This is a genomic window from Halomonas stenophila (genome assembly GCF_014192275.1).
Taxonomy (GTDB): Bacteria; Pseudomonadota; Gammaproteobacteria; order Pseudomonadales; family Halomonadaceae; genus Halomonas; species Halomonas stenophila.
In genome coordinates this window covers 56,590-285,874 of sequence record NZ_JACHXR010000005.1, presented here as the reverse complement: position 1 = coordinate 285,874, position 229,285 = coordinate 56,590, and the positions used below count along the sequence as shown (strand labels likewise).

The window sequence follows — 229,285 nt, the reverse complement described above, 5'->3', positions numbered from 1 at the left end:
CGAGATGGAACAGCTCATGCTGGTCGCCGAGGGTCCTCCGGTTGAGCACCCGTTCCAATTCGCGCAGCCGCGACAAGTGGAAGAAGAAGATCGACTGTTTGAGCAGGTCATAGAACAACACCAGTACGATGACCAGCAGCAGCACCAGGAAGCCGACGGGGGTCACCGGCTGATGGAGACGGGCCTCCAGTTCGAGGAGCCGCGCCAGCGGATCCCAGACCAGCAGGGCCCCGATCGCGCCGAGCAGGCGGATATCGCCCAGGGCATTCTTGATGTAGTCGTTGCAGATCCCACCGAGCCGGACGTATTCCGCATAGACCCGCTCCAGCGCGATGTCGTCGGGCAGCTCATCAGAAGGCATGGGGCAATCCAGCCGCAGGACGGAGGTATGGCCTTCAGTATGGTGCGCCTCATCGGCCTTGCAACGCCGACGGGGACCGGATCAACCCGAGAAGATCTCGAACAGATCCGGGGCTTCGTCCTCTTCCGCGCGAATGGACAGCGAGGCCTCGATGGCCTTGAGGTGGCGGCTCATGAAGGCCTGGGCACGCTCGCCGTTGCCGCTCTCCAGGTAGCCCACCAGATCGTCGTGGTCGTGGGATTCACAGCCCAGATGCCCGGCGTTGCCGTACACCGCGAGGATCAGCGAGGAGCGCGAACACAGGCGTTCGACGAAGGCCGCCAGGGTGGCGTTGCCGGAGATCCGCGCCAGCCGCCCATGGAAGGCCGCGGAGAGCTTGATGGCGGCACTCTGCTCGCCGGCCCGGAGCGCCTCGCGCTCCCGGGCCGCCATCTCGCGCAGCGACTGGGCATCCTCGGCGGTGATGCGTCGGGCCACCTCGGGCATCAGGCCGCACTCGACCATCTGCCGGGCATCGAAGACATCCTTGGCCTCGTCGGCGGTGGGCCGCGTCACGCTGGCGCCGCGGCGGGGAGTCAGGGTCACCAGCTGCTCCAGGGCCAGGCGCTGCAGGATCTTGCGGATGCCGGTACGGCTGATGCCGAAGACCTCGGCCAGGGCATCCTCGCGCAGCCGCGCACCGGGCTTGAGGCGATGCTCGATGATGGCATCGCTGATCGACTGGTAGATCGCCTCGTGACGCTCGGCGCCGTCGCCGTTCTTGCCGGGGCGACTGCCGCCGTCGCTGGACTTGCCGCCGTCAACGACCTGACGCTGGTTCATGGACTGCTCGCCTCCGTGAAAACCCGGTATGCCGCTTATTGTATACGCTTTCCGTTGCCCGACACGACCACCGCCCGCCAAAAAGGCGGGCGGTGGTCAGCGGGCGAGGCGGCTCGTCGTCACCTCACGGACTCCAGTCGGCGATCTTCGCACGCTCCTCGTCGGTCATCTGGGTGATGTTGCCGAGCGGCATGTAGCCGCTGGCGACCACCTGCTTGATCTGGTCGACCTGGCGCAGCATCTGCTCGGGGGTGTCCAGGATCACCCCGGCCGGCGCCGCCGAGAAGCCGGCATGCTCGGGGTTCTGGGCGTGGCAGGATACGCAGCGTTCGGTGATGATGGCATGCACCTCCTCGAGCGCCCCGCCCTGGGCCACCACCTCGGTGTCGGCCGGCGCCTCCTCGACCGAGGCGGCCTCGGTGCTGGCCGTGGCGGCGGCCGTGGCATTGCCCGCGGTGGGCGCCCCGACCCACACCGCCACCAGGATCAGGGCGACCCCCGCCGCCGGGTAGGCCGGCTTGAGATGGCCGGCGTGCATCAGCACGAAGAACTGGCGGATCAGGGCGCCGGCGAAGATGAACAGCGACATGATCACCCAGGACAGCTCGTGGGTATAGGTGAAGGAGTAGTGGTTGCTGAGCATCAGCAGCACCACCGGCAGCGTGAAGTAGGTGTTGTGCACCGAGCGCTGCTTGCCGCGCTTGCCGTCGATGGGGTTGGGAGTCTCGCCGGCCTTCATGGCCTTCACCATGCGGCGCTGCCCCGGGATGATCCAGAAGAAGACGTTCGCCGACATGGCGGTGGCCATCACCGCGCCGGTGAGCAGGAAGGCGGCGCGTCCCGCGAAGATCTGGGTGCTCAGGTAGGCCACCCCCACCATCATCACCGCCACGGCCAGGCTCAGCAGGCCATCGCGCTCCATGTTGGGACTGATGCGCTTGCACATCTCGTTGTAGATCACCCAGCCCGAGAGCAGGAACAGCAGCGCCACCACGTTGGCCTGCCAGCCGCTCAGGTTGGCGGCCCACGCCCAGTCGCTGCCCGGGTTGACCAGGTAGAAGCCGGGATTGGCCATGTAGAGCAGCACGAACAGGCCGAAGCCGGACAGCCAGGTCGTGTAGGCCTTCCAGAACGACCAGTGCAGGTCCTCGGGGAGCTTCTCCGGGGCGCTGGCGTACTTCTGGTTGTGGTAGAAGCCACCGCCATGCACCGCCCACATCTCGCCGAACACGCCCTTGCGCTGGTCCTCGGCGGCCTTGGGCGGACGCAGGCCATTGTCCAGCATGACGAAGTAGATCGACTCGCCGATCCAGGCCACGGCGGCGATCACGTGCAGCCACCTCAGCAGGAGGTTGGCGAAGTCCAGAAAGTAGGCTTCCATCGGTCAGGCCTCGTTGGAATTATGCGATTGTTGTCTCGATTTGGCGGTAAAGGACCGGTTGGGCAGTGCCTGAAAAGTCGGCGAGCACAGCCACTTATCGGGCTAGCTGCCGCGGTAGGTGGAATAGCTGTACGGCGACAGCAGCAGCGGCACGTGATAGTGCTGGCCGGCATCGGCGACGCCGAAGCGCAGCGGGATCACGTCGAGGAACCGCGGCTTGTCCACGGCGACCCCGCGCCGCTCCAGATACTCGCCGGCATGGAAGACCAGCTCGTACTCGCCGGCGGTGAAGGCCTCGCCCTCCAGGATCGGCGCGTCACAGCGGCCGTCGTCGTTGGTCACGACCTCGGTGAGCCGCTGGCGCTCGCCGCCCTCCAGGCGATAGACCTCGATGCGGATCCCCTCGCCCGGCAGGCCGAGGGAGGTATCCAGCACGTGAGTGGTGAGGTAGCCCATCATCTTCTCCTCTTGTCATCGCTGTCGACGCGCTCTTCGAACGCCGCCTCTCTAGAAACAGTTGTAGCTTGTAATAGAGTACATTTCAAAGACTTTATTGTATACACTTTTATCGCTATCCTGACAGTATCGATGCAGACACGCACCAAGGAGTCCCCACCATGAGCACCAAGACGCTTTCTCCGCGCCCCAGCCAACTGGACCAGGCCGCCTTCGTCGAGCGCTTCGGCGACATCTACGAACACTCTCCCTGGGTGGCCGAACTGGCCTGGCAGCGCGGCCTTTCCGACGAGCAGGACAGTCCCGAGGGGCTGGCCACGGCCATGGGGCGCGTGCTCAGCGAGGCCGATCCCGAGCGCCAGCTCGAGGTGATCCGTGCCCACCCGGACCTGGCCGGCAAGGCGGCCATCGCCGGCGAGCTCACCGACGACTCCACCAGTGAGCAGGCCGGCGCCGGGCTCGACCAGTGCAGCCCCGAGGAGATGGCCCGCTTCGAGCGCCTCAACGCCGCCTACAAGGAGCGCTTCGGCTTTCCCTTCGTGATGGCGGTCAAGGGCAGCGACCGCCACGACATCCTCGCCGCCTTCGAGACCCGGCTGAACAACGAGCCGGCGGAGGAACGCCGCACCGCCATCGAGCAGATCAACCGCATCGCCGCCTTCCGCCTGGAGGAGCGCGCGGCCTGATCGCCCGCCGAGTCGGGCAAAGCCAAAGCGCTGCCGGGAGGCCCCGGCAGCGCTTTTTCGTGTCATGGACTCGCTGAAGAGCGGACCCTGTCCCTGGTCGGTGCGATCAACGCGTCTCGCCATCGATGACGCGCGTGACGAACATTCAGTCCCGACGCGCCTGCGGGGCGGGCCAGTGGCCCGCCCCTGCCCTCACTTCTCGGCCCGCTGCAGGCCGGCGTCGCCGGCAGCCTGTTCGGCATCCGCCTCGGCGATCGCCTCGCGCTCGCGGGCTTCGTCCGCCAGCGTCTTGCGCGGCAGCACCAGGTTGAGCACGAAGGCGGTGATCGCCGCGACCACGATCGGCGCCCCGCCGATCACGTCCTGCAGGGTCTCGGGGAACTGGGCGATGGCCGAGGGCACGGCGGCGATCCCCAGGCTGAGCGCCAGGGCCAGGCCGACGATGGTCATGTTGCGCGCCGACATCTCGTCCTTGGTCAGCAACTGGATGCCGGTCATGGTGATCATCCCGAACACGGTGATGGTGGCGCCACCCAGCACCGGGTAGGGGATGGTGGTCATGATGGCGCCGAACTTCGGGCTGAGGCCGGCCAGCAGCATGAACACGCCGGCGATGACCAGCACGTAGCGACTGATCACCTTGGTCATGGCCACGATGCCGACGTTCTGGCTGAAGGTGGAGGTGGGCAGGGCGCCGAAGAAGGCGCTCAACGCCGTGGTCAGGCCATTGCCCAGCAGGCCGCCGGTCAACTCCTTGGTCTTCAGCTCGCGGTTCATGCCGGCCACGCTGGTCGCCGAAAGGTCACCGATGGTCTGCACGGAATTGATCACGCAGATCACCACCAGCGAGACGATGGCCGCGGAATGGAACTCCAGCTCGAAAGGCATCAGCTGGGGCACGGCGACCCACTCGGCACTGGCCACCGAGCTGAAGTCGACCATGCCCAGGGGCAGGGCGAGCAGGTAGCCGACCAGGATGCCGACGATGATCGCCGAGAGCTTGACCACGCCGCGGCCGAACTGGGAGGCCAGCAGCACGGTGACCAGAGTCAGCAGCCCCACCCCCCAGTTCTGCAGCTCACCGAAGTGGGGCGCGTTCACGTTGCCGCTGCCGGCGATGTAGCGGATGGCGATGTCATACAGCGACAGGCCGATGACCAGCACCACCGTGCCCGCCACGACCGGCGGGAAGAGATGGCGGATGTACTGGATGAAGTACCCCACCACCATCATGGTGATGCCGCCGACCAGCTGGGCGCCGAGGATGCCCTCGATGCCGAACTGACCGCCCACGGCGATCAGCGTCGGCACGTAGGCGAAGCCCACGCCGAAGATCGCCGGCAGCCGGGCGCCGAACTTCCAGACGCCGTAGAGGTGGAAGAGCGTGCAGATCCCCGAGGTCAGCACGGCGATCTGGATCAGCAGCAGCTTCTCCTGGGGGGTCGACCCCACCACGCCGGCGATGATGATCGGCGGGGTGATCACGCCGGCGATCATCGCCAGCACGTGCTGAAGGGAGATCGGCAAGGCCTTGAGGAAAGACGGCTTGCCATGGAAATCGAATATCGAGGTGTTGTTGACGTTGGTCTGCATGTTATCGGCCATTGGATGTGGTGTTGTTGTGGCGTCCTGCTGCCGTCGCGCTGCCGGCCTCTTCGGGTGGTCCCAGGCCGTCTCGTGAACGGCCGGCGGTTATGGTTGTGTCTCGACCCCCGATAGAGTGGATACAAAGTAACCCGACTACTTTTGAACAATAATTGATAAACATGTATACAATCAACACATCGACGCCATCCCTGTCCCTGGATCTGGACTAGACTCAAGTCAGTGGAGGCGACGCGGAGGCCACCCATGTTTCGCGATCGACTGGAGGCTGCCGAAGGACTGGTGCAACGGCTTGAGCACCTGCGAGGACGCGACCCGCTGATCCTGGCCATTCCCCGGGGAGGGGTGCCCATGGGTCGGCTGATCGCCGACGAGCTGGAGGGAGAGCTGGACGTGGTGCTGGTGAGGAAGATCGGCGCCCCGGGCAACCCGGAGTACGCCATCGGCGCGGTCGGCGAACAGGGTCGGGTCGAGCTTGAGCCGGCGGCCAGTCACTATCCGGAGTCGGCCATCAGCCGGGAAATCGAGACTCAGCAGGCGCTGATCGAGGAGCGTCGGCGGCGCTACACGCCGGTGCGCGCCCCCATCGACCCCGCCGGACGCATCGTGGTGGTGGTCGACGACGGCAGCGCCACCGGCGCCACCATGGCCACGGCACTGACCAGCCTGCGCCCGCGCCATCCGGCCCGGCTGATTGCCGCCCTGGGGGCGGCGCCCCCCGAGACCGTGACACGCCTGGAACGGCTCGCCGACGAGGTGGTGTGCCTGCTCGCCCCGGCCGGCTTCGGCGCCGTCGGCCAGTTCTTCGCCAACTTCGGACAGGTGAGCGACGACGAGGTGATCCGGCTACTGGGCACCGAGCACGGCTGAACGCCTGCGCTCGCGGCGAACGGCCGCCGCAAAAAAGACGGGCCACCGCCGTCAGGCGGTGACCCGCAAGGCCCGGCAAGGGCCCCTTGCTTGCAGAGAATCGGGAGATCAGCTGGCGCTGGCGGCCTTGACCTGCTCCTCGACCAGCTTCTGCCCCTTCTGGACATACTCCTGGCCGAGGGTCATCAGCGCCTCGGAGTCGCTCTTGACGCGCTCGCCGAGGTCCTGGAGCACCTTCTGCTGGCCTTCCATGGCCTTCTTGACGCCGTCGGCATCCGTGACCTCGAGCCAGCCGCGCGCCTGGGCCAGGCCCAGGTCGGTCAGGACCCGTGCCGAGTCGAACTGGGTGGACACCAGCTTCTCGGCATATTCGAGGTTCAGCGCGGCATAGGACCGCATGGGTTGCACAAAGAGAGACTCGAACTGTTCGGTGGTCTTGTCGGTCGTTGCCTTGCTCATCGCACACCTCCGTGATGGTGGGGATACCGGCCAAGCGCCGGTGTTGCATTGCAACATAGCAGGCCGTTTTGTGCGGCGCAACATCCTGCGGACCGCTTTGTTGCCTCGTTCCCCGACACGACGATGCCCGGCCGGAGCCGGGCATCGTCGCGAGCACCGCAAGCGTGTGGACTCAGCGATAGGCTCCCTCGATATCGGTCACGCGCGTGGCTCGGCGGCCGAGGCCGTCGTGCAGGTCGAGCATGCGCTCGACCCAGGCATGGACCGGGTCGGCATTGGAGACCAGATCGGCGCTGGAGACGCAGCGCGCCCACATGAAGAAGCCGAACACCAGATAGTCGGCGCCGGCGGCGGCCTCGCCATCCAGGAAATCGACTTCCTCGAGGCGTCCACGCAACGGGGCAAGCGCCGCGTCGAGCTGGGCCAGGCCCTTGGCCGGGGAGTGGAACTCCTCCAGGGTGCGCCCGAAGCGCTTCTCGCGGGACTCGCGAAAGTAGGCGCGGTCGTCGGGATGCACGGCATTGAACAGGTCCATGATGATGGTGCGCATCATCGCCGGCGCCAGCGCGCGTTCGGCATAGTACTTGAAGAAGCGCCCCCGGGCATCGGCCAGGGGCTCACCGAGCAGCGGTGCCTCGGGATAGGCACGATCCAGGTAGCGCAGGATCGCGTAGCTGTCGGTGACCACCTCGTCGCCGTCGACGAGGACCGGCACCTTATCGTGGTCGGCGAAGGCCAGCGCCGGCTTGTCGGTGAAGTGCCAGGGGCGTGTCTCGACGTCCAGCCCCTTGTGGGCCAGGGCATAACGGACCCGCCAGCAGTACGGCGAAAACCGCAGCGACTCGTCCCGCCCGCTGAGTTCGTAGAGCACCCGTGTCATACCGACTCCTTGCATCCGGTGAGGGGAGATCTCCGATAGTGCCAGGCTTTGCCGTCCGCCGCCATCGACCCGCCTGCCCCCGGCCCCTTGTCCATTGGTATAATCGCCGTTCCCGCCACGGTGCCGCCAAGATTCGCCAACTGCTCCTCAACTCATTGAATCACAATGCCTCTCATCGCGACCCGGGAAAGACATCGCAGCAAATTTTCTGGTCATACCAATTTACCCGCAATGGTCAAGCCCGGTGTCTGGTCGTAAGGTTCGCGCATGCCGCCCCCGGCGGCCAACGACATCATCATCGATGAGGGACCTCCACCGATGCACGACACTCTCCTGGCGCTTCTGGCCTTCACCCCCCTGCTGCTGGCGGGGATCCTGCTGATCTGCCTGCGCATGGCGGCGCGGGTCGCCATGCCGATGGTCTTCGCCGTGACGGCTGTCATCGCCCTGCTCGCCTGGGACATGACCTTCACTCGGGTCCTGGCCTCGACCCTGCAGGGCCTGATGCTGACGGTCGCGATCCTCTGGATCATCTTCGGCGCCATCCTGCTGCTCAACACCCTCAAGCATTCCGGCGGCATCACCGCCATCCGCAACGGCTTCTCGGGCATCAGCCCCGACCGGCGCGTCCAGGCCATCATCGTCGCCTGGCTGTTCGGCTGCTTCATCGAGGGCGCCTCGGGCTTCGGCACGCCGGCCGCCGTGGCCGCCCCGCTGATGGTCGCCCTCGGCTTCCCGGCCCTGGCCGCCGTGGTGGTCGGCATGATGATCCAGTCCACGCCGGTGTCCTTCGGTGCGGTGGGCACGCCCATCGTGGTCGGCGTCTCGGGTGGCCTCGACAAGGGCGGGATCACCTCGACCCTGGAAGCCGGCGGTAGCGGCTGGCTCGACTACTTCCACCTAGTGGCCGGCGAGGTGGCCGTCATCCACGCCCTGGTCGGCGTGCTGATGCCGCTGCTGATGGTCATGGTGATGGTGCGCTTCTTCGGGGCCAACCGCTCCTGGCGGGAGGGCCTGGCCGTCGCGCCCTTCGCGCTGTTCGCCGGCATCGGCTTCGTGGTGCCCTATGCGCTGGCCGGCGTGCTGCTGGGGCCGGAATTCCCCTCGATGATCGGCGCCATGGTGGGCCTGGCCATCGTCGTGCCGGCGGCCCGTCGCGGCTTCCTGATCCCCCGCGAGAGCTGGGATTTCCCCGAGGCGACGTCCTGGCCGGACCACTGGATCGGCAAGCTGGTCATCAGGACCGACGAGGTGGTCGGCAAGACGCCCATCTCCACCTTCATGGGCTGGCTGCCCTATGTCCTGCTGGCCCTGCTACTGGTGGCCTCGCGCACCGTGGCCCCGCTGAAGGAGGCCCTGACCTCGGCGAGCCTCGGCTGGAGCAATATCCTCGGCGAGGCCGGCATCTCCGGCAGCATCCAGCCACTCTACCTGCCCGGCGGCATCCTGCTGATGGTGGTGCTGCTGACCGCGCTGCTGCACCGGATGCGCGTCGGCGAACTCCGCGCCGCCTTCGGCGAGTCCACCCGGACCCTGGCCGGCGCCGGCTTCGTGCTGGTCTTCACCATCCCCATGGTGCGTATCCTGATCAACTCCGGCGTCAATGCCGCCGACCTGGTGTCGATGCCGGTGGCCATGGCACGCCTGGTGGCCGATGGCGTCGGCGATGTCTATCCGCTGTTCGCGCCCACCGTGGGGGCCCTGGGGGCCTTCATCGCCGGCTCCAACACGGTGTCCAACCTGATGCTGTCCGACTTCCAGTTCAATGTCGCCCAGCAGCTCGGGGTCTCCACGGCCATGATGGTGGCCCTGCAGGCCGTCGGCGCCGCCGCGGGCAACATGATCGCCATCCACAACGTGGTCGCGGCCTCGGCCACCGTCGGCCTGCTGGGCCGCGAGGGGATCACCATCCGCAAGACCCTCCTGCCGACCCTCTACTATGTACTCGCGGCGGGACTGGTCGGCCTGGTGGCCATTCAGCTGTGGGGGATCGCCGACCCGCTGCTGCGGCTGAGCTGAGCCACGGCCCCGCCGATCGGCGGGGCCGGGCGAGCCCCGTCGGCTGCCGCCGCACTGCGACAGGATGACCGGCATCCCTTCCATGTTTATGGAAGACATTTCCATACCTTTGACCCCATACTGGATTCATTCCCGTTTCTCGGAGCCGCCATGAATATCCACTACGACGCACGACTCGATGGCGAGCTGCCCCGCCGGGACAAGGCGGAGGTGCTCGCCGCCCTGCAGCAGGCCGCCCCCGGCCTGACCCTGCTCCATCGCGAGGAAGACCTGCACCCCTTCGAATGCGACGGCCTGGCCGCCTATCGCGTGCTGCCCATGCTGGTGGCCCTGCCGGAGACCCTCGACCAGGTGGAGGCCCTGCTCAAGGGCTGCCGGGAACTGGGCGTGCCGGTGGTCACCCGCGGCGCCGGCACCGGCCTGTCCGGGGGCGCCCTGCCCCTGGAGCAGGGCGTGCTGCTGGTGATGTCGCGCTTCAACCGCATCCTCGACGTGGACCCCGACGCCCGCACTGCCCGAGTCCAGCCGGGGGTGCGTAACCTGGCCATCTCCGAGGCCGCCGCGCCCCACGGGCTCTACTATGCGCCGGATCCCTCCTCGCAGATCGCCTGCTCGATCGGCGGCAACGTAGCGGAGAACGCCGGCGGCGTGCACTGCCTGAAGTACGGCCTGACCGTACACAACGTGATGAAGGTCGAGATCATCACCATCGAGGGCGAACGCCTGACGCTGGGCAGCGAGGCCCTGGATGCCCCGGGCTTCGACCTGCTGGCCCTGATCAACGGCTCCGAGGGCATGCTCGGGGTGGTCACCGAGATCACCGTCAAGCTGCTGCCCAAGCCGGAGACCGCCAAGGTGCTGATGGCCAGCTTCGACGACGTGGGCAAGGCCGGCCGCGCCGTCGGCGACATCATCGCCGCCGGCATCGTCCCCGGCGGCCTGGAAATGATGGACAACCTGGCGATCCGCGCCGCCGAGGACTTCATTCATGCCGGCTATCCGGTGGAGGCACAGGCCATCCTGCTGTGCGAGCTGGACGGCGTGGAGGCCGACGTCGACGACGACTGCGACCGGGTGCGCCAGGTGCTCGAGGCGGCCGGCGCCACCGACATCCAGCAGGCCCGCGACGAGGCCGAACGCGCCCTGTTCTGGGCCGGGCGCAAGAACGCCTTTCCCGCGGTGGGTCGGATGTCGCCGGACTACTACTGCATGGACGGCACCATCCCGCGCCGCGAGCTGCCCCGCGTGCTGCAGGGCATCAGCGACCTGTCCGACGCCTACGGTCTGAAGGTCGCCAACGTCTTCCATGCCGGGGACGGCAACATGCACCCGCTGATCCTGTTCGATGCCAACCGCGAGGGCGAGCTGGAGCAGGCCGAGGAGCTCGGCGGCAAGATCCTCGAGCTATGCGTGGAGGCCGGGGGCTCGATCACCGGCGAGCACGGGGTGGGCCGCGAGAAGATCAACCAGATGTGCGCCCAGTTCAGTCCCGATGAGCTGACCACCTTCCACGCCGTGAAGGCGGCCTTCGACCCCGAGCGCCTGCTCAACCCGGGCAAGAACATCCCGACCCTGGCGCGCTGCGCCGAGTTCGGCGCCATGCACGTGCACGGGGGCGAGCTGCCTCACCCCGAGCTGCCCCGTTTCTGAGCCCCGTTTCTGAGGAATGATCATGGCCAACACCACTCACCCGCCCCGGGACCGGGATATCAGCGCGGCCCTGGGAGAGCGCGTCCGGAAGGCCGACGCGGAGGGCACGCCGCTGCGCATCGTCGGCGGCGACACCAAGGCCTTCTATGGTCGACAAGTTCAGGGCCGCCCCGGGGAGGTCGAAGCGCTCTCCACCCGCGACCACCGCGGCATCACCGGCTACGACCCGGTAGAGCTGATCGTCTCGGTACGCGCCGGCACGCCGCTGGCCGACCTGGAGGCAGCGCTGGCCGAGCACGGCCAGATGCTGCCCTTCGAGCCGCCCCACTTCGGCGGCGCCGCCACCGTCGGCGGCATGGTCGCCGCCGGGCTCTCCGGCCCGCGTCGCCCCTGGGCCGGCGCGGTGCGCGACTTCGTGCTGGGTGCCCGGGTCATCACCCACACCGGCGATGAGCAGCGCTTCGGCGGCGAGGTGATGAAGAACGTCGCCGGCTACGACCTCTCGCGCCTGATGGTCGGCGCCCAGGGCAGCCTGGGCCTGCTCACCGAGGTCACCCTCAAGGTGCTGCCCCGCCCCTCGGCCAGCCACGGCCTGCGCCTCGAGATGCCACTGGAGCAGGCCCGCCAGCGCCTCGCCGACTGGGGACGCCAGCCGCTGCCACTGACCGCCGCCGCCTGGCAGGACGGCGCCCTGCACCTGCGCCTGGAGGGTGGGCCCGGCTCGGTGGCCGCCACCCGTGAACGCCTCGGCGGCGAGGATCTCGAGGCCGACTTCTGGGAGTCGCTGCGCGAGCAGCGGCTGGCGTTCTTCTCCGGCGAGGATGGGCGCCCGCTGTGGCGGCTCTCGCTGCCCCAACGGGCGCGGCTGGAGGCCGAGGGCCTCGACGAGCACGCCATGCTCCACGACTGGGCCGGCGCCCAGCGCTGGCTGCGCAGCGACCTGCCCGCCGAGACCCTGCGCGAGGCCTGCGCCAGCGCCGGCGGGCATGCCAGCTGCCTGACGCCGGGCGCCGCCGAGCCCTTCACCCCGCTGGCCCCGGTAATGGCGAAGTACCATCGCCGCCTCAAGGCCGAACTGGACCCGAGGGGCATCTTCAATCCGGGCCGACTCTACGCGGAGCTCTGAGATGCAGACGCACTTCACCGAGGCAGACCTCCAACAGCCGCACATCCGCGAGGCCGATCGTGTGCTGCGCACCTGCGTGCACTGCGGCTTCTGCAATGCCACCTGCCCCACCTACCAGCTGCTGGGCGACGAGCGTGACGGCCCGCGCGGGCGCATCTACCTGATGAAGCAGATGCTGGAGAATCCCGACGACGACAACGTCACCGAGGAAACCCGGCTGCACCTGGATCGCTGCCTCACCTGCCGCAACTGCGAGACCACCTGCCCGTCCGGGGTGGAATACCACAAGCTGCTCGACATCGGCCGCGCCGAGATCGAGCGGCGGGTGCCGCGCTCCGCGCCCGACCGCGCGCTGCGCCTCGGGCTGCGCAAGGCGCTGGTGGACCCCGCGCGCTTCAAGGCGCTGCTCAAGATGGGCCAGGTGTTCCGTCCGCTGGTGCCGGGCAACCTGCGCCGCAAGATGCCGCCGGCCCCGGAGGATGCCGGCCGGCGTCCCGAGGGCGGCCGCCATGCGCGCCAGATGCTGATCCTCGAGGGCTGCGTGCAGCCGGGCCTGTCGCCCAACACCAATGCCGCCACCGCCCGGGTCCTCGACCGCCTCGGCATCGGCCTGACCCCGGCGCCGGAGGCCGGCTGCTGCGGGGCCATCGACTACCACCTCAACGCCCAGGAGGCCGGTCGGGCGCGCATGCGCGCCAACATCGACGCCTGGTGGCCGCATGTCGAGGCCGGGGTCGAGGCCATCGTGCAGACCGCCAGCGGCTGTGGGGCGATGGTCAAGGAATACGCCGAGGTGCTGGCCGACGACCCCGACTACGCCGAGAAGGCCGAGCGCATCAGCGCCCTGGCCAAGGACCTGGTGGAGATCCTGCGCGACGAGGACCTGGAGCGCCTGACCCTGCGCGAGCACAAGCGCCTGGCCTTCCATTGCCCCTGTACCCTGCAGCACGCCCAGAAGCTCGGCGGCAGCGTCGACGCCCTGCTGGCCCGGCTCGGCTTCCCGCTGACCCCGGTGCAGGATGCCCACCTCTGCTGCGGCTCGGCGGGCACCTACTCCGTGACCCAGCCGGAACTCGCCACCCAGCTGCGCGACAACAAGCTCGATGCCCTGGAGGCGGGAAGTCCGGAGGTGATCGTCACAGCGAATATCGGCTGCCAGACCCACCTGGCCGGCGCGGGTCGCACCCCGGTGCGCCACTGGATCGAGATCGTCGATGAGGTGCTGGAGCGCACCTCGTTCCCCGAGCACTCGAGTGCCACGTCTGAAACCCAAGAACTAGACCCTGAAGGAGAGTGACATGAAGACCAAGTGCATCCTGGGCCTCAACGAGGTCAACGCCATTCTGGACGCCGCTCAACGAGAGGCGGAGCGGAACCACTGGAACATCACCGTCTCGATCGTCGACGACAGCGGCGAGCTGCTCGGCCTGCGCCGTCTGGATGGAGCCTCGCCGATGACGGCCAAGATCAGCGCCCAGAAGGCCCGCACCGCCGCGTTCAGCCACAAGGAGACCCAGTTCTTCGAGGAGATGATCAATAACGGTCGCACCGCCTTCCTCTCCGCCCCCTTGGAGGGGCTCCTGGAGGGCGGCGTACCGGTAGTTATCGATGGCCAGGTGATCGGCGCCGTAGGCGTTTCCGGCGTCAAGGCCGACCAGGACGCCCAGGTAGCGAAGGCCGCGGTGGCGGCCCTGGCCTGACCCCTTCCCCAGCCCGATCCGGAACCCCGGCCCCGCCGGGGTTTCTCCGCTCGCCATCCGGCGCCGGATACCCCGCCTCAGCTCGACAGCACCCAGTCCTGGAAGGCCTGCTTCGCAGGGCTACCGTCATCCGGGTGGGCATCGATCATCCCATAGCCACTGGCGGTCTTCAGGCTGAGGGCCTCCAGCCCCACCAGCATGCCGCGCTCGAGCAGGTCATCGACCAATCCCCGCCAGCCCAGTGCCACCCCCTGCCCGGCGATCGCCGCCTGCACCAGCAGCGGGTAGTTGTTGAAGATCAGCTCCGACGGGGCCAGGTGGGCCTGACCGCCCAGGCGCTCGAAGTAGCCAGGCCAGTCCATCCAGCGCTGCCCCTGGTCGGCGGTCAGCGTCAGCAACGGGACCTCACCCAGCCTCGCCAGGTCGTCGATCGGGCCATGCTGGTCCAGGAAGCCGGCGCTGCACACCGGAAAGACCTCCTCGTCGAGCAACCGCGGTACGCCTTCCAGGCCCCGCTCATCGCCGAACACGATGGCGATGTCGACCTCCTGTCCCTGCCAGTCGAAGACCCCCTGGTTGGTCATGATCCGCACGTCGATGTGCGGGTATTGCCGGCGGAAGGCCGGCAGGCGGGGCAGCAGCCAGTACGAGGCCAGGGAGAAGTCGGTCAGGATGTTCAGCCGGGGATTGCGGTGGCGCCGCTGCAGGCGGTCGATCGTCCTCTCGATGGTCGCGAAGCCCTCCTGGACGGCGCCGAACAGCGCCTGCCCCGGCTCGGTCAAGCGCACGCCGCGATAGACGCGATCGAACAGCCGCAGGCCGAGCTGCTCCTCGAGGGCCCGCACCTGCTGGCTGACGGCCGACTGGGTGGAACGCAATTCCTTGGCGGCGGCGGTGAAGCTCAGGTGGCGGGCGGCCGACTCGAAGACCCTCAGGCCATTGGGCGACACCCGCTTGCTCATCAATGTCATTAGCTATACTAATCTCACACATAAAAAAAGAGCGAGTTTACAGGAAGTCAGATTAGCATAGAGACTGTCACCCGACGCCAACCATTCCCCAGCACCCCTCGGGAGGCACTCGCCGATGTCCACTCAACAGCCGAATATCCTGTTCCTCATGGCGGATCAGATGGCCGCCCCCTCGCTGCCCTTCTATGGTCACCGGGTCGTCAAGACCCCCCACCTGTCGCGCCTGGCAGAAGAGGGCGTGGTCTTCGACTCGGCCTACTGCAACAGCCCGCTGTGCGCCCCGTCGCGTTTCACTCTGATGGCCGGCCAACTGCCCTCGCGGATCGGCGGCTTCGACAATGCCGCCGAGCTCTCCGCCGATACGCCGACCTACGCCCACTACCTGCGCGATGCCGGCTACCTCACGGCGCTCACCGGCAAGATGCACTTCTGCGGCCCGGACCAGTTGCACGGCTTCGAGGAGCGCCTGACCTCCGACATCTACCCGGCCGACTTCGGCTGGTTCGTCGACTGGGAGAACTTCGAGGAACGCCCGAGCTACTACCACAACATGTCATCGGTCACCCAGGCCGGGCCCTGCGTGCGTTCCAACCAGCTCGACTTCGACGACGAGGTGACCTTCCGCGCCCAGCGCTTCCTCTACGACTATGCCCGCAGCGACCGGGATCGCCCCTTCTGCCTGACGGTCTCGCTGACCCACCCGCACGATCCCTACACCATTCCTCAGGAGTACTGGGACCGCTACGATCACGACGAGATCGACATGCCCGAGGTACCCTATTCGCGAGAGCTGATGGACCCGCACTCCAGGCGCCTGCGTCAGGTCTACCAGTGCGACGAGGACACCATCAACGACGAGCAGATCCGCAATGCGCGCCGCGCCTACTACGGGGCCATCAGCTACGTCGACGACCAGCTCGGCAAGGTGCTCCAGGCCCTGAAGGACAGCGGCCTGGAAGAGGACACCATCATCGTCTTCTCCGGCGACCACGGCGACATGCTCGGCGAGCGGGGCCTGTGGTACAAGATGAGCTGGTTCGAGGGCTCCGCCCGGGTGCCGATGATCGTGCATGCACCGGGACGCTTCGCGGCCGGCCGGGTCAAGCAGTCCGTCTCCACCATGGACCTTCTGCCGACCTTCAGCGAGTGGGCCCATGACGGCCAGGCCCCGCAGTATGCGGTGCCCATCGATGGCCGCAGCCTGAACCCCCACCTGACCGGCGCGGGCGGCCATGACGAGGTGATCGGCGAATACTGCGGCGAAGGCGCCATCGCCCCGCTGCTGATGATCCGCCGCGGTCGCTACAAGTTCGTCTACTCCACCCCGGACCCCGACCAGCTGTTCGACCTCGAGGCCGACCCGCAGGAGCTGACCAACCTGGCCGAGGATCCCGAGCACCAGGACCTGCGCAAGCAGTTCCGCGACGAGGTCGCAAGCCGCTGGGATACCGAGAAGCTGCACCAGGAGGTGCTCGACAGCCAGCGGCGTCGCAAGCTGGTCGCCCGCGCCAACATGAAGGGACGGGTCACCCCCTGGGATCACCAGCCATTCTTCGATGCCAGCGTCCAGTACATGCGCAACACCATCGATCTCGATGACCTCGAGGCGCGTTCCCGCTTCCCGGAAGTGGCCGACGATCGGTAATGCCGATGCCATCGCTCGGTCGCGAATCGCTGACGAGCCGGAGCAGCCAGCGACGCTGGCTGCCCTTCATGAGCTGGCTGCGCTATCGGTCCCCCCGAGACGATCCGCCGCGATGCCGTGGCTGGCCGTGCCGGTGGTCCCGCAGGGGGTGGCCGATGACCCGCTCGGCTGGCTCGAGCCCGATGTCGTGGCCCGTCTGACAGGGGCGGGCATGCTCCATGATGACCAGATACAAAACAACATCATAACAATGTAAGAGGCGAGCCCCATGGCGCAACGTCACACGCGACCCGAGTGGGTGCATCGACCTCCCCACCGCCGTCTTACCAGGATCGGTCCGGGTCGATATCCGGACCGTCATCGACCACACCTTGGCCCCCTTCCATGCCGGACTGGACCGGACCGCCGTATTCAGGGCCATGCAAGCATAAGGAAGACCCTTACCACTCATAACCTTATAACAAGGAGAGGCATATCATGAGTAGCCCAAGCAAGCCGGCATCACCCCCGGTGTCCAGCGACATGCAGACGGATTACATCGTCGGTCAGGACAATATCGAAGGACGGCTAGGCCCCTTCGACTTCGATATCCACAACCGGGTCTTCGTCGTCTCGGCGCTGGCCTCGGTCGTCTTCATCGTCCTCACCCTGCTGTTCCCGGAACGGGCGGGGAGCATCTTCCAGTCCATCGTCGCCTTCTCTACCGGGACGCTGGACTGGTACTTCATGATCCTGGTGGACTTCTTCATCGTGTTCTGCCTGGCGCTCGTCGTCCTGCCCTACGGGAAGGTCCGGCTGGGGGGCCCCGATGCCAAGCCCGAGTATGGCTACCTATCCTGGTTCGCCTTGCTGTTCACCGCCGGTATCGGCATCGCCCTGTTGTTCTTCAGCGTGCTGGAACCGGTCTACCACGCCAACGTCTCCTCACCGCTGGGCACGCCCTCGCCCTTCGGTGCCGACGGGGCGCTAAATGCGAACGCTATCGCCGATGCCACCGCCATGGGCCTGGCCGGCACCTTCCTCCACTGGGGCCTGCATGGCTGGGCCGTCTATGCCATCATGGCGCTGGCGCTGGCGCTCTTCACCTACAACAAGGGGCTGCCCTTCTCCATCCGCTCGGTCTTCTTCCCGATCCTCGGCGACCGCGTCTGGGGCTGGTGGGGCCATGCCATCGACATCCTGGCGGTATTCTCCACCCTGTTCGGCCTGGCCACGGCGCTCGGGCTCGGGGCACAACAGGCCAACGCGGGGATGAATTTCGTCTTCGGACTCGACGTGAACGTCACCACTCAGGTCATCGTCATCGTGCTGGTCACGGCGGTGGCCCTGGTCTCGGTGTGGCGCGGCCTGGACGGCGGTGTGAAGAAGCTCTCCGAGTTGAACATGGGAGCGGCCGTGTTGTTCTTCCTGTTCGTGCTGTTCGCCGGCCCGACACTGGTGGGACTGAGCGGGCTCTGGACGGGGCTTTCGACCTATGTGACGGAGTTCATTCCTCTCTCGGCGCCCTTCGGTCGTGAAGACGATGCCTATCGTCAGGCCTGGTCGGTCTTCTACTGGGCCTGGTGGGTCAGCTGGGCGCCGTTCGTCGGCATGTTCGTCGCCCGGGTGTCACGGGGCCGCACCGTTCGGGAGTTCGTGATCTGCGTGCTGCTGGTGCCCAGCCTGTTCATCTTCATCTGGATGGGCGTCTTCGGCAGCATTGCACTCGATCAGCTCTACGCCGACCCGGCCAGCAGCCTGGTCAAGGAGTACGTGATCGACAGCTACAACCCGGAGCTGGCGCTCTTCGGCATGCTGAATGAACTGCCGCTGACGGGCCTGATGTCGACCCTCGGCATCATCCTGGCGCTGGTCTTCTTCGTCACTTCTTCGGATTCCGGCTCGCTGGTGATCGATACCATCACCGCCGGAGGCAAGATCGACGCTCCCCGCCCCCAGCGCATGTTCTGGGCCACGGTGGAGGGCCTGATCGCCATCGTGCTGCTGATCGGCGGCGGCCTCTCGGCGCTCCAGGCCGGGGTGACCGCGACGGCGATCCCGTTCTCCATCGTGATGCTGGTGATGTGCTACACCATCATCAAGGCGCTGAACGGCGAGTTGCGCCAGCTGCGCCACCAGGTCGCCTGAAGCCCTCGATCAAGTCATGACAACACCTCCCCCTGGGCATGCGCCGGCCGGAAGGCGGCGATGTGCAGGGGGAGGTCGTTTCTGCCCGCACGGCATGGCGATCGAGGCCGACGTCGATCGTCGTCCTCCAGGCAGGCGCAGCCGCTGGGAGACTCATCCCGCCGCCTTGTGGCACATCAGCTTCGTGATCCGCTCGCCCTGACCGCCAATAACCCTCTGAAAAAAAGACCTCTCCCCGCATATCCACGCCTTGGGCATGGCACTTGCCTCAGGCAGGGTCAACGGTGATTCGCGGCGATCACTCGGGCGAGTCGACGGGATCACGACGTCTTCCAAGACCCGATGGCCAGCCATTCGACCGTCCTGAACGACGCTATGTCCCTCACCGGCCATGCCACGGCCTACCTCGATGCCGGGCTAGACTGCAGAGATGACGCCAAGTTATTTGTTTATACGAAACAGGCCTGATCATTCAATATCTGATAATAAGGAGAAGCATCTCATGAATACTCCGAGCGACCCGGCGTCGCCCCCCGTGACGAGCGACATGCAGACAGATTACGTTGTCGGCCAGGACAATATCGAAGGCCGACTGGGCCCCATCGGCTTCGATATCCACAATCGTGTCTTCGTCGTCTCGGCACTCGCCTCGGTGATCTTCATCGTCCTCACCCTGCTGTTCCCGGAGCGGGCAGGGAGCATCTTCCAGTCCATCGTCGCCTTCTCCACCGGCACCCTGGACTGGTACTTCATGATCGTGGTGGATTTCTTCATCCTGTTCTGCCTGGCGCTGGTTTTCCTGCCCTATGGGTCGGTCCGGCTGGGGGGCCCCGATGCTCGACCGGAGCACGGTTACCTGTCCTGGTTCGCGATGCTGTTCGCCGCCGGCATCGGCATCGGCCTGCTGTTCTTCGGTGTGCTGGAGCCGGTCTATCATGCCAACGTCTCCCTGCCCCTGGGCGTCGCGTCTCCCTTCGGGGCCGATGGCGAATTGAACCCGGAGGCCATTCCCGAGGCCAGCGCCCTGGGCCTCGCCGGTACCTACCTTCATTGGGGCATCCATGGCTGGGCCGTCTATGTGGTGATGGCCCTGGCGCTGGCCATCTTCACCTATAACAAGGGCCTGCCCTTCTCCATCCGTTCGGCGTTCTTCCCGATCCTCGGCGATCGCGTCTGGGGCTGGCCGGGACATCTGATCGATATCCTGGCGGTGTTCTCCACCCTGTTCGGTCTGGCCACCTCGCTCGGGCTCGGGGCCCAGCAGGCCAATGCGGGGATGAACTTCGTGTTCGGCCTGGAGGTCACCACCGCTACCCAGGTCATCATTATCGTGCTGGTCACGGCGGTGGCCCTGGTGTCGGTCTGGCGCGGCCTCGAGGGCGGGGTGAAGAAGCTCTCCGAGCTCAACATGGTCCTGGCCGTGCTGTTCTTCTTCTTCGTGCTGTTCGCCGGCCCGACCCTGGTGGCCCTGAGCGGGTTCTGGACGGGGCTTTCGACCTATGTCACGGAGTTCATCCCCCTATCGGCCCCCTTCGGGCGCGACGATGATGCCTACCGCCAGGCCTGGACCATCTTCTACTGGGCCTGGTGGGTCAGTTGGGCCCCCTTCGTCGGCATGTTCATCGCCCGGGTGTCGCGGGGGCGCACGGTGCGCGAATTCGTGATCTGCGTGCTGCTGATCCCCAGCCTGTTCATCTTCATCTGGATGGGCGTCTTCGGCGCCACCGCGCTCGATCAGCTCTATGCCGACCCCGCCGCCAGCCTGGTCAAGGAGTATGTGATCGACAATTACAGCCCCGAGCTGTCGCTGTTCGGCATGCTCAACGAACTGCCGCTGACGGGGCTGATGTCGACCCTGGGCATCATCCTGGCGCTGATCTTCTTCGTCACCTCCTCGGATTCCGGCTCGCTGGTGATCGATACCATCACCGCCGGCGGCAAGATCGACGCCCCTCGGCCCCAGCGCATGTTCTGGGCCACGGTGGAAGGCCTGATCGCCATCGTGCTGCTGATCGGCGGCGGGCTGTCGGCGCTTCAGGCCGGCGTGACGGCGACGGCGATTCCGTTCTCCATCGTGATGCTGTTGATGTGCTACACCATCATCCGGGCGCTCAACGGCGAGCTGCGCCTGACGCGCCGCAAGGCCGCCTGACGTCCTGGAGCGGCCGATACCTCCCCGGACATCGCCGGTCGGCACCGGCGATGTCCGGGGAGGGCTTTCGCATGTCGTGCCGAGCATCGCGCCGCCCCGTGCGGCGCGCTAGTCTGGGGCTGGAAGGTGGAAGCCCCGCCTTCGTCACGGGCAGGCGGACGGCTCGTCGCGAGCCGAAGGAGACGACACCATGGCCGGCGGCTGGTCGAAGGACGGCGATGTCCAGCAGCAGATCGACGACAGCGTGCGCGACGAACTCGAGCGTGCGAGACGCGCCTTGCCCCGCGGCGAGAGCGCCCACCACTGTCACGAGTGCGGGGAATCGATCCCCGAGGCACGACGACAGGCCGTCCCCGGGGTGCGACTCTGCATCGACTGCCAGGCCCTGCTCGACAAGCGGCGGGGCCCGGGCGCCGGACACAACCGGCGAGGCAGCAAGGACAGCCAGCTGCGCTGAGGCCCCGCGCGGTCGCGTCGCCAGGCGCATGATAGACTCGACGGGACATTCTCGATCAGGAACCCGAGCGCCATGTCCCTCGATGAGCTTCACCTGAACCTGCGCAACCTGACGCCGGACGACTACCCGCAGCTCAAGGCGCTGATGGACGCCGTCTACCACGACATCGGCGGCGCCTGGCCGGAACACACCATCGAGAAGCTGATCCAGGAGTTCCCGGACGGCCAGATCGCCATCGAGGACGACGGCCAGCTGGTCGGCGTGGCCCTGACCGTGAGGGTCGACTACGACGACTTCTCCAACCCCCACCGCTACGACGACCTGATCGACCAGCGCGAGATCATCCTCAATGATCCCGAGGGCGACGCCATGTACGGTCTGGACGTATTGATCCACCCGGACTATCGCGGCTACCGCCTGGGCCGCCGCCTCTACGAGGCCCGCAAGGAGCTGTGCCGCTCGATGAACCTGCGGGCGATCCTGGCCGGCGGGCGCATCCCCCAGTACCACCAGCATGCCGAGGAGCTCACCCCCACCGAGTACATCGACAAGGTGGCCCGCAAGGAGATCCACGACCCCATCCTCTCCTTCCAGCTGGCCAACGACTTCCAGGTCAAGCGCCTGCTGCGCAAGTACCTGCCCGAGGACGAGAAGTCCCAGGGTTATGCGACCCTGCTGGAGTGGAACAACATCCTCTTCGAGCCGGCCGAGCGGGTGCTGGAGACCCGCCCCACCCAGGTCCGGGTCGGCAGCGTGCAGTGGCAGATGCGCGAGTTCGCCTCGGTGGAGGCGGTGCTGCAGCAGGTGGAGTACTTCGTCGACGCCCTGGCCGACTACCAGAGCGACTTCGCCGTCTTCCCGGAACTGTTCAACGCCCCCCTGATGGGCCTGCAGGACCGCGCCGCCCAGCAGGACCAGATCGCCGCCATCCGCTTCCTGGCGGGGTTCACCGAGAGCTTCAAGGCCGAGCTGTCGCGCATGGCGGTGGCCTACAACATCAACATCGTGGCCGGCTCGATGATCGAGGAACAGGCCGACGGCCGTCTCTACAACGTCGCCTACCTCTGCCATCGGGACGGCAGCCTGGAGTGCCAGACCAAGCTGCACATCACCCCCCAGGAACGGCGTGACTGGGTGATCGAGGGCGGCGACGAGCTGCAGGTGTTCGAGACCGATGCGGGCCGGGTGGGCATCCTGATCTGCTACGACGTGGAGTTTCCGGAGCTCTCGCGGCTGCTCGCCGACCAGGACATGGACATCCTCTTCGTGCCCTTCTGGACCGACACCAAGAACGGCTACCTGCGGGTGCGCCACTGCGCCCAGGCGCGGGCCATCGAGAACGAATGCTACGTGGTGCTGTGCGGCAGCGTGGGCAACGTCCCCTCCATCGAGAACATGGAGATACAGTACGCCCAGTCCTCGGTGTTCTCGCCCTCGGACTTCGCCTTCCCCCACGACGCCGTGCTGGCCGAGACCACGCCCAACACCGAGATGATCATGTTCTCGGACCTGGACCTGACCCGGCTGACGGTGGTGCGCAACGAGGGCTCGGTGACCAACCTCAAGGACCGCCGCCAGGATCTCTTCGACCTGCGCCTGCGGGACTGGTCCTGGAAGTCCGGGGGCCGCACCGGCCTGGAGGAGAGCTGAGGGCGTGTTCGGCAGGCTGAGACACTGGCGCAACGCCTGGTTCGAGACGCGCCATCCCTTTCCCGAGGCCGACTGGCGGGAGGCCCGGGCGCGGCTGCCGCTGCTCGCGGCCGTGCCGGAGCCGGCGGCCACCCGCCTCGGCCATCGGGCCTGGCACTTCGCCCACGCCAAGCGCCTGAGCCGGCACCCCTCGCTGGCCGAGGCGCTGAGCCTCGACGTCGCGGACCGGCTGGCCATCGCCGCCCAGGCCTGCCTGCTGACGCTGGGCTGGTCCGACCGCGACCATCACGATGCCTTCGCCAATGTCCACGAGATCCTGATCCTGCCCGATGCCTTCCAGCGTCGCGTGGAGGAACTGGACGCGTTCGGGGTGATGCACGAGTACGACGACCAGCGGGTCGGCGAGACCTCCCACCAGGGCCCGGTAGTGGTGGCCTATCCCGACCTGATGGCCAGTGGCGGCCTGGATGGCTTCAATGTGCTGATCCACGAGCTGGCCCACAAGCTGGACATGGCCAACTCCCTGGACGCCGACGGCTTTCCGCCGTTGCCCGGCGACATCGCGCCCCAGGACTGGCACCGGGAGTTCACCGCGGTCTGGGACGACCTCCAGGCCCGGCTCGCCCGCGGCGAGGCCACCCCCATCGACGACTACGCCGCCAGTCACCCCGGCGAATGCTTCGCGGTGGCCTGCGAATACTTCTTCACGGCCCCCGGTATCCTGCACGCCGCCTACCCGGCCCTCTACGCCCTGCTGACGCGCTATTTCCGCCAGGACCCGCCCTGGCGACGCGACGCCTTCCCCCCTTCGTACCACTCGGCATGACGACTGACTCACACGCGTCTCGTCGCGGATCGCCAGCGGCGCACCCGCCCGCCTGGGGGGCCTGGCCCAGCGGTGAAGCCGAGCCGTCGAGCCGGGTTTTCCGGCGGCCCCTTTGGCCGCCGGGCGCGCTGCCGTATGCTGTGGCGACGTTCACCAGGAAGCTCCTCGTCCCATGCCCCGTTCCCTCGGAATCCTCGTCATCGCCCTGCTCGCCCTCCTCGGCCTGGGCCTGCTGTGGCAATGGCTCGCCATGCACGACCTGCTCACCGTCGACAGCCTGATGGCCATCGCCAGGGGCTCGGTGGCCTGGCGCGATACCCCCTGGGCGGTGCTGGTGGTGATGGTGGTCTATGCCGGCGCCTCGCTGGTGATGTTCCCGCTGAGCCTGCTGGTGGCGCTGACCGGCCTGATGTTCGGTCCCTGGTGGGGTTTCGGCTATGCCCTGGCCGGCACCCTGGCGGCCTCGGTGCTGACCTGGTGGGTGGGCCGCCGGCTGGGCCGCGACGCCCTGCTGCGCCACGGCGGCAAGCATCTCAAGGGCCTGTCCCGCTACCTGTCCGGTCGCGGCATCCGCACCATGACCCTGGTCAACCTGCTGCCGCTGGCGCCCTTCACCCTCACCAACATGATGGCCGGGGCCTTCCACCTGCGCTTTCGCGACTACATGATCGGCTCGACGCTGGGCATCATCCCGGGGCTCGCCGGGGTCACGCTGCTGGGCAGCCAGCTGGGGGAACTGGCCACGGCGGACAGTCGCCAGGAGGTGTTCCTCTCGCTGGTCGGCCTGCTCGCCGGGGTGGCCCTGCTGTATGGGCTCAAGCGCTGGGCCGAGCGGCGCCGGCGGCGCTGAGGAAGGGGCTCACTTGGGCGGCAGCTCCGGCTCGTCGTGGCGCCTGCCCGGCCACCAGGACGGGCGCTCCTGCTCCCACTCCTCCTGGACCAGGTGGCGCAGCAGCCGTCCCCGATAGCGCAGCATCTGCCATTCGGCGCCGAGCCGGCCACGCACCCGGTCCCAGCCGCCATCGTCGGCATGGGTGAAGGGCCCGCCCCGGGCGATGACGTCGCGATAGACCGCCAGGCAACGCTCGGCACACAGCCGCTCGTCGAAGTCCGCCGCAGTGGCCAGCGCCCCCTCGCCAAGCGATCGGCGCCGCGCCGGCTCGGCGAGTTCGACCAGTGCCGCCGCCATGGCCGCGGCATCGTCCCCGCCCAGCAGTCGGCCGTTCTCGTCGCCCTTGACCACCTCGACGACGCCCGGGGCGCGGACCGCCACCACCGGCAGGCCCGCGGCCATGGCCTCGGCGACCACCATGCCCTGGGTCTCGCTGTGGGAGGCGAAGGCGAAGACGTCCATGGCATGGTAGGCATCGATCAGCCCCTGGCCCTCGAGGCGCCCGGTGAAGTGCAGGCGCCCGGCCACCCCCGCGGCCTCGGCGATCGCCTGCATGCGGGTGGCGGCATCGCCGTCGCCGACCACCAGGAAATGCGCCCGGGGCAGCGCGACCAGGGCCCGGGCCACGGCCTCGGTCAGGAAGATCAGGTTCTTCTCCCGGGCCAGCCGCCCCAGGTGGCCGATCACATAGGCCTCGGCGGGAATGCCCAGGCGGCGCCGGCAATCCTCGCCGTTGCCCAGGGCGAAGCGCGTGGTGTCCACACCGCTCGGCACCACGCGGATCGCCGGATTGGCGTCGCGCTCGACCAGCAGGCCGCGGATGCTCTCGCTGGGCGCGATGACCTCGTCGCACAGCCAGGTGTACTGGGTGGCCAGGGCGATGGCGAAGCGCTGCATGCGCGGCGAGTCGCCGGGCACGTAGTGGGTATAGTGCTCGTAGAGGGTGTGATGGGTGAAGACCAGGGGCAGGCCATAGGTCTCGGCCGCCCGGGCGGCGGTGTCCCCCAGCAGGAAGGGATGGTGGGCGTGCACCAGGTCCGGCTCGAAGGCCTCGATGGCATCGAACAGCTGCCCCGGGATCGGCACCGGCAGGGAGAAGTCGCTGCCATTGAAGTGCTGGACCGCCGCCACCCGCACCACGTCGGCCTCGTCGTCGGGCTGGCCCGCGAGACGCGGGGCCACCACCAGCACGCGGTGCCCCGCGGCCTGGAGCTGGCGCTTGAGGCGCTGGACGGACTCGCTGACCCCACCCACGATCGGCAGATAGGTGTTGGTGAACATCAGCACATTCACGTTGGCGACTCTCCTGTCGTGGTCGGCCGGGCGACGGGGGGCACGCGACCGACCATCTCCTGCTCAAGATAGGCGATGAAGGCACGGATCCGCAGCGGGACGTGGCGGCGCTGATCATACACGGCATGGAAGTCGGCACGCACGCCCCGCCAGCCCGGCAATACCTCCACCAGGCGCCCCGCGGCCAGGTCCTCGTGCACGTCCCACCAGGAGCGCAGCGCCACGCCATGGCCGTCCCGCGCCAGCCGACGGATGACCTCGCCATCGTTGCTGGCCAGCGGGCCGCCCACCTTCACCGCCCGCTCCTCCCGCGGTCCCTCGCGACGCTCGAAGCGCCACAGGGCATAGTCGCTGGCATTCTCGCGCAGCACCAGGCAGGGGTGCGCCACCAGATCGGCGGGCGAGTCGAGGGGCGGCATGGCCGCTACATAGGCGGGGGAGGCACAGAGGACACGGCGGTTGGACAGGATGCGCCGCGCCACCAGCCGCGAATCCGGCGGCTCGCCGACCCGGATGCCGATATCGAAGCCCTGGTCGGCGAGGCTCACCGGGAAGTTGGTCAGCTCCAGGGCGGCCTCGAGGCGCGGGTGCCGCCGACAGAAGGCCGAGAGGAGCGGCGCCACATGGCGCCTCCCGAAGCCGAAGGTGGCGTTGATGCGCAGCGGGCCGGAGAGCTCGGCCCGGTGATCGGCCAGCGTCTCCTCCAGTTCGACGAGCTCCTCGAGGATCGCTCCCCCCCGGGCCAGGTAGAGCTCGCCCTCGGCGGTCAGCGTCAGGCGCCGGGTGGTGCGGGTCGCCAGGGCGACCCCGAGGCGCGCCTCGAGCTGCTTGAGACGCTTGCTGACCGCCGACAGCGACAGGCCCAGCTCCCGCGCGGTGGCGGTCAGGCTGCCGGCCCGGGCCAGCTGCTGGAAGAAGGCCAGATCGTCCAGAGGGGGCACCGCACTCTCCACTCATGCTCAATAATGGATTGCATTTTACCCTGATTATCTCCGGGACGTGCAGGGTTAGACTGGACGCCCAGGGCAATCGCAGTTGGGTGGCGAGAGGCGACGGGGACAGGTCGAAGAGGGGGTACTACGCCATGGATGGCGTCGGTAGCGCCCAGGGAGGGGTTCACAGCGCCCCCTCGCAGACCTGTCGACGGAGCAGCTTCGAGCGCCAAGGCTAACTGCAATAGCCCTGACTGGACGCCCTGCCCCAGCCCCTGGAGGAACTCCCATGACCCATCGCATCGCCGTGCTCGCCGGTGACGGCATCGGCACCGAAGTCATGCCCGAGGGCGTGCGCGCCCTCGAGGCCGCCGCCGACCGGTTCGGCATCGACCTGGAGCTGACCGCCTTCGATTTCGCCAGCTGTGACTACTACCTGGAACATGGCCAGATGCTGCCCGACGACTGGCCCGAGACCCTGGTCGCGTTCGACGCCATCTTCTACGGCGCCATCGGCTGGCCGGACAAGGTGCCGGATCACGTCTCGCTGTGGGGCTCGCTGCTCAAGTTCCGCCGCGAGTTCGACCAGTACGTCAACCTGCGCCCCTGCCGCCTGCTGCCCGGCATCGAGAGCCCGCTGGCGGGCCGTGTGCCGGGCGACATCGACTTCTACGTGGTGCGCGAGAACACCGAGGGCGAGTATTCCAGCGTCGGCGGCACCATGTTCGAGGGCACCGAACGCGAGGTGGTGATCCAGGAGACGGTGATGACCCGCACCGGCGTCGATCGCGTGCTGAAGTACGCCTTCGACCTCGCCCAGTCGCGGCCCCGGAAGAAACTCACCTCGGCCACCAAGTCCAACGGCATCGCCATCACCATGCCCTGGTGGGACACCCGCGTGGCGGCCATGGCCGAGCACTACCCGGAAGTCGAGGTGGACAAGTTCCACATCGACATCCTCACCGCCAACTTCGTGCTGCATCCCGACTGGTTCGACGTGGTGGTGGCCAGCAACCTGTTCGGCGATATCCTCTCCGACCTGGGGCCCGCCTGCACCGGCACCATCGGCGTGGCTCCCTCGGCCAACATCAACCCCGAGGGGCGCTTCCCGAGCCTGTTCGAGCCGGTCCACGGCAGCGCCCCGGATATCGCCGGACGCGGCATCGCCAACCCCATCGGCCAGATCTGGTCCGGCGCGATGATGCTCGAGCACCTCGGCCACCCCGAGGCCGGGGCGGCCATCCTCGCCGCCATCGAGGCCGTGCTCGCCGAGGGCGACCCCGTGGTGCTGACCCCCGACCTCGGCGGCCGGGGCACCACCCCCGGCCTGGGTCAGGCCATCGCCGAGCGCATCGCCGCCGGGGACCGAGACGACGACGCCCCGCGTCGCGCGGGGCGCCCGGGCGGGTGACGCGGCGCCCGGCTCAGCCGGCCAGCTTCGCGGCGACGGTGGCCACGTGCTCGCCCTGAAAGCGGGCCAGGTCGAGTTCCGTGTCGCTCGGCTGGCGCGAGCCGTCGCCGCCGGCGATGGTCGCGGCGCCATAGGGCGAGCCGCCCTTGACCTCGGAGATATCGAACTGGACCTCGAGGCCATAGCCGATCGGCACGATCACCATGCCGTGGTGGGCCAGGGTCGTCCAGGCGGTGAGGATGGTGGACTCGTTGCCGCCGCCGGTGCCGGTGGAGGTGAAGACGCTGGCCACCTTGCCGCGCAGCGCGCCCTTGGCCCAGAGGCTGCCGGTCTGGTCGAGGAAGGTGCGCATCTGGCCGCACATGTTGCCGAAGCGGGTGGGGGTGCCGAACAGCACGGCATCGTAGTCGGCCAGCTCCTGGGGGCTGGCCTCCGGGGTGTCGAGCCGCTTGCCCCCGGCCTTGGCAAAGGCCTCCGGGTCCATGGTCTCGGGCACGCGCTTGATGGTCACCTCGACGCCGGCGACCCGACCGGCCCCCTCCGCTACCGCCCGGGCCAGAGTATCGATATGGCCGTACATGGAGTAGTAGAGCACCAGTACCTTGGTCATGATCCTGCCTCCTGTCGATGGATGGATACCGCCTCTTGAGGCTCGCGCAGTCGAGCTCGAGGAGCCGCGCCTGGCACGGCTCGTGGCGATGGCATTCCGCCACCAGTCTAGTCGCAGCCATCGAGCGGCAAGACGAAGCCTTTCGACGCCGCCGAACGGTCAGTCCCGCGCCCATGCTCCGGCGAGGATCCGCACCCGGCCAACTGCCAGGGTGTCGTGCGGGTTGCGCCCCTGGCGTCGTTCGTCCTGAGCCGGGGCCCCTGCCGTGCCGAGTTACAGGATCGCACCCGCCTTTTTCATCCTGCCGACAGGCCCTCTTGAGCCCGCGTCACGCAGGGCGGAAGGTGGCCCACAGCCCGATAATAGCGACAAGACAAGGATCGACATGATTGCCTCGCCCCATGCCGTCCGGCGCGCCCCCCTGCCCCGCGTCTCGACCGCCGCCACCGGAGGCCTGCGTCATGCTGGCTGAGTGGCTGGACCAGAGCCTCGCCGGCGAGCCCGGCGCCGCGGTGGAGGGAGACCTTCCCGGGGGACGCTACCGGATCCCCGCCCCCGGCCTGCTGGAACTGCTCCCGTCGACACCGGTCGCGGACGCCCCGGCCCTGGTGCTCTCGGCGGGGATCCACGGCAACGAGACCGCCCCCATCGAACTGCTGGGGGAGCTCCTGGCCCACCTGGAGGCCGGCCAGCTGACCCTGGCCACGCCGGTACTGGTGATCCTCGGCAACCTGGCGGCCATCCGCGCCGGCGAGCGTTTCGTGGCGACCAACCTCAACCGGCTGTTCCGCCGCGGCCTCGACGCGACCGGTGACGAGCCCGACCGCGCCCGGACGCTGATGGGCGCGGTGGATGCCTTCTTCGCCGAGCACGGCGACCGCCCCCGCCTCCACTACGACCTGCACACGGCGATCCGTGACAGCCAGTATCCCCGCTTCGCGGTGGAGCCCTACGCCGAGACCGCCACTCGTCCCGAGCAGTGGCAGTGGCTGGCCGGCGCCGACATCCAGGCCGTGCTGCACCAGCACACCCACAGCTGGACCTTCTCCCACTACTCGAGGCACTACCACGGAGCCCAGGCCTTCACCCTGGAGCTGGGCCGGGCGCTGCCCTTGGGCGAGAACGACCTCACGCCCCTGGCGCCCATGGAGCGGCTGCTGGCGGCGCTGCTGGAGGGGCGCCCCCCCGCGACCCGCCCGGCCGCGGCGATGGCCTTCTTCCGCGTCGAGCACGAGCTCAAGCGCGCCTCCCGGGACTTCCGGCTGTGCTTTGCCGACGATACGCCCAACTTCACCGAGTTCGCCCCCAATACCCTGCTGGCCGAGGATGCCGAGGCCGGGCCCTGCCGCGTGGGCGAGACACCGCTGCGGGTGGTCTTCCCCAACGCCAGAGTGGAGATCGGCGCCCGGGCTGCGCTGCTGGTGACGGCGGTGCCGGAGCCTTGCTGACCGCGCCGGCCCGGCGGACGATCGCCAGGAAAATCGCCTTCCAGCAACAGGAAATGCCAAAGAACAACAATTACCTGGAAACATTTCATGACAACAAGCCACTACAACTTAGATCAAGGTCGCACACCCGAGCGGACAACACCGCCTGCCGTCACGCCCCGGGCCTGTTAGAATCGCCCCCTTTTTTTCGCACCATCCGCGTTGTCCTGTGCCCGCTAGGCGACCCCTGAACTGGAGCCCGTTTCATGGCCGATACCCCGATCCCGCTGGAAGTGCAGAACATCAAGAAGCGCTTCGGCGACACCGAAGTCCTCAAGGGACTCTCCCTGCAGGCCCACAAGGGTGACGTCATCACCCTGATCGGCGCCTCCGGGTCCGGCAAGAGCACCTTCCTGCGCTGCATGAACCTGCTGGAACAGCCCAACGAGGGCGAGCTGTTCGTCCACGGCGAACAGATTCGCTTCAAGGAGACCCGCCACGGTCGCGAACCGGCGGACTGGAAGCAGGTCGTCAACATGCGCGCCAGACTCTCCATGGTCTTCCAGAGCTTCAACCTCTGGGCTCACATGACGCTGCTGGAGAACGTCATCGAGGCCCCCATCCACGTGCTGGGCAAGCCCAAACAGGCAGCCATCGAGCACGCCCGCGCGCTGCTCGAGCGGGTCGGCCTGGCCGAGCGCGCCGACTACTATCCGGCCCAGTTGTCCGGCGGCCAGCAGCAGCGCGGCGCCATCGCCCGGGCGCTGGCCATGGACCCGGAGGTGATGCTGTTCGACGAGCCCACCTCGGCGCTGGACCCGGAGCTGGTCGGCGACGTGCTCAAGGTCATGCGCGACCTCGCCGAGGAAGGCCGCACCATGATCGTGGTCACCCACGAGATGGCCTTCGCCCGGGATGTCTCCACCCAGGTCATCTACCTGCACCAGGGCCAGGTCGAGGAGGCCGGGCCCCCCGCCGAGGTCCTCGGCAATCCCAAGTCCGAGCGCCTCAAGCAGTTCCTGGCGCCCAAGCACTGATGGGCCGGCCCGGGACAAGGAGAGACACATGATCGACCTGCATGGCTACGGCCCGCGCCTCGCGGAAGGCGCCCTGATCACCATCGAGCTGGCGGTGCTGTCGCTGATCCTGGCGGTGATCCTCGGCCTGCTCACCGCCAGCGCGAAGATGTCGCGCAGCTGGCTGCTGCACCGCCTCGGCACCCTCTACACCACGATCATCCGCGGCGTGCCGGACCTGGTGCTGATGATGCTTCTGTTCTTCGGCGGCCAGATCGGCATCAACATGTTCACCGACTGGCTCTATGCCCGTTTCGATATCGATATCTTCATCAACGTCAACGAGTTCGTCGCCGGCGTGGTGACCATCGGCCTGATCTTCGGCGCCTACATGGGCGAGACCTTCCGCGGCGCCTTCCTGGCCGTGGACAGCGGCCAGATCGAGGCCGGTCGCGCCTACGGCATGAGCCACTGGCTGGTGTTCCGGCGCATCCGCTTCCCGCAGATGATGCGCCACGCCCTGCCAGGGCTGTCCAACAACTGGATGGTGCTGCTCAAGACCACCGCCCTGGTCTCGGTGATCGGCCTGTCCGACATGGTCCGGGTCGCCGCCGAGGCCTCCAAGGCGACCCGCGAGCCCTTCACCTTCATGATCATCGTCGCCGCCATCTACCTGCTGATCGCCAGCGTCTCCGAGTGGGGCTTCGCGCGGATGCAGAAGCGCTATGACATCGGCTACGGGGAGGCAGACTGATGGAAGCCCTGATGAACTGGCTCGAGACCCAACTGGCCGACAACAGCATCTTCACCCTGCAGACGCTCTCCTACTACGGCGACGGCCTGGTCACCACCGTCCAGTTGGTGGCCCTGTCGCTGATCATCGGCCTGGTGATGGCGATTCCCCTGGCCATCGGCCGCGGCTCGAAGCGGGCCTGGATCCGGCTGCCGATCTTCTTCTACTGCTACGTGTTCCGCGGCACCCCACTACTCGTGCAGCTCTACCTGATCTACTACGGCGTGGTGTTCGTCGAGGGCATCCAGGAGACCTGGCTGTGGGTGATCCTCGAGAAGCCCTTCGTGCCCGCGCTGATCGCCTTCACCCTGAACACCGGGGCCTACACCACCGAGATCTTCCGCGGCGCCATCAAGGCCACGCCCAGGGGCGAGATCGAGGCGGCCCGCGCCTACGGCATGTCCCGGGGCCTCATGCTGCGGCGCATCGTGCTGCCCAGCGCCTTCCGCCGCGCCCTGCCGGCCTACGGCAACGAGGTGATCTTCATGCTCCACGCCAGCGCCATCGCCAGCGTGGTGACCATCATGGATCTCACCGGGGCGGCGCGCTTCGTCTATGCCCGCTTCTATGCGCCCTTCGACGCTTTCCTGTTCGTGGCGGCGATCTACCTGTGCCTGACCTTCTCGATCATCTACTTCTTCCGCCACCTGGAGAAGCGCCTGCTCGCCCATCTCAAGCCGGCGAGCGGCTGACACGGCGTAAAACAAGCGTTGGGAACTGCCGTTCGAACCGGCCCTTTCGACCCACCCTGGCATCGGCTATCGTGGGCGGGTCATCACCCACAAGGTGAAACCATCAACAACAAGGGGAAGCACCCATGAAGTTCCAGAAGATCCTGAGTCTCGGTGTCCTCGGCGCCGCCATGATCGCCGGCAGCGCCAACGCCGAGGTCCGCGACATCCGCATCGGCGTCGACGTGCCCTACGAGCCCATGGAGTACCGTACGCCCGAGGGCGAGCTGACCGGTTTCGACATCGAGCTGGGCAATGCCCTGTGTGCCGAGATCGGCATCCAGTGCGAGTGGGTCGTCCAGGGCTGGGACGGCATCATCCCCGGGCTGCAGGCGCGCAAGTACGACGCCATCATGTCGTCCATGACCATCAACGAGCAGCGTCGCGAGCAGGTGCTGTTCTCCGATCCCTACATCACCCCGCCCTCGGCCTGGTTCGCGCCCAAGGATGTCGAGATCGGCACCCCGTCCGATGAGACTCTCGAGGGCATGACCATCGGCGTGCAGCGCGGCACCCTGCAGGACAACTACGTGACCGACATGTACGGCGACGTGGCCGATGTGAACCGCTACGCCACCGCCGATGACATGGTGCTGGACATGGATTCCGGCCGTCTCGACGCCGTCTTCCTCGACTTCCCGATCGGCAAGTCCACCCTGCTCGACAGCGAGGCCGGCAACTACAAGGTGGTGGGCGAGAAGATCACCGAGCCCAAGGAGTACTTCGGCGAAGGCTTCGGCATCGCCTTCCGCCAGCGTGACGAGGAGCTGGCCCAGGCCTTCAACGAGGCGCTGGCCACCCTCAAGGAGAACGGCACCTACGAGGAGATCTACGCTGAGTATTTCGGCGAGTAAGGCCCTTCGACGCGCCAGGCAGCATGCCTCGCCTCAAACGCCAACGGCCCCGACGATGTCGGGGCCGTTGGCGTTGGGGCCGTCGTTTTCCAGTGGGCGCCTCGCCGGGCACTCAGATTCGGGGATGCACGCCCGGCACATGGACCTGGCTGTCGCCGGAGACGCCATCGATCGTCTCCGTCGAGGGATGCGCCAGGGCATCGAGGATCCCGCACTCGCCGGCGGAACGCTGTCCCCGGCAGCGGGCGCGCAGCGCCTGGAGCGAGCGCTCCAGGGCCTGTAGCTGGGCGATGCGTGCCGCCACATGGTCGAGGTGGGCGTCGATCAGGTCGTCGGCTTCGCGGCAGGGCCGGTCAGGATGGTCATGACAGTCCAGCAGGGCGCGGATCTCGTCGAGGGTCATGTCCAGCGCCCGACAATGGCGGATGAAGGCGAGGCGCTCGACGTGGTTCTCCCCATAGAGGCGGTAGTTGGCCTCGCTGCGCGCGGGCGCGGGCAATAGCCCCTCCCGCTCGTAGTAGCGGATGGTGACGACGCGGCAGCCGGTGCGTCGGGCCAGTTCTCCTATCTTCATGCCGGGCTCCCGTTGAGGGCTTGACCCTATAGTGCCTACAGGGTGTGTCATCACACAAGGCACCCCGACACGGAGCGCGAGATGTCCGATGCCCACTCACACCATGAAGGTTGCTGCGGCGGCCCGGCCGAGGCCTCCCGCGAGGCCGTCGAGGCCCCGCCGGGCACGACCACCCTGCGGCGGCGCATCGCGGAGATGGACTGCCCCACCGAGGAGGCCCTGCTGCGCAAGGCACTGGCCAGTGCCCCCGGGGTCGACACCCTGGACTTCGACCTGATGAACCGGGTACTCAGCATCCACCATCGCGGCGCCGACCCGGCGGAACTCGACCGGCGCATCCGCGAGCTGGGGATGACCCCGCGCCCCGAGGACGAGGTCGACGAGACACCGACAACCCCGCGCGAGCCCTGGGGACGGATGGCGCTCGCCATCGGCCTGGCGCTGGCGGCCGAGCTGATCGGCTGGACCGGCTGGCCGGGAAGCGCCTGGCTCTCGCCCCCCCTGGCCCTCGGCGCCATCGCCCTGGTCGGCCTGCCCACCTGGCGCAAGGGCTGGGTGGCGCTGCGCCATCGCAGCCTCAACATCAATGCGCTGATGACCCTGGCGGTGACCGGCGCCCTGCTCATCGGCCACTGGGCCGAGGCCGCCATGGTGATGGTCCTCTTCACCCTGGCCGAACGCCTCGAGGCGCGGTCACTGGATCGCGCCCGGGGCGCCATCCGGACACTGCTGGACAGCGCCCCCGACCAGGCCCGTCGTCGCACCCCGGCGGGCGACTGGGAACGCGTGGCCGCCGCCGAGGTTGCCGTGGGCGAGACGGTGCGGGTCCTGCCCGGCGAGCGACTGCCGCTGGACGGCGAGATCGTGCGCGGCGAGCCGACCCTGGACGAGTCGCCGATCACCGGTGAGAGCCTGCCCCACGACAAGGAGCCGGGCGAGGCGGTCTTCGCCGGGACGATCAACCGCCACGGCGACTTCGACTACCGCACCACCCGGCCGGCGGATGACAGCACCCTGGCGCGGATCATCCATGCGGTGGAGGCGGCCCAGGCCAGCCGGGCCCCCACCCAGCGCTTCATCGATCGCTTCTCGGCGATCTACACCCCGGCGGTGCTGGGCCTGGCCGTGGCCACGGCACTGGCCTGGCCACTGCTGTTCCCCGGTGCCTGGCTCGATGGCGTCTACCGCGCCCTGGTGCTGCTGGTGATCGCCTGCCCCTGCGCGCTGGTGATCTCCACCCCGGTGACCATCGTCAGCGCCCTCTCGGCCGCCGCCCGGGGCGGCATCCTGATCAAGGGCGGGCGCTTCCTCGAACAGGGCCACAGGCTCGCCTGGCTGGCCCTGGACAAGACCGGCACCCTCACCCTGGGCGAGCCACGGCTGGCCGACTGGCGTCCCCTCGATGCCTCCGACGGAGCCCCCTTCGCCCGGCAGGCGGCCAGCCTGGCCGGGCGCTCCACCCACCCCGTGTCCCGGGCGGTGCATCAGGCACTGGCCACCGACAGTGGCGAGGCGGAGGTGCATGGCTTCCGGGAACGTCCCGGCCTGGGCGTGGAGGGCGAGGTCGACGGCGAGGCCCTGTGGCTGGGCAACCGCCGGCTGATGACCGAACGCGGCCTCGGCACCCCGGCGCTGGCCGCCGAGCTCGACGCCCTGGCCGAGCGCGGCGACAGCGTGGTGCTACTGGGCGATTCGGGGGGCGTGCGGGCCCTGTTCACCCTGCGCGATACCCTCAAGCCCGGCAGCAAAGCTGCCATCGAGGCCCTGCACGACCTGGGCGTGAAGACGCTAGTGCTCTCCGGCGATGCCGCCCCGGCCGTGGCCGCCATCGCCGCCGAGGCGGGGATCGACGAGGCCCGGGGCGGGCTGCTGCCCGAGGACAAGCTGGCCGCCATCGAGGCCCTCGGTAGTCGCGGGGTGACCGGCATGGTCGGCGACGGCATCAACGATGCCCCGGCGCTGGCCCGGGCCGACATCGGCTTCGCCATGGGCGCCGCCGGCAGCGACGCCGCCATCGAGACCGCCGACGTGGCGCTGATGGACGACGATCCGGGCAAGCTGCCGACCTTCCTGCGCCTGTCCCGGGCGACGCGCCGGGTGCTGATTCAGAACATCGTCCTGGCCCTGGGCCTCAAGGCGGTGTTCCTGGTGCTGGCCTTCACCGGCCAGGCCACGCTGTGGATGGCGGTGTTCGCCGACATGGGCGCGAGCCTGCTGGTGGTGGCCAACGGCATGCGGTTGTTGCGTCTTCCCCACCGCTGAGGACTCAACGCAGGACGCGACGCACCAGCACCGGGCCCAGGATCTCGAAGACCACCGTCGCGCCCACCACCGTCGAGAGCAGGACGGCGCCATGCTCGGGGAAACGCTCGGCGGCAAGCAGGGCCATGCCCATGGCCACCCCGGCCTGCGGTGTCAGCGCCAGGCCGATATTGCGCGGCAGGTCGGCCTGGCGTTCCCGGGCCAGGCGCACGCCCAGCAGTCCGCCGAGCAGCCGCCCCACCAGGCGCAACAGGATATAGGCCAGGGTCAGACCGAGGGCCTCGTCGAGGCGCTGGAGATCCACGCTGGCCCCGGACAGCACGAAGAAGAACACCAGGAAGGGCCACTCGATATGCTCGATCTCGTTGAACGAGCGGGTATGGTGGCGCGACAGGTTGGCCACCAGCACGCCGGTGACCATGGCGGCGAGCAGCGACGAGACGCCAAGCCAGGACGACACGCCGGCCAGCAGCAGGATCAGGGCAATGGCCTCGACCTGGGTCGGTTCCCCCGGGGCCAGGCGGCCGGTCAACCAGGCGGCGGGCAGGCCGATCAGGGTGCCGAGCAGCACCGCTCCGCCCAGCTCCCAGGCCGCCTCGAGCAGCGCCCGCTCGCCTCCGCCGGCACCGCTCAGCATCCAGCCCAGCGCCGCCATGGCCAGGCCGAAGACGACGATGCCCCAGCCATCGTCGATGGCCACGATGCCCAGCAGCAGCCGCGCCCGCAGGCGGGTGTCGCCGCTGGCATGCACCGTCTCCTGGACCGCGGCGGGGTCGGTGGCCACCGAGATGGCGGCCAGCGAGACCGCCACCACCAGGGGAAAGCCCATCGCCAGCAGGCCAAGGCCCACGGCGAGCGCGCCCACCACGATGACCGACAGCGAGACGATCAGGATCAGCGGCCCGGTCAACCGCAGCCGCTCCCGGGTCAGCTCGCCGCCCAGCAGGAAGGCCACCATCACCAGGGCCACCTGCACCAGGGGCTCGCCGAGCCCGTCCAGGGGGCGGGCGTCCGGCGCCTCCAGCCACAGCTGCTGGACGATCGCCACGCCCACGCCCACCATCACCAGCAGCGAGATCCTCGGCAACCGGGTCCGGCTCGCCACGGCATCGGCGAAGATGCTCGAGGCCAGCAACACGCCCAACAGGATCAGGGCCCCCGAGGTCGGCGGCAGATTGCTGAGCACCCCGGTCATGGTCGTTTCAATCACTCGTCCTGGTGCACCGATGGCGGTCGATGGGAAGGGGGCAGCGTGCCGCGCCCGGCACGCACCCGACGACTCAGGGCGAGGCTAGCATGTGAGCCGACCCGGCGTATTGTCCTGCCTCAAGGGGCACGCGGCAGGCCATCGCCCGGCGAGTGGCCGACGGCCCCTGGAGCCTGCCGGGTCATCGCCGGTGGTCGTCGGTACAAGCCCGACGCATGAACTCGAGGATCCAGCGCGCCATCAGCGCATCGTCCACCGGGGCATGCAGCGAGGCCAGGCCCTCGCGGACCCGCTGGGCGCCGACCTGGTCGCGGCGCAGCGCCATCAGGTCCGCCGAGTAGGGCTTGGCGAACTCCGGGTGGCCTTGGACGCCGAGGAAGTGGCCGCCCACCTGCATCAGGTAGACCGGGCAGAAGTCGCTGCCGGCCAGCACCCTGGCCTCGGCAGGCGGCGCCACCACCTGGTCCTGGTGGCTGACCACCAGGTCCAGGCCCTCCTGCCAGGGCCCCATCCACGCGGCGCGGCCGCACACCCGGTTGAATGACATGCCCACGCCCCAGCCGCGCTCGCTCTTGGCGACCCGGCCGCCCAGAGCCTTGGCGATCAGTTGGTGGCCGAAGCAGATGCCGACCAGCGGCTTGTCGACCGCCCAGAGCCGGCGCACGAAGCCGCACAGGTCCTCGACCCAGGCCAGGCCGTCGTTGACCCCGAACCTGGAGCCGGTGGTCAGCCAGGCATCCACGGCATCCGGGTCATCGGGGATCTCGCCATCCAGGCAGCGCCAGACGCGGAACTCAATGGTCGGGTCGACGCCGCTGAACAACCGCTCGAACATGGCCGGGTAATTGCCGTGCCGGTCGCGCAACTCTGGCGCCACGTCATCGCATTGCAGCAGTCCGATGCGCATCGGCCTGTCTCCCTGTCTATCTGTTTTTGCCGCCCGAAGCCGCGGTCTAGCAGCCTGTCGGACTTAACGCTGATCTACTGCGAATCCCGGGCTTTCGGCCACTTTCATTCGATCGGATTCGTTAAATAGCGCGCTATTCGCCTCATTCGATCGATAAAATCGTCTCGAAATCCGTGAATCTCGCGACGATCGGTCAAGCCCGACAGGCTGCTAGAGGCGCCCCTCGACGGCCTGGACGAAGATGTCCCGGTACTCGCCGGTCCCGAAGGCGATCGGGTTGGACCCCGAGGACGGGTCGGCGAGGGCCATCTCCCCCACCCTGTCGGCCCGGGCGGTGTCGATGTCCAGCGCGGCGAGGGTGTGCGGGATGCCCAGCCGCTCGCGCAGCTCGAGCACCCAGTCGATGACCGCGGCCGTGCCCGGCTGGCGCAGGTCGAGATAACGCCCCAGGCGCACCATGGGCTCGCCGATGGCCCGCTCGTTGGCGCGCAGCACATAGGGCATCAGAACCGCGTTGAGGGTGCCGTGGTGGGCGTCGTAGAGGGCCCCCAGGGGGTGCGCCAGGGCATGCATGCCACCCAGGCCGCGCTGGAAGGCGGTGGCGCCCATCATCGAGGCCACCAGCATGTTCATGCGGGCCTGGAGGTCGCCACCGTCCCGATAGGCCTGGGGCAGATGGTCGCGGATGCGCCGCATGCCCTCCACGGCGATGCCCTCGGCCATGGGGTGGTAGTTGGGCGAGCACCAGGCCTCCAGGCAGTGCGACAGCGCGTCCATGCCGGTGGCCGCGGTGATGGCCGGCGGCAGGCCGGTGGTCAGCTCGGGGTCGAGGATCACCGTCGCCGGCACCATCGCCGGGTGGAAGATGATGCGCTTGACGTGGGCCTCCTCGTCGGTGATCACCGAGGCGCGGCCTACCTCCGAGCCGGTGCCGGCGGTGGTGGGCACCGCCACCACCGGGGCCACGACGTCGCCGTCGGCATGGCGCCAGTTGTCGCCGACGTCCTCCAGAGCCCACAGCGAGAGGTCGTCGCGCTGGCGGGCCATCAGTGCCACCGCCTTGGCGGCGTCCAGGCCGGAGCCGCCGCCGAAGGCGATCACCCCATCGTGGTCACCCTCGCGGAAGGCCGCCACCCCGTCGGCGACGTTACGCCCGGTGGGGTTGCCCTTGATCCCGCTGAACACGGCGACCGCGAGGCCGGCCTCGGCGCAGGCGTCCACCAGCGCCTGGACCATGGGCAGGCCGGCCAGGCCCGGGTCGGTGATCAGCAGCGGCGCGCGCATGCCCAGCGCCCGGCAGGCCGCCGGCAGCTCCCGGACGCGGCCCACGCCGGTGAGGATCTGGGCCGGGTAGTTCCAGCCCGCGGTGAATCGACTCATATCGTCTTGGCTCATGGTGACCTCGTACAAGAGATGGACGACGGAAGATCGCCGCTGCGCGGCTGGAAGATGGAAGAAGCACGAAACTCTCGCCTCTTCCTTTTTTCCCTTCCCTCTTTTCAGTGCTTCAGATGGAAAGACTTGGGCCGGGTCAGGGTCTCGTAGCCCAGCCGCGACAGGGAGCAGCCGCGCCCCGACTGCTTGACGCCGGTCCAGGCCAGCTCCGGGTCCAGGTAGTCGCAGCGGTTGGTGAAGACGGTGCCCGCCTCGAGGCGACGGGCGATGGCCTCGCCGGCGGCGATGTCGCGGGTGAAGACCGCCGCGGTGAGGCCGAAGTCGCTGTCGTTCATCAGGGTCACGGCCTCGTCGTCGGAGTCCACCGGCATGATGCCCACCACCGGGCCGAAGCTCTCCTCGCGCATCACCCGCATGGCGTGATCGACCCCGGTCAGCAGTTGGGGTGCGAGGTAGGCGCTGCCCGGGCGCGACAGCGGGAAGTCACCGGGGTCGATCCAGGCCCTGGCGCCGGCGGCCACGGCCTCCTCGACCTGGCCGCGCACGAAGTCGGCGGCGGCCGGCCTGACCACCGGTCCCAGGGTCGTCGCCGGGTCGGTGGGGTTGCCCAGGCGCAGCTGGCGGACCCAGGCCACCGCCCGCTCGACGAAGTCGTCGAAGATCTCGCGATGCACGTAGATGCGCTCGATGCCGCAGCAGCTCTGCCCCGAGTTGAAGAAGGCCCCGTCCATGACACCGGGCACGGCGGCGTCCAGGTCGGCGTCGGCACGCACATAGGCCGGATCCTTGCCGCCCAGTTCCAGGCCGGTGGCGATGAAGCGCCCGGCGGCGTTGCGCTCGACCATGGCGCCGCCGCCCACCGAGCCGGTGAAGGAGACGTGGTCGATGCGCGGGTCGCGGATCAGCGCCTCGGTGGCCGCATGGGACAGGTGCAGGTGCTGGAACACGCCCGCGGGCAGGCCGGCCGCATCGAAGGCCTCCTGGAGGCGCTCGGCGCACAGCGGGGTCTGGGCCGAGTGCTTGAGGATCACCGTGTTCCCCGCCATCAGCGCCGGCACGATGGCGTTCACCGCGGTCATGAAGGGGAAGTTCCAGGGCGCGACGATGAAGGACACGCCCAGCGGCTCGCGGGTGATGTAGCGGGTGAAGCCAGGCTTGTCGGGCAGCGCGACGGGGGCCAGGGCGCCCTCGGCCAGGCCGATCATGCCCCGGGCGCGCTCCTCGAAGCCGTCGATCTCGCCGCCGCCGGCGGCGATCGGCCGGCCCATCTGCCAGGTCAATTCCTCGGCCAGGGTGTCGCGCCGGGCGACGATGGCATCGACCATCGCCGAGCATCGCCGGGCGCGCTCGCCGAGCGGCGTCTCGCGCCAGGCCCGCTGGGCGGCGACCGCCCGCTCCAGGGCCGCCTCCACCCGGGCCGGATCGGCCAGCTCGCGCTCGACATAGACCGAGCCGTCCACCGGAGAAATCGTCTGTTGTATGGCCATCTGAATTACCTTATTGGTTTCGCAAGCTCGAAGGCCGTGCGAACGGCGTCAGAGCCAGGCGGAGCAACGAGAAATCGCGGAGTTGACGGTCGTCAATGAGCAGATCTCGAGGCGCTCCAACGCCGCTCTGGCGACGTGCAGCCGGCCCAACCACTAAATAATTTCGAAGTAGCGATCCAGCTCCCAGTCCGTGATGTGCTTGCGGAACTGCCGCTCCTCCCACTCCCGGGTGGCGGCGAAGTGCTCGACAAAGGCATCCCCGAACAGCGCCCGGGCGGCCTCGGAGGCCTTGAGCCGCTGGGCGGCCTCCCAGAGGGTGGCGGGCAGCGCCTGGTGGTCGGGATGCTCCAGCTCGTAGGCATTGCCCTTGACCGGCTCATCGGGTTCCAGGCGGTGCTCGATGCCGTACAGGCCGGCGCCGATGGCCGCGGCCAGCGCCAGGTAGGGGTTGGCGTCGGCGCTGCCCAGGCGGTACTCGACCCGCTGGGACGCGTCGCTGCCGGGTATCACCCGCAGCGCCGTGGTGCGATTCTCCACGCCCCAGGTGGCGTCGGTGGGCGCCCAGAAGCCGGGGATCAGCCGCGTGTAGCTGTTGATGGTCGGCGCGAACAGGGCGAGGAACTCCGGCATCAGTTGCTGCTGGCCGGCCACGAAGTGTCGTTGGGCATCGCTCATCCGGTAGGGCTTGTCGGCCTCGAAGAAGGCCGAGCGGCCCGAGTCGCGCTCGCGCAGCGAGAGGTGGATGTGGCCGCTCTGGCCCGGGTAGTCCGGCGACCACTTGGCCATGAAGGTGGCCATCAGGCCGCGGCGCTGGGCCCAGACCTTGGTGAAGGTCTTGAACAGCGCGCCCTTGTCGCCGGCGGCCAGGGCATCGTCCACGGCGAGGGCCGCCTCGAGCACGCCCGGGCCGGTCTCGGTATGCAGCCCCTCGATGGGAAAGTCCATGGTCTCGGACAGCGCCAGCAGCTCGTGGTAGAGCTCGCTGTGCACCGAGCTCCTGAGCATCGAGTAGCCCATCATGTCCGGGGTCAGCGGCCTCAGGTTGCGAAAGCCCTTCTCGCGCACCGACTCGGGGGTCTCCTGGAACAGGAAGAACTCGTACTCCAGGGAGCCGAAGGCGTCGTAGCCCATCTCGCGGCCCCGCTCGAGCACGCGCTTGAGCAGCCCCCGGGGACAGATGTCGCCGGCGGGACCGGCGAAGTCGGCCAGGAACAGCAGCATGCCGTCGCCCTCGCTGGGCAGCTCCCGGCAACTCTCCGGGACGACCCGCAGCGGGGCGTCGGGATAGCCGGTGTGCCAGCCGGTGAACTGCACGTTGTCGTAGAGCTCGTCCTTGCTGTCCCAGCCCAGCACCACGTCGCAGAAGGCGAAGCCCTCCTCCAGGGCCGAGAAGAACTTCCTGGCCTGCATGTACTTGCCGAGCATCACGCCGTCGATGTCGAACATGCCCACCTTGACGTGGCTCAGGCCGCGTTCCTCGACGATTCGCCGGGCGTCCTCCGCGGTCTTGATGTCTCTCGCCTGCATTCCACTCATCGTGGGTTCCTCGTTGGCTGTGTTGTTGTTGGATTCGTCGCCGAGCCCGTGCCGGCGGGTGGTGGAGGTTAGACCGCATCCGGCGCGGTTTCGTCCGACAGCTCCCGCTCGGCCTGGGCGATGGCCGCGAACTCCTCCTCCGGCGCCTGGGCCACCAGATGATGGCGGCTGTAGAGGCCGAAGTAGGCCAACATGACCGCGTAGAACACCGCCGACCACAGCGCCGCCTCGACGCTGACCACGAAGGTCGAGAGGAAAGCGACGATCGCCAGCACGAAGGCCACGCCCGAGGTCAGCGTGCCGCCCGGGGTGCGGTAGGGGCGCGCCAGGTCCGGCTCGCGTCGGCGTAGCAGGAGATGTGACAGGGTCATCATGGCGTAGGAGATGGTGGCGCCGAACACGGCCATGGTGATCATCAGGTCGCCCTTGCCGGTCAGCGACAGCAGGAAACCGATGGCGCCGGGCACGACCAGCGCCAGGTAGGGCACCTTGCGCTCGCCGGTGACCGACAGCCAGCGCGGCAGGTAGCCGGCCCGGGACAGCGCGAAGGTCTGGCGCGAGTAGCCGTAGATGATCGAGAAGAAGGAGGCGATCAGCCCGGCCAGGCCGACCAGGTTGACGAAGCCCGCCGCCCAGGAATCGCGGCCGTAGACCGCCTGCAGGGCGCCGACCAGCGGCGCGGCGTGTTCGCTCATGGCCGCCGCCCCGGCCCCGCCGGGCGCCAGCAGCAGCACGCAGGCCGCGAACACCAGCAGCACCAGCATGGCGGTGATGATGCCCCGCGGCATGTCGCGGCCCGGATCGCCGGCCTCCTCGGCCGCCAGGGGCACGCCCTCCACGGCCAGGAACAGCCAGATGGCGAAGGGCAGCGCCCCCCAGATGCCCATGACGCCCTGGGGCAGGAAGGACGAGGCCCCCGCCACACCGGCGCTGGGCGCGATGTCGAAGAGGTTGTCGACGCTGAAGTGCGGCAGCATGCCGACCACGAAGACCAGGATGGCCACCACCGCGAGGGCCGTGATGCCCATCATGATCTTCAACGCCTCGCCCGCCCCCCACAGATGGATGCCGACGAACAGCGCATAGAAGGCGGCATAGACCAGCGGCCCGTTGAGGCCGACCAGTTCGTTGACGTAGCCCCCGATGAAGATGGCGATGGCCGCCGGCGCGATGGCGTATTCCAGCAGGATCGCCGTGCCGGTGACGTAGCCGCCCCAGGGGCCCAGGGCACGACGCGCGAAGCTGTAGCCACCGCCGGCGGTGGGCAGGGACGAGGAGAGCTCGGCGATCGACAGCACCATGGCGGTGTACATGATCGCCATCAGCACGGTGGCCACCAGCATGCCGCCGAAACCGCCGGCGGCGAGGCCGAAGTTCCAGCCGGCGAAGTCGCCGGAGATCACGTAGGAGACGCCGAGGCTGGCCAGCAGGATCCAGCCCGCCGCGCCCTTCTTCAGCTTGCGCTTGTCGAGATAGGCCTTGTCGACCGATTCGTAGTCCACCGAGGTGGTGTGGTGGGAAGAGCTCATCGAATACCCCTTGTGCTTGTCATTGTCTGGGTGGGTGGGAGCGGGTCCCACGACCGGGAATTGCCAGGAGCCTGGGCCAGTGTGGCGCCCCCCGGAACAAGGCCGCAAACAGCATCGGTCCGGCCGACGCCGCGACTATAGGAAAAATCGATACTGCCCGCCCAAGGCGCATCACTGGGCCATTCGGCCCCGCAATGGGGCAGGCGACGGGGGTCAGAGGCCGTCGATGTGGGACACCACCCAGGGCAGGTGGCGCTGCAGTTCTCCACGGAAGCACCGCTGGAGCAGCCGCCGGCTGTCGCGGGCCAACCGGGCCGGCAGGCCGCCCAGCTCATCGCGCCGCGCCACCAGGGTCAGGTCCCGGCGCAGGGGGCCGGTAGGCAGGGGCACGGCCCGGACGTCGAGGCGATCCAGGCCGGCCTGGTAGAGGCACAGGGGCGTGGTGATCGTCCAGCCGGCGCCGCCGGCGACCAGGCTCAGCACCGCATAGGTGTTGTCCAGGTGCAGGCGAGCCGGCAGTTCCAGCTGGCTGAGTCGCAGGTGGCGCTCGATGGTCTGGCCGATCAGCGACTGGGGGGTATAGCGCACGAAGTCCAGCTGCCGCGACAGCCAGCGCAGGTTGTCGACCGGTCCCTGCCAGTCACCGGGCAGCACCACCACGAAGGGCTCGCCGAGGATGGCATGGCGCTCCAGGCCATCGTAGTTCTCCAGTCGGTCGTCGGAGATGATGATGTCCACGTGGCGCGTCAGCAGCGCATGGCCATGCATGTGCGAGAGCCCGGTGGTCAGGGTGTAGTCGGCGGTATGACGACGGATCACCTCGAGCAGCGGCTGGCCGACGGCGGTGGCCAGGGAGTCCACCAGCGCCATGCGCACCTGGTGCAGCTGGCCGAAGGCGCCGCCCTGGAGCTCGCGACGGGTGGCGCGGGCCTCCTGGAGCAAGCGCTTGGCCCGGTCATGGAAGAAGCGACCGGCCCCGGTCGCCTCCAGCGGCCGGGAGTGCCGGTCCAGCAGGAGCACGCCCAGGCCCTCCTCCAGGTTGGCCAGGCTCTGCGACACCGACGACTGCTTGAGCCCCAGGTGCTCGGCCGCGGCGGTCTGGCTGCCCCGCTCGAGGGTCTCGACGAAGATTTCCAGACTCCGCAGATCGAACCCGAACCCGCCTCGCATCGTCACCCCTCCCCTGGCCAGCCCTCAGGGAACTCCGCGCAGCCGGGCCTGTCAATCGCCGTCAACCGCCACCCACTCGGAGGGCAAGATGACACAAGCCGCAAGCGCCGCCCTGGCGCCCCCCCGACCCGCCTCGACCTGGACCGGCTGGGGCCAGTGGCTGGCGCTGGTCACCATGACCGTCGATCACCTGGCGCGCTACGTGGTCCCGGAGCGCTGGGGCCTGGGCTGGGCGGACGCCTCCCTGGGGCGGATCGCCTTTCCGCTGTTCGCCGCCATGGTCGCCTGGCACGGGCTCTTCAACACCCGCAACCCGCTGGGCTACGCGCGACGCATCCTGGTGATCGGCCTGGTCGCCCAGCTGCCCTACATGCTGATGCCCCGCGCGACGGACGGCCTGATCCTCAACATCTGCTTCACCCTGTCCCTGGGACTGACCGGCGGCACCTGGCTGCAGGCGCTGAGGGAGCGCCTCGCGCGGGGCGCCCTCGGCGGGCCCCGGCTGGCCGCCGAGGCCGGCCTCGCCGTCGCCGTCTGGGCCGCGGTCGGGCCCTGGGTCGAGTACGGCCACCTGGGCCTGCTGATGATCCCGCTCTACATGGTCGCCATGCAGGCCCTCCACGGCGCCGGTGACGGCCTCGGCGAGCGTCTCGCGGCCACCGCCATGGCCCTGCCGCTGCTGATGGTGGCCGGGCTGATGAACAGCTCCGACATGGCCAAGTCGTTCACCGTGGCCACCTCGCTGGCCGTCCTGCTGCTGGCGGCGGGCGCCCATGGCACCATTCCCCGCGTGCCGCTGGCCATGCCGCGCCGCCTCTGGCTGGCCTGGTATCCGGGCCATTTTGCGGCCATCGCCGTGCTGCTGCTGATACTGGGCCAGGCGGACTTTCCGTGAACCGTGACGCGCCGGGCGCCGTGCTACCGCGCGGCAGGGCGAGATCATGCGATGCTGAAGCGAGACGCCAGACAAGCGGCACTACCCGACAAGGGCGATGGGTGCCAGCACCGCCTGCAGGAATTCGAACCCCAGGCTAACCAGGATCAACAGCAGGAAGGTACCCAGCAGCGCCACCCCGGACCAGCGCCCCAGTACCTGCACGTCGCCTTGTGGCGCCTTGAACATGATCACCGCGATCACCCGCAGATAGTAGTAGAGCGACACTAGGGTATTGAAGGCGGCCACCACGGCAAGCCAGGCGTAGCCCGCCGCGATGGTCACCTCGAAGAGCAGGAACTTGCCGAAGAACCCCACCAGCGGCGGAATGCCCACCAGGGACAGCAGCGCAACGATGAGGGCGGCGGTCACCAGCGGCTGTCGGTGGGCCAGGCCATGATAGTGCGCAAGCTCGGTACGGCCACGCAGGTGGGTGACCACGGCGAAGGCCAGAAGATTCGCCACGGCATAGGCGGCGAGAAAGGCCAGCAGGGCCGGCAAGGCGGTCACACCGCGCCCCACCACGACGATGGCCATCAGCGCATAGCCGGACTGGGAGACGCTGGACCAGCCCAGCAGCCGCCTGAGATCCGTCTGCCGGAGCGCCGCCAGGTTACCGAGCGTCATGGTGGTCACCGAGATCAGCGCCACGATGACCGGCCAGGCCTGACTGTCGGGCAGCAGGGAGACGAAGCGCGCCAGCGCCACCGCCGCGCCGATCTTCGGTGCCACGGTCAGCAGGGCCGCGATGGGCGCCGGCGCGCCCTGAGCCACGTCCGGCATCCAGGCATGGGCCGGCACCGCGCCGAGCTTGTAGGTCAGCCCCATGACGATACAGGCCACCGCCACACTCAAGGCAAGCGGATCCACACCCGCCTGGAAGACCTCCGCGGCCTTGGCATAGTCCGTGTCCCCCACCAGGCCAAACAGGATCACCACCCCGATCACCAGCAGCGCATTGGCCAGGGCGCCGATCAGGAAGTACTTCATTGCTGCTTCCAGGGCCGGAGGAAAGCCGCGATGATAGGCCGCCAGCGGGTAGCTCGCTGCGGAGGACAACAGCACCCCCACCACCAGTTCCATGGCGTCATGGGCTGAGGCCATCATGATCATGCCCAGCAGCGAGAACAGGCAAAGCGCGTAATACTCGCCGTGACGCCGGTCGCTGCGCATCCAGTCCGGCGACAGGGCGACCACCAGGGCGCCGCTCGCCAGGATCAACAGCTTGGCGGCGATGGCCACGTCATCCAGCGCCCAGACTCCGGCAAAGGTCAGCCTGGGGGGCATGCCCCACTGTCGGGCACCGAGCCCCATCGCCACGACCAGGGTCACCAGGGCCAGCCACGCGGCCCCCGCTTGCCGGCGTTGCGGGGCGAAGGCCGCGAACAGCACGATGATCACGGCCCCCAGCAAGAGGACGAGCTCCGGCAGCAGATCACCGAGGGGCATCAGCGACCTCCGGTCAGCAGGGTACTGGCGCCCTCGATCACCTCGAGCAGGAAGCGTGGATACACACCGATGATCACGACGGCGAGCCCCAGCACGCCCAGCACCATCGCCTCGGCCCGGTTCAGTTCGGCGAAGCGACCGAGATGGGCCGGCAAGCGGCCGAAGAACAGCCGGCGCAGGAAATCCAGGAAGAGGCCGGCGGTGATCAGGATGCCCAGCACCCCGACCACGGCGAGCCAGGGATAGACGGCGAAGGTGCCGGCGAAGATCTGGAATTCGGCAACGAAGCCGGCCAGTCCCGGCATGCCGAAGCTGGCAAAGGCGACCAGCACCGTAAGGCCGGTCAACAGCGGCGCCTGATGGGCCAGGCCGCCGTAGTACGTCAGGTCGTATTCGCCAGTACGCTGCCAGAAGCTGCCACAGATCAGAAACAGCGCCCCGGTAATCAGGCCGTGGGCGACCATTTCCACCGTGGCCCCGGTCAGCGCCAGCTGCTTGGCCGCCAGGTTGTCGCTGACGCTCGCCGCCACGGCGATGCCCAGCACCGTATAGCCCATGTGGTTGATCGAGGTATAGGCGATGCGACGCTTGAGATTGCGCTGGCCCAGCGCCACCAGCGCGCCGTAGAGAATCGCCACCAGGGCGAGGATGGCCACCACCGGGGCATAGCGGGCGAAGGTCTCCGGCAGCATCGCCAGCGGCAGGCGTATCATGCCGTAGGTGCCCATCTTCAGCAGCACCCCGGCAAGAATCGCCGAGGCGGGCCCGGGGGCATCCACGTGGGCCTGGGGCAGCCAGGTATGCAACGGCACCAGCGGCGTCTTGATCGCCAGCCCCAGCATCAAGCCCAGAAACACCAGCCCGGCGTAGAGGCCGTCTCCGGCCAGGGGTTGTTGCGCGATGATCTGACGCATGTCGAAACTCGGCGACTCCAGCGACAGATAGAGGCCAATGATCGCCAGCAACAGCGCCAGGGAACCGGCGAAGGTGTAGAGGAAGAACGTCAAGGCGGACAGTTGTGGCTGGCCATGGCCCCAGCGCCCGATCAGGAAATACATGCCCACCAGGCTGAGATCGAAGAAGACGTAGAACAGCAGCAGATCCAGTACCACGAAGAGCGCCAGGGAGGTAGCCATCAGAAACAGCAGCCAGGCATAGTACTGACGCGGTTGCCCCTGGGTCTCCACCGGATAGGCGATGGCCGCCAGGAATAGCAGGGCGCTCATGGTCGCCACCACCAGGGCGATGCCATCCACCCCGACCCGATAGCCCACGCCGATGGAAGGCACCCAGGGGACGTCCAGCACATGCTGGAACAGAGGGCCGGCGGGGTCGAAGCCGATCCAGGCCCAGACCAGCATGGCCAGGGAAACGGCAGCGACCAGCACGCCGAATCCTCGCGCCTGCGTCTCACCCCACTGTGGGGCAATCATCAATGACACAGCCCCCAGCAGGGGGAGTAGCCAGGCGAAGGTGAGCATCACGACAGGTCTCCCAGCAGCAGGATAATCAGGACAAGAGCGAAGCCGATGGCGATAGCGGCGTAGTAATGATGGGACTGACCGGTCTGGGCCTGGCGGGCCCAGTGCCCGGCCTGTCCGATCGCACCGCTCAGGGAACCCGGCAGCCAGCGCGTCAGTGCTTGGTGCGAGTCGTCCTCCCAGGAAGCCGCGTTGTCGCGTCCGCGCACGCCGGCGTCGAGCAGCTCGTCGTCACCCCGCGCCAGCCCCAGGGCGGCGCATCTCGTCCGCGCCGCCAGGGCGTGGGTGCCCGCTTCCAGTTCGTCGTCGCCCCGCGCCAGCCCCTGGGCGGTGCGTCTCGCCCGTGCCGCCAGGGCGTGGGTGGCCGCTTCCAGCACCTCGCCATCGAAGCGCGCCAGGCTGGTGCCTAGCCTCACCACGGCCGTGCCGATATCACGGGTCAGGGGCACCAGCCCCCACCAGCGGGCCACGGGCCACGCCCACATCCATGCCTGGCCCCATCGCGTCAGCCCCCAGCCCAGGGCGATGCCCAGCACCACCAGGGCCAGGGACAGGACGAGCAGCCAGAAATGGCTGTCTACATGCGCCAGCCCCAGGCTCCCTCTCAGCCAGGACTGAGCCTCGGGCCACCAGAGCACGGACAGCGCCAGGGTCACACCGACCGCCGCCCCCACCGCCAGGCGTTCGGCCCAGTGGATTCGCGGCGGCCCCAGTTCGCGCCGACGGGAGCGACCGAACATGGCGAGCTGGAAACGGGTCGCGTAGAGCGCGCTCAGACCGCCGGCCAGGGCCACCCCCAGGGCCAGCCACAGCGACACCTCATAGGCGACGGAGACGATCTGCTCCTTGGTCCAGGCGGCCCCCAGGGGAGCAAGCCCCGCCAGCGCCATCGCGAGGATGGCGCTGAGCAGCGCCAGGCCCGGCAACCGGCTCCCCAGGCGCATATCCGCCAGCCGATAGCTTCCCGTCTGACGCTCGGCGACCCCGGTGACCAGAAAGAGGCCGGCCTTGAAGACGCCGTGGGCCAGGAAATGCAGGAGCGCCACCCCCGGATAGCCGATGCCAACCGCGACCCACATCAACCCGTACTGCGCCGAGGTGGAGGCAGCCAGCAGCTTCTTGGCATGGCCCTGGGCGGCGGCGACCAGCCCCCCGGCCAGGGCGGTACTCAAGCCGAGGGTGACGATGGCCGGCATCAGCCAGACCACGTCGGTGAGCGAGGGCTGCAGGCGTGCCAGCAGGTAGAAGCCCGCCGCCACCAGGGTCGCCGCATGCAGCAGGGCCGATACCGGCACCGGCCCGGCCATGGCAGCGAACAACCAGGCGGAGAACGGCAGCTGGGCTGACTTGGCCGCTGCGGCCAGCAGGATACCCGCCGCCGCCACCTGCATCAGGCCGTTATCCAGCCCCGAGAGTTGCTGGTAACCAAAACCCTGGCTTCCGGCGAACACCGCCCCCGCGGCGATATAGAGCCCCAGATCACCGAAGCGGGTGACGATAAAGGCCTGGATGGCCTCCCGGGGCGCGCTCGTGTCTTGCCAATGATGGGAAATCAACGCCCAGGAACAGGCGCCGATCAACTCCCATCCCACCAGCAGGGTCAGCAGGTCCTCCGCCAGCACCAGCAGCTCCATGGCCCCCACGAAGGCCACCATGATCGCCAGCAGGCGCCCCAGGGGCGGGCGTTCATGCGCCGCCGCGAACAGCAGGATGGGCAGCGCAATCAGCGGTACCGCCAGGGCGACGATACCGCTCAGCGGCGTCAACCCCAGTCGCAGGTCCAGCACCGCATTGAGCGCGTACCTCCCCCGCCAGTCATGAGCGATGGCCAGGGCGGCCAGCACCAGCACGGCCGCCACGCTCAGCAAGGCAAGCAAGGAGGGCCTCGCTCGCCCGCCACGACGACCACTGACGTAGATCAGCGGCGCGGCAAGCATCGGCAGCAGTGGCACCATCCATAGCATGATGACGGTCCTCGGCCTCAGTGTCTGAGGTCAGCAATGGCCTCGGTCACATCCGCCTGCTTGCCCCGGTAGACCGCCACCACCAGGGCGAAGCCCATGGCCATCTCGATGGCCATCACCGCCATCACCACGATGGTCAGCAGCTGCCCTTCCGGGGCGCCGGCGCCGCTCATCGCCCAGAAGCCCACGGCGGCAAGCATCACCCCATTGAGGATCAGCTCGAGCCCCATCATCAGCATCACGAAGGACTGCTGGGACAGGGCTCCGTAGATGCCGATTCCGATCAAGGCCGCCGCCAGCAGCAATACCGTGGTGAGTGTCATCGCATCTCTCCTCGTCTTGACCCGGGTTCGCTCAATGACAGTGGTGATGCCCACCGTCGTCCTCGTCGTCCTTCTCCGGCATGCCCGCCGGCTCGCCGCCGGGGTCGAGCCCCGGCGGCATCGAGCCCTCCCCCGCGTTGCCATAACGCCCGCGCTGGCTCGACAGGACCACCACCCCGATCATGGTGGCCAGGAGCACCACCGCGGCGGATTCAAAGATCAGCATGGACTCCCCGAGCAGTTCGTTACCCAGGGACTCGACCTCCTGCAGGTCTGCGGGCAGTGGCCGGTGGGGAAAACGCGCCAGCAGCGCCATGGCCGCCACGATGACAAAGCTGGCGATCCCCGCGCCGATGGCGAGCCTGTGCTGATGCACCATCATCATCGGGTTGAGCCCCGCCGGGTTCATCATGAACATCACCATGAACAGCGCCATGACCATCATCTCGACGCCCATCATGAAGAACATGGCCGCCCCCAGATACATGGCGGACAGCAGCAGCATGATCGCCCCCACGGCGATGAAGGAGAGCAGCAGGAAGAACGAGGCCCGCACCATGGAATCGGTGCGAAACACCCGCCAGCCCGTGTAGACGGCGAACAGCGCCAGCAGGATAAAGGCGATATCCACGGCCAGGGGAGGGTTCATGACAGCGCCTCCACGCCGGCCCAGATCAGATCGACGAAGGCCAGCGGCAGCAGCACCACCCACATCAGGCTGACGCAGTGCTCCGGGGTGAGCCTGGCGAAGGCGGGTCCCAGCCAGGCCAGCAGCGCCAGTACCGCCAGCATCTTGAACGCCACCCAGAGTGGCCCGGGCAGCCAGGGGCCCAGCCAACCGCCGAGAAAGGCCGCGGTCGCGATACCGCTGAAGGCCACCAGCATGGCGCTGCGGGCGAACTCCCAGACCAGCCGCTGGGCACCGGAGACATCCGCGCTGGTCCCGCCGGCCAGGTCCGTGGAATCTGCCAGATTGAAGGGGCCGCGAAAGGTGATGGCGAGACCGACGATCAGAAACAGCGGCAGGCCCAGGGGCTGGCGCAGCACATTCCACAGCTCCTGCTGGGAGATGATCACCTGGGTGAGCGCCAGGGACTCCGCGGGCAGCGCCACGCCGATCAGCACGAACATGCTGACCAGGATGTAGGAAAGTCCCAGGGCCACGTAACGGTAGGCACCGACCAGAGTCAGGTGAGTATTGGCTGACCAGCCCTGCAGAAAGATCACCACCGTGGCCAGCGCCTCGATGCTGCCCCACAGTACCAGGCTGGTGGCGATATCCGTGGCAACCCAGGCTCGCGACCAGGGCACCAGGGCCAGGCCGCCGGCGGCCAGGGCCAGGTAGAGCGCCGGGGCGAGCCGCCAGGCCCGCCCGTCCGGGGCCTCGGTGACGTTGGTATGCTGAATCAGCCACCACGCCCCTCGCCTCAGGGGCGCAAGCCAGAGGCCTGGCCCTCGCGTGAGGCCAAGGCCTCGCGCCACCAGGCCATCCAGCACCGCCAGCAGATAGGGCCCCAGCACGAGGGCCGCCAGTACCAGCGCCAGCGGCCAGACGAGCTGATCGAGGATCACGCGGCGCCCCCCATTTGCGTTTCTGCCCGCTCCTCGCGGGGCCAGGGAGAGAGCGCCGCCAGTTCCAGGCTGGCGAGACTCGCCAGGGCCTCGCCCCATTCGAGCCCGGGCAGCAGGTCTTCCAGCAGAGGGCTCGTGCCCCCGGGCCGCGAGTCGCGCCAGGCCCCGCGCGGGGTCTCCACCGCGTCGGTCTGGGCAGTACGCATGTCGTCGCGTTGGGCCCGGGCAGCGAGGTCGAACGCCTGGGCGATTTCCGCCAGCCGCTGGCGCCAGCGCGCCCGGGTATCGCCGGCCTGCTGGGTAATCGTGGCAAAGGCCAGGCGGCGATACCCGTCATCCTCGGTGCGCGCATCACGATCGATCCCCGCGGCCCGGGCGGCGAATCCGCCCAGACGCTCGGCCTGCTCCTGGCGGAGAGCTCCACGCTCCGGCAGATGCAGGGCGAAAAACCCCCGGCGTTTCATGCGTCGCTCGAAGGTCTTGAACCACTTGGCGAGAAGAGCGATGTCCCCTGACGGACACCTATCGGCCAGGCGCAGTGCGTCCCGGGCCAGACCCTCCAGGCCGGCCAGATGCAGGGCATGAAAGAGCGCCTGCAGATGGTGGCGCGCCCGCGCCCGTTCCAGTGCGGCGATGGCGACGGACTGTTCCCGAGCCTCGTGGAACACTGGCGCCAGGGCGCGGGGAAAGGGCGACGACTGGACGGAAAATTGCTGGATGATATCTCCCTGCAGGATCACCTCGGCCTCGAGCCCCGGGGGCCACAGGGGAAAGAAGGGCCCCAGGCGAAAGGTCAGGACGTCGAGGGCCAGGCCATCGCGTAGATCCTCCGTGGGTGGCATGGCCATGGGGCGCCCGTAGGGCACGCCACCCATCATGCCCTCTCCGCCATGGCCGTCGTCCCCCAGGCCTTGCCAGGGATGGGGCGGCGCGTCCGGCAACAGGCGGGGCGAGTGACCGACGGTGTTTCTCAGCAGGCTGCCATGGCTCTCCACCAGCGCCCCAGGCAGCGCATCCAGAGAATCCACCGTTGTCACCGCCGCCCGAGGCAACTCCACCAGCGGCGTACTGCGGTACCAGAGCGTGGTAAAAGGCGCGGGAAATTGATCATGCACCCGCCGCAACGCTTGCTGCATGGACGGTGGCACCCCCCCGGCCACCAGCAGCAGCGAGGCATGACGCGGGGAATCCACCAGCTTGATTTCGGGGCTCAACGCCAGCCGGTAAAGGGCCTCCTCGCCCCGCATCCCCAGGGCGGGAAACACCGGTACCGGGGCGCAGGCCGCCAGGCGCGCCAGCCAGCTCACTGCCATCTAAACACCCCCTCGCGCCAGCCATAGAGGATGCCCACGGACAGGATGGCCAGGAACATGCCCATTTCCATCACCGCCTTCATGCCCTGCGCCACATAGACCACCGCCCAGGGGTACATGAACATCATCTCCATCTCGAAGGCGATGAGCAGCAGGGCCATGGGATAATAGCGGACGTGAAAGCGGCTCCAGGCATGGGTATCCGGCAGGCCACCGCCCAGAAAGGGCGCACGTTGCGGGTAGGTGGGCATGGGATGATGGCGGCTCGGCCACCACTGCAGCAGCAGGCCGGCGCCGAGGCTCAGGATCAGGATGACGAAGAATAGGAGCAGCTCCATGTAACCCCCCGGCATGGTCGGCGTGTTCGGCCGCCTCCCGGCCGCACCAGCAGTTGCCTTTCAACAACCCTAGCAGAGTGACGCCGGGGGGATGCCGGGAGCGAACCCGAATGGCCGGCCTTCCAGTGGCCCGTGGCCGTCACTCCTCGAAGCTGAAGCGGGGCTCCGGCGCGTCGGGCAACAGGGCCGCGCAGGCCCGGACCTTCTCCAGCAGGGCGTCATGGGTCGGCGCCACCAGGTTGACATGGCCGAGCTTGCGGCCGGCTCGCTCGCTCTTGTCGTAGCGGTGCAGGTGGGCGTCCTCGATCGCGAGCAGCTCAGCCGGGTCGCCCTCCCGGCCGATGACGTTGACCATGCAGGTCGGCAGCCGTGCGGCGGTGTCGCCCAGCGGCAGGCCCTGGATGGCCCGCAGGTGGTTCTCGAACTGGCTGGTCACGGCGCCGTCCATGGTCCAGTGCCCGGAGTTGTGGACCCGGGGCGCCATCTCGTTGGCCATCAGGCCGCCGTCACGGGTCTGGAAAAGCTCCAGGGTCAGCACCCCCACGTAGTCGAGCTCGTCGAGCAGCGCGCGGATATAGCCGTCGGCGGTCTGCTGGATGGCCGCGTCGAGGTCGGGCAGGGGCGCCACCGAGTAGCGCAGGATGCCATCGACGTGGACGTTCTCGGCCATCGGGTAGAAGGCCACCTCGCCGTCGCGGCCGCGCACGGCGATGATCGACACCTCGCGCACGAAGTCGACGAAGGCCTCGACGATCAGCCGCGGATGGTTGATGGCATGCCAGGCGTCGGCGGCCTCGGCCGGGTCCTTTAGTACCGCCTGGCCCTTGCCGTCGTAGCCCTCGGTCACCGACTTGGCGACCACCGGCGTGCCCAGCTCCCGGGCCGCGGCCTCCAGCGCCTCGGCACTCTCCACCAGGCGATAGGCCGGGGTGGGGATGCCCAGGCGGTCGAACAGCGCCTTCTCCTCGGCACGGTTCTGGCAGACCCGGATCGCCTCGCTGGAGGGGTGCACGGGCTTGTGTTCCTCGATGGCCTGGACCAGCGACACCGGCAGGTGCTCGAACTCGTAGGTGACCAGGTCGACGCGCTCGAGGAATTCCTCGAGGTGGCGCCGGTCGGTGTCGATCATCACCTCGCCGATCCCGGCGCTGGGGTGGCCGGTGGTGTCGAGGAAGGTGAAGCGGTTGGCCAGCGGATAGCCCGCCAGGGCCAGCATCCGGCCGAGCTGGCCGGCCCCCAGTACGCCGATTTTCATCTTGGCTTCCTCACTCGTCTCTCGATCAGGGATTGGGACGCGGATCGGGATTGTCCAGCACCGTCCGGGTCTGCTCGGCGCGGAACGCCTCGACGGCGGCACGCACGCCGTCGTCCTGCAGCCCGACGATCTGGGCCGCCATCAGCCCGGCGTTGGTGGCGCCGGCCTTGCCGATGGCCAGGGTGCCCACGGCGATGCCGCCGGGCATCTGCACGATGGAGAGCAGCGAATCCAGCCCCTTCAGGGCCTTGGACTCCACCGGTACGCCGAGCACCGGCAGCGCCGTCTGGGAGGCCACCATGCCGGGCAGGTGGGCGGCCCCGCCGGCCCCGGCGATGATCACCGAGAGGCCGCGCTCGGCGGCGGACTTGGCATAGTCGAACAGCAGGTCCGGGGTGCGGTGGGCCGAGACCACGCGGGTCTCGTAGGGCACGCCGAGGCGCTCGAGCATGCCGACGGCATGCTCCATGACCGGCCAGTCGGACTTCGACCCCATGATCACGCCGACGCGTGGCGACTCGTTCGATGCAGGCATCCAGGGCTCCTCGAGAACGGGCAATGACGCCGCCCGCGGTCGGTGCCGCGGGCGGGTGACAAATTGGAAGGCCGCTATTCTAGCAGAGCCGTGCGGCGCCTACCTCTCCCCGACGCCCGGCGGCACGGGGGCGTCGTCGCCGGGAAGCGTCGCGGTCGGGCGACAGCAGGTTTCACCCTTCCTGCGCATTGGCTTGCTAGGGTCATGGTCAAGCGGTCACCGGGAACGCGACCTACCCTATCCACATGGATATCGTCCACAAGGACACCGTGCCGAAGGAGAACGACCATGAAACGCCATCTTTTCATTGCTGCCGCCCTCACGGGCACCCTGGCCCTGGCCGGCTGCGACAACGGTGAGGACACCGAGCAGGCCGCCCAGGACGAGACCACCAGCCAGGCCGAGCAGCCCCAGGAAGAGACCACCAGCCAGGCCGAGCAGCCCCAGGAAGAGACCACCAGCCAGGCCGAGCAGCCCGAGGAGGCCGAACAGCAGGCCAGCCAGACCCTGCAGGGCATGCTGGAATTCGCCGCCACCGAGACCCCGCTGCCGAAAGAGGCCGAGGTGACGGTGAGCCTGCGGGAAGTGGCCAAGGCGGATGCCCCCGCCACCGTGATCACCGAGACCACGGTGACGCCCGAGGACGGTGAGCCCGTCGAGTTCGCCCTCGACTACGATGTCTCGGCCGTGACCGCCGACCACGCCCACATCCTGCAGGCGACCCTGCGCGATGGCGACGACAACCTGCGCTGGACCACCAAGGAGCGCCACACGGTCGAGGTCGGCCCCGACGCCGAGCAGGGCCCCATCACCCTGGTGCTGGAGCCGGTGACCAGCGAGGCCGCCGGTGACGAGAACCTGCAGGAAGCGCAGCAGGACATGCTCCAGTCCGATGACGCGGCCGGCGCGTCCAGCGACACCGCCGACGAGGCCTCCGGCGAGAGCATGGAGGCGATCGACGAGCAGGCCACCGAGATGCAGGAGCCCGCCACCCCGAGTGAAGGCGACACGACCACCGCGACCCAGTAGGCCCGCCTATGATCAGGCCCCGCCCGGACCTCGGGGCGGGGCCTGTGCGTGGCCGCACCGGCGAGGCTAGCCGGCGGCCACCACCTCCCGCCGGCTGGCCAGCCAGTTGCCGACAAGCGCCAGCGCCATCACCGCCGCCCCGACTACCTCGGCGACGAGGCTCGGATAAAAGACCGCGACGATGGCCGGCAGCAGCACCAGCCGCACCGGTGCCGACATCCGCGTGAACAGATAGCCTTCCAGGGCCGCGGCGAAGGCGCCCAGCGCCAGGAAGGCGGTCAGCGCGCTCCACACCAGCAGCGGCAAGGGCCCGCCCATGATGATCTCCGGGTTGAAGACCATGAACAGCGGGATCAGGTAGAGCCCCTTGGCGAACTTCCAGGCCTGGAAGCCGGTGTCCATGGGCTTGGCCCCGGCGATGGCCGCCCCGGCGAAGCCGGCCAGCGCGATGGGCGGGGTGACGTTGGAATCCTGGGAGTACCAGAACACCACCAGGTGGGCGATCAGCAGCGGCACCCCGAACTCCGCGGTCAAGGCCGGGCCGACCAGCACGATCAGCACGATGTAGCTGGCGGTCACCGGCAGCCCCATGCCCAGCACCAGGCTGGCCAGCAGCACCATCACCAGCGCCAGCAGCAGGTTGCCGCCGGAGAAGGCCATCATCATCGCCGAGAACTTGAGCCCCAGGCCGGTCAGGCCCACCACCCCGACGATGATCCCCGCCACGGCACAGGCCATCGACACCGCCACCGCATTGCGGGCCCCGAGTTCCAGGCCGCCGACCAGCTTGACCAGCCCGCTCTTCACCGCCTCTCGCAGGGTTTCGCCGGTCACCCGCTGGCCCTCGCGCGGCGCGATGAACAGGAACCACACGGCGAAGCGAGCCGCCGCCACCGCCAGCATGGTGAGGATGGCGTAGTAGCCCACCCGCATCGGCGACATGTTCATCACCAGCAGCCAGACCAGCACCGCCAGCGGCAGCAGGAAGTGCCAGCCGGCGCCCATGACGTCGCGCATCTGCGGCAGCTCGCTCCGAGTCATGCCCTGCATGCCCTGCTTGAGCGCGATGATGTGCACGAACAAGTAGACGGTGGAGAAGTACATGATCGCCGGCAGGATGCTGACCTTGACCACGTCCAGGTAGGGCATGCGAGTGTACTCGGCGATCAGGAAGGCGCCGGCCCCCATCAGCGGCGGCATGATCTGGCCGCCGGTGGAGGCGGCCGCCTCGATGCCGCCGGCCTGGTGGGGCTTGTAGCCCAGGCGCTTCATCAGCGGGATGGTGAAGGCCCCGGTGGTCACCACGTTGGCGATGGCGCTGCCGGAGATCGAGCCCATGCCGGCCGAGGCGATGACCGCGGCCTTGGCCGGCCCGCCGCGCTGCCGCCCGGTGGCGGCATAGGCCAGATCGATGAAGAACTTGCCGGCGCCGGTGATCTCGAGGAAGGCGCCGAACAGCACGAAGATGAAGATATAGGTGGCCGCCACGCCCATGGGCAGGCCGAAAATGCCCTCCTGGCCCAGGTACAGCTGGCCGACGAGGCGATCCAGGTTGTAGCCGCGGTGCTCGAGGATGCCGGGCAGGAACTGGCCGAGCCAGGGCAGCTCGCCGCGGGGTCCGGCGAAGGCGTAGAGGATGGCCAGGATGCCGATGATCGTCATGCCGAGCCCCACCGCCCGCCGGCTCGCCTCGAGCACGGTAACGGTGGCGATGCAGCCGATCACGATGTCGGTCCGGCTCCAGAAGCCCGCACGGTTGATGATCTCGTCGAGGTACAGCACCAGGTAGCCGCCGGTGATCACCGCCCCGGCGAAGAACACCAGGTCGATCGCCCCGCCGACCAGTCCCCGTCGGTGCCGGGGGCCGAAGACCGGAAACATCAGGAAGGCCAGCATCATGATCAGCGCCAGGTGGATGCTGCGCTGGTAGAACAGGCCCAGCGGCTCGATGCCGGCGGAATACAGCTGGAACAGCGACAGCGTCACGGCCACCAGGCTGATCAGCCACAGCACCGGGCGCGAGTGCGGCGCCTGGCTACCGGGGACGATGGGGGAAGGACCCGCTTCGCTCATGGGCGTCTCTCTCGCGTCTCTCGCAAATGGGATATCCGGTCAGGGATTCGCAGTTTCCAGGGCTTCCAATGACACCGTCACGCGCGCATTGGCGGCCCGCTCGCTCAGGCTCACCACCACCGGGGCCGCCGATACGTCGGCGTAGCGCCCCGCACCGCAGTCCCGGGCCCCGTCCAGCAGGGCCGCCAGGCTCGGCTCGCCGTGGCGCACCAGGCGATGATCGACGCGTCTGGTGCCCACCCGCAGGCGGTAGTGATCACCGGGTACCGGCTCGTCGATCTCCTCGATCCAGTAGCCGCCCTCCCCATCGGAGACCTGGCGGCCACGCCCCGGAATGTGATCCAGGCCGGCGGCGAAGTCCGGCAGGTGGCTGCGCACGAGCACCATGTGCCCGCCCCGGTTGCGATAGCAGTCGTGAACGGGAAAGCCCTCCACGGAGTGGTTCCAGGCCAGGCACCAGCCGGCCCCTTCCGGCATCGGCAGCCGTACCAGGGCCTGGCCCTGGGCATCGCGGACCCGCAGCTCGTGGGTCGGACACCCGGCATCGGCCAGGGCCGGCGAGGCGATCCCCAGCATGCACCACAGCCAGGGGGCGAGCCAGGCGGCCCGCCCCCGGGTCAGCAGCGACATGTCGACGTCACTCAGGGACGCTGACGGTCGGCGATCTCGGCGCCCACTTCCTCGTAGTAGCGCAGCGCGCCGGGATGGAAGGCGATGGGCGTGGACTCGACGCTGAACTCGACGGTGGTGTCGTTGGCCGCCGGGTGGATGGCGATCAGCTGGTCGGTCTGCTCGAACAGCGTCCTGGTGATCTGGTAGGCCAGCTCCTCGTCCATCTCGCTGCTCACCGCCAGCACGTTGGGGATGCCGATGGTCTGCACCGCTTCTTCCATGCCCTCGTAGAGCCCGGCCTTGAGCTGGTAGGCGGCGAATACCGGCGACTCGGCCTGGGCGTTGGCGATCTCCTCCTCGGTCAGGCCGATCAGCCGGATGTCGCGGGTGGTGGCCAGGTTGAGGATCGAGCTGGTGGGCGGGCCGACGCTCCAGAAGCCGGCGTCGATGTCGCCGTCGCGGATGGCATCGGCGGTCTCGTTGAAGTTGAGCCGGCGCGCATCGATGTCGTCGTAGGTGATGCCGTTGGACTCCAGCACCGCCCGGGCATTGAGCTCGGTGCCGCTGCCCGGCGCGCCCACCGAGACCGTCTTGCCCTCGAGGTCGGACAGCGACTCGATGCCGGAATCCGCCAGGGTGACGATCTGCACGGCGTTGGGGTAGATCGATGCCAGCGCACGGATGTTCTCCAGTTGGCGGCCCTCGAAGTCGCCGGTGCCGTTATAGGCCTGGTAGACGGTATCGGCCAGGGCCAGCGCCAGGTCGGAGTCGCCGCGCCAGACCAGCCCCATGTTCTCCACCGAGGCGCCGGTGACCTCGGCCACGGCGTCGTAGCCCTCGACGTGCTCGCCGATCAGCTCGGCCAGGCCACCGCCATAGGGGTAGTAGGTGCCGCCGGTACCGCCGGTGGCGATGGACAGCTGCTGCTGGGCCAGGGCCGCGGGGGCCGCCACCAGCAGTGAGGCCGCCAGGGCATACTTGAGTGCTCGCATGAAGGATCCTCCGTCGCGAATCGGTAAGGCGTTGTCCTTGTTATGGACGAGGCTTTCGCTCGCCGCCAGGAAAGACGCTAGCAGCCCCCCGACGTCGGGGCCAGGTAATATTTCTACGTTCCCTAATACTTTCGGCAAAAAACCGACCCATCCCGGCTCGTGCGGCGAGCCGCGGGGGCGAGTCGCCACCGAAGGATTGGACATATACTGGTCCAGCCTGGACATTCGAGGACATGAGTCGAATTGACGCCCAACCAACGGCCATCACAGCGACGCAGGATCCATGCCCCACGACACGACACTCATCACGACGTTGGCCGCAGGCTTGGGTCTCGCCCTGGTGCTCGGCATCCTCGCCGACAAATTGAAGCTTCCCGCTCTGCTGGGTTATCTCCTGGCAGGCATCGCCATCGGGCCGGCGACACCGGGCTACGTGGCCGACATGGCTACCGCGAGTCAGCTGGCCGAGTTGGGCATCATGCTGCTGATGTTCGGCGTAGGCCTGCGCTTCTCCCTGGATAACCTGCTCTCGGTCAAGCACGTGGCACTGCCGGGTGCCATTGCCCAGATGACGGTGGCGACGCTCCTGGGCATGGCGCTCGCAGGGGCCTGGGGCTGGGGCTCGGTAGTAGCCTGGTGTTCGGCCTCTCGCTGTCGGTGGCCAGCACGGTGGTACTGTTCAAGGCGCTGGAAGCCCGCGGGATCCTCGCGTCGATGAATGGCTACATTGCGGTCGGCTGGCTGGTCGTGGAAGACCTGGCCATGGTGGTGGTGCTGGTGCTGCTCCCCCCCTTGGCCGGGATGCTCGGCGGTACCGAGACAGACGGCTCCCTCCAGTCTCCCCTCTGGCGGACCCTGGGCCTGACGTTCCTGCAGGTCGGCGCCTTCGTGGCCTTGATGTTGATCGTGGGACGCCGCGTCATGCCCTGGGTGCTGTGGCTGGTGGCCCGGACAGGCTCCCGGGAGCTGTTCACGCTTGCCGTCATTGCGGCGGCGATCACCATCGCCTTCGGTGCCGCCGAACTCTTTGGCGTTTCCTTCGCGCTCGGCGCCTTCTTCGCCGGCATGGTCATGCGGGAATCGACGTTCAGCCACCGGGCGGCGGAAGAATCCTTGCCGTTGCGTGATGCCTTCGCGGTGCTGTTCTTCGTCTCCGTGGGCATGCTGTTCGAGCCTGGGGTGCTGATCGACAGCCCGCTTCGCGTGATCGGCGTCGTGGCCATCATCATCATCGGCAAGTCCGTCGCCGCCGCCTTGCTGGTCACCGCCTTTCACTATCCACTCAGCACGGCCTTCACGGTGGCGGCCAGCCTCGCCCAGATCGGGGAATTTTCCTTCATCCTGGCCGGCCTCGGCATGTCACTGGGTCTCCTCACCGCCGAAGGACAGAGCCTGATCCTGGCCGGCGCCTTGATCTCGATCGCGCTCAATCCCATGATTTTCGGCCTGATCGAGCCGCTGCGTAACAAGGTGCTGGAAAATTCCCGCCTGGCCCGTCAACTGGATCAACGCCAGGACCCCTTCGCCGAGCTCCCCCTGTCGACCGAAGATCGCTACCTCGAGGGACAAGTGGTGCTGGTCGGTCATGGCCGCGTCGGCCGACAGATCGGTGAGGCGCTGGGCCGACGGGGTATCCCGTTCGTCGTGGTCGAACAGAACCGGGAACTGGTGGAAGCGCTGCGCCGGCAGGATATCGCGGCCGTATCGGGAAACGCCGCCGAGCCATCCGTGCTGATACAGGCGCACATCGCCCGTGCCGCCATGCTGGTCATCGCCATTTCCGATACTCTCGACGTGCATCAGATGACCGGGACGGCGAGAGCGCTGAATCCCGACATCGAAGTGGCGGTACGCGCCCAGAGCGAAGACGACGCCAGCCTGCTGGCCAGGGAGGCCGTCGATTGCATCTTCTGCGGCGAGGATGAGCTGGCGAAGGGGATGGCCGAGCATATCCTGAAGCGCGTTGCGCCATCGGCCGACCACCCGGGATAGGCCTCGACCGCGACCTCGCGCCCTGGCCCGCGCCGGGGGGCTTCGCCCGCCCTGTCACCGTGCCGGAAGCGGATCCCATGGCGGCACACCAGGCGGTCCCCGAAGCGAGGAGGCCGCCGGCGTCGAGAAGCCTCAGTCTCCGAGCTGCTGCTTCACCCTCTCGACGATATGCGCGCCGATGGGGATCGCCGAGGTGGCCGCCGGCGATGGCGCATTGCCCACGTTCACCGTGCGCGGGGTGTTCACGAACAGGAAGTCGTCCACCAGCCTGCCGTCCCGGGAGACCGCCTGGGCGCGGACCCCGGCGGGATAGTCGCCCAGGTCGTCGAGGGCGAGGCTCGGGCAGTACTTGCGCACCAGCTCCAGATAGCCCCGCTTGTGCAGCGAGTTCTTCATCTCGGCGAGGCCGGGGCGCAGGTTGCGCCCCAGCACCTTGAGGATGCCTGGGTCGGTGAGCATCTGCGCCAGGTCGCGGGGCGAGACATCGCGCTTGCGATAGCCCTCGCGCTTGAAGGCCAGCACGGCGTTGGGGCCGACGGTGACGGAGCCGTCGATCATCCGCGTCAGGTGCACGCCGAGAAATGGCATGGCGGGATCCGGGATGGGGTAGATCAGATGGTTGACGATGTCGTTGTGCCGCGCGGGCAGCCGGTAGTACTCACCGCGGAACGGGCAGATGGTGAAGCCGGGATCCTGGCCCAGCATGCGCACCACCCGGTCGGCCATCAGTCCCGAGCAGGTCACCAGGTAACGACCGGTGAACTCGCCGGCGCCGGTGGTCACCACCACCTCCCGGCGACGCTCCTCCAGGGCGGTGACCTCGGCCCCGTAGCGGATCTCGCCGCCCATCCGCTCGAATTCGGCGGCCATGGCCCGGGTCACGGCGGCAAAGTTGACGATGCCGCTGGAGGGCACGAAGATGCCGCCGATGCCCGTGATATTGGGTTCGCGCTCGGCGAGCGCCTCGGCTTCCAGCCATTCCCGCTCCAGGCCATTGGCGGCGGTGCGCTCCCACAGCGCCTTCATGCGCTGCCTCTCCAGGGCATTGGTGGCCACCAGCAGCTTGCCGCAGATGTCGTAGGCGATGTCGTGGGCATCGCAGAACTCCCGGGTGGCGCGGTTGCCGGCCAGGCAGAAGCGGGCCTTGAGGCTGCCCGGCGTGTAGTAGACGCCGGCATGGATCACGCCGCTGTTGTGACCGGTCTGGTGGCGAGCCGCGCCGGCCTCCTTCTCCACCACCAGCATGCGGCGATCCGGGTAGGCCTGCTTGAGCTGCATGGCGGTGGACATGCCCAGGATTCCGCCGCCGATGATGATGAAATCGTACATGCCGTCCTCGTTGTTCTGATGCGACGGCCACGCCTGTGGTGACGGCGTGGCCTCGTCAGGGTAACCCATCGGCCGGGGCATGGCGCCTCACCGCCGACACGGTTCGCGCAGCGTCCTGGCGTGGGTGAAGTGGCCACGCTGTCGCATCAGCTCCCGGCGCAGTTCCGGATGCGGCGTGAAGCGATCCCGGCCGTGCAACCAGAAGTGGTTGTTGATCAACAGGAAGCTGCCCACCGGGTTGGGCACCGAGAGGATCGCCGGGCTCCCCTCCAGGGACTCGGAGAGATCGCACAGCCAGTTGCCCTCCTCGAAGTCCCGAGGCTGCACGAACTGATCGATATAGGACATGATCGGCCGCCCCTCGACGTCGACGTCGAACACCGGGTGGAAGACATCCCGCGCGACGTTCTTGCTGGGCGGCGCGATCCAGCGCATCTCGCGACGCGCCAGCGGATGGCGGTGGAAGCGCGACAGGTCCTCCCAGTCGTCCAGGTGCAGCAGCAACGAGTCGCCGCCCTGCATGTGCTGCTCGTCGATCTTCATCATCAGCACGTAGTCGGTGTCCTGCTCGACGAAGGTGCCGTCGTTGTGCAGTTCCATCACCCGATGCGGCTGGCGCAGGTAGCTGTCCGAGGCGTCCACGTTCTTGACCACGAAGCGCGCATAGTACTGGCCGCTCATGGCATCGAAGTTGGAGCGTCCCATCAGGTGAGCCACGGCGGTGGCGAACTTGACCATCTCGTCGGCCTGCTCGACGTCATCGAGGCCCTCGGGCGTGACCTGCAGGCCGCCCGTCTCGCGATCCACCAGGGTATTGATCAGCACCGGCTGCAGGGTATTGCCGCACAGGTCGTCGAGGATCCTGGCCACCCGGAAGCGCAGCATGGACTTGTACTCCAGGGCCTGGACGGGCCAGTCGACCACGGCGGCCAGGAAGGCCTCGACCACCGGCCGTGAGACGGTCAGCCGCAGCAGCCGCGGCGACTGAGGGGACGGCGCCAGGGTGAAGCCCTGGAGGTCGGCGGGCAGCGGCATGGCGGTGTCGGGAAGGCGAGTCAGCGCGGTCATCGGGGGTCTCCATGGTCTCGAGCATCGATGTCTCATAAAATATCTACATTTTTATAAAACATCAACACAACGGCATGACCCAACAGGCGGGAGCCAACGAAACGAGGCCCGGCATTGGCCGGGCCTCGTTGGTGGGCGTGAGAGCGTTCTCGCCAATGGCTCAGAGCCTGTGGCCGGGCCCCGTCTCGGAGGGCTGCTGCTGAGGGACCGGCTCCCGGAGCAGCGAGCGAAAGAGGCTGATCGAGATCAACAGAATGAACACGGCCTCGCTCATTGCTGAGCGAGGCCGTTCGATTCAAGGCTCGATCAGGCGGCGACGCTGCCGCGGGGGTCGATCCCCCGAACCGGCTCGCCGCGCCGCCAGCCGGTCCTTTCAAGCCGCCACGCTGCCGTGGGGGTCCATGACGAATTTCTTGGCCGCGCCGCCATCGAAGTCGGCATAGCCCTGCGGCGCCTCGTCCAGGGTGATCATCTGGACGTTGACCGCATCGGCGATCTTGACCTTGTCGAACAGGATCGCCTGCATCAGCGGCCGGTGGTACTGCATCACCGGGCATTGGCCGGTATGCAAGGAATGCGACTTGGCCCAGCCGAGGCCGAAGCGCATGCTCAGCGCACCGTGCTTGGCCGCCTCGTCGGCCGCGCCCGGGTCCTCGGTCACGTACAGCCCCGGGATGCCGATCTGGCCGCCGGCGCGGGTCAGCGACATGGCGGAGTTCAACACGTTGGCCGGCGCCTCCTTGCCGTGGTTGTGGCCGCAGGCATGGGCCTCGAAGCCGACGCAGTCGACGAAGGCATCGACCTCGCGCTCGCCGAGGATCGCCTCGATCTTGTCGGCCATGTCGCCGTCCTGGGTCAGGTCGAGGGTCTCGCAGCCGAAGCTGCGGGCCTGGGCCAGGCGCTCCTCGATCATGTCGCCGACGATCACGCAGGCGGCGCCCAGCAGCTGGGCGGAGACCGCGGCGGCCAGGCCCACCGGGCCGGCGCCGGCGATGTAGACGGTGGAGCCCGGGCCGACGCCGGCGGTGACGCAGCCGTGGAAGCCGGTGGGGAAGATGTCGGACAGCAGGGTCAGGTCCTTGATCTTCTCCATGGCCTGGTCGGCGTCCGGGAACTTCAGCAGGTTGAAGTCGGCGTAGGGCACCATGACGTATTCGGTCTGGCCGCCGACCCAGCCGCCCATGTCGACATAGCCGTAGGCGGCGCCGGGACGCGCCGGATTGACGTTGAGGCAGATGCCGGTCTGGCCGGCCTTGCAGTTGCGGCAGCGGCCGCAGGCGATGTTGAACGGCACCGAGACCAGGTCGCCCGGGCGGATGAATTCGACGTCGCGGCCGGCTTCGATGACCACCCCGGTGATCTCGTGGCCCAGCACCAGGCCGGGGGGCGCGGTGGTGCGGCCGCGCACCATGTGCTGGTCGCTGCCGCAGATGTTGGTGGTGACCACCTTGAGGATCACGCCGTGCTGGCACTTGCGGTTGCCGAGGGCGAGTTCCGGATAGGCGATGGATTCGACGGCGACCTCTCCCGGGCCCTTGTAGACGACGCCGCGGTTGGCTGTGCTCATGATTGCCTCCTGTTGTCTGGCCGGGACATCGAGGCGTACGACTCCGGAAGCCCCAGGAGGCTTGGCCGGGTGACATTGCCGATCGCCAAGGATGTCATTGCGCCAATTATTTATTGTAGGCAATGGTCGAGTCTGAGCGGGTCAATCAGCGAGACATATCGATTTTTCTTCCGGGCTGTTGATGAGGTGATGTCATGAACCCGAGCGCCCGATGCTGGCGGGGGCGGCGCCCCGGCAACAGCCCCGGCCCTGACGGGCCGGGGCTCGGAACTGGCGGAGCCGATGGCGACGCTCAGCGTCCCGCGCCGGACTCGGCGCCGGCCAGCTCGCGCTGCATCATGGTGTCGCTGTAGGCCACGCCATAGCGGGCCCGCGACCAGCCGTACAGCGCCAGGCCGAGCAGCATCCAGCCGGCGAACATGGCCCACTCGATGGTGGAGAGCGCCGAGGGGCTGCCGGGCAGGTACATGCCGACCAGCGCCAGCGACAGGATCACCGACAGCGCGCCGACGGTCTTGCCGCGACGCACCCGGAAGGGGCGCGGCAGGTCCGGCTCACGCCGGCGCAGCATCACGAAGGACAGCGACACGAAGAGGTAGGCGATGACGATGCCCAGGCCGCCGGCGACCACCAGCCAGACCAGCGCCGGCCGACCGAAGAAGGGCGCGATGCTGGAGAGAAGGCCCATCAGCAGGATGGCATTGGTGGGCGTGCGGTGCCGGGGATGCAGCCTGGCGAGGAAGGCCGGCAGCATGCCGGAGTGCGCCAGCGCGTAGATGGCCCGGGAGCCGCCGATGTAGAAGGCATTCCAGCTGGTGATGATGCCCGCGATGCCGGCCAGGATCATCAGGTTGCCGGCCCAGGGCGCCTGGAAGGCCGCCTGCATGGCATCCGGCACCGCCAGGGAGCTCTCGGCCAGGGCCGCGGGGTCGAGCATCAGGGCGGTGCCGAGGATGATGAAGGCGTACCAGAACACCGCCAGGATCACCGAGATCATCAGCACCCGGCCGATCTCCCGGAACGGCAGGTTGATCTCCTCCGCGGCCTGGGGAATGACGTCGAAGCCCACGAACATGAAGGGCACCATGATGATCACCGTCATGATGCCGCCGATCACGCCCTGCTCGACGTTGAACAGCGGATCCATGGTGGCGGTGCTGCCCTCGAACAGCGCCCCGGTGATGAACATGATGCCGACCGCCAGGATCAGCAGGGTGACCACCTTCTGCACCAGGGCGGCGGTGCGCACGCCGAGGTAGTTGATCGCCATCATCGCCACGGACCCGGCCACCCCGACCGCCACCCAGGTGGCCTTGACGTCCCAGCCGGCGATGGTCCACAGCTGACCGACCGCATAGTCCGGGAAGAGATGCTCCACCACGGTGGGCAAGGCCACGGCCTCGAAGGCCACCACGCTGACATAGCCCAGGGTGATCGCCCAGGTGCACAGGAAGGAGGCGAAATGCCCCATGGCGCGATAGCTGTAGACATGCTCGCCACCCACCTGGGGCATCGCCGAGGCCAGCTCGGCATAGGTCAGGCCCACCAGCACGATCACCACCCCGCCGAGCAGGAAGGCGGTGATGGCGCCGAGGCTGCCGGCGGACTGGATCCAGCTGCCGGTCAGCACGATCCACCCCCAGCCGATCATGGCGCCGAAGGCCAGGGCCAGCACATCCTTGCGGGCCAGCACCCGCGTCAGGTGCGTCTCCGTGGGCGACGTCTCGTTCATGTCACTTCCCTCTCATCAGCGAGTTTGATTTTTTGTGAAAATTACAACTTTCATCAAAAGTATCGACAAAGTAGACCACTCCATCGCCCACCGACAAGTCGACTTTCCGGGCGGGTAACCCCCACTTTGGTCGCATTAATCACTCTATACTGATAAACAAGGCCCGTCATACAGCGCCTTACGGCGCCCCGGCTTCGCCGCCGCTCGATCCCCCCGTCTCGACACTGGCGAAACCAGGAAAAAGGCTGCATGCTGTAGCCGTCGATTCTGTCCCTTGGAGCATCATGAGCACGGCAAGCCCCTCGACCGCCGCGGAACTCCTCGACCCTCCGCGAAGGTGCCCTGACCTCGATGTCAGGGATCTGGAACAACGCACTCGCCTCATGCGCATCATTACCCGGTTGATCGCCGTATCGGATCTGGGCAACCGCGACATCGCTCGCCGCGCCGGCATCCCGATGCAGAAGATCAGCGACCTCCTCTCCGGTCGTCTCGAGCAGCTCACCCTCGACGAGCTCCAGACGCTGCGCCGGACCATCGACCCCCAGCTCACCCCACCCTGAGCCCTCGGCCGCCCCGTCCGAACGGACCAGGATAAGGGCCGGCACGCATGCGACTGCCGGCCTTCATGGATTCGAGATCTTCATGGATTCGAAACAGAGGGAGATCCCCACATGCGACACCTCGTGACCGGCCTGCTGCTGGCCGCCTCGCTGCCCGTCCTCGCCGATGGACAGGCCACACTGGAGACCCGCTCCGACCAGGGCGGTGCCACCATGGAGGTCAGTTGGGCGGGCGACGACCTGCGCATGGACTTCCCCCAGCAGGCCCAGGCGGGCTTCATGCTGCTCAAGGACGGCAAGGGCTACATGGTCAGCCAGATGCAGGGCCAGACGATGGTCATGGACATGGCCAGGCTCCGCGAGATGGCGGAGAACATGGGCGGCGACCAGGCCAGCGCCGGCATCGCCAGCCAGCAGGCCAGCGCCGTCGATGCCCTGGAGGCCACCGGCGAGACGGAGACCATCGCCGGTCTCGAGGGCGAGGTCTACCGCCTGCAGTGGACCGACAAGGCCGGCAGCGCCCATGACGACGAGATGGTGCTCAGCGAGAACCCCCAGGTCCGGGAGCTGATGGCCTCCTTCCACGCCTACCAGCAGTCCATGACCGGCGAGCCCGACCCCATCGCCACCACCCTCGAGGAGCGCGGCCTCGGCATGCTGCGCTTCGGCGACCGCTTTCGCATCGCCGAGCTCTCCGACGAGTCGCCGGCGGCGTCCACCTTCGAACTGCCCGAGGACGCCATGACCTTCGAGGACATGATGCGCTCCGCCACCTCGCAATAGATCGAGTCATTGGCCGCCCCCCTGGACGCCGCGTCCCTGGGGGCGTCGTGTCAGCCCAGCGCCAGGTAATGGATGCTGAACAGCGCCCGGCGATCGGTCCACAGCGCCGTCGGCCGATAGCCGGCTCTCTGCGCCAGCGCCTGGAAGCCCGCCACGCTGTACTTGCAGGAATTCTCGGTATGCAGGGTCTCGCCGGCGGCGAAGGGGAAGGGCCGCCCGGCCACCCGCACCAGCTGGGCCTGCCGACTGACCAGATGCATCTCGATGCGTGACGCGGCCTCGTGGTAGTACGCCAGGTGGCGGAAGGCGGCCGGCTCGATCTCGGCCCCGAGCTCCCGACGCATCCGCTCCAGCAGGTTCAGGTTGAACGCCGCCGTCACCCCGGCGGCGTCGTTGTAGGCCGCCTCGAGGGTGCGCCGATCCTTGATCAGATCGACCCCGATCAGCACCCCGCTGCCCGCCGGCAACGCCCGTCGCAGGCCGGCGAGGAAGGCTTCGGCCTCGGGCGGCGCGAAATTGCCGATGCTCGAACCGGGAAAGAAGGCCACCACCCGCCGCCCCTCGACGCCGCTCGGCAAGCGCAGGCGACGCGAGAAGTCGCCCCAGGCGGCATGCACCTCCAGCCAGGGGTAGTCCGCCGCCAGGTGGCGGGTGCTCTCGAGCAGGAAGTCGCGCGAGATATCGATGCCCAGGTAGCGTCGCGGCCGCACCGCCTCCAGCAGCAGCCTGACCTTGCGACTGGCCCCGCTGCCCAGTTCGACCAGCAGCGACTCCGGCCCGACGATGGCGGCGATCTCCTCGGCGGCCGAGGCCAGGATGCTCTCCTCGGTGCGGGTCAGGTAGTACTCGGGTTGACGGCAGATGGCCTCGAAGAGCCGGGAACCGCGCTCGTCATAGAAATACTTGGGCGAGAGGCGCTTGCGCTCCCGGCCCAGCCCGGCGATCGTATCGTCGCGAAACGAGGGCCCCATCTCGTCGACATGCTGGTCATGGAAGCGCACGGCAGTGGCGGACATCGACGACCCTCGCTGGCAATGGCTGACAGGCACGCCCCCGAACGCCAGGGTGGCGCCCCATGGCCGGAATGGCTCCAGGAGCCTGGCGGATTTGACCGATCGTCGCGAGAAAGACGGATTTCGAGTCAAATTTATCGATCTATTGAGGCGAATAGCGTGCCATTTAACGAAATAGATCGAATGAAGTTGGCCGAAAGCCCGGATTTCGTAGCAGATCAGCGTCAAGTCCGACAGGCTCCTAGACTGGACCGACAAGGCGATCGTCACCTCAATCTAGAGTGAGCCAGAGCATGCAGCAACCGCAGCAACCGGTGTTACGCGATATCGTGCTGGTCGGGGGCGGCCACAGCCACGTCGGCGTGCTCCGGCGTTTCGCCATGCGGCCCGAACCCGGGGTGCGGCTGACGTTGATCTGTCGAGACTCCCATACCCCCTACTCCGGCATGCTGCCGGGCTACATCGCCGGTCACTACGCCTATGACGAGGTGCATATCGACCTGCGCCGCCTGGCGGAATACGCCGGGGCGCGCTTCCTGCGCGACGAGGCGATCGGCATCGACCATGAGGGGCAGCGCGTCCTCTGCCGCGCGCGGCCCCCGGTGCCCTACGACCAGCTATCGATCAACATCGGCTCGACGCCGCGAGTGGATACGGTCACGGGGGCCGGGGAGCACGCCGTGCCGGTCAAGCCCATCCATCGCTTCGACGACCGCTGGCAGACGCTGCTCGAGCGCGTCATCCACCACCCGGGCACCACCCGCATCGCCGTGGTCGGTGGCGGAGCCGGCGGCGTCGAGCTGCTGCTGGCCATGCAGCATCGGCTGCGCGGCGAGCTCGCCGACCGGGGTCGCGACCCGGACGAGCTGGCCTTTGCCCTCTTCACCCGCGGCGAGGCCTTCCTGCCGACCCACAATGCCCGTGTCCGGGCGAATTTCCGGGACCACCTCCGGGCCCGTGGCGTCGCCGTGCATACCGGCACCGACATCACCGCCGTCGACGCCGGCCGACTGCAGGATGCCGACGGCAGCTGGCACGAGGCCGACGAGATCGTCTGGGTGACCAACGCCGGCGGCGCCGGCTGGCTGCGCGACACCCGGCTCGAGCTCGACGACGACGGCTTCATCAAGGTCGGGGACACCCTGCAGTCGCTGAGCGATCCGCGGATCTTCGCCGCCGGCGATATCGCCCACCAGGTCAACCATCCCCGTGAGAAGGCCGGCGTCTTCGCCGTGCGCCAGGGTCGTCCGCTGGCCGACAACCTGCGCGCCGCCGTGACCGGCCGCCCCCTGAAGCCCTACCGCCCCCAGGCCCGGTGGCTGGCGCTGATCGGCACCGGCGATCGGCACGCCGTGGCCTCGCGTGGCGAGCTGTGCCTGGCCGGCGACTGGGTCTGGCGCTGGAAGAACTGGATCGACCGGCGTTTCATGGCGCGTTTCAACGACCTGCCGCCCATGGCGGAAGACACCGGGAGGGCGAGGGCGCCGAGTCGGGTGGCCCTCGACGAGGAGGAAAACGCCCAGGCCATCTCGGCCATCGCCATGCGTTGCGGTGGCTGCGGCGCCAAGGTCGGTGCCACGACCCTGTCCCGCGCCCTCTCGACCCTGCAACCGGTGGCACGCGAGGACGTCCTGGTGGGCCTGCACGCCCCGGACGATGCCGCCGTGGTCCGAGTGCCGCCGGGCAAGGCCATGGTGCATACCGTGGACTTCTTCCGCGCCTTCATCGACGACCCCTATGTGTTCGGCAAGGTGGCCGCCAACCACGCCCTGGGCGACATCTTCGCCATGGGCGCCGAGGCCCAGACCGCCACGGCCGTCGCCACGGTGCCCCAGGGCCTGGAGGTCAAGGTCGAGGATACCGTCTTCCAGATGATGGCCGGCGCCGTCGAGGTGCTCAATGCGGCCGGCTGCGCCCTGGTCGGCGGCCATACCGGCGAGGGCCAGGAGCTGGCCCTGGGCTTCGCCGTCAACGGCCTGATCGACGCCGAGGGCGACGCTGCCCTGAGCGACAGCATCCTGACGAAAGGCGGCCTGCGCCCCGGCCAGGCGCTGATCCTCACCAAGCCCATCGGCACGGGCACCCTGTTCGCCGCCCATGCCCGGCTGGGGGCCAAGGGGCGCTGGATCGATGCCGCGCTGGAGAGCATGTGCCTCTCGAACCGCGAGGCCGCGACCTGCCTGCGCGAGCATGGGGCCACCGCCTGTACCGACCTCACCGGCTTCGGCCTGCTCGGCCACCTGGTGGAGATGACGCGCCCCTCGGGCGTCGATGCCGAGCTCGACCTGGCGGCCCTGCCGATCCTCGGGGGCGCCGAGGAGACCGTCGCCGCCGGCATCCTGAGCTCGCTGCAGCCGGCCAACGTGCGCCTGCGCCGGGCCCTTCGCGACCAGGCATCCTGGGTCGGACACCCGCGCTACCCGCTGCTGTTCGATCCCCAGACCGCCGGCGGCCTGCTGGCCGGCGTGCCGGCGGAACGCGTCGAGGCCTGTCTCGCCGCCCTGCATGCCCAAGGCTACCCCCAGGCCGCGATCATCGGCCGCGTCCTGGACGCCGGCGAGGCGCTGGAACCCATCGTGCTGAGGGAATGAGGACTCAGAGGCCGCAGGCGGCGATCACGCCGGCCAGGGCCTCCCGCTCGGCCTCGACGCGGAACAGCGGCGCCCGGGCCTGGACGTGACGGCGCAGGCTCTCGATGAACGCCGGCTCCCGCTCGGCGCGCAGCAGGCAGTCGCGCAGGGCCTCGGTATCGGTCACGGGAAAGTAGCCGGGATAGTCCTCGCCCAGCAGGCCGCGATTGCCGGGAATGCGGGAGGCCACGACCGGCAGGCCGGCCACGCAGGCCTCGCTGACCACGTTGGCGCCCCCCTCCATGCGCGAGCTGATCACCATCAGCCGCGAGCGGGACATCCACTGACGTACCCGCCAGCGGGGCCGGTCGCCGAGCCAGCGGAAGCGCGGGTTGCGGGCCATCTCGTCGCGCGCCGCGCGGGCCCAGTCGTCGCTGCAGGCGCCGCCGAGCTGCACCACCCGCAGCCGCGAGGTCGGCGGCAGGTCGCGCAGGGCCAGGGCCGTGCGCAGCGAATCCTTCTCCTCGCGCAGGTGGCCGGCGACCAGCACCTCGAAGGTGCGCTCATTGGGCCTCGGGGCCCGTGACGGCAGCGGCAGCGCCGACTGGTGCACGATTCGCAGGCGCGGATGGAAGCGCGTCGGCAGGTCCTCCTCCAGGCAGTCGTGCAGGCCGACCAGCACATCCGCGGACGCGAGACTGTCGAGGAACACCTCGGGGTGGCTATGCTGGAAGCGGTAGACGTCGGTACCGGTCAGCACCACGATCACCGGGCAGGCGAAGGTCTCGCGACAGGCACGAATGGCCGCATGGCTGCGCCAGGCATGCAGGGCGAACAGCAGGTCCGGCGGCTGGCCTCGGAAGCGCCAGGTGGCCGGGGCACCCTCCGGCGCCGCCAGGCGCACCCGGCAGCCCAGCTCGCGCAGGCGTCGCGCCCAGCGGGTCGCCGTGGCCCGGTTGCCGGCCCGCGATCCTCGTCCGGCCGGTGTGATCAGGACTACCTTCAATGCCATGGAGTCTCCTTGACGAGGTCAGCATGCCCTCCACATCATTCAGCACACCGCCAACTCCTCCCCGAGCCGCCGACGAACTGGCGGCGATGCTCACCGATGCCCGTGACCGCAGCCTGGCACTGATGCAGGATCTTCTCGAGATCCGCGAGCTGGGGCCCTGCCTGTCCATCGTCAACCCGCCGCTGTGGGAGCTCGGCCACCTGGGCTACTTCCATGATCATTTCGCCCTGCGCGGGCTCCATGGCCTGCCCGACTACCGGCTCGCCGGCGCCGACCGGCTGTTCGATTCCAGCAGCATCGCCCACGACGAGCGTTGGGCGCTACCCCTGCCCTCCCGCGAGGAGACGCTGGACTACCTGGCCCGGGTCCAGCGGGCCATGCTCGAGCGCCTGCCCGATGGCCTGGCCAGTGCCGCCCAGAGCTATGTCTACCAGCTCACCACCCTGCACGAGGACATGCACGGCGAGGCCTTCGTCTATACCCGCCAGACCCTGGGCGACCCGCCGCCCGCACTGGGATCGCCGACTCCGGGGCAGGCGCCCCTCGACGCGCCGGCCGGGGCCTTGCCCGGCGATGTCGCCGTTCCCGGCGGACGGCACCGGCTGGGCTCCGACGACGCCGTGCCCTTCCGCTTCGACAACGAGAAGCCGCCTATGGAGGTGGAGGTCGCCCCCTTCGCCATCGCCCGGGCGCCGGTGACCAACGCCGAGTTCGCCGCCTTCGTCGACGACGATGGCTATGCCCGACCCGAGCTGTGGAGCCCGGCCGGCCGGGAATGGCGGGCGCGACGCGACCTGCAGGCGCCCCTGTACTGGCGCAAGGCCGCCGCCGGCGGCTGGGAGGAACGCCGCTTCGACCGCTGGCAGCCCCTGGCGCCTCACCGGCCGGTGGTGCATGTCGGCTTCCACGAGGCCGAGGCCTGGTGTCGCTGGGCCGGCCGGCGCCTGCCCAGCGAGGCCGAGTGGGAGGTCGCCGCCAGCCGGGCGCCCGGCCCCGACGGCCGATCGCTCGCCCCGGGCAAGCGCCGCCACCCCTGGGGCGAGGCGCCTCCCGACGGTCGGCTCGCCAACCTGGACGGCTGGCAGCTGGGATGCCTCGACGTGGCGGCGCTGCCCGAGGGCGACAGCGCCTTCGGCTGCCGCCAGATGCTGGGCAACGTCTGGGAGTGGACGGCCTCGCCCTTCGGCCCCTTCCCGGGCTTCGAACCCGACCTCTATCGCGACTATTCGGCGCCCTGGTTCGCCGAGGGCCGCCGGGTGCTGCGCGGCGGGGCCTGGGCCACCCGCTCGCGGCTGATCCACAACGGCTATCGCAACTTCTTCACGCCCGACCGACAGGATATCCTGGCCGGCTTTCGCACCTGCGAGCGCTGAGGCCGGCGCGTGGCTGGATCGGAAAGCCCCGGACTTTTGGGTAACATGTCGGCTTGCTCGCCCCTTTCCTGTAAGGAGCCCCCATGCTCGGACGCCTGACCCTCGCCCTCTCTCTCACCCTGGCATTGGCCCTGGCCGCCCCCCTGGCCGGTGCCGCGGAGCCCTTCGTGTTCACCGCCATCCCCGACGAGGACGAGACCCGCCTGCAGGAGCGCTTCGAGAAGGTCGCCGACTATCTCGAGGACCAGCTCGATGTCGAGGTGCGCTTCGTGCCGGTGAAGTCCTATGCCGCCGCCGTCAGCGCCTTCCGCAACGACCAGGTGCAGCTGGCCTGGTTCGGCGGCCTCTCCGGGGTCCAGGCCCGCGAGCGAGTGCCGGGCTCCCGGGCCCTGGCCCAGGGCGTCGAGGACGCCCAGTTCCGGACCTACTTCATCGCCCACGAGAGCACGGGCCTGGAGGCAGGCGCCGGGCTGGTCGACGCCATGCGCGGCATGACCTTCACCTTCGGCTCCAAGGGCTCCACCTCCGGACGGCTGATGCCCGAGCACTTCCTGCGCGAGGCCTTCGGCGAGGGCCCGGAGGAGGTCTTCTCCCGGGTCGGCTTCAGCGGCAACCACAGCCGCACCGCCTCGCTGGTGGCCACCGGGGCCTATCAGCTCGGGGCCCTCAACTACACCGTCTGGGAGAACGAGGTCGAGGCCGGCAACGTCGATACCGACAGCGTCCGGGTCGTCTGGGAGACCCCGGCCTACCCGGACTACCAGTGGAGCATCCGTGGCGACGTCGATGAGCGCTTCGGCGAGGGCTTCGCCGATCGCGTCCAGCAGGCGCTGCTCGACATGGACGACCCGGCGCTGCTCGAGAGCTTCCCGCGGTCCGGCTTCATCCCCGTGAGCAACGACGACTACGAGGTCATCCGCGAGGTCGGCCGACAGCTCGACATCCTCGACTGATGGACTCCCTGGCACTCACCGATATCGTCGCCGACTACGGCACGCAGCGGGTCCTCGGCCCGCTGAGCATCACCCTGGCCCCGGGCGAGCGGGTCGCCCTGGTGGGCAAGAGCGGCGCCGGCAAGTCGACGCTGCTCGGCATCATGCACCGGCACTGGCAACGCCAGGGGGTGGCCCTGATGCCCCAGGAGCTGGGCCTGGTGCCGTCGCTGAGTGTCTTCCATAACGTCTTCATGGGCCGGCTCGCCAGGCGCTCCGCCTGGTACAACCTGGCGAGCCTGGTGCGTCCCTTCCGCCGCGACGTGGCCACGATCCTTCCCCTGCTGGAGCAACTGGGCATCGCCGACAAGTGCTGGACGGCCAGCGGCGAACTCTCCGGCGGCCAGCGCCAGCGGGTCGCGGCGGCCAGGGCGATCCACCAGCAGGGCGAGCTGCTGCTCGCCGACGAGCCGGTCTCGGCGCTCGACGGCCCCTTGTCGGAGACGGTGATGGCGGCGCTGACCGAGGCCTACCCCACCGCCGTGCTGGCCATGCACGACGTGGAACTGGCGCTGCGCTACACCGACCGGGTGATCGGCATCGCCGATGGCACCATCGCCCTGGATGCCCCCAGCCATGCCCTCGGTCCCCAGGACCTGCGGGTCCTGTACTGAAGGGGAAAGAGGCACGTCGCGAGATGGATTCCTACCGGACAGGGAAGGCGGCCTTCTGGCACTCGCCCACCGTTCGCACCAGCCTGGCCTTCGTGGTCCTGGCCATCGCCTGCGCCTTGCTGGCCGATTTCCGGATCAGCGCCCACGACCCCTGGGGGGAGCTGGGACGCCTCCTGCTGGGGGTGGTCCAGCCGAACTTCACCGCCGTGGACTACCTGGGCGAGGCGATCCTGCGCACCCTGGCCTTCGCCTTCGTCGGCGTCGGCCTGGGGGCCGCGGCCGGCATGCTCCTGGCGCTGGTGTTCCGCCACCGCACGGTGCGCACCCTCTGCGCCTTCGTGCGGGCCATCCATGAGCTGTTCTGGGCGCTGATCTTCCTGCAGTTCTTCGGACTGCACCCGCTGACCGGCGTCCTGGCCATCGCCCTTCCCTATGCCGGGGTCTTCGCCAAGGTCTATGCCGAGATCCTCGAGGAGACCGACCCCGAGCCTTCCCGGATCCTCCCGCACGGCACCGGGGGGATCTCGGCGCTGGCCTACACGCGCATCAGCCAGGCCTGGCCCCACCTGGTCAGCTACACTGCCTACCGGCTGGAGTGCGGGCTGCGCTCCAGCGCCGTGCTGGGCTTCGTGGGCATCCCCACCCTCGGCTTCTACCTGGACTCGTCCTTCTCCCAAGGCCAGTACGCCACGGTGGGGGCGCTGCTGCTGCTGTTCTATGGGCTGATCGCCACGCTCAAGCTGTGGGTCCGCCCGCGGCTGCTGCCCCTCTACCTGCTCGCCGCCCCCTTCCTGCTGGGCAGCGGGCTGCCGATCCGCTGGCAGAACGTATCGCGCTTCTTCACCGAGGACATCGTCCCCGCCCCGCTGCGCCGGGGCGAGGGCCTCGACGGGCTGCTGCCGTGGCTCGGCGAGCTGCTCGCCGACCAGGCGCTGCCCGGCATCTGGAACACCCTGATCCTGACCCAGGTCGCCCTGGTGGTCACCGGCCTGTTGACCCTGGCCCTCTATCCGCTGGCCTCGCGGCACTTCACGAACCGCCTGAGCGGCGCGCTGGGGCACACCCTGCTGGTCATCCTGCGCTCGACCCCGGAATACCTGCTGGCCTTCATCCTGCTCCAGCTCTGGGGCCCCTCGATGCTCCCGGCGGTGGTGGCGCTGGCCATCCACAACGGCGGCATCATCGGCCACCTGATCGGCCGACGCAGCAACGCCATCGCCTTGCGCCCGGATGCCCCCCGCGGCGTCGAGCGCTATGCCTTCGAGCTCACCCCGCGGCTCTATGGCCCCTTCCTGGCCTTCCTCTTCTACCGCTGGGAAATCATCATGCGCGAGACGGCCATCCTCGGCATCCTCGGCATCGCCACCCTGGGCTTCTACGTCGACAGCGCCATCCAGGAGATCCGCTTCGACCAGGCCCTGGTGCTGATCGTCATCACCGCCCTGCTCAACATCGGCGTGGACATCCTCGCCCGCCACCTGCGGGCCCGCCTGCGGCTTCGCCATACCGCGACCAGCGAGCCTTGACCGCGCCGGCGACAGGCACCGCCGGGGTCAATCCTCGCGCTGCTCGTACTCCTCGGCGGTCCGTATCGCCTCCGCCTCGGTATCGTGCTCGGAGACGATAATCTCGTTGTCGGGGTCGGTCTCGTCGATCACGTGCCAACCGATCACCGGCAGGTTCATGTTCTCGGCCTCGTGGATGGGCTCGACCCGGGCTTGCTTCGGTCCTGACTTCGGCATATCGCCTCCTCTTGGGCAACGAAGGGCTTTCCACAAGGCTAGTTCAAAGGCGATGCGATTACGTCCATGCTTCCTGACGCGGGCGGCCTGCCAGTGGGCATCGCCACCAGCACGCTCGCCACACGCCAGGGACGGCGCGTCAGCGAGGCCACTCGAAGGCCTCCTCGAACAGGAAGGGGTCGTCGAAGTGGCGCCGGCCGACGAACACCGTGGCATGGGTGCCCCACTGGCGCATGGCTCCGGGGCTGCGGATCCCCGCGGGCCACAGCAGGAAGCGCTCGAGGCGCTCGGTCCCCGCCACGATGCCCTCGGGCCCGAACAGGCTGCGTCGCCCGCCGTCCGGCAGCACCAGGGAGCGGCGCCCGTAGCGCGGCGGTGAGCGGGTCAAGCGCAGGGCATAGCCGGCGTCGGCACTGATGGCGTCATCGACCGTGTCCAGACCGACCAGGTAGTGGCTGACCGCCGCCAGCTGCAGCGCCAGCCGCTGCCCCGCGGCCCGCGGCGGCGTGTACGCCGGCGTCAGCGGTGCCTCGCGCAGGTCGTGATCCGCCGCCACCGGCACCCGGCGCAGCGGCGGCACCGGGAAGAACAGGTGATAGCAGCCGCAGGCGTGGATGCTGTCATGGATCAGCGGCCGGCCATCGGGCCCCAGGGTCACCCGCCATACCACCCCGTCCAGGCGGCCGCCGAGGATGTCGAAGGCCCCAAGCCGGGTCCTAGCCGGAAACCACACCGTATAGACGAGCTGCGGCAGGACCCGTCCCCCGAAGCGGGTATGGGCGAGGCGCACGTCGGCCACCGGCCGGTTGGTGTCCACCGCCGGCAACGGCCGCGCCGGGCCCCGCCGCCAGTAGGGGGCGCCGAGACGGTCGTCATGGCCCCGGGTCTCGATGGCGAATACCGGCGCGTGGTACGCCGCCAGGCGCCGCAGGGTCTCGTCGTCGAGATCGACCAACCCCAGGGGGCCGCGCGGGGCCTCGCGCACCAGCCGGGCGGCGGCCTCACCGTCCAGGGGCGGCCCCTCCGGCAGCGCGGGCGCGTAGCGCCGCGCCTGGCCCCGCCCCGGGAAGGGCGCGTCGAAGCCTGCCAGGTAGTCGTCCCGCCAGCGCCCATAGCCCAGGGACAGCCCGACCCGCGTGAGGGGATAGCCCCCCAGCACCCGCCAGGTATCCACATAGTGATCGGGCGCGACCACCGCCTCGCGCAGCGCCGCCCTGGCCGGGCCATCCTCCGCCCCCAGCAGTTCCTCGGCCAGCAGCCGGTCGGCGCAGGCGTTGGCCGCCGCGGCCGGCGCCTCGCCACCGGTGCGCCGGGCCAGGCGGCGGCGCGCCGGGGCCGGCAGGTTGGCGGCCTCGATCTGGCGCGCCTCGGCATCGCCCCGCCGCATCCGCCCGAGCCAGGCGACATAGCGCGAAGCCTCGGGATGATGGCGCAGTGTCGGGGCGAAGCTCGCCAGCAGGCGGTCGGTGCGCAGGTAGGGGAAGCCGGCGACCCGGGCCCGGCCGGCATCGACGACGCCCGCCTCGGCCACCGCGGCGTCGAAGGCGGTGAGCAGGGCCAGGCAGTGCCGCCGGTCGGGCGGGGAGGCCTCCCGCCAGGCCGGGGCGCTGGCGCAGCCCGCGAGCAGCAGCAGCGCCAGCAGCAGCGCCGGCCGGGTCGCGCGCCCGGCGGCACGGGCCCGGTGCATGGGGCTAGACCGGCCGGTCGGTCACCGCCCCCGTGGAGGCGGAACTGACCGTGCGGGCGTACTTGGCCAGCACCCCGCGGGTATAGCGCGGCGCCGGCGGCTGCCAGGCGGCCCGGCGCCGCGCGAGCTCGGCATCGTCGAGGGCCACCTCGAGGGTGTCGGTCTCGGCATCGATGGTGATGGTGTCGCCGTTCTCGACCAGCGCCAGGGGTCCGCCGTCGAAGGCCTCGGGGGTGACATGGCCGACCACGAAGCCGTGGCTGCCACCGGAGAAGCGACCGTCGGTGATCAGCGCCACCTCGCTGCCGAGCCCGCGGCCCATGATCGCCGAGGTGGGGGTAAGCATCTCGCGCATGCCGGGCCCGCCGCGGGGGCCCTCATAGCGGATCACCACCACCTCGCCGGCCACCACGCTGCCATCGTTGATGCGCGCCTGGGCCTCCTCCTCGGAGCCGAACACCCGGGCCGTGCCGGAGAAGCGGATGCCCTCCTTGCCGGTGATCTTGGCCACCGCGCCCTGCGGGGCCAGGTTGCCGTGCAGGATGCGCAGGTGGCTCTCGGCCTTCAGTGGCGCCTCGAGGGGGGCGATGATCGTCTGGCCCTCGGGATAGGGCGCGACGCCCGCCAGGTTCTCCGCCAGGGTCCGCCCGGTCACGGTCAGGCAGTCGCCATGCAGCAGCCCCGCCTCGAGCAGGGTCTTCATCAGCGGCTGGATGCCGCCGATCTCGACCAGTTCGCTCATCATGTACTGGCCACTGGGCCGCAGGTCGGCGAGCACCGGCACCCGCCGCCCGATCTCGGTGAAGTCGCCGAGGGCGAGCGGCACGTCCACCGCATCGGCCATGGCGATCAGGTGCAGCACCGCATTGGTGGAGCCGCCCAGGGCGATGACCATGGTGATGGCGTTCTCGAAGGCCTCGCGGGTCATGATGTCCGAGGGCTTGATGTCGCGCTCGAGCAGCGTCAGCACCGCCTCCCCCGCCGCCCGGCTGTCATCGTGCTTGGCCCGGGACACGGCATTCTGCGCCGAGCTGCCGGGCAGGCTCATGCCCAGGGCCTCGATGGCCGAGGCCATGGTGTTGGCGGTATACATGCCACCGCAGGCGCCGGGACCGGGGATCGCCGTCTCCTCGATCTGCCTGACCTCGATCAGGTCGAGATCGCCACGACTGTGGGCGCCCATGGCCTCGAACACCGAGACGATGTCGGTGTGTCCCTCGCCGGGCAGGATGGTGCCGCCGTAGACGAAGACGCTGGGCCGGTCGAGCCGCGCCAGGCCGATCAGGCAGCCGGGCATGTTCTTGTCGCAGCCGCCGATGGCCACCAGGCCGTCGAAGCCCTCGCAGCCGGCCACCGTCTCGATGGAATCGGCGATCACCTCCCGGGACACCAGCGAGTACTTCATGCCCTCGGTGCCGTTGGCGATGCCGTCGGAGATGGTGATGGTATTGAAGATCACGCCCTTGCCGCCGGCCGCATCGGCGCCGGCGCTGGCCTGCTCGGCGAGCTCATGGATATGGCTGTTGCAGGGGGTGACGCGGCTCCAGGTGGAGGCGATGCCCACCTGGGGCTTGGCGAAGTCGGCATCGGTGAAGCCCACCGCGCGCAGCATGGCGCGGCTGGCCGACTTGCCGACGCCATCCACCACCGGGGCGGAATGGCGGCGGCGCGGATCCTGTGGCGTATCGCTCATGGCGAGACATCCTCTGTTCGGTCGGGTGACCTTCAGAGGGTGGCCGTCATCCCCCGGCCTGGCAACCGTTCAGACGGTATGCGGCGCCCTGGCCGGTCGCCACCAGGCCACCAGCAGGCCGACCAGGGTGGAGGCGAGCAGCGCCCCGAGGAAGGGCGGCAGCGTCGGCACGCCGCCGGGGAAGCTCGCCGCCAGCAGGCCCGCCACGAGGCTGCCGCTGGCCAGCCAGCCCGGCAGCACGGCCCCGGCGAGGCCGGCCACGCCGCCGGCCAGGGCCGCGGCGGCGCTCATCCGCGGCCACAGGCCCAGCAGCACCGGCACCACGATGGCGGCGCACAGCAGGTCGGCGATCAGGAACAGCCGCAGCACCGAGAGCCCCTGCAGGGCGATGACCACCACCGGCACCATCAGCGCCACCGTGACCCAGCGCGCCACCGGCAGGGACAGGCCCCGCCGGCCGGCGCCGGCCACCACCAGGGAGGCGATGCCGTTCTGCAGGGTATCCACGCTGGAGGCGACCAGGGTCACCGCCAGCACCAGCGCCGGCAACGCCAGCCAGTCCGGCGCCCCGGCCAGCAGCGCGAAGAAGGGAATCGGCGGCTCGCCCAGCGCGAGCCCGCTCATGGCGGCGAGGATGCCGAGGCCGCCGACCACCGCCACCACCAGCACGGTCATGGCGCCGCCCAGCCAGGCGCCCCGGCCCAGCGCCCGGGCGTCCCGGGCCGCCCAGACCCGTTGCCAGTAGCCCTGGTGGAAGAGGTTCGCCGCGGTGACGGCGATCACCAGGGTCAGGGCCACCGACAGGGCATCGACGGCGGGAATCGACGGCATCGCGGCCTCCGCCGGCAGCGCCGGCAGGCGGACCAGGGCCACCCCGCCGACCACGGCCAGCAGCGCCAGCAGCAGCCAGGCCTGCCAGCGATCGGTGGCGAGGCTCGCCCGCAGGCCGCCCAGCGCCGTGTAGAGCAGCGTGGCCAGGGCCACCCCGAACACCACCAGCGCGGGCGGCACCTCGGAGAGCAGCCCGGTGATGGCACCGATGGCGGTGAGCTCGGCGGCCAGGAAGCAGGCCATGTAGAGGATCGATACCAGCGACACCCAGCGCCGCACCCCGGCCCCGAAGCAGGCCTCGGCGTACTCGCCGATGCTGCGGCCCTCCGGCAGGCGCCGGCGGATGGCCGGCCCGAACAGGCCCAGCACGATGAACGGCAGGGCCGAGCCGATGGCGTAGCCGGCCAGGGCCACGGGGCCCACGAAGGCGCCGATCTCCGGCGGGGCGAAGAGGATCCAGGCGCCCATGCCGGAGGCCAGGAAGGACAGGCCGAGGGTCGAGGCCGTCTGGGAGTTGCGGGCGGTGACGTAATCGTCGAGGGGCCCGTCGGCGCGCCGCGCCCGCAGGCCCAGCACGGTGAAACACAGCAGCGCCGCGCCAAGCACGGCTGACGTCAGGTAAGGCATGTCGCGCTTCCTCCGCCGGCATGAACCGGATCAGGTTCCAGGGTCAGCGCCGAGCGCTCTCTCAGCCCCCGCCGGATGCAATATCCGGGCGAGCGGGACTCCCCTGGCGACAGTGAATGAATTGTGTTGGTGAACGCGATATCGGCCGATATCGCGTTCGCACACCAGCATGACACAGCAGGGTCCGATTTCGAACGACCAGTCGTCCGGAAACCGCCATGCCCTGCTGCGAAGCCAGGGAACACGCCCTCGGGCTTCCGCACCGGATATTCGCCGAGCCCCACACCGCCTTCGACAACCGGGTCAGCGAACGCCTGCTGCACCTGCGGGTAGCCCTCGAGGCGCTGGTCGGCCAGCCCATGGCAGATGGCCGGCTGCTCCTGCGGGTGATCCACGGTTGGGAGAACGGCGGCTTCGCCCCCGGGAGCTGTGACACCGCAACCATTGCCTGGACGTCCTCGCCTCCATGCGCCTCGTCGCTGGGAGCTACCACCAGGCCGCCGCCCCCTCCCCCTGCTGCTCCGGGATGCCACCTCGTTGGCCGAGCCCTGGCAAAGGCATCGCCGAGTTCCGGGGCCAGCCAGCCTATCGACGGGGCGACCCGAGAGAGCCCGGCCCACTGGCTGGCCTCCCCGCGGGCTCACCCTCTTCACCTTCTTCTAGGTCTACCACCGCCTGACCTACGACGAGGATGACGCCTACCGCTCGATCCGTTGCGAGACGCCCGAGGGCCTCCGTGAGGTCCATGAATTCCATCTAGAGCGAGTTCGCGATCGTGGTGCCCACCGAGGGAGAGGACGGCCAGAGCGTGCTGATCCTGCACGAGAGCCAGTTGGAGCCGGTGCTAGAGTTGCTGGAGGAGCGCCGTGCTCAGAACGAGTGAGACACCCGAGTCATTGCCCCCGCGGCACTCGTCCCATCAGGGAAATCCGTCCCAAAAGGGCAAAACAACGCTCTACAGCGTTGAGTACGGCAGAAGTCAGATACGCCATGTCGCTCCTCCTCTCGCCGACTTGTCCCGGATCAGGTTCCAAGGTCGGCCCGTATGGCACTCTCAGCCTCGTGTGACGCGTTCGGCGGGAATCCTCTGGCGATAGGGGATGAACGTGGGTCTCGAGCCTCAAGCCGAAGGCCACCTGCTAGGTGTGACCTAGACTCTCCCAAGATGATATAACAGCGATAAAAGCTAGAGAGATTATCCTCGCAGGGAGAATCAATGCTGATTTATAAAGCAAAAGAGCACGCCCATGGGCGGTTGCATCTGATCGCAGCCGCCCCCTACCCCGCCTTCGATGACCAGATCACCAAGTGTGAACTCCATCCGAAGGTTGCCCTTCGGGCTGTAATGCGCAAGCTCATGGTTGGCAGCTATCTTGCAATCCAAATGATCCACAATGGGGTGAGCAGCGGCTCTGGGCCCGCCTTCCCAACACACCACGATCGCCACGCTCCCCTCTGGACAACGGAAAATAGGTACATGATCCACTCGTCCTCATAGAGGCGGAGAGCACTCCTGCCATCCGTAATACGTCCTATCAGAAAGAGCTCGGAGCATGGAGGAGCCAGTGAAGAAACTGAACCCTTTACTCCGCGTGGCGGTGATCGCCGGCGTCGAGACAGCAGTCAAACTACACATACAGCGGGGTGATGATCTCGACGCACGCGACAAGAATGGAGCCACACCCTTGATGCTCGCCGCAGCCCGGAAGAAGAAACGGGTCGTGCATTTGCTCTTGGCAGCTGGCGCAAGATCAACGCTGCTTGACCTCAAGGGAAAGAGCGCCTTGGAGCACGCAAAAAAAGGGGGATGTACTGAATGCATCGCATTGCTGAGCGAGTCATTGGAAGCCTTTCGTGTGACGAATAAGGTCGATTCGGCTGCCCAGGCCCCGTCAACAGAGATGGCTGATGAACCAACGGCGGAAGATGGCTCGTCTGGAGAAAGGGAGTCGATGCTCGATAGAGTGGAAGAAGCAGCAGCCGTCTCGGCACCTTACCCCGAGGGCTCAGCATTTACAGTTGAGGAACAATCTGCCCCCATTGCACCTGAACCTACCACTCCGAAAGCAGATGAGGTTAACGCGAGAAATGCTCGACTCAAACCGTTCACCGAGGCAGACGAGCCCTCCGACAGCCTTGATCTAGTTGCCCAGCCGATCAACGTCGGATTTGAGGATAATTGGGAGGAGGAGCCGGAGGCTCCCCCCCCCGAGAGTGACGAAAGAGTACATGAAGAGACCCATTCTCTAGAAGCCGCGTCTGGCGAAGGCGAATCGAGGTTCGATGAGTTGAAGGTGCCGAGGGGGATCGCCGAACCATGCCCGGTAGTTTTGGCACTCAAAGTCGAGTACAAGGATACCCCCGAAGCACTTGCCACTCACGGGTCAGATAAGGTTTACGCGAAGCCTCCTCTCCCGCTCGTCAAACCCGAACCTGTCGACGAGGTGGACGCCCCCCCGGCCACTCTTTCTCCAGGTGACGAGCCGCCCGACCCCGGATTCGGAGACTCCTGTGAGGTAGGGTCCGAGGCTGTCACTTCCGATTGCGACGAAACCATAGCCAATGAGGCACGTGTTCCAAGGGCTTCGCCCAGCACTAGTGACTCGAGACTCGACGAACCAGTGGAGTCGACGGCCATCGTCGGCCCGTCCTCCATGAGTTCGACCATAAAAATCGAGAAACAGGACGCCTCCGTCGAGCCTACTAGCCCTAGAGACAATGAAGTTCTCACGAAGAATTATCGCCCGTTCGTCAGCCACGAGTCTGTCGTCAAGGGGAAAGAGGCCTCTAATGCCATCGATCTAGATGTTGATACACTTGACTTCGGATTTGAGGACGACTGGGAGGAAGAACCCGAGGCAGTCGCCCCTGAGGGTAACAAGGCCGTAGCTGAAGATATCCGTGTCCTGCACGAGGCGATCGGTAGACACAAGGCGATAGACAGCGACGAGGACTGGGATGATATCGACCTATTTCTTCCCAACAGAGCCCCTCCATTTATCCGAAATAGCGGAAAGAATGGAGCCCTCCGCGATCTGTTATTCCGAGCCCTTCGAGAGGGCTCAGTACCCGAAGATACCCTGACAAAGGCCTGCCTGAAGAAGGATAATTCGCACGACGAGGAAGCCGAGAGGCTTCTAACATTCGTCCTAGGTGATCTCGGAGCAGTGATCGACAACGTGCTTGATATGGGAGAACCTCCATTTCTCGGCGACCCAACCATCGACGAGGAATACGAACTTTCTGAAGCCTACGATTTTGCGGAGGATCTCGCCTCAGGAAAGAATGAACCCTTGCGGTTCTACGTCAAGAGTCTCAAGGGAAAACTGCTTGATGCAGAAGAAGAGATCTCATTGGCGCGTACAATAGAGGAGGCTAACACCGACGCGCTGGAGGCTCTTTCTTGCTGGCCCTCGGGTCTAGCATCCGTGTTCGAAGCCGCAGACAGGGTGGCCCGCGGAGAGGCCGACGTAGAGATGTTCAGCTCCGGACCCGAACCCTCTGAAGAGTGCGAGGCGAACTTGGTGGATGTAAGGATGGACGACGAGAGTGAATACGTCGAACTAGACCCGGCTGCAGCGAGATTCGTTACCGCAATCTCCGAAGCAAAATCCTTAGGTAACGATTCACAACGAATTCGCTCTTCCTTAGCCACTGCCGCTCTTTCCCAAGACTTTCTGATCGAACTTGCTAAAAATACAGAAGAAGACTCAAACGGCGCGGACTTCGCCTTTGCGCTTCAGCGTCAGTCCACCGCACGAGAGCGAATGATCCTCTCAAACCTACGCCTAGCCTTCTCAATCGCCAAGAAATACAGGTGGTCAGGGTTACCGTTCGACGATCTTGTGCAAGAAGGTAATATTGGACTCATGAAGGCCGTCGAGCGATATGACTGGCGCAAGGGCTTCCGCTTCTCTACATATGCAACTTGGTGGATTCGTCAGCAGATCACACGTGCGATCGCCGATAAGGAGCGGGTCGTTAGAGTGCCCGTGCATCTCCATGCTGACGCTAGAAAAATCCTACGCGAGCGAAAGGAATTTGAAGATAGGACAGGGCATCCAGAGGCTGAGAAAGAAACATCCCGTAGAACAGGTATTCCGCTGGATAAGGTAAGGTTTCTCTTGAATACTTTTGCGGACATAGCCTCCTTGGACGATACCAACCACGATCTTTGGCTCTCTCCGCTCGAGTCCCTGCCTGATTCCAAGCCTTCAGATCCAGCTCTTGCTGTTGAGGCTACCTCCCTGAGGACGACTCTGCTATATATGATCAGAGAGCTCGATGAGCGATCTGAAAAGGTCATTACTCTTCGCTTCGGACTTGAAGGAGAGGAGGCCATGACCTTGGAGGAGGTCGGGCGCGGATTCGACGTCACCCGCGAACGGATCCGACAGATAGAGTCAAAGGCCCTGAAAAAGCTTTCTAGTCCGTCCAGGAAAGAAAAGTTATCTGTATACATGGGCGAAGACTTTGAGTTCCCCTCTCCGGCGCCGACGGTCCCCCGCGAGTCCCCAGCACCCCCGAGTGCGAGAAAAACGGCTCGGAAAGTAGCTCCACCCCCTCCGACTCCGACTGCTCCCCACGAGCCCTCGGAAGCTCCGAGCTCGAGAAAAGCTACCCGGGAAGTAGTAGAGGTGCCCCTGCTGCGCCAAAGCACGTTCAGGGCCACTCCGCAATCGCATGAGAAGCCAACTTCGTCCAAGTCCCCCGCTGAGGCCATTTCTGCCCGTCACGAGGAGGAGCTGTCCTTCCTCCTCGAGGAAGCACGGGCCATGGGCTTGAGTGTAGAAGACTCCCGTTCCGAAGGTGGGCAAGTTCTCGTTTCGCTGCCGGCACAGCCCGACGTTCAGGTTCGCAAGATCATCCGCAGGATGACGGCCGCTGGTTTCACACTCCTTTTCGGAACTACTTACATCAGATGAGCGAACGAACCCGACACGCACCACCTCGAGCCGGCGCGATGCTGGAGGCCCTCCGGGGCCTCGGATACTCGACTGCAGCAGCCTTGGCGGATGTGATCGATAACAGCGTGTCCGCAGGGGCATCCGAAGTTCGAGTGAGATTCGACTGGGACGGAGTGCATAGCCGAATCTCTATTCTAGACAACGGCCAAGGTATGGACGATGCCGAACTCGAGACAGCGATGACGCTTGGCGCAAGAAGCCCTCTCGACGAACGCATGCCAACCGATCTCGGTCGCTTCGGGATGGGCTTGAAGACCGCTTCCTTCTCACAGTGCCGCTGCCTCACCGTTGCATCCAGAAGAAGAGATGCCCTCGTTGCTTGTCTGCGTTGGGATCTAGACGCTATCGCCGCCTCGCCTGACGATGACTGGAGAATGTTCGAGGGACCGGCCCGGGGCTCTGAATCTAATATTGATCAGGTTGACTCGCTTAGTTCTGGAACGCTCGTCCTCTGGGAAAATCTGGACCGGATTGTCACTCCTGGCTACAAACTCGATCACTTCGCAAACTTAGTGGACAGCGTTGAGCAGCGATTGGCCATAGTGTTTCACCGGCTAATCGAAGGTCCAAATCCGGCTTTTCGACTATTCATCAATGACAAGCCAGTGAATCCTTGGGACCCCTTCATGTCGGGACACCCAGCGAAGCCATGGCAATCGCCTATTGCACGAATACTCACACCTTCTGGTGCCGTCGAGGTACAGTGCCACGTCCTGCCGCACAAGGACCGGCTATCTGACGATGACTTTCGCAGGGCGGGTGGTCCAGAGGGTTGGACGTCTCATCAGGGTTTCTATGTCTATAGGAACCACCGCCTGTTGCTCGCAGGGGGATGGCTTGGCCTCGGACAGGGCAAGGCATGGAATCGTGAGGAGTCTCACCGACTAGCCCGAATTCGCCTTGATATACCAAACACTGCCGATGCCGACTGGAAGATCGACGTCAAAAAGTCGACGGCTCGCCCTCCGGTAACCGTGCGTCCATGGCTCACAAAGCTTGCCGAGGATACGAGGGAACGAGCCAGAAAGGTCTTCGCCTTTCGCGGCGAATCAAGGCCAGGTCCTAGTGGTGTGCAGGTTGAGCAGGCGTGGCGGGTTGAACGGCTACGAGACGGCGTGCGCTACCGCATTGATGAAGAGCATCCCGCAGTAGCCGCTGTGATCGAGGCCGTCGGCGATCAAGCCAACCTTGTTCGGGCAATGCTGAGAGTCGTCGAGGAGACAGTTCCAGTACAGCGGATTTGGCTCGACACCGCCGAGAGCAAGGACACGCCAAGAACCGGTTTCTCGGGCGAGACCGAGGAGGCACCAGAAGGCGTATGCAAGGTTCTCCTTACTCTCTATCGCGATATGACTGAACGCAGGGGCATGAGCTCCGAAGCCGCGGTCCGGGCCCTTTCGTCTACCGACCCATTTCACAACTATCCGACCATCGTAGCCTCCTTGCCAGAGATGGATGGGAACTAAGAAAGGACTTTAAATTGACTGATCAAAAAGACAAGTTATTTCAACGCGTTGTGAGCGTAGCACAAACACTTTTGGCAGATGCCAAGGAGCAGGGGGCGGTGACGCCGGGCCTGATTGCCAACCAGGTTGAGATTGCCGCAGGAGTGATAGCTAATGATGCCGAGATTGATAAGAATGCAGTTGTGGCCGAGTTGATCCGTCGATTCAGCTTGTGGATCGGCAAGGACACGACCTTGTCTGACAACAAGGATCACATGGCTTGGCTGACAGCGGCAAGAAGGAGAGACTGGCGGTATTGGCAACGCTATGAATCAATGCTGGAGTCGCGGCTGTCCTTGAAGGCCGTCGAAGCCTTGGACGAGTCTACCGATCATATACTCGGGCTACTCGAAGATCCTACGAGGGAAGGGAGATGGGATCGCCGAGGCCTCGTTGTCGGGCACGTCCAATCTGGAAAGACCGGCAACTACACTGGCCTCGTGTGCAAGGCGGCGGACGCTGGCTACAAGATTATCATCGTCTTGGCGGGGCTTCACAACAATCTTCGATCCCAGACCCAGATTCGCCTAGAAGAAGGTTTTCTGGGCTACGAGACCTCGTCCAAGGGAGACTCCGTCAAGGCTATCGGAGTCGGGGATATCGATAGTGACGTCGAAATCCGACCGAACTGCGCTACCAACCGTGCGAACAACGGGGATTTCAGCACGAAAGTTGCCAAGCATTACGCTATCACTCCCGAGCAGAGGCCTTGGCTCTTCGTTGTCAAGAAGAACAAGACTGTCCTCGAGCGTCTCTTGAAGTGGATACGGAACCACGTCGCCGACACGAAGGACACGGATGGGCGCCCCCTTGTATCCAACCTTCCGCTTCTATTAATCGATGATGAGGCGGATCATGCCTCGGTGGATACCGGGGAGCAGCTCTTCAACCCCGATGGAACACCTGACGACGATCACCAACCGAAGGCCATCAACAGCCGCATCCGTAAGATTCTTCATTCTTTCGCAAAGAAAGCCTATGTCGGCTATACCGCAACACCGTTTGCCAACATCTTTATCCACCGGCGTAATGTGACTAAAGATGAAGGACCGGATCTATTTCCCCAGTCCTTCATCATCAACCTTTCCGCCCCTTCCAACTACGTAGGGCCCACCCGAGTGTTCGGACTTCGCTCACAAGAGGGCAGGGTAGGAGGGCTTCCGCTTTCACGTGAGGTTGACGATCACATCGACGCGGAAGGAACCGGCGGTTGGATGCCGCCCAAACACCCCAAGGATCACGTCCCCCTTCAGGATGGGAAGGACGAGACTCCACCGTCACTTCGAGAGGCCGTCGGAGCGTTTGTGCTTGCCTGCGCAGTCAGGAAACTGCGTGGGCAGGGGAGCAAGCACTCGTCAATGCTCATCCACGTGACGCGCTATAACCTCGTCCAAGAGGAGGTGCGACGTCAGGTCGAGGAACTTGTCAAACGTTTCAGGCAAAGGATTGAGCGGGGATTCGAACGCGAGTCCTTGATCGCCGAGTGGCATGACCTGTGGGAGAAAGACTTCATTCCGACTTCAGAGATTCTTGGGTGCGAACTCGCGGACGCAGTGACAGAGTGTACGCTACCAGACTGGGATGAAGTTATTGGCGTTCTTCATGAAGTTTTAAGAGACATTGGGGTAAGGGCAATAAATGGAACAGCAAAGGACGCGCTCGACTATGCAGAAAACGAGGAAACCGGGCTGAAGGTCATCGCCATAGGTGGTGACAAGCTTGCCCGGGGTCTGACGCTCGAAGGCCTTTGTATCAGCTACTTCGTCCGCACCACTAAAATGTACGACACATTGATGCAGATGGGCCGGTGGTTCGGCTATCGTCCTGGCTATATCGACCTCTGTCGACTATACACCACATCCGATCTCGTTGATTGGTTCGGCCATATCGCTGACGCTGCCGAGGAATTGCGGCAAGAGTTCGACCATATGGCTGCGGTCGGGGCGACTCCTTGGGAATATGGGCTAAAGGTTGAGTCTCACCCTGTACTCCTCGTTACTTCGCCGTTGAAGATGCGGACAGCGAAGACCCTGTCTCTCTCCTATAGCGGCAGCCTAGTACAGACTGTCTCGTTCCTGAACGACAGTGAGTCCTTGGAAAGGAACCTAGTCGCAACAACAACCTTGGTGACAACCATGGGCGAGCCGAGCGAAAAGGGACCAAGGCGACAGAGGGGCGGTGAAGAGGATGTTTGGAAAAGGTCGCATCTTTGGAAGAAAGTTTCTTCCGAGACAGTTCTTGACTTTCTTAGATCCTACCGGACACCCCCAGGAGCTGACAGAGCCAACAGCGATGTAATCGTAGATTTTGTCTCCCAGATGAACCAAGTCGGCGAACTTCATGAGTGGAACGTCGCCTTTCTAGCTGAGGGAAAAACAGGGGAGCCTTTCGACTTTTCTTCATCCGTGTCCGTTTCCTCACTCCCCTCTCGAACCGACAAGGGAGTGAGTGGGAGATACACGATCGGTGTGTTGACGGATCCTGTGGACGAGGCGATTGACCTTATTCAGAGTGAATGGTTGGCGGCTTTGACCGCAACGCGCAAGGAGTGGAAGCCTGACCCTGCACGGAACAGAGTCACTGAACCCAAGCGGCCTAGTGGGCAGAAAATCCGCGAGCAAAGAGGTAAAGGTCTGGTAGACGCGCCCTCGCCATCCCGCCGGGCCCTCCTCATGATTTATCCTCTGTCACCCGATGGGGCAGGCAAGGCTGTCGAAAGCTGGAACAAACCGATCATCGGTTTCGCCATCAGTTTCCCGTCGAGCGAGGCGGGCATCAAGGTCAACTATAAGGTTGATCATCGCTTCTGGGAGAATGAGTATGGCCCGTCCGATTGAAGAATTTGTCGCCGCCTGGGACGCTCTGTCTAGCAAGGAGAGCAGTTCCGATGGGTGGCGTGGCATTTCCATCGCTCCTGTCGGCCCTTGCGAACTCCTTGCCGCTCGCAGCTTTCCAGGGAACGAGGAGGCTCTACTTGCACGGTTCCCGACTGCTCGACTAGCACCGTCCGAGCTCCTTCCCGAGGGCAAGGGGTTTGAAGTCGTAAGAGCCGATCCGAGTGGCGATGGGAAGACTTGGATTGCCCTGTCTCGCAAGGAGTCCGGCAGCCCCGAACTGTTCGCCGAGATGGTCGGCGATGTGGCCGGTGCAATGGACAGCGAAGTTGCCCAGGGGGAGGAACAGGTTCTCAGAACCATGCTCCGCAGAGTGCGAATGTGGCAGCAATTCATGTCACGCGGCTCCCAGCCCCTAGGTCCAGAAGCGGAATTAGGCCTAGCCGGAGAACTCTCGTTCATAGCGTTGCTGCTCGACGCAGGCATCACGACTGAATCAGTCTTGGAAGGGTGGGTCGGTCCGGACGATGCCCCTCAAGACTTCGTCTTGGGGGATGGGGCGATCGAGGTCAAGGCCACACTGTCCTCTACTGGCTTCCCTGCCAAGATAGGCTCGCTTGAACAGTTGGACGACGCTACGGTTTCGCCGCTCTTCCTTGCAGCTTTACGCTTCACACATGGGGAGGATGGCTTGTCTCTGTCCGAAATTATTTCAGAACTGGAACATCGGCTGGCCGGAGAGCCTAACGCGATTACCTTCTTGCATGAGAGGCTCCTGACTGCTGGTTACGTCAAATCGCACGACTTAGCCTATACCCGGCGCTTCGAGATGCAAGAACTCCGGGTATACAAGATTGTTGAGGGCTTCCCGAGGCTAACATTCGGCTCGATGCCCGATGGCGTGTACCGAGCCGTTTATGAAATAGATTTAGATCGTGCGAAGGACTGTCTTGCTGACTTTCACGTAGCCCTTCGATCGCTTGGAGTAATTAAATGACCCTTGAAGAGTTTCTTGAAGAGACGCGGGCAGAAGTGGCAGCCCAGATGAGTGAAGGCTCCCCTTTCGCCGAACTTGTCTTCTCTGAGGTGGTGATGGAGCATCTGGCCGAGGCCGGTATGACCTTCGAGCCGAACAGCTGTCATTTCGAGAGTCGAGTGGGTAGAGCAAATCTTCGACTTAGTGGCTACGCCATGTCGGAGGATGCTGATCAGCTCGATCTCTTCGTCAGCCTTTACGAGGGCTTCGAATCCCTAACGCCTCTCCCTGACCAAGCCGCCAAGACAGCAGCCGCCCAGTGCGTTCGCTTCCTGGAGCTCTGTGCGGCGGGCCGTCTCGCGGAGAAACTCGATCCATCGAGTGATGTTTATTCTCTTGCGCTGACAATTCGGGAAATCTATGACGAGCTCGAGCAGATTCGCATCTACGTACTTACGGACGGTGTCGTCAAGTCCAAGAGCTTCAAAGCTAGAGACGTAGGCGGTAAATCTGTCAGACTTGAGGTAATGGACATTGAGCGCCTGTTTCGTCACCGATCCGAGGGTAAGCCACGCGATGAATTGGTAGTTAACTTCGAGGAGCTGTCAGGCTCGGCACTACCCTGCGTCTTCGTCCCTGGGGAGACCGAGGACTATGATTATGCTTTGACTGCAATTCCTGGCGAGGCCATGAGATTCGTCTACGAGAAGTTTGGCCCCCGTCTACTGGAAGCCAACGTCCGTTCCTTCTTGAGCGTTAGGGCCAAGGGTGTGAATGCAGGGATCCAGAACACGCTCAGGACTGCTCCGGAGCGGTTCATGGCCTATAATAATGGAATAGTGCTCGTGGCCGACGAGATGAAGCTCGCCCGGACTTCAGACGGCTCCCCGGGAATCATCTGGCTACGAGGCATGCAGATCGTCAATGGTGGGCAAACGACCGCATCCATCTACTTTGCCAAGAAAAAATATGCTTCAACTGATCTGAGCAAGGTCCGCATACCGGCCAAGATCATCGTGATGAGGGAGGTGGAGCAGGCTGATGAAGAGGCCTTGGTCGCAAATATCTCGCGCTATGCTAACAGCCAGAATTCGGTCCGGCAGTCCGATCTTTCGGCCAATAAGCCCTTCCACGTTGATGTCGAGCGTCTATCCCTAACAGTTTACTGCCCCGACGGTACGGGCCGTTGGTTCTACGAGCGTGCTACTGGCAGCTACAACACTCTGCTTTCCCGAGAGGGTACGACTCCAGCGAAACGGCGGGCGTTGAGAGCGTCGGTGCCTCCCTCGCGAAAGATCACAAAGACTGATCTTGCGAAATACCTAATGGCTTGGGATATCAAGCCAGATATCGTTAGTCTCGGTGCGCAGAAGTGCTTCAGCCGGTTTATGTCAGAACTTTCGGACGCTGAGGCAGAAAATTCCATCGCGACTTTAGATCCTGCCTTCTTCAAAGCACTAGTTGCAAAGGCAATTGTGTACAAAGCGACCCACAAGACTGTCCGCCCTCTAGTCTCTGCATTCTTGGCGAATGTGGCCGCCTACACAGTTTCAGTGGTCGCTAATTCATACGGCCATTCCTTTGACCTCGAAAGGGTCTGGAACAGACAGGGTGTCTCCCCACAGTTCCTCGAGCAGGTGGAAATTTGGGCCCACGAGGTCAATGATCGGTTACACGAGACGGCTAACGGCAAGATGATCTCAGAATGGGCCAAGCGTCCGGAGTGCAAAGCGGCGATGTTCTCTCGCTCATTCTCTCCACCCTCGGTTGAAATTCCCGAGGCCCGACGGGGGTCGGCTTGACCGGCGTCAACAACCTGTAGCCAACTGATATCAAATCCTGAGCAATGGCACCAACGTGGAAGACCTCGTCCTCAAAGCTTTCTTCAGGGCGAGGTTCTAATTCAGATGCCACATCTGAACCTGCAGGGCTGACGTGGCGAGCGAATACCGCCTCTTGACAGACTGTTGAAGACATCTCAACCAAATCACTGACATATAGATAAATTATCACTTTCCGTTTCCCACTCTCTCATACATACTGTAAAAACACAGAAAATGGAGATAATAAGATGAAAAAAAACCACCATGAGATGCCTTCTATCGAAACCCTGAAATGCATTCTCACCACCCGGCTAATATTAGCCGAAAAATTGATAAAAAGCGATCTCGACAACAGTTTCATCCGCATCGAAGACACAGCATCATTCAATAGCCTTCACGAATCGACTGATCCAAACTGCTATATTAGCGACTATGAAGAAACCACTTCTAACTTAGAGAAAGAACACCTCTCATCATATAGCACCGAGGATTGGATAGAGTATTGGGAAACACTGATAGAGATTATGGATGCTTGGTTGAAAGGAGGAATGAATGGTAATATTCTCGATCATCTTGACGATGACATATTGATAGAACGTTTCTAATTCATCCGACTCTAGGCCGGCTGAGCTTGGCTGCTTTCGCCCAACTCTTTTTCAGACTCTCCAATAAAAGATATAACATCTGATCCACCCAAAAGATTTCTAACCTTCTCTGCTATCTTGACAGCCAAGAGCGGAGGCACGGCATTGCCTACTTGAACATATTGCTCCGTTCTATTTCCCTCGAAATAGTAGTCATCGGGAAACGTCTGCAGCCTTGCCGCCTCTCTTACAGTCAGACTTCGACATTGATAGGGGTCAGGATGTATATAGTAATGGCCATCCTTGGAAATATGACTGGTTATGGTCTTTGATGGCGCATGGGAAACTACTACCTTGAATCGATCGGCAAATTTTCCTGACCTCCAGTTCACATGCATGGGTGAAAGAGATTTCAGATAGATATCTCTGGCACCAATTGGAGACCTTTGAGTAACTTCAGCAAATACCGAACAATACAGGTATCTAGCCAAGTCTTCTTCCATGTGGCCCCTGGCATCATGATTCACCCAGTGCCTGACGCTGCCTTTCTGTGCTCCCGAATACCACCTTTCCAGCTCTGTGGCTGATTCGACCATGACATAAGTGGAGTCATGCTTTCTCCCTCTTTTCAAACCCGGCTTTGGCTCAGAAGAAACGTCCAGCAGTCGCTCAGAAATATGATATCTTTCTTCATAAGAGACACTCTCACTTCCTGTTTCAATCAACTCACCGGCGATCTTCTCCGCCACCCTTCTGATGGAGGCATACCAACTTTCATCACTATCATATCTGCTTAGCCCGCTCCTCAGCTTTGGCATACCAAACAGAACTGCCCCTGCACTCACTTCCTTCTCGATGTCTAGAAGCAAGCTTTTTGCAAGGCTGTCGGAATCTTGACCATCAACGATATCATTTCTTACGCCAACCAGGATAACGCGGTGCCGGGTCTGAGGTATGCCATGCTCTTCGGACTTGACTACAAAACCAGAAAGCTCCTCATCGCTCAACTCGCTGACAATACCGGGTATGAGCTGCCGCTCCTGCTTCGGATAATAGACATCAGGGTCACTCAGAGAATATATTGTATATTGCTGATTTCTCCCTACCCCCTTACCTTCCACTTGGGTTGCAACTGTCGGGTCCTCGAGATCCTTGAGTATCTGTCGAAATATCCTTTCCTTACCTATTTTCGAAGTAAGAATACCCTTGACATTTTCCATTACAAAGACGCTGGGTCGGTATCTGGCAATCACGCCCAAGTATTCTCGGTAGAGGAAATGCCGCTTGTCCTCTTCGGGCACGTAGCCCTTGTTGCCGCGATTTCTTGCACGGCCGACCACCGAGTATGCCTGACAGGGAGGCCCACCGATTAGCACCCAGTCACGATCAGTGTCCAATTCATTGTCAAGCCGTTCATCCAGTGCCTGATTTCCCTCTTCACCTCCCAGCTCCAATTGCAGCGCTTCCCTCTCGGCTTGCTGCCACAAAGGCTCAAGGCCCTCAATCTGCGATGGGTGTGTGTCGCCTCTCAGATAGGCGAAGTAGGGCTCCATCCCGAGCGGACTGTCCTGAAGCAATCGATAGAATGCCCTGAGTGTCAGCGTCCTGTGGGCGGAAGTCTCCTTTTCGACCGATACGAGAGTCTTGAAGACACGCCTGCCACTGGTATCTCTGAGGGAATTGAACCCTTCACCAAGGCCACCGGGGCCAGCGAAGAGGTCCACTATCTGTATCGGCTTGCTCATTGAACGAATAACCTGAAAGGTATGGACAACCGGGTAACATAGGGGGGCACTCGATGTCGGACGTCGTTGACAGAGCGACCCGCTCGAGGATGATGAGCAACATTCGCGGGAAGGACACCAAACCGGAGCTTCTTCTCCGGAAGTTCCTTCATGCCCGCGGTTACCGGTTCAGGCTGCATCGCAAGGACCTTCCCGGTGCACCCGACCTCGTCCTGCCACGCCACAGCCTCGTCATCTTCGTCAATGGCTGCTTCTGGCACAGGCACACAGGCTGCTTCTATGCATCGACACCTTCCACCAGGCGGGAATTCTGGCAGGACAAATTCAGCGCCAATGTCGAAAGGGACTGTCGTAACCACGAAAACCTCATGTATCTCGGCTGGCGTGTCCTGGTGGTATGGGAATGCGGCTTCAAGCACTGTTCGGAACGCTTGAGCGACATTCCTGTCTTGATCGAAAGCGTCAACCAGTACCAGGAATGGCCAGCCGCCCCCCCCAGAACCTGCTAATAGCCTGCTGGATCATGTCATGCTGATGATAACTGTATATGCATACATGATTACTCGCCAGCCAGATTCTGCCCTCGATCCTTGCTCAGCGCGATATCATACCAGGTCGCCCAATGTATTCCAGGTTCAGGTTCGAGATGGCCTGACGGAGAGTGCCCGAAGTATGGCCGGCCCCCCTCTACTGAGTGGGTCACTGCTCCCTCGGCACCCGCCCCATCAGGTAGAACTCCTCGTTGGGCGGGGTCGCGGTGAGCGTCACGAGGCGATTGGAGAGGGCGAAGAAGGCGGCGATGGCGCCGATGTCCCAGATATCCTCCCGGGTAAAGCCGGCTTCGGTGAGGCGCGCCTCCCAGTCGTCGGTGAGCTCGCCGACCTCCAGGCCGCAGTACAGCGCGAAATCGAGCATCACCCGGTGACGCTCGCTGATCGGCGCGGTGCGGTGGTTGACCGCCACCTGGTCGGCCAGCAGCGGGTCCTTGCCGTAGATACGCACCAGGGCGCCGTGAGCCACCACGCAGTAGAGGCAGCGATTGCGGGCGCTGGTGGCCACCACGATCATCTCCTTCTCGGCCTTGGTGAGGGTATCGGACTCCCGCTCCATCAGGGCATCGTGATAGGCGAAGAAGGCCCGGAACTCGTCGGGCCGATGAGCCAGCATCAGGAAGACGTTGGGCACGAAGCCGGCCTTCTCCTGCACCGCCAGGATGGCGTCACGGATGTCGACGGGCAGGTCCTCGATCGAGTCGGGGACGGGGAAGCGGCTGATGGGGGCGGTCATGGCGGCTCCTGGCGTTGTGGGTCTTGTGAACGAGCGATCATCGACAGCTAACGTCAACGTCAGCCACTTTGTCCAGCCGCTCACGACAACGGCCCGATTACTTTCTCCAGCGCCCCCACGGGGATTGCCCCACGCGGCCGGGTCGGCCACTATCGCGGCATGGGGGGCGGCATGGCTCGCGAAACGGTGCCCGACGAGCCCCATCAGGCCCCGATACGACACAGCAGGCGTGGACTTCCGGTATGCCCGATCGAGCTGGTCCCGAGTTTTCGGCGTGGAACCCCGGCCTGGAGGCCGATCTGCCCAGGCGCTACCAGGCCCTGGAGACGATTCATCATGCGGCCAATGTCTATTCCCGCCTGGCCGACATCCCCGAGCTGAGAGCCCTCACCGGGCTCGCGGAGGAGGAGTTGGTCGCGTTCCGGGCGGAGCGGCTGGTACTGCACGAGGTGATCGTGCAGGTGACGGCCGATATCGTGGTCCTGGAAGGTGAAGAAGAAGAGCTGCTGGGGCAGCACTTTCGCGACATCGCCCACAAGATCCTCTCCGACTACCTGGTCCCCCAGCTGCCGGCGCTTCGCCAGGAGTATGATCGGCTGTATGGCGAGATCCACGGCCGGGTGGGCGACATCCTCGCCGCGGCCTTCGCTCCCGAACCGACGGAGGCCGAGCCCGAGCCTGGCTCGTGGCTGTCCCGATGGTTCGGCAAACGCCGTACCCCGCCACGGCAAACGCCCCCTCGGTCCATCGAGGAACGCCATCATGAGGTGATCCGGGGCATCAAGGACACGGGGCTGGCCGCCCGTGGCGAACTGGAGCGGGCCATCTACAAGAGCACGTACCGTGTCCTGAACTCGATCGGCGGCACCCAGGGCCATATCGGAGTGGACCGGGAGCTGCTGGCCAGGTTGATCACCCGGCAGGTGTGCAACGACTTCGGCAGCCGCCACCTCGGCGAGAAGATCGCCCCTTATGTCGCGCGCGCCATGGAGGTCGAGGGCTACAGCCGGCTCCCCTGTGCGAGTGAGCCGATCCTGATCAGCCTCAAGGGGGCCTCGGCGGCCGGCAAGAGCTCCCTGCGCCCGCTCCTGAAGGACACCCTGCGCGACCTGGGCATCCAGGCGGACCACTACGGCACCGTCTCCCCCGACATCTGGCGCCGCCTGCTGCTCGACTATGACGCCCTGGGCGAGGCCTACAAGTATGCCGGCCGCCTGTCCGGCAAGGAGGTCAAGCTCATCGATGCCAAGCTCGACCGCTACATCCGCGACAAGGCCCAGCGGGACCGCTCCATCCCCAACCTGCTGATCGACCGGTTCCGATTCGACAGTTTCTCCCAGGAAAGGGTACCGCGGCTTCTGGATGCCACCTATGCGAAACACGTCGCCACCATGTACTTCTATTTCATCGTCACCCCGCCGGAGGCGACGGTGGAGCGCGGCTGGGAGCGCGGCCTGACACGGGGACGCTACAAGGCGGTGGAGGATTTCCTGGGGCACTGCGTGGAGGCGTATGACGGCATGCCCAGGCTGCTCTTCAAGTGGCTGGATAGCCGGCATCCTCGGCTCGAGTACCGCTTCCTGGACAACAGCGTCCCCAAGCACACCCCGCCGACGACCATCGCCCATGGCAACCGCGAGGTCCTCCACATCCTGGCGCCCCTGGGCCTGGTCAACATCGACCGCTTCAAGAGGATCAACACCCGGGCGACATGCCCGGCGGAGGTCTATCCCGACGATGACAGCCTGGCGATCGGCAGGAACTGTGCCTTCCTCAAGCAGTGCCTGGCCAAGGTGCCGGAGGTCCGCTTCGTCGACCAGGCGACCGGTCAGCCATACCTGCGAGCCTCGGCAGGCCGCTTCTCGGTGATGGACCCCGCCCTCCTTCAGGCCCAGCGGGAGACCCCGGAACTCGCGGAGTTGTTTGCCACCCTCGGGGTACCCGAGCGCTAGCGTCGTTCCTTGAGACGAGACGGCCCCGCCTCTCTCGAGACGGGGCCGCGTTCGTGGATCGTCAGGCGATCATCAATGCAGCGAGATGGTGCTGTTGATGCCGCTGGAGATGTTCTCCGGCTCGAACCAGCGGGCGGTGACCGTCTTGGTCTGGGTCCAGAAGGCGATCGCCTGCTTGCCGTTGGGGCCCAGGTCGCCGAGCTTGGAGCCGCGCGAACCGGTGAAGCTGAAGTAGGCCACCGGCACCGGGATCGGCACGTTGATGCCCACCTGGCCGACGTCGATGTCGGTCTCGAAGCGGCGTGCCACCCAGCCGGAGTTGGTGAAGATGGAGGTGCCGTTGCCGTTGGGGTTGGCGTTGATCAACTCGATGGCCTCGTCCAGGGTCTCGACGCTGACCACGCAGAGCACCGGCCCGAAGATCTCCTCGCGGTAGATGGTCATCTCGGCACTGACGTCGGCGAACACGGTGGGCCCGACGAAGTTGCCGTGGGGATAGCCTTCCACCTCGTGGCCGCGGCCGTCGACCAGCAGGCTGGCGCCCTCCTGCTCGCCGGCCTCTATCAGGCGGATGACGCGCTCCTTGGCGGCCGGGGAGACCAGCGGGCCCAGGTCGGCATCCTTCTGGATACCGGGTCCCACCTTCATGTTGCGGGCGCCGTCGACGATGTCGTCGAGCCAGGCCCGGGCCTCGCCCACCAGCACCACCACCGAGTTGGCCATGCAGCGCTGGCCGGCGGCGCCGAAGGCGGAGCCCAGCAGGTTGTGGATGGCCTGGCTGCGGTTGGCGTCGGGCATGATCACGCAGTGGTTCTTGGCGCCCATCATCGACTGCATGCGCTTGCCGGCCTCGCTGGCGCGACGGTAGAGCTGGGTGCCGACATGGGTGGAACCGATGAAGGACAGCGCCTTGATGTCCGGGTGGTCGGCGATCTGGTTGGCCACCTCCGGCCCGCCGTGCACCACGTTGAGCACGCCGGCCGGCACGCCGGCCTCATGGGCCAGCTCCACCAGGCGCATGGTCGAGCTCGGATCCTGCTCGGAGGGCTTGAGCACGAAGGTGTTGCCGGTGGCGATGGCCAGCGGGAACATGAAGCAGGGCAGCATGATCGGGAAGTTGAAGGCGGTGATGCCGGCCCCCACGCCCAGCGGCTGGTTGAGGGTGTAGACGTCCACCTCGCTGGCGGCATTCTCGGCCAGCTCGCCGAGCTGCAGCGAGGTGATCGAGCAGGCGTGTTCCACCACCTCCAGGCCGCGGCCCACCTCGCCGGCGGCGTCGGGCAGGGTCTTGCCGTGCTCCTCGGTGATCAGCGCGGCCAGCTCCTCGGTGTGCTCACGGATCAGCGCCTGCAGCTTGAGCATGATGCGCATGCGCTTGGCCAGCGGCACCTTGCGCCAGGTCGTGAAGGCCGCCTGGGCGCTGGCCACGGCCCGGTCGACTTCCTCGGCGGTGCAGAACGGCACCCGGGCGACCACGTCCTGGGTGGCCGGGTTGACCACGTCACGCCACTCCTGGCTCTGGGACGGGACCGCCTGACCATCGATGTAGAGGGGAATCTCGCGAACGGACATGGGCATGCTCCTGAAGAGGTTGTGATTGTAGGATGGCCGTGTTCGACTTTATGTGCATACCGGCACGAAGCCTGATGCTTTCGAGTCTATCCAGACGGTGGATGACACGACAACGGGCACCAGGGCACATTGTTTGTGCGTGAGTACACATCCGATGCGACGACGAGGGCCCACCATGCTCGACTGGCAGGATATCCAGATCTTCCTCGAGGTGGCCCGCAGCGAGCGCCTCACCGACGCCGCCCGACGGCTGGGAGTCGACCATTCCACCCTGTCGCGGCGCACCCGGCGCTTCGAGCAGGCACTGAATACGCAGCTCTTCGAGCGCAGCACCCACGGCTACCAGCTCACCGAGGCCGGCCAGCAGCTGCTCGCCCACGCCGAAGAGATGGCCCGCCATGCCTACGAGGCCGGCGAGAGCCTCGCCGACCAGGACCACCAGATCGGTGGCCAGATCCGCCTGGGGGTCACCGAGGGCTTCGGCACCTGGGTCATCGCGCCGCTGCTCTCCGCCTTCTGCGCCCGCCATCCCGGCGTCACCCTGGACCTGCTGGCCCTGCCCCGGGTGGTCAACCTGAGCCGTCACGAGGCGGATCTCGCCATCACCGTCGAGCGCCCGGTCAGCCCGGGCCTGGTGATCTCGCGGCTCTGCGACTACCGGCTGCGCCTCTACGCCAGCCGCGACTACCTGGACCGGCACGGCACGCCGCGCCGGCTCGCCGAGCTCGGCCGGCATCGGCTGATCGGCTATGTGGACGACCTGATCTTCAGCGAGCAGCTCAGCTACCTGGACCCGCTGCTGGACCCCGCGATCGTGGGCCAGCCCGGCCCGCACTTCGCCATGCGCAGCACCAGCGTGACCACCCAGCATGCCGCCGCCCTCGCCGGCACTGGCCTGGCGGTGCTGCCCTGCTTCATGGCGGAAACCAGCGAGACGCTGGCGGCGGTCCTCGACGACGAGGTGGAGGTGGTGCGCCAGTTCTGGATCACCGCCCGCCAGGAGCAGCGACGCCTGGCCCGGGTGCGGCTGCTGTGGGATTTCCTGCGCGAGGCACTGGAGGCCAATCGCGACTTCCTGATGGGCGAGTCACGCCAGTTGGTGATCCCCGAGGCCGGCCCCCGGGCCTGACCGACGGCCCGCCTTCTCGACCGAGGCCCGTTCCCGACCATGCCGCTCTTCCGCCTACGAACAGCGACGCCTGATGTATGCAGGATTGATGATAAAGATTGGCTATCGGGGCCTTCGACAAAGAAAAATGGAAGCGGTGGGGCCCGGCGCTAAGCTTGGGGGAGAGGGATGAGTGACGTCCCCTATCACTGACGCCGTGAGCCCCCGGGTTCGGTCAGTGCATCGCCCTGGCAGGGAGCCTTCCGCTGTTGCTGGGGGATCCGCACCACCCGACATCGTGACGACTGGAGAGTAGAGATGGGCAACGAACAACACAGCACCGCCGGCAAGTGTCCAGTGATGCACGGAGGCCAGACCGCCAGCGGTCACTCCAACACCGACTGGTGGCCGGAGTCGCTGAACCTGGACATCCTTCATCAGCACGACCGCAAGACCGATCCGATGGGCGAGGACTTCGACTATCGCGAGGAGGTCAGGAAGCTCGACTTCGACGCGCTCAAGCAGGACATGCACGCCCTGATGACCGAGAGCCAGGAGTGGTGGCCGGCCGACTGGGGCCACTACGGCGGCCTGATGATCCGCATGTCGTGGCACGCGGCCGGCACCTACCGCATCGCCGACGGCCGCGGCGGCGGCGGCACTGGTAACCAGCGCTTCGCGCCGATCGGCTCCTGGCCCGACAACGTCAGCCTGGACAAGGCCCGCCGACTGCTGTGGCCGATCAAGAAGAAGTACGGCAACCAGCTCAGCTGGGCCGACCTGATCATCTTCGCCGGCAACGTGGCCTACGAGTCCATGGGCCTGAAGACCTTCGGCTTCTCCTTCGGTCGCGAGGACATCTGGCATCCCGAGAAGGACATCTACTGGGGCGCCGAGAAGGAGTGGCTGGCGCCCTCCGACGAGCGCTACGGCGACGTCGACAAGCCCGACACCATGGAGAACCCGCTCGCCGCGGTGCAGATGGGGCTGATCTACGTCAACCCGGAGGGCGTGAACGGCAATCCCGACCCGCTCAAGACCGCCGAGCAGGTGCGCGAGACCTTCAAGCGGATGGCGATGAACGACGAGGAGACCGCCGCCCTCACCGCCGGCGGCCACACCGTCGGCAAGTGCCACGGCAACGGCGACGCCGAGGCCCTCGGGCCGGAGCCGGAAGGCGCCGACGTCGAGGCGCAAGGCTTCGGCTGGCTCAACCCCAACATGCAGGGCAAGGCGGCCAAGGCCGTGTCCTCCGGTATCGAAGGGGCCTGGACCCAGTACCCGACGAAGTTCGACATGGGCTACTTCCACATGCTGCTCGACCACGAGTGGCAGCTGAGCAAGAGCCCCGCCGGGGCCAACCAGTGGGAGCCCGTCGACATCAAGGAAGAGGACAAACCGGTCGATGCCAGCGACCCCTCCCTTCGCCACAACCCGATCATGACCGATGCGGACATGGGGATGAAGATGGACCCCATCTATCGGGAGTACATGGAAGCGTTCCGCAAGGATCCCGAGTACTTCCAGGATTGCTTCGCCCGGGCCTGGTTCAAACTGATCCATCGTGACCTGGGGCCGAAGTCGCGCTACATCGGCCCGGAGGTCCCGGACGAGGACCTGATCTGGCAGGATCCGGTGCCGGCCGGCCGCACCGACTACTCCATCGAGGTGGCCAAGCAGAAGATCGCCGACAGCGGGCTGTCCATCGGTGAGATGGTCACCACCGCCTGGGACAGCGCCCGCACCTTCCGCGGCTCCGACCTGCGCGGCGGCGCCAATGGCGCGCGCATCCGCCTGGCCCCGCAGAAGGACTGGGAGGGCAACGAGCCGGAGCGTCTGGCCAAGGTGTTGAAGGTCTACGAGCGGCTCAGTGCCGAGACCGGCGCCAGCGTGGCCGACCTCATCGTGCTCGGTGGCAGCGTGGGCATCGAGCAGGCCGCCAGGGCCGCCGGCCACGACATCCTGGTGCCCTTCCTCCCGGGCCGCGGCGACGCCAGCGACGCGATGACCGACGCCAACTCCTTCCAGTACCTGGAGCCGCTGGCCGACGGCTTCCGTAACTGGCAGAAGAAGGACTACGTGGTCAAGCCGGAGGAGCTGCTGCTCGACCGCGCCCAGCTGATGGGCCTGACTGCCCCGGAGATGACCGTGCTGATTGGCGGCATGCGGGTGCTCGGCACCAACCACGGCGGCAGCAGCAAGCACGGCGTGTTCACCGACCGGGAAGGCCGGCTGACCAACGACTTCTTCGTCAACCTGACCGACATGGGCAACGCCTGGAAGCCGACAGGCAACGATCGCTACGAGGTTCGCGACCGCCAGACCGACCAGGTGAAGTGGACCGCCAGTCGCATCGACCTGGTGTTCGGCTCCAACTCCATCCTGCGTTCCTACGCCGAGGTCTACGCCCAGGACGACAACCAGGAGAAGTTCGTGAAGGACTTCGTGGCGGCCTGGACCAAGGTGATGAACGCCGACCGCTTCGATGTGGAGAAGCTCCAGGAGGCGTGACGACGGCTTCGGCCGGGCGCAACGCCCGACCATACCGAGGAGGTAAGCGAGACGCCCGGGATTGTCCCGGGCGTCTTGCTTGTGGCCCTCACTCGAGAGCGCGCCGCTTGGTGCGCGGTCCACTCGAGGCTGGAATTGTTATGTTATATCGTTTATAAAGTGCGCCGCTCGATATGTTATCTCATAACTTTCCAAGGATTCCGTACCATGTTCGTCCGATGGTTGCGTGCCACCGCCCTGACGGTCGGCCTGATCGCCGCGCCCTCCCTCCAGGCGGCCGCCGCCGACGACCGCCTCGATGTCGTCGCCCCCTGGGAGATCAACAGCCTCGATCCTTCCCGCGCCGGGCACGTCTTCCTGCGCATGCAGGTCGCCGAGACCCTGGTCGACACCGACCACGAGGGCCGGCTGGTGCCCGGCCTTGCGGAACGCTGGGACACCTCGGCGGACGGCCGGCGCTGGCGCTTCACGCTGCGTGATGGCGTCCGCTTCCACGACGGGTCGCCGCTGACGGCCGAGGCCGCCGTGAAGGCCCTGCGGCGCGCCGCCGCCCGCCCCGGCATGCTGTCCCAGGCGCCCATCGAAGCGATCGAGGCCGATGGGCCGGCGGTGGTCCTGCGTCTCTCGCGCCCCTACGCCCTGCTGCCGGCGCTGCTGGCCCACAGCTCGACCCAGGTCCTCGCGCCGGCCGCCTTCGACGATGACGGCGACACGGTCGCCGTCATCGGCACCGGCCCCTATGCCGTCACCTCCCTGCAGACGCCCCAGCGGCTGACGGTGGAGCGCTTCGACGACTACTGGGGCGAGCCGGCGAGCATCGAGCAGGCCAGCTACCTGGCCGCGCCCCGCGGCGAGACCCGCGCCCTGATGGCCCAGAGCGGCGACGCCGACATCGTCTTCACCCTCGACCCGGCCAGCCGCCTGCGCCTGGCGCGGCAACCGAACCTGACGCTGGCCACGACCCCCCTGCCGCGCACGGTCACGGTGAAGCTGAACGCGGCCCATCCGGCCCTGGCGGATACCTCGACGCGACGCGCCCTGAGCCTGGCCGTGAACCGCCAGGGCATCGCCCGGGGCGTGATGCGCACCCCCGAGGCCGCGGCCAACCAGCTCTTCCCCCCCGCCCTGGCGGACTGGCATCGGCACGAGCCGGCGACCCCGGCCCGGGATCTCGCGGCCGCCCGGGCGCTGCTCGACGACCAGGGCTGGACCCTCGGCGATGACGGCATCCGCACCCGCGACGGCCGACGCCTGGCGCTGACCCTGACCACCTTCGCCGACCGCCCGGAGCTGCCGATCATCGCCACCGCCCTGCAGGACCAGTGGCGCGAGCTGGGCGTCGAGGTCTCGGTCAATGTCGGCAACGCCAGCGAGATCCCGGCCGGCCATCACGACGGTTCCCTGGAGATGGGGCTGATGGCGCGCAACTACGGCCTGGTGCCGGACCCGCTGGCCACCCTGCGTGAGGACTTCGGCCCCGAGGGCGGCGACTGGGGCGCCATGAACTGGTCCGACCCGCGGCTGACCGCGCTTCTCGAGTCGCTGACCGAGACGCCGCCCGGCGAGGCGCGACGCGATCAGGCCCATGCCGCCGCCGAGCTGCTCGACGCGGCGCTGCCGGTGATTCCCGTCGCCTGGTACCAGCAGACCGCCGCAGTCAACGCCAGGCTCGACGGCTTCAGCCTCGACCCCCTCGAGCGCAGCTACCGCCTCACCGAGCTGAGCTGGAGCGAGACATGAACCGCCTGACCTCGCTGCTGCTCGGCCGCCTGTTGCAGGCGGGGCTGGTGGCCTGGGGCGTCGGCACCCTGACCTTCCTGCTGACCCGGGCGCTGCCCGGCGACATGGCCTACCGCATCGCCGCGGGCCGCTACGGTTACGAGAACGTCGACCGCGACGCCGCCGAGGCCGTGGCCCGAGAGCTCTCCCTGGGCGGCTCGCCCCTGGGCGACTACCTGTACTGGCTGGGCGACCTGGCGCGCCTCGACCTCGGCCACTCGCTGGTCAGTGGCGAGTCGGTATGGAGCGAGGTCCGCCATCAGCTCGGCCACTCCCTGGGCCTGGCGCTCGTCGCCGTGCTGCTGGCCCTGCTGATCGGCCCGCCCCTGGGCATGCTCGCCGGGCTGCGCCGGGACGGCTGGCTCGACCGTGCCAACCTGCTCGGCGCCGTCCTGCTGCGCTCGCTCCCCTCCTTCGTGATCGGCCTGCTGCTGATCATGGTCTTCTCGGTCGGCCTCGGCTGGTTCCCCGCCGCCGGCCACGGCGGCGCGGCCCATGTCTGGCTGCCGGCGCTGGCGCTGGCCCTGGGGCTCGCCGCCGTGTCGACCCGGGTGGCGCGCAACGCCATGGCCGGCGTCGCCCGCTCGCCCTTCTATGCCTTCGCCCGCACCAAGGGGCTGTCGTCATGGATCGCCTTCCGACGGCATGGCCTGCGCAATGCCGGGGTGCCCGTGGTGGCCTATCTCGGCGTGCAGCTGGTCTATCTGATCGAGGGCGTGGTGGTGGTGGAATCGCTGTTCGCCTGGCCCGGCATCGGTCATGCCCTGGTGCACGCCCTGGTCGCCCGGGACGTGCCCATGGTCCAGGGCACCGCGCTCGCCATGGGGCTGCTGTTCGTGGCCCTCAACACCCTGGTCGACCTGACCTGCCTGCTCATCGATCCCCGGAGGCGCCAGGCATGATCGCGACACTCTCCCTGCTTCCCTCACGCTGGCGGGCCCTGCCCCACGCGCGGCGCTGGGGCGCCGGCCTGCTGCTCGCCCTGCTGGCCGTCGCCTGGCTGTTGCCGCTGGCCATGCCGCTGGACCCGGCCCGCCAGGACCTGATGAACATCCTGGCCGCCCCCAGCCTGGCCGAGCCCCTGGGCACCGATCACCTGGGCCGCAGCCAGCTCGCCCGCATGGCGGCGGCCATCCGCCTCTCCACTGGCATGGCGCTGGTGAGCGTGCTCAGCGCCGCCCTGCCCGGCGTGCTGCTGGGGGTGCTGGCCGGCTGGCGTGGCGGCTGGACGGACCGCGCCCTGGGGCTGGTCGCCGACTGCGTGCTGGCCCTGCCCGGCCTGCTGCTGGTGCTGCTGCTGGCCGCCATCGCCCCGGGCCAGTTCTGGGCGCTCTACGTCGGCATCGCCCTGGTGCTGTGGGTCGAATACTTCCGCGTGGTGCGCGCCACTACCCGCAGCCTGGCCGCCTCGCCCCAGTTGCAGGCATCAAGGCTGCTGGGCTTCGGCCACGGCTACCTGCTGCGACGCCACCTGTGGCCCGCCCTGGCGCCGGCGGTCTCGACGCTGGCCGCCTTCGGTGCCGCCAACGCCATCCTGGCGATCGCCGCCCTGGGCTTCGTGAGTATCGGCCTGGAGCCGCCCACCGCGGAGCTGGGCCTGATGATGACCGAACTGCTGCCCTATTACCGCGAAGCGCCGTGGATCATCCTGCAACCCATCGCCGTGCTCTTCCTGCTGGTGCTGGGTTGCCAACTGCTGGCCGGGAGGGAACCCCAATGACACTGCACGCCATCGATCTCGGCGTCCGGGCCGGCGACGACTGCCTGGTCGCCCCCTGCAGCTTCCGCCTGGCGGCCGGCGAGAACCTGACCCTGCTCGGCGAGACCGGCGCGGGCAAGAGCCTGCTGGCCCAGGCGATCATGGGCACCCTGCCCGCGGGCCTCGAGGCCCACGGCGAGGTCCGGTTCGACGACCGGGAGCTGCTCGGCCTGCCGCCTGGCGAGCGCCGGAAGCTGTGGGGCCGCGAGCTGGTGCTGCTGCCCCAGGAGCCCTGGCACGCCCTGGACCCGCTGATGCGCGCCGGCGAGCAGGTCCGCGAGACCTACCGCTTCGTCGCCGGCGACGACGCCAACCCGGCCCGCGAGCGCACGCGGCGGGCGCTGGCACGACTGGGGCTCGACCGGGCCGCCCGCCGCCTGCCGGGCGAGCTCTCCGGTGGCATGGCGCAACGCCTCGCCTTCGCCGCCGCCACCGCGGCGGGCGGGCGGCTGGTGATCGCCGACGAGCCCACCAAGGGCCTGGATGCCGACCGGCGCGACGAGGTGGTCTCGCTGCTTCAGGAGGCCCAGCGCGACGGCGGCATGCTGCTCACCATCACCCATGACATCCGGGTCGCTCGGCGCCTGGGCGGGCGAGTGATGATCCTGCGCGACGGGCGCTGCGTGGAGGAGGGAGACGCCGCCGAGGTGCTGCGCCGGCCGCGCAGTGACTTCGGCCGGCGCCTGCTGGCCGCCGACCCGGCCGAATGGCCGGCCCGCGACACGCCCCCACGCGCCCTCGGCGAGCCGGTGCTTCGGGCCCACGGGCTCGGCAAGACGCTGGGCGGCAGGGCGCTGTTCGAGGGGCTGTCGCTTGCCCTGTCGCCGGGGGAGGTGGTCGGCATCACCGGTCCCTCGGGGTGCGGCAAGAGCACCCTGGGCAACCTGCTGCTCGGCCTGGGACAGCCGGACCGGGGGCATGTGGAACGCGCCGCCGGCATCGCGCCGCACCGCTTCCAGAAGCTCTATCAGGACCCGCCGGCGGCCTTCGCCCCGCACTGGACGCTGGGCACCCTGCTGGACGACCTGCTCCGGCGCCACCGCCTGGCGTACGACCGGGTGCCGCCATTGCTGGAACGCCTCCGGCTCTCGCCGGCGCTGCTCTCGCGGCGGCCCGGCGAGGTCTCGGGCGGTGAGCTGCAGCGCCTCTCGCTGCTGCGGGTGCTGCTGCTCGACCCGGTGCTGCTGTTCGCCGACGAGCCCACCTCGCGGCTGGACCCGCTCACCCAGCGCGAGATCCTGCCGCTGATGACCGACCTCGCCCGGGAGCGCGACTGTGCCCTGCTGCTGGTCAGCCACGACCGCGAGCTGATCCACCACAGCTGTGACCGTACCATCGCCCTGGCTGGAGACACGTCGATGCCCCAACCCGGCCTCGCGGCGGTGGCCACGGCCGAATGACGACGAGCCTCAGGTGCCGCAGAAGGTCCGCAGCACCTTCTCGCTGTCGTGGGGCGGCCGGGTGTAGTCGACCTCGCCGGCGGGCTCCTCGAAGGGCCGGGTGATCACCGCCAGCAGCGCCTCGAAGGGCGCGAAGTCGTCCTCCTCGGCGGCCGCGGCCAGGGCCTGCTCCACCCGGTGGTTGCGCGGGATCACCGCGGGGTTGGTGCCACGCAGGCGACGGGCGATCTCCGCCTCGTCGACGTCCTCCCGGGCAAGGCGCTCGCGCCAGCGCGGCAGCCAGGCCGCCAGCGCCTCGTGGCCGTCGAACAGCGCGGCCAGGCGGGCCTCGCCCTCCGGGCCGTCGAGGGCATCGGCCAGCCGGCGAAAGGCCAGGGTGAAGTCGGCCTTGCCCGCCTGCATGGCGTCCAGCAGGTCCTGGGCAAGGGCGCCGTCACCCTCCTCCCGCGTGGCCAGCCCCAGCTTGGCGCGCAGCACCGCCTGCCAGCAGGAATCAAAGCGCTCGGTGAAGGCCTCGATGACCGACGTCGCCCGCGCGATGGCGCGATCGCTGTCGTCATCGATCAGCGGCAACAGGGTCTCGGCGAAGCGCGCCAGGTTCCACTGGGCGATGACCGGCTGGTTGAGGTAGGCATAGCGCCCGCGCTCGTCGATGGAGCTGAACACGGTCCGCGGGTCGTAGGCGTCCATGAAGGCGCAGGGGCCATAGTCGATGGTCTCGCCGGAAATCGAGGTGTTGTCGGTGTTCATCACGCCATGGATGAAGCCGATGCCCATCCAGCGGGCCACCAGCTCGGCCTGGCGCCCCACCACGGCCTCGAGCAGGGCCAGGTAGCGCTCGCCCGCCTCCACTTCAGCCAGCTCTCCAGGCAGGTCTGGATAGTGGCGGTCGATGGCCTCGTCGGCGAGCAGTTGCACGGCCTCGGTGTCGCGCCGCGCCGCGAAGTACTGGAAGGTGCCCACCCGCAGGTGGCTGGCGGCGACCCGGGTCAGCACCGCACCGGGCTCGGGGATGCGCCGGAAGACCCGCTCGCCGGTGGTCACCGCGGCCAGCGCCCGGGTGGTGGGGATGCCCATGGCGTGCATGGCCTCGCTGACCAGGTACTCGCGCAGCACCGGTCCCAGGGGGGCGCGACCGTCGCCGCCCCGGGAAAAGGGGGTGCGGCCCGAGCCCTTGAGCTGCAGGTCACGCAGGCGTCCGCGACGGTCGACCACCTCGCCCAGCAGCAGCGCCCGGCCGTCGCCGAGCTGGGGCACGAAGTTGCCGAACTGGTGGCCGGCGTAGGCCATGGCCAACGGCTCGGCCCCCTCGGGGACGGCATTGCCGGCAAACACCTCGGCGGCACGCTCGGCATCGAAGGCCTCGACGTCGAAGCCGAGCTCCTCGGCCAGTTCGCGATTGAAGGCCACCAGGCGAGGCTCGGTCACGGGCGTCGGCAGGCAATCGACCCGCAGCCGCGCCGGCAGCCGGGCATAGCGAAGGGAAAAACTCGGGAACATGACGCCTCCTAGGTTGAGCGCTCGCCTACCCTACAGGGACAGGCGATCGCGGCCAACATTCCCCGGGCGACGCCACGGCAGGCCGCGGCTTACAGCGGCACGATATAGAACAGGCAGTCGCTGCGGGCGATCTCGACGTTGGTGGTGGCCATGAACAGGCGCATCGGGCCACGGGGATGGAGTCGTCCCTGGCGCTCGCAGAGCAGCTCCGGGAGACGGTCCCGGCCCCGGGCGTCACGCGCCTGCAGCCCGGCCAGCCCCCCGGCCCCCAGCCAGCCCAGGCAGGAGTCCGGCAGCGTCAGGCCGCGGTTGTGCTCGTCGATGCGCGCCCACAGCGTCACGTCCACCCCGGGCTGGGGCTCGCGGGCATAGGCGATGCTCACCCCGGGCCGGAGCTCCACCCGCAGGGGGTGCACCAGGATGTCGAGGTCGGGGTTGGGCACCAGGTCAGTCAGGTCCGGCCACTCGGCCAGGCGGCGATAGACGCGGCCGGCCACCGTCCGCGCCTCGGGCTGCAGGGCCCCCCCGCACTCCAGGGTGAGCATCGGGCAGTCGGCGAGCCCCGGCACCACCAGCGGCAGCTCCATCAGGCTGCCCAGCCGGAAGTCGGTGACGATCAGCCGCTCGCAGAACTGTCCCGCCAGCCGCTCGAGCCAGGGATCGCGCAGCGTGGCGACGGCGAAGGAGGGACCATTGCCCGAGGTGTTGTGCAGGTCGATGACGCACTCCGGGGCCCAGGCCTGGAGATCCTCGACGATGGCCCGGGCCAGCGCCCCGCCGGCGCCCTCGTGGGGAGGCCGGAAGCAGCGGTTGAGGTCGCGCCCGCCGGGCACGCTGCGGTGGGTGAAGTGCGGCGGTATCAGGGCCGCCTCGACATTGGCCACCAGCACCGCCAGCCGCGTTCGCGGCCGGGGGCGCTCCGCCAGCCAGCGGTGCAGCGCCAGGACCCCGGAGGGCTCGTTGCCGTGCAGCAGGGTGGTGATCACCCGGCAGCGCCGGTCGTCGTCCCCCGACAGCACGATCCAGGTGGCCTCGCCCAGGGCCTCCACCCAGGTCCCCACGTCGTCGTGGTCGACGGGCGGGTCGCGGAGGACGGCCAGGCGCATCGCGTCCATTCACACCTCCCTCGACCAGCTGCCCACCGGCCGATTGGCCCGGGACGCCTCGTCATAGCGCGCCAGCATCCGGTGGCAGGCATCGAGGCGCTCGAGCCCCTGCCGCTCGAGGCGCTTCATCACCTCGCGCTGCCAGCGGGCCCCGTTGAGGCGCGCGGCCAGCCGATGCTCGATCGTCGACAGGTAGGGCGCACTGTCGGCCTCCGCCACGCCCAGCGAGCGCAGGCCCCGGCTGGCATGGGGCAGCAGGCGCTCGAGCAGGGTCACGACCGGGATTTCCTCGAGCCGGTGGTGGCGGCGGTGGGGCCACAGCAGCCGCGCCGCCAGGCCATGCTGGGCGGCGCGATAGAAGTTGTACTCGGCATAGCGGAAGGGCATGGCACTCAGCCAGTCGTCGATGTCCTCGCGCAGCCCGGCCACCAGCCCGAGCAGCAGGGCGGTGTTGGCCACCATGTCCACGGCGCTGGGGCCCGACGGCAGGGCGCGCATCTCCACCCGCAAGTGGCCGCCGAAGGCGGGGTCGTAGACGGCCCGGTTCCAGGGCCATACGGTGCCCATGTGCAGGCGCAGCTCCGACAGGGCCGGCGCCCCGGCGCCGGGCTGCCAGCCCTCCAGCGGCCCCTCGCCGTTGACCGGCATGATCGGCCGGTGCAGGGCGACCGTCTCGGCGAACAGCTCCCAGGCGCCGCGGCGCACCCAGCCCTGGCCGAACGACACCCGGGACGGCTGGCGCCAGCGCCCGCTGCCACGCATGCGGCAGTCCACCGCCTGCTTGAACAGGGCGATGCGGGTTTCCTCCCACAGGCAGTGCTGCAGGAACAACGGCGAGTTGGCGCCCAGCGCCAGCACCAGCGGGGTCACCAGCTGGATGGTGTTGAAGGTGTCGGCATAGTCCTCCGGGGCGACGCGCAGGTGCAGCTGGTAGGAGGTGTTGGCCCCCTCCAGCACCACATGGGAACTGCTGACCCGGATGGTGTCGTCGCCGTGGATCTCGACGCTGAAATCCTCGCCGCGCAGGCGCTTGAGCTCCCGCTCGAGCGCCCGGTAGCGCGGCAGGTCGGTCATGGCGTGCTCGCCGAGGTCCTCGGCGCGCAGGGTGGGCAGGATGCCGATGGGAATGATGCCCCCCTGGTGGGCCGCGGCGGCCGACTGCAGCCGGGCCAGCACCTGCAGCAGCTGCTGTTCCAGGGCATGCAGGGGCCAGCCCTGCAGCGACAGGGGCGCCAGGTTGTACTCGATGTTGTAGCGGTTCAGCTCGAGCTGCAGCTGGGGATCCTGGAGCTCGTCGACGAGTGCCTGGTTGATGTTCAGCACCCGGCCGTCGCCATCGATGATATAGGTCTCCAGCTCCGCGCCGATCGTCGCGGGACCGACGCCGAACCCGGGCTGGGCCAGCACGTCCCGGAGGATGCCGAGGCTGGCCCTCAGGCGCCTGCCGAACAGCCGGAAATCGGCTGCCGTGAAGGCATCGCGCTCGATGATCGACCCCATATACCGCCCCCATGGAGAACGGCCGATGACAGTTTCAGTTTAGGAGACAACCCGGATTTGCCGCCTGACTAGCCGCGCCGTGCCGCCTCGAGCAGCGGGGTCAGCTCCGCCACGGCCTGACGCAGGGCCTCGAGGGCCGGCCCGGCACGCTCCAGCTCGCCGTCCCTGGCCAGGGCCTCGAGGGACTGGGCGGCCTCCCCCGCGGCCTGCCCGCCCACCACCCGGGCCGATCCCTTGAGGGTATGGGCATGACGGCGCAGCGTCCGGGCATCGCCCTCGGCGAGTGCGGTCTCCATCGCCTGCAGCAGCTGGGGGCATTCCTCGAGGAAGATCTCGACCATCTCGGCCAGTAGCGCCCGGTTGCCGTCGAGATTGTCCAGGGCCGTCTGCCAGTCCAGGCAAACCGGCGAATCCGGTTCAGGGGTCGCAGGCCTCGCAGGCGTCGACGGGGGGCTGGCGGGCGCAGGACCGGCGGGCGCCGCCCCCGGGCTCGCGACCTCCTCCACGGCGGCATAGAGCTCGGCGGCGCGGAAGGGCTTGGTCACGAAGTCATCCATGCCCGCCGCCAGGCAGCGCTGGCGATCCTCCTTGGTGGCGCTCGCCGTCATCGCCACGATCGGCACACGCCCGCCGCGGTCCCGCTCGAGTTCGCGGATCGCCCGGGAGGCCGCCAGGCCATCCATCACCGGCATGTGGATATCCATCAGCACCACGTCGAAGGCATGACGCCGCACGGCATCCAGCGCCTCTCGACCGTTTTCGGCCAGCTCGACCCGATGGCCGCGCTGGTGCAGCAGATCCGTCGCCACCCGCTGGTTGGTGATCCCGTCCTCCACCAGCAGCACGCGGCGTCCGCCCGCCGTCGCCGGCCGCGTCTCACCCCCGACGGCGGGCCGGCGGCGGACACTGCCGATCTCCAGCACCTCGCCGACCGCATCGAGCAGCTCCGACTGCTTGACCGGCTTGAGCAGCAGGCGGGAGATGCGCAGCCGTCGACGCTGCTCGACGTCGCCGGAGCGACCGCCCGAGGAGAGCATCAGGATCGGCATGTCGGCGTGGGCCGGGTGCTCGCGAAGGCGCCCGGCCAGCTCCAGGCCGTTCATCCCCGGCATCATCACGTCGAGCAGCGCCAGCGAGAAGGTCTCGCCCCGGGCCTCCCGCTCGTCGATGGCGGCGAGGGCCTCGGCGCCGCTCGCCACCACGGTGGGACGCATGCCCCAACTGAGCAGGATCTCCTCGAGGATGCGGCGGTTGGTGGCATTGTCGTCGACCACCAGCACCGGCCGGCCGTGCAGTTCGCTGGGATGCGAGGGCCGCGTCGGACGCTGGCCGGGCAGGCCGAGATCGATGGCGAACACGAAGCGGCTGCCTCGCCCCTCGGGGCCGCTGTCGACCTCGATGCGTCCGCCCATCATTTTGACCAGCTGGGCGGCAATGGACAGGCCCAGCCCGGTGCCGCCGCTCTGCCGGGTGGTGGAGGTATCGGCCTGGCTGAAAGCCTCGAAGATCTGGCGGCGCTTGGACTCGGGGATGCCCACCCCGGTATCGAGGATCTCGAAAGCGAGACGCATCCGGCTGTCGTCGAGAGACTCGATGGCCAGGTCGACCACGATCTCGCCGGCCTCGGTGAACTTGATGGCGTTGCCGACCAGGTTGACCACCACCTGCCTCAGGCGCACCGGGTCACCGCGTACCCGGTCGGGCACCTCCGGCGGGATGTGCACCGCCAGCTCCAGGCCCTTCTCGTCGGCCTGCAGGGACAGGGTCTGCAGGGTGTCGCCGAGGGTGTCGCGCAGGACGAAGTCGGTCGTTTCGAGCTCGAGACGGCCCGCCTCGATCTTCGAGAAGTCGAGGATGTTGTTGATCAGCCCCAGCAGGGTGTCGGCGGACTTCTGGATGATCGCCACGTAATCGGCCTGCTGCTCGGTGAGCGCGGTGCGCTCCAGCAGCTCGGCGATGCCGATCACCCCGTTCATCGGCGTGCGGATCTCGTGGCTCATGTTGGCCAGGAACTCGCTCTTGGCCAGGCTGGCCTGCTCCGCCTCGTCCCGGGCCCGGCGCAGCTCGACCTGGGAGGCCCGCAGCTGCTCGGTGGTCGCCTGCAGGGCCGCGGTGCGCTCGGCGACCATCTCCTCCAGGCGCTGGCGGTGGTGCTCCAGCTCGGTGATATCCGAATAGACCCCCACATGATCGCCCTCGGCGGTCCGGTGCTCGCTGATCTGCACGCACACACCGTCGCTGCGGGTGAACTGGAAGGGCCCGACGGGATGGCGGTGCTGCGCCAGGCGCGCGCGGATGTAGGCCTCCCCGGAGGGAAAGTCCCGCGGGGTGTAGCCGCTGTCGACCACGGCCTGCAGCAACTCCTCGAAGCGCAGGCCCGGCCGAACCACGTCCCCCGGGGTGACGAAATGCTCCTTGAAGCGGGAATTGAACAGCACCAGCCGATCCTCGGCGTCGAACAGTGCGAAGCCCTCGGCGATCGACTCCAGGGCCTCGGTCAACTGGGCATGCGCCGCCTCGGCCCGGGCCTGGGCGGCCTCGGTCATCGCCACCTGCTCCTCGAGGCTCTCGCGCTGTTCCTCCAGCTCGGTGATGTCGGTGTAGATGGCCACGACCCCGCCATCGCGGGTGCGGCGTTCGCTCACCTGCAGTTGCTTGCCATCGGTGCGGCGGAAGATGAAGGGCACTCCCGGGTTGCGCCGCCGTTTCAGCCGCCGCGCGATCCAGGCTTCCGGATCCATGCCGCCGAGATCGATCACACCGGTCTCGACGGCGGTACGGATCAGGGTCTCGAAGCGCACGCCCTGCTCCACGACCTGCGCCACGCCCGAGTAGTCATCGCGGAAGCGGCTGTTGAACACGACCAGCCGATCCTCGGCATCGTAGAGGGTGAACCCCTCGGAAATCGCCTCGAGGGCCTCGCTGAGCTGGTGGTGGGTGGCCTCCGCCCGGCTCCGCTCGACCTCGGTCTCCTCCACCTGGGCGGCCAGCACCTGACGGCTCAGGCGCTGCTCGGTGACGTCGGTCATGAAGCCCTCCAGCGCCTGGAGCTCGCCGGCCTCGTCGAAGACACCGCAGCCCTGTTCCCAGACCCATTTCACGGTGCCGTCCCGCGCCTGGATGCGGTACTCGACCTGGAAGGGACGGCGCTCGGCCAGCGCGGCCTGGACCTCCTCCCACAGGCTCTCGCGATCGTAGGGATGGATCAGCTCGGCATAGGTCGGTTGTCCCTGGATCAACGCCTCGGGCGCATGGCCGGTCAGCTCGCGACTGCCCTCGCTGAGGAATTCCATGGACCAGTCGCGATCGTTCAGGCCGCGATAGGCCATGCCGGGCAGGTTGGCCATCAGGGTCGCCAGGCGGCGCTCGCTCTCGCGCAGGGCCCGGTCGGCCCGCTCGCGCTCGATCACCCGGCCCAGTTGGGTGCCGGTCTGGGCCATCACCTCCATCAAGGCGTCATCCGGCGCCATGGTGCGCTCGGCAAAGAACTCCAGCACCGCGACCACCTCGTCACCCACCAGCACCGGGAAGGCGGCTCCGGCCCGGACCTCGATATCACGCGCCTGTTGCGCGCGCTGGAAGTCAGGATCCTGGGTGACATCGCGGATCCAGACCGGGGCACCGCGGCGCTGGACGCGCTCGACCAGCCCCCCGCTGTCCCCCCAGTGGGCCTCCTCGGTGAGGCGCCGGAAGACCGCGAAGGCCTGATCGTCGTCGGGATACCAGAGCCGGGTCGAGACCAGCTCCCCGGTGGCGGGGTCGGCCAGCAACCAGGCATGGCCGATCTCCCAGCCGGTGTGCCGGCAGACCTCCTGGAGGGCATGGCGCAGTGCGTCGTCGACCCGCATGGCCTCGTTGGCCGCCCGGGTGATGGCCTGGGTCAGGCGCAGGAAGGCCGCCGGATCGTTGAGCCCACGGCGCTCGCCTGCTCCGGTCTCCCCGTTCATCTCGTCTCCTCCCGGGCGCTCACGGGAAGACGCCGCGCAGCAGCTTGGCCTCCGTGACCCGCGTGACGCCCTCGATCAGGGCCGCCGTGCGCATGTCGAGGTGGTTCTCCTCGGCCCGTCTCAGGGTGCGCTCGAAGGCGTCCAGCAGGATCGCCTGCTGTCGGCGGTTGATCTCCTCGTGGGTCCACATCAGGTTCTGCATGCCCTGCACCCACTCGAAGTAGGACACCGTCACCCCCCCGGCATTGCCGAGGATGTCCGGCAGCACGAAGACGTCGTGGTCGGCGAGGATATCGTCCGCCTCCAGGGTGGTGGGCCCGTTGGCCCCCTCGGCCAGCAGCCGGCAATTCAGGCGGGCGGCGTTCTCGACCGTCACCTGGCTCTGCAGGGCCGCCAGCACCAGCACATCGCAGGGCAGCTCGAGCAGCTCGGCGTTGCTGATCGCTTCGGCATCCGGGTAGCCCGCCAGCACCCGATGCTCGGCCACGTGGGCAAGCAGCGCCTCCACCGAGAGGCCATCGCGGCAATAGAGGCCGGTGGAGGCATCGCTGACGCCGATGATGCGCACGCCGAGAGCGGCGAGGAAGATGACGGTGTGGCTGCCGACGTTGCCGAAGCCCTGGATCACCGCCGTGGCCCCGGCGAGCTCGATGCCCAGGTGCGCCGCCGAGGCCTCGATCAGGTACACCAGGCCGCGCCCGGTGGCCTCCTTGCGCCCCAGGGAGCCGCCCAGCACCACCGGCTTGCCGGTGACCACGGCCGGCACCGCATGGCCGATCTGCTGGCTGTAGGTGTCCATCAGCCAGGCCATGACGCGCTCGTCGGTGCCCATGTCCGGCGCCGGGATGTCCTTGTCGGGGCCGATGATGTCGATGATCTCGGTGGTATAGCGCCGCGTCAGGCGCTGCAGCTCGCGGTCACTGAGGGTGGTGGGGTCGACTCGCACCCCGCCCTTGGCGCCGCCGAAGGGCAGCTTCATCAGCGCGCATTTCCAGGTCATCCACATCGCCAGGGCGGCGACCTCGCCCAGGTCCACGTCCTCGTGATAGCGGATGCCACCCTTGGTCGGGCCCATGGAGAGCACATGCTGCACCCGGTAGCCGAAGACGGTCTCCACTTGGGCGCGGTCGTCGCGGAAGAAGGGGAAGCTGACCATCTGGGTGCGCTGGGGAAACAGCAGCCGCTGGCGGATGTTGTCGTCCAGGCCCATGTACTGGGCGGCCTTGAGGAACTGCTGCTGGGCCAGGCGGAACATCGGCGAGTCCCATTCGCCGCCGCGAGCTCGGGCACGGGACAGGGTGTAGCGGATCGCCCGCCCCAGGGCCACGCCCTTGAGGTGCGTCTTGACCAGGTAGTCGTAGGCGCCGGATTCCACCGCCCGGGCGGCCAGCTTGACGTCGTCGAGGCTGGTCAGCACCACCACCGGCACCTGGGGCGCCACCAGGCGCACGCGGAACAGCGTCTCCAGTTCCTCGCTGTCGGGCAGCACCAGATCGAGCAGCACCAGGTCCAGCCCGCCCTTGACCAGCCGCGTGAGCCCGTCGGCCAGGTTGTCCACGGCCTCGACATCGCAGTCGAGCTGGGTATCGGCGGCGAGCAGCCGCTGGATCAGCTTGCTGTGAAGCGGATTGTCCTCGACCAGCAAGAGGTGAAGGGGGGAATCCTGCATGGCGGCGGCCCTCATCCGGATCACGACGCGATGGCGGTCTGCCCTCGCCGGCGGCCCGCGGGCGCCTGCGAGGGCACCGCCGACCGGCTTTACCTCTCAGCGTAGGCCAAGCCCCCCGTCCGGAACATAGCGGACCCTCGCCGCCACGGGGCCGCCGATCCAGGAGGCCGGGTGCCGCCCGGCGGCTGAGCGGCGACTCCCGCTAGCCGATCGCCGCCCCGGCCTCCTCCTCCTCGATCGTCGCCTCGGCCTCGACGAAGGTGCGATAGTCCTGGCCGACGCAGTCGGCATAGCTCAGCGCCAGGGTCGCCACCATGGCGACGAAATGCTCCAGCCGCCCCTCGATCCGCGCGCAGACGCTGCGCGCGAAGCGCGCCGGGTCGTCCGGGTGCAGCGCCCGGGCGCCACGCAGGTGCTCGCGGGCGAGGATCCGGCCCCACTGCCGGGCCAGCTTGCGGTAGGGCTTGGCGCCGTCGAGCTTGTGGGTCGGGAAGTCGTCCTTGAAGGGCGAGCGCTCGCGCACCGAGAACACCGTCTCGCCCAGGTGCAGCCAGCCCAGGTAGGGGTCCGGGTGCTCGGCGATGGCGCTGAAGGCCGCGGCGTGGCGCGCGCCCTCGTGGGGGAAGGCGCGGCGCCAGGCGCGCTTCTCGGCGGGGTTCATCAGCCGCCAGCCCTCCGGTGGCGTCTGCTGCTTGACGTCGAGGATGACGTCATCGTGCTCGTGATCCCGGCCGCCCTCGATCAGCACGTAGTAGCGCTCGAGCCCCAGTGAGCCGGTCCCGGCGTCGAGCCGCCGCGCCAGGTCCTTGACCCGGAAGTGGTCCTCCTCGGCCGCGGCACGCGTGCCGCCCAGGGTCTGGCGATATTCCTCCTCGATGGCCTTGCGCAGCTGGCTGGCCTGGTGGGCCGGCAGCCGGGCCAGCTTGTCCGTCCGCTCGGCGAAGCGACGCCCCTCGTCATCGAGGGTCGTCCACTTCTCCAGCATCTTCGCCCGGCTGCGCTTGGCGGCCACCTTCTCCAGGAAGGGGGCGAGCGGCCCCCTGGCGGTCTCCAGGGTCACCGCCATGGGCTCCTCGCCGCGGACATGCCCGCCCAGCTCATCCACATAGGCCTCCACCAGGGCAGCCAGGGCCTTGCGGGTGCCCTTGCCGGAGAGTGCCGCGTTCTCCCGGGCATCGAGCACCAGGCTGATGGCCAGGCGCCAGAGGTCGTACTGGTAGTCACCGATCAGCGCATCGTCGAAGTCGTCCATGCCGTAGCGCACGGCATCGTCGTGGTGGCCGTAGGCGCCGAAGTTGTAGACGTGGGCGTCGCCCTGCAGCCAGGTCTGGGTCTCCGGCAGGCCTCCGTAGAGGGCGAAGCGCCAGTCGTGCCAGACATCGTCCCAGTAGAGGTGGTTGGTGCCGCGAAAGAAGCGATACGGCGACTCGCCCAGCTTGGCGTACTTGGCCGCGCGATCCTTGGCGGAGAGGGCGGCATTGGCAGTGGTGATGGCGTCGAGGACCTGGCGGGGACGGTTATGACGGGTCAGGGGTGGCGACATGCGGGGCTCCATTGCGGGACAGGGGCCGCCCTCCGGCGACCCCCGTCAGTCAAGCAGGCGGCGCCACCACCGGCAAGCCTAGAGGCTGTTGACCAGCACCACCAACGGCAGCAGCGGGCAGACGAAGCGGATGTACCAGGGCCAGAGCTTCCAGAACAGGGTGTCCTCGATCTCCGGTGCGCCCTGGCGCAGTTCCTGCAACTTGGCATTGCGCGACAGCAGCCAACCCACGTAGAGGCAGACCAGGGCGCCGATCAGCGGCATGTTGTAGGTGATGGTCACCTCGATGGCCAGGCCGAAGAGCATCTCGAAGTGCCTCAGGATCAGCGTCGAGATGGCGAAGATCAGTCCGCCCATCAGCAGGGTCGCCCGGGTGCGCGACACGCGGCCGGTCTCCGCCAGGGTGGCGACGGGCACCTCGAGCACCGGGAACATCGAGGTCAGGGCGGCAATGGCCAAGAGGGCGAAGAACAGGATTTCCAGAGCGGTGCCCATGCCGCCGAGCTGGGCGAACATCGCCGGCATGACGTCGAACAGCAGGGTGGAGGCGCTCTGCAGCTGCCCCGTCGCATCGAAGATGTCCACGCCCAGTTCGTCGGCCACGAACATCGAGGGCACGATCAACAGGCCGGCGATGAAGGCCACGCCCATGTCGATGAACATCACCTGGGCACCGGTCCTGGGCAGGTGGGCCTCGCGGCTCAGGTAGGAGCCGTAGATCACCATGGCGCCCACGCCGATGGACAGCGAGAAGAAGGCCTGGCCCATGGCGTCCAGCACCAGCTGGCCGGACAGGCGTGACACATCCGGCACCAGATAGGCGCCGAGCCCCTGGCTGGCGCCGGGCAGGGTCATGACTGCCACGATCAGCGCCAGCATCAGCACGATCAGCAGCGGCATCAGCCGCTTGGACCAGCGCTCGATGCCCTTGTTGACCCCGGCCAGCACTACCGCGACGGTGATCAGCATGGCCGCGCTGGCCAGCCACCAGTCCTTCCAGAAGCCGGCCTCGCCGAAGGCCGTGGCCCAGGCGTCGAGACCCAGCACGTCGAGCAGTGGCGTCACCGTGAAGCCGATCAGCCAGCCGGTGACGATGGCGTAGAAGGCCTGGCCGAGGCAGGCGGTCAGGATGGCCAGCCCCCCGATGCCGGCGCCCAGGCGACCGGCAGTGCCGCTTCCGCCGACCCGGGACATGGCCTGGATGACCCCGCTCTGGGCGTAGCGCCCCAGGGTCAGCTCGGCCATCAGCGCCGGATAGGCCAGCACGAAGGCCATCAGGATGTACAGCAGCAGGAAGGCGCCACCGCCGTTGTTGGCGGCCATGGAGGGGAAGCTCCAGACGTTACCGAGGCCCACGGCGGCGCCGGCGGCCGCCATCAGGAAGCCGAAGCGGGAGGAGAACTGTGCTCGGGTCTTGTTCATGACGAAGGGGGTCCTCAGGGGCTTCCAGCCGCCCCTTGGTTGTTGTCGTGCCGCCGGAGCGGCCTAGAAGTGATCGAGGATGTCGAAGTGATCACAGTCCGGCAGGTCGCGCAGCCGCGCCGCGCCGCCGGCGGCCAGTACCGCGGCCCGGAAGTCGAACGCCTGGCGCCGGAAGGCGGGGGTATCGTGCTCGGCGACCAGCAGCTCCAGGGGCGGCAGGCCCGCGAGATCATCGAACATCGGACTCAGCGAGTGCGCCCGGGCCACATCCAGGCCGAGGGGCGCGTTCACATGGGTGTCGACCAGCGGCGTCAGGTCGTAGACGCCGCTGACCAGCAGCAGCGCGTCGATGGTCACGCCGTCCGGCGAGCACGCCTCGGCGGCGGCCACTCGGCAGGCCAGCTGGGCCCCGGCGCTGTGGCCACCGAGCACCCGCCGGGCGACGCCACCCTGCTCCGCCACCGCTTCCACTGCCGCCGCGAGCCCCTGACGGCACTGGGCGATCATCGTCTCGATCGACACCCGCGGCGCCAGGCCATAGCCCAGCGAGGCGAAGGCCATGCCCCGGGCCAGGTAGCGCGCGGCCAGGAAGTCGGTGGCGGTATGATCCAGCTCCTGCCAGTAGCCGCCGTGGATGAACACCATCAGCGGCCAGGGCCCCGGCTCGGGCGGCAGGAAGAGATCGGTGCAGGCCGCGGGATCGTCGGCATAGCGCAGCCGCGCCGGCCGATGGGCTGCGACCAGGGCGGCCCCCTCGGCCGCCTGGCGGGCCAGGGTGGCCGCGAAGTCGCGGGCGTAGCGGCTCGGCGAGTAGTCGCGCTCCAGGGCGTCGCGGGTCATCGCATGGGCTCCCGGGTCAGGTCACGGCGGCGCGAACGCGGAAGCGCGGGTCCCGGTACTCGCCGCTTTCCACCACCTCGCGGAAGTGGCGGGCCGCCTGCCAGACATCCTCATGGCTCAGGTAGAGCGGCGTGAAGCCGAAGCGCAGCAGGCCCGGCTCGCGGTAGTCGCCGATCACCCCGCGGGCGATCAGCGCCTGGACGATGGCGTAGCCGTGCTCGGTATCCACCAGCGATACCTGGCTGCCGCGCGCCTCCGACGCCGGGGTGATGTCCTCGATGCCGTGGCTTGTCAGCACGTCGGCCAGGCACTCGCGGAACAGCTCGGTCAGCGCCAGGCTCTTCTCGCGCAGAGCCTGCATATCGACGTCGGCCCAGAGCGCCAGGGAGGCCTCCAGGGCGCTGTAGGCCAACGCCGAGTGGGTGCCGGTGCGAAAGCGGGTGATGTTCGTCGCCGGCACATAGTCGGCGTCGAAGGCGAAGGGCGCGGCGTGGCCGTGCCAGCCGGAGAGGGGCTGCCAGCCCTCCCCCTGGCAGTCGCGGCGGACATACAGGAAGCCCGGCGCGCCCGGGCCGCCGTTGAGGTACTTGTAGGTGCAGCCCACCGCATAGCGGGCGCCGCTGTCGTTGAGCGCCACCGGCAGGGCCCCGGCCGAATGGGCCAGGTCCCAGACGACCTCGGCGCCCTGGGCGTGGACCAGCCGGGTGGTGGCCGCCATGTCGCGGCGACGCCCGGTGCGATAGTTGACCTCGCTGAGCACCACCACGGCCACCCCGTCCAGGTGCTCGGCCAGGTCGGCGCCCTCGGGCAGGACGCGGTGCTCGTGGTCGGTGAGGCGGCAGAAGCCCTGGGCGATGTAACCGTCGGTGGGAAAGTTGCCGCCCTCGCTGAGCACCACGTGGCGGCCGTCGGTCCGCTGGCCGGTGATGAAGCCGAGCAGCTTGAAGAGGTTGAGGGTGATGTTGTCGGTGACCACCACCTCGCCCTCGCCGGCGCCGAGCAACGGGGCGAGCTTGTTGCCGAGGCGCTCCGGGGCATCGAACCAGCCCTGGTTCCAGCCCTTGATCAGCTCGTCGCGCCACTGGTCCAGGGTCGCGGCCACGGCGTCGCGGGCGGCCCTGGGCTGGGCGCCCAGGGAGTTGCCGTCGAGGTAGAGTATGCCCTCGGGCAGGGCGAAGCGGCGCTTGAAGTCGGCCAGGGGATCCTGGCGGTCGAGGTCGCGGACGCGTTCCAGGCTCACGCTCATGTCGGGTCTCCGGAAAGGGAAAAGAATCGCCTGGGTGCATTCTAGGGGGAGACGGACGACACAGGGTTGCGTTATGAGGCGCCCCATATCACCTTATATGCAAAACTCTTGCATAAAGAAGCTAAAAACGAAAAATGACATCACTCGACCGCTTCGACCTGAAGATCCTGCATGCCCTGCAGCAGGATGCCCGCCTCACCCTCGGCGCCCTCTCCGAGGCGGTCAACCTCTCCCCCAGCCAGTGCTCGCGACGCATCGCGCGCCTCGAGCAGGAGGGGGTGATCGAGGGCTATTCGCTGCGTCTGAACCCGGCGGCCCTGGGCCTGGCGGTGACGGCCTTCATCTTCATCTCGGTGGACAAGCGGCGCATGCACACGCCCCGGGAGGCCGTGGCGGCGTTGCTGGCCCGGGACGAGGTCACCGAGTGCCATACCGTCACCGGCAATCACGACTTCATCCTCAAGGTGGTGGTGGAGAGCCTGGGGGCACTGTCACGGTTCCTCGCCGAGGCCGTGAGCCCGATGGAGGGCCTCCACGACATCGCGACGCAGGTGGCCATGGAGTCGCTCAAGACCAACGGGCCGCTGAAGGTCGAGGCCGGATAGCGACCCCGCCTCCATCTCCTTCCTCAGATACCCGGTAACGGATCGTCCTGGTGGCCACACAGGGGCAGATCCGGCCGCCTGGCCGACTCCGGCAGCTGACGGCGCAGGTCCTGCAGGGCGGAACGCAGCCCTTCCTCGAGCACCGGGTGATAGAAGGGCAGCAGGAGCGCTTCCTCGACCGTCACCTGCCGCTGGATCAGCCAGGCCAGCTGATGCCCCAGGTGTTCGGCGCCGGTGACCGCCATCTCGCCCCCCAGCAGGCGCCCGTCCCGGTCCGCATAGACCCTCAGCGGCCCGCCCCGATCGTCCAGGATGATGGCCCGGCCCAGCTTGCCGAAGTCGCTGCCGCCGATCAGGGCCTCGCTGGGCAGTTCGTCGAAGGCCAGCCCGACCCGCGCGACCTCCGGTTCGGTAAAGACGATCGCCAGGGGGGTGCGGCGCGTCAGGCACTCGGCATCGGGGTTCAGGGCGTGGTAGGCGACCAGCCGCCCCTCGTCCGCGGCCTCGTGCATCAGCGGGATCACGCCGTTGACGTCGCCGGCGAAGTACACCGGGGTGTCGCCGGCGCGCAGCCGGCGAGGGTCCAGCTCGGGCAGGCCGTTGCGCCCCAGGGGCAGGCCCAGCGCCTCCAGGTGGAGGGCTTCCACTCGGGGCCGTCGCCCCATGGCGGCGAGGACGGCATCCACCTCGAAGGCCTCCTCGCCGAAGCGGATCCTCACGCCGTCCCCGGTGGGCTCGGGCTCCGCCGCCTGGCCGGTGTGGAGGTGCAGGGAGCGCCCCAGGGCCCGGCAGGCGGCGGCATTGACCACCGGGTCGTCGAGTCCCGCTACCCGGTCGTGCCGCGCGAAGGCATGCACCTCCACGCCCAGCATCGCCAGCGCCTGGCCGAGTTCCGCGCCGATGGGGCCGAGTCCCACCACCGCGAGTCGCCGGGGCAGGCGATCGAGATCGAACACGCTGTCGCTGGTCAGCAATCGGGCGCCGAGCGCCCGCCAGGCCTCGGGCACGACGGGTTCGCTACCGGTGGCGACGATGATGGCATCGGCGCTGACCCGCTCGCCATCCAGGTCCAGGGTGTCGGGGCCGACGAAGCGGGCCCGGGCCCGGACATAGCGCTCGCCCCGCTTCTCCACGGCGGCCCTGGGGCCCGCGGCGAAGCGATCGCGCAACCGGCGCACCTGGGCCAGCACGGCGGCATCGTCGATCTCGCCGAGTGGGCCGGCGACGAAGCCCGCTTCGACCAGGCGCCGGGCGGCGTCCACGTCCCGGGCCAGCTTCAGTAGCGCCTTGGACGGCATGCAGCCGACCCGGGCGCAGGTGGTCCCCAGGGGGCCGGGATCCACCAGCAGGATGTCGTCGGTGGTCTCGGAGGCCTGCTTGAAGGCACTGAGCCCGGCCGTGCCGGTCCCGAGGATCACCATGCGTGCATGACGTGTCATTTCGCCCTCCTCGCCTGGTCAACCCACCGGGGCACCTGATGCGCCGAGCCCAGGGCCGGCCAGGACGCGGCTGCGTCGAGCGTCCGCGACGGCAACCATGGGAACAGCATAGTGTGCCTACCCGACTCACCACCATGATGGCGATCATGAGATAGGCCCCGGGTTCGCAGGTTCAGGGCTGAGCGTCCGGTCCCGGCCTGTACCCGTGATCCCCCGGGTGCCGATGGCAAGGCGGTTGGCTGTGACCCATACTCCAGGCAGTCCTGAGACGATAGGCCAGCCAGGGGAAAACCGAGAGGAGAAGGCCATGGGCACCTGTGACACCTGCGGCAACGGCTATGACGATTCCTTTCAGGTGATCAAGGACGGCACCGAATACACCTTCGACTGCTTCGAATGCGCGATCCACAAGCTGGCCCCCGAATGCGCCGCCTGCGGCATCCGGATCATCGGCCACGGCGTCCAGCACGGCCAGGCGCTCTACTGCTGCGGCCACTGTGCCCATGGCGCGGGCGCCAGCGGCATCGTGGATCACGCCTGATCCCCTTCCATCGGCCAGCCGGTGTGGCGGGGATAGCCTCCACCCACGGCCTGGGCGCTCGCCCAGGCCGCCGCCTCGATGGGTTCACGGCCAGCGCGGCCCGACACGGTGGCTTCAGCCCTCCTCGTCCAGCCGCCGGAGCAGCCTGTCCCGGTACTCGCCGCGCTCGAGCAGCAAGCTCGGCTCACGTCCCCGGGAACGCAGCCGGCTGCGCAAGAGGTTGAGACGGGCGCACGCCCGGTTACGCTCCTCGCCATGATCGAGTCGTGCGATCAGGCTCTCCACCTCGCGGATCTCGCGCACCAGCTCCAGTTCCGGCGGCAGGAAGCCGGCGTTCTTGAGCAGCCGATAGCCTGCCCGCAGCTCCTCCGGGACCAGGCTGTCGTCGTCCAGGTGCAGCGGCTGGCCGCGACCGGGCAGGCGGTCCAACTCGCCGCCGTCGAGCGCCTTGCGGATATGGGCTTCCGCCAGTTGATCGACCAGGGTCATGCCCTTCCCTCCCCCGCGGCTGACCTGCAGGCCGCGTCTAGCTCTGAGCGTAACACCCTCGCCGAGCGTTGCGGCCTCACCCGGGTGCCCGGCCGAGATGCTCACATCAGGCGCAGCGACGCCTCGAGCAGGCGACCCTCGGCGAGGGTCGCCATCGCCCTGGCAATCATCCGATCAGCGCCAGGGTCAGCCAGGGCTGCCAGGCCAGCAGCACCAGCGCCAGCAGGCTCATCAGCAGGAAGGGCCAGAGCGCGCGGAAGATCTTCAGCGGCGGCACCCCGGTCATCGACGAGCCGATGAACAGCCCCGCCCCCACCGGCGGCGTCAGCAGCCCCAGCACCAGGGTCAGGCACACCACCACCCCGAACTGGTAGGCGGTGATGTCGAACTGGTTCTGGGCGATGGGCAGCAGGATCGGCACCACCAGGATCAGCGCGGCGATGCCGTCGACGATCATCCCCACCAGCAGCAGGATGCCCACCACCAGCATCAGGAAGGCGAAGGGGTTGTCGGTCAGGCCGGCGATCCAGGCGGCGGCCATCTGCGGCAGCTGCTCGTAGACGATCACCCAGCCGAACACCCCGGCGGCGGCGATCAGCATGATCACCAGGCCGGCATTGAAGGCGGTGCGCTTGAGGATCTCCGGCAACCGGGCGAAGGTCAGGTCGCGGTAGATATAGCGGCCGATCAGCAGCGCCGCCAGCGAGGCCAGGGCCGCGGACTCGGTGGGCGTGGCCAGGCCAGCGAGGATGCCGCCGATGATGAGCAGCGGGATGGTCAGGGCCGGCAGGCCCATCAGCAGAAAGCGCCTGGCCTGCTCGCGGCTCGGCCACTCCCCCACCGGATACTGCTGCACCAGGCCCACCGCGGCGATGGCCAGGAAGAAGAGCCCACCCATCAACAGGCCCGGGATGATGCCGGCGATGAACATGTCGGCGATCGGCACCTGGGCCATCACCCCGTAGAGCACGAACAGCATCGACGGCGGAATGATCGGCGACAGCAGCCCGCCGGCGGCGGTGATGGCCGCCGCGAACGGCTTGTCGTAGCCGTCCTGTTCCATGGCCGGGACCATGGCCCGCGACATGATGGCGATCTGCGAGGCCGCCGAGCCGACGATGGCGGCCATCATCATGTTGGCGACGAGGTTGATGTAGACCAGGCCGCCGCGGAAGCCGCCGACCAGGATCCGCGCCAGGTCGATCAGCCGCCGGGTCAGCCCGCCCTCGTTCATCAGCTCGCCGGCGAGCATGAAAAGGGGGATGGCCAGCAGGCCGTAGTTCTCGATGGCCCCATACAGCTGCTGGGGATAGGAGGCGAACAGCAGGGTGTTGCCCGAATCGGCGATGTACCAGGCGGCGGTGAGGGCCAGCACCAGGGCGATGGGCACCGCGCCAAGCAGCAGCACGGCGAAGACGACGAGAGTCATGCGAGCCTCCTTTCCGCGCCCACCAGGCCCTTCAGGCCGTCGATCAGGTTGACGACGGCATGCAGGCTCAGCGAGACGGCGAAGATCGGCAGGCACAGCCAGGCCCAGAACTTGGGAATGCCCAGCGTGCGCGAGGTTTCGGAATACATGAAGTTGAAGGTCTCCCCCTGGAAAGCCTGGATATCGAAGCCGGTGGCCCACAGGGTCGCCGGGTCGTACCAGCGCCAGCACAGCACGGCCAGGAAGAGCGCGAAGAACAGCACCATGGCGTCGACGAAGAGGTGCAGCCCTTGGCGCATGCCATCCGGCAGGGCATCGACCAGCAGGGTCACGGCGACGCCTTCGCGACGCTTGAGCACCGCCGAGGTGGTGAAGAAGGTCATCCAGATCATGGCGTGGATGGCCAGTTCGTCGGTCCAGTAGAGGGCATGGCCCAGCGAGCGGGTGGCGATGTTGAGCAGGATCAGCAGGCTGATCAGCGCGGCCAGTCCCGCCGCGATGGCCCCTCCGGACGAGAGTCGTTTGAACATGACGGCCTCCAGGGGCCCCGGCGCATGGCCGGGGCGATCATGAGGAACAGCGGAGTATCATTCGGCCAGCTCGGCGGCCGTGTCGCGCAACTTGGCCAGCGACGGGGCCTTGGGCGCCCAGACGCCTTCCCACTTCTCGATGGCGTCCGCGAAGAAGTCGGGGCCGACCTCGGTCACCGTGATGTCCTGGCGGCGCAGGTCCTCGCCCCAGGCCGCGTGATGCTCCTGGAAGCGGGCCATGACGTTGTCGGCGTGCTCGGCCATGGCGGTGCGGATCAGCTCGCGATCCTCGCCATCGAGCTGCGCCCAGACGCGCCCGGAGATTACCGCCACCATGGGGAAGATCATGTGGTTGGAGATCACCAGGTTCTCGGCCTGCTCGTAGAATTTGAGCAAGCGGATGGAATCGTAATCCATGTCGATGGCATCGACCTGGCCGTTGGCCAGCGCATCATAGACGGCGGGCAGCGGCAGCGGCGTGGGCGCCGCGCCGGCGGCGGCGTAAAAGTCGCGGATCGGGTCGAAGGGCGTAATGCGCACCTTGAGCCCGCTCAGGTCCTCGGCGGACTCGATGGGCTCACGGCTGAGGATCTGGCGCATGCCGGCCATGCCGTAGCCCACACCTACCAGTCCGACCTGGGCCGGCATCCTGTCGAGCAGCCCCTCGGCCGTGTCCGAGTGCAGCAGGGCCACGGCATGATCGATGTCCTCCACCAGGAAGGGCGCGTAGAGGGCGCCGAAGTCCGGGATGCGGTTGGAGATCTCGGCCAGGGTCAGGAAGGCCATGTCCAGGGAGCCCGCCTGGAGCTGCTGGACCATCTGCGCCTCGGTGCCCAGCTGCTGGGCGGGAAAGATGCTGACGCTGTGTTCGCCGCGGGAGCGCTCGGCCAGGGTTTCGGCGAAGCCCTCGGCCTCCTGGGTCCAGATGTGCGGCTGGGGGGTGATCAGGCCCAGCCGGAAGTCACGGGCCTGGGCGCTGAAGGCGGCGACGGCGAGGGTGGTCGCCACGGCGGCGGTCATCAGGGTCTTGAGCGTGTTCATGGGGTGGGTCTCTCTTGTTGTAGTCTTGGCTGGTGGCGCCGGCCCCGGAGGGCCGGCTATCGACGCGGGGCGCGTCATACCTTGGCGGTAGCGGCCTGCTGGCTGGCCTGATCCTGCTCGTCTTCCTTGGCCCGCGGGCGGTTGTGGCGATGCTGAAGCTCGGGATCCGCGGTCGCCGACAGCTCGACGTCGAACACCACCTCGGTGAAGGGTCCCTCGAGGCCGCGCTTGTCGGCCTCGGCGGCGTCCTCGATCCGCTGGCCCGGCACCACCAGCTCCTCGCGGGTGGCGAAGGCGAAGTCGTCGAAGGTGTAGGGATCGCCGGCCAGATTGATCTGGGTGGTCAGGTGCTGGTGCCCCGGCGCGGAGATGAAGTAGTGGATGTGCGCCGGACGCTGGCCGTGACGGCCGAGCAGGTCGAGCACCTGCTGGGTCGGGCTGTCCGGCGGGCAGCCGTAGCCGGAGGGAATGATGCTGCGCACCGCGTAGCGGCCCTCGGCGTCGGTGATGATGGTGCGGCGCAGGTTGTACTCGCTCTGCGAAGGATCGAAGAAGGAGTAACCGCCCTTGGAGTCGGCGTGCCAGATCTCGACCCTGGCGCCGGCGACCGGGTTGCCGTCGGTGTCACGCACCTGCCCGGTCAGCCACATCACCTCGCCGTCCGTGTCGGTGCCATCGTCCATGCGTCCGGAGCCCTGGAGCTCCGGCGCGCCGGCCACGTAGAGCGGGCCCTCGATGGTGCGCGGGGTGCCGCCGGTGCGACCGGCCTCGGCGTCGGCCGCATCCATGCGCATGTCCAGGTAGTGATCGAAGCCGAGCCCCGGGGCCAGCAGGCCATACTGGGTGCCCTGGCCAAGCGCGTTGAGCACGCTGACGGCGGACCAGAACTCCTCGGGGGTGACGTCGAAGTCGTCGATCAGCTTGAACAGGTCACCGACCAGGCGATGCAGGATCTGCTTGGCGCGCTCGCTGCCGCCGTCCTGGTCGAAGCCGGCGACGGCCTTCAGGAAGTCCTGCACCTCGGGGGTATCGAAGATCTTCACGGTCATGATCGTTTCCTCGGTTATTGTCGTGTCGTTGGCGACCGGCGACGCTGGCCGGCGTCCTCCGTGAGTCAGGCATCGTCCTCGCGGATCGAGGACGGGTGACGGCACAGCGGCGTGACGCGGATCTCCATGTAGGGGAACAGCGGCAGATTGCCGACCAGCTCCTGCAGTTCGGCGTTGTCCTCGACGTCGAAGATGCTGACGTTGGCGTAGCTGCCGGCGACCCGCCACAGGTGGCGCCACTTGCCGGCGCGCTGCAGGTCCTGGGCGTAAGCCTTCTCGGTCGCCTTGATCTCGGCGGCCCGCTCGGCCGGCATGTCCGGCGGCAGCTTCACGGTCATTTCCACCTGGAAGAGCATGGGCGTCTCCTTGGGATGCTGGGCGCGGCTCAGTCGCGGCGCCGATAATGGTTGAGCTTGTCCTCGTCGAGGGTGATGCCGAGGCCGGGTCCGGTCGGCAGGTCGACGCCGAACTCGTGGTAATGCAGCGGCCTGGCGACGATGTCGTCCTTGAGCAGCAGCGGGCCGAACATCTCGGTGCCCCAGGTCAGCTCGCCGAGGGTCGCCCAGGCATGCAGGGAGGCGGCGGTGCCGATGGTGCCCTCGAGCATGGTGCCGCCGTAGAGGCTCACGCCGGCGGCCTGGGCCACATGGGCCAGCTCCAGCACGCTGCGCGGCCCGCCGGCCTTGGCGATCTTCAGGGCGAAGGCGTCGCCGAAGCCGCCGGCCGCGAGGGTGAAGCCGTCGCGGGCGTCGTGGACCGCCTCATCGGCCAGCATCGGCACCACGAAGCGTTGCGCCAGCCGGGTCAGGCCGGCGAACTCACGGGCCGGGATCGGCTGCTCGATGAGGTCGATGCCGGCGGCCTCCAGGGCATCGATACCGCGGGCCGCGGTGGCCTCGTCCCAGGCCTGGTTGACGTCGACCCGCACGCTCGCCCGGTCACCCAGCGCCGCCTTGATGGCACCGACGTGGCGCACGTCCTGGTCCACCGGGTTGGCGCCGATCTTCAGCTTGAAGTCGCAGTGGCGGCGCTCCTCGAGGCGCTGGAAGGCCTCGTCGATGTCCTTCTGGGTATCGCCGCTGGCCAGCGTCCACAGCACCGGCAGGTGATCACAGCGGGCCCCGCCCAGCAGTGCCGCCACCGACAAGCCGCGGCGCTTGCCCTCGGCGTCGAGCAGCGCGGTCTCGAGCCCGGACTTGGCGAAGCTGTTGCCGCGGGCATGACGGGCCATGCGCGCCCGCAGGGCGTTGAGGTTGTGGGCCGGCTGGCCGATCAGCAGCGGCGCCAGGTAGGTGTCGATGGTCTGCTTGATGCCCTCGGGGCTCTCCGGGCCGTAGGCCAGGCCGCCGATGGTGGTGGCCTCGCCCAGGCCCTCGGTGCCGTCGGACAACCGCAGGCGGATGATGACCAGCGTCTGGCAGGCCATGGTGGTCATCGACAGCTTGTGCGGCCGGATGGTCGGCAGGTCGACCAGCAGCGTCTCGATTTCTTTGATCAGGATGTCGGACATCGGGGTCTCCAGGCGGCGCGCCGTGGGGCACCGCTCACGGGGTGATGGTCGGGTGGGCTCCGGCCGGCGGCGGGTCGCCCACCGGCCGGAGAGCGATCAGCTCGAGACGAACTTCTCGAAGAACAGCCGGTGCTCGCCGACCTCACGCTCCTCGAGCCACTGCTTCGAGGCCTCGATCATCGGCGGCGGACCGCACAGGTAGGCATCGAAGGGCTGGGCCAGGAAGTCGAGGTCGAAGAGGTCGCAGACCACGCCCTTCCTGCCCTGCCAGGCCTCCGAGGGATTCATCACCACGGTCTCGTAGGCGAAGTCCGGCAGGATCTCGGTGAAGCGATCCAGTCGGTCGAGTTCGCTGAGGTCGGCCTCCTGGGTCACGCCGTAGCACAGCCGGATCGGCTGGGCGCAGTCGCCCGCGTCCTCGAGCTGCTCGAGCATGCCGAGGAAGGCCGAGAGCCCGGTGCCCCCCGCCACCATCAGCAGCGGGCTCTGCACCTCACGCAGGTAGAAGGCGCCCAGCGGGGCTTCCAGGGAGATGGCGTCGCCCGGCCGGGCGCGCTCGCGCAGGTAGTCGCTCATCACCCCGCTGGGCAGCAGGCGAATCAGGAAGCGCAGCTTGCCGTCCCTCACCGAGGCGGTGGCGAAGGAGTAGGCCCGCCAGGCGTCGGTGCCCGGGATCTCGAGGCGCGCATACTGCCCGGGCAGGAACTGCAGCGCCTGGGCGGGATCGTCGAGGGTGATCTCGAGGATGGCGGCCGCATCGGAGACCGGTTCCACGGCGCTTACGGTGGCGTCGTGCACCTCGGTGGCCACGCTGCACACGTCGGAGTCCACGTCGAAGTAGAAGGAACCGTGGGCGGAGCGCAGTCGCGTCTGGCAGGCCAGCACGTGGCCCTCGGCGATCTCCTCCTCGGTCAGCGCCTCCTCGTCGATGTACTCGACATCGACCTCGCCGGCCTCGCGCAGGCAGCGGCAGGTCCCGCAGACCCCTTCCCGGCAGTCCACCGGCAGGTTGACCCCGTGACGCTGGGCGGCGTCCATCAGCAGCTCGTTGTCGTCGACCTTGACGAAGCGCGTGGTGCCGTCCCGAAAGACGATGGCGGCTGTGTTATGCATGACTCGCCCTCCAGCGAAACTCAGACGTGGTAGAAATCCAGCACGGAATCGATCTTGTCGTTGAGCAACACGGTGTGCTTGCGCAGGACCTTCCAGCCGTCGCCCTCGCCCCGCAGGGTGTAGTCGGCGGTGCCGAAGAAGTGGCCGCTCTCGCCGAAGCGATAGAAATGGGTCACCCAGTTGACCCGCACCTGGACGATGCCATCGCCCTGCTCCGTGCAGCGCACGTTGTCGATCAGGTGCAGGGTGCGCGGCAGCGGCGTGGAGGCCGCGGACTTGCCGGTGCGCAGGCGGAAGACGCGGTCCTCGATGCCGGTGCGGTCGGCGTAGTACATCAGCGACATCTCGCGCCTGGGATCGCGGGTGAGCTCGTCCTCGTTCTTCCACTGCGGGATGTGGAACTCGCACTCCGGGGCGAACTGGTCGAGATAGCCGTCCCAGTCGCGGTCATCGCAGAGCTCGGCCAGGCGGTACAGGAACTGCTCGATGGATTGCTGAAGAGTCATGGCTTACACCTCCTGGAGCTTGAGTGCTTTCTTCTCGAGGCCCTCGAGCAGCAACCGCTGCCAGGTGCCGTGCTGGTTGACGTAGAGGCCCTCGTGGGTGAACTCGGTGCCGGTGGTCACCGGCTTGATGCCGAGCACCTGGCTGTTGTGGGTCTCGCCGTACTGCCAGTCCTGGTGACCCCGGGAGATGTCGCTCCAGCGGGAGGCGCGCGCCTGGAAACCGCGCTGCTGCTCGCGGAACTCCACCAGGTCGTCGGGGGTGCCCATGCCGGAGACGTTGAAGAAGTCCTCGAACTGGCGGATACGGTTCTCGCGGTCGGCGTCGGACTCACCCTTCACGCCCAGGCAAAGGCTGATGACCTCGGTCTTGTTCCAGGCCACCGGGCGCACGATGCGCAGCTGCGAGCTGATCTGGTCCATGAAGAACAGGCTCGGGTAGATGTTCAGGTTGCGCAGGCGATGCATGGTCCACTCGGCGCGCTCCTGGGGGTGCTTCTCGAGCATGCGCGGCATCACTGTGGCGTAGCCGGGACGCACCTGGGGGTTGGGCATGTCGCTGAACAGCAGGCTGTGGCCGTTGGCGAAGGAGAACCAGCCGTCGTCGGTGTCCTTGTCGCCGGCACCGAGCTTGCTGTAGTCGAGGGTGTCGCCGCCGCCCTGCTTCTGCGCCTCGAGCTCGCGGCGATGCTTCACGGTGGAGACGTAGTTGTAGTGCACGGTGCTGACGTGATAGCCGTCCAGACCGTTCTCGTTCTGCAGCTTCCAGTTGCCGTTGAAGGTGTAGGTCGACTTGCCCGGCAGCACCTCCAGCTCGCCGTCCTCGGCCTGCTCGACCATCATGTCGAAGAACAGCCGGGTATCGCCGAGGAAGTCCTCGAGGCTATCGGTGCCCTCGGCGTCCAGGCTGATGAAGACGAAGCCCCGGTAGCTCTCGATGCGTGCCTGCTTGAGGCCGCGGCTCGCCTTGTCGAAGTCCGCCGGATACTCGCTCGGCGCCTTGACCTTGACCAGGCGGCCGTCGGACTTGTAGCACCAGGCATGGAAGGGGCAGGTGTAGGTGGACTGGTTGCCGCACTCGGTGCGCACCAGGGTCGCGCCACGGTGCTGGCAGGTGTTGGCCAGGGCCCGCAGCTCACCTTTTCCGTCACGGGCGATGATCATCGGCTGGCGACCGGCCTGCATGGTCATGAAGTCGTTGTTGTTGGGAATCTGGCTCTCGTGGCAGGCGAAGATCCACTGCTTCTCGAAGATCAGTTCCATCTCTAGGTCGAACAGGGCCTCGTCGGTGAACATCTCCCGGGCCATCTGGTAGGCGCCGTCATCGGGGCGGAAATCGAGACAGTTCTCGACGAATTGCTGCCACTCGGGGATAGAGCGTAGTGCGGTCATCGGTCATCACCGTCTTGTTGCTTGTCGTGGTGTGACCCAACTTAGGCAGGCTCTCGCCTGGCCACTATTCGCTTCTTCGGCCAACGCTATGCACTTTTTCAGCGTCGCCCCTCCCCCCGCCTGCCAGGCCGGCCCGAAGCGGCTAGACTTTGGTCGCAACCTCGGCGAAAAGCCGCTCGCACCTCGCCCCAGGCGGATCGAGATATGGCATAAAGGTGCTATACTCCAACAACAAAGTTCGCAATACGTACTTTATACCGCCAGGCGAACATATCAGCCTCCGACACTGGGCCACGACACATCCAACGAGAAGCCGTGACCAGCGGCCAGGCCCCGGAGGCGAGGAGACCGTATGACTCTGGTGCCCCAAGCGTCGCCCCGCCAACGGATCGCCACCCTGCTCCACGAGCCCGACGATGCCTGTCGCTGGATGCGCGGCATCAACGGCCCGCACGAGCTCGAAGTCCCGCGGCCACATGAGCTGGCCTTCCGTCACGAGGGCACGGCGCTCGGCAACGTGGCCCTCGGCATCATCGAGTACTCGACTCGGGTCAACATCCGGGTCGACGACCTGGCCCACAGTTACAGCATCAGCCTGCCGCTGTCCGGCGAGCAGCACATCGAATACGCGCGACAGGAATTCGCCTCGGATACCCGGGTGGGGGCGATCATCTCCCCGAACCAGCCGCTGCACCTGGACATCGACGACGACTGTCGCAAGCAGCTGGTGCGGCTGTCCCGCGAAGCCGTGCACCAACGCCTCGGCCAGTTGCTCGGCCGCAAGGTAAAGGCTCCGGTGATCTTCGACCCGCGGATGCCGCTCGAAGGCCACCTAGGCGACTGGTGGAAGACCGTCGCTCACCTGCAGGACCTGCTCGGCGCCGAAGGCTCGCTGTGTGACCTGCCGGAAGTCTGGGGCAACTTCGAGAGCAGCCTGATCACCAGCCTGCTCTACGCCCAGCCCCACAACTACTCGGGAGAGCTGCTCGGCCGCCAGCAGGAGCGTCCGGGCTACCTCGACCAGCTCGACGCCATGATGCGTGAATCCCTCGACCAGCCGCTCACGCTGGAAGATCTCGAAAAGCTCTCCGGCGTCTCCCGGGAACGCCTCTACCAGGATTTCCATGCCCACTTCGGTACCGCGCCCATCGCCCACTTCCGCAACCTGCGCTTCGAGTGGGTGAAGCGTCGCCTGGAGCATGCCGGCCCGCGGGAAAGCGTCTCCAGCATCGCCATGGACTGCGGCTTCCTGCAGCTCGGCCGCTTCTCGAAGGACTACCAGAAGCGCTTCGGCGAGCGGCCCTCCCAGGCCATCGGCCGGTTCGCCGCACAGGGCGAGATCGTCCGGCACTGAGCGCGGCCTCCGGTTCCGATTCCGGCTAGTCGCCGCGGCTCCAGGCGATACACTGGAGGGCATAGACCCACGCCGAGGAGCGCCGCCATGCTGGATGCCGCCCAGTGCCGCCAGGCCCGCCTGGCCCGGGATGCCCGCTTCGACGGCCGCTTTGTCGTCGGCGTGACCACCACCGGCATCTACTGCCGGCCGATCTGCCCGGCAACACTGCCCCACGAGCGCAACGTGCGCTACTTCGACAGCGCCCTGGCCGCGGCCGAGGCCGGCTTTCGCCCCTGCCTGCGCTGCCGGCCGGACAGCGCCCCGGACTCGCCGGCCTGGCGCGGCACCCACACGACCCTGGAGCGCGCGCTGCGGCTGATCGACGACGGCGCCCTGCGTGACGACTCACTGACCGCACTCTGTGACCGGCTGGGTATCGGCGAGCGCTACCTGCGCCGGCTCTTCCAGCAACGCATCGGCGTCTCCCCCAAGGCCTACGCCCAGCACCGCCAGTGCCTGTTCGCCAAGCAGCTGCTGCACCAGACGACGCTACCGGTCACCGATATCGCCTATGCCAGCGGCTTTCGTAGCCTGCGCCGCTTCAACGATGCCTTCCGCAGCCGCATCGGCCTGGCGCCCCGGGACCTGCGCCGCCGCGCCGGCGAGCCCGGCGAGGGCCTGACACTGCGGCTGGCCTATCGCCCGCCCTATGCCTGGGAGACGCTGCGCGACTTCCATGCCAGCCGCGCCATCGAGGGCCTGGAGTGGGTCGGCGAGCGGCACTACGGCCGCTGCCTCCGCTGGGGCGAGGCGCGGGGCCAGTTCACCGCCGAGCACCTCCCCGACTGCCACGCCTTCCGGGTCCGCCTCGAGCTCGACGACCTGCAGGCGCTGGCGCCGGTGGTGCGACGCATCCGCCGGGTGCTCGACCTGGACGCCGACACCGCCACCATCGAGGCCCACCTGGGCCGCGCCCTGCCCGGCCTCAGGCTGATCGAGGGACTGCGGCTGCCCGGCGTCTGGTCGCCGTTCGAGGCCGGCGTGCGCGCCATCCTCGGCCAGCAGGTCGCGATCGGCGCCGCCCGCCGGCTGGTCACCCGCCTGGTGGCGGCACTCGGCGAGCCGGCCGCCGATGGACACCGCCACTTCCCCACGCCCGCCGCCGTCGCCGGCAGCGACCTGGCCTTCCTCGCCATGCCCGGGACGCGTCGCGAGACCCTGCGCCGCTTCGCGGCCTGGTACGCTGGTGGCGACGCGAGCAACGACCCGGCCGAGTGGACAGCGCTCAAGGGCATCGGCCCCTGGACGGCGAACTACGCGGCCCTGCGCGGCACCGGCCACCCCGATATCTGGCTGGCCGGCGATGCCGGCGTGCGCCGGGCACTGCCCCGGCTCGACGGCGCCGACCCGGCGAGCGCCGCCCCTTGGCGCAGCTACCTGACCCTGCAACTGTGGAGCCAAACCGATGATTGATGACGCCCTGGACTACTATCAGCCGCCGGAGACCGACGCCCTCGGCCTGATCCGCCTGCGGGCCACGGCCAGCGGCCTCACCGAGATCGCCTTCGTCATGGAGGCCGACGCACCGGCCCGTCCCAACGCGCTCACCGAGCGCGCCCGCGCTCAACTCGCCGAGTACTTCGACGGCACGCGCCAGGCCTTCGACCTGCCGCTGGCGCCCGAGGGCACCGACTTCCAGCGCCGCGTCTGGCAGGCGCTGGAGACCATCCCCTTCGGCGAGACCCGCTGCTACGCCGAGATCGCCGAACAGCTGCGCTGCAAGGGCGGCCAGCGCGCCGTGGGCGCGGCCAACGGCAAGAATCCCATCGCCATCGTGGTGCCCTGCCACCGGGTGATCGGCAGCGACGGCCGCCTCACCGGCTATGCCGGCGGCATCGGCCGCAAGCAGTGGCTGCTGGCCCACGAGGCCGGCGAGATTCCCTTCGCGCTGGGGTGAGTCACCTCCTCACGGCAGCGTCCTAAAGCGTTTCGGGAGGCATGGGGTCCCGCGCCGGCATGGCGTGGGGTAGGCTAGTTGGCCTGGTCTGAGTAATAAGCACCAGGGCTATTCGAATAGCCCTGGTGCAACCTGAACGCCATTTTTTGTTGATGGACATGTTATGAGGCGTGTTTTTCACTCATGATTAAGTCGAACTTTGTATTGTCCACAAGGTGTGGCTCCAGGTGAAAAGTGGATTCTTCCGCAACATTTATATCGTCGACTGATATGACGCCATGAGTTGAATCAAAGTGGAGATGGATTGATCCGGTAATGACATATGCTCCCGTTTGCATGTCACGCACATAAAGCGCACAGGTGATTTCATTATCACTTGTTGTCGACTCTAGCTGGGCATACTTGGCGCTGTCATCCTTATGACTGGATTCTATAGCGGTTTTACCGAGCCCATGAGCAACGAATGTCAACTGATAACGACCAACAGGGGACTTTGTCTCATCTATCAAGCGTAATGCAATCGCCCAGTACGCATTGTCAGGAATGACTAAAAACTTTGACAGCCCTTCCAACTCGTCCAGGGATGGATAATCCCCCTTAGCATATACTTTATGAACCCCCTTTCCAGTAGAGTGCTGGTAACAATGAACCTTTGCGGGCTTGATGACTATCAATGACAAATACTTGTCATTGAAATCATCTCCTTGCCAGAAGGTTACGTCATCACCAATATTGTAATACTCCGGCTCGCCTCCAAAATCATGCTTCCGATAAAACGCAACGGCCTTCAAGTCTTCTTCTTTCATGAGCATGTCTCCGCTGGAGGTTGATATGCCTTGGTGCCAAACAGGATGAGATGAACAACTGTGGCAGCTACGCCAGGCTGTTAATAGAGTGAATGCATAAGCGCCTATCCGTTAGAGAGGGTATTTACTGCCATAGCTACCAGGCACACGGTGTACTCACTGCATTGTGTGGAAAACGGCCATGGCCGACAGTGGCAGCCTGCTTTACTTGATTCGATTCAGGAGAATGTGTCGATCAGTCAATATCGGTGTCCGCCAGGACGCTACGCAGCACACTCCACGACAGATCGGAGTGGGTCTTGAACGTACCTTTCTTCTTGGATTTCTCATCGATAAAGTCGAAAGCCTTCCGTGAGTGATGTTTCTCGTGGTGGTGATCGTGGTGGTGGTGATCGTGGGGCACCATCGCTGTCTCGTCTTCATTGAGATAGACGTGGAAGCTGGCGCCAAACTCTTCGGTGGAGTTCATGAATCCAGGACCAGTCGTGCCCTCGCCACCGTTCAGCGGACAGTAGACTCGGTGAACGGCGTAGGTGTCCTTCGACAACCATGCACATTGCCCGGGGCTGAGGGTGATCAGGCCGAGCTTGCGGGCGTTCCAGTCCAGGGAATCATAAAGCATGACATCCAGTTGACCGGCAAGGCAAAAGACGATTCCGGTCGTATCCCCGTGCGAGTGAATCGGCGAATAATGCTGGGCCGGCCAGATCTCCAGAACCACCGGGGAACCAACGTCTTTCCCCTCCGGCAGGCTGAGCACGTGACCGTCTTCCAACGCCAGGTAGTCGTATTCGCTGCTCCCGGTGCAGGCGACGCGGATATAGGGCGGATGAGTCTTATCTGCACAGGCCTTGAACTGGAGAATCTTGCGCAGCAGTCCAACCTTGTCACCAGACACTTCGGCGGGAGCGAGGTGCTTGCGCATCGCCGCCACCTCCCACGGTGCCAACCGCATATTCTCGGCCTTGCGCACCATGTCCATGACCACCGGAGGGATCATCAGTTGCTGGACGTATTCGTCAAAGAACGATGCCTGATTGATCACCGCGGCGGGGACGGCTCTCGCGGCCTTCCGACGCAACTCTCGATCCTCCTCCTGCGTGATATGAAACGGATAGCCCTTACCGCGCACGCCCCTCTCTTCGACGGTTTCCCTGGACTCGGTCATCTTCATGCCCCTCCCCTGTTTTCCTGCCACCATGTCTATTCCCGGAAGTTTCAACCTGATTACCGGGGCTCACGATGGCCGTTAAACACCGTTTCAAGCGCAGACATATACCTTTCGATGCAGCACATACACCGACTTGAATTAATCGGATGATTCACTGCGACTCATGACGGAGCCTGTCATAGTTATGAAGCATTCATGACATCTCCCTAAACACCCAATAAATACAACGAATTGCAATCATTACTTATCCAAGCACTTTCACTCCTGAGGAATGTAATGCCGACATCTCGCACCTATCACCGTAGTAGTCGCAGTTAACTCAGGGAAAAGAAATACGATATGGGGTACGTGTGAGTTGTACCATTTCACATGTGAGTCTCTTGCAGAGGTCTGTAAGACATTTGCCACACCAATTACAAGACATCTGACATAACATTTCGGACTAGCTTCCACGGGCCTGTTGCCATGCGAGAAAACCGTAGTCGCCATGTCCCTCCACACGTCACAAGGCTCGGTGTTTAGCCACACCGCCACGCTGCGGCCGGACGCCCCGGCCCCATCCTCACGCGGGAACAGGTCTACACCGGCATCCCCCATGCCAAACACGGGTTTATCCTGGTGGAGAGTGGGATATTGCAGGAAACAGGGGATCAGTAGCGCTTACTCGTAGGCTCCCGCCGAGTAGGTCAGTTCGTAGCTGTGGCTGTAGATCTCGAGGATGTTGCCGAAGGGGTCCTCCATGTAGACCATGCGGTAGGGCTTCTCGCCGGGGAAGTACTCACGCACCGGCATGCGCTGCTTGCCGCCGGCGGCGACGATGCGCTCGGCCAACCCCTCCACGTCCGGGTCCTGGACGCAGAAATGGAAGACGCCGCTCTTCCAGTATTCGAAATTGTTCTCCGGCCGCTCGGCGTTCTGGAACTCGAAGATCTCCACACCGACGCGGTCGCCGGTGGACAAGTGAGCGATACGGAAGCCCTCCCAGCCAGCCCCGAAGACGTCGGTGCACATCACCCCGATAGCCGAATCGTCCTCGCGGATGATGGTCGGTGGCATGATCAGGTACCAGCCCAGTACCTCGGTGTAGAAGGTGACGGCGGCGTCGAGGTCGGTCACCGACAGGCCGATGTGGGAAAAGCTGCGCGGATAGGTTGCGGTCATGGTGGCTGCTCCATGCAGTGATTGTGCGAGCAGCATAGGTCGAACAAGGTATAATAAGAACCATGGTCGAGTTATCGAATCGATAAGATTTCTTTATGCTGAATCCGCAGTGGCTGCGCACTTTCACGACGCTCGCTGAACTGGGCAATTTCACCCGTACCGCCGATCACCTCGGCTTGACGCAGGCGGCGGTGAGCCAGCACGTGCGTCATCTGGAGTCACGGCTGGGTCCCCTGATGCTTCGTCGCCCACGTCGGCTCGAGCTGACACCGGCAGGGCATGCCTTCCTGGCTTACTGCCAGGAGGTCGAGCAGGCCGACAAGCGTCTGCAGTTGCGGCTCTCGGAGGCGGATGCCGAGCATGGCGAGGTCAGTCTGATCAGCCCCGGCAGTATCGGCTTGTCCCTCTACACCGAGTTGCTCGACCTGCAGCTGGCGAGCCCCGGGCTCGTGGTCCGCCATCGCTTCGCCCCGGATGACGAGGTACTCGATGCCGTGTTGAACAACCGCTACGAGCTGGGCCTGGTCAGCCTGAAGCCCGACGACCCGCGACTGGTCGCAACGCTGTTCGCCGAGGAGCCGCTGGAACTGGTCGTGCCGGCCCATGGGAAAGGTCACGAGTGGTCGGATCTGCAACGCCTGGGATTCATCGATCACCCCGACGGGCAGGCGATGGCCACCCGCCTGTTGAGTCGGCGCTTCCCCGGTCATCCCGGCATCCGCAGCCTGCCGTTGCGCGGCTTCAGCAATCAGATCGGCCTGATTCTCGAGCCGGTGGCCCGTGGTCTGGGCTTTACCGTGTTGCCGTGCTATGCGCGCCAGGCCTTCGCCCGTCAGGAGGAGATCCGGGTGGTCGAAGGTGGTGCATCGGTGGTCGACACACTATGGCTGGTCCACCGTGCCGAATGGCCACTGTCGAGCCGTGCCCAGCTTGCCCTGGAGCACCTGCGGCGTAGGGGAAAATTCCGGAACGTCTAGCAATACAAGACCCGAGCAGTCCGGCCAGCCAGATGTACCGGCCCTGGCTGGAGCCCGTCCATGCCCCGCTGGCGAAACGCGGTCGCCATCTTCGAACAGCAAAGCAGGAGTAATGGGAGATGTCTGGCGCGCTCAGGGACCACTTAGCCGGTCACGGTTGCGAATGACCAGCTCGCCGAGGAAGTCGGCCAGCGCCCGCACCCGCGGCGCGCGCGACAGGTCGGTCTGGATGACCAGGTAGATGTCCTGCGCGACGCCGAGGTCCGCCTCGACGCAGACCAGGCCGGAATCGCGCGCCACCAGGTGTGGCAGCACCGCTAGCCCGAGCCCCGCCGAGGCCGCGACGGCCTGGGTGTGGAGCGATGTCGTGGTGAGCGCGGGCGCCCGGCCCTGGAGGACGTCCTCCACCCAGCGGGCGGCGGGCAGGTGGGCCTGCCGCTCCCCCCAGGTGATAAAGGCATCATCGTCGCAGCCGCCCGCCCGTGAGCCGGCCAGGCGCCGCGCCAGGTAATCGGCGCTGGCGTAGAGCCCGTAACCCAGGGTGCCCAACCGCCGGAACGACACGTTGCCCCGCTCGGGCTTGACCATGCGGATCGCCAGGTCGGCGTCCCGGCGCTGCAGGTTGGCGGTCGGGATATCCGTGACGAGATCGATCGAAAGCCCCGGATGGCGTTCCCGGAAGGTCGGCAGGGCCGGCAGGATCAGGCGGGTCGCCAGGTTCTCGGCGGTGGCCAACCTGACTCGCCCGGTCATCGCATGGTCGTCTTCAACGCCCGAGGCGAAGGCATGGGCGGCGGCCTCCAGCGCCTCGGCCTTGGGGATGAGCCCCTCCCCTTCCGCGGTGAGCCGATAGCCCGACTGCTGGCGGACGAAGAGCGGAATCCGCATCGCGGCCTCCAGGCGTTCGATGCGTCGCGCCAGGGTGGCAATCCCCACCCCGAGCATCGACGCCGCCCCACTCAGGGTGCCGTGGCGCGCCACCGCGAGAAAGGCGCTGGCATCGTTCCAGTCGACCCGGCGCGAGGCCGGCTTCTCATTCCTGGAAATCCCCTTTCCGGAGTCGTGCATGTTGCTCGTTCCTGGTGTGTGTGACGCTGCCTTCCGTCATTTTCCTCAACGCGACAGGAGACGCCAGCATGCAACGACGCACTCTCGGAAAGGACCTGACGGTCTCGGCCATCGGCCTGGGCTGCATGGGCATGAGCGAATTCTACGGTCCACGCAATGATGACGAATCCCGGCGCGTATTGGCCAGGGCGATCGAGCTCGGCGTGGACTTCTTCGACACCGCCGACATGTACGGCTCCCACCACAACGAGACCCTGATCGGCGACGTCCTGTCCCGCCAGCGGGCCGACGTGAAGGTCGCGACCAAGTTCGGCATCGTGCGCCAGCCCGGCGAATACCAGCGAAGTCTGGACAACGGTGCGACCTATGCCCGCGAGGCCTGCGAAGCCTCGCTGCGCCGGCTCGGCGTCGAGCGGATCGATCTCTACTACGTGCATCGCATCGATGCCGAGCGGCCGATCGAGGACACCATCGACGGGCTGGCGCGTCTCGTCGAGGAGGGCAAGATCGCCCGCATCGGCCTGTGCGAGGTCAGCGCTGACACCCTGCGGCGGGCCCACGCCGTGCATCCGATCAGCGCCGTTCAGACCGAATACTCGCTATGGGCGCGAGAGGTGGAAGACGAGGTGCTGCCGACCTGCCGAGAGCTCGGCATCGGCTTCGTGCCGTACTCGCCGCTGGGCCGCGGCTTCCTGACCGGGCGTTTCCAGGATGCGACATCGTTCGACGACTGCGACTTTCGCCCCAACCTGCCACGTTTCACGGAAGAGGCGATGGCGGCCAACCGCCGGATCGCCGAGGCGATCGCGGACATGGCGGCCCACAAGGGCTGCACGCCGGCCCAGCTGTCGCTCGCCTGGCTGCTCTCCAAGGGCCCCGATATCGTGCCGATCCCGGGCACCAAGCAGCGGCGCTATCTGGAGGAGAATGCCGCGGCGGCGAGCCTCACGCTGACCCCGGAGGAACAACAGCGGCTGGAAGCGATCACCTCCCGTATCCCTGTGACCGGCGAACGCTATACCCCGGAAGGCATGAAGGGAGTGAACGCATGAGCGATGCCCATTCCAGTCGTCGCGACGACGCCCTGGCCCTGCTGGCGCGCCTGGAGCCGGACGCCCCGGCGCGGGTTGCGAACAACTTGGACGATTTCCACGCCCAGGCGACCGAGATCCTGCTGGGCTTCGCCTTCGCCGATGTCGTCGCCCGCGACGGCATCGATCTGAAGACCCGCGAGATGCTGACCGTGGCGATGCTCGGCGCCATGGGCACCGCGCCTGGCCAGCTGGAGTTCCACCTGCGTGCGGCAATGCACACCGGGGTGACCCGCGAGGAAATCGTCGAGATCGTCCTGCAGGTGGCGGTGTATGCCGGCATTCCCGCGGCGATGAATGCCATGAGCGCCGCCAAGGCGGCCTTCCGGGCACAGGATGCGAAGCGCTGAAGGGGGCCGCGGCGCCAGCTCGGAGCCTCGACATCGATCAAAGTGGCAAGTGCAGGATGGCGCCGCGCAGGGACGTCTCGTCGGCCCACAGCTGGCCCAGGGTCAGCGGCAGCGAGAAGCGGCGGCGGCCGGCGCCGCCGGGGTTGAACCACAGCCGGCCGCCCTGCCACTCGTTGCGCGCCTTGTGGGAGTGGCCATGGAGCACGGCGTCGCAGGCGGTGGCGTCGTCGACGTCGGCGATATCGTGCACCAGTTGCAGGCGCCAGCCGTTGACCACCAGGTCCCGATGCCAGGGCAGCCGCTCGGCCCAGGCCGCGGTGTCGACGTTGCCGCGCACGGCGACCAGCGGCGCCAGCTCGGCGAGCCGCGCGAGGATCGCCTCGTCCCGTTCCCGGCTGCCCACGTCGCCGAGGTGCACGATCAGCCCGCAGCCCTCGAGCAGCGCCAGCGCCTCGTCGCGCAGGGTGCCGTGAGTATCGGCGATCACCCCGATCGGGGCGTCGAGCTCGAAACGCTCGGTATCCATGCTCCAGGCTCCCGTCATGCGATTCCGAATGCCATGGTGGCGCTGATCGGCCGAGACGGCCAGCGCTGCAGCGTCAGGGGCGCGTCCAGTCCGCCTCGCCCGCGCGGTCCAGTGGACTGGCGTCCAGCTCCAGCAGGGGCGCCAGCGCCGCCCAGGCATCGTCCACGGCCTCCGGGCCGAACAGGTAGGCGTTGACGATCATGCCGTCCAGGGTCACCTGGACGAGGCGCGCCATGCGCGACGCCGCCTCGCCGTGCATCTCGGCGAGGATGGTCTCCACCAGCGCCTTCACCTCGGCCTTGTGCCGCCGCGAGAGCGCCAGCAGGGAAGCCGGCTCCCGGGCGTATTCCTCGGTCGCCTTGAGGAACATGCAGCCATGGAACCGCTCGGAGGCGAACCAGCGGGCATGCCAGTCGAAGACGGCGCGCAGCCGGGCCTCCGCCGTGCCCGCCGACTCGACCGCCGCCCCCAGGGAGTCCATGAAGCGCTCGTGGCGCCGTTCCAGCACCGCCTCCACCAGCGCCTCCTTGCCGGAAAAGTGGTGATACAGCGTCATCTTCGAGACCCCGGCCTCGTCCCGGATCCGGTCCACGCCGACCGCGTGATAGCCGTATTCCCCGAACAACCGCGTCGCCGTCGCCAGGATGTCGTCGCGCTTGGCCATGAATCCACCTCCTCGTCATCGGATGCCTTGCTTCGATGCGCTCATGCTACTACTGTACAGACCTGTCTGTACATAACCCTGACGAGGCGATCCCCATGCTTCACAAGATGAAGGGCGGCGGCACCCTGCCGGCGCGTCCCGACACCCTCCAGATTCTCACCGGCCTGGTGGGCGGCATCAGCGGCATCGGCCTGGTGGCCTGGCTGACCCGGCTCACCGAAGTGCCGCTGCTGATGGCGCCCTTCGGTGCCACCTGTGTGCTGCTGTTCGCCGCGCCGGGGGCACCGCTGGCCCAGCCCCGCAACGTGGTCGGCGGCCACCTGGTCGCGGCGCTGGTCGGCCTGGTCGTCATGCAGCTGCTGGACACCGGGCCGCTGGCCATGGCGGTTGGCGTCGGGCTGGCCATCGCCCTGATGCAGGCCCTGCACGTGGTGCATCCCCCGGCGGGCGCCAATCCGCTGGTGGTGATGATGTCCGGCGCCGTCGGCTATGACTTCCTGCTGATGCCGGTACTGGCGGGCTCGGTGAGCCTGGTGCTGGTCGCGCTGCTGATCAACAACCTGGGAACCGAACGACGCTGGCCGACGTATTGGCTTTAGGGCAGCTACGGCAGCCGCCGCATGGCCAGAGAGCTGCGACGCCGCGGCTACGACGTCGCCGTTACCAGGCCCGCAGCCTGATGCGGGACGCCGGCGTAGAGGCACGGCAGCGGCGACGCTGGCGTCATGCAACCGACAGTCAGCACACCCTGCCGGTGGCGCCCCACCTGCTGAACCGCCCGTTCACGGTGACGTCACCGAGGGGATCGCCTGCCGCGAGTGCCCGTGCCGCGGCCGTGATCAACGAGTCCATCCGAATCCCGCCACCTTTTTTACTCCCACCACTCGATCACTCGCTACTAGATATATCTCATGACCTCGAAGGACCAGGCGCTTTCGGGAACGGAACGACCCCAGGCATCCGGCGAAGGAGGCAAGACGATGACGACACACAAGACCGGGACACGTGACGAATGGCTGGCGGCGCGGCTGGCGCTGCTCGAGGAAGAGAAGGCCCTGACGCGGCGCAGCGACGAGCTGGCGAAGCGGCGTCAGGCGTTGCCGTGGGTCCGGGTCGACAAGGCGTACCGGTTCGAGACCGACGACGGGAGCGCCACGCTGGCGGACCTCTTCCGAGGGCGCTCGCAGCTCCTCGTCTACCACTTCATGTTCGGGCCCGACTACACGGCGGGCTGCCCCTCCTGCTCGGCGATTGCGGACGGCTTCAATGGCTTTGCGGTGCATCTGGCGCACCATGACGTGATGCTCTGGGCGATCTCGCGGGCGCCGCTGGCGAAGCTGCAGGCGTTCAAGCGACGGATGGGGTGGAGCTTTCCCTGGGCGTCCTCGTTCGGCAGCGATTTCAATGCCGATTTCCAGGTCGCCTTCACCGAGGAAGAACAACGCGAAGGGGGCATCGAGTACAACTATCACCGCGAGGCGGCGTTGCCGTTACACGGCGGCGAGGGGCCCGAGATAGCCTCAAGACAGACCCCCGATGGGGCCGCCAAGGGCGCTGCCATGACGGATACCGACGTGGCTACCTACGCGCGCGAGAGGCCGGGCATGAGCGCCTTCGTGCTCGAGGAGGGCGTCGTCTACCACAGCTATTCCACCTATGCGCGCGGACTGGATGGCCTCTGGGGCATGTACCAATGGCTCGACTGCGCTCCCAGGGGGCGCAACGAGACGGGCTACTGGTTACGTCACCACGACGCTTACGACAAGGAGAGATGACCCGCTGGAGGACATGATCCGCCCTGTTTTTTCCCGATTCATGTCGTTCATGACGGAAGTGTGGCGGCTGGATCGGGAACCTCAAGACACGCGGTCGCCTCAGCAAACAATCCATCCAGCAGGGGAAAGAAATGCTTACATTAATGCGGAAGAACGATGGTTTGACCGTTAGCAACCAAAGCGACCTTGAATTGCCTGGAACTGGCCCCCGATGAGTTGAAGGCAGAAATCGAAGGCCGTTTCCAGGACAAGACCTATAGGGTTCCTGACAAAGCACGCCATGTTGTCAGGGACATCGAAAGAGTACCGCCGCGCTATCTCGGTCAAGTGGGTCAACCAGGGAGTGAACCTCGGCCTGTGGAAGTACTTGGACGAGGAAATCGGCAATAGCCTACGCACGGTATCCGCCCTCCGCCGGCAGGGTGTCTTGCGGCGCCCGACGGCCGCGCTCGACCAGCTTGCGCAACGCCACGTAGAACACCGGGGTGAGGAAGAGGCCGAACAGCGTGACCCCGAGCATGCCGGCGAACACCGCCACGCCGAGCGCCTGGCGCACCTCGGAGCCGGCACCACTGCCCAGCATCAGCGGCACCACCGCCGCGGTGAAGGTGATCGAGGTCATGATGATCGGCCGCAGGCGCAGGCGGCAGGCCTCCAGGGCCGCGTCGACGATGCCCTTGCCCTGTATCTCCAGCTCGCGGGCGAACTCGACGATCAGGATGGCGTTCTTGCACGCCAGGCCGATCAGCACCACCAGCCCGACCTGGACGAAGATGTTGTTGTCGCCCTTCATGAACCACACCCCGAGCAGCGCCGAGAGCAGGCACATCGGCACGATCAGGATCACCGCCAGCGGCAGGGTCCAGCTCTCGTAGAGCGCGGCCAGGGCCAGGAATACCAGCAGTACCGCCACCGGGAACACCACCAGCGCGGCGTTGCCCTGGGTGGCCTGCTGGTAGCTCAGGTCGGTCCACTCGAAGCTCATGCCATTGGGCAGCACCCGGGCGGCGAGTTCGCTCAGCGCGTCCATCGCCTGCGTCGAGGAGAGCACGCGCGGATCCGCCTCGCCGGCCAGGTCGGCGGCGGGATAGCCGTTGTAGCGAAGCACCGGATCGGGGCCGAAGGTCTGGCTGATCTGCACCATCGAGCCGATCGGCACCATTTCGCCGCGCTCGTTGCGGGTGCGCAGGTTGGCGATGTCCTCGACGCTGTCTCGGTAGGGGGCGTCGGCCTGGGCGATCACCTGCCAGGTGCGCCCGAACTGGTTGAAGTCGTTGACGTAGGTCGAGCCGAGGTAGGTCTGCAGGGTGTCGAACAGCTCCGTCAGCGGCACTCCCTGGGCCTTGGCCTTGGTGCGGTCGACCTCGGCGTCGAGCTGCGGCACGTTGGCCTGGTAGCTGCTCATCGGGAAGCCCATGCCGGGCGTCTGCGCGATCGCCCCCTGGAACCTCTGCACCGCGCTTTGCAGCGCCCCGTAACCGAGCCCTGCGCGGTCCTCGATGAACATCTGCCAGCCGTTGCCGTTGCCGAGCCCCAGGATCGGCGGCGGCATGAAGGCGAATGCCAGGCCCTCCTGCAGTCCCGCGATCTTGCGGTTGATCTCGGCGTTGATCTCGGCCGCCGTGCGGCTGCGCTCGGCGAAGGGTGCCAGGGTCAGGAACACCACCCCGCTGTTGGGCGTGTTGGTGAACTGCAGCGCGTTGAGGCCGGGGAAGGCGACCGCGTGGGTCACGCCCTCGGTCGCCATGGCGATCTCGCCGACCCGGCTCAGCATCGCATCGGTGCGCGACAGCGAAGCTCCTTCCGGCAACTTGACGCCGGCGATCAGGTACTGCTTGTCCTGGGTCGGAATGAAGCCCGGCGGCACCGCCTGGAACAGCCCCCCGGTCGCGACCAGCAGCAAGGCATACACCACGAACACCGCCCCACGCCGGCCCAGGATGCGCGAGATCGCCCCCTGGTACCTGGCCGAGCTGCTGGCGAAGACGCGGTTGAAGGGACGGAACAGCCAGCCGAACAACAGGTCGATCAGGCGGGTCATGCGGTCACGGGGCGCGTCGTGGGGCTTGAGCAGCATCGCCGCCAGCGCCGGCGACAGGGTCAGCGAGTTGATCGTGGAGATCACCGTGGAGATGGCGATGGTCGCCGCGAACTGGCGGTAGAACTGCCCGGTGACCCCGGACAGGAAGGCCATCGGCACGAACACCGCACACAGTACCAGGCCGATGGCGATGATCGGGCCGGACACCTCCCTCATCGCCTGGTGGGCGGCGGCAAGCGGTGACAAGCCCTCCTCAATGTTGCGCTCGACGTTCTCCACCACCACGATGGCGTCGTCGACCACGATGCCGATCGCCAGCACCAGGCCGAACAGGGTCAGGGTGTTGATCGAGAAGCCCAGCAGATACAGCACGGCGAAGGTGCCCACCACCGACACCGGTACCGCGATCAACGGAATGATCGAGGCGCGCCAGGTCTGCAGGAACAGCGTGACCACCAGCACCACCAGCAGGACGGCTTCCAGCAGGGTCTTGACCACGGCCTCGATCGAGTCGCGCACGAAGACGGTGGTGTCGTACACCGCCTCGTACTCGACGCCCTCGGGAAACCACTGGGCCAGCTCGTCCATGGTGGCGATGACCTCCTCCTGGATCTCCAGGGCGTTCGCCCCCGGCGCCTGGAAGACGCCGATGGCGACGGCGTCATTGCCGTCGAGCTTCGAGCGCAGCGTATAGTCGCCGGCACCCAGTTCCAGGCGGGCGACGTCGGCCAGGCGCACGAGCTCGCCGTCGGCGCCGCTCTTGACCACGATGTCGCCGAACTCCTCCTCGGTGGTCAGGCGCCCCCGGGCGTTGATCAGGGTCAGGAAGTCGCTGTCGGGCATGGGCTCGGCGCCGAGCTGGCCGGCCGAGACCTGCACGTTCTGCTCGCGCATCGCCCGCACCACGTCGCCGGCCGTGAGGCCCCGCGCGGCGATCCTGTTCGGGTCGAGCCAGGCACGCATGGCGTAGTCGCCGCCGCCGAAGATCTGCGCATCACCGACCCCCGGAAGGCGCGCCAGGGCGTCCTTGACGTGCAGGCGGGCGTAGTTGCGCAGGTACAGGGTGTCGTAGCGGCCGTCCTCCGCGGTCAGGTGCACCACCATCAGAAACGTCGGCGACTGCTTCTGCGTGGTCACGCCCTGTCGGCGCACGTCCTCGGGCAGCCGCGCCAGCGCCTGGTTGACCCGATTCTGCACCTTCACCGCGGCATCGTCCGGATCGGTACCCGGGCGGAAGGTCACGGTCATCTGCAGCACCCCATCGGAGCCGGCCACCGACTTGAGGTACATCATGTCCTCGACGCCGTTGATCTCCTCCTCCAGCGGCGTGGCCACGGTTTCGGCGATGACCTTGGGATTGGCGCCGGGATAGACCGTGCGCACCACCACCGAGGGCGGCACCACGTCCGGGTATTCACTGACCGGCAGCAGCGGGATGGTGATCGCCCCCGCGATGAAGAGGAGGATCGACAGCACCGCGGCGAAGATCGGGCGATCGACGAAAAACTTCGCGAAATTCATGGCAAGACTCCCTCATCGGGACTCGCACCTGGGTGCCCGCCCCGAGAACGCATCAGTGGCATCGACCGTCAGTGGGCGGCCGAGAGATCGACCGTCGGCCGGGGATCGCTCATGTCGACGCGTTGCGCGGCCACCGGCATGCCCGGAACGAAGATGCGCTGCGCACCGCGCACCACCACGCGGTCACCGGGCTCGAGCCCCGACTCGATCACGCGCAGGCCCTCGGCCATGCGCCCGAGTCGAATGTCGCGGCGCTGGGCAAGCCCCTGGTCGTCGACGACATAGACGTACTTGCGGTCCTGATCGGTCAACACCGCCTTGTCATCGACCAGAATGGCGTCGTCGGCCCCCTGGCCGCGCAGCTGCACGCGCGCGAACATGCCCGGCGCGAACTGCCCATCGCGGTTGTCGAGCACGGCGCGCATCAGCATGGTGCCCGCCGAGGCGTCGAGCCGGTTGTCGACGAAGTCCACCTCGCCCCGGTAGGGATAGCCGCTGTCGGACGCCAACCCCACCCTCACCGGGGTGCGCTCCTCGCGCGAACTGGGCCGCTCGCCCGAGCGCGCCATGGCGTCATAGCGCAGGTAGCTCTGCTCGTCGGCGTGGAAGTGCACGTGGACCCGATCCAGGGAGACGATCGAGGTCAGGGGCGTGGTGTCGGACACCAGGTTGCCCGCCGTGACCAGGGCCCGCCCGGTACGTCCGGCGATCGGCGCGCGCACCTCGGTGAATGCCAGGTTCAGTCGCGCCGTGTCGACCCGCGCGCGGGCGGCCAGCAGCTCGGCCTCGGCCTCGGCCGCCGCCGACCGGCGCTGATCCAGCTCCTCGCGGGAGATGGCGCGACTCTGGCCCAGCGCCTCGGCCCGGGCGGCCTCGCTGCGGGTCAGTTCGACACGCGCCTCGGCATGCGCCAGTTCGGCCTCGGCATGCGCCAGTTCGGCCCGATAGGGGCGCTGATCGATGACGAACAGCACATCGCCCTGGTCGACGACTTCGCCTTCGGTGTAGTTGACGCGCTCGACGTAGCCGGCCACGCGCGGCCGCAGCTCCACCGACTCCACCGCTTCGATACGACCGGTGAATTCGTCCCAGAAGCGCACGTCCCTCACCACCACCTCGGCCACGCTCACCTCGGGGGGTGGCGGTGCCGATTGTTCACCATCCGCCTGGCTATCGCAGCCGGCCAGCAACACGGTTCCCAGCAGCAAAGTGATCATCAGGGACACTCGCCGGGGACGCGAATGCTGGATCCTCTCGTGGACATGCATGGGAGTTCCTCCCTATCCCGTCGTGACTCGGCACCGATACCGCTCCTCTGATGGAGGGCGACCCGCCGTGACTCCTCCTGAGTCGTCTCGGCATGCGCAGTATCGACACGGTCGGCGCACAATGAGAGGTCAACGATAGAGCGATAAAGGCGACTTGATTAGACGGGTTTCGGGGGAAATACTGTTCCACTGACGGGATAGTCTCCGTGCCACTCGCCTATACTCCTCCCCTACTCACTCCCCCCTCGAGTGCAACTGGCACGGCCAAGGACAACACCATGTCGCAGGATCTCAACGACGTCCTGATCTTCGCCAAGGTCGTGGAGCAGGGAAGCTTTACCGCCGCCTCCCGCTTGCTACACATCCCCAAGACCACGGTGAGCCGCAAGGTCCAGGAACTGGAGCAACGCCTGGGCGCCCGGCTGCTGAACCGCACCACCCGCCAGCTGGGCCTGACCGAAGCCGGCGCCGTCTACTTCGAGTATTGCAATCGCATCGCCCGGGAGCTGAGCGAAGCGGAGCACGCGGTGCAGCGGCTCGAGGAGAGCCCGCGCGGCTGGCTGCGCGTCACCGCCCCCTTCACCATGTGCACCGACTTCACCTCGATACTGGTGCAGGACTTCCGCAAGCGGTATCCCCAGGTGCGTGTCGAGCTGATCCTCTCCAATGACCGTCTCGACCTGGTAGCCAACCAGATCGACGTCGCCATCCGTGTCGGCCCGCTGGCGGACTCGAGCCTGGTGGCCCGCCCCCTGGCCCGGCATCGCTCGTATGTCTATGCCAGCGAAGACTACCTCGCCCAACATGGCGAACCTCGCGAGCCGGCGGACCTGGTGCATCACCCGGCGCTGGCGAAGGCCATCGACCGGCGCGGCCACCGCTACGTATGGCAGTTGCGCAACGGGTCGCGCCAGGAGGAGATCGAGGTCGCCCCCGTGGCCATCGCCAACGACCCCTTCGTCTTGCGCGGCCTGCTGCTCGAGGGGCAAGGCATCATGCTGGCCAGCGAGATCGTGGCCTGTCTGGGGCCGGAGGAGAGCCGGTTACACCGCATCCTCGACGGCTGGGAAGGCCCCGAGATCGAGCTGAATGCCGTCTTCCCGGGCGGCCAGCTCATCTCGCCCAAGGTGCGCACCTTCGTCGACTTCGTCGTCGAGCAAATCCGCTTCAAGATGCTGGCACCGCCCCGGAAGAACCAGGCGCCAGCCAGTCCGGTGACCACCGCCGAGGAGGCGGAATCCGTGGACTGACCGACCAGAGGGGCACGGGCTTCGATCTTGCCCGGGATGACGCGATTTTCCTGACCTCGAAGGCCTCGAGACGCCGGCGTTGCCGGCTCCACTCGACCCTGGCTACCTGACGCCGAGGGAAGTCGCACTGGCAGCTTCGGCTTGCAACGGTGTTCACTCTGACGTGACCAGAACAGACTCGGCGAGCCTGGTGTTGGTGGCGCTGCTGATCAACAACCTGGGAACCGAGCGACGCTGGCCAACGTATTGGCTCTAACGGCTCCCCGAGCGGCGTCAGCACTGCGCTCCCGGTCCGCGTAGAGTAGACAGAGCTTGCATTTTGAGGCACCACCTCCTTCCTCCTGTTGCTATATTCATGTCTGCGAGAGCATCATCAGAATTGAAGAAAAAGTGGAACTCAGTCCGTGTTCATGCCACGTCCATGGGCATGACCTATTGAACCCACCCCCTTATTGTGATAACAAATAAAACAAAGCATCAGCACAGGGATGTTCAAATGAAGGGAATTATCAACTTCAAGACTAGAATCACAGCACAAAGGCCCTACTCACGCCAGAATAATGACGAGCCATGGGAGTCCAAAAATTATCTTGAATATTTGACAGGACAGCTCGAAAGCGACCGAGGCAGGATAATCAACTCTCCTGCAATACGTAGGCTTCAACAGAAGACCCAGGTTTTCCCTCTAGAGAGAAATGCCACTGTACGCAGCCGCCTCACCCACTCTCTCGAAGTTCAACAGACGGGCCGCTTCATCACTCGCACCATTTTCAAGAAACTAGACAAGGAAGGCCCAACGGAACAATATGGCCTCCATGATCTTGAGCGCGTCCTAGAAAGCATCGTTGAAATGGCCTGCTTGATTCATGATATCGGCAACCCGCCCTTTGGCCATCTCGGCGAACATGCCATCAACTCCTGGTTTTTGGACAAACTCACTTCTTTCAATAAATTCATCGACACTCAAGAAATTGACTCAGAGCTCGAGAAGAAGATGCTGCATGACTTGCAGAACTTCGAAGGAAATGCACAGGCTATTCGACTCGTCACTCATCTGTTGACCTTGAATCTTACCTACACCCAGACTGCCTGCTTACTCAAATACGTACGCCCTGCTCATCAGCCTAAACCAGACAAGGGAACCGATGGCGCCTATCTAAGAAAGAAACCTGGATTCTACCTGTCTGAAGAAGGCTTCATACATGACCTGTGGCACACGCTGGGAATGCAGCCAGGCTCCCGCCACCCCGCCACTTGGATCATGGAAGCTGCGGACGATATCTCTTATGGCCTTGCCGACATCGAAGATGCCGTAGAAAAGGGAATATTGGACATCAAGCAGCTCAAGGAGCTTCTCGAAGATGAGTTCAGTTCGATTGGCGACATCAAAGAAAAGTGTTTCACCACACCAGGATCTGGAACACAAAGCTTCCAAGACATAGTCAATTATGCCGACAAGAGAGCGCAGGAAGAACCTATCAACAAAAACAACGAGTTCTTTCTCTGGCTGAGAGTCAACCTTATACACTCACTTGTTCAGCATGCCTCTCATCGCTTCACCTCTAACATAGAGGACATCTACTCTGGAGATTTTGATGAAGCGCTCATGGAGGACGACAGCCCTTATGCACAGACCATTGAATCGCTAAAACGAGTCGCAAGGAAGAAAGTCTTTTGCGATCGAGAAGTCGAAACTCTAGAACTGCAGGGCTACCGTATTATTTACGGGCTTATCGGCATATATTCCCCACTCCTAAAATGCAACGCTAGAGACTTCAAAGGGATATTGGATCAAGAAAAACACGCATCACCCCATCTCAAACGACTCGCAGGACGCCTGGCCGAGCGACATGTCAAGGCCTACCGCCTCGCGGCTGAAAAGACAGAAGGAAAAGCAGACGAGGAGCTTTGGGAGTTTTATTACCGTTGTCGTCTAATCCAGGATTTCGTCAGTGGAATGACCGATCAATTCGCGTACGATGAATACAAGACGTTAACCGTGGCCAGTCACTACCAGTAGGCGCTACTATCAAGGCCAGCTCTGAGTTCGAGCAGCAGCAGGACGTCCACCTGACACGAGGAGGTTGACTTCAGGCTTATAAGCCCAATCTCGACACTTACATTGCGTGATGGTAACGGCGCAGTCGAAGTGTGCGTCAGGAAGCGCTTTCGGGCACCATAGCGAAAGATGTTTCCACCAAGGTCAGCCAATGCCGGTTCTCGCTCAACCCCATGAGGATGCTCTCTCTCCCGGCTTCATGGTCATCCACGGCAATCGCCTGGAGGCCCTGCGCGGCCTGGCGGTGGAGTGGATGAAGCGCCATCCGCTCGGCCCCCTGGAGAACGAGACGATCCTGGTGCAGAGCAACGGCATCGGCCAGTGGCTGAAGCTCGCCCTGGCCGAGGATCCCGCCCAGGGCGGCGCGGGCATCGCCGCGGCGCTCGACGTCACCCTGCCGGCGCGCTTCCTGTGGCAGGCCTACCGGGCGGTGCTGGAGCATGCCGAGGGCGACGTTGATGCGGTGCCGGCCACCTCGCCCTTCGACAAGTCGCGGCTGGTGTGGCGGCTGCTGCGCCTGCTGCCGGGGTTGCTCGATCAGCCGGCCTTCGCCCCCCTGGCGCGCTTTCTGGAAGACGACGCCGACCTGCGCAAGCATCACCAGCTCGCCGAACGCCTCGCCGATCTCTTCGACCAGTACCAGGTCTATCGCGCCGACTGGCTGGACGCCTGGGCGGCGGGCGAGGACGTGCTGATCTCCGCCCGCGGCGAGGCCCGGCCGCTGGACGAGGCCCAGCGCTGGCAGCCCGCGCTATGGCGTGCCATATGCCACGATGTGGCGGAACAGCGGCGGGCGCCATGCGCCGACGTGGATGCCGCCCAGGGCGCGGCCGACATCGACTCCAGCCGCGCCCGGGTGCATCGGCGCTTCCTCGAGGCCGCCGAGTCGCTCACGCTGGAGAATCGGCCCCGTGATCTGCCGCGCCGGGTGGTGGTGTTCGGCATCTCCTCGCTGCCCCGCCAGGCCCTGGAGGCGCTGGCCGCCATCGCCCGGGTCAGCCAGGTGCTGCTCTGCGTGCACAACCCCTGCGAGCACTACTGGGCCGATATCATCGAGCACAAGGAGCTGCTGAGGGCCGAGCGCCGGCGCCAGCGGCGCAAGGCCGGCATGCCCGAACGCCTCGACGTGCTGGGCGACGGCGACGGCGAGGAGGCCCTGCACCTCCACGCCCAGCCGCTGCTGGCCGCCTGGGGCAAGCAGGGCCGCGACTACCTGCGCCTGCTCGACGAGCACGACGACAGCCAACGCTACGAGGGGCTGTTCGAACGCGAGGCGCTGCGCATCGACCTCTTCGAGCCCTGCGTGCCCGACGACTCTCCGGGCCTGCTGCTGCAGCAGCTGCAGGACGACATCCGCGCCCTGCGCCCGCTGGCCGAGACCCGCGACACCTGGCCGGCGGTGGACCCGACCCGCGATGACTCCATCGTCTTCCACGTCGCCCACGGCCCCCAGCGCGAGGTGGAGATCCTCCACGACCAGCTGCTCGCCGCCTTCAGCGATGACCCGGAGCTCAGGCCCCGGGACATCATCGTCATGGTGCCGGACATCGACCACTACGCCCCGCATATCCAGGCCGTCTTCGGTCAATACGAGCGCGGGCAGCACGCCAGCGACGACCCGCGCTACATCCCCTTCACCCTCTCCGACCAGGCCGACCGCCACCGCCAGCCGCTGCTGGTGGCGCTGGAGAAGCTCGTGCGCCTGCCGGAGCTGCGCTTCGCGGTGAGCGACCTGCTCGACCTGCTGGAGGTGCCGGCGCTGCGCGCCCGCTTCGGCCTCGCCGAGGAGGACCTGCCGACGTTGGCCCGCTGGATCGAGGGCGCCGGCATCCGCTGGGGGCTCGACGCCCGCCAGCGCGGCAGCCTCGACCTGCCCGAGGGCCTCACCCAGAACACCTGGGCCTTCGGCCTGCGCCGGCTGCTGCTCGGCTACGCGGTGGGCAACAGTGGCGGTGCCTGGCAGGGCATCGAGCCCTTCGACGATATCGGCGGCCTGGAGGCGGGCCTGGCCGGCCCATTGGCGCAGCTGCTGGAAACCCTCGAGGCCCAGTGGCAACGACTGCGCGAGTCGCATGACGTGGAGGGCTGGGTGGCGGTACTGCGCGAGCTGCTGGAGGCCTGCTTCAGCGCCGAGGAGGCCGACGACAGCCTGATGCTGGCGCGCCTCGAGCAGGGCCTGCAGGAGTTCCAGGAGAGCGCCCGGGAGGCCGGCCTGACCCGCGACCTACCGCTCTCGGTGGTGCGCGAGCACTGGCTGGCGCAGATCGACGAGCACAGCCTGTCGCAGCGCTTCCTGGCCGGGGCGGTCAACTTCGCCACCCTGATGCCGATGCGCGCCATTCCCTTCCGGCGGGTCTGCCTGCTGGGCATGAACGACGGCGACTACCCGCGCCACCAGCCGCCGCTGGACATCGACCTGATGCACGGCGACTACCGCCCCGGCGACCGCTCGCGCCGCGAGGACGACCGCTACCTGTTCCTCGAGGCGCTGCTCTCGGCGCGCCGCCAGCTCTATGTCAGCTGGGTGGGCCGCAGCATCGTCGACAACGCCGAGAAGCCGCCCTCGGTGCTGGTCGGCCAGCTGCGCGACCACCTGGCCGCCGGCTGGCATACCGTGGATGGCGACGTTCAGGATGGAAAGCTGCTCGTGGCGCTGACCACCGAGCACCCGCTGCAGCCGTTCAGCCGCGCCTACTTCCCCACCCCGGCGGAACAGGCCGCCCGGGACGTCGCCGCCAAGCGTCTGTTCACCTACGCCCATGAGTGGCGTGATGTGCATCCAACGGGGGCAGAAGAAGGACTCGAACGCCTTCAAAGCGTCACGCCTCCTCTCCTTCCTTTCGAGCAGGAAAACCCGCTGACCCTGGCCCAGCTCGGCGGCTTCCTGCGCGACCCGGCCAAGGCCTTCTTCACTACCCGGCTCAAGGTCTTCCTCGAGCGCGAGGATGTCACCAGCCTCGACCACGAGCCCTTCACCCTCGACGGCCTGACCCACTGGCAGCTGCAGGACGCCCTGATCCAGGCCCAGCGCCTCGCCATCGACGAGGGCCGCCCTCGGGAGCCGGCGCTCCACGACACCCTGATGCGCCTCGAGGGCCAGGGCGTGCTGGCCATGGGCGCCTTCGCCGAGCGCATGCGCGAGAGCCTTGCCGAGCCCATGGAGGCGCTGTTCGAGGCCTATCGTCAGGCGCTCGATGCCTGGCCCCAGCCGGTGGAAGAGCCCGAGCCGGTGCGTCTCGAACTGCCCACCCGCAACGCCCCGCCGCTGGAGGACTGGCTGGACCAGCTGCGCGTGGACGACGCGGGCCGGCGCTGCCGTCTGCTGCTGCTCAGCAGCAGCCTGATCAGCCAGGGCCGCGGCCGGCCCCAGTACCGCTGGGCCCAGCTGGTGCGCCCCTGGGTCGCCCACCTGGCCGGCAACCTCGAGGCCCCGCTGACCACCGAACTGCTCTCCAAGGCCGGCCACGTTACCCTGCCGCCGCTGGAGGCCGACACCGCCCGGCAGCGCCTCGGCGAGCTGATCGGCGCCTGGCAGGCCGGCATGCGCGAGCCACTGCCACTGGCCGTCGAGGCCGCCTTCGCCTGGCTCGGCAAGGTCGACCGGCACGACGGCTCGATCGCCAGCAATGGCCCCGCCAGCGACGCCTGGCAGGCCGCCCGCAAGGCCTACGAGGGCGACGGCTTCGTGGCCGGCGAGGTCGAGCGCAACCCCTACCTGGCCCACCGCTGGCCCGACTTCGCCGCCCTGATGGCCGCTGCGCCGGCCGATGATGGTGAGCGCCTCGACTTCGCCACGCTGACCGAGCGGCTGCTGGCACCGCTCTACCTGGCCCTTAAAGGGGATAAAAACGGGGGAGATGGCCAATGAGCGACGCCCAGCCCGTCGAGCTCGATCCGCTGACGTTTCCGCTGCACGGCAGCCGCCTGATCGAGGCCAGTGCCGGCACCGGCAAGACCTTCACCATCGCCCTGCTCTACGTGCGCCTGGTGCTCGGCGCCCGCCACGCCGAGGACGAGACGGCCTTTGCGCGTCCCCTGACCCCGCCGGAGATCCTGGTGGTGACCTTCACCAACGCCGCCACCCAGGAACTGCGCGAGCGGATTCGCGCCCGGCTGGTCGAGGCCGCCGAGGTCTTCCAATCGGTGGGGGAATTGGGGACAGCCCCCGATTTCGGAGAAATCGGGGTCTGCCCCCAATTCGACCCGCTACTGGTCGCCCTGCGCGACCAGTACGACCCGGCCGGCTGGCCCGCCTGCGCCCGCCGCCTGCAGCTGGCCGCCGAGTGGATGGACGAGGCCGCCGTCTCCACCATCCACAGCTGGTGCTACCGTATGCTGCGCGAGCACGCCTTCGACAGCGGCAGCCTCTTCTCGCTGGAGCTGGAGACCGACCAGGGCGAGCTCGAGCAGGAGGTGGTGCGCGACTACTGGCGCAGCTTCTACTACCCGCTGGACGCCGCGGCGCTGGCCGAGATCACCCAGTACTGGGAGGCCCCCACCGAGGGCCGGCGCTCGCTCTATGCCGCCGTGCGCAAGCTGCTGCCGGAAAGCGACGCGCTTAGCCACAGCGCCCCGCCCCCCGCCGAGACCCTGGCCGCCGCCCGGGCCGAGCGCGACGCCCGCCTCGCTGAGCTCAAGGCGCCCTGGGCCGCCTGGCTCGACGAGCTGGTGCCGGCCCTGGAGGACGCCGCCAAGCGCAAGGCCTTCAAGGGGCAGAGCTTCAATGCCCGAAGCCGCTCCAACTGGCTGGGCGCGCTGCGCGACTGGTGCCAAGGTGAAGAGACGCGCCCGGCGCTCACCGACGCCGCCTGGAAGCGCCTCACCCCAGAAGGCATGGCCGAGATCTGGAAGGAAGGCACGCCGCCCGTGCCGGAGGCCTGGGAGACCCTGGCCGCGCTGCCCGAGGCACTGGACGCCCTGCCCGAGCCCCGCGCCGACCTGCTGATCCACGCCGTGCAGTGGTGCCGGGCGCGCCTGGAGCGCGAGCAGGAGCGCCGCGCCGAGATGGGCCCCAACGACCTGCTCAGCCATCTCGACCGAGCGCTCGCGGGCACCAGCGCCGAGGCCCTGGCCGCACGGATTCGCCAGCAGTTCCCGGTGGCCCTGGTCGACGAGTTCCAGGACACCGACCCGGTGCAGTACCGCATCTTCGACCGGGTCTACCGCCTGGCCGACAACGCCCGCGAGACCGGTGTCTTCCTGATCGGCGACCCCAAGCAGGCGATCTACGCCTTCCGCGGCGCCGATATCCACACCTACCTGCAGGCGCGCCGCGACACCGCGGGCCGCCACGTCACCCTGGGCACCAACTACCGCTCCAGCGCGACCATGGTCGCCGCGGTGAACCGCTGCTTCGCCTTCGCCGAGGCCCACCCGCCCGGGGCCTTCCTGTTCAAGCAGGACGACGGCGGCAATCCGGTGCCTTTCACACCAGTCAAGGCGAAAGGCCGGAAGGATGCCCTGGTCGTCGACGGCCAACCCCAGCCGGCCATGACCCTGTGGCAACTGGAGGCCGACGAGGCGCTCTCCAAGACCGCCTATATGGGCGAGATGGCCGAGCGCTGCGCCTCGCGGATGGTCGCCCTGCTGGAGCGGGGCCGGCACGGCGAGGCGGGCTTCAGCGATGGCGAGACCCTCCAGGCACTGGCGCCCTCGGATATGGCGGTGCTGGTCAACGGCATCAATGAGGCCCGCGAGATCCGCCGCGCCCTGGCCCGGCGCGGGGTGAAGAGCGTCTACCTCTCCGACAAGGACAAGGTGTTCGCCTCGCCCATGGCCGTCGAGCTCGATGCCTGGCTGCGCGCCTGCGCCGATCCCGAGGACGAGCGCCTGCTGCGCGCGGCCCTGGCCACCCCCAGCCTGGGGCTCGACCTGGCCGCCCTCGACCACCTGCAGCAGGACGAGCTGGCCTGGGAGGCGCGGGTGCTGCAGTTCCGCGACTACCACCGCCTGTGGCAGCGCCAGGGCGTGCTGCCGCTGGTGCGCCGGCTGATGAGCGACTTCGAGGTGCCCGGCCGGCTGCTGGCCGCCGGCCCCGCCAGCGAGGGCGAGCGCTACCTCACCGACCTGCTGCATCTGGGCGAGCTGCTGCAGCACGCCAGCCAGGAGCTCGACGGCGAGCATGCGCTGATCCGCTTCCTCGCCGAGGCCATCGCCGCCCCCGACGACCAGGGCGAGGCCCACAAGCTGCGCCTGGAGAGCGACGCCGACCTGGTGCAGGTGATCACCATCCACAAGTCCAAGGGGCTGGAGTACCCGCTGGTGTTCCTGCCCTTCATCGGCAACCACCGCGCCACCAAGGCCGACGACTCGCCGCTGCGCTGGCACGACGGCGAGGGACGGCTGCGCCTGAGCCTCACCGCCAGTGATGCGACCCTGGCCATCGCCGACCGCGAACGCCTGGGCGAGGACCTGCGCAAGCTCTATGTGGCGCTGACCCGCGCCCGCCACGCCACCTGGCTGGGCATCGCCCCGCTCAAGGGGCTGGAAGCCGGCGCCTTGGGCCAGCTGCTGAGCAACGGCGAACCGATCGCCCCGGAGGCGCTCGGCGAGGCCCTGGCCGCCCTCAGGGGGGATGAGCCCGCCATCGCCCTCCAGCCGGCGCCCCCCGCCACCGCCGAGCTCTTCACCCCGGCGGAAGCAACCGAAGCGCTGGGCGAGGCCCGGGTGCCAGGCCGCCCGGCCCGGGAGCAGTGGTGGATCGCCAGCTACTCGGCGCTGCGCACCAGCGGCGCCATCCTCGAGCCCCGGCCCCTGGAGGCTCAGGCACCGGCTGGCGCCCCGGCAAGCACTCACTCACCCGCGAGCGCCCGGGAGGCAATCACCCTCCCCGAGCCCACCACGCCGCTGGAGGCCACCGCCTTCGAGGTGATGGACGAAACTAGAGATAGGACGGAGCCAGATTTGGAACGCCATCGAGCGATGGCCAGACAAGGCGATATCTCGCGAGAAAGCGGAGTTTACAAGCCAGTAAATGAGCATTTCGAGCGAGATATCAACGCCGTATGGCCGAGCGCAGATCGTTCCATGCACCGCTTCCCGCGCGGCCCCGGGCCCGGCACTTTTCTCCACGGCCTGCTGGAGTGGGCCGGCCAGCACGGCTTCGCCCGCGCCGGCGAGGACGCCGCCCTGCGCGAGGACATGCTGGCCCGCCGCACCCAGCTGCGCGGCTGGACCGCCTGGCTCGAGTCGCTGGACGGCTGGCTGGGCGGGCTGCTGGAAACCCCGCTGCCACTGCCCGACGCCGGGGCGATGCGGCTCGGCGAGCTCGGCGCCTACCAGGTGGAGATGGAGTTCTGGTTCGCCGCGCACCGCGTCTCGACCCGGGCGCTGGACGCCCCGGTGAGCGCTTACACCCTCGCCGGCGCCGCGCGGCCGGCGCTCGATACCGACACCCTCAACGGCATGCTCAAGGGCTTCATCGACCTGGTCTTCGAACATCGAGGGCGCTACTACGTGCTCGACTGGAAATCCAACCACCTGGGGCCGGACGACGACGCCTACACCCCGGCGGCCATGCGTGGTGCCATGGCCGAGAAGCGCTACGACCTGCAGGCCGCCCTCTACCTGCTGGCGCTGCATCGGCTGCTCAAGGCGCGCCTGCCGGACTACGACTACGACCGCCATATCGGCGGCTCGCTGACCGTCTTCCTGCGCGGGGTCGGCCCCGCCACGGCCACCGACGGCCGCGGCGTCCACGCCGAACGCCCGCCGCGGGCGCTGATCGAGACGCTGGACGCGCTCTTCCAGGGCCAGGAGCCGACGGCGACCACTCAGCACGCGGAGGCGCCGGCATGAAGGACCTGTTCGACGATCTGCCGGATGTCCCCGAGCAGCCCCACCCCGCCCTGGGGGACACGGCGGCGCTGCTCGCCCTGCTCGAGCGCTGGGTGGCGCGCGGCTGGCTACGTGCCCTGGACCGCGCCCTGGCGGTGTTCCTGCACCGCGAGGTGCCCGACGCCCCGGCGCCGCTGCTGCTCGCCGCGGCCCTGGCCAGCCACCAGCTGGGCCGTGGCCATGTCTGCCTCGACCTGGCGGCGACCCTGGAGGCCCCCGACCTGGCCCTCTCGCTGCCGCCGGAGGGCGACGACCTCAGCGACCCGCCGCCGCTGCCCAGCGAGGTGCTCGGCGGCCTGACCCTGGACGCCTGGCAGGAAGCGCTCACTCACCCCGGTCTGGTCGCCGACGGCGCGCAGGGCGCCCCCGGCCACACCCCGCTGGTGCGCGGCGCCACCGCGCCTGGTCATCAACACCAAGGCCCCCGCCTCTACCTGCGCCGCTACTGGCAGTACGAGCAGGAGATCCGCGCCCGCATCACCGCCCGGCTGGATACCCCTGCCGATGACGCCGCCACCCTGGCCACCGCCCTCGACGCCCTCTTCCCCACCACGGCCACCCTCGACTGGCAGAAGGCCGCCTGTGCCCTGGCCGCGCGCTCGCCCTTCGCGGTGATCACCGGCGGCCCCGGCACCGGCAAGACCACCACCGTGGTCAAGCTGCTCGCCCTGCTCCAGGCCCTGGCGCTGGGCCGCGCCGACCCGCCCAGCGCACGCCCGCTGCGCATTCGCCTGGCCGCCCCCACCGGCAAGGCCGCCGCGCGCCTCAACGACTCCATCGCCGGGCAGGTCAAGGGCCTCTCGCTGGTGGAGCTGGCCGGCGCCGTGGGCCAACAGGGTGTGGATATCCCGACCCTGCGCGAGGCCATCCCCACCGAGGTGACCACCCTGCATCGGCTGCTCGGCTCGCGCCCGGATACCCGCCACTTCCGCCACCACGCCGGTAACCCATTGACGCTGGACGTGCTGGTGATCGACGAAGCCTCCATGGTGGATATCGAGATGATGGCGGCGGTGCTCACCGCCCTGCCCTCCCGCGCCCGGCTGGTGCTGCTCGGCGACAAGGACCAGCTCGCCTCGGTGGAGGCCGGCGCCGTGCTCGGCGACCTCTGCCAGCGCGCCGAGGGCGGCCACTACACGCCCCGGACCGCCGACTGGCTGGAGGCCGCCACCGGCACGCCGCTGCCCACGCAATACCATGACGCGCAGGGCCAGCCACTGGACCAGGCCATCGCCATGCTGCGGGTCAGCCACCGCTTCGATGCCGCCAGCGGCATCGGCCGGCTCGCCGAGGCGGTCAACCGGCCGCTGGATGGTGGCCATACGGCCAAGGAGAAGCGCCGCGCCGTGCGCGAGGTGTTCGAGAAGGCCTACGCCGACCTGGCCCGCTTGCGCCTGAATGAGGCCGACGAACCGGCCCTGGACAAGCTCGTGGTGGAGGGTCACCCGGCCGGCTTCGTCGACGGCGGCCAGGGCCGCACCGACCGGCGCGGCGACCCTATCGTCCCACCGCTCGGCTATCGCCACTACCTGGAGGTGCTGCGCACCCGGCGCCCCACCGAGACGAGCTTCGGCGAAGGCGAGGACCGCCAACCCTTTGACGACTGGGCCCGCGCCGTGCTCGAGGCCCACTGCCAGTTCCAGCTGCTCTGCGCGCTCCGCAAGGGCCCCTGGGGCATCGAAGGGCTCAACCCGCACATCGGCCGCGCCCTGCGCCGCGCCGGCTGGCTCCAGGCCAGCGACCTGGAGCTGGAACAGGGCTGGTTCGAGGGCCGCCCGGTGCTGGTCACCCGCAACGACTACGGCCTGGGGCTGATGAACGGCGATATCGGCATCACCCTGGCGCTGCCCGACGCCCGAGCGCCGGGGAGAAAGCTGCTGCGCGTCGCCTTCCCCGCCAGCGACGGCAGCGGCCGCATCAAGTGGGTGCTGCCCAGCCGCCTGCAGGCGGTGGAGACCGTCTTCGCCATGACGGTGCACAAGTCCCAGGGCTCGGAGTTCACCCACACTGCCCTGCTGCTCCCCGATGCCCCCAACCCCATCCTCACCCGGGAGCTGGTCTACACCGGCATCACCCGCGCGAGGGACTGGCTCACCGTGGTGGAAACCGGCCGCGGAATGCTGGATGAAGCGGTGACGAGGGAGGTGATGCGGGTGAGTGGGTTGGGGAATTGAGAACCATCGGCTCCCTTATTCAAACTGCGGTAGCGCCCTTCTTTCGGCCAAGGAGCGAACGTTCAGTCTGCCATAACAATGAAGCTCAGCCGCTCGGAAACCGCTTCGCGCTGCAGCGACTTGTTACAAATAGTCATTCGTAGTATTCCGTTAGCTGTTGGGGACTCTCAAGCGTAACAAACGATGAATTTGCAAGGCCTGCATGGAGCGACGGCATAATCTCTCCTGCCGGCAGCCGGACGAAATGCGCCGACACTCCTATTTCCTGCAAATCAGATGCGACCTTATCGGCGGCACGTTGAGGTAGACTTGCCAATATTCTCAGCCCCTGCGGCTGTCTGGCATTTTCAGCATACTCTCTAGCCTTTTCTATCGAACGTTGGTACGCGTTTGCCAACACAGGCTGACCAGTGTCAGCGTTACGAAGCACAATGAGTCGCCCACCTAGCAATGCTTGAACTTCTGTCCAATCCACTCCATAGTTGAACGCCTTCTCCAAGGCTGTCGTATCGGCATTAGATCCAAACTGAAGTACCACCCCGATATATCCGCCAGGCACATTCACCGTTACACGTGTTGACGTATTCGCTGTTGTGTCGTCATTGTCTGTTACGGAAAATCCGACCGAGTGCGTCCCCGGAGCAACGAAACGGCAAATCAGTTGGTAGCCTGTGGCTCCTGGTGTACACGCTGCAATGGATGTCGCTTCCTTGGGGTCGTGACCACTCACCAGCCAACCGGTAGAAACGATGCTTCCATCTGGATCGTGAGATTTCTTCGCATCAAATGTGACGCTCTCGGCGGCACCCACTTCAACGTTTTCCGGAATAATCGTGGCAACTGGTGGCGTGTTCTTGAATGTGATCCAGGTTGACAGTGATCCAACCAAGCCACCGATAACCGCCACAAGAAGGGGATGCTTCAACAAATGCCACATATGGTCCACCTCCCAACTTGGAACTATGACGTGGCGGCTTGTCTGCCACGCGCACCAACTTTGTAACGCTCCCAACACGCGCAGCTTTGTAGTGGAGGCGAAGCCGCAACGAAAAAGCTGTCGCTGTGCTTGGCCTGGTTATAGGCAGCCCGCGGAACTAGGCAAACCTTTAATTTCATCATACAGCTCAATCAAGTGATCAATAGTGAGATCTAATATCGGCTCATACATAAACGAATTAAGATGAATATTAGAGCTAACAGTAACACTGACTTTTTCCAAGCTTCTGACTGCATCTCCCGCGGGTTGCTCAGCCAAGTATTGTTTAACAAGAACCCCAAACTGATTTTTGGATTGACACCAAAAATCGGCATCCCCCTTTATCACTCTCAGTTCATCCGTAATGAAAATCTCCGCCTTCAACCTAATAGCCATTGATAGGAGAACCTTGTCCTCTAAATTAAGGCCGTCATGTACATCTCTGTCTGATATCTCATCCGCTTTCTCAAAGAGCAGTTCAATAAACAACTTTCCTCTATCATCTGGGTGTTCCGTTCCAAAAACTCTATTATAAATAGACAAATAACCTCCAACCGTCATCTGTGAAGTATCACTTTTCCAGTGCAATAAACTTGTTAGCTGTAAATAGTCGCCGTCGTCTTCGCCTTTTGTATATTCAACAATATTTCTCGTAAAAGGCACCGTGGCACAAAGCACAAAATCATCATTGTTAACCTTTCTCTTCCAGACATTAACAAAATAATTCTTTATCCCTTCAGCCTTTGAAAGAACCATACCGCCTTGATTTCGGCTAGCCATCATGCAGCGATCTCTGTGAACAAAGTTATTTGCTAATGCTCTGAAAAAGTCGAAGTTATGAGTAAGGATAATTTGAGAAAAGTAACTTTTATCAGAAAGGTCTTCTAGATACTGAACAATTGCATGCTTGTTCTTATAGTCAAACGAGTCTGCCGCATCATCAATGACGAATAGGGTTTCCTTCTGTAAACGTTTCCTATCTTCCACATCAAAAATAAAATTCAGTAGGTAAAGTGCGCGCCTTTCACCTTGGCTAAGTGCTTTAACTTGACTTCTTGTGCAATCTACCTGATCCTCCCCATCTTTAAATGTGAACTTTAAATTGGCCTTTTCCTTCCCTAGCGAAGCTTCAGCCTTATTAAAAAGAGACAACGTAAATGGCATATCAACAAATCTATCGTTGAAAAGCTCTATCGCTTTGGCCCAATTTGGCGCTTCCATGGCTGCTATCGCCTCAATTTCCTCTATTTCATCTTTATTTTCCTCGTAGGCAGAAATGAGGCTGGCGGTTTCCGAGCAATTCTGAACATAATACCCCCACAGCTCTTTCTTAAACTCTTTCTGCCTTTCCTTCATTATCTTAATTAGAAGATATTCAACTTCTTCTGAAGACAGTTTCTCAAAAAGGTCGGCATATGCTTGTGTTTGTGCATTTCTTGCAAGAGATTCTCGTATTTTCTTTAACTCACTATCGCTATCAATGGAATGATGAATAGCTTCTATCTTTCCCTGAATCTGCTCGTGACTAACTGACTCTTCGTCTCCTGACAGATGCACCTTATGACCGGCATCAAAAAAGCCATTCTTATGTAGGACCGAAAACGCGCTATCCGCTTTAATCGGATTAAAAACACCTCTTTTATATATTGTTCCTTCCTTATCAAATAACTCTTGATACCTGCTATTAAACTCCTCAGCTTTATCGATAAACTCTGGACTCTCGATAATTCCTGATGCTTTAGGGTCAAAAACCTCTCCATAGAAGAAGTTGCTTAGATCATCATTAATGGCAACCTCGCTGGCTAGCTTAATGCAATGAATAAAGTCATCGCCTCCGAAATCTTGGGCCAGCTTATCTTCTACTTCCGTCTTCTTTACTTTTGATTTCTTTTGAAGCGCAGATATTAGCTTAGATTTAATTTGCGTCAACTCTTTAACCAATGAATCATATCTTGATTTATATTCCTCATCAACCAAAATATTTGTTACTTCATCAGTGTCCGAACCAATATCAACTTCAGCCTTAAGAACATATACTTCTTCCTCGTGAATCCCGACGCCGTCAGCTTCAACAATACAATCCGTTTGACGGCCAAACCGCTCTTCTTGTGGCTTCTCTCCTTTAGACAATTTTTCAAACGTTTTAGCGAATGACGTTTTCATTAGTCCATTTGGAGCATATATAGCGCATGCCTTGGCCTTGTTTTGGTTGCTTCTAAAATCAAACGCTCCTTCAAATGATGAGATCCCATAACAATTTGAGAGTTGCACCTTAAGTTCGTCCATTAGCATACTACCTTTAGTTATCAAAGAGTCAGGTACCCACCCCTATAACGCCAGAGCGCACCGGCACACTTTAGTGCGTCTTAGTGTGTCCGCGTGACGCGAATTGTTAGCCCTGTGAAAATGGGTTCTGCTTTGCCCACTTAACGACCGCTTTCTCGAGTAAATCCAACTGTGGTTCGACCGAGCGATACCAGTGCCTTCTTGCGTCACCAGGCATGCAGCTCGCAGCTGCCAATACCGCACGCCTTTGCCAATGAGGGTGATCGAAGAGCGATCTCCATTGAAATTGAAACCAATGAGTCTGTTGTGCTCTTCCCATAGCGAGTATCAATTTCCTGCGCCCTGCTTGGTGAAGCTCGGTATTATACAGGGCCACAAACCGGCCTTCATTGTCCCACTCGCGGGTCGAGGTGAATACATCCAGAATCCACATTCTGTGGTAGGCCAGCTCACTTACTATCGAATCCTCAAGGAGGTCTAAAAGGCGAGCCCCCAACTGGGAGCGCCTGTCACTATGTAAATACCGGAGACTTTTTAAGTAGTTGATAATTTCCGAAAATACAGGAGTCAATGATTCAAGATTTTCAAAAATATCATCGACGACGCCATCATCCCCCAACTGCCCTAGGCGCCGTAAGCAGAATTTGATTACCGGCAAATCTGGCTCTGCTTTATCCAGCTCTTCGCGGAATAGCTCTACCAAGTTTAAGGTATCAACAATCTCTTGTTGCTCAGGGGACAAATCATCGTAATCTATTTCTTCGTACCAAGACTCTAACCCCAGATCCTCAATAAGCTCCTGGAAACGCTCATGCAATGAATCCATTTCGCGATCGAGCGGGGTTGATAAAAAGTTTCTTATGAAGGAATCAGCCGTGAATATCCCAGTTTTTTGGGGCTGCAGTGATAATCCGTGATTTCGAAAAAGGATCTCAGCAAGAAATGCGATGTGTTTGTATGCTTCGGCCTCAGAAGACGCAAAAATCCGGTAGTCGTCATTAAAACGAATAAAGTCGACTCCATTTGCTAATAACGCTTCGTCCACATCGGATAGCGTGATCTCAGCAAGAAGTCTTGATGGAGCACACCCCACCGGTATCCCAAAGGTCTCCGTACCGTTCCAACCGGATAAAAGCCCCATAATCGCATTCACGTGGGAAGTTTTGGTTGTAGCAGCACGAAGTGCATTTTCGAGTCGATGGTGATAGATGCGTGAATAAAAGTCCGAAATATCAGTAGTTGCCACATAAATTCCATCTGTGTCACCAACAAGCTTCGTTTGGCATTGCTCTATAAACTGCCTGTACCCTATACTTGGGTTGAACAATTGACCTTCAACGTTGGTTTGCACGCGATACGAATAGACAACTTCGCTTTGAATAGGGATTCGCCTTTCCTCTAAATCACCCGAAATGTCGTAAACTAGAGAGGAAAATATTAAAAAATCTATCGGATCCAGCTGTGTAATAGCTCTAAAACCAAATTTCGCTTTAGGTGATAAGAGCGTTCTAGGGGGACGAGTAGGCCATTCCAAAACATTTACTGAATCTAACTCTGGACGAACGGACTGCCAATCAAGATCCAACGCTTGGTACTCGAAAGGTACCGGAAATACGTCTGTATCGCCAAAATTGAGAGCATGTTTAAGAGCCCAATTCAGACTTCCTTTTTGAAGTGTAAGCATTCTCTCTCCCAAATGGCTAACGCTTTGCTTTGGGGCCGAAGTGAAGCGCAGCGGAACGAAGGTCCCAGCCGCACAGCGGCGACAACAGCAACTTGTTAGTTCATTAACTATAGTTCTTCGTAGATTCTCGACATCCCTCTATCCCCCCTCCTATATCCAGGTGGATCAAATGAAAAAGTATTGTCTGTAACTCTGACGTTAGATAAGTCGGATACGTAGCACAGGTCCCACTCATGATTAGGATGAATATGGCCGCCTACAGTTTGGTATATACGCAGCACCTCATTCCCAGATGTCGATACCCCTACCGCGGCTGGCTGTCCAATTCGATCTAGGCCGCTGTATGTAAATTCAATTTCCTTTCTATCTCGAATTGTGCTGATCAATGTATCTATCATTTTCATCTCCCGATTATTCAAATTTAAACTAACAGGTATTAGACAGGCGGCACGTTTATTGACTTGAACCTGCCGGCACATTCAAGTCAATAAACGAGCGCGCCAAACTGACCACAACTCCATGAAAAATCTCAACATTCCGTATGACTAGGCAACATAACACGAATAAAAGTGTTGGCTGTATTTTCCGGCCCCCGCCCCATCGCGCAGCTAGCTGCGCTCTTACGAAAATCGGCACTGTCCACCACTGGTGCTTCATTCCACCTGCTCCGTCACCTTGCTAGCATCGAAAGCCAACCGCCCGGCGATCGCCTGCATCTCATCAATCGGCCGCTCATAGCTCCAGGCTACATCAGCGATATCGGATAATGAGTAATAAGTGGTATCACCTTTGAACGGGCAAGGGGTCATGGTGGAGGAGACCGAGAGCTTCGACATATCCACAACCGCTTGAGGGACATATTGCCGATGTGGATAGCAGTGCTCGCGCAGTTCGATGGCGTTACGAGTATCGGCGATCAGGATATCGCCGTGATGAACACGCACCCGGCGGTTGTGCGGATGAAAAGTGATGCGGGATGCAGTCTGGTCGGCCATCGACAGCCCCCTTGCTGGTCGGCGTCTCAGTAAGATCAGGAAAAAGGTGCAAGGCTGTCACTCGATCCGAAGCGATGTCGCCTTCGCCCTTGGTCGTGGACGCCATGAGGTGAGAAAGCTCATGGCATCAGGCCGGGCGTGAACAGCAGCGCCGCGTCGCCGTCTCGGCGCTGCCGGTCGCAGGGTGATGGAATGGAAGCCAGGCTATTTCGCGCCTTCCAGTTTATCCGCCAGGTCCTGGGCCAGGGCCACCATGGTCATCGTCGGGTTCCAGGAACCACCGCGTGGCCACAGTCCACCGCCCGTTACATACACGTTGTTGCTGCCCCGGAAGCGATAGTTCAGATCCACGGGGGCGGACTCCTCTTCCCCCAGATACAGGGTGGAGCTTTCATGAACCAGGGCATCGACCCGTCGCTGCTGCCGGCCGGGACGTTCGGCACTCCATTCCCCCTTGTCCGGGGCGCCAAGCCAGTACTCCACCCGAGCGACGCCCTCCGGCGACAGGACCTCTTCGAGGATACCGAAGGTGGCCTCATCCATAGCGTCCCAGGTCCGATAATCCCGGGCGTTTTCCCTGACCTGCAGCAACGAGTTGGTGGTGACATTGCCGTCCTGGTGATTACGCAGGAACCAGGAACCCGGATTGTCGTAGTCCAGCTCCCCCAGCACCGCGCAGACGAACACCACATAGCCCTCGGAAGTCTGAAGCTGGACCTGCGATGCGGTGGCCACCACATCCGGCATGTAGCGTAATGCCGTGCCCGCGTTCTTCGCCGGGTTCACATCCCACAACGACGAGAGCTGAATATGGAATTGCTGTTCGTAGCTGTCGTCGGCCACCCCGGCAACGTAACAGGCACTCAGCTCCAGGTCGCCAAATTGCCCTTGCGGGTCCAGTGACGACTTGGGCACCCGCGCGACAATGGAACTGATGAAGTGCGCGGAAAAGCGTTCACCGAGCGTCCGGGTATCCGGGAAGGAATTACGCAGCAGGGTGGTGGGCGGCAGGGTGCCCATGGCCAGGATCAGCTGCGCCGCTCCCAGGGGCAGCACGCCTCGGGAGGTTTCCAGGGCGGTGGCCTGGCGAGCCCCGTCGATCTCCTGTTGCTGGATCTTGTCGACCGTGCAATCGGAGACAATATCCAGCCTGGCGCCCTTACCGGCGGCATGCAGCTTGGCCTGCCTGTCGGCCAACGCCAGGATATCGCCCGGTGTGGAATACTTCTGGAAGTCGATGCCGTTGACGTTTTCCGCGGCGGAGGCCAGGGGCGCCGCCTGGGTCCGGTAGATGCCGTCGACACTCGCGCCGTTTTCTCGCAGCAGCGACTGGATGCACCGCTGCAGGGGACCATACACGGGCCGAGTCTTCCCGATGACGCGTAGCTCTTCCGTGCTGCGCTCCAGGTCGATCTGGTCGGCCTTCTGCACGCGCAGCAGGGCTTCGGCCGTCTCGAAGTTACGCCGGGCGGCCTCGATGGTGGCCTGCGGCCAACCCGCCAGCTCGTCACCGTTCGGCCGCGGACACCAGGCGCTCCACAGCGTGGAGCGACCACCGAAGAACGGCACCATGCCGTGCTGCCAGCGAACCGGGCCATCCTTTCCCAGGGCCGTGGTGGCGGACAGGGTCCAGGGGAAGGTTTCGGAGAGTCCCCCCAGGGTGTCCTTGAAGGGCAAGGGAAGATTCTGGAAGTGTTCCGGAAGGAAAAAGGCGCCGCGCTCGATCATCAGGATGCGGCTGTGAGGATTGGCTTCCAGGACGCGCTGGGCAAACGCCAGGGCGCAAAAGCCGGTCCCCACCACCACATAGTCATAAGCATTCTCCTCTCGGGCGGCTTTCCACTCGGCATGGGACAAGAAAAAGACATGGTCCATGACCCGTTGCCCGGTGGGATCCTGAGGTCCGGGGGTCGGAAAACCATATTGAAGGTTTTGACTCGCTGCTGCGGTACCCATGGTCACTCCCTACGCTTTGGTGATTGCCATTCTCCGAGAGGCCTGAAATGGCGCGCTCTCGGTCACTCACCCTTGCATGCTGCCGGGATGTAGGGAGTCGCCGGATATTACCCGCCCCCGGCGATCGTGCGGGTGCAGATCGACACGGGGTCGGGGGAATCCGTTGCCATGGTGGCTCCCTGCGCACTGGCGGTATCATTATGGTGTTCTGAGATTCAGCCTAGCACTGAAGTACGAGTTTTCCCGTACTTTGGCGCATCGAGTTGACGGGGCCGTACTCGGTGGGCACGTTTGCCTCCTCGAGGCGCGCCAGCGCCGCCTCGAGGTCGTCGACTTCGATGGAGAGCTTCGTCGACCTTGTGCGTTCTTGCTGTCTGGCTATTTTCCCGCTATTCCTGCCCCTACCCATTCACACGCCCTTGAGCACGATGAAGGCGGCCATGAGCCGAGGGAGGATCGAAGGATGAGGGCAGGACATCGCGCCAAGGCGCCGCTGACGGATCTGGGTGGCCGCTCCGTTCTCTTCGTGATGGCGGCCGACGCCGAATACGGCCCGCATCTCAAGAGGCGTTTCGAACCCTTCATGACCGGCGTGGGGCCCGTCGAGGCGGCCGTCGAACTGACTGCCGCGCTGGCCGCCCTCGAGGCGCGCGAGCGCCTGCCGGACCTGGTGGTGTCGCTGGGCTCGGCGGGCAGCCGGGCGCTGGAGCAGACCGAGGTCTATCAGGCGACCTCGGTCGCCTACCGCGACATGGACGCCTCGCCGCTGGGCTTCGAGAAAGGCGTCACGCCCTTTCTCGACCTGCCGGCGATCCTCCCGCTGCCGCTGCGCATTCCCGGGATCCGCGAGGCGACGCTCTCGACCGGCGCCAATATCGTCTCGGGCGCGGCCTATGCCGCCATCGCCGCCGACATGGTGGACATGGAGAGCTATGCCTGCCTGCGCGCCTGCACGCGCTTTGCGGTGCCACTCGTCGTGCTGCGCGGCATCTCGGACGGCAAGGCGGAGCTGCACCACGTCGACGACTGGACGGAGTATCTCCACGTCATCGACGAGAAGCTCGCCGCCGCCGTCGACCGCCTCGATGATGCGATCGGCCAGGGCCTGTTGCAGCGCTAAGGCACCGCGCCGCTACTGGCCGGTTGCCGATGCGTAGCAGCGCGCCGCGCGGCGGCCTGCCGTGGCCTTGCCCACCACCGGCGAAGGTGTCATCGTCCCCAAACCCCCTTCGCCGCTGACGACAAGGAGCCCCACCATGTTCATCGCCATGAACCGTTTCCGGGTCAATCCCGAGAGAGTCGAGGAGTTCGAGCAGATCTGGCTGGAGCGCGAAACGCACCTGCAGGGCCTGCCCGGCTTCGTCGAGTTCCACATGCTGCGCGGCCCCGAGGAGGAGGATCACGTCCTCTACGCCTCCCATACCGTCTGGCGCTCGCGCGAGGACTTCGAGGCCTGGACACATTCCGAGGCGTTCCGCGCCGCCCACGCCAATGCCGGCCAGAGCCGTCGCGAGGGGCTGTACCTGGGCCCGCCGAAGTTCGAGGGTTTCGAGGTCATCCAGACGGTCGCGTAGAGAGGGGCAGCGCGCTCGAGGTGCCGACGGCGCGCCGACGTTCCAGGCTGGGAAGGGCCTTTCCGGCATAGAGCTCAAGGAGGCGCCATGCCCACCACCCGCACGACCTCGCCCGCCCTGGAGCGGGCCCACCTGGTGTGGGATCTGCTCATCATCGTGCTGGTGATCGCCAACCTGGCCCTGCTGCTGTTCGACAGCCTCTTCCTGCTGCCCCCGCTGAACGCCGCCTTCGAGGCCGTGGCCCCCGGCCTGCACTCCGCCTACGACCGGCATATCCATGCGAACTTCATCGCCATCGACCTGGCGTTCGTGGCCATCTTCCTGCTCGACGTGCTGCTGGGCTGGGCGGTGGCCATCGCCGAGCGGCATTACCACCGCTGGTTCTTCTACCCCTTCGTGCACTGGTACGACGTGCTCGGCTGCATCCCGCTGGGCGGCTTCCGGCTGCTGCGTATCCTGCGCGTCATCTCGCTGCTGCACCGCCTGCAGCGCATGGGCCTGATCGACGTGCGCCGCTGGTACCTCTACAGCGTGGTCGCCAAGTACTACGACATCCTGCTGGAGGAGCTCACCGACCGCATCGCCATCCGCATGCTCGACAACGTCCAGCACGAGATCCGCGCCGGCGACGGGCTGTCCACCCCGCTGATGGAGCGGGTGGTGCGGCCCCGCAAGCAGGCGCTGATCCACGAGATCAGCCAGCGCCTGGAGGCCATGGCGGGCGACGCCTATGCCCACAACCGCGACGACACCCTGCGCTACGTGCGCGGGCTGGTCGGCCGCACCCTGGCGGAGAGTCCGGAGATTCGCCGGCTTGGGCGCCTGCCGCTGGGCAGCCAGCTGGCCCGGGGGCTCGAGGCCTCGCTCTCCGACCTGGCCTGCCACCTGGTCGACGAGGCCCTGGAAGGCCTGAGGTCGGCGGAGTTCTCCGCGCTGGTGGAGCACCTGGCCGAGAGCGGCTTCGATGCCTGGCTGCGCACCGATCGCCAGACCGAACAGATCACCGAGCAGGTGCTGGTGGACATGCTGGAGTTGCTCAAGGAGCAGATCGCGGTGAAGGGCTGGCAGCACAAGTACGAATGAGCCCACCGCCGGCGCCAAGGAGAATCGGCGTCTGTCCGAATGGGCAGATCAGCGGGTGGCGCCGGGTGGCGTTGTCGATGATCACCGCGCTGATGGGGCAGCCGCCTTCGTCGTCGCTCTTCTGCGCTGTGGGGTCCCGCCAAGCTGCGCGGCAGCGGCGACTTGCGTCAACCGCCGTCGGAGCGGCTATGCTGGGCGTCTGCTCACTCGAGAGGATGCCCGATGCTGGAGAGTCCCACCGCCCTCGCCGGCCAGGTCTTCGGCCTGGCCGCCCTGCTGCTGTGTATCGCCGCCTTCGCCAGCAAGCAGGACGAGCGCCTGCTGGTGCTGCTGATCTCGGCCAACGTCGCCTTCGCCCTGCAGTTCCTGTTCCTGCAGAGCTGGACCGCGGCGGCGCTGACCGTGCTGGTGATCGCCCGCATCGCCCTGGCCCGCCGCTACCCGGGCAGCAAGGCGGTGATGGCCGGCGTGCTGGCGGCCAGCGGCGTGGCCGCGCTGGCCACCTGGCAGGGCTGGGCGGACCTGCCCGCGGTGGTGGCCATGGTGCTGGGCACGGTGGGCATGTTCCTGCTGCGCGGCATCCCCATGCGGGTGATGCTGGGGCTGGCGGCGGTGGCCTGGCTGTTCAGCCACCTGCTGGCGGGGGCCGTGGGCGGCTCGCTGGCCGAGGCGCTGGTGGTGATCACCAACGTCATCACCATCTGGCGCCTGCTGCGGGCGAAGCGGCGCTACCCCGAGGCGTTCGAGGGCGCCGCGTCCTGAGCCAGGCGCGCGGCGCGCTCACTTCATCGCGAAGCCGCGGTGGGCCGATAGGGGGACGTCCCCGATTACTCGTGTCCCGATACCTCCGTACGAGACGCCAATCATGGCCGCTACTCGCTTGCCTGCTGGCTTTTGATTCCGCTCAGTTGCTCCAGCAGTTGGGGGATGTTGTCTTGGATGATGCTCCACACTGTATCGTCGTCGATCCCCAAATAGGCATGGATCAGGCGATTCCGGGTAGCAATGATCATCCGCCAGGGAATTTCCGAATACTGCTGACGGACAGCATCTGGAATGCGGGTTGCCGCTTCGCCGATTAGTTCGAGGTTACGCAGCGTGGCGTCGTAGGTAAGATCATGGGCAAGGAAGCTATCCTGATCCAGGCCTTCCGTGTAGGACAGGACCTTCTCGGCGAAGCCGATCATGTCATCGATATAGAAGCGCCATTCGCGCTGGGGGCGAGACTCAGACACGCAGCGCCTCACGCTCGACATAGGGCCTGAGCTCGGAGCGAAGCGCCTTGTCGGTCACCAGATCCACGGGATGACCCAGCAGATCCTCCAGGTAGAACTGCACCCCGAAATAGCGGGCCGAGGTCGCCGGACCGTCGAAACTCACCAGGATATCGATATCACTGTCGTCTCGAGCCTCGTCGCGGGACATGGAGCCGAAGAGCGCCAATGACCTGACCCCATATTCGCTGGCCAGGGTCGACATGTGGTCTCGCAGCAGTTGCAGGGCCCTGGTTCTGTTCATCTTCCGGTACCTCTCACCAGCATCAAGCCTCCAGAGAATCGATCCATTTGGCCTTGCATCGATCAGCCTAGCATGGGGTAGAGGCAATCCCCAGCGGGACCTTGACGCCCTACCGCTACATCTCGAAGCCGCGCTCGACCAGGAAATCGGATTAGCTCGCCACATGGCCCTGGCCGCCGGCCAGCTCGGCGATCGTCTTGCGGTTCGCCGGGCAGCGGGGCGATCAGCGGCCAAGGCGGGCTGGTGAGAAGGCTTCTGAGGACGCAAGCGCCGTAACGGCTCGATCCGCTCCTTGTGCAGGGCCTCATTGGGCATCGGTGAACTCGACAGCGCGCTCTGCCATCGGCTTATCGTGCCGGCAGCATCTGCCGATGTAGCCACGGTGGCTCGAAAGCCGACGTCACGCCACCCTTTCCACGACCTTGTCGGCATCGAACGCCAGCCTCCCGGCAAGATCCTTCATCTCTTCGATCGGCTGGTCATAACTCCAGGCCACATCGACGTTATCGACGAGCGAGTAGTAGGTGGTATCGCCCTTGAAGGGGCAGTGGGTCACGGTGGACGACACCGAGAGTTTCGACATGTCCACATCCTCTCTGGGCAGGTATTGCCGGTGTGGATAGCCGCGCTCGCGCAGTTCGATGGCGTTTCGGGTGTCGGCGATCAGGGTATCGCCGTGAAAGATCCTCACCCGGCGATCATGCGGGTGGAGGGTGATGTGCGAGGTATCGCTATGATCGGCCATGTCGGCCTCCTGGCGTGGCTGGCACTTCCGCCAGCTTAGGGGGCATGGCGGGGGCTGTCACTGAGATCTGGACCTTGGCCATGTCAGCGCGATGGACGATTCGGCGGCGATCGCCACATACCGCCTGGCCGCCGGCCGACTCGGAGATCGTCTCGCGGTTGCTGCTTGTCTGCCATCCCGGAGGGCACTGCACCTCCACCCCCTCCGAGCTTACCGAATAGTCGAGATCACTCCCCCTCACCGCGCAAACAATCGCCGACAAAGACGCTCGGACTCCTTCAGCCCTGCTTCGGAGAACGCCACAGACCTGGCCCTGCCGACCGGATCGGATATCAGCCCTTTCTCATGGAGCCGTTCCATTGCCGCCCAGTTCAGTGACTTCCATGCCCGTTGCCCTTCATGAAGATTCAGGTAGAGCAGCGCCAGGACGGCATCGCCGATTCGCTCCTCACCGAGTTCCATCATTGATCTCATCCACGTAGACCTCCCGCTCCAATGCATCCTCGATGGCCGCGTCGAGGCGGATGAGGGATTCACCGGGACCTGTCCCCGACTCTTCCTCCGCCGGTGACGCCCTTACGGGTGGACTGCAGGCTTCTCGGCTTCCCCAGCGGCGGGCTCTTCCAGTGGCTCGCCCTCCTCGTTCTGGAGTTGGTGGTCGTAGGCCGCCTGGAGGCCGGCATCTTCCTCGGCTTCCTCCTCGGCCCCATGCTCGATATGGCCCGGGTAAAGGGGCGACAGGATGGACGCCAGGATGCCGAGCGCGGCGAACATGGCAAACGCATCGGCGTAACCGAAGCCATTCACCAGCCCGCCGACGACGGGCGAGCCGGTCGCCTGCCCGAGCGATACCGCCATGAAGGGCAGTACCGGCCCCATCGACAGTCGGCCCGGCAACAGGCGGATGCCGGTCATCAGATAGAGCCCCGTCAGGCTCATGTAGGCGAGGCCGAAGACCAGCGCGGAAAAGGCGGCCAGCACCGTCTGAGCGGGGCTGGCCGCGAGCAATGCCAGGCTCGCGGCCAGCATCATCAGCATCAGGGCATGCGTGATGGGCGGGTTGTTGCGGTCGGCCAGGTCGGCCACCACCGCGCCGCCGAGGCCGGCGATGCCCACCGCGAGCCACAGCCAGCCGGTGGCGCCGGCCGGCAGGCCGCCGAGGGTGACCACCAGGTCGGGCGCGAAGATCCAGTACGCGGAAGAGACGAAGCCCATCACGTAGGCAAACAGCGAGAGCCTGACGAGACGCGACCACGGCAGTTCGCTGACGGGGGGCGGCGGCGCGGCGTTCGACGGCACGATCCGTGAGACCGAGGGCAGGAAGAGCCAGGCGGCGATCACGCCGAGGCCCGCCAGCACGGCGAAGGAGAGATAGGCGAACCGCCAGGCGCCGGCAAGGAACAGCACCGTCGGCACGGCAACGATCACGCCGATGCTGGTCCCCGCGTTCATGACCGAGCTGACACGCCCGTGCAGCGAGCGTTTCACCATCGCCTGCATGGCCGCCGTGAGTGCCGGCATCATCAGCCCGGTGCAGATCCCGCAGGCGAACACCCCCGCGCCGAGCGTTAGCGCGTCGAAGGCCTGGCTGATCAGCGCCAGGCCGCCGACGCCGAACGCCCCGGACAGCACCGCCGTGTTTCGGGCGCCGAGATGATCCGTGATCAGGGGCGCGACCGCCGTGGCCAGCAGGAAGCTGATCAGCGGCAGCGCGCCGATGATGCCGATCACGTACGGCGTGAGTTCCAGCTCGTCGCGGATAGGGGGCACGAAAAGCCCGAAGGCGAAGCGGGCGAGTCCGTAACTGATCGCGACCAGCGCTGCCCCGAAGATCGCGAACCCTGTACTCGAGAGAGACTTCATGGCACCTCCGCCAGACGAATTCCGAAGATTCCGGCCCATTGCGCTTCCAGGCCCCGCCCTGCCGAGCGATGGACGCCCCTCCCGGCTCGATATCGCGATGGTCCTTGATCACCATGCGCCCCCGCCGACACGGTATCAGGGGCACGGCCTATCCGACCTCGGCATGAGCCAACGATAGATCGCCCTGGGCCTTCTGTCGCCTGCCAGGTGATGGACGAGCCGTTCTACCCCGGTGGTGGCGTGCGGGAGTATCGCGGCCTTATACCGACAGACGGCAAGGAGTCTCCCCATGAGCGACAGGCATGCCTCCAGCAGAAGCTGCGCGCCAAGCTGGATGAGTTGCAGGCCGAGGTGGACAAGCTGAAGGCGCGCGCCCGGGGCGCCGCAGTTGATACGCGCATCGAGCGAGAGCAGGACACCGATCGGCTCGAGGCCAAGCCCAAGCCTTCCGCCGCCGTGCCGGCCATGATGGAATGCCCCTCTTCTTTCTTCCATCAGGATTACAGGTTCGGGAGCGCCAGGCCGCCGATGAAACGCTACGAACGCTTTGCCGACGAGATCGCCGAGCTGATCCGCGATGGCGTGCTGGCACCGGGCGAGAGAGTGCCCTCGGTCCGCCAGGCGAGCCGCGAGTACGGCATCAGCCCCTCCACCGTCTTCCAGGCCTATTACCTGCTGGAGGACCGCGGGCTGATCCTGGCGAAGTCGCGTTCCGGCTATTACGTGCGCGAACAGGCCCGGCGCGTGCTGCACGAGCCGAGGATGACGCCGCGCCGCCAGGAAGCGGCCGACGTCGCGGTCAGCGAGCTGGCGTTCTCGGTGCTCGACTCGCTCCAGGACACCGAGACCGTGCCGTTCGGCTCGGCCTTCCCCAGCCCAGACCTCTTCCCACTCGCGCGGCTGGCCCGCAGCATGGCCAAGGCGCTGCGCGGGATGTCCGGCAGTGATGTGCTCAAGGACATGACGGCGGGCGACGCCGACCTGCGCCGCCAGATCGTGCTGCGCTACACGCTGAAGGGCATGCCGCTGCCGCCCAAGGAGCTGGTCATCACCAACGGCGCCATGGAGGCGCTGAACCTCGGGCTGCAATGCGCCACCTCGCCCGGCGATCTCGTCGCCATCGAATCCCCCGCCTTCTATGCCAGCCTGCAGGTGCTGGAGCGCCTGAAGCTCAAGGCCGTGGAGATTCCCGTGCATCCCCGCGAGGGCATCGACCTTGCGGTGCTGGCGGACAGTCTGGCCAGGCTGCCCATCAAGGCCTGCTGGTTCATGAGCCACCTGCAAAACCCGCTGGGTGCCAGTCTCGACCAGGAGAAGAAGCGCGCGCTCTATGCGCTGATCAAGCGATACCAAGTGCCGCTGATCGAGGACGACGCCTATGCGGAGCTGCATTTCGGCACCACGCCGCCCAGGCCGGTCAAGCAGTTCGACGACGACGGCCTGGTCATTCACTGCGGCTCCTTCTCGAAGTGCCTGGCGCCGGGTTATCGGGTCGGCTGGTTGGCGGGCGGCCGCTACGCGGAACGCCTCTCGCGGCTCAAGCTGATGACGACCATCTCGCCCTCGGTGCCGGCCCAGGCCGCCATCGCCGACTACCTCCAGCACGGCGGCTACGACCGCCACCTTCGCAGGCTGCGCCATGCCCTGGAGACCCAGCAGGGGCAGATGCTGGCGGCGGCCTCACGCTTCTTCCCCGCCGAGACCCGCGCCACGCGCCCGGCCGGCGGCTACGTCCTGTGGTTCGAGTTCCCCGAGCGGGTGGATTCGCTACGCTTGTTCCGCATGGCGCTGGAACAGGGCATCAGCGTAGCGCCGGGCCCCATCTTCTCCGCGACCCAGGGCTTTCGCCACTGCCTGCGCTTGAGCTACGGCCACCCCTGGACGCCGCGCAGCGAAGCGGCCATGGAGCGACTAGGCGAGTTGCTCGACGCCTTCTGAGCCGTTCACGCGCCGGTTCAGCCGGCCGATCTGCTGGATATCGTGCAGGTAGAGGTCCAGCTTCGAGGCCCCATGGGCCAGCAGCGCCGACGCATAGACCAGTGCCGTCAGCACGAACACGTTGTTGGCCCAGGCCAGCGAGGGAGCCGCCACCGGATAGGCCGCCGTGAAGATGCTCGCCGCGCCCCAGAACAGCGCCAGGAGGCTGCTGGCCATGACGATCGTCAACACCGGCCCCCGCCGGTAGCGGGCCGGCGGGCGGGTCTTCCAGAACGGCAGGTGGGCGATCCTCAGCTCGCCGCTCGTCTCGATCCGCCGCTTCCGTCGCAGCAGCGGCTCCGCGAAAGCCTTCTGCTTGCCGGATGCGACCGCCGCCAGCACCAGACGCGCATCGACGCCGCTACCGAAGATGCGCCGCACCGCCTGCACGAAGCCCGGCGACGGCTCGCCGCCGGCACACCCCCGAGCCTCGTCGGTCAACGTCTTCAGGGCCTGGTTGACCCGCTCCGGACGTTCCTCCTCGTCCTCGAAGTTGATCGCGTAGTGCACGCTGTACACCTGATAGAGCGCGAGCGTCACACCGACGAAGATCAGGAAAAACGCAACGTATATCACCATGACAACCACTCACCACCCGGAAAGTTCGGCCCATCATCACGGACCACGCGGCCCGCTTCGCCATGCCCCTCTCATCGGCCAATCGCCTCGCACGAGACGACTAACCGGGCATGCCTGCTTGCGGCCAAGGTGACAGAAAGGCCGAGACCATAACAGGGTCAGACAGCTGCAAAAAAAGCGTATCAGTCCTGGCAGGAGGACTCGGTGCCAGGCGTTCAGGGCCTCCTTGCTTGATTCACGTCAACGATCATCCCTTCTTGCCAGCCATGTTGAGCGCGACGGCGGCGACAGCGCACTGCTGATAAACCGACAGTTGCCCGCGTCCCAGCAGGGCGCGCTCACTCGTGCTGCAGGATATTGACGAGCTTGCCGAACGGATCGCGGACGTAGAAGCGCCGCACGCCCCAGGGCTCGCTGACGGGGCCGTACTCGATGGGTATGTCCGCCTCCTCGAAGCGCGCCAGCGCCGCCTCGAGATCGTCGACCTCGATGGAGAGGTCGGGCACTGGCGTTCCCGAGCCGCCCTCCGAGCCGAAGCTCACCTGGACGCGCATCCGCTCGTCCGAGCCGTAGGTGCGAAACCAGCCGTGATCCATGAGTCGCTCCAGGCCCAGGAGGCCCCCGTAGAAGGCCTCCGCCTTGTCGAGATCTTCCGTGGCCGTATTGGCCATGATGCGCTTGACCTTCATCCGTCACCTCGGCTGCTGTGTCCCTGGCGTGGTCGAGCAACGCACCGTCCCTGCTGCATTCGCCGGTCGGATGCGCCCCACCCACCGGCCAGCCTAGACGGCGGGAGCGAGGCTGTCAGGCGGACCTGCACCACATCGACGACTGGAGGGACCATCTCCGTGTCATCGACGAAAGTCTGGCCGCCGCCGGGCGGTGCGAGGCTCCTTGCTTCGCAAGGTCCCCTCAAGGCTCGCCCGCTGCCAGCGGCAGCCACACGTGCTCGTAGCTGATGGACAACGCGACCCACACCAGCAGTGCCGCCATCGCCAGGCTGAAGCCCTTGAGAATCGTCGGGTTCTCGATGCGCTGCCCGACCACGGCGCCCATCAGCGCATAGCTGCCGGGGGCGCCGAAGGCCAGCGCCGCCAGCCCCAGCGACCAGAGCACCAGGCTGGCGCCATGGATGCCGGCGGCGGGGAACTGGATGGTGGCGATCGGCAGGGTCGCGATCATGCCCTTGGGGTTGCAGAGTTGCATGATCAGGCCATCGCGAAGGCTCAGCACGCGTGACGCCCGGCGAATGGCCCCCGGATCGATGCTGGAGCGGGCGACCTTGAAGGCGAGGTAGAGGATATAGGCGCATCCCAGCGCCCCCACCACGGCGAGCATGTCGCCGCGCACCCAGGCCGCACCGATCCAGCCGAACGCCAGGAAGAGTACCAGCATGGCCAGCCCCACCCCGACGAAGAAGCCGATGGAGGGTCTGGCCTGGCCGTTGAGGCCCGCATTCAGGCCGAGCAGGTTCACGGGCCCAGGCGTGTACATGACGCCCAGGGCATAGGCGACGATCTCCAACATGGGGGAAGCCTCGGGTTATCGGCTGACGCTGCGCTGGTACTGGAGGGGCGTCATGCCATAGATGCGCTTGAAGCGGCGATTGAAATGGCTGAGGTCGGTAAAGCCGTAGCGGAAGGCCACCTGATTGGGTGCCGCCCCCGCCGCCAGGAGGCTGCGCGCGGCATTGACCCGGCGGTTGAGCACATACTGGTGCGGCGTGATGCCGAACTGCTGCCGGAACAGGCGCAGGAAGTGGTACTTCGAGAGGTGGGCGGCCTGGCTGATATCGTCCAGCGACACATCGTCTTCGAGGTGCGCGAGGATGTAGTCCCTGGCCCGCAGCAGCAGCGCATCAGGCCGGCTCGGCCTGCCGTCCGGCCGATAATGGCCGGCACGCTGCACGAGGCGTGTCGCCATGCGATGCAGGGCGTGCTCCTGATCGATGCGCGTGCCCAACCGATGGGTCACCAGATGCGCGAGGTCCAGGATGGCGCGGCGCAACTCGGGATCCGCCATCAGGGTCTCGCCGCATCGGAACCCGCCGGCACGCTTGCATCCCGCCGCATCGCCAAACAGCGCCTCGAGGTGGGCGGAAGGCACATAGGTCATGACATACCCCAGCGCGCTGTCGCCCCCGGGGTGCCCATCGTGCACCTGCTCGGGGTTGAACTGGATGACGTTGCCCGGCGAGCTGCGGTGGAACTGGCCGCCGCTGAAGAAATCCTGGCGCCCGGCGAGGGTGACGCCGAAGGCGTACTCCTCATGGGCATGACGGTCGTAGCTGAAATCGCTCAGCGCCGCCTGCAGCACCGTAAGCTCGGGGATATGCCGGCTCTTGAAATAGTCGAACCGACTGAATTGCTTCGCCATGCCTGCCTCCCGGAACGCCACTCAGGCATAGCGTAGGCCTGGCCCAGGCCACGGGCTTGGACATTATTGCGGAATCGGCCAGGGTTCGCCGACTCAGCGGCCGGGTCAATGGTTAGTCGACGATCGCACCGCAGGTCATGTTGGCGACTGTCCCGGTCATCGAACTGGCATGATCCGACGCCATGAGCGCGGCCATGTCGCCGACCTCGGCCAGGGCCGGCAAACGCTTGAGCAAGGTCATCTCTTCGAGCGAGGCGATGAAGTCATCCCGTGTCACCTTGCCGGCGGCGGCATGAGTATCCATCGTTTCGGAGATCGACTCCGGGGAGCCGGCCGAACGCAAGCAAACCACCCGCACGCCTTCGGGCCCAACCTCCGCGGCGAGTTGTCGGCATAAGCCTTCCAGCGCCGCACACGCCACGCCGAAACCTCCGCAGTGTGGAATGGCGAGGCGCGCGGGTGTCGCCGTGAGCATCAGAATCACGCCCGCCCCCTGCCTGACCATGTGCCGCGCCGCGGTGGTGGCCGTCAGGAACTGCGACCGCGTCGCCCTGTTGATCGGGCGGGCGAAATCCTCGAGCGACATCTCGACGAGCAGGGTGCCCTGAACGTCGTCCATGCCGATGGCATTGAACGAGATATCGATGGGTCCCGCCTTGCGGATGATCTCGGCGGCGTGCGCTTCTATGGCCTGTTCGTCGAGCGCGTCGACAACCGCCGTCTCGGCGACGCCGCCCGCCATGGAGATTTCCTTCGCGACCGCATCGAGCCTTGAAAGCGTGCGGCCGGCGAGGAAGACGCCTGCTCCCTCCCGGGCAAACGCGAGGGCAACCGCACGACCGATAGCCCCGCCAGCCCCATAAATCACGGCATTCTTGTTGCTGAGCAGCATCTCCATTCTCCTTTCAGTTCGTGGGTGGTGGTATCTGATAGTCGAATGGAGAGCCCTGAAATCTACAAGGAACGCCACGGAATTCGGGGGACGGCCCATGGGGATCCCTCAGGGGCCGTCCCCGATAACGCCACGATGGTCGTCCCTCAGGCCGTGACCGCCGGCTCGCGGCTGGCCTGACGCCGCTCCGGCAGCTGGGCGATCAGCCCATCCACCCGGCGCTCGTGGGGGTGCAGGTGATGCGGGGCTCGATGGAAGCCGTTGCCATAGGCCATCCCTTGCGTACGGGCTGAGTCGTGATGGTTACCTGACATTCAGCCTGGCACCAAAGAATGATGCGACCCACGAGACGAAACAAGCCTCCCGGCTACCGGCCGTAACGTAGATGACCGGCAGCACGTCAGGGCTCCATGTCGACAAAACCCTCACCGCGTTCGAAGCGAGCAACCTGGTCTGCGGCGAATTCAGCCGCCTGGCGAGTGCTGTGGTCGGCATCGGGCACGATGTAGAAATTCCAGTTGAATGGTACTTCGAGGCGCTCGGCCTGCTCTGCCGAAGTTTCAAAGTAATTGATGGCGCGTTCCAAGCGGTTCGCACCTAGCGCCCTCGCGCTGGAGGAGTTTGCAAGTTTGGAATGATTGGGGTTGTCGTCATCTTCACCCACCATGATCAACGCCGGCATGGCGAAAAAGTCGGCCAGATCCGCCGTATCCACACCCAGGGGGTCATCCTTTAACCCAAAGTGCCAACGCATGTTGTCATCCGGAAGCGTCCATACACCTGGCGCACTGCATACCAACGCCTCTACCTTGGTGGTGACTTCGAAGGTCAGCAGTCGATGGGCGACCTGGCATCCGGCACTATGACCGAAAAGATAGTACCCCTCTCTGGTCGAGTTTAGCGTCTCCGCCACGTCCTCGAAGAGTGGCTCGATAACGCTGTATGACCATTCCTCCGGTGGGTTGGGCTGCTCGGTTTCCCTGTCGACCAGGTTTCCCCTGTGGTAACTCCTGCTTCCTGGATAATCCTGTTTGTCGAATTCCGGCGCGATGACAACGAACCCGTACTCTTCGGCCCTTTCTGCCCAGGCGTCCCGGTTGTACTGGGCATTGCGCCCGGAGCCATGCATCACCATGACGATGGGGGACTTGGGGGTCATGTCGTCGGGCAAGTAGGTGTAGACATCCAGTTGCTGATCGCTACCCGGGAGGGAGTACCCGAAACGTCCCTCGCCTTCCGACAAGGTGAACGCGGATGCCCCGCAGGTTGCGACAAGAAGCGAAAAGCCCAGGGCGGCAGAAGAGAGAGAAGACGATATTCGGCTGAGCATGGGGATACCTCTTGATCCATTTCCGGCCCTGAGGACGCACTCCTCCCGATCCCCGTTGTTTATTCCGTGTCGAGGGCAGCACCGTTGCTGTCATCCAGGCGCCAATTTCCGAGCCAACTTCAGGAGCAGGTCCTGGTCGGGATAGTAACTGATCAGCGTCAGGCGACTGATAGGCCCGAAGGCCCGGCGCCGACGATGAACGCTTCGAAATCCATCGAAGCGCGTTATGCCGATTCTGTCACGCTGAATCTCCAGATGAAAACCATGTCTCGACGGCATCAACAGAGCCAGCGTGCGTCCGCATGGTCAAGGCAGTGCCGACGCGATGCCCGGCGAGGATCGCAGGAGCCTGAGGCCGGTGGGTCGGGACCAGGTCCTGGAATTCACTGAATCCGAAATAGGTCGCTTCGCCCTTGCAGGGGGCGGGGCATCAGTCGTGGGGTATCAGCCGCTCGCTGGCATCCGCTGCGATGCCGTAGGACATGGGCTACTCGACATTGTCGAGGAAGTCGAGTACCCGCTGTGTCAGGACCTCCGCGGCATCCTTGTCGTACGACGGCAGGCTGCTGTCAGCGAACAGGTGCCGGTCCCCCGGATACAGGAAGAGTTCAGCCTCCGTGGTCGTCTCGACGAGGGAGCGTGCCGCATCGAGGTCTCCCTCGCCCGCGAAGAACTCGTCACGGTCCATGCCGTGGATCTGGACCCGAACGCCCCGCGGCCAAGCAGCGCCGAACTCCGAGAACGGGACACAGGCATGGAACAGCAGAGCCCCGATCGCGCCAGCGCGGGTTTGTGCCAACTTTTGCGCGGGCAACACGCCGAGCGAGAACCCAGCGTAGACGAGTCCGCCGGGCAACCCTTCAGCGGCCGCAACACCGCGCTCGATGATCGTACCGAACCCCATCTTCTCGGCGTATCCGACGCCCTCCTCCAGGTCATCGAACACCTGGCCGTCGTACAGGTCCGGAACGTGCACGGTGTGACCCGCACGTCGCAGCATCTCAGCGAAATCCCGGACCCCCGATGTCACTCCATGCGCGTGATGGAACAACAATACCTGTGCCATGTTGATACGATTCCTCTCCCCCTCGCGGGACTACCTGTCGGACTTCGTCGGCCCTTCCTTGGCGCCTATCCGATAACGTTTCGCTTGAGCCGCCGGGTGGAGCCACCGTCATCGCCAGCGACGACATCGACCGGCGCCACCAGGTAGCGGCAGCTGTCGAGTCGTTGGCCATCCGGCGGCGAGATATCGCTGAAGCCCATGCGTGCCTGGAGCCTGGCGGCCGAGTTTTGAGGATAGAAGCAGCAGGACGAACTCGCCCACCAACTGATAAGGCAGGTTCTACTCGGCCGGCACCCGGGCCGGCCGAGAGGTGCGTATCACCAGGATGGTCTCGGTCAGGCCGGCACCGTCGCCTCCCGGCTGGCCTGGTACAGCTCCGACAACTGGGCGATCAGCCCATCCACCCGGCGCTCTGCCGCCGCGAGGGAGGCGGCCAGCCGCTCCCCGCCCTCCTCCTGATGCTCGATCGACACCCGGTGGATGCGGGTGATGCCGATGAATTCCAGCGCCGTGGCCAGGCCGGGTTCCAGGTGATTCATATGGGCCAGCGCGCCGCCGGGCTCGAAGCCGGCGCCGCCCCGTGACGACAGGATGATGGCGTGACGCGGCCGATCGGCCAGCAGGGGCGTGAAGGGGTCGTCCGGCCGGCTCGGGTCAAAGTCCACCGTGCGCCCCATGCGCACCACCAGGTCCACCCAGGCCTTCAGCGCCGCCGGCATGCCGAAGTTGTACAGCGGGGCGCCGATCACCACGACGTCGGCGGCCGTCAGTTCGTCGATCAGCCGATCGCTCTCGGCGAGCACCTCCGCCATCCAGGGTTCCCGGCGCTCCGGAGGCGTGAAGGCGGCCTGGATCCAGCGCTGATCGATGAAGGAAGGCGGGGTGCCGCCCACATCGCGATGGGTCACGGTGGCGCCTGGCTGGCGGGCTTGCCAGCCGCTGACGAACCGCTGGGTGAGGCGACGGCTGAGGGAACCGTGCTCGTCGATACCGGCGAGACCGGGGCGGGCGCTGGCGTCCAGTTGCAGGATATGGGTCATGTCGGGCTCCTTGTGTTGTGAGTTGAACTCACTCATCGTTGAGAGTGACTTGAGCCTATGCCCGAGGCTTTAACGCCACAAACGACGAATATTTGCCGATATAGCTGAGCTGAACTCAATCATGAGCCCTCGCCGACTCCCTTCGCTGGCGGCCCTGCGGGCCTTCGAGGCCGCCGCCCGCCACGAGAGCGCCAAGCAGGCGGCCAATGAGCTGTCCGTCACGGCCACGGCCATCAGTCATCACATCCGCGGGCTGGAAGATGCCCTGCAGGTGGAGCTCTTCGTGCGCAAGCCCCGGCAGCTGTTGCTCACGCCGCCGGGAAGGGAGCTCTTCCAGACCCTGGAAGCGGCCTTCGACAGCATCGGGGAGACCCTGGAGCGGCTGAAGGCGCCGCCCGTCCGTCAGGCGACCACGCTCTCCACCACCCCGGCGGTGGCCGTGCGCTGGCTGCTGCCCTGGGTGTGCCTGCTGAGGGAGTCGCATCCGGACATCGACCTGCGCATCCATGCCTCCCACGAACCGGTGGCACTGGATGGCGTGACCGCGGATCTGGCGATTCGCTATGGCGACGGCCAGTGGCCGGGGCTAGTGGCGGAGAAGCTGTTCGACAACACCTTCATCCCGGCCTGCAGCCCACAGCTGAACCTGAACGATCCGTCCGAGCTGCCCGGCCATCCGCTGATTCACTTTCGGCCCCAGGACGCCTCGGTGACGCCCGTGGACTGGGCCGGCTGGCAGAAGCGGGCCGAAGTGCCGGGGCTGGATGTCGGCGCCGGGCTGGTGTTTTCCGACGAGACCCACGCCATCTCCGCCGCCATCGGCGGCCAGGGCGTGGCGCTGATGAGTCGCCCGCTGATCGCCGAGGCACTGGCGGAGGGGCGCCTGGTCCAGCCCTTCGGGCCGGTGCTGGAAGGCAAGCCGTTCTACCTGGTTTATCCGGAAGGCCGCCGCGATGCGCCGACGATACGGGCGATCCGCGACTGGGTGATGCGGATGCCGGGAGGGCTGTGCCAGCGAGCCGGGACAGCGCCACCATGACCATGAAGGCTCCCGGGAGGCGTCGATGGCCACGGCCTTGTAACCGCCCCGACTCGGTATGCCACCCTGAATCGTCCGCGCCTTGTCGCCCCATGACAGGCTATCTTCAAGGTTCCCCATACCGGCAGACGGAAAGGAGTACTCCCATATGAGCGACAGGAATGCCTACGAACAGAAGCTACGCGCCAAGCTGGATGAACTGCAGGCCGAGGTGGACAAGCTGAAGGCGCGGGCCCGGGGTGCCGAGGCCGATGCGCGTATCGAGCAGGAGAAGGAGGTCGATCGGCTCGAGGCGAAACGTGAAGAGATGCGCCAGAAGCTCGACGAACTGCGCCATGCTAGCGACGATGCCTGGGACGACGTCAAGGCCGGCGCGGAACGCGCCTGGGAGTCCCTGAGTGACTCCATCAAGTCTGCCCGCTCCCGCTTCAAGTGACCCTGCCGGGAGCCCCCTCAGGCAGCCGCCCTGCCTCGATGGGGCGCTCCCGGAGGATCAGCTTTCCCCCAGCGCCAGGCGCACGGCCTGCCCGGCATGGATTTCCGTGGTGTCGTAGAGCGTGACCGCGGTATCCCCCGCCTGAATCAAGAGTCCCATCTCGGTACAGCCCAGAATCACTCCCTGGGCGCCTCGCTGGGCCAGGGAGTCCACCACCTCGAGGTAGGCGACTTTCGATTCAGGCTTGATCACCCCCTGGCAGAGTTCCTGAAAGATGACGGCGTGAATCACCTCCCGCTGCGCCGCATCGGGTACCAGCACCTCGATGCCGCGCGCCTCGAGCCTTTCGCGGTAGAACGCCTGCTCCATCGTGAACCGTGTTCCCAGAAGCCCCACGCACGTCACGCCGTCGCTCGCCAGTACGCTGGCCGTGGCATCCGCGATATGCAGCAGGGGAGCCTGTACCACGCGCTCTATCTGTGGGGCGACCTTGTGCATGGTGTTTGTGCAGAGCACGAGGAAGTCTGCCCCGGCGGCTTCCACCGCCTGGGCCGCTGAGCCGAGGATCTCGGCGGCGGCGTCCCAGTCGCCACGCTGCTGCAGGGGCTCGATCTCGGCAAAGTCGACGCTGTAGAGCACCAGCCTGGCCGAGTGCAGGCCGCCCAGTCGATTTCTCACCTGCTGATTGATGAGGCGGTAATAGGTCTGGGTCGACTCCCAGCTCATGCCGCCGATCAGCCCAATGGTTTGCATACTCCCCTCCCCACTCCCTGCGGCCGATAGGGGTACGTCCCCGATTACCCCTCTACTCGGCCTCGTTCTTGCTGCCGTCCGGCGAGACCAGGTACCACTCGCCATCGAAGCCGTGAACGTCCTGTCCATTGACGTCACCGGCAGCCTGATCCTTGACGAAGCGATAGAGCGGCCAGCCCCCATAGGTGAGCTGGGTGGTGCCATCGTCACGTTCGATAGGCCCCATCAGCTCCTGGTCGAGCCCCTCGCCGGCTTGCGGCTCCCCCTCAACGGTATGCGGAGGCCAAGCCTCGGCACACTCGTCGTGACACTGGCTTTTCGCCTGGTTATCGCCCTCTCCCCGTTGATCCCTGGTGAACAGGTAGAGGGTCCGGCCCTGGCCATCGGCGAGGTAGCTGCCGTACTGATCGCTCTGTTCGACGCTGAGTGCCGTGTCACCGTCGGCCTGCGCCAAGGCGGACGCGGAGATAGCGGTGGCGACGGCGGTGAAGAGGGCTAACTTCCAAACTGGCATGGTCGTTCTCCTCGGTAATGGAACGTCGTTGGCCGTTTGTCAGGCTAGCAGAGATCTCTCGGCGCGACGGCTCTTCAGAAGGGGCTTCCGGAGTCGCGTATCAAGGACACTCAAGGCATACCCTGAAACCAGATCCACACCCCGAACAGCACCACACCGATCAGGCCGATGGGGGTGGAGTAGCGCTTCCATAGGTGCAAGGCGGCATCCCCCAGCAGGGCCACCAGGATGGCCAGGCCAAAATGGCGCGCGCCCCGGGCCAGCATGGCCGCCAACATGAACATCACAAACGAATAGCCGCTCGCCCCGGCGACCAGCATGGCGGTCTGGAAGGGGATCGGCACAAGGCCAACCGCCAGCAGCGCCATGAAGCCATCCTGCTGCAGGTGGACCTGAAAATCCTCATAGGCCGCCTGGCCGCCGAACAGGCCGATCACCGCGTCTCCCCAGTGTCCCATGGCGAGGACACCGAGATGGTAGCCGAGGACGGCCGCCGTGAGATTGCCCGCCAGGGCCACGCTGGCTATGGTCCACTTACGGTAGGGGTGGCACAGCATCCAGGGGATCAAGATGGCCTCGATGGGGATGGGCACGATCAGGGTTTCCATCATCGACGCGACGAACAGCAGCCATAGCGCGTGTGGCGACTTGTCCAGGCGATCAAGCCAGGCACCGGCAGACGTGAGTTTCAAGGGCATGACGTAGAGGACAAGGTCGGGGAAGCGTTTGTCTCGGCATCTTGGCCAAGGCGCGAATGAACTGCACCGGCGCCGGATGGGCCCGTGCAATCAGGGAGTAGGATAGCGATGAACATGAGTGATGCCTGGTGGCTCTGGGGAATCTTTGCCGTCATCGTGGTGGCCATGCTGGCAGTGGACTTGTTAGTACGTGGAGACACCCACAGGGTGTCGATGAAGGAGGCTGGCCTGTGGTCGCTGCTGTGGGTACTGGTGTCCTTGCTGTTCGGCGCCGGAATCTGGGCCTACCTGTACACGACTCAGGACCTCTCGGTAGCCAACAACAAGGCTACCGAGTTTCTGACCGGTTATCTGATCGAGAAATCCCTGTCGGTGGATAACGTTTTCGTCTGGCTGACGCTCTTCAGCTTCTTCGGGATCCCACCTGAGCTCCAGCGTCGGGTGCTGATCTATGGTGTTCTGGGTGCCGTGGTGCTGCGCGTGATCATCATCCTGATCGGTGCCTGGCTGGTCAGGAACTTCGAATGGATCCTCTACGTCTTCGGTGCCTTCCTGGTGTTCACCGGTGGCAAGATGGCCTGGAGCGCGAACAAGCAGTCCAACGTGGAGGACAATCGCCTGCTGCGCTGGCTGCGTGGCCACCTGCGTATCACCGAGTCGTTGCATGGCAACCGCTTCACCATACGCGACCAGGGAAAACTCTGGGCCACCCCCCTGCTGGTGGTGCTGATCATGGTGGAAGTGTCCGATATCATCTTCGCCGTGGATAGCATTCCGGCGATATTCGCCATCACCCGCGACACCTTCATCGTGCTGACCTCCAACCTCTTCGCCATCCTCGGGCTACGCGCCATGTACTTTTTGTTCGCCGGCCTGGCCGAGCGCTTCTCCCTGCTCGATTACGGACTGGCGCTGGTGCTGGCGTTCATCGGTATCAAGCTGCTGATCGAACCCTGGGTCCATATTCCCATCGGCTGGTCACTGGCGGTGGTCGCGGTGGTGATTGCCGCCACCATGGCGATCAGCTGGTACTGGACCGACCAACATGCCACCTCGTCATAAGCTACCGAACAGTGGCTTGGATACCACTCCGTCCCGGGACCATTCCGTGGCCTTCTGCTTGGTTAACTGGCGGACAGAATACTGAGCGTTCAGCAACTCGATGATCGGGGGGCATGCGGTCGCTGGGAACACCGTCAGGCAAAGAGCCGGGGTGTCGGCAGGATGGCGGTCCAGCGCGTATGCTGAGGGCCTGTGAGGCTCAAAGGGAGAAGGAACCGCGATGTCATCCTTGACGTTCAAGCCTCGCCGGCGCGGCGGCAAGTGGCCCACCCGCCTCGCCTGGCTGGCGGTGATCCTGTTGATCGTGGCCGCCCTGCTGATGGGCGGCGCGGGGCCGGCCTACCGGCTCGACCTGGTGTCGCTCTCCACCTCCTTCGCGTGGCTGCGCCAGGGCGCGCATCTGTTGATCGGCGCCGGTGCGGTGGGGCTGGTGGCGCTGGTCGTCGCCATGATCTGCCGGCGCTGGCGGGTGGCGCTGGTGGGGACCCTGGTGATCGTCGCCGGGGCGAGCCTGGTGGCGCTTCCCGCCCAGCTGATGCAGCTCGCCCGCAGCGTGCCGCCGATCCACGACATCACCACGGATCTGGAGAACCCGCCCGCCTTCGAGACCCTGGCGGCCGCCCGTGAGGCGACGCCCAACGCCGTGGCCTACCCCGGCGAGGCCACCGCCCGCCAGCAGCGGGCCGGCTACCCGCGGCTCGGGCCGCTCACCCTGGACGCCTCGCTCGGCGAGGTCCGGGCCGCCGCCGAGGCCACGGCCCGGGAGCGAGGCTGGGAGATCGCCGCCGTCGAGCCGAGGCGGATCGAGGCCACCGCCATCACCCGCTGGTTCGGCTTCCGGGACGACGTGGTGATCCGCCTGACCGAGATGGACGACGGCGTGCGGGTCGACATGCGCTCCGCCTCCCGGGTCGGCAAGAGCGACCTCGGCACCAACGCGGCGCGCATCCAGGCGTTCCTGGAAGCGCTGGCCCGGCGAGTCGACGGCGGGAGCGCGCCGTGAACCGAATTGCGAATCGCACGCAAAGGTAATCGCAACCGGATGAATTTAAAGGAAAATTTGACCACGAGCGCGACTCTTCCTAGGATGCAGCCCTGACTCCCCTGCGCCAGGAAAGAATCCTCATGAAAGGCAACTCCGAGATCATCGACGCCCTGAACGGACTGCTCGCCGCCGAACTCGCCGCCATGGACCAGTACTTCATCCATGCCGAGATGTACGCCGACATGGGCCTCAACAAGCTCCACGAGCGCATCGCCCACGAGTTCGACGACGAGAAGGGCCATGCCAAGCAGCTGATCGAGCGGATCCTGTTCCTGGAGGGCAAGCCCGATATCCACACCCGCACCCCGGTGCGCATCGGCCAGGACGTGGAGGAGATGCTCACCAACGACCTGCAGCTGGAATACGAGGTGGGCGACGCCCTGAAGGCCGCCATCGCCCTGTGCGAGCGGGAGCGCGACTTCCAGACCCGCACCGTGCTGATGCCGCTGCTCACCGACACCGAGCAGGACCACGCCTACTGGCTGGAGCAGCAGCTCCGGCTGATCAAACTGGTGGGCCGCGAGAACTACCTGACCGCGCAGATGTGACCCGACGCGCTCGCCGGCTGAGACGGGCCGGATGGCGCGGCGTCACTGCGGGGCCGGCAGCGCCTCCAGCCGGTGCAGCACCGCCCGGGTGATGGCCTCACGCTTGGGCAGGTCGGCCAGGCGCCGGGGCGTGTCGAGGTTCAGGGCGAAGAACACCGGGCCGCCGGACCGCTCGACCCAGCCCACCCACCAGCCGATTTGGCCGTCCCAGCCGCTCTTGGCGCGCAGGATCCAGTCACGGCCCGCTTCATTGATCATGATGTCCTTGACCAGCCGCTGGTCAGCCTCGGCGAAGGGCAGCGCCATCGCGTAGAGCCGCTCGAGGAAGTCGACCTGCTCGATGGCCGTGACCCGCAGGCTGCCGTCGAGCCAGAAGCTCTCGACGTCGTCGCCGAGCGTGGCGTTGCCGTAGCCGATCTCGCTCAGGTAGGCCCGCTCGCGCTCCGCACCGATCTGCTCGGCCAGGCGCTGGAAGACCCAGACCGTGGAGTAACGAAGTGCCGAGCGCAGGGTCTGGTCCTGGTTCCAGGCCGGCACGTCACGTTCTTGACCGTCCCAGGGAATCACCTCGAACTCGTCCTCGACCACGCCGGCATCCAGCGCGAAGAGCGCATGGGGCACCTTGAAGGTGGAGGCCGGCGAGAGTCGCTCTGCGGCCCGCTCGGGATTCACCACCCAGCGCCCCTCGCGACCCTCCCGCTGGTCGAGGATCACCAGGGTCGCGTTCTCGGCCCCCTGCTCGGCGAGGATCCCGGCCCAGTCAGGGCGTGGCTGCCAGTCGCCAGCCAGAGCCGACATCGGCAAGAGGGTCAACAAAGCCTGGCCTAGCAAAGTGGGTAAACGTTTCATCGTCAATGTCTCTCTCGCCGAGTGTCGCCACCATATCCAGTCTGGTGGCCATGGAAAGGCAAGAGTAGCCGCCCGCTTTGCGAGAGGACAAACCATGATATCTTGCATGACTCATTAGCTGAGCTTGGCCTGGCATGACACGTCCCTACCTGCCCCTCAATGCCTTGCGTGCTTTCGAGGCCGCTGCCCGGCATGCCAGCTTCACCCGCGCCGCCGAGGAACTGCACGTCACCCAGGCGGCGGTCAGTCATCACGTCAAGCAGCTGGAACTGCACCTGAACCGCAGCCTGTTCCGTCGCTTGCCTCGAGGCCTCGCGATCACCCCGGAAGGGGAGGCGCTGCTGCCGGTCCTCGGCGATTCCCTCGACCGCATGGGCGAGATGCTGCAGCGCCTTCAGGATGGCGAGGTCCGCGAGATCCTGACGGTCGGGGCGGTCGGCACCTTTGCGGTGGGATGGCTACTGCCGCGGCTGAATGACTTCCACACCCGGCACCCGCTGATCGAGGTCCGTCTCTCCACGCACAACAACAAGGTCGACCTGGCCGCCGAAGGGCTGGATTGTGCCATTCGTTTCGGCGACGGGGGCTGGCACGGCAACGAGGCGATGCCGCTGTTCGAGGCCCCTCTGTCGCCGATCTGCACGCCCCTGCTGGCAGCGAGCCTGACACACCCGACGGACCTGCTGTCCCACACCCTGCTTCGCTCGTACCGCGATCAGGAATGGTCACAGTGGTTCGCGACGGCGCGGGTGGCCCACCCACCGCCAATGCGTACGATGCGCTTCGATTCCTCTCTGGCGATGATGGAGGCGGCACGGCAGGGCGCCGGAATCGCGTTGTTGCCACCGTGCATGTTTGCCCATGCACTCGCCATGGGCGAGGTGGTGCAGCCCTTCCCCACCAGCATCTCCCTGGGCAGCTACTGGCTGACGTGGTTGAAATCACGCAAGCCAAGCCCAGCCATGGCCGCCTTCCGGGACTGGCTGGTCGGAGCCGCGGAAGAGCCAGGCTAGCCACGCCCCGCCAGCGCGCGCCGGAACTCGGCCCGCCAGGCTTCGGCGTGGGCCGAGGGGTCGGCCGGAAAGCGGCCCAGTGCCACGGCGAGGTCGAAGAAGCCCTGCGCCGGCAGGCCCTCGCCTCGCCGGCTGACCACCAGGGCGGCGATGAAGGGGCGCCCCCGGCGGGCGTCCTCCTCCATCAATGCCTCGAGCGCCTGAGCGACGCGCTGGATGGTCCGTGGCGGGGCGAGCCCCAGCGCCTCGGCGAGCTGCTGGTAGGTCATCGGCAGCAGGCTCTCGGGGGCCAGCTCGAGCACCCGGCGAGCCCGGACGGCGAGGGCCGCCACGGGGTCTGGCGTTGTCATGGCGGTATCTCCTCTGGGGGGCTGGGTAGAGTGGTGGCTCAGGCCAGGGCCTCGGGAATCGCGCGCTCGCCGTCCAGCAGGTGGAACTCCCGGTCGACCAGCGCCCGCGCCTGCACCAGGTGCAGCAGGGCATGGGCCACGTTGGCTCGCGACACGGTGTTCTCGCCGCCGGCCTCCTCCCGCGAGGTGGCGACCCTGCATGTGGCGGGCGCGTCGGTCAGCCGGCCGGGCTTGAGGATCAGGTACGGCACGCCGGCACCGCGCAGGTAGGCGTCGGCGGCGAACTTGGCGGCCATGTAGGGGCGCAGCTTCTCGGGCGCGGCCTGGGGATCCTCGGCGCGCAGGGCGCTGACCATCACGAAGCGCGCCAGTCCCAGCTCGCTGGCCAGGTCGACGGCGCGGGTCGCGGCGTAGAGATCGATCAGCAGCGTCTTGTCGGGCCCGGTATGCGGGCCGGAGCCGGCGGTGAAGAGCACCTGGTCGCAGCCCGCGAAGGCGTGGCGGAAATCGCCCTCCAGGTCGGCCACCACCGTGGCGATGCCGCGCTCCTCGAACCAGGCATGCTGCTCCTCGCGGCGGACCATCGCCCTGATGGGCACCCCGGCCGCCTCGGCCAGCTCGCAGAACTGGCGGCCGATCTGGCCGTTGGCGCCGATGACCAGTGTCGTCATGCTGCTTCCCTCCTGTCGGTTGCCTGTCGCGGGCCGCTCGCTGGACGGCGCGTCGCGCGCAAACGCCAAGCCTAGCATGAAGGATAGGCGGACTGGCCTGGCCGGCGGCGGCCCGGTGCCGTAAGCTGCCACGCCATGCTTACCGCATCCCAGCGCGACGAGGAGCGAGTCCCGTGAACCCCGAAGACCTGGAACGGCTGGTCACCCTGCGCATGCCCTTCGGCAAGTACGCGGGAACGCTGATCGCCGACCTGCCCGGCCCCTACCTCAACTGGTTCGCCCGGGAGGGCTTTCCCGAGGGGCAGATCGGCCGGTTGCTGCAGTTGATGCACGAGATCGACCACAATGGGCTGAGCGAGCTCCTCGAGCCCTTGCGCCGGGGCACCTGAGCCCCCATACGAGGTTGCCATGCTGCGTATCTCCAACACCGTGGAGTTGGCCGAGCACGAGATCGAGATCACCCAGATCCGCGCCCAGGGCGCGGGTGGGCAGAACGTCAACAAGGTCGCCTCGGCCGTCCACCTGCGCTTCGACATCCCCGCCTCCAGCCTGCCGCCCTTCTACAAGGAGCGGCTGATGGCGCTCTCCGACCAGCGCATCAGCAAGGAGGGGGTGGTGATCATCAAGGCCCAGAGCCACCGCACCCTGGAGCTGAACAAGGAAGACGCCCTCGCCCGCCTGCGCGAGCTGATCCGCCGCGCCATCAAGCAGCAGAAGGCCCGCAAGCCGACCCGCCCCACCAAGGGTTCCCAGCGCCGTCGGGTCGACAAGAAGGTCAAGAAGGGCAAGACCAAGGCGCTGCGCGGCAAGGTGAAGCCCTAGCCGTCCGGCGGGCGCCCGGTCCGACGCCTATAGTGACTCCTGACGTCCCTTCATTCGCAGGAGATCGCCATGAGTGCCGACAAGACCCCGGGCGGCCCGGACCTGGCCGCCGGCATCGAACTGAACGCGCTGGCCGAGGGCGAGATGATCACCGGCCATGTCGGCAAGAAGGCCGTGCTGCTCGCCCGCAGCGGCGGCGACTTCCACGCCGTCGGCGCCCGCTGCACCCACTATGGTGCGCCGCTTGGCGACGGCCTGATCGTCGACGATACCCTGCGCTGCCCCTGGCACCACGCCTGCTTCAGCCTGCGCAGCGGCGAGGCCCTGGCCGCCCCGGCGCTGGACGGCCTGGCCTGCTGGAAGACGGAAGTGGTCGGCGACCGGGTGATCGTGCGGGAGCGTGCCGAGCCCGGGCCGAAGCGACACCCGGCCCGCTCGCCGTCCTCGGTGGTGATCGTCGGCGGCGGGGCGGCCGGCGAGGCCGCCGCGGAGATGCTGCGCCGCGAGGGCTACACGGGGCCGGTGACGATCGTCAGCGATGATGCGGCTCCGCCCTGCGACCGCCCCAACCTCTCCAAGGACTACCTGGCCGGCAAGGCGAAGGCCGCCTGGCTTCCCCTGCGCGGCGATGACTTCTATGCGCAGCACGACATCACCCTGCGGCTCACCACCGAGGTGGCGGCGATCGAGCCCGAGGCCTCGCGGCTGCGGCTCGCCGACGGCGAGACCCTCGACTACGGGGCGCTGCTGCTGGCCACCGGCGCCGAGCCGGTGCGCCTGCCGGTGCCCGGTGCCGAGCTGCCGCATGTGCATACCCTGCGCAGCCAGGCCGACAGCGAGGCGCTGATCGCCGCCGTCGAGGCCGGCGCCCGGCGCGCCGTGGTGGTCGGCGCCAGCTTCATCGGCCTCGAGGTGGCGGCGTCACTGCGCGAGCGCGGGCTCGAGGTACGGGTGGTCGCCCCCGAGGCGCGCCCCCTGGAACGGGTCCTCGGCGAGACGCTGGGCGACTTCATCCGCGAGCTTCACGAGTCGAAGGGGGTGGTCTTCCACCTGGAGGAGCGTGTGGCGAGCATCACCGCCGACATGGTCGAGCTCGAGGGCGGCCAGCGCCTCGACGCCGACCTGGTGGTGGTGGGCATCGGCGTGCGCCCGCGCACCGCATTGGCCGAGGCGGCGGGCCTGGCGGTGGACGATGGCGTATGGGTCAGCGACACCCTGGAGACCAGCATGCCGGGCATCTATGCCGCCGGAGACAGCGCTCGCTGGCCGGACCCGATCAGCGGCGAGCGCGTGCGCATCGAGCACTGGACGGTGGCCCAGCGCCAGGGGCAGCGCGCCGCCCGCAACATCCTCGGCGCCGGCGATGCCCGGGCCGCCGTGCCCTTCTTCTGGAGCCAGCATTACGATATCGGCATCAACTACGTGGGGCATGCCACGCACTGGGAGCGCATCGAGACCGACGGCGACCCGGCGGCCCACGACTTCACCGCGCGCTTCATCGCCGAGGATCGCCTCCTGGCGGTGGCGACGATCTTCCGCGACCGGGAGAGCCTCGAGGCCGAGGCGGAGATGGAGGCCCGCCAGCGCGCGGGCCAGTAGCCCGCGGGCACACTCCATTCGCCAGGGGCCGGGAGCCCCGTCGAGGGCTCCCCGTCCCGCCCCACTCGCCCTCAGGCCATCCGGGCGATGACCCGCTCCCTCGGCCAGCGCACCTTCTTGAGGCCGGCGAGCCAGTCGGCGTCCGCGTCACGGTAGCCCAGCGCCACCACCACGGCGCTGCGCAGCCTGCGTGCCTCCAGGCCGAGCACCGCGTCCAGGGCCGCCGTGTCGAAGCCCTCCATGGGCGTGGCATCGACCCGCTCCAGGGCGGCCGCGGCCAGCACCATGCCCATCGCCAGATAGGCCTGCTTGGCCGCCCAGTGCCGACGGGCCTCGGCGGTCGCGAAGCCATTGACCACGCCCTTCAGGGTGTCGCGATAGCCCGCGAGGCGCGTCGCGTCGAGCCCACGCTCCCGGGCCATCAGGCGGATCAGCTCGTCGACCTCGGACACGCCGCTCGTCTCCCAGGTGGCGAACACCAGCAGGTGCGAGCACTCGCTGATCTGTGGCTGATCGAAGGCGGCGGGCCGGCATCGCTCGCGCAGCGCCGGGTCGTCGACCACCACCACCGAGTAGGGCTGCAGGCCATAGGAGGACGGCGCGAGGTGGGCCGCATCGAGGATGCGTTCCAGGGTGGCCTCGGGAATGCGCTGGCCGTTCATGCGCTTGGCGGCATAGCGCCAGTGCAGGGCGGTATCGAGGGACATGCGGTGAGCTCCAGGGTGTCGGGGGGAAGGGGCAGGCGTCAGGGACGCGCGCAGCAGGACGCTTGCGGCGCGGGCCTCGCCGGCCGGGCGGCGCCGCGCTGGAAGATCAGGGTGCCGGCGACCACCAGGCCGGCGGCCAGCGCCAGGTTGGGCGGGGTGGGCTCGCCCAGTACCAGCACGGCGACGGCGGTGCCCACGGTGGCCGCCACCGTGCCGATCTGGCTGAGGTACACCGGGCCGGCCAGTCGCTGGAGGATGAAGAAGAACCGGTAGAGCACGGTGAACACCGCCACCTCGAGCCCCAGCAGGCCGAGGCCCGCCGGCGAGGCGAACAGCTCGCCGAGCCGCCCGGGCTCCATGGCCAGGCTGAACGGCAGCAGGGTCAGGGCGGCCCCGGCCAGCACCAGCGCGGTCAAGTACACCAGCGGGACGTCCGCCGGCCAGCGCAGGGTGCGATAGATGTTGCCCAGGGCCAGGGCCAGCGGCATCAGCAGGACCAGCAGCGACCAGCCCAGCGGTCCGCCGCCGGTGCCGGCCTTGGAGAGGGCCAGCACGATGCCCCCGGAAAGCCCCAGCAGCACGCCGACCAGGCGATCCCCGCGCAGGGGTTCGAGGCGCAGCAGCACGGCCAGCAGCCAGGTCACCAGGATGGGGAAGGCGAAGCTCAGCGAGATGAACCCCGCCCCCACGTGGCGCACCGCCAGGAAGCCGAGCGCATTGGGCAGCGCCAGCAGGCTGCCGGCGACGGCGGCATACTCGAGCACCCGGCGATCGAGGCGCCACTCGCCGCGCCTGGGCAGTGCGATCAGCAACAGGCAGCCGCTCGCGCTGGCCAGGGCCACCATCAGGAAGGTCAGGCGCGGCAAGGCCGCCGCATCGGCGAACTTGGCCACGGTCAGCGACATGGCCAGCAGGGTCCCTACCAGCAGCAGGCAGCCCAGGGCCTTGAGCCCGCGGCGATCGCGGCGCTTGTGTCCGACGAGGGCGTTGGTCATCCTTGTGCTCCTATAGCTTGGCATCGTGTATCACGATAAAAAGAATCTTAGCATCAAGATAAATAGGTAGCAAGCCCCCATGAACCGAGTCAGTGTAGCGATCGACCAGTGGCGCCAGGAAATGCCCGACCTGGACCTGCTGCCCATGGAGCTGACGGCGCGGCTGACCAGCGTCGGCCGGCACCTCAGCCATCAATACCTGGAGCCCTTCTTCAAGGCCCGCGGCCTGCAACCCCGGGAGTTCGACGTGCTGGCGACCCTGCGCCGGGCCGGCGCCCCCTACGCGCTGACCCCGACCCAGCTCTTCGAGGTGCTGATGCTCTCGTCGGGGGGCATGACCAACCAGCTGGATCGCCTGGAGAAGGCCGGGCTGATCGCCCGCCAGCCCAATCCCGCCGATCGGCGCAGCATGCTGGTGACCCTCACCGAGGCCGGCCTCGGCCTGGTGAACGAGGCCCTGCCGCAACACGTGAACAACGAGGCCCGGGCGCTGGCGACGCTGAGCCGCGAGGAGCAGCAGACCCTCAATGCCCTGCTGGGCAAGCTGCAGGACGGGCTGGAGGCCAAGGCACCCGACTAACGGCATACCCGGCGACAGCAGGGCAATCGCAGTTGAGTGGCGAGGGGCGCAGGGGACAGGTCGTAGAGGGGGGCCTAGGCCGCATCGATGCGCTTGGTCATCAGCAGCCAGTCGCCGCCGTGCTTGCCGCCGGGATAGGGCTCGATCGGCAGCGAGGCCGTCTCGCGGAAGCCCTGGTGCTCGTAGAAGGTCCTGGCCACGTGGTTCTCGGAGGCCACGATCAGGCTCATCTCGGTGCAACCGGCGGCGATGGCCGAGGCCTCGGCCTGGGCCATCAGCAGGCTGGCCACGCCCCGGCGCCGCGCCGCCTTGTAGGTGGCGATGGCATTGATATACCAGCTGCCCGGCGCCTGGGCCTCGAGGCGCAGCAGCGGCTGGACGACCCGCGGACAGTCGTCGAGGTCATCGAGGTCGTAGGGGGCCGGCAGCCGGTAGTCCAGGATCATCCCCAGCAGCTTCTTCTTCTGCAGGCAGACCTTGGCGTGCCGGTAGCTGAAGCCGCCCTCCTCCCGGGCGGCACGCTGCTCGCCCACGTCCATCGGCGTCTCGTTGCCCTTGGCCATCTGCCCCCACAGGTACTCGGGCAGGCCCTCGCCCGCCAGGTTGATCAGGTAGGCCAGGTCTCTGGCATAAGCCTTGGTGGCATCACGAATGTTCATCTCACCTCCCGGGCGACTGCCCGACGCCGGTTGCGCCGGCTGGCGCCCCTGCCGATCCCCGTGCGGGCCGACTCTTCACGATGTAGGGACCACGATGGCCCGCGGGAATTCCGAGGGACCTCGTTCCGAGATGCCCCGTCATGGGTTCCACGCCCGGGCCTGCTAGCTTGAAGGAAGGCCCCTCCTGGAGGATCGGCACATGAGCGACGCCTTCGACCTGACCGACGACCTGGGACCGGAAAAGGTCCTCTACCTGCATGATCCCGCCACCCGGCTGCGCGCCATCCTGGTGATCGACAACGTCGCGGCCGGCCCGGCGATCGGCGGGACGCGCATGGCCCCGGACGTGAGCCTCGAGGAGTGCGCCCGTCTGGCCCGCTCCATGACGCTGAAGAACGCCTCGGCCGGCCTGCCCCACGGCGGGGCCAAGGCGGTGATCTTCGCCGATCCCCGCATGCCCACCGCCGACAAGGAGCGGCTGGTGCGCGCCTACGGCTACGCGATCCGCGAGATCACGGACTACATTCCCGGCCCCGACATGGGCACCGACGAGATCGCCATGGCCTGGGTCCACGACATGACCGGTCGCGCGGTGGGCCTGCCCCGGGAACTCGGTGGCATCCCCCTGGACGAGATCGGCGCCACGGGCTTCGGCCTGGCCGCGGCCATCGAGGAGGCCCAGACCCACGGCGGCTTTCGCCTCGCGGGGGCGCGGATCGCCATCCAGGGCTTCGGCGCGGTGGGCCGGCATGCGGCGCGCTACCTGGCCGAGCGCGGCGCCGTGCTGGTGGCGGTCAGCGATTCCGGCGGGACCCTGGTGCGCCCCGAGGGCCTCGACGTCCAGGCCCTGATCGACTGGAAGCGCGAGGGCCACGCGGTGGCCGAGTTCCGGGACGGCCAGGCCCGCGATCGGGAGGCCATCATCGATGTCGAGTGCGAGGTGTGGATTCCCGCGGCGCGACCGGATGTGCTGCACGAAGGCAACGTGGACCGGCTGCGGGCCAGGGTGGTGGCCGAGGGCGCCAACATCCCCGCCACCGAGGAGGCCGAGCGCCGACTCGCCGAGCGGGGCGTGCTGGTGTTGCCGGATTTCATCGTCAACGCCGGCGGGGTCATCTGTGCGGCGGTCGAACACGCCAACGGCAGCCAGGGCGTGGCCCTGGCCCGTATCGAGGAGAAGGTCTGCCACAACCTCGGCGAGGTGCTCGGCCGGGCCAAGGCCGAGGGCCAGCTGCCGCGGGCGGCGGCGGTGGAGATGTCGCGGGAGCGGGTCTGCACCGCGATGCGCTTCCGCCGGCCCTGGTGATCCCCGGATGGGGGCGGCACGCCGCCGGCTGACGGATGAACGCTGTGCGCAGAACGAACGGACCTGCCGGGCGTGAACCGCGACAGCTTCGCCCACCAGGTCATCGCGCCCCCATTGACGCGGGCCCGGTCGTCACCAGGCCCGCGGTCGTGAGACGCCTGCGTGGCTGGACTTACTGGAAGGTATCGCAGACGGCCGTCTGGGCGGAGGGATCGTGGCTCTCCACATGGGTGGTGGCCTCGCCGCCCGCCTCGATGGCCACGCTCCACTGGTGGTCGTTGTCCATGGGATCGCAGTTGCCGGCGTTGCCGCCACCGAAGTTGGAATCGATCCAGTAGTGGACGGCGTAACTGCCGCCCTCCCGCAACACACCGGGGAAGGCGAAGGAGAACGCCGGGTCGCCGTCCGCGGAGACCTCCCCGGTCTTCACGGCGATGGTCTCGCCGCTGGCCGTGTCCACCAGCGCCGCCTGGATTGCCTGGCCGCCGTGGGGCCCGTTGAAGCTGGCATCGCCCTGGAAGGTCAGGTCATGGCCCTCACTGGCCAGGGCCGCGCCGGCCACCAGAGGCAGGGCCAACAGCAGGCCCCGTCCGAGGCGTGTCGCGGAAAGCATCGTGGTCGTCATGGGGCACCTCCCGAAGGGTGACGGATGAACGTGAAGCCCCGAGGGCTGACTCCAGCATAGTGCCCCGTGCCGCTGCTTGCCGACGACACCATGCCGACGATCCGACGGCCCGACGAAATTCAAACGTTCGTTTGCATTCCCGAGCGAGGCGGCTAGGCTAATTATCGAACACCGTTTTACAACCCCTCACCATCGACGCCGCCGCGAGGTTCGCTGATGGATACGCATTCGCTACTGATTCAGGTCCTGCTGTATGTCTTCCTGCCGCTGTGGGGCATCGCCGGCTTCGTCGACTGGTGCTGCCACCGGGCCACCCGCATCGAGGCGACCTCGGGGCTCAAGGAGTCGCTGGTCCACTCGCTGATGGGCGTGCAGGTCGGCATTCCGATCCTTCTGTGCCTGCTCTACGAGGTCAACGTGCTGGTGCTGCTGATCTGCCTCGCGGCCTGGCTGCTGCACGAGCTGGTGGCCCACTGGGACGTGCACTACGCCGCGCCGAGACGACACATCAGCATCTGGGAGATGCACGCCCACAGCTACCTGGCCAGCCTGCCGTTCTACATGCTGGCCATGATCGTGGTGATCAACTGGCCGGTGATGCGGGACCTGCTGGCCCTGGACTGGGCCGGCCAGCTTCGGCTGCAGCCGCTCGACGCGCCCCATGGCGGCGAGGGCTACTTGCCCGTCTACCTCGGCTTCATGGCCCTGCTGGCGTTCCTCCCCTACGCGGAGGAGAACCTGCGCTGCCTGCGCCATGCCCTCAAGCCACGGAGGACATTGACATGAGCGTCTACATCACCAGCACCGGCCACCACCTGCCCGGCGAGCCGGTCGACAACGCGCGCATCGAGGACGTGCTCGGCCGGGTCCACGGCAGGCCCAGCCGGCTGAAGCGGCGCATCCTGAAGTCCAACGGCATCCGGCAGCGCCACTACGCCATCGACGCCGATCACAACACCACCATCGGCAACGGCGCCATGGCCGCCCGGGCCGGCGAGGACTGCCTGGCGCAGGGCTACCTGGCCAAGGGGCGCATCGCGATGCTCAGCGTGGCCACCAGCCAGGGCGACCTGGTGCTGCCGGGGTTCGGCAGCATGGTGCAGGCCGAACTCGGCCTGCCGGACGTGGAGCTCAACACCAGCCACGGCATCTGCTCGAGCAGCATGATGGCGCTGAAGGCGGCCTACACCGGCGTGAAGGCCGGCGAGCATGGCAACGCCCTGGTCATCGCCAGCGAGCTGGCCTCGCGGCTGTTCAAGGCCAGCCGCTTCGAGGCCGCCGGGGCGGAGGTCGACTTCGACGCCGAGTTCCTGCGCTGGATGCTCTCCGACGGCGCCGGGGCCCTGCTGCTGGAGGACCGCCCCCGGGCACTGTGCTTCCGCATCGACTGGATCCGCGGCATGTCCCACGCCGATGCCTTCCCGGTGTGCATGAGCGTCGGCCGGCCGGCCGACGCCGAGGGGCACGCGAGCTGGCAGGACTACCCCACCTACGCCGAGGCGGAAGCCGCCGGCGCGCTGCTGATCCGCCAGGACGTGCGGCTGCTCGACAACCTGGTCAAGCTCGGCGTGGACGGCCTGCTGCGGCTGATCGACGAGGGCCGGGTCGCGGTGGACGAGGTCGACCACCTGCTCTGTCATTACTCGTCGCATTACTTCCGCGGCAGGATCTTCGACATGCTCAGCCAGGCCGGGGCGGCCATCCCCGAGGAGAAGTGGTACACCAACCTCTATACCCGGGGAAATACCGGCTGCGCCTCGCTGTTCATCATGCTCGACGAGTTCCGCCGCACCCAGCGCTACGCCGAGGGCGACACCCTGCTGTGCTTCGTGCCCGAGAGCGGTCGCTTCAACAACGTCTACATGCACCTGACGGTCGTCAAGGAGTCGACATGAACAGCGTCATGAACAGCAAGATCACCACCCGGGCCGGCCAGGACTGCCTGCAGGGACTGATGCGCATCTGGTTCGATTTCGAGCGCCAGCTGGGCCGTGTCCCCGTGATCCAGCGCCTCGAGCGCGGCCGCTTCCCCCTGGAGGACTATCGCCGGCTGCTGCTGCACCTGCGCCAGCAGGTGGTCGAGGGCGCGCGCTGGATCACCCGCGGTGCCTCGAGCTTCGATCGCGACTTCGCCGACGTACGCTCGATGGTGATCGAGCATGCCCGGGAGGAGCACCGCGACTACGAGCTGCTGGAGGCCGACTACGTGGCGGCCGGCGGCGAGCGCCGGACCATCGTCGAGGGCGAGCGCAATGCCGGCAGCGAGGCCCTGCATGCCTTCATGATGTACCGGGCGAGCCAGCCCAATCCCGTCGACCTGATCGGCGCCATGTGGATCATCGAGGGGCTGGGCCAGAAGATGGCCGCCGACTGGGCGCGCCGGGTCGAGGCGGCCACCGGCGGCGATGGCGGCCATACCCGCTTCATGCGCTATCACGGCGAGAACGACGACGCCCACCTGGACAAGCTCTATGCCCTGCTCGACCGGGTCTGCCGCGACGCGGCCGACCGCCGGGCCATCCTGCGGACCGCCCGGGTCGTGGCTCGGCTCTATGCGCTGCAGCTCGAGGAGGTGGACCATGACTAGCCGGCGCAGCCCCTTCCTGCGGGCCCTGGAGGTCGACGACTCGCTGCCCATCGAACCCGAGGCGATGCGCCTGTGGCTCGCTGACCTCGAGCGGCCGACCCGCTGGTGGCTGCGCCCGCTGCTGCAGGGGCTGCTGGGGGCGCTGCTGCACGTGATCTGGTTCTTCAAGAGACTGCCGCTGCCGCAGTTCCGGGCCCACGGGCTGCTGCAGCGGCTGATCTGCTGGTTCTGCAGCCATGCGGTCAGTCCCGAGGCCAACCTGCTGATCCTGCGGCACTTCGCCACCGAGTCGAACGTGATCAACTTCCTCGTGGACAACGGCGAGGTGGCGGACGTCGCGCCGCTGACGCTCTATCCGCGGTGTATCCGGGACATGCGACAAGCGACCTTCGTCGACCACGACCAGGAGCTGTTCCGCGCCTTCGCGGCGATGGGGCGCTGGCGGCCGCGCCCGGCCCCGCTGCCTCGGGAAGCCCTGCGCTGGACGCACTGGCGGCCGATCGCGATGGCGGACTTCAGGGTCCCTCGGCGGCGCACCCAGGTGCTGGACTTCGAGAGTGCCCACGCGCTGTTCATGTGCCTGTTCTGCCTGCTGCTGACCCGGGAGGAGTACCGCGACGCCATCAACGGCTTCAACCTGGACCAATCGCTGGCCATCCGCATCGGCCAGCTGATCGGCGACCCGAGCCTGGCCGAGATGGCCTACAACAAGTACCCGCATTACCTGGTGGGCCCCTGGAACCTCGGTCAGCGCTTCCTGATGCATGGCTTCTTCACCGAGTACCTCTATGCGCGACTGGAGCGACTGGAGCGACTGCAACAGGCGGCGGCAGCGCCGCCGCGCTCGGCGCAGCGCCCGGCTACCCGCGGCAGTTACACGACGTGACATTTTCCGGGGCCTTGGCCATATTATCCGGGTGCGCCAGGCGCACGGCCTCTCATCGCAAGGGAACAGGGATTATGTCGATCTATCGCAAGGCTGCGCTCGTGGCCCTTCCACTATTGTGTTACACGGCGGGCGCCCAGGCCCTGGACTGGGAAGCCGCCCCGTCCTACGGCACCGTGAACCTCGTCTCGGGATTCCAGCCCGACCCGCACCGCACCAGCCTCACGGCAGGCGGCAACCGCTCCGCCGGCGAGGCGGGTCCCAACTGCAGCGGCTACGTCAGCGACAAGCCCGACCTGGACCTCAACTACGAGGCCGGCCGGCACGTGCTGAGCATCTTCGTGGAGTCCCCGGCCGACACCACCCTGGTGGTCTACGACGGCGCCGGCAACTGGCACTGCAACGACGACTACTCCACCGCGGCCGGCACCAATCCGGGCATCAAGTGGCATGACCCGCCGTCCGGCAACTACAACATCTGGGTCGGCAACCATGCCGCCGGCGAGCTGCAGGACGCCAGCCTCAGCATCTCCGAGGCCAGCCCGTCCTGGGGCGCCAGCAACGCCAGCACGGGCAGCAGCACCGGCGGCATCGAGTGGGGCGACAACACCAGCCGCTGGGCCAACGACGGCGAGTGCGACGACCCGCGCTTCGGCGGCCCCGGGGTTCACTCGCTCAACATCGACGAGGACCGCTACCACGACGCCAACGACTGCCGCAGCCTCTACGAGCAGGGCCAGGTCTACCTGAAGTGAGCCCGCCATGATCCCGGTGCCGGCCCCCGGCCGGCACCGGACCCGCCTAGTGTTGCTTGACCCGCCAGATCCGCCACGCCAGCCCCCCGATGACCAGCACCGCCAGCGGGCCGAATACCCCGACGGCGACGCGCGGCTCGAGGGGCATGCCCAGGGCCTCGAGGCTCCCCAGGGCGAGCTTGATCAGGCTGAAGATGTAATAGCTGATGACGATGATCGACAGGCCCTCGACGGCCTTCTGGATCTTCAGCTGGCTGCTGGTGCGCTCGTTGAGGCTCTTGAGCATCTCGGCGTTCTGCTCCTCGATCTCCACCTGGGCGCGGGTTCGCAGCAGGTCGTTGAGGCGCGCCACGTTCGCCGCCAGCTGCTCCTGGCGGCGGTCCACCGCGGCGCAATAGCGCACCGTGGGCTGGAAGCGCCGCATCAGGAAGACGCCCAGCCGCTGGCAGTCCCCGACTCGGGTCTCGCGCAACTCCTCCACCCGGGTGAAGACGATCCTGGCGTAGGCCTCGGTGGCGCTGAAGCGGTGACGACTGCGGGCGCCGCTGCGCTCCAGGCGGGCGGAGAGCGAGGCGATGGCACTCAGCAGCGGGCGCGGCCCCTCGGAGTCGTCCTCGGCATTGCGGTTGGAGAGCTCGCCCAGCTCGGCCTCGAACCCCGCCAGCTCGGTCCCGAGCCGCTTGGCCTGGGGCAGCGCCAGCGAGGCCATCATGCGGTAGGTCTCGATCTCCAGCAGCCGCCGCGCCATGCGCCCCAGACGGAAGTCGTTGAGGGCACGATTGACGATCAGCAGCCGATTGACGCCCTGTGCGTCGAGGCGAAAGTCGCTCCACACCGTGGCATCGCCACCGCCGATGCGCGACCCGGCGGGGTCGCGAAACCCGCAGGCCTCGGTGTCGATGCCCCAGGAGGCCTGCGACTCGACCAGGATCACGGTGGCGTTGATCAGGGCCTCCCGGTGGGCCTCGGCGATCTCGGCCAGGCGCGGCGGGGGGGGCGGCCAGATCTCCCCTTCAGGCGCCCTGGGCACCATCAGGGTCAGGGTGAAGAACTCGGTATGCCGCTCCCACTTCAGCACCTGGCCATCCTCGAGGGTGAGGATGCCCTGCACCGCCTCGGGGGCGAGGCTGGTCCCGGCCAGCTCGCAGAGGCGCGTGATGATGCCGTCGCAGACACCGTTGGTGTCGAGGAAGGCGTAATGGTGGAGGTGGGCCGGCTCCGAGAAGTAGATCGACGGGCGAGCATGGAGCTCGTTGTGCAATTGCTCTCGCTGGGGGTGCATGATCGGGTCCGAAAGGGAGTGAGTAGACCGAGACTAAGGTCCAAGCCCCGCCGGGCCAACCGACGTCCTCAACGCGGCGAGGCCCGCCAGGCCGGCCTGGCCCCCTCCCCTGCAGTGGAATCAACGGCTTGCCATGCCCGGGCGATGGGATCGAGGCGTCGGCGACCGCCCGGCTGCGTCCTTTTGCCCCACCTCATCTCAACAGGCATGACTCATAGCCACTTGATGCGCCGGAACACCCACAGCAGGCCGAGGCCGATGGCGAGCATCACCAGCAGCACCATGAAGTAGCCGTAGCGGTAGGTCAGCTCCGGCATGTGGGCAAAGTTCATGCCGTAGAGGCCGGCGATGAAGGTCAGCGGCACGAAGATAGCGGTGATCACCGTCAGCACCCGCATGGTGCGATTGAGCTGGTGCGACGAGAGCGAGATATAGCCGTCGACCAGGTCGCCACAGATGTCGTAGTACATCTGGGTCAGGCTATGCAGCCGCTCGAAGCGCTCGTGCACGTCATTGATGGCGTGCAGGGTCTCCTCGTTGTCGCGGGGCAGGTGCGCATAGTCATAGGCGGTGAGTTCCCGGGTGATGCCGAGATGGTAGTTGAAGACCCGGCGCATCTTGACCAGCCGCGAGCGAAGGCCGATGACCCGGCGCATCAGGGCATCGCTGCCATCGTCGACCAGCGCATCCTCCAGGTCGCCGAGCTGGTTCTCGAACGCCAGCAGGCTGTCCAGGTAGTAGCCGGCGGAGGCGTACATGATCCGCAGCGCGACGTGTCCGGGCGAGCGCTTGAGCAGGATGCTGCCCTCGTGTTCCCTGAGGCGGTCGATGCTCAGCGCCAGCCCCGGGTGCAGGCTGATCAGGAAACGCTCGCCGAGGAGGAAGGCGACCTGCTGGGGCACGTAGTCGAGTTCGGCATCGAAGGAGGAGATGCCGCGATAGAGGATCAGGGAATGGTCCTCGAATTCCTCGATCTTCGGCGGATGGCGTTCCCGCTGGGCATCGTCGATGGCCAGGGGGTGGCAGCCGAAGGCCTCGAGCATGGTTCGCTCGCGCTCCGGCGGCTCGCCCTGCAGGTCGATCCAGATATGGCTCTCCGCCGCGTCGCGCCAATGCGCAATCAGCTCCTCACCTCCCTGCATGACCCGGCCTTCGCCGCTCACCAGTAGCGTTCGTATCATCGCTTGGTCATCCTTTGACGAGACAATGCGAGCAATCCATGGCACCGGCCTTCGCCTGGTTCGATACCCTTCCGTTTTCACCGCCTGGAGGTCGCATGACCGACACCCACCGCGCCGGCGAGGTCTTCCGCGCCTTCCTGCTGCTGGGGCTGAGCGCCTTCGGTGGCCCCATCGCCCACCTGGGATACTTTCGCAGCGAATTCGTCACCCGTCGAGGCTGGCTCGACGAGCACGCCTATGCGGATCTCGTGGCGCTGTGCCAGTTCCTGCCCGGCCCGGCCAGCAGCCAGGTGGGCTTTGCGCTGGGCCTGCTGCGCGGCGGCCCGCTCGGTGGCCTGGCGGCCTGGACGGCCTTCACCCTGCCGTCGGCGCTCCTGCTGATGCTGTTCGCCCTGGGCGCGGCCAGCCTGGCGGGGCCCCTGGGCAGCGGGCTGCTGCATGGCCTGAAGGTGGTCGCGGTGGCCATCGTCGCCCATGCGGTCTGGGGCATGGCCCGCACCCTCTGCCCCGACCGGGCCCGTGCCACCATCGCCGTGGCGGCCGCCCTGCTGGTGATCGTGGCGGCGGGCCCCGGTGGCCAGGTGATGGCCATCGGGCTCGGTGGCCTGGCGGGACTCGCCTGCTGCCGCGAGAACGGCCGGGCCAGGCCCGCCGTGCTGGGCTTCGGCATCTCACGTCGGGCGGGGCTCGCCTGCCTGGTTGCCTTCGTGGGACTGCTGCTGGGGCTGCCGCTGCTGGTCCAGGCGGGGGCGGGCGAGGGCGTGGCCCTGGTGGATGCCTTCTACCGGGCGGGCGCCCTGGTGTTCGGCGGCGGGCATGTGGTGCTGCCGTTGCTGGAGGCCGAGGTGGTACGGTCCGGCTGGGTGGCGGCCGACGACTTCCTGGCGGGCTATGGCGCGGCCCAGGCGATCCCCGGTCCGCTCTTCACCTTCTCCGCCTACCTGGGCATGGTCATGGCCCCCGCCCCGGGCGGTACCATCGGCGCCCTGCTGGCGTTGGTGGCGATCTTCATGCCGGGCCTGCTGCTGCTGGTGGGGGTGATGCCGTTCTGGAACGCCCTGCGCACCCGGCCCGCGGTCCAGGCGCTGATGCGCGGTGCCAATGCCGCGGTGGTGGGCCTGCTCGCGGCGACGCTCTACCAGCCGGTGTGGACCAGCGCCATCCTCGGCTCGGCCGAGTTCACCCTGGCCCTGGTGGGCTTCACCTTGCTGTCGGTCTGGCGGCGACCGGCGTGGCTGGTGGTGCTGGTCTGTGGCCTGGGGGGCATGGCACTGGGGCTACCCTCGCCGCCGTGAGGCCAGGGGGGCTCGCCGGTGAACCGCGAACCCCAACGGCGGTGGCCGTTCCGGGTCAGGCTTCGGCCTCGTGGGCCGACTTGAGCCGGTAGAACTCCTCGACCACCTCGTCCATGGCCGCGGCGTCGTAGGGACACAGGCCACTCACCACCAGCTTCTTGGAGCCGGTACCGACCTCCTCGCCGCCGGCGAGGATGCGGAACTCCAGCAGGGCATCGCCGCGCTTGCCGGTCACCGCCAGGGAGGAGTCGACCAGTTCCAGGCCGGGCTCGATGCCGTTCAGGCGCTCCAGGGCGAAGCCCATGCTGTCGTAGATCACCAGCGGACGCCTGGGGTTGAACATCACGCCCTGGTCTTCCATCAGCGGCTTGAGGTAGTGCGGGAAGTTCTTCCCCGAGAAGGCCACGTAGCAACGGGTGAAGGCTTCGACGACGGCTTCGTCGTGGGTCACCTCACCGTTGCGCTCCGCCTCGAGATAGCACTTGCCGTCGTCGTCACGCACGCGAATCCGGCCATCGCCGTCCTCGGTGAAGGTCAGCGGGACACCGTCCCCGACCATGCTCAGGAAGCGGAAGGTCATGTGCTGGGAGAGGCCGAAGCGCGCCAGCACCAAGGCGAAGAGCAGATCTCCCGGCACGCAGAAGCGGCGTGCATCCGGGTTATGGATGGGATTGAAGTCACCGGCGACACGCTTGGCGAAACGGCTGGCCTGCTCTGCGGAGATGCAGAGGCGCGAGCCCGTGCGCGAGTGGTAGTCATCGAGAAACATGCGTCTTGAGCCTGCCCTGTGTCATTGGCGTTGCGATGGTCCGCCCGGCCTCGGCCGGAAGGGCCAGATGATGCCATAAATTCCCCGCCGGCGGGGGAACGAATCGCGGCGAGCTGTCCGGGATCAGGGAACCGCCAGAAGGCTTCTGCCCCCTACCAAAGGGGCAGACCAGAAAGCGTTTCGATTCAGCACGATATGGTAAAATTCGCGCGTTTTCGAAGCCTTTCACCCACTTTCTGACCTTAGGATGATCGCCGCCATGCTGACCATCTGTTCCTCCCCCAACAGGCCCAGGCACCTCGCTCGATGGCCTGGCCTTCTGATTCTCTTCCTCTCGTTCGTCGCCTTCTCCTCCCCCGCCATCGCCTCCCAGGGCGAACTCGACCTGACCACCTCCTTCGTCGGCCTGCTGGCCGTGGTGATTTTCATCCTCGCCTATGCCCTGGTCATGGCCGAGGAGAAGATCCACATGCGCAAGTCCAAGCCGGTGCTGGTGGCGGCCGGCATCATCTGGGGCCTGATCGGCTGGGTCTATGTCAAGGCCGGGATCTCGGCGGAATCCGAGCACGCCTTCCGCATCACCCTGCTGGAGTTCACCGAGCTGATGCTCTTCCTGCTGGTGGCGATGACCTATATCAACGCCATGGACGAGCGTCGCGTCTTCGATGCCCTGCGCGCCTGGATGGTCCGCAAGGGCTTCAGCTACCGGACCCTGTTCTGGATCACCGGCCTGCTGGCCTTCGTCATCTCGCCGGTGGCCGACAACCTGACCACCGCCCTGCTGATGTGCGCGGTGGTCACCAAGGTGGCCGAGGGCGACAAGCGCTTCATCAACCTGGCCTGCATCAACATCGTGGTCGCCGCCAACGCCGGCGGCGCCTTCAGCCCCTTCGGCGACATCACCACCCTGATGGTCTGGCAGGCGGGCATCATCCAGTTCCAGGAGTTCTTCGAACTGCTGGTGCCGTCGTTCGTGAACTTCATCATCCCCGCCGTGGTGATGAGCGCCTTCATCAAGAATCGCGTCCCGGCGAGCCTCGAGGAGGACGTGCAGCTCAAGCGCGGGGCGCGGCGGATCATCCTGCTGTTCCTGGTCACCGTGGCCACCGCCGTGGGCTACCACACCCTGCTGCACCTGCCGCCGGTGCTGGGCATGATGACCGGGCTCGGCTACCTGCAGTTCTTCGGCTACTACCTGCGCCAGAGCCTGCCGCGCTCCCTGGAACGCAAGCGCAGCCTCTATACCCAGCGTGGTGACTGGAAGATGCTCGAGCAACTGGGCAGCGTGGTGCCCTTCGACGTCTTCAACCGGGTGGCCCGGGCCGAGTGGGACACCCTGCTGTTCTTCTATGGCGTGGTGATGTGCGTGGGGGGCCTCGGCTTCATGGGCTACCTGGGCCTGCTCTCGGACGCGCTCTACACCGGCTGGAACGCCACCTGGGCCAACGTCGCCCTGGGCGTGATCTCGGCGGTGGTCGACAACATTCCGGTGATGTTCGCGGTGCTGACCATGGAGCCGGACATGTCCCACGGGCACTGGCTGCTGATCACCCTCACCGCCGGCGTCGGCGGCAGCCTGCTGTCGATCGGCTCCGCGGCCGGGGTCGCGCTGATGGGCCAGGCCCGCGGCAACTACACCTTCATGGGTCACCTGCGCTGGTCGCCGGTGATCGCGCTGGGCTATGTCGCCAGCGTCCTCGCCCACCTGTGGATCAACGCGGACAGCTTTAGCACTTTCGGCTGAGCCGCGCGCCCGGCGGTCTCAGCCGCCGGGCTTGGTCGCTGGAATCAGAAGCCTCGTTGAAGTCCCTCCTGTACATTGCCTTCCAGTGATGTAGTTTATGAAGGTAGGCTGTGCAGAAAGCTAAGACTGGGCACTGAGAACGGCCCCTCGTTTGCCTTAGATCGATAATAACCAGGCCCGATCCGGACTGCAGGGAGAATGCGTCATCGACTCACCAATGCCCCCTTTTCCTACACGGGCCACCGGGTACCGCGGGTCCTGCAGGTCGAGCGAGTGCAGCGTGCCATGCGTGCTCTATCCCTGAGCCCGTGCCGCCTGCCGGCGCCCCTCCGCGATGTCGACGACAGCAGGAGGCCTGGCGCATGGTGTGGTTGAGATTCATGGTCCTGCTGGTATGGGGCCTCATGAGCCTCGTGCCCTCGGCAATGGCCCAGGGTCCTGATGTGCTGCTGGTGGCCAATGCCGATGTCGAGACGCACCGCCTGACCCGGGATACCACCCGGGCCATCTTCGCCATGCGGCAACGCACCTGGCCCGACGGCCAGGCCGCCAGGGTCTTCGTATTACCCAATAGCCACCCGGTGCATGCCCGCTTCGTCAAGGAGCGTCTCTCGGTCTATCCCCACCAGCTTCAGCTGGCCTGGGACCGGGTGGTCTTCTCGGGTACGGGGCAGGCTCCCAACCGAGTTCGCACTCAGGTGGAGATGCTCGAGCAGATTGCCAGCACTTCCGGTGCCCTGGGATATGTAGAGAGGGAGTATCTGGATGATCGTGTCCAAGTCATTTCGATGGAGTGAGCCATGCCACGCCCTGCTCATGGGTGCCGCGCTGCTCGCGACCGTCACCCAGGCACACGGCGAGGAAGACAACGTCCTGGATACGCTCCAACTACATGGCTTCCTGAGCCAGGCACTGGTGATCACCGACGACAACGACTTCTTCGGCCCCAGCAGCAGCGACGACGGTAGCCTCAAGTTCACCGAGATCGGGGCCAACGTGTCACTGCGTCCCCACGAAGACGTGCTGATTGCGGCCCAGGTGCTCAGCCGGCGGGCCGGTGGGGATGGCAGCGAGGCCAGCCCCGAGCTCGACTATGGCCTGATCGACTATCAGATCCAGTCGAACCAGCAGCGCAACTTCGGGATCCAGGTCGGCCGCTTCAAGAACCCGTTCGGCTTCTATAACCAGACTCGGGACGTGGCCTTCACGCGCCCGAGCATCCTGCTGCCGCAGTCGATCTATTTCGACCGTACCCGGTCGCTGGCGCTGTCGGCCGATGGGGTCCTGAGCTACTACGAGGAACGCCTGTCCCAGGGCACGCTGCGCTTCCAGGCCGGCGTGGGACGCGTCCAGGCCGGCGACGACCTGCGCCGCACCCTGCGCCTCGACCGGATCCCCGGCGATCTCGAGCCGGATACCTCGGCCATCGGACAGGTCCGCTACGAACACGACGGGGGGCGCGTCGTTGCCGCCTTGGGAACCGCCCGGGTGGGCGCTTCGTTTGAATCGCACACCCCGGGCTTGAGCGATGGCGATTTTTACTTCAACCCCTGGATCCTGTCGCTCCAGTACAACGCCGAGTATTGGAGCCTGACGACAGAATATGCCCTGCGTGAGTCGGGACTGGAGAATTTCAATGATCCACGCTTCAATTTCGACGCGACGGGGGAGAGCTGGTATATCCAGTACACACGACGCTTCCTTGATGACTGGCAGTGGCTAGTACGTTACGACAGCCTGATCAGCAACCGCGATGATCGTTCAGGCAAGGCCTTCGAAGCCGCAGGGGCCGGGCCGGCTCACTCACAGTTTGCCAAGGACATGACCTTCGGCCTTCAGTGGACCCCCCACCCAAGGTTGTTGCTCTCCGGGGAGTACCATCATGTCGATGGCACCGGTTGGCTACCGGCCCAGGACAACCCGGACCCTGCCGAGACGAGTCGATACTGGAACATGCTGCTGTTCCAGCTATCGCTGCGTTTCTGACGCTCTCTCCGCCACGACACCCGACGAGACAGGGAACCGGAGAGATGAACGCCACGCCATTCTCCACCAACCGCCACCGCCTGAGCCTGACCTGGCGCGTCATCGCGCTCAGCAGCCTCCTGCTGCTCGTACTGGTCACGCTGTTCACCTGGCTGGGTCACCAGAACCTGACCCGCCAGTTCCAGGAAGGCCGGATGCAGCACCATGCCCGCCAACAACGTGAGATCCAGCTGGCGCTGCGGCGATCCGAGGAGAACCTGCGTCAGCTGGCCAGCCTGGCAGCGGCCTCTCCACGACTCGGCCCCTCGCTGCAGTCCGGCGATAACGAGGACATCCTGGCCGCCCTGAGGCCCCAGTGGCCGACCTTGCAGCTCGATTCCGGGGTGGAGGAGATCATGGTCTTCAATCGCCGGGGAAGAGCGATGGGGAACTGGGGCGAGGACCTGGTCAGCAACCAGCGTCCCGTACAGGCCTGGGTGAATCGCGTGATGAGCACCGAGATGCCACTGACGACGCTGCGCTGCTCCGTCGACTGCCGGCAGTATGCCGCGGTTCCGGTGCTGGTGGAGGGGCAGAGCGTGGGGCTGGTCATCCTGTCGCGCTCACTGGCCGATGTCACCCGCCAGGCAAAGACGGTCTCGGGTGGAGAAGTGGCCCTGTTGGTGACGGGCCCCATGGAAGACAGGGGCTTGCCCCAGGAGCGCCGCCTGGACGACTGGAACGGTCAGTTGATGGCGTTGACCGAACAGGAAGAAAGTCTGCCCTTGCTGCGGCAGGCCTCGGCAACGACCAGCCTGTCCGGGCTGACCGATTCACCCTTCTACCTGCAGCACCAGGGACGCCACCTGGAGCTATCGGCGTCGCGAATGGAGGAGGATAAGGACAGGCGCAGTACCGGCTATTTCCTGCTGGTCTCCGATATCACCGACCAGATCCAGGCCATCAACCACGACACCCGAACCCTGCTGTACGCCGGCGTGGCGGGCTGGCTGGCAGCCGAGCTGCTGCTGCTGATCATCCTGCTGGGCCCCATGTCGCGCCTGCGTCGAATCGCCAGCGTTCTCCCCGCCCTCGCCCGAGGCGGCTTCGCCGAGGCCAGAGAGGCCATTCCCGGCAAGACTCGCCGGCTGCCGGACGAGATCGACATCCTCGAGGGCACCACCCTGGAGCTGTCGCGGCAGTTGGAGCTGCTCGAGGGGGAAGTCCAGGCAAGGGGCGAGCAACTGGCCGAGCGCGTCGATGAGCTGGCCCGGGAGCGGGATTTCGTCGGCAGCCTGCTCGATACCGCTCGCGTCTTCATCATCGCCCAGGATGGCGTGGGCCGTATCAGCCTGATCAACGCCTACACCCTTTCCATGCTCGATATCGACGAAGACGTGCTGATCGGTCGCCATTTCGATGATATCTTCGACGCGCCCGGCCATTCGCCCGTGGCGTCGACCGAGGCATCGCAGCAAGAGGAACGCACCCTGCTGACACCGGACGGCCAGGTCCATACCATCGTCTGGTACCACGCCCCCCTGCCGACCGGCAACGATGCCAGCATGGCTCGCATCTCCGTGGGCCTGGATATCACCGAGCGCAAGGCCGCCGAAGGGCGCCTGACCTGGCTGGCCGAGCGCGATCCCCTGACCTCGCTCTACAACCGTCGCTACTTCCAGGAAGCCCTCCAGCTGGCACTGCAGCAAGGCCACACGGGCGCCATACTGCTGCTGGACCTGGACCAGTTCAAGGAGGTCAACGAGCTCAGCGGCCATCATGCCGGCGACCGTCTGCTGCGCGACGTGGCGGAGACGCTACGGCTCAACCTGGGTCACCGCGGCACCCTCGCCAGGCTCGGCGGTGACGAGTTCGCCCTGCTGCTGGAAGAGGCCGATGCCGACCAGGCCATCGCCATCGCCCAACATTGCAACCAGCTACTGGAAAGCATCAGCTTCTCCGCCGGAGGTCGCCGCCACCGGGCCGTGGCCAGCATCGGCATCGTCCAGTTCCCGACTCACGGCGAGACTCCCGCCGACCTGATGGCCAGTGCCGACGTCGCCATGTACAAGGCCAAGGAAAGTGGCCTTCAACGCTGGCACCTGCTCTCCACCCTGGAGAGCGCCAAGGACGAGCTGCAGGAGCGGGTCTACTGGGTCGAGCGTCTGCGCAAGGCCCTGCAGGATGACGGCTTCGCGCTGATGGTGCAGCCCATCGTGCGGCTCGAGGATCGCGACGTGAAGCACTACGAGGTGCTGATCCGGATGCGCGAGGCCGATGGCCGGCTGGTATCCCCCGCCAACTTCATTCCCGTCGCCGAGCGCAACGGGATGATCGTCCAACTCGACCGCTGGGTCCTGCACCATAGCCTGAAGGCCCTGCGACAACTGCAGGAGCAGGGGGTCAGCCTGGCGGTGAACCTCTCGGGCCATTCCCTCCATGACAGGGGGCTCGAGTCCTTCCTCGCCGAGGAACTGGCCAGCAGTGGCGCCGACCCCCATCACCTGATCCTGGAGATCACCGAGACGGCCGCCGTCACCGATTTCTCGACCGCACGCGGCGTGCTCCAGGCCATTCGGAGCCTGGGGTGCCGCACCGCCCTGGACGACTTCGGCGTGGGCTTCAGCAGCTTCCACTACCTGGGCCAGTTGCCCGTGGATTACATCAAGATCGACGGCTCCTTCATCCGCAGCCTGACCCTCAGTCCCGATAGCCGTGTCATCGTACGCGCCATCGCGGATATTGCCGCCGGATTCGGCAAGCAGGCCATCGCCGAATTTGTTGATGACGAGTCCTTGCTCCCCATATTACGTTCCTATGGCATCGTGTATGGGCAAGGATTCCACCTGGGAAGGCCCAGGCTGCTGAAAACAATCTTTGAAAATGCAACTTGAAACTTCGTACCTATCAAGACCCTCGGAATGCGAAAACCGAACAAAAATGTCTCAAGGAAACTAGATCATGACATATAGAGAGCCGGCTGATAGGGAACGCAAACAGCAGACATCTAATCGGCTGCTCGAGAGGTTTCGTAACGAGTTCACCTTCAAGCTTGCCCAGGATGATGCCACCCGTAAGCGCGTATTCCGGCTCAGGTACGACGTCTACTGTGCGGAACTGGGCTATGAGCATCCGGAAAATCCATCGCACCATCAAGAGCATGACGCACATGATGCTCACGCCATCCAGTGTCTGGTGGAACATCGAAAAAGTGGGCTGGCAGCGGGTTGTGTAAGGCTCGTGCTACCGAAATCCCGCGAAGAAGGGGGGGGCCAGACATTGCCATTACAGGAATATGGTGGCAATAGCCTTAACCATGAGACGCTACATCCCTCAAGATTCTGTCAAAGGTCTATCTGCGAGATATCGAGACTTGCCATTTCCCCTCTCTTCCGGAAACGCTCAACACGAGAGGAGATTGCAAGCATTGTCCTCACCAACCATGCCTTTACGGAAGCCGAGCGCGAAACCTTTCCGCTGATTGTGATTGGCCTTTTCCTGGCGACCTATGCCCTTCTCGGGCTCTCGAAACGCCCCCACGCCTTCGCCATGATGGATCCAAGGCTTCCTCGCCTTCTCAAGATGTCTGGATTTTATTTCACCAAGGTCGGCGAAACCATCGAATTCCATGGCAAGCGGAGTGCCTTCTACATCGACCAGAGGCAGGTCGAAAAGGATATGCACGCAGAGCTGATGCCCCTATATCAGCACATCAAGGCCACCTTGGCGCCCCAAATCGAGGGTGCATTACCCAACGTTGCCGCCGAGTCAACCTACTGAGATGACAACTCCAGCGAAGGCCCTGGGTGCAAACGACCCGGCCAGCCGAGCAGCATGATCGCCAGCACGTTGCGATGCTCGCCATAGCCCAGGTCGGTACCGCCGCTCTCCGAGGGCACCATCCTCGCCCGGGGATCGTACGCCCCCACCAGCGCCTCCCGTAGCCGCTGGACCGCCGGGGCATCCTCCCGGCCCGCCAGCAGGAAGCTGATCCCCACCTCGGTATAGATATCCGCCTTGGTCTCGGCCAGGATGCGGTCCAGGCGGGACGCGAAGTATGCCAGTATCCAGTCGAACTCCTCCCGCGACACCCGTCGCTGATAGTAGTCGCTCGCCGCGATCACGAAGTGCGTCATGCCGTAGATCTTGTTGCGAAAGGAGGCTCGGGAGAGCGCACCGTCCCGCTCCGGGGGATAGTGGCGTCGGAAGGCCGCGATCACCGGTTCACGCAGATCCGCCACCCCGAGATGGTGGAGGTAATACACCAGATTGGCCACCTGGGCGGCATAGATCTCCATCACGCCGGGATCGGTCAGGAAGGGCCGAAAGTCGACACCCTCGAGATAGGCGAGCGCCCGGCGATATCCCGGCAGGTGTTGCGCATCGAGCAGGCCATGGTAGCTGGCCTGGGTGAGCTGGAACGCCAGGCTCTTGGCGTAGCCGATCTCCCCCCACTCGCCGAGCATGCGCTTGCGCCGCTGCTGCTTGAGCGAGCGCGTGGGGTAGTCCGCGACCTTCTCCCGGGCGCGTCGCGCGGCATGACCGGACTCGGCCAGGCCGTCGATCTCTTCGCGCAGGGAGGTCAGCAGGCGCTGACCATAGGCCCGATTGAGCGGCAGGTAGCGATCGTCCCCGGTCAACCGATAGAGCCGCTGGGCATAGTGGCGCTGCTTGCCGGCCGGCAGCGTCGGCAACGCCTGCTCGTAGTTCGCGCGGATCTCGGCCGCCACATCGGCGGGTGGCAAGGCGGTCGTCCGGCCCTCGAGGGCGCAGCCGACCAGCAGGGCCAGGACCCATAGCCACAGCAGCGACGGCCGGTGCAGGACGCGGCTCATGACGATTTCCCTTTCCGCCGCCGGGAGCGTTCCGGTGGGATGAGTTTCACGCGGGCCTTGGGGCGAAGGGGCTTGGGGGGTGGCTCGCCCGACGCCGGCGCCTGCTCGGGGGCTGGCGGACGCGACACCACGACCCAGGCAAACACCGGCAGGGCGAGCCGCCAGTGGATGGCGGCCAGGCGCAGCCCCAGGGTGATGGCGAGCGAGGTCACGATGGAGACACCCAAGGGACTGCCCAGTGCCTCGAGGGTCACGAAGGTCACGCCGCCGGCGATGGAGGCGGTGGCGTAGACTTCCTGGCGCAGTACCATGGGCACCCGACGGGCCAGGATGTCGCGCACCATGCCGCCGGCCACCCCGGTCAACAGGCCCATGAGCACCGCGACCACCCCGGGAGTCTCGAGCGTCAACGCCTTGTGGGTGCCGATCACGGTGAACAGCGCCAGGCCGAAGGCATCCGCCACCGGCAGGAAGACCCGTGACAGGCGATGGATGTAGTGGAAGCCGAGGATCGACAGCACCACGGTGGCGAGGATCACCCACAGGTAGGCCGGATCCGTGACCCAGAAGACCGGTCGCACGCCGAGTATCAGGTCACGCAGGGTACCGCCGCCGATGCCGGTGACTGCCGCGAGTACCAGCATGCCGAAGGGATCCATCCGCGAACGGCAGGCGAGTATCACGCCCGAGAGGGCGAAGACGATCACGCCCGCCATGTCCAGCCAGTAGACCAACCCTGTCACCGTCATCCTCCCTGTGTCGTTGCCGCCAGCATAGCAGCCCGGTCGGGGATGCCCCGCCAACGCAAGCGGGCGGCCCGCAGGCCGCCCGAGCGATCCCCCAGGAAGGAAACGTCACGATCAGCCGACGGTGCCGCCGCCGTGACGGGTAATCGCCACCACCGAGGGCCGCGGCGGCACCCCCTCCTCGAAGTCCGGCCAGCGGGTCGCCGGCGTCTCGAAGCTGGAGCGCCCCGCGTGCCCCGGGAAGGCCTCGGCGCCGTCGGCGGCGGGGTGCTGCACCGCCACGAACAGGGCGGTATCGTCGGGAGTGAAGCAGGGACCGCACATCTCGGCCCCGATCGGCACCCGGAAGAACATCTTGCCGGTCCCGCGCCGCTCGCCCTCGGTTTCCAGCGCCCAGACGCCATCGGCGGTGCCCGACTTGGGCCACTTGTCGCCCTGGTCGGTGGTCACCCACAGGCGGCCCCGGGCATCCACCACGCAGTTGTCCGGCGAGGCGAACCAGCCGTTCTCGCTGGTCGCCGGGTTCCACATCGTGCCGACCTCGCCCCGGGACGGGTCCCCGCAGCGCACCAGGATATCCCAGCGGTTCTCGGTGGCGGTGTGACGGCCCTCGGTGATGATCTCCAGCACGTGGCCGAAGAGGTTCTCGGCTCGCGGGTTGGCCGCATCGACCCGGTCCTCGCCGCGCTTGTGGTTGTTGGTGAGCATCACGTAGACACCGCCGGTGACGGGGTTGGCGCCGATGTCCTCCGGCCGGTCCATGGGGGTGGCGCCCAGGGCATCGGCCGCCAGGCGGGTATCGATCAACACATCGGCCTGACTGGCGAAGCCGTTCTCGGCGGTCAGCGGCCCCTC

At 66.6% G+C, this 229,285-nt stretch carries 196 protein-coding genes, 2 pseudogenes and 1 riboswitch (2 of these 199 running past the window's edge); of the genes and pseudogenes, 90 read left to right on the top strand and 108 right to left on the bottom strand.

What is annotated here, in order from left to right; all coding sequences use genetic code 11:
• The 4 genes from FHR97_RS11375 to uraH form a co-directional block, all read right to left on the bottom strand.
• Positions 1–361, bottom strand: partial view of a hypothetical protein gene (locus FHR97_RS11375; protein ID WP_183383920.1) — the 5' portion only. The gene continues 212 nt to the left of window position 1, outside the view; 361 of the gene's 573 nt are visible here — the first part of the coding sequence; its start codon is at positions 359–361; its stop codon lies off the left edge, out of view.
• Positions 362–442: 81 nt separating this feature from the next.
• Positions 443–1,183 (bottom strand): GntR family transcriptional regulator, encoded by a 741-nt coding sequence (locus tag FHR97_RS11370; protein WP_183383919.1) that lies wholly within the window; start codon positions 1,181–1,183, stop codon positions 443–445.
• A gap of 124 nt (positions 1,184–1,307) precedes the next feature.
• Positions 1,308–2,564, bottom strand: coding sequence for a urate hydroxylase PuuD (locus tag FHR97_RS11365; RefSeq protein WP_183383918.1), 1,257 nt, complete (start codon positions 2,562–2,564; stop codon positions 1,308–1,310).
• A gap of 102 nt (positions 2,565–2,666) precedes the next feature.
• On the bottom strand, positions 2,667–3,020 hold the full coding sequence (gene uraH / locus FHR97_RS11360) for a hydroxyisourate hydrolase (protein WP_183383969.1): 354 nt from the start codon (positions 3,018–3,020) through the stop codon (positions 2,667–2,669).
• A 161-nt stretch (positions 3,021–3,181) separates the two neighbouring features.
• Here uraH and uraD point away from each other — a divergent pair, with 161 nt between their 5' ends.
• Positions 3,182–3,706 (top strand): 2-oxo-4-hydroxy-4-carboxy-5-ureidoimidazoline decarboxylase, encoded by a 525-nt coding sequence (uraD, locus tag FHR97_RS11355; protein ID WP_183383917.1) that lies wholly within the window; start codon positions 3,182–3,184, stop codon positions 3,704–3,706.
• Positions 3,707–3,898: 192 nt separating this feature from the next.
• Here the strand turns inward: uraD and FHR97_RS11350 are convergent, their stop codons facing one another.
• Positions 3,899–5,299 (bottom strand): uracil-xanthine permease family protein, encoded by a 1,401-nt coding sequence (locus FHR97_RS11350; RefSeq protein WP_183383916.1) that lies wholly within the window; start codon positions 5,297–5,299, stop codon positions 3,899–3,901.
• Between the two features lie 258 nt (positions 5,300–5,557).
• Between FHR97_RS11350 and FHR97_RS11345 the strand changes: the two genes are divergently transcribed.
• Positions 5,558–6,181 carry a phosphoribosyltransferase gene (locus tag FHR97_RS11345; RefSeq protein ID WP_183383915.1) on the top strand — a complete coding sequence of 208 codons (624 nt, stop codon included), beginning with the start codon at positions 5,558–5,560 and terminating at the stop codon, positions 6,179–6,181.
• 108 nt (positions 6,182–6,289) lie between these two features.
• On the opposite strand, the gene FHR97_RS11340 is transcribed toward FHR97_RS11345, so the two are convergent.
• Both FHR97_RS11340 and FHR97_RS11335 read right to left on the bottom strand, forming a co-directional pair.
• The gene (locus tag FHR97_RS11340; RefSeq protein ID WP_183383914.1) at positions 6,290–6,640 is read right to left on the bottom strand and encodes a phasin family protein; all 351 of its coding nucleotides are present in this window, start codon (positions 6,638–6,640) and stop codon (positions 6,290–6,292) included.
• A gap of 172 nt (positions 6,641–6,812) precedes the next feature.
• Positions 6,813–7,520, bottom strand: coding sequence for a glutathione S-transferase family protein (locus FHR97_RS11335; RefSeq protein WP_183383913.1), 708 nt, complete (start codon positions 7,518–7,520; stop codon positions 6,813–6,815).
• A 318-nt stretch (positions 7,521–7,838) separates the two neighbouring features.
• On the opposite strand from FHR97_RS11335, the gene FHR97_RS11330 reads away from it, so the two are divergent.
• The 5 genes from FHR97_RS11330 (at position 7,839) to FHR97_RS11310 (ending at position 14,015) form a co-directional block, all read left to right on the top strand.
• Positions 7,839–9,539 carry an L-lactate permease gene (locus tag FHR97_RS11330; RefSeq protein WP_183383912.1) on the top strand — a complete coding sequence of 567 codons (1,701 nt, stop codon included), beginning with the start codon at positions 7,839–7,841 and terminating at the stop codon, positions 9,537–9,539.
• 150 nt (positions 9,540–9,689) lie between these two features.
• Positions 9,690–11,189 (top strand): glycolate oxidase subunit GlcD, encoded by a 1,500-nt coding sequence (glcD, locus tag FHR97_RS11325; RefSeq protein WP_183383911.1) that lies wholly within the window; start codon positions 9,690–9,692, stop codon positions 11,187–11,189.
• A gap of 22 nt (positions 11,190–11,211) precedes the next feature.
• Complete coding sequence (gene glcE, locus FHR97_RS11320) at positions 11,212–12,315, top strand: glycolate oxidase subunit GlcE (protein WP_183383910.1); 1,104 nt, start codon at positions 11,212–11,214, stop codon at positions 12,313–12,315.
• Between the two features lies 1 nt (position 12,316).
• Entirely contained in the window at positions 12,317–13,612 is a 1,296-nt protein-coding gene (gene glcF / locus FHR97_RS11315) for a glycolate oxidase subunit GlcF (RefSeq protein WP_183383909.1), read from the top strand.
• Between the two features lies 1 nt (position 13,613).
• Positions 13,614–14,015 (top strand): heme-binding protein, encoded by a 402-nt coding sequence (locus tag FHR97_RS11310; RefSeq protein WP_183383908.1) that lies wholly within the window; start codon positions 13,614–13,616, stop codon positions 14,013–14,015.
• Positions 14,016–14,092: 77 nt separating this feature from the next.
• Here FHR97_RS11310 and FHR97_RS11305 read toward each other — a convergent pair whose 3' ends face one another.
• Positions 14,093–14,977 (bottom strand): LysR substrate-binding domain-containing protein, encoded by an 885-nt coding sequence (locus tag FHR97_RS11305; protein ID WP_246403952.1) that lies wholly within the window; start codon positions 14,975–14,977, stop codon positions 14,093–14,095.
• A 124-nt stretch (positions 14,978–15,101) separates the two neighbouring features.
• Here FHR97_RS11305 and betC point away from each other — a divergent pair, with 124 nt between their 5' ends.
• The 7 genes from betC to FHR97_RS11270 all read left to right on the top strand — a co-directional run bounded on the left by betC (position 15,102) and on the right by FHR97_RS11270 (position 24,693).
• Positions 15,102–16,631: a choline-sulfatase gene (gene betC, locus FHR97_RS11300; protein WP_183383906.1), complete on the top strand. Its 1,530-nt coding sequence runs from the start codon at positions 15,102–15,104 to the stop codon at positions 16,629–16,631.
• 477 nt (positions 16,632–17,108) lie between these two features.
• Positions 17,109–18,758 (top strand): BCCT family transporter, encoded by a 1,650-nt coding sequence (locus FHR97_RS11295; protein WP_183383905.1) that lies wholly within the window; start codon positions 17,109–17,111, stop codon positions 18,756–18,758.
• A 502-nt stretch (positions 18,759–19,260) separates the two neighbouring features.
• Positions 19,261–20,910 carry a BCCT family transporter gene (locus FHR97_RS11290; protein ID WP_183383904.1) on the top strand — a complete coding sequence of 550 codons (1,650 nt, stop codon included), beginning with the start codon at positions 19,261–19,263 and terminating at the stop codon, positions 20,908–20,910.
• 190 nt (positions 20,911–21,100) lie between these two features.
• Entirely contained in the window at positions 21,101–21,367 is a 267-nt protein-coding gene (locus FHR97_RS11285) for a DksA/TraR family C4-type zinc finger protein (protein WP_183383903.1), read from the top strand.
• A 72-nt stretch (positions 21,368–21,439) separates the two neighbouring features.
• Positions 21,440–23,017, top strand: a complete 1,578-nt coding sequence (locus FHR97_RS11280) for a bifunctional GNAT family N-acetyltransferase/carbon-nitrogen hydrolase family protein (protein WP_183383902.1) — start codon at positions 21,440–21,442, stop codon at positions 23,015–23,017.
• 4 nt (positions 23,018–23,021) lie between these two features.
• Positions 23,022–23,843 (top strand): zinc-dependent peptidase, encoded by an 822-nt coding sequence (locus tag FHR97_RS11275; RefSeq protein WP_183383901.1) that lies wholly within the window; start codon positions 23,022–23,024, stop codon positions 23,841–23,843.
• Between the two features lie 172 nt (positions 23,844–24,015).
• Positions 24,016–24,693: a TVP38/TMEM64 family protein gene (locus FHR97_RS11270; RefSeq protein WP_183383900.1), complete on the top strand. Its 678-nt coding sequence runs from the start codon at positions 24,016–24,018 to the stop codon at positions 24,691–24,693.
• Positions 24,694–24,702: 9 nt separating this feature from the next.
• Here FHR97_RS11270 and FHR97_RS11265 read toward each other — a convergent pair whose 3' ends face one another.
• Positions 24,703–26,028 carry a glycosyltransferase gene (locus FHR97_RS11265; protein ID WP_183383899.1) on the bottom strand — a complete coding sequence of 442 codons (1,326 nt, stop codon included), beginning with the start codon at positions 26,026–26,028 and terminating at the stop codon, positions 24,703–24,705.
• The gene (locus tag FHR97_RS11260) at positions 26,025–26,969 is read right to left on the bottom strand and encodes a LysR substrate-binding domain-containing protein (RefSeq protein ID WP_183383898.1); all 945 of its coding nucleotides are present in this window, start codon (positions 26,967–26,969) and stop codon (positions 26,025–26,027) included. Before FHR97_RS11260 ends, FHR97_RS11265 begins: the two co-directional genes overlap by 4 nt.
• 280 nt (positions 26,970–27,249) lie before the next feature.
• Between FHR97_RS11260 and FHR97_RS11255 the strand changes: the two genes are divergently transcribed.
• Positions 27,250–28,371: a tartrate dehydrogenase gene (locus FHR97_RS11255; protein WP_183383897.1), complete on the top strand. Its 1,122-nt coding sequence runs from the start codon at positions 27,250–27,252 to the stop codon at positions 28,369–28,371.
• A 13-nt stretch (positions 28,372–28,384) separates the two neighbouring features.
• Here FHR97_RS11255 and wrbA read toward each other — a convergent pair whose 3' ends face one another.
• Positions 28,385–28,981: an NAD(P)H:quinone oxidoreductase gene (wrbA, locus tag FHR97_RS11250; protein ID WP_183383896.1), complete on the bottom strand. Its 597-nt coding sequence runs from the start codon at positions 28,979–28,981 to the stop codon at positions 28,385–28,387.
• 461 nt (positions 28,982–29,442) lie between these two features.
• Here wrbA and FHR97_RS11245 point away from each other — a divergent pair, with 461 nt between their 5' ends.
• From FHR97_RS11245 to FHR97_RS11225, 5 genes are all read left to right on the top strand, one after another.
• Complete coding sequence (locus FHR97_RS11245; protein ID WP_183383895.1) at positions 29,443–30,429, top strand: succinylglutamate desuccinylase; 987 nt, start codon at positions 29,443–29,445, stop codon at positions 30,427–30,429.
• 245 nt (positions 30,430–30,674) lie between these two features.
• Positions 30,675–31,445, top strand: coding sequence for an ABC transporter ATP-binding protein (locus FHR97_RS11240; protein WP_183383894.1), 771 nt, complete (start codon positions 30,675–30,677; stop codon positions 31,443–31,445).
• Positions 31,446–31,473: 28 nt separating this feature from the next.
• Positions 31,474–32,178 (top strand): ABC transporter permease, encoded by a 705-nt coding sequence (locus FHR97_RS11235; protein ID WP_183383893.1) that lies wholly within the window; start codon positions 31,474–31,476, stop codon positions 32,176–32,178.
• Positions 32,178–32,909: an ABC transporter permease gene (locus FHR97_RS11230; protein ID WP_183383892.1), complete on the top strand. Its 732-nt coding sequence runs from the start codon at positions 32,178–32,180 to the stop codon at positions 32,907–32,909. The genes FHR97_RS11235 and FHR97_RS11230 overlap by 1 nt, the downstream gene beginning before the upstream one ends.
• 125 nt (positions 32,910–33,034) lie before the next feature.
• A complete protein-coding gene (locus tag FHR97_RS11225; protein ID WP_183383891.1) occupies positions 33,035–33,802 on the top strand; it encodes a transporter substrate-binding domain-containing protein in 768 nt (255 codons plus the stop codon).
• A 112-nt stretch (positions 33,803–33,914) separates the two neighbouring features.
• Here the strand turns inward: FHR97_RS11225 and cadR are convergent, their stop codons facing one another.
• Complete coding sequence (gene cadR / locus FHR97_RS11220; protein ID WP_183383890.1) at positions 33,915–34,376, bottom strand: Cd(II)/Pb(II)-responsive transcriptional regulator; 462 nt, start codon at positions 34,374–34,376, stop codon at positions 33,915–33,917.
• A gap of 81 nt (positions 34,377–34,457) precedes the next feature.
• Between cadR and FHR97_RS11215 the strand changes: the two genes are divergently transcribed.
• Positions 34,458–36,638, top strand: coding sequence for a heavy metal translocating P-type ATPase (locus FHR97_RS11215; protein ID WP_183383889.1), 2,181 nt, complete (start codon positions 34,458–34,460; stop codon positions 36,636–36,638).
• 4 nt (positions 36,639–36,642) lie between these two features.
• On the opposite strand, the gene FHR97_RS11210 is transcribed toward FHR97_RS11215, so the two are convergent.
• The 7 genes from FHR97_RS11210 to FHR97_RS11180 form a co-directional block, all read right to left on the bottom strand.
• The gene (locus FHR97_RS11210) at positions 36,643–37,833 is read right to left on the bottom strand and encodes a cation:proton antiporter (protein ID WP_183383888.1); all 1,191 of its coding nucleotides are present in this window, start codon (positions 37,831–37,833) and stop codon (positions 36,643–36,645) included.
• A gap of 193 nt (positions 37,834–38,026) precedes the next feature.
• Positions 38,027–38,752: a glutamine amidotransferase-related protein gene (locus FHR97_RS11205; RefSeq protein ID WP_183383887.1), complete on the bottom strand. Its 726-nt coding sequence runs from the start codon at positions 38,750–38,752 to the stop codon at positions 38,027–38,029.
• Positions 38,753–38,962: 210 nt separating this feature from the next.
• The gene (locus tag FHR97_RS11200) at positions 38,963–40,147 is read right to left on the bottom strand and encodes an iron-containing alcohol dehydrogenase (RefSeq protein WP_221187774.1); all 1,185 of its coding nucleotides are present in this window, start codon (positions 40,145–40,147) and stop codon (positions 38,963–38,965) included.
• 104 nt (positions 40,148–40,251) lie between these two features.
• Positions 40,252–41,634: an aldehyde dehydrogenase family protein gene (locus tag FHR97_RS11195; RefSeq protein ID WP_183383886.1), complete on the bottom strand. Its 1,383-nt coding sequence runs from the start codon at positions 41,632–41,634 to the stop codon at positions 40,252–40,254.
• A 153-nt stretch (positions 41,635–41,787) separates the two neighbouring features.
• Positions 41,788–43,170: a glutamine synthetase family protein gene (locus FHR97_RS11190; protein WP_221187773.1), complete on the bottom strand. Its 1,383-nt coding sequence runs from the start codon at positions 43,168–43,170 to the stop codon at positions 41,788–41,790.
• 68 nt (positions 43,171–43,238) lie between these two features.
• Positions 43,239–44,699, bottom strand: a complete 1,461-nt coding sequence (eat, locus tag FHR97_RS11185; RefSeq protein WP_183383885.1) for an ethanolamine permease — start codon at positions 44,697–44,699, stop codon at positions 43,239–43,241.
• Between the two features lie 213 nt (positions 44,700–44,912).
• Positions 44,913–45,869 (bottom strand): LysR family transcriptional regulator, encoded by a 957-nt coding sequence (locus tag FHR97_RS11180; protein ID WP_183383884.1) that lies wholly within the window; start codon positions 45,867–45,869, stop codon positions 44,913–44,915.
• An 88-nt stretch (positions 45,870–45,957) separates the two neighbouring features.
• Between FHR97_RS11180 and FHR97_RS11175 the strand changes: the two genes are divergently transcribed.
• Positions 45,958–46,764: a TraX family protein gene (locus tag FHR97_RS11175; RefSeq protein ID WP_183383883.1), complete on the top strand. Its 807-nt coding sequence runs from the start codon at positions 45,958–45,960 to the stop codon at positions 46,762–46,764.
• A gap of 81 nt (positions 46,765–46,845) precedes the next feature.
• Here the strand turns inward: FHR97_RS11175 and FHR97_RS11170 are convergent, their stop codons facing one another.
• The 10 genes from FHR97_RS11170 to purE form a co-directional block, all read right to left on the bottom strand.
• On the bottom strand, positions 46,846–48,252 hold the full coding sequence (locus FHR97_RS11170; protein WP_183383882.1) for an NADH-quinone oxidoreductase subunit N: 1,407 nt from the start codon (positions 48,250–48,252) through the stop codon (positions 46,846–46,848).
• Complete coding sequence (locus FHR97_RS11165; RefSeq protein WP_183383966.1) at positions 48,252–49,733, bottom strand: complex I subunit 4 family protein; 1,482 nt, start codon at positions 49,731–49,733, stop codon at positions 48,252–48,254. Before FHR97_RS11165 ends, FHR97_RS11170 begins: the two co-directional genes overlap by 1 nt.
• On the bottom strand, positions 49,733–51,697 hold the full coding sequence (locus FHR97_RS11160; protein ID WP_183383881.1) for an NADH-quinone oxidoreductase subunit 5 family protein: 1,965 nt from the start codon (positions 51,695–51,697) through the stop codon (positions 49,733–49,735). The genes FHR97_RS11165 and FHR97_RS11160 overlap by 1 nt, the downstream gene beginning before the upstream one ends.
• A 17-nt stretch (positions 51,698–51,714) precedes the next feature.
• The gene (gene nuoK, locus FHR97_RS11155; RefSeq protein ID WP_183325259.1) at positions 51,715–52,020 is read right to left on the bottom strand and encodes an NADH-quinone oxidoreductase subunit NuoK; all 306 of its coding nucleotides are present in this window, start codon (positions 52,018–52,020) and stop codon (positions 51,715–51,717) included.
• Positions 52,021–52,051: 31 nt separating this feature from the next.
• The gene (locus FHR97_RS11150; protein WP_183383880.1) at positions 52,052–52,669 is read right to left on the bottom strand and encodes an NADH-quinone oxidoreductase subunit J family protein; all 618 of its coding nucleotides are present in this window, start codon (positions 52,667–52,669) and stop codon (positions 52,052–52,054) included.
• Positions 52,666–53,592, bottom strand: a complete 927-nt coding sequence (locus FHR97_RS11145; RefSeq protein ID WP_343065593.1) for a complex I subunit 1 family protein — start codon at positions 53,590–53,592, stop codon at positions 52,666–52,668. The genes FHR97_RS11150 and FHR97_RS11145 overlap by 4 nt, the downstream gene beginning before the upstream one ends.
• The gene (locus FHR97_RS11140) at positions 53,589–54,905 is read right to left on the bottom strand and encodes an NADH-quinone oxidoreductase subunit D-related protein (protein ID WP_183383878.1); all 1,317 of its coding nucleotides are present in this window, start codon (positions 54,903–54,905) and stop codon (positions 53,589–53,591) included. Before FHR97_RS11140 ends, FHR97_RS11145 begins: the two co-directional genes overlap by 4 nt.
• On the bottom strand, positions 54,896–55,243 hold the full coding sequence (locus tag FHR97_RS11135; RefSeq protein WP_183383877.1) for an NADH-quinone oxidoreductase subunit A: 348 nt from the start codon (positions 55,241–55,243) through the stop codon (positions 54,896–54,898). Before FHR97_RS11135 ends, FHR97_RS11140 begins: the two co-directional genes overlap by 10 nt.
• 139 nt (positions 55,244–55,382) lie before the next feature.
• Positions 55,383–56,498, bottom strand: coding sequence for a 5-(carboxyamino)imidazole ribonucleotide synthase (locus FHR97_RS11130; protein ID WP_183383876.1), 1,116 nt, complete (start codon positions 56,496–56,498; stop codon positions 55,383–55,385).
• A 25-nt stretch (positions 56,499–56,523) separates the two neighbouring features.
• Entirely contained in the window at positions 56,524–57,033 is a 510-nt protein-coding gene (purE, locus tag FHR97_RS11125; protein ID WP_183383875.1) for a 5-(carboxyamino)imidazole ribonucleotide mutase, read from the bottom strand.
• Positions 57,034–57,321: 288 nt separating this feature from the next.
• Between purE and FHR97_RS11120 the strand changes: the two genes are divergently transcribed.
• Positions 57,322–58,062: a YbaY family lipoprotein gene (locus FHR97_RS11120; RefSeq protein ID WP_183383874.1), complete on the top strand. Its 741-nt coding sequence runs from the start codon at positions 57,322–57,324 to the stop codon at positions 58,060–58,062.
• Positions 58,063–58,128: 66 nt separating this feature from the next.
• On the opposite strand, the gene FHR97_RS11115 is transcribed toward FHR97_RS11120, so the two are convergent.
• Genes FHR97_RS11115 through FHR97_RS11105 form a run of 3 tightly spaced genes read right to left on the bottom strand, consistent with a single transcriptional unit; the run spans position 58,129 to position 61,739 of the window.
• A complete protein-coding gene (locus tag FHR97_RS11115) occupies positions 58,129–60,135 on the bottom strand; it encodes a TRAP transporter permease (protein WP_183383873.1) in 2,007 nt (668 codons plus the stop codon).
• Positions 60,136–60,174: 39 nt separating this feature from the next.
• Positions 60,175–60,765 carry a DUF1850 domain-containing protein gene (locus FHR97_RS11110; protein WP_246403951.1) on the bottom strand — a complete coding sequence of 197 codons (591 nt, stop codon included), beginning with the start codon at positions 60,763–60,765 and terminating at the stop codon, positions 60,175–60,177.
• Between the two features lie 11 nt (positions 60,766–60,776).
• Positions 60,777–61,739, bottom strand: a complete 963-nt coding sequence (locus tag FHR97_RS11105; RefSeq protein WP_183383872.1) for a TAXI family TRAP transporter solute-binding subunit — start codon at positions 61,737–61,739, stop codon at positions 60,777–60,779.
• Positions 61,740–62,022: 283 nt separating this feature from the next.
• On the opposite strand from FHR97_RS11105, the pseudogene FHR97_RS20695 reads away from it, so the two are divergent.
• A pseudogene (locus FHR97_RS20695) lies at positions 62,023–63,122 on the top strand (cation:proton antiporter domain-containing protein); the annotation flags it as partial.
• Positions 63,096–63,731 (top strand): NAD-binding protein, encoded by a 636-nt coding sequence (locus FHR97_RS20690; RefSeq protein ID WP_425486083.1) that lies wholly within the window; start codon positions 63,096–63,098, stop codon positions 63,729–63,731. The pseudogene FHR97_RS20695 and the gene FHR97_RS20690, both read left to right, overlap by 27 nt.
• 132 nt (positions 63,732–63,863) lie before the next feature.
• Here FHR97_RS20690 and lhgO read toward each other — a convergent pair whose 3' ends face one another.
• From lhgO to FHR97_RS11080, 4 genes are all read right to left on the bottom strand, one after another.
• Positions 63,864–65,060, bottom strand: a complete 1,197-nt coding sequence (gene lhgO, locus FHR97_RS11095; protein ID WP_183383871.1) for an L-2-hydroxyglutarate oxidase — start codon at positions 65,058–65,060, stop codon at positions 63,864–63,866.
• An 87-nt stretch (positions 65,061–65,147) separates the two neighbouring features.
• The gene (gene glaH, locus FHR97_RS11090; protein WP_183383870.1) at positions 65,148–66,128 is read right to left on the bottom strand and encodes a glutarate dioxygenase GlaH; all 981 of its coding nucleotides are present in this window, start codon (positions 66,126–66,128) and stop codon (positions 65,148–65,150) included.
• A gap of 373 nt (positions 66,129–66,501) precedes the next feature.
• A complete protein-coding gene (gene fdhA / locus FHR97_RS11085; protein WP_183383869.1) occupies positions 66,502–67,695 on the bottom strand; it encodes a formaldehyde dehydrogenase, glutathione-independent in 1,194 nt (397 codons plus the stop codon).
• Positions 67,696–67,987: 292 nt separating this feature from the next.
• Complete coding sequence (locus FHR97_RS11080) at positions 67,988–69,427, bottom strand: APC family permease (RefSeq protein ID WP_183383868.1); 1,440 nt, start codon at positions 69,425–69,427, stop codon at positions 67,988–67,990.
• A gap of 284 nt (positions 69,428–69,711) precedes the next feature.
• Here FHR97_RS11080 and FHR97_RS20525 point away from each other — a divergent pair, with 284 nt between their 5' ends.
• On the top strand, positions 69,712–69,990 hold the full coding sequence (locus FHR97_RS20525) for an XRE family transcriptional regulator (RefSeq protein ID WP_183383867.1): 279 nt from the start codon (positions 69,712–69,714) through the stop codon (positions 69,988–69,990).
• A gap of 111 nt (positions 69,991–70,101) precedes the next feature.
• The gene (locus tag FHR97_RS11070; protein WP_183383866.1) at positions 70,102–70,773 is read left to right on the top strand and encodes a hypothetical protein; all 672 of its coding nucleotides are present in this window, start codon (positions 70,102–70,104) and stop codon (positions 70,771–70,773) included.
• Between the two features lie 50 nt (positions 70,774–70,823).
• Here the strand turns inward: FHR97_RS11070 and egtD are convergent, their stop codons facing one another.
• Positions 70,824–71,789 carry an L-histidine N(alpha)-methyltransferase gene (gene egtD / locus FHR97_RS11065; protein WP_221187772.1) on the bottom strand — a complete coding sequence of 322 codons (966 nt, stop codon included), beginning with the start codon at positions 71,787–71,789 and terminating at the stop codon, positions 70,824–70,826.
• A 290-nt stretch (positions 71,790–72,079) separates the two neighbouring features.
• Here egtD and selD point away from each other — a divergent pair, with 290 nt between their 5' ends.
• Positions 72,080–74,377, top strand: coding sequence for a selenide, water dikinase SelD (gene selD / locus FHR97_RS11060; RefSeq protein WP_183383865.1), 2,298 nt, complete (start codon positions 72,080–72,082; stop codon positions 74,375–74,377).
• Between the two features lie 4 nt (positions 74,378–74,381).
• Here selD and senB read toward each other — a convergent pair whose 3' ends face one another.
• On the bottom strand, positions 74,382–75,368 hold the full coding sequence (gene senB, locus FHR97_RS11055) for a selenoneine biosynthesis selenosugar synthase SenB (RefSeq protein WP_221187771.1): 987 nt from the start codon (positions 75,366–75,368) through the stop codon (positions 74,382–74,384).
• 23 nt (positions 75,369–75,391) lie between these two features.
• On the opposite strand from senB, the gene senA reads away from it, so the two are divergent.
• The 4 genes from senA to FHR97_RS11035 all read left to right on the top strand — a co-directional run bounded on the left by senA (position 75,392) and on the right by FHR97_RS11035 (position 79,873).
• Entirely contained in the window at positions 75,392–76,741 is a 1,350-nt protein-coding gene (gene senA, locus FHR97_RS11050) for a selenoneine synthase SenA (RefSeq protein ID WP_183383864.1), read from the top strand.
• A gap of 83 nt (positions 76,742–76,824) precedes the next feature.
• On the top strand, positions 76,825–77,694 hold the full coding sequence (locus tag FHR97_RS11045) for a putative selenate ABC transporter substrate-binding protein (RefSeq protein WP_183383863.1): 870 nt from the start codon (positions 76,825–76,827) through the stop codon (positions 77,692–77,694).
• On the top strand, positions 77,694–78,347 hold the full coding sequence (locus FHR97_RS11040) for an ATP-binding cassette domain-containing protein (RefSeq protein ID WP_183383862.1): 654 nt from the start codon (positions 77,694–77,696) through the stop codon (positions 78,345–78,347). Before FHR97_RS11045 ends, FHR97_RS11040 begins: the two co-directional genes overlap by 1 nt.
• A gap of 23 nt (positions 78,348–78,370) precedes the next feature.
• A complete protein-coding gene (locus tag FHR97_RS11035) occupies positions 78,371–79,873 on the top strand; it encodes a PhnE/PtxC family ABC transporter permease (RefSeq protein WP_183383861.1) in 1,503 nt (500 codons plus the stop codon).
• 27 nt (positions 79,874–79,900) lie between these two features.
• Here the strand turns inward: FHR97_RS11035 and FHR97_RS11030 are convergent, their stop codons facing one another.
• The 4 genes from FHR97_RS11030 to FHR97_RS11015 form a co-directional block, all read right to left on the bottom strand.
• A complete protein-coding gene (locus FHR97_RS11030) occupies positions 79,901–80,089 on the bottom strand; it encodes a hypothetical protein (RefSeq protein ID WP_183383860.1) in 189 nt (62 codons plus the stop codon).
• A gap of 139 nt (positions 80,090–80,228) precedes the next feature.
• Positions 80,229–81,776 (bottom strand): hypothetical protein, encoded by a 1,548-nt coding sequence (locus FHR97_RS11025; RefSeq protein ID WP_183383859.1) that lies wholly within the window; start codon positions 81,774–81,776, stop codon positions 80,229–80,231.
• A gap of 4 nt (positions 81,777–81,780) precedes the next feature.
• On the bottom strand, positions 81,781–83,469 hold the full coding sequence (gene ilvD / locus FHR97_RS11020; protein WP_183383858.1) for a dihydroxy-acid dehydratase: 1,689 nt from the start codon (positions 83,467–83,469) through the stop codon (positions 81,781–81,783).
• Positions 83,470–83,538: 69 nt separating this feature from the next.
• A complete protein-coding gene (locus FHR97_RS11015) occupies positions 83,539–84,927 on the bottom strand; it encodes an SLC5/6 family protein (RefSeq protein WP_183383857.1) in 1,389 nt (462 codons plus the stop codon).
• Positions 84,917–85,042: riboswitch (TPP riboswitch) on the bottom strand. (Overlaps the previous gene by 11 nt.)
• 1,101 nt (positions 85,043–86,143) lie before the next feature.
• On the opposite strand from FHR97_RS11015, the gene FHR97_RS11010 reads away from it, so the two are divergent.
• The 7 genes from FHR97_RS11010 to FHR97_RS10980 all read left to right on the top strand — a co-directional run bounded on the left by FHR97_RS11010 (position 86,144) and on the right by FHR97_RS10980 (position 97,637).
• Positions 86,144–86,425 (top strand): hypothetical protein, encoded by a 282-nt coding sequence (locus tag FHR97_RS11010; RefSeq protein ID WP_183383856.1) that lies wholly within the window; start codon positions 86,144–86,146, stop codon positions 86,423–86,425.
• A 55-nt stretch (positions 86,426–86,480) separates the two neighbouring features.
• Entirely contained in the window at positions 86,481–89,852 is a 3,372-nt protein-coding gene (locus FHR97_RS11005; RefSeq protein ID WP_221187770.1) for a sigma-70 family RNA polymerase sigma factor, read from the top strand.
• Between the two features lie 38 nt (positions 89,853–89,890).
• Positions 89,891–91,360: an ATP-binding protein gene (locus FHR97_RS11000; RefSeq protein WP_183383854.1), complete on the top strand. Its 1,470-nt coding sequence runs from the start codon at positions 89,891–89,893 to the stop codon at positions 91,358–91,360.
• 14 nt (positions 91,361–91,374) lie between these two features.
• Complete coding sequence (locus FHR97_RS10995) at positions 91,375–94,236, top strand: Z1 domain-containing protein (RefSeq protein ID WP_183383853.1); 2,862 nt, start codon at positions 91,375–91,377, stop codon at positions 94,234–94,236.
• Entirely contained in the window at positions 94,220–95,230 is a 1,011-nt protein-coding gene (locus FHR97_RS10990) for a PD-(D/E)XK motif protein (protein WP_183383852.1), read from the top strand. The genes FHR97_RS10995 and FHR97_RS10990 overlap by 17 nt, the downstream gene beginning before the upstream one ends.
• A complete protein-coding gene (locus FHR97_RS10985; RefSeq protein WP_183383851.1) occupies positions 95,227–97,011 on the top strand; it encodes an AIPR family protein in 1,785 nt (594 codons plus the stop codon). Before FHR97_RS10990 ends, FHR97_RS10985 begins: the two co-directional genes overlap by 4 nt.
• A 269-nt stretch (positions 97,012–97,280) precedes the next feature.
• Positions 97,281–97,637 carry a hypothetical protein gene (locus FHR97_RS10980; protein ID WP_183383850.1) on the top strand — a complete coding sequence of 119 codons (357 nt, stop codon included), beginning with the start codon at positions 97,281–97,283 and terminating at the stop codon, positions 97,635–97,637.
• Positions 97,638–97,648: 11 nt separating this feature from the next.
• On the opposite strand, the gene FHR97_RS10975 is transcribed toward FHR97_RS10980, so the two are convergent.
• Complete coding sequence (locus tag FHR97_RS10975) at positions 97,649–99,361, bottom strand: DNA cytosine methyltransferase (RefSeq protein ID WP_183383849.1); 1,713 nt, start codon at positions 99,359–99,361, stop codon at positions 97,649–97,651.
• Positions 99,362–99,414: 53 nt separating this feature from the next.
• Here FHR97_RS10975 and FHR97_RS10970 point away from each other — a divergent pair, with 53 nt between their 5' ends.
• Positions 99,415–99,870 carry a very short patch repair endonuclease gene (locus tag FHR97_RS10970; RefSeq protein ID WP_183383848.1) on the top strand — a complete coding sequence of 152 codons (456 nt, stop codon included), beginning with the start codon at positions 99,415–99,417 and terminating at the stop codon, positions 99,868–99,870.
• A gap of 190 nt (positions 99,871–100,060) precedes the next feature.
• Here the strand turns inward: FHR97_RS10970 and FHR97_RS10965 are convergent, their stop codons facing one another.
• Positions 100,061–100,648 (bottom strand): peroxidase-related enzyme, encoded by a 588-nt coding sequence (locus tag FHR97_RS10965; protein ID WP_183383847.1) that lies wholly within the window; start codon positions 100,646–100,648, stop codon positions 100,061–100,063.
• A 242-nt stretch (positions 100,649–100,890) separates the two neighbouring features.
• Between FHR97_RS10965 and FHR97_RS10960 the strand changes: the two genes are divergently transcribed.
• Positions 100,891–102,600, top strand: coding sequence for a DEAD/DEAH box helicase family protein (locus tag FHR97_RS10960; protein ID WP_183383846.1), 1,710 nt, complete (start codon positions 100,891–100,893; stop codon positions 102,598–102,600).
• 72 nt (positions 102,601–102,672) lie between these two features.
• On the opposite strand, the gene FHR97_RS10955 is transcribed toward FHR97_RS10960, so the two are convergent.
• On the bottom strand, positions 102,673–104,172 hold the full coding sequence (locus FHR97_RS10955; RefSeq protein WP_183383845.1) for a CoA-acylating methylmalonate-semialdehyde dehydrogenase: 1,500 nt from the start codon (positions 104,170–104,172) through the stop codon (positions 102,673–102,675).
• Positions 104,173–104,347: 175 nt separating this feature from the next.
• Here FHR97_RS10955 and FHR97_RS10950 point away from each other — a divergent pair, with 175 nt between their 5' ends.
• The 6 genes from FHR97_RS10950 (at position 104,348) to FHR97_RS10925 (ending at position 112,729) form a co-directional block, all read left to right on the top strand.
• Positions 104,348–105,301, top strand: a complete 954-nt coding sequence (locus tag FHR97_RS10950) for a LysR family transcriptional regulator (RefSeq protein ID WP_183383844.1) — start codon at positions 104,348–104,350, stop codon at positions 105,299–105,301.
• A gap of 297 nt (positions 105,302–105,598) precedes the next feature.
• Entirely contained in the window at positions 105,599–107,791 is a 2,193-nt protein-coding gene (gene katG / locus FHR97_RS10945; RefSeq protein WP_183383843.1) for a catalase/peroxidase HPI, read from the top strand.
• Positions 107,792–107,998: 207 nt separating this feature from the next.
• The gene (locus FHR97_RS10940; protein ID WP_183383842.1) at positions 107,999–109,531 is read left to right on the top strand and encodes an ABC transporter substrate-binding protein; all 1,533 of its coding nucleotides are present in this window, start codon (positions 107,999–108,001) and stop codon (positions 109,529–109,531) included.
• Positions 109,528–110,472 carry an ABC transporter permease gene (locus FHR97_RS10935; protein ID WP_343065591.1) on the top strand — a complete coding sequence of 315 codons (945 nt, stop codon included), beginning with the start codon at positions 109,528–109,530 and terminating at the stop codon, positions 110,470–110,472. The genes FHR97_RS10940 and FHR97_RS10935 overlap by 4 nt, the downstream gene beginning before the upstream one ends.
• Positions 110,469–111,290, top strand: coding sequence for an ABC transporter permease (locus FHR97_RS10930; RefSeq protein ID WP_183383841.1), 822 nt, complete (start codon positions 110,469–110,471; stop codon positions 111,288–111,290). The genes FHR97_RS10935 and FHR97_RS10930 overlap by 4 nt, the downstream gene beginning before the upstream one ends.
• Entirely contained in the window at positions 111,287–112,729 is a 1,443-nt protein-coding gene (locus tag FHR97_RS10925) for an ABC transporter ATP-binding protein (protein ID WP_183383840.1), read from the top strand. Before FHR97_RS10930 ends, FHR97_RS10925 begins: the two co-directional genes overlap by 4 nt.
• Positions 112,730–112,738: 9 nt before the next feature.
• Here FHR97_RS10925 and FHR97_RS10920 read toward each other — a convergent pair whose 3' ends face one another.
• The 9 genes from FHR97_RS10920 to kynU all read right to left on the bottom strand — a co-directional run bounded on the left by FHR97_RS10920 (position 112,739) and on the right by kynU (position 127,502).
• Positions 112,739–114,229, bottom strand: a complete 1,491-nt coding sequence (locus FHR97_RS10920) for a protein adenylyltransferase SelO (protein ID WP_183383839.1) — start codon at positions 114,227–114,229, stop codon at positions 112,739–112,741.
• Between the two features lie 89 nt (positions 114,230–114,318).
• Positions 114,319–115,344 (bottom strand): M14 family metallopeptidase, encoded by a 1,026-nt coding sequence (locus FHR97_RS10915; protein WP_183383838.1) that lies wholly within the window; start codon positions 115,342–115,344, stop codon positions 114,319–114,321.
• Entirely contained in the window at positions 115,345–116,835 is a 1,491-nt protein-coding gene (locus tag FHR97_RS10910; protein ID WP_183383837.1) for a glutamate-cysteine ligase family protein, read from the bottom strand.
• Between the two features lie 68 nt (positions 116,836–116,903).
• Complete coding sequence (locus tag FHR97_RS10905; RefSeq protein WP_183383836.1) at positions 116,904–120,782, bottom strand: response regulator; 3,879 nt, start codon at positions 120,780–120,782, stop codon at positions 116,904–116,906.
• A 19-nt stretch (positions 120,783–120,801) separates the two neighbouring features.
• Positions 120,802–122,451, bottom strand: a complete 1,650-nt coding sequence (locus FHR97_RS10900) for a Glu/Leu/Phe/Val dehydrogenase dimerization domain-containing protein (protein WP_183383835.1) — start codon at positions 122,449–122,451, stop codon at positions 120,802–120,804.
• Positions 122,452–122,653: 202 nt separating this feature from the next.
• Positions 122,654–123,994: a DUF2252 domain-containing protein gene (locus tag FHR97_RS10895; protein WP_183383834.1), complete on the bottom strand. Its 1,341-nt coding sequence runs from the start codon at positions 123,992–123,994 to the stop codon at positions 122,654–122,656.
• Between the two features lie 78 nt (positions 123,995–124,072).
• Complete coding sequence (locus FHR97_RS10890) at positions 124,073–125,416, bottom strand: sodium-dependent transporter (protein WP_183383833.1); 1,344 nt, start codon at positions 125,414–125,416, stop codon at positions 124,073–124,075.
• A 63-nt stretch (positions 125,417–125,479) separates the two neighbouring features.
• Complete coding sequence (locus tag FHR97_RS10885; protein WP_183383832.1) at positions 125,480–126,256, bottom strand: alpha/beta hydrolase; 777 nt, start codon at positions 126,254–126,256, stop codon at positions 125,480–125,482.
• A 16-nt stretch (positions 126,257–126,272) separates the two neighbouring features.
• Positions 126,273–127,502 carry a kynureninase gene (kynU, locus tag FHR97_RS10880; RefSeq protein ID WP_183383831.1) on the bottom strand — a complete coding sequence of 410 codons (1,230 nt, stop codon included), beginning with the start codon at positions 127,500–127,502 and terminating at the stop codon, positions 126,273–126,275.
• Between the two features lie 134 nt (positions 127,503–127,636).
• Between kynU and FHR97_RS10875 the strand changes: the two genes are divergently transcribed.
• Positions 127,637–128,107 carry an Lrp/AsnC family transcriptional regulator gene (locus tag FHR97_RS10875; RefSeq protein ID WP_183383830.1) on the top strand — a complete coding sequence of 157 codons (471 nt, stop codon included), beginning with the start codon at positions 127,637–127,639 and terminating at the stop codon, positions 128,105–128,107.
• Positions 128,108–128,130: 23 nt separating this feature from the next.
• On the opposite strand, the gene FHR97_RS10870 is transcribed toward FHR97_RS10875, so the two are convergent.
• The gene (locus tag FHR97_RS10870; RefSeq protein WP_183383829.1) at positions 128,131–129,546 is read right to left on the bottom strand and encodes a dihydrolipoyl dehydrogenase; all 1,416 of its coding nucleotides are present in this window, start codon (positions 129,544–129,546) and stop codon (positions 128,131–128,133) included.
• A 307-nt stretch (positions 129,547–129,853) separates the two neighbouring features.
• Between FHR97_RS10870 and FHR97_RS10865 the strand changes: the two genes are divergently transcribed.
• A complete protein-coding gene (locus FHR97_RS10865) occupies positions 129,854–130,087 on the top strand; it encodes a hypothetical protein (protein WP_183383828.1) in 234 nt (77 codons plus the stop codon).
• A 114-nt stretch (positions 130,088–130,201) separates the two neighbouring features.
• On the opposite strand, the gene FHR97_RS10860 is transcribed toward FHR97_RS10865, so the two are convergent.
• The 10 genes from FHR97_RS10860 to antA form a co-directional block, all read right to left on the bottom strand.
• Positions 130,202–130,576, bottom strand: coding sequence for a DnaJ family domain-containing protein (locus tag FHR97_RS10860; RefSeq protein WP_183383827.1), 375 nt, complete (start codon positions 130,574–130,576; stop codon positions 130,202–130,204).
• Positions 130,577–130,742: 166 nt separating this feature from the next.
• Complete coding sequence (locus FHR97_RS10855; RefSeq protein WP_183383826.1) at positions 130,743–132,005, bottom strand: TRAP transporter large permease; 1,263 nt, start codon at positions 132,003–132,005, stop codon at positions 130,743–130,745.
• Positions 132,002–132,535, bottom strand: coding sequence for a TRAP transporter small permease (locus tag FHR97_RS10850; RefSeq protein ID WP_183383825.1), 534 nt, complete (start codon positions 132,533–132,535; stop codon positions 132,002–132,004). Before FHR97_RS10850 ends, FHR97_RS10855 begins: the two co-directional genes overlap by 4 nt.
• 57 nt (positions 132,536–132,592) lie before the next feature.
• A complete protein-coding gene (locus tag FHR97_RS10845) occupies positions 132,593–133,576 on the bottom strand; it encodes a TRAP transporter substrate-binding protein (RefSeq protein WP_183383824.1) in 984 nt (327 codons plus the stop codon).
• A gap of 74 nt (positions 133,577–133,650) precedes the next feature.
• Positions 133,651–134,625, bottom strand: a complete 975-nt coding sequence (gene catA / locus FHR97_RS10840; protein WP_183383823.1) for a catechol 1,2-dioxygenase — start codon at positions 134,623–134,625, stop codon at positions 133,651–133,653.
• A 65-nt stretch (positions 134,626–134,690) separates the two neighbouring features.
• Positions 134,691–134,981: a muconolactone Delta-isomerase gene (gene catC, locus FHR97_RS10835; RefSeq protein WP_183383822.1), complete on the bottom strand. Its 291-nt coding sequence runs from the start codon at positions 134,979–134,981 to the stop codon at positions 134,691–134,693.
• A 29-nt stretch (positions 134,982–135,010) separates the two neighbouring features.
• A complete protein-coding gene (locus FHR97_RS10830; protein ID WP_183383821.1) occupies positions 135,011–136,135 on the bottom strand; it encodes a muconate cycloisomerase family protein in 1,125 nt (374 codons plus the stop codon).
• 96 nt (positions 136,136–136,231) lie between these two features.
• A complete protein-coding gene (antC, locus tag FHR97_RS10825; protein WP_183383820.1) occupies positions 136,232–137,248 on the bottom strand; it encodes an anthranilate 1,2-dioxygenase electron transfer component AntC in 1,017 nt (338 codons plus the stop codon).
• Between the two features lie 20 nt (positions 137,249–137,268).
• The gene (gene antB / locus FHR97_RS10820; protein WP_183383819.1) at positions 137,269–137,754 is read right to left on the bottom strand and encodes an anthranilate 1,2-dioxygenase small subunit; all 486 of its coding nucleotides are present in this window, start codon (positions 137,752–137,754) and stop codon (positions 137,269–137,271) included.
• Between the two features lie 3 nt (positions 137,755–137,757).
• Positions 137,758–139,143: an anthranilate 1,2-dioxygenase large subunit gene (antA, locus tag FHR97_RS10815; RefSeq protein WP_183383818.1), complete on the bottom strand. Its 1,386-nt coding sequence runs from the start codon at positions 139,141–139,143 to the stop codon at positions 137,758–137,760.
• A 352-nt stretch (positions 139,144–139,495) separates the two neighbouring features.
• Between antA and FHR97_RS10810 the strand changes: the two genes are divergently transcribed.
• From FHR97_RS10810 to FHR97_RS10800, 3 genes are all read left to right on the top strand, one after another.
• On the top strand, positions 139,496–140,497 hold the full coding sequence (locus tag FHR97_RS10810) for an AraC family transcriptional regulator (protein WP_183383817.1): 1,002 nt from the start codon (positions 139,496–139,498) through the stop codon (positions 140,495–140,497).
• 87 nt (positions 140,498–140,584) lie between these two features.
• Positions 140,585–141,952, top strand: a complete 1,368-nt coding sequence (locus FHR97_RS10805; protein ID WP_183383816.1) for a DNA-3-methyladenine glycosylase 2 family protein — start codon at positions 140,585–140,587, stop codon at positions 141,950–141,952.
• Positions 141,945–142,436 carry a methylated-DNA--[protein]-cysteine S-methyltransferase gene (locus FHR97_RS10800; protein ID WP_183383815.1) on the top strand — a complete coding sequence of 164 codons (492 nt, stop codon included), beginning with the start codon at positions 141,945–141,947 and terminating at the stop codon, positions 142,434–142,436. The genes FHR97_RS10805 and FHR97_RS10800 overlap by 8 nt, the downstream gene beginning before the upstream one ends.
• A 161-nt stretch (positions 142,437–142,597) precedes the next feature.
• Here FHR97_RS10800 and FHR97_RS10795 read toward each other — a convergent pair whose 3' ends face one another.
• The 3 genes from FHR97_RS10795 to FHR97_RS10785 all read right to left on the bottom strand — a co-directional run bounded on the left by FHR97_RS10795 (position 142,598) and on the right by FHR97_RS10785 (position 145,574).
• Positions 142,598–143,242, bottom strand: coding sequence for a beta/gamma crystallin domain-containing protein (locus FHR97_RS10795; RefSeq protein WP_183383814.1), 645 nt, complete (start codon positions 143,240–143,242; stop codon positions 142,598–142,600).
• 235 nt (positions 143,243–143,477) lie between these two features.
• Entirely contained in the window at positions 143,478–144,416 is a 939-nt protein-coding gene (locus tag FHR97_RS10790; protein ID WP_183383813.1) for a cupin domain-containing protein, read from the bottom strand.
• Between the two features lie 657 nt (positions 144,417–145,073).
• The gene (locus tag FHR97_RS10785; protein WP_183383812.1) at positions 145,074–145,574 is read right to left on the bottom strand and encodes a lactoylglutathione lyase family protein; all 501 of its coding nucleotides are present in this window, start codon (positions 145,572–145,574) and stop codon (positions 145,074–145,076) included.
• A gap of 95 nt (positions 145,575–145,669) precedes the next feature.
• Here FHR97_RS10785 and FHR97_RS10780 point away from each other — a divergent pair, with 95 nt between their 5' ends.
• Positions 145,670–146,551 (top strand): LysR family transcriptional regulator, encoded by an 882-nt coding sequence (locus FHR97_RS10780; protein WP_183383811.1) that lies wholly within the window; start codon positions 145,670–145,672, stop codon positions 146,549–146,551.
• Between the two features lie 132 nt (positions 146,552–146,683).
• Here the strand turns inward: FHR97_RS10780 and FHR97_RS10775 are convergent, their stop codons facing one another.
• The gene (locus FHR97_RS10775) at positions 146,684–147,619 is read right to left on the bottom strand and encodes a LysR family transcriptional regulator (RefSeq protein ID WP_183383810.1); all 936 of its coding nucleotides are present in this window, start codon (positions 147,617–147,619) and stop codon (positions 146,684–146,686) included.
• Positions 147,620–147,687: 68 nt separating this feature from the next.
• On the opposite strand from FHR97_RS10775, the gene FHR97_RS10770 reads away from it, so the two are divergent.
• Positions 147,688–148,671 carry an aldo/keto reductase gene (locus tag FHR97_RS10770; protein WP_183383809.1) on the top strand — a complete coding sequence of 328 codons (984 nt, stop codon included), beginning with the start codon at positions 147,688–147,690 and terminating at the stop codon, positions 148,669–148,671.
• Complete coding sequence (locus tag FHR97_RS10765; RefSeq protein WP_183383808.1) at positions 148,668–149,060, top strand: carboxymuconolactone decarboxylase family protein; 393 nt, start codon at positions 148,668–148,670, stop codon at positions 149,058–149,060. The genes FHR97_RS10770 and FHR97_RS10765 overlap by 4 nt, the downstream gene beginning before the upstream one ends.
• A 37-nt stretch (positions 149,061–149,097) precedes the next feature.
• Here FHR97_RS10765 and FHR97_RS10760 read toward each other — a convergent pair whose 3' ends face one another.
• Both FHR97_RS10760 and FHR97_RS10755 read right to left on the bottom strand, forming a co-directional pair.
• Complete coding sequence (locus FHR97_RS10760; protein ID WP_183383807.1) at positions 149,098–149,586, bottom strand: metallophosphoesterase family protein; 489 nt, start codon at positions 149,584–149,586, stop codon at positions 149,098–149,100.
• Between the two features lie 73 nt (positions 149,587–149,659).
• Positions 149,660–150,250, bottom strand: coding sequence for a TetR/AcrR family transcriptional regulator (locus FHR97_RS10755; protein ID WP_183383806.1), 591 nt, complete (start codon positions 150,248–150,250; stop codon positions 149,660–149,662).
• Between the two features lie 95 nt (positions 150,251–150,345).
• Here FHR97_RS10755 and FHR97_RS10750 point away from each other — a divergent pair, with 95 nt between their 5' ends.
• The 3 genes and pseudogenes from FHR97_RS10750 to FHR97_RS10740 all read left to right on the top strand — a co-directional run bounded on the left by FHR97_RS10750 (position 150,346) and on the right by FHR97_RS10740 (position 152,025).
• Positions 150,346–150,849 (top strand): HPP family protein, encoded by a 504-nt coding sequence (locus FHR97_RS10750; RefSeq protein ID WP_246403944.1) that lies wholly within the window; start codon positions 150,346–150,348, stop codon positions 150,847–150,849.
• Positions 150,850–151,049, top strand: a pseudogene (locus tag FHR97_RS10745) (IS3 family transposase); the annotation flags it as partial.
• 181 nt (positions 151,050–151,230) lie between these two features.
• Entirely contained in the window at positions 151,231–152,025 is a 795-nt protein-coding gene (locus tag FHR97_RS10740; RefSeq protein WP_183383804.1) for a DUF899 domain-containing protein, read from the top strand.
• A gap of 391 nt (positions 152,026–152,416) precedes the next feature.
• Here FHR97_RS10740 and FHR97_RS10735 read toward each other — a convergent pair whose 3' ends face one another.
• Both FHR97_RS10735 and FHR97_RS10730 read right to left on the bottom strand, forming a co-directional pair.
• Positions 152,417–155,587 (bottom strand): efflux RND transporter permease subunit, encoded by a 3,171-nt coding sequence (locus tag FHR97_RS10735; protein ID WP_183383803.1) that lies wholly within the window; start codon positions 155,585–155,587, stop codon positions 152,417–152,419.
• Between the two features lie 68 nt (positions 155,588–155,655).
• Positions 155,656–156,804, bottom strand: a complete 1,149-nt coding sequence (locus FHR97_RS10730; protein WP_246403942.1) for an efflux RND transporter periplasmic adaptor subunit — start codon at positions 156,802–156,804, stop codon at positions 155,656–155,658.
• 329 nt (positions 156,805–157,133) lie between these two features.
• Between FHR97_RS10730 and FHR97_RS10725 the strand changes: the two genes are divergently transcribed.
• The 5 genes from FHR97_RS10725 (at position 157,134) to recD (ending at position 170,174) form a co-directional block, all read left to right on the top strand.
• Positions 157,134–158,105: a LysR family transcriptional regulator gene (locus FHR97_RS10725; protein WP_183383801.1), complete on the top strand. Its 972-nt coding sequence runs from the start codon at positions 157,134–157,136 to the stop codon at positions 158,103–158,105.
• A gap of 496 nt (positions 158,106–158,601) precedes the next feature.
• Positions 158,602–160,125, top strand: a complete 1,524-nt coding sequence (gene dgt, locus FHR97_RS10720) for a dGTPase (RefSeq protein ID WP_183383800.1) — start codon at positions 158,602–158,604, stop codon at positions 160,123–160,125.
• A 190-nt stretch (positions 160,126–160,315) separates the two neighbouring features.
• On the top strand, positions 160,316–164,032 hold the full coding sequence (gene recC, locus FHR97_RS10715; protein WP_183383799.1) for an exodeoxyribonuclease V subunit gamma: 3,717 nt from the start codon (positions 160,316–160,318) through the stop codon (positions 164,030–164,032).
• Positions 164,029–167,961, top strand: coding sequence for an exodeoxyribonuclease V subunit beta (recB, locus tag FHR97_RS10710; RefSeq protein WP_183383798.1), 3,933 nt, complete (start codon positions 164,029–164,031; stop codon positions 167,959–167,961). The genes recC and recB overlap by 4 nt, the downstream gene beginning before the upstream one ends.
• Positions 167,958–170,174, top strand: coding sequence for an exodeoxyribonuclease V subunit alpha (gene recD / locus FHR97_RS10705; protein WP_183383797.1), 2,217 nt, complete (start codon positions 167,958–167,960; stop codon positions 170,172–170,174). The genes recB and recD overlap by 4 nt, the downstream gene beginning before the upstream one ends.
• A gap of 133 nt (positions 170,175–170,307) precedes the next feature.
• Here recD and FHR97_RS10700 read toward each other — a convergent pair whose 3' ends face one another.
• From FHR97_RS10700 to FHR97_RS10680, 5 genes are all read right to left on the bottom strand, one after another.
• Positions 170,308–171,111: a PKD domain-containing protein gene (locus tag FHR97_RS10700; RefSeq protein WP_183383796.1), complete on the bottom strand. Its 804-nt coding sequence runs from the start codon at positions 171,109–171,111 to the stop codon at positions 170,308–170,310.
• Between the two features lie 138 nt (positions 171,112–171,249).
• Positions 171,250–173,436: an ATP-binding protein gene (locus FHR97_RS10695; protein WP_183383795.1), complete on the bottom strand. Its 2,187-nt coding sequence runs from the start codon at positions 173,434–173,436 to the stop codon at positions 171,250–171,252.
• A gap of 106 nt (positions 173,437–173,542) precedes the next feature.
• Entirely contained in the window at positions 173,543–175,120 is a 1,578-nt protein-coding gene (locus tag FHR97_RS10690) for an RNA-directed DNA polymerase (protein ID WP_183383794.1), read from the bottom strand.
• Positions 175,121–175,773: 653 nt separating this feature from the next.
• Positions 175,774–176,115, bottom strand: coding sequence for a DUF427 domain-containing protein (locus FHR97_RS10685; RefSeq protein ID WP_183383793.1), 342 nt, complete (start codon positions 176,113–176,115; stop codon positions 175,774–175,776).
• Positions 176,116–176,319: 204 nt separating this feature from the next.
• Positions 176,320–177,990: a GMC oxidoreductase gene (locus tag FHR97_RS10680; RefSeq protein ID WP_221187769.1), complete on the bottom strand. Its 1,671-nt coding sequence runs from the start codon at positions 177,988–177,990 to the stop codon at positions 176,320–176,322.
• A 544-nt stretch (positions 177,991–178,534) separates the two neighbouring features.
• Here FHR97_RS10680 and FHR97_RS10675 point away from each other — a divergent pair.
• The 4 genes from FHR97_RS10675 to FHR97_RS10660 all read left to right on the top strand — a co-directional run bounded on the left by FHR97_RS10675 (position 178,535) and on the right by FHR97_RS10660 (position 181,490).
• The gene (locus FHR97_RS10675) at positions 178,535–179,191 is read left to right on the top strand and encodes a 5'-methylthioadenosine/S-adenosylhomocysteine nucleosidase (RefSeq protein ID WP_183383791.1); all 657 of its coding nucleotides are present in this window, start codon (positions 178,535–178,537) and stop codon (positions 179,189–179,191) included.
• 136 nt (positions 179,192–179,327) lie between these two features.
• The gene (gene hmuQ, locus FHR97_RS10670) at positions 179,328–179,645 is read left to right on the top strand and encodes a heme-degrading protein HmuQ (RefSeq protein ID WP_183383790.1); all 318 of its coding nucleotides are present in this window, start codon (positions 179,328–179,330) and stop codon (positions 179,643–179,645) included.
• Between the two features lie 87 nt (positions 179,646–179,732).
• Positions 179,733–180,728: an ion transporter gene (locus tag FHR97_RS10665; protein WP_183383789.1), complete on the top strand. Its 996-nt coding sequence runs from the start codon at positions 179,733–179,735 to the stop codon at positions 180,726–180,728.
• Positions 180,729–180,950: 222 nt separating this feature from the next.
• Positions 180,951–181,490: a YgjV family protein gene (locus FHR97_RS10660; protein WP_183383788.1), complete on the top strand. Its 540-nt coding sequence runs from the start codon at positions 180,951–180,953 to the stop codon at positions 181,488–181,490.
• A 110-nt stretch (positions 181,491–181,600) separates the two neighbouring features.
• On the opposite strand, the gene FHR97_RS10655 is transcribed toward FHR97_RS10660, so the two are convergent.
• The 5 genes from FHR97_RS10655 to FHR97_RS10635 form a co-directional block, all read right to left on the bottom strand.
• Positions 181,601–181,963, bottom strand: coding sequence for a HepT-like ribonuclease domain-containing protein (locus tag FHR97_RS10655; RefSeq protein WP_343065589.1), 363 nt, complete (start codon positions 181,961–181,963; stop codon positions 181,601–181,603).
• Complete coding sequence (locus FHR97_RS10650) at positions 181,956–182,246, bottom strand: nucleotidyltransferase family protein (protein ID WP_183383786.1); 291 nt, start codon at positions 182,244–182,246, stop codon at positions 181,956–181,958. The genes FHR97_RS10655 and FHR97_RS10650 overlap by 8 nt, the downstream gene beginning before the upstream one ends.
• A 400-nt stretch (positions 182,247–182,646) precedes the next feature.
• Positions 182,647–182,991 (bottom strand): DUF427 domain-containing protein, encoded by a 345-nt coding sequence (locus FHR97_RS10645; protein WP_183383785.1) that lies wholly within the window; start codon positions 182,989–182,991, stop codon positions 182,647–182,649.
• 237 nt (positions 182,992–183,228) lie between these two features.
• Positions 183,229–183,456, bottom strand: coding sequence for a DUF6429 family protein (locus tag FHR97_RS10640; RefSeq protein WP_246403936.1), 228 nt, complete (start codon positions 183,454–183,456; stop codon positions 183,229–183,231).
• Positions 183,457–183,567: 111 nt separating this feature from the next.
• Positions 183,568–184,854 carry an MFS transporter gene (locus FHR97_RS10635; RefSeq protein WP_183383784.1) on the bottom strand — a complete coding sequence of 429 codons (1,287 nt, stop codon included), beginning with the start codon at positions 184,852–184,854 and terminating at the stop codon, positions 183,568–183,570.
• Positions 184,855–185,382: 528 nt separating this feature from the next.
• Between FHR97_RS10635 and mapR the strand changes: the two genes are divergently transcribed.
• Positions 185,383–186,792 carry a GntR family transcriptional regulator MpaR gene (gene mapR / locus FHR97_RS10630; RefSeq protein WP_183383960.1) on the top strand — a complete coding sequence of 470 codons (1,410 nt, stop codon included), beginning with the start codon at positions 185,383–185,385 and terminating at the stop codon, positions 186,790–186,792.
• On the opposite strand, the gene FHR97_RS10625 is transcribed toward mapR, so the two are convergent.
• The 9 genes from FHR97_RS10625 to FHR97_RS10590 all read right to left on the bottom strand — a co-directional run bounded on the left by FHR97_RS10625 (position 186,766) and on the right by FHR97_RS10590 (position 194,114).
• On the bottom strand, positions 186,766–187,410 hold the full coding sequence (locus tag FHR97_RS10625) for a hypothetical protein (RefSeq protein ID WP_183383783.1): 645 nt from the start codon (positions 187,408–187,410) through the stop codon (positions 186,766–186,768). The two genes, mapR and FHR97_RS10625, sit on opposite strands and share 27 nt — an antisense overlap.
• Positions 187,411–187,748: 338 nt before the next feature.
• Positions 187,749–188,099, bottom strand: a complete 351-nt coding sequence (locus FHR97_RS10620; protein WP_183383782.1) for a VOC family protein — start codon at positions 188,097–188,099, stop codon at positions 187,749–187,751.
• 223 nt (positions 188,100–188,322) lie between these two features.
• Positions 188,323–188,937: a LysE family translocator gene (locus FHR97_RS10615; RefSeq protein WP_183383781.1), complete on the bottom strand. Its 615-nt coding sequence runs from the start codon at positions 188,935–188,937 to the stop codon at positions 188,323–188,325.
• Between the two features lie 15 nt (positions 188,938–188,952).
• Positions 188,953–189,786, bottom strand: a complete 834-nt coding sequence (locus FHR97_RS10610) for an AraC family transcriptional regulator (RefSeq protein ID WP_183383780.1) — start codon at positions 189,784–189,786, stop codon at positions 188,953–188,955.
• 112 nt (positions 189,787–189,898) lie between these two features.
• Positions 189,899–190,678 carry an SDR family NAD(P)-dependent oxidoreductase gene (locus tag FHR97_RS10605; protein WP_183383779.1) on the bottom strand — a complete coding sequence of 260 codons (780 nt, stop codon included), beginning with the start codon at positions 190,676–190,678 and terminating at the stop codon, positions 189,899–189,901.
• A 146-nt stretch (positions 190,679–190,824) separates the two neighbouring features.
• Positions 190,825–190,953 carry a hypothetical protein gene (locus FHR97_RS20520; protein WP_281380470.1) on the bottom strand — a complete coding sequence of 43 codons (129 nt, stop codon included), beginning with the start codon at positions 190,951–190,953 and terminating at the stop codon, positions 190,825–190,827.
• Between the two features lie 125 nt (positions 190,954–191,078).
• On the bottom strand, positions 191,079–192,008 hold the full coding sequence (locus FHR97_RS10600) for an alpha/beta hydrolase (RefSeq protein WP_183383778.1): 930 nt from the start codon (positions 192,006–192,008) through the stop codon (positions 191,079–191,081).
• Positions 192,009–192,495: 487 nt separating this feature from the next.
• A complete protein-coding gene (locus FHR97_RS10595; RefSeq protein WP_183383777.1) occupies positions 192,496–193,074 on the bottom strand; it encodes a dienelactone hydrolase family protein in 579 nt (192 codons plus the stop codon).
• A 335-nt stretch (positions 193,075–193,409) separates the two neighbouring features.
• On the bottom strand, positions 193,410–194,114 hold the full coding sequence (locus FHR97_RS10590; protein WP_183383776.1) for an FMN-dependent NADH-azoreductase: 705 nt from the start codon (positions 194,112–194,114) through the stop codon (positions 193,410–193,412).
• A gap of 121 nt (positions 194,115–194,235) precedes the next feature.
• On the opposite strand from FHR97_RS10590, the gene FHR97_RS10585 reads away from it, so the two are divergent.
• Positions 194,236–195,153: a LysR substrate-binding domain-containing protein gene (locus tag FHR97_RS10585; RefSeq protein ID WP_183383775.1), complete on the top strand. Its 918-nt coding sequence runs from the start codon at positions 194,236–194,238 to the stop codon at positions 195,151–195,153.
• Positions 195,154–195,301: 148 nt separating this feature from the next.
• Complete coding sequence (locus FHR97_RS10580) at positions 195,302–195,589, top strand: sll1863 family stress response protein (protein WP_183383774.1); 288 nt, start codon at positions 195,302–195,304, stop codon at positions 195,587–195,589.
• 57 nt (positions 195,590–195,646) lie between these two features.
• Here the strand turns inward: FHR97_RS10580 and FHR97_RS10575 are convergent, their stop codons facing one another.
• From FHR97_RS10575 to FHR97_RS10565, 3 genes are all read right to left on the bottom strand, one after another.
• On the bottom strand, positions 195,647–196,342 hold the full coding sequence (locus tag FHR97_RS10575) for an aspartate/glutamate racemase family protein (protein WP_183383773.1): 696 nt from the start codon (positions 196,340–196,342) through the stop codon (positions 195,647–195,649).
• A gap of 52 nt (positions 196,343–196,394) precedes the next feature.
• A complete protein-coding gene (locus FHR97_RS10570; RefSeq protein ID WP_183383772.1) occupies positions 196,395–196,856 on the bottom strand; it encodes a COG4315 family predicted lipoprotein in 462 nt (153 codons plus the stop codon).
• Positions 196,857–196,966: 110 nt separating this feature from the next.
• Positions 196,967–197,554: a YqaA family protein gene (locus FHR97_RS10565; RefSeq protein WP_183383771.1), complete on the bottom strand. Its 588-nt coding sequence runs from the start codon at positions 197,552–197,554 to the stop codon at positions 196,967–196,969.
• 114 nt (positions 197,555–197,668) lie between these two features.
• On the opposite strand from FHR97_RS10565, the gene FHR97_RS10560 reads away from it, so the two are divergent.
• The 3 genes from FHR97_RS10560 (at position 197,669) to bfr (ending at position 200,209) form a co-directional block, all read left to right on the top strand.
• The gene (locus FHR97_RS10560; RefSeq protein WP_246403935.1) at positions 197,669–198,616 is read left to right on the top strand and encodes a TerC family protein; all 948 of its coding nucleotides are present in this window, start codon (positions 197,669–197,671) and stop codon (positions 198,614–198,616) included.
• Between the two features lie 220 nt (positions 198,617–198,836).
• Positions 198,837–199,619: a DUF1499 domain-containing protein gene (locus tag FHR97_RS10555; RefSeq protein WP_183383769.1), complete on the top strand. Its 783-nt coding sequence runs from the start codon at positions 198,837–198,839 to the stop codon at positions 199,617–199,619.
• Positions 199,620–199,741: 122 nt separating this feature from the next.
• The gene (gene bfr, locus FHR97_RS10550) at positions 199,742–200,209 is read left to right on the top strand and encodes a bacterioferritin (RefSeq protein WP_183383768.1); all 468 of its coding nucleotides are present in this window, start codon (positions 199,742–199,744) and stop codon (positions 200,207–200,209) included.
• Positions 200,210–200,251: 42 nt separating this feature from the next.
• On the opposite strand, the gene blaOXA is transcribed toward bfr, so the two are convergent.
• Positions 200,252–201,007, bottom strand: a complete 756-nt coding sequence (gene blaOXA, locus FHR97_RS10545) for a class D beta-lactamase (RefSeq protein ID WP_246403934.1) — start codon at positions 201,005–201,007, stop codon at positions 200,252–200,254.
• A gap of 185 nt (positions 201,008–201,192) precedes the next feature.
• Here blaOXA and FHR97_RS10540 point away from each other — a divergent pair, with 185 nt between their 5' ends.
• Positions 201,193–202,071: a LysR family transcriptional regulator gene (locus FHR97_RS10540; RefSeq protein WP_183383766.1), complete on the top strand. Its 879-nt coding sequence runs from the start codon at positions 201,193–201,195 to the stop codon at positions 202,069–202,071.
• Here the strand turns inward: FHR97_RS10540 and FHR97_RS10535 are convergent.
• Together FHR97_RS10535 and FHR97_RS10530 are read right to left on the bottom strand one after the other, a co-directional pair.
• A complete protein-coding gene (locus FHR97_RS10535) occupies positions 202,068–202,421 on the bottom strand; it encodes a hypothetical protein (protein ID WP_183383765.1) in 354 nt (117 codons plus the stop codon). The genes FHR97_RS10540 and FHR97_RS10535 overlap by 4 nt on opposite strands.
• A gap of 38 nt (positions 202,422–202,459) precedes the next feature.
• Entirely contained in the window at positions 202,460–203,092 is a 633-nt protein-coding gene (locus FHR97_RS10530; RefSeq protein WP_183383764.1) for an NAD(P)H-binding protein, read from the bottom strand.
• A 173-nt stretch (positions 203,093–203,265) separates the two neighbouring features.
• Here FHR97_RS10530 and FHR97_RS10525 point away from each other — a divergent pair, with 173 nt between their 5' ends.
• From FHR97_RS10525 to FHR97_RS10515, 3 genes are all read left to right on the top strand, one after another.
• Entirely contained in the window at positions 203,266–203,481 is a 216-nt protein-coding gene (locus FHR97_RS10525; protein ID WP_183383763.1) for a putative quorum-sensing-regulated virulence factor, read from the top strand.
• A 19-nt stretch (positions 203,482–203,500) separates the two neighbouring features.
• Entirely contained in the window at positions 203,501–203,914 is a 414-nt protein-coding gene (gene arfB / locus FHR97_RS10520) for an alternative ribosome rescue aminoacyl-tRNA hydrolase ArfB (RefSeq protein WP_183383762.1), read from the top strand.
• 69 nt (positions 203,915–203,983) lie between these two features.
• The gene (locus FHR97_RS10515) at positions 203,984–205,513 is read left to right on the top strand and encodes an FAD-dependent oxidoreductase (protein WP_183383761.1); all 1,530 of its coding nucleotides are present in this window, start codon (positions 203,984–203,986) and stop codon (positions 205,511–205,513) included.
• A 71-nt stretch (positions 205,514–205,584) separates the two neighbouring features.
• Here FHR97_RS10515 and FHR97_RS10510 read toward each other — a convergent pair whose 3' ends face one another.
• Both FHR97_RS10510 and FHR97_RS10505 read right to left on the bottom strand, forming a co-directional pair.
• Positions 205,585–206,220 (bottom strand): NAD(P)H-dependent oxidoreductase, encoded by a 636-nt coding sequence (locus FHR97_RS10510; RefSeq protein WP_183383760.1) that lies wholly within the window; start codon positions 206,218–206,220, stop codon positions 205,585–205,587.
• A 38-nt stretch (positions 206,221–206,258) separates the two neighbouring features.
• A complete protein-coding gene (locus tag FHR97_RS10505; RefSeq protein WP_183383759.1) occupies positions 206,259–207,215 on the bottom strand; it encodes a DMT family transporter in 957 nt (318 codons plus the stop codon).
• Positions 207,216–207,294: 79 nt separating this feature from the next.
• Between FHR97_RS10505 and FHR97_RS10500 the strand changes: the two genes are divergently transcribed.
• Positions 207,295–207,795, top strand: coding sequence for a MarR family winged helix-turn-helix transcriptional regulator (locus FHR97_RS10500; protein WP_183383758.1), 501 nt, complete (start codon positions 207,295–207,297; stop codon positions 207,793–207,795).
• Between the two features lie 74 nt (positions 207,796–207,869).
• On the opposite strand, the gene FHR97_RS10495 is transcribed toward FHR97_RS10500, so the two are convergent.
• Complete coding sequence (locus FHR97_RS10495; protein WP_183383757.1) at positions 207,870–208,454, bottom strand: GNAT family N-acetyltransferase; 585 nt, start codon at positions 208,452–208,454, stop codon at positions 207,870–207,872.
• A 199-nt stretch (positions 208,455–208,653) separates the two neighbouring features.
• On the opposite strand from FHR97_RS10495, the gene FHR97_RS10490 reads away from it, so the two are divergent.
• Positions 208,654–209,760 (top strand): Glu/Leu/Phe/Val family dehydrogenase, encoded by a 1,107-nt coding sequence (locus FHR97_RS10490; protein WP_183383756.1) that lies wholly within the window; start codon positions 208,654–208,656, stop codon positions 209,758–209,760.
• A gap of 172 nt (positions 209,761–209,932) precedes the next feature.
• Here the strand turns inward: FHR97_RS10490 and FHR97_RS10485 are convergent, their stop codons facing one another.
• Positions 209,933–210,385 (bottom strand): hypothetical protein, encoded by a 453-nt coding sequence (locus tag FHR97_RS10485; RefSeq protein WP_183383755.1) that lies wholly within the window; start codon positions 210,383–210,385, stop codon positions 209,933–209,935.
• A 216-nt stretch (positions 210,386–210,601) separates the two neighbouring features.
• Here FHR97_RS10485 and FHR97_RS10480 point away from each other — a divergent pair, with 216 nt between their 5' ends.
• The 5 genes from FHR97_RS10480 (at position 210,602) to FHR97_RS10460 (ending at position 214,613) form a co-directional block, all read left to right on the top strand.
• Positions 210,602–211,171 (top strand): diguanylate cyclase, encoded by a 570-nt coding sequence (locus tag FHR97_RS10480; protein ID WP_183383754.1) that lies wholly within the window; start codon positions 210,602–210,604, stop codon positions 211,169–211,171.
• A complete protein-coding gene (locus FHR97_RS10475) occupies positions 211,168–212,280 on the top strand; it encodes a beta-ketoacyl-ACP synthase III (RefSeq protein WP_183383753.1) in 1,113 nt (370 codons plus the stop codon). Before FHR97_RS10480 ends, FHR97_RS10475 begins: the two co-directional genes overlap by 4 nt.
• Entirely contained in the window at positions 212,277–212,972 is a 696-nt protein-coding gene (locus FHR97_RS10470) for an iron-containing redox enzyme family protein (RefSeq protein ID WP_246403933.1), read from the top strand. Before FHR97_RS10475 ends, FHR97_RS10470 begins: the two co-directional genes overlap by 4 nt.
• Positions 212,965–213,858 carry a DUF6999 family protein gene (locus FHR97_RS10465; protein ID WP_183383752.1) on the top strand — a complete coding sequence of 298 codons (894 nt, stop codon included), beginning with the start codon at positions 212,965–212,967 and terminating at the stop codon, positions 213,856–213,858. The genes FHR97_RS10470 and FHR97_RS10465 overlap by 8 nt, the downstream gene beginning before the upstream one ends.
• 101 nt (positions 213,859–213,959) lie before the next feature.
• On the top strand, positions 213,960–214,613 hold the full coding sequence (locus tag FHR97_RS10460) for a hypothetical protein (RefSeq protein WP_183383751.1): 654 nt from the start codon (positions 213,960–213,962) through the stop codon (positions 214,611–214,613).
• A gap of 46 nt (positions 214,614–214,659) precedes the next feature.
• Here FHR97_RS10460 and FHR97_RS10455 read toward each other — a convergent pair whose 3' ends face one another.
• Complete coding sequence (locus FHR97_RS10455) at positions 214,660–215,895, bottom strand: DUF3422 domain-containing protein (RefSeq protein ID WP_183383750.1); 1,236 nt, start codon at positions 215,893–215,895, stop codon at positions 214,660–214,662.
• Between the two features lie 212 nt (positions 215,896–216,107).
• Positions 216,108–217,076, bottom strand: a complete 969-nt coding sequence (locus FHR97_RS10450) for a magnesium transporter CorA family protein (RefSeq protein ID WP_183383749.1) — start codon at positions 217,074–217,076, stop codon at positions 216,108–216,110.
• 95 nt (positions 217,077–217,171) lie between these two features.
• On the opposite strand from FHR97_RS10450, the gene chrA reads away from it, so the two are divergent.
• A complete protein-coding gene (gene chrA / locus FHR97_RS10445; RefSeq protein ID WP_183383748.1) occupies positions 217,172–218,371 on the top strand; it encodes a chromate efflux transporter in 1,200 nt (399 codons plus the stop codon).
• 55 nt (positions 218,372–218,426) lie between these two features.
• Here chrA and FHR97_RS10440 read toward each other — a convergent pair whose 3' ends face one another.
• Positions 218,427–219,140: a DUF3581 family protein gene (locus tag FHR97_RS10440; RefSeq protein WP_183383747.1), complete on the bottom strand. Its 714-nt coding sequence runs from the start codon at positions 219,138–219,140 to the stop codon at positions 218,427–218,429.
• A 259-nt stretch (positions 219,141–219,399) separates the two neighbouring features.
• Here FHR97_RS10440 and nhaD point away from each other — a divergent pair, with 259 nt between their 5' ends.
• From nhaD to FHR97_RS10415, 5 genes are all read left to right on the top strand, one after another.
• Positions 219,400–220,884, top strand: coding sequence for a sodium:proton antiporter NhaD (nhaD, locus tag FHR97_RS10435; RefSeq protein WP_183383746.1), 1,485 nt, complete (start codon positions 219,400–219,402; stop codon positions 220,882–220,884).
• A gap of 380 nt (positions 220,885–221,264) precedes the next feature.
• Entirely contained in the window at positions 221,265–221,681 is a 417-nt protein-coding gene (locus FHR97_RS10430; RefSeq protein ID WP_246403932.1) for a hypothetical protein, read from the top strand.
• Entirely contained in the window at positions 221,650–222,870 is a 1,221-nt protein-coding gene (locus FHR97_RS10425; RefSeq protein ID WP_246403930.1) for a hypothetical protein, read from the top strand. The genes FHR97_RS10430 and FHR97_RS10425 overlap by 32 nt, the downstream gene beginning before the upstream one ends.
• 44 nt (positions 222,871–222,914) lie before the next feature.
• On the top strand, positions 222,915–225,743 hold the full coding sequence (locus FHR97_RS10420) for a bifunctional diguanylate cyclase/phosphodiesterase (protein ID WP_183383745.1): 2,829 nt from the start codon (positions 222,915–222,917) through the stop codon (positions 225,741–225,743).
• A gap of 67 nt (positions 225,744–225,810) precedes the next feature.
• Positions 225,811–226,629, top strand: a complete 819-nt coding sequence (locus FHR97_RS10415; protein ID WP_183383744.1) for a PEP-CTERM/exosortase system-associated acyltransferase — start codon at positions 225,811–225,813, stop codon at positions 226,627–226,629.
• Here the strand turns inward: FHR97_RS10415 and FHR97_RS10410 are convergent.
• From FHR97_RS10410 to FHR97_RS10400, 3 genes are all read right to left on the bottom strand, one after another.
• On the bottom strand, positions 226,623–227,684 hold the full coding sequence (locus tag FHR97_RS10410; RefSeq protein ID WP_183383743.1) for a DUF3541 domain-containing protein: 1,062 nt from the start codon (positions 227,682–227,684) through the stop codon (positions 226,623–226,625). The two genes, FHR97_RS10415 and FHR97_RS10410, sit on opposite strands and share 7 nt — an antisense overlap.
• Positions 227,681–228,427, bottom strand: a complete 747-nt coding sequence (locus tag FHR97_RS10405; RefSeq protein WP_183383742.1) for a TRIC cation channel family protein — start codon at positions 228,425–228,427, stop codon at positions 227,681–227,683. Before FHR97_RS10405 ends, FHR97_RS10410 begins: the two co-directional genes overlap by 4 nt.
• 117 nt (positions 228,428–228,544) lie before the next feature.
• Positions 228,545–229,285, bottom strand: partial view of a PhoX family protein gene (locus FHR97_RS10400; RefSeq protein ID WP_183383741.1) — the final stretch only. The gene runs 1,230 nt beyond the window's last position; only the last 741 of its 1,971 coding nucleotides appear in the window; its start codon lies beyond the right edge, outside the window — the gene reads right to left on this strand; its stop codon occupies positions 228,545–228,547.

Bases quoted from the DNA above. Each gene is read 5' to 3' on its own strand.
- FHR97_RS11370 (WP_183383919.1), bottom strand. From the start codon at position 1,183: ATGAACCAGCGTCAGGTCGTTGACGGCGGCAAGTCCAGCGACGGCGGC.
- FHR97_RS11365 (WP_183383918.1), bottom strand. From the start codon at position 2,564: ATGGAAGCCTACTTTCTGGACTTCGCCAACCTCCTGCTGAGGTGGCTG.
- uraH (WP_183383969.1), bottom strand. From the start codon at position 3,020: ATGGGCTACCTCACCACTCACGTGCTGGATACCTCCCTCGGCCTGCCG.
- uraD (WP_183383917.1), top strand. From the start codon at position 3,182: ATGAGCACCAAGACGCTTTCTCCGCGCCCCAGCCAACTGGACCAGGCC.
- FHR97_RS11350 (WP_183383916.1), bottom strand. From the start codon at position 5,299: ATGCAGACCAACGTCAACAACACCTCGATATTCGATTTCCATGGCAAG.
- FHR97_RS11345 (WP_183383915.1), top strand. From the start codon at position 5,558: ATGTTTCGCGATCGACTGGAGGCTGCCGAAGGACTGGTGCAACGGCTT.
- FHR97_RS11340 (WP_183383914.1), bottom strand. From the start codon at position 6,640: ATGAGCAAGGCAACGACCGACAAGACCACCGAACAGTTCGAGTCTCTC.
- FHR97_RS11335 (WP_183383913.1), bottom strand. From the start codon at position 7,520: ATGACACGGGTGCTCTACGAACTCAGCGGGCGGGACGAGTCGCTGCGG.
- FHR97_RS11330 (WP_183383912.1), top strand. From the start codon at position 7,839: ATGCACGACACTCTCCTGGCGCTTCTGGCCTTCACCCCCCTGCTGCTG.
- glcD (WP_183383911.1), top strand. From the start codon at position 9,690: ATGAATATCCACTACGACGCACGACTCGATGGCGAGCTGCCCCGCCGG.
- glcE (WP_183383910.1), top strand. From the start codon at position 11,212: ATGGCCAACACCACTCACCCGCCCCGGGACCGGGATATCAGCGCGGCC.
- glcF (WP_183383909.1), top strand. From the start codon at position 12,317: ATGCAGACGCACTTCACCGAGGCAGACCTCCAACAGCCGCACATCCGC.
- FHR97_RS11310 (WP_183383908.1), top strand. From the start codon at position 13,614: ATGAAGACCAAGTGCATCCTGGGCCTCAACGAGGTCAACGCCATTCTG.
- FHR97_RS11305 (WP_246403952.1), bottom strand. From the start codon at position 14,977: ATGAGCAAGCGGGTGTCGCCCAATGGCCTGAGGGTCTTCGAGTCGGCC.
- betC (WP_183383906.1), top strand. From the start codon at position 15,102: ATGTCCACTCAACAGCCGAATATCCTGTTCCTCATGGCGGATCAGATG.
- FHR97_RS11295 (WP_183383905.1), top strand. From the start codon at position 17,109: ATGAGTAGCCCAAGCAAGCCGGCATCACCCCCGGTGTCCAGCGACATG.
- FHR97_RS11290 (WP_183383904.1), top strand. From the start codon at position 19,261: ATGAATACTCCGAGCGACCCGGCGTCGCCCCCCGTGACGAGCGACATG.
- FHR97_RS11285 (WP_183383903.1), top strand. From the start codon at position 21,101: ATGGCCGGCGGCTGGTCGAAGGACGGCGATGTCCAGCAGCAGATCGAC.
- FHR97_RS11280 (WP_183383902.1), top strand. From the start codon at position 21,440: ATGTCCCTCGATGAGCTTCACCTGAACCTGCGCAACCTGACGCCGGAC.
- FHR97_RS11270 (WP_183383900.1), top strand. From the start codon at position 24,016: ATGCCCCGTTCCCTCGGAATCCTCGTCATCGCCCTGCTCGCCCTCCTC.
- FHR97_RS11255 (WP_183383897.1), top strand. From the start codon at position 27,250: ATGACCCATCGCATCGCCGTGCTCGCCGGTGACGGCATCGGCACCGAA.
- wrbA (WP_183383896.1), bottom strand. From the start codon at position 28,981: ATGACCAAGGTACTGGTGCTCTACTACTCCATGTACGGCCATATCGAT.
- FHR97_RS11245 (WP_183383895.1), top strand. From the start codon at position 29,443: ATGCTGGCTGAGTGGCTGGACCAGAGCCTCGCCGGCGAGCCCGGCGCC.
- FHR97_RS11240 (WP_183383894.1), top strand. From the start codon at position 30,675: ATGGCCGATACCCCGATCCCGCTGGAAGTGCAGAACATCAAGAAGCGC.
- FHR97_RS11235 (WP_183383893.1), top strand. From the start codon at position 31,474: ATGATCGACCTGCATGGCTACGGCCCGCGCCTCGCGGAAGGCGCCCTG.
- FHR97_RS11230 (WP_183383892.1), top strand. From the start codon at position 32,178: ATGGAAGCCCTGATGAACTGGCTCGAGACCCAACTGGCCGACAACAGC.
- FHR97_RS11225 (WP_183383891.1), top strand. From the start codon at position 33,035: ATGAAGTTCCAGAAGATCCTGAGTCTCGGTGTCCTCGGCGCCGCCATG.
- cadR (WP_183383890.1), bottom strand. From the start codon at position 34,376: ATGAAGATAGGAGAACTGGCCCGACGCACCGGCTGCCGCGTCGTCACC.
- FHR97_RS11215 (WP_183383889.1), top strand. From the start codon at position 34,458: ATGTCCGATGCCCACTCACACCATGAAGGTTGCTGCGGCGGCCCGGCC.
- FHR97_RS11210 (WP_183383888.1), bottom strand. From the start codon at position 37,833: ATGACCGGGGTGCTCAGCAATCTGCCGCCGACCTCGGGGGCCCTGATC.
- FHR97_RS11205 (WP_183383887.1), bottom strand. From the start codon at position 38,752: ATGCGCATCGGACTGCTGCAATGCGATGACGTGGCGCCAGAGTTGCGC.
- FHR97_RS11200 (WP_221187774.1), bottom strand. From the start codon at position 40,147: ATGAGCCAAGACGATATGAGTCGATTCACCGCGGGCTGGAACTACCCG.
- FHR97_RS11195 (WP_183383886.1), bottom strand. From the start codon at position 41,634: ATGGCCATACAACAGACGATTTCTCCGGTGGACGGCTCGGTCTATGTC.
- FHR97_RS11190 (WP_221187773.1), bottom strand. From the start codon at position 43,170: ATGAGTGGAATGCAGGCGAGAGACATCAAGACCGCGGAGGACGCCCGG.
- eat (WP_183383885.1), bottom strand. From the start codon at position 44,699: ATGAGCTCTTCCCACCACACCACCTCGGTGGACTACGAATCGGTCGAC.
- FHR97_RS11180 (WP_183383884.1), bottom strand. From the start codon at position 45,869: ATGCGAGGCGGGTTCGGGTTCGATCTGCGGAGTCTGGAAATCTTCGTC.
- FHR97_RS11175 (WP_183383883.1), top strand. From the start codon at position 45,958: ATGACACAAGCCGCAAGCGCCGCCCTGGCGCCCCCCCGACCCGCCTCG.
- FHR97_RS11170 (WP_183383882.1), bottom strand. From the start codon at position 48,252: ATGCCCCTCGGTGATCTGCTGCCGGAGCTCGTCCTCTTGCTGGGGGCC.
- FHR97_RS11165 (WP_183383966.1), bottom strand. From the start codon at position 49,733: ATGCTCACCTTCGCCTGGCTACTCCCCCTGCTGGGGGCTGTGTCATTG.
- FHR97_RS11160 (WP_183383881.1), bottom strand. From the start codon at position 51,697: ATGCTATGGATGGTGCCACTGCTGCCGATGCTTGCCGCGCCGCTGATC.
- nuoK (WP_183325259.1), bottom strand. From the start codon at position 52,020: ATGACACTCACCACGGTATTGCTGCTGGCGGCGGCCTTGATCGGAATC.
- FHR97_RS11150 (WP_183383880.1), bottom strand. From the start codon at position 52,669: ATGAACCCTCCCCTGGCCGTGGATATCGCCTTTATCCTGCTGGCGCTG.
- FHR97_RS11140 (WP_183383878.1), bottom strand. From the start codon at position 54,905: ATGGCAGTGAGCTGGCTGGCGCGCCTGGCGGCCTGCGCCCCGGTACCG.
- FHR97_RS11135 (WP_183383877.1), bottom strand. From the start codon at position 55,243: ATGGAGCTGCTCCTATTCTTCGTCATCCTGATCCTGAGCCTCGGCGCC.
- FHR97_RS11130 (WP_183383876.1), bottom strand. From the start codon at position 56,498: ATGAAAATCGGCGTACTGGGGGCCGGCCAGCTCGGCCGGATGCTGGCC.
- purE (WP_183383875.1), bottom strand. From the start codon at position 57,033: ATGCCTGCATCGAACGAGTCGCCACGCGTCGGCGTGATCATGGGGTCG.
- FHR97_RS11120 (WP_183383874.1), top strand. From the start codon at position 57,322: ATGAAACGCCATCTTTTCATTGCTGCCGCCCTCACGGGCACCCTGGCC.
- FHR97_RS11115 (WP_183383873.1), bottom strand. From the start codon at position 60,135: ATGAGCGAAGCGGGTCCTTCCCCCATCGTCCCCGGTAGCCAGGCGCCG.
- FHR97_RS11110 (WP_246403951.1), bottom strand. From the start codon at position 60,765: ATGTCGCTGCTGACCCGGGGGCGGGCCGCCTGGCTCGCCCCCTGGCTG.
- FHR97_RS11105 (WP_183383872.1), bottom strand. From the start codon at position 61,739: ATGCGAGCACTCAAGTATGCCCTGGCGGCCTCACTGCTGGTGGCGGCC.
- FHR97_RS20690 (WP_425486083.1), top strand. From the start codon at position 63,096: ATGTCACTGGGTCTCCTCACCGCCGAAGGACAGAGCCTGATCCTGGCC.
- lhgO (WP_183383871.1), bottom strand. From the start codon at position 65,060: ATGTACGATTTCATCATCATCGGCGGCGGAATCCTGGGCATGTCCACC.
- glaH (WP_183383870.1), bottom strand. From the start codon at position 66,128: ATGACCGCGCTGACTCGCCTTCCCGACACCGCCATGCCGCTGCCCGCC.
- fdhA (WP_183383869.1), bottom strand. From the start codon at position 67,695: ATGAGCACAGCCAACCGCGGCGTCGTCTACAAGGGCCCGGGAGAGGTC.
- FHR97_RS11080 (WP_183383868.1), bottom strand. From the start codon at position 69,427: ATGAACGAGACGTCGCCCACGGAGACGCACCTGACGCGGGTGCTGGCC.
- FHR97_RS20525 (WP_183383867.1), top strand. From the start codon at position 69,712: ATGAGCACGGCAAGCCCCTCGACCGCCGCGGAACTCCTCGACCCTCCG.
- FHR97_RS11070 (WP_183383866.1), top strand. From the start codon at position 70,102: ATGCGACACCTCGTGACCGGCCTGCTGCTGGCCGCCTCGCTGCCCGTC.
- egtD (WP_221187772.1), bottom strand. From the start codon at position 71,789: ATGTCCGCCACTGCCGTGCGCTTCCATGACCAGCATGTCGACGAGATG.
- selD (WP_183383865.1), top strand. From the start codon at position 72,080: ATGCAGCAACCGCAGCAACCGGTGTTACGCGATATCGTGCTGGTCGGG.
- senB (WP_221187771.1), bottom strand. From the start codon at position 75,368: ATGGCATTGAAGGTAGTCCTGATCACACCGGCCGGACGAGGATCGCGG.
- senA (WP_183383864.1), top strand. From the start codon at position 75,392: ATGCCCTCCACATCATTCAGCACACCGCCAACTCCTCCCCGAGCCGCC.
- FHR97_RS11045 (WP_183383863.1), top strand. From the start codon at position 76,825: ATGCTCGGACGCCTGACCCTCGCCCTCTCTCTCACCCTGGCATTGGCC.
- FHR97_RS11040 (WP_183383862.1), top strand. From the start codon at position 77,694: ATGGACTCCCTGGCACTCACCGATATCGTCGCCGACTACGGCACGCAG.
- FHR97_RS11035 (WP_183383861.1), top strand. From the start codon at position 78,371: ATGGATTCCTACCGGACAGGGAAGGCGGCCTTCTGGCACTCGCCCACC.
- FHR97_RS11030 (WP_183383860.1), bottom strand. From the start codon at position 80,089: ATGCCGAAGTCAGGACCGAAGCAAGCCCGGGTCGAGCCCATCCACGAG.
- FHR97_RS11025 (WP_183383859.1), bottom strand. From the start codon at position 81,776: ATGCACCGGGCCCGTGCCGCCGGGCGCGCGACCCGGCCGGCGCTGCTG.
- ilvD (WP_183383858.1), bottom strand. From the start codon at position 83,469: ATGAGCGATACGCCACAGGATCCGCGCCGCCGCCATTCCGCCCCGGTG.
- FHR97_RS11015 (WP_183383857.1), bottom strand. From the start codon at position 84,927: ATGCCTTACCTGACGTCAGCCGTGCTTGGCGCGGCGCTGCTGTGTTTC.
- FHR97_RS11010 (WP_183383856.1), top strand. From the start codon at position 86,144: ATGCTGATTTATAAAGCAAAAGAGCACGCCCATGGGCGGTTGCATCTG.
- FHR97_RS11005 (WP_221187770.1), top strand. From the start codon at position 86,481: ATGGAGGAGCCAGTGAAGAAACTGAACCCTTTACTCCGCGTGGCGGTG.
- FHR97_RS11000 (WP_183383854.1), top strand. From the start codon at position 89,891: ATGCTGGAGGCCCTCCGGGGCCTCGGATACTCGACTGCAGCAGCCTTG.
- FHR97_RS10990 (WP_183383852.1), top strand. From the start codon at position 94,220: ATGGCCCGTCCGATTGAAGAATTTGTCGCCGCCTGGGACGCTCTGTCT.
- FHR97_RS10985 (WP_183383851.1), top strand. From the start codon at position 95,227: ATGACCCTTGAAGAGTTTCTTGAAGAGACGCGGGCAGAAGTGGCAGCC.
- FHR97_RS10980 (WP_183383850.1), top strand. From the start codon at position 97,281: ATGAAAAAAAACCACCATGAGATGCCTTCTATCGAAACCCTGAAATGC.
- FHR97_RS10975 (WP_183383849.1), bottom strand. From the start codon at position 99,361: ATGAGCAAGCCGATACAGATAGTGGACCTCTTCGCTGGCCCCGGTGGC.
- FHR97_RS10970 (WP_183383848.1), top strand. From the start codon at position 99,415: ATGTCGGACGTCGTTGACAGAGCGACCCGCTCGAGGATGATGAGCAAC.
- FHR97_RS10965 (WP_183383847.1), bottom strand. From the start codon at position 100,648: ATGACCGCCCCCATCAGCCGCTTCCCCGTCCCCGACTCGATCGAGGAC.
- FHR97_RS10960 (WP_183383846.1), top strand. From the start codon at position 100,891: ATGCCCGATCGAGCTGGTCCCGAGTTTTCGGCGTGGAACCCCGGCCTG.
- FHR97_RS10955 (WP_183383845.1), bottom strand. From the start codon at position 104,172: ATGTCCGTTCGCGAGATTCCCCTCTACATCGATGGTCAGGCGGTCCCG.
- FHR97_RS10950 (WP_183383844.1), top strand. From the start codon at position 104,348: ATGCTCGACTGGCAGGATATCCAGATCTTCCTCGAGGTGGCCCGCAGC.
- katG (WP_183383843.1), top strand. From the start codon at position 105,599: ATGGGCAACGAACAACACAGCACCGCCGGCAAGTGTCCAGTGATGCAC.
- FHR97_RS10940 (WP_183383842.1), top strand. From the start codon at position 107,999: ATGTTCGTCCGATGGTTGCGTGCCACCGCCCTGACGGTCGGCCTGATC.
- FHR97_RS10935 (WP_343065591.1), top strand. From the start codon at position 109,528: ATGAACCGCCTGACCTCGCTGCTGCTCGGCCGCCTGTTGCAGGCGGGG.
- FHR97_RS10930 (WP_183383841.1), top strand. From the start codon at position 110,469: ATGATCGCGACACTCTCCCTGCTTCCCTCACGCTGGCGGGCCCTGCCC.
- FHR97_RS10925 (WP_183383840.1), top strand. From the start codon at position 111,287: ATGACACTGCACGCCATCGATCTCGGCGTCCGGGCCGGCGACGACTGC.
- FHR97_RS10920 (WP_183383839.1), bottom strand. From the start codon at position 114,229: ATGTTCCCGAGTTTTTCCCTTCGCTATGCCCGGCTGCCGGCGCGGCTG.
- FHR97_RS10915 (WP_183383838.1), bottom strand. From the start codon at position 115,344: ATGGACGCGATGCGCCTGGCCGTCCTCCGCGACCCGCCCGTCGACCAC.
- FHR97_RS10910 (WP_183383837.1), bottom strand. From the start codon at position 116,835: ATGGGGTCGATCATCGAGCGCGATGCCTTCACGGCAGCCGATTTCCGG.
- FHR97_RS10905 (WP_183383836.1), bottom strand. From the start codon at position 120,782: ATGAACGGGGAGACCGGAGCAGGCGAGCGCCGTGGGCTCAACGATCCG.
- FHR97_RS10900 (WP_183383835.1), bottom strand. From the start codon at position 122,451: ATGCAGGATTCCCCCCTTCACCTCTTGCTGGTCGAGGACAATCCGCTT.
- FHR97_RS10895 (WP_183383834.1), bottom strand. From the start codon at position 123,994: ATGTCGCCACCCCTGACCCGTCATAACCGTCCCCGCCAGGTCCTCGAC.
- FHR97_RS10890 (WP_183383833.1), bottom strand. From the start codon at position 125,416: ATGAACAAGACCCGAGCACAGTTCTCCTCCCGCTTCGGCTTCCTGATG.
- FHR97_RS10885 (WP_183383832.1), bottom strand. From the start codon at position 126,256: ATGACCCGCGACGCCCTGGAGCGCGACTACTCGCCGAGCCGCTACGCC.
- kynU (WP_183383831.1), bottom strand. From the start codon at position 127,502: ATGAGCGTGAGCCTGGAACGCGTCCGCGACCTCGACCGCCAGGATCCC.
- FHR97_RS10875 (WP_183383830.1), top strand. From the start codon at position 127,637: ATGACATCACTCGACCGCTTCGACCTGAAGATCCTGCATGCCCTGCAG.
- FHR97_RS10870 (WP_183383829.1), bottom strand. From the start codon at position 129,546: ATGACACGTCATGCACGCATGGTGATCCTCGGGACCGGCACGGCCGGG.
- FHR97_RS10865 (WP_183383828.1), top strand. From the start codon at position 129,854: ATGGGCACCTGTGACACCTGCGGCAACGGCTATGACGATTCCTTTCAG.
- FHR97_RS10860 (WP_183383827.1), bottom strand. From the start codon at position 130,576: ATGACCCTGGTCGATCAACTGGCGGAAGCCCATATCCGCAAGGCGCTC.
- FHR97_RS10855 (WP_183383826.1), bottom strand. From the start codon at position 132,005: ATGACTCTCGTCGTCTTCGCCGTGCTGCTGCTTGGCGCGGTGCCCATC.
- FHR97_RS10850 (WP_183383825.1), bottom strand. From the start codon at position 132,535: ATGTTCAAACGACTCTCGTCCGGAGGGGCCATCGCGGCGGGACTGGCC.
- FHR97_RS10845 (WP_183383824.1), bottom strand. From the start codon at position 133,576: ATGAACACGCTCAAGACCCTGATGACCGCCGCCGTGGCGACCACCCTC.
- catA (WP_183383823.1), bottom strand. From the start codon at position 134,625: ATGACCGTGAAGATCTTCGATACCCCCGAGGTGCAGGACTTCCTGAAG.
- catC (WP_183383822.1), bottom strand. From the start codon at position 134,981: ATGCTCTTCCAGGTGGAAATGACCGTGAAGCTGCCGCCGGACATGCCG.
- FHR97_RS10830 (WP_183383821.1), bottom strand. From the start codon at position 136,135: ATGTCCGACATCCTGATCAAAGAAATCGAGACGCTGCTGGTCGACCTG.
- antC (WP_183383820.1), bottom strand. From the start codon at position 137,248: ATGCATAACACAGCCGCCATCGTCTTTCGGGACGGCACCACGCGCTTC.
- antB (WP_183383819.1), bottom strand. From the start codon at position 137,754: ATGACTCTTCAGCAATCCATCGAGCAGTTCCTGTACCGCCTGGCCGAG.
- antA (WP_183383818.1), bottom strand. From the start codon at position 139,143: ATGACCGCACTACGCTCTATCCCCGAGTGGCAGCAATTCGTCGAGAAC.
- FHR97_RS10810 (WP_183383817.1), top strand. From the start codon at position 139,496: ATGACTCTGGTGCCCCAAGCGTCGCCCCGCCAACGGATCGCCACCCTG.
- FHR97_RS10805 (WP_183383816.1), top strand. From the start codon at position 140,585: ATGCTGGATGCCGCCCAGTGCCGCCAGGCCCGCCTGGCCCGGGATGCC.
- FHR97_RS10800 (WP_183383815.1), top strand. From the start codon at position 141,945: ATGATTGATGACGCCCTGGACTACTATCAGCCGCCGGAGACCGACGCC.
- FHR97_RS10795 (WP_183383814.1), bottom strand. From the start codon at position 143,242: ATGAAAGAAGAAGACTTGAAGGCCGTTGCGTTTTATCGGAAGCATGAT.
- FHR97_RS10790 (WP_183383813.1), bottom strand. From the start codon at position 144,416: ATGAAGATGACCGAGTCCAGGGAAACCGTCGAAGAGAGGGGCGTGCGC.
- FHR97_RS10785 (WP_183383812.1), bottom strand. From the start codon at position 145,574: ATGACCGCAACCTATCCGCGCAGCTTTTCCCACATCGGCCTGTCGGTG.
- FHR97_RS10780 (WP_183383811.1), top strand. From the start codon at position 145,670: ATGCTGAATCCGCAGTGGCTGCGCACTTTCACGACGCTCGCTGAACTG.
- FHR97_RS10775 (WP_183383810.1), bottom strand. From the start codon at position 147,619: ATGCACGACTCCGGAAAGGGGATTTCCAGGAATGAGAAGCCGGCCTCG.
- FHR97_RS10770 (WP_183383809.1), top strand. From the start codon at position 147,688: ATGCAACGACGCACTCTCGGAAAGGACCTGACGGTCTCGGCCATCGGC.
- FHR97_RS10765 (WP_183383808.1), top strand. From the start codon at position 148,668: ATGAGCGATGCCCATTCCAGTCGTCGCGACGACGCCCTGGCCCTGCTG.
- FHR97_RS10760 (WP_183383807.1), bottom strand. From the start codon at position 149,586: ATGGATACCGAGCGTTTCGAGCTCGACGCCCCGATCGGGGTGATCGCC.
- FHR97_RS10755 (WP_183383806.1), bottom strand. From the start codon at position 150,250: ATGGCCAAGCGCGACGACATCCTGGCGACGGCGACGCGGTTGTTCGGG.
- FHR97_RS10750 (WP_246403944.1), top strand. From the start codon at position 150,346: ATGCTTCACAAGATGAAGGGCGGCGGCACCCTGCCGGCGCGTCCCGAC.
- FHR97_RS10740 (WP_183383804.1), top strand. From the start codon at position 151,231: ATGACGACACACAAGACCGGGACACGTGACGAATGGCTGGCGGCGCGG.
- FHR97_RS10735 (WP_183383803.1), bottom strand. From the start codon at position 155,587: ATGAATTTCGCGAAGTTTTTCGTCGATCGCCCGATCTTCGCCGCGGTG.
- FHR97_RS10730 (WP_246403942.1), bottom strand. From the start codon at position 156,804: ATGATCACTTTGCTGCTGGGAACCGTGTTGCTGGCCGGCTGCGATAGC.
- FHR97_RS10725 (WP_183383801.1), top strand. From the start codon at position 157,134: ATGTCGCAGGATCTCAACGACGTCCTGATCTTCGCCAAGGTCGTGGAG.
- dgt (WP_183383800.1), top strand. From the start codon at position 158,602: ATGAAGGGAATTATCAACTTCAAGACTAGAATCACAGCACAAAGGCCC.
- recC (WP_183383799.1), top strand. From the start codon at position 160,316: ATGCCGGTTCTCGCTCAACCCCATGAGGATGCTCTCTCTCCCGGCTTC.
- recB (WP_183383798.1), top strand. From the start codon at position 164,029: ATGAGCGACGCCCAGCCCGTCGAGCTCGATCCGCTGACGTTTCCGCTG.
- recD (WP_183383797.1), top strand. From the start codon at position 167,958: ATGAAGGACCTGTTCGACGATCTGCCGGATGTCCCCGAGCAGCCCCAC.
- FHR97_RS10700 (WP_183383796.1), bottom strand. From the start codon at position 171,111: ATGTGGCATTTGTTGAAGCATCCCCTTCTTGTGGCGGTTATCGGTGGC.
- FHR97_RS10695 (WP_183383795.1), bottom strand. From the start codon at position 173,436: ATGGACGAACTTAAGGTGCAACTCTCAAATTGTTATGGGATCTCATCA.
- FHR97_RS10690 (WP_183383794.1), bottom strand. From the start codon at position 175,120: ATGCTTACACTTCAAAAAGGAAGTCTGAATTGGGCTCTTAAACATGCT.
- FHR97_RS10685 (WP_183383793.1), bottom strand. From the start codon at position 176,115: ATGGCCGACCAGACTGCATCCCGCATCACTTTTCATCCGCACAACCGC.
- FHR97_RS10680 (WP_221187769.1), bottom strand. From the start codon at position 177,990: ATGGACCATGTCTTTTTCTTGTCCCATGCCGAGTGGAAAGCCGCCCGA.
- FHR97_RS10675 (WP_183383791.1), top strand. From the start codon at position 178,535: ATGAGGGCAGGACATCGCGCCAAGGCGCCGCTGACGGATCTGGGTGGC.
- hmuQ (WP_183383790.1), top strand. From the start codon at position 179,328: ATGTTCATCGCCATGAACCGTTTCCGGGTCAATCCCGAGAGAGTCGAG.
- FHR97_RS10665 (WP_183383789.1), top strand. From the start codon at position 179,733: ATGCCCACCACCCGCACGACCTCGCCCGCCCTGGAGCGGGCCCACCTG.
- FHR97_RS10660 (WP_183383788.1), top strand. From the start codon at position 180,951: ATGCTGGAGAGTCCCACCGCCCTCGCCGGCCAGGTCTTCGGCCTGGCC.
- FHR97_RS10650 (WP_183383786.1), bottom strand. From the start codon at position 182,246: ATGAACAGAACCAGGGCCCTGCAACTGCTGCGAGACCACATGTCGACC.
- FHR97_RS10645 (WP_183383785.1), bottom strand. From the start codon at position 182,991: ATGGCCGATCATAGCGATACCTCGCACATCACCCTCCACCCGCATGAT.
- FHR97_RS10640 (WP_246403936.1), bottom strand. From the start codon at position 183,456: ATGATGGAACTCGGTGAGGAGCGAATCGGCGATGCCGTCCTGGCGCTG.
- FHR97_RS10635 (WP_183383784.1), bottom strand. From the start codon at position 184,854: ATGAAGTCTCTCTCGAGTACAGGGTTCGCGATCTTCGGGGCAGCGCTG.
- mapR (WP_183383960.1), top strand. From the start codon at position 185,383: ATGAAACGCTACGAACGCTTTGCCGACGAGATCGCCGAGCTGATCCGC.
- FHR97_RS10625 (WP_183383783.1), bottom strand. From the start codon at position 187,410: ATGGTGATATACGTTGCGTTTTTCCTGATCTTCGTCGGTGTGACGCTC.
- FHR97_RS10620 (WP_183383782.1), bottom strand. From the start codon at position 188,099: ATGAAGGTCAAGCGCATCATGGCCAATACGGCCACGGAAGATCTCGAC.
- FHR97_RS10615 (WP_183383781.1), bottom strand. From the start codon at position 188,937: ATGTTGGAGATCGTCGCCTATGCCCTGGGCGTCATGTACACGCCTGGG.
- FHR97_RS10610 (WP_183383780.1), bottom strand. From the start codon at position 189,786: ATGGCGAAGCAATTCAGTCGGTTCGACTATTTCAAGAGCCGGCATATC.
- FHR97_RS10605 (WP_183383779.1), bottom strand. From the start codon at position 190,678: ATGCTGCTCAGCAACAAGAATGCCGTGATTTATGGGGCTGGCGGGGCT.
- FHR97_RS20520 (WP_281380470.1), bottom strand. From the start codon at position 190,953: ATGGCCTATGGCAACGGCTTCCATCGAGCCCCGCATCACCTGCACCCC.
- FHR97_RS10600 (WP_183383778.1), bottom strand. From the start codon at position 192,008: ATGCTCAGCCGAATATCGTCTTCTCTCTCTTCTGCCGCCCTGGGCTTT.
- FHR97_RS10595 (WP_183383777.1), bottom strand. From the start codon at position 193,074: ATGGCACAGGTATTGTTGTTCCATCACGCGCATGGAGTGACATCGGGG.
- FHR97_RS10590 (WP_183383776.1), bottom strand. From the start codon at position 194,114: ATGACCCATATCCTGCAACTGGACGCCAGCGCCCGCCCCGGTCTCGCC.
- FHR97_RS10585 (WP_183383775.1), top strand. From the start codon at position 194,236: ATGAGCCCTCGCCGACTCCCTTCGCTGGCGGCCCTGCGGGCCTTCGAG.
- FHR97_RS10580 (WP_183383774.1), top strand. From the start codon at position 195,302: ATGAGCGACAGGAATGCCTACGAACAGAAGCTACGCGCCAAGCTGGAT.
- FHR97_RS10575 (WP_183383773.1), bottom strand. From the start codon at position 196,342: ATGCAAACCATTGGGCTGATCGGCGGCATGAGCTGGGAGTCGACCCAG.
- FHR97_RS10570 (WP_183383772.1), bottom strand. From the start codon at position 196,856: ATGCCAGTTTGGAAGTTAGCCCTCTTCACCGCCGTCGCCACCGCTATC.
- FHR97_RS10565 (WP_183383771.1), bottom strand. From the start codon at position 197,554: ATGCCCTTGAAACTCACGTCTGCCGGTGCCTGGCTTGATCGCCTGGAC.
- FHR97_RS10560 (WP_246403935.1), top strand. From the start codon at position 197,669: ATGAGTGATGCCTGGTGGCTCTGGGGAATCTTTGCCGTCATCGTGGTG.
- FHR97_RS10555 (WP_183383769.1), top strand. From the start codon at position 198,837: ATGTCATCCTTGACGTTCAAGCCTCGCCGGCGCGGCGGCAAGTGGCCC.
- bfr (WP_183383768.1), top strand. From the start codon at position 199,742: ATGAAAGGCAACTCCGAGATCATCGACGCCCTGAACGGACTGCTCGCC.
- blaOXA (WP_246403934.1), bottom strand. From the start codon at position 201,007: ATGTCGGCTCTGGCTGGCGACTGGCAGCCACGCCCTGACTGGGCCGGG.
- FHR97_RS10540 (WP_183383766.1), top strand. From the start codon at position 201,193: ATGACACGTCCCTACCTGCCCCTCAATGCCTTGCGTGCTTTCGAGGCC.
- FHR97_RS10535 (WP_183383765.1), bottom strand. From the start codon at position 202,421: ATGACAACGCCAGACCCCGTGGCGGCCCTCGCCGTCCGGGCTCGCCGG.
- FHR97_RS10530 (WP_183383764.1), bottom strand. From the start codon at position 203,092: ATGACGACACTGGTCATCGGCGCCAACGGCCAGATCGGCCGCCAGTTC.
- arfB (WP_183383762.1), top strand. From the start codon at position 203,501: ATGCTGCGTATCTCCAACACCGTGGAGTTGGCCGAGCACGAGATCGAG.
- FHR97_RS10515 (WP_183383761.1), top strand. From the start codon at position 203,984: ATGAGTGCCGACAAGACCCCGGGCGGCCCGGACCTGGCCGCCGGCATC.
- FHR97_RS10510 (WP_183383760.1), bottom strand. From the start codon at position 206,220: ATGTCCCTCGATACCGCCCTGCACTGGCGCTATGCCGCCAAGCGCATG.
- FHR97_RS10505 (WP_183383759.1), bottom strand. From the start codon at position 207,215: ATGACCAACGCCCTCGTCGGACACAAGCGCCGCGATCGCCGCGGGCTC.
- FHR97_RS10500 (WP_183383758.1), top strand. From the start codon at position 207,295: ATGAACCGAGTCAGTGTAGCGATCGACCAGTGGCGCCAGGAAATGCCC.
- FHR97_RS10495 (WP_183383757.1), bottom strand. From the start codon at position 208,454: ATGAACATTCGTGATGCCACCAAGGCTTATGCCAGAGACCTGGCCTAC.
- FHR97_RS10490 (WP_183383756.1), top strand. From the start codon at position 208,654: ATGAGCGACGCCTTCGACCTGACCGACGACCTGGGACCGGAAAAGGTC.
- FHR97_RS10485 (WP_183383755.1), bottom strand. From the start codon at position 210,385: ATGACGACCACGATGCTTTCCGCGACACGCCTCGGACGGGGCCTGCTG.
- FHR97_RS10480 (WP_183383754.1), top strand. From the start codon at position 210,602: ATGGATACGCATTCGCTACTGATTCAGGTCCTGCTGTATGTCTTCCTG.
- FHR97_RS10475 (WP_183383753.1), top strand. From the start codon at position 211,168: ATGAGCGTCTACATCACCAGCACCGGCCACCACCTGCCCGGCGAGCCG.
- FHR97_RS10470 (WP_246403933.1), top strand. From the start codon at position 212,277: ATGAACAGCGTCATGAACAGCAAGATCACCACCCGGGCCGGCCAGGAC.
- FHR97_RS10465 (WP_183383752.1), top strand. From the start codon at position 212,965: ATGACTAGCCGGCGCAGCCCCTTCCTGCGGGCCCTGGAGGTCGACGAC.
- FHR97_RS10455 (WP_183383750.1), bottom strand. From the start codon at position 215,895: ATGCACCCCCAGCGAGAGCAATTGCACAACGAGCTCCATGCTCGCCCG.
- FHR97_RS10450 (WP_183383749.1), bottom strand. From the start codon at position 217,076: ATGATACGAACGCTACTGGTGAGCGGCGAAGGCCGGGTCATGCAGGGA.
- chrA (WP_183383748.1), top strand. From the start codon at position 217,172: ATGACCGACACCCACCGCGCCGGCGAGGTCTTCCGCGCCTTCCTGCTG.
- FHR97_RS10440 (WP_183383747.1), bottom strand. From the start codon at position 219,140: ATGTTTCTCGATGACTACCACTCGCGCACGGGCTCGCGCCTCTGCATC.
- nhaD (WP_183383746.1), top strand. From the start codon at position 219,400: ATGCTGACCATCTGTTCCTCCCCCAACAGGCCCAGGCACCTCGCTCGA.
- FHR97_RS10430 (WP_246403932.1), top strand. From the start codon at position 221,265: ATGGTCCTGCTGGTATGGGGCCTCATGAGCCTCGTGCCCTCGGCAATG.
- FHR97_RS10425 (WP_246403930.1), top strand. From the start codon at position 221,650: ATGATCGTGTCCAAGTCATTTCGATGGAGTGAGCCATGCCACGCCCTG.
- FHR97_RS10420 (WP_183383745.1), top strand. From the start codon at position 222,915: ATGAACGCCACGCCATTCTCCACCAACCGCCACCGCCTGAGCCTGACC.
- FHR97_RS10415 (WP_183383744.1), top strand. From the start codon at position 225,811: ATGACATATAGAGAGCCGGCTGATAGGGAACGCAAACAGCAGACATCT.
- FHR97_RS10410 (WP_183383743.1), bottom strand. From the start codon at position 227,684: ATGAGCCGCGTCCTGCACCGGCCGTCGCTGCTGTGGCTATGGGTCCTG.